The sequence below is a fragment of the Pseudoalteromonas rubra genome, assembly GCF_005886805.2.
Classification (GTDB): Bacteria; Pseudomonadota; Gammaproteobacteria; order Enterobacterales; family Alteromonadaceae; genus Pseudoalteromonas; species Pseudoalteromonas rubra_D.
Genome location: NZ_CP045429.1, coordinates 1668946 through 1899631 on the forward strand (window position 1 = coordinate 1668946; position 230686 = coordinate 1899631).

A 230686-nucleotide genomic window follows, 5' to 3' on the forward strand; every position below is an offset into this window, starting at 1 on the left:
TGGCTGGGAAGTCCACCTTAAAAATCATGCGCCAACCGAAGCGTTTGACAGTAGTTACCTGGACCAGGGCGATGACACTTCATCAACCAATGGTTACTTCCAAACGTCAACGGGTTTGCCCTGGGCACTTATCATCAACTCTCAGTGGGACCATCCAATGGAGCGTGTTGATATGTCACTTGCGTATCCTCAATTTGTGGAATTCGCCCAGTCAGCAGGCGCACAGAACGCAACCTGGTTTGAGAATCCAGTAGCCGACTATCAATACACCATCAGCAACGCAGCGCAAAACTAGGAGAGCATCATGAACAAATTAATCGTAACGCTAATGACACTTTTACTGACAGCATGTGGCGGCGGATCTGGTGGCTCTGAAGGCAGTAGCAATAGCCAGCCAGCCAGCAATACGGCCCAGGCCAGTGTAACGAATACAACGCAAACCCAATCGAGTAACCAGGTTCAGCAAGATAACGTGACTGAGCAGCAAGCGAGTAGCACCGAAGAGCAGGTATCTGAGGAGCAACCTGTAGACGAGGTACCAGTTGGGGAAGGGATGGAGGCTGTGGTCGTAGACGGCGGGTTTGATTTCCAGACCGATGTGCCGGTTACTGTTTCAGTTGCACCGGATGTGGTCAATGGTCGTGCCTACATCAATGTGTGTCAGCAAGATGCCGCGCTCACCAACGACGATACCTGTTTTTTGAGAGCGCCAGTTGATAGCAATGGACTAACGGTTCAGCTTGAACTGCCGCATTCGGAGCAAAAGTTAAAAGCTGAAATTTGGTATTACAGTACTGGCGTCGAGCCGCTTGTATACACCTGGGAGTTTGATGGCACTCAGCAACAGCAAGCGTGGACAATTAACTAGCCAGTATGCATGAGCAAGATTCGTGGTGACTCACGATAGTCCAACGTAAAGCATATCTCAGCAGTGAGGTATGCTTTTTTCTTTGTGTTAATCGTGCAGCTCATGATCTGATGTGGTTATGCTGAGGAGCCGCAATCTTATGGTGTTTCTGGCCTTCTGCTAAATGTACCTTAAGCGTATTATTTTCCTCTGCCATTCATTCTGGCCTGCTATGCTTGATAGGCTGGGTGTGGCTGTGCAGTCGCGTTGTGCGAGCTTTAATGCGGCGTCAGATCTGGATTAGGTTCACGATATGTGAAAGGCCAAGGTAAAGGAGAGGAAGATGTCATATGTAGATTGTTTTGTCGCAGCAGTACCGAATGACAATAAAGAAAAATACATTGCGCACGCAGAAGTATCCGCATTGGTGTTTAAAGAACATGGTGCGTTAGAAGTGGTAGAAAATTGGGGTGATGATGTGCCGCAAGGAGAAGTGACTTCTCTGCCTCTGGCGGTCAAAGCTCAGGACAATGAAACTGTGGTCTTTTCGTGGGTGGTGTGGCCGTCTAAAGAGGTGCGTGACACAGGCTGGGGTGCCATTATGGAAGACCCAAGAATGTCTGCGGAAAATAACCCTATGCCATTTGATGGCAAGCGCCTAATCTACGGTGGGTTTAATACGATACTTACCGCATAGTTGTCAGGCAAAAAGAGCATGCAAAGCACTTACACTGTGAAACCTCACCACTCACTAAGCTAACAGGCTGTTTCGCAGTGTAATCTTGAGTTTTGTGGTATCGTCTGAGCTTAATTTTGTGATTGGTTGCAGGGAAACATAAACGTATGAAAAATGAATATCATGGCTCGTGTTTATGCGGACAAGTTACCTTCTCCGTCTCCGGTTTCAGCACCAAAGTGGCTAATTGCCACTGCACTATGTGTCGTAAATTTCATGGTGCTGCTTTTGGCACTTTGGTGTCCGTGACTGATTTAAACTGGTTGTCGGGTAAAGAGTGCTTAAAAGAGTTCACAGCCCCCAATGGTACCACGCGTACATTTTGTCATACCTGTGGGTCCAGCCTCGGTTTTCGAAGTAAAGGAGTGTTACCAGAAGACATAGAAATCGCCATATCCACATTCGATACAGATATTCCAGTGAAAGTGGATGCGCAGATTTTTACCAGCAGCAAAGCAAATTGGTGTTCACTACAGGCTGATATTCCAACCTTTAAAAACGCCCGAACGTCATCCCGTATGTAAAACCGGCCATGTGATTTTAGCTGGCCGCATTCAGAAGCACTGATGTGGTCTCTTCAAAGTGAGCCAGTTTATCGACCTTCAGCCCGTTGCTGGTGAGATATAAATAATCGTTGAACAGGCGCACTAAACTCCAACATATAACGCGTTTTTGTAACTGTATTTGTTCTGCCGGACACTGAGTGTAGAGCGCAATTGCACGGGCTTGCAGGGCAGGATTAACGATGGGACCCTGGCCATGCCAGTTGATCAGGGCTAAGTCAAAAGCCGGGTCGCCGAAATGTGCACGCTCCCAGTCAATCGGAACAAGCTGCTGCCCGGGTGTCGCAATCAGGTTGCCGGGGTGGAAGTCGCCATGGTTGAGTGTAAAAGTGCTAAGCGAATTAAAGAGGCTCTGTCGGTCCTGCAAAATCGTGCTGAGCTTGCCATAGATATTCGTCATTTTGGCACGTTGAGAGGTACGGCTACGGAAATATCGCCAGATGACCCTAAGCTGGTTAACCGGGCTTAGAGTGAGGCCGGTGGGGTGACTTACCTTGCCATGGTGTGTTGCTGTGATCTGATGGATATCTTTGAGCATAAGGATTACCTGCTCAATATTGAGTTGTGCCCAGCTCGTTGTGGTTGTCCCTTCGATATAAGGGCGAAGCAGCATCTGGCTGGCGTTATCTGAGTGTATTAGCCTGGATGGCAGCGCGAAACGTGTGTTAGCGAGCAGCAAATAGGTGTTTGCTTCGGTGGCAAGTCCACTTTGATGTCGGCCAAGGGAGTGTTTACATACCCATTGGCTGCCGTCGGCGCAGATCAGCAAGGAATTGTCGTGGGTCAGGCCACCCTGGAGTGGCCTTTGACTTGTGATGCACTGTTTTAATGTGTCTGATGAGTCCAATTGCATAGTTGATGCGGACGATTAACGTGAATCCGGATGGGTCCACTGATAGGCTTGCATCGGTGGGTCCAGTTCGGTTTTGGCCAGTGCATTGGTAAAGTTGGAAATGAGTTTAGCGGCCAGGCCGGTTAGCACTTCCAGTGCTTGCTGTTTGCTGTATCCGGCACTCAAAAAGGCTGCCAGCGCGTCATCGCCAATATGCCCCTGTTTTGCCAGCAGCGCTTTTACAAAGTCCTGCAGTGCCTGAAGTTTACTGTCTGGCAGTGGGGTCCCTTCGCGCAGTGCGCTAATCAGATCGTCGGGCATGCCGGCAGATTTCATCATCCAGGTATGACCGGGAACACAATAGTGACAGTTATTTTCATAGTTGGCGGTCATAAACACCACCTGCTGTTCAACGGCCGACAAACTGGTGTCTTGCATAAAAGCGTTAAAGGTATCGTTATAAGCTTTGTAGGTCACGGCCGACTCTGCCAGCACTTTATGCAGGTTGGGCAGCATGCCAAAACTGGCCAGTGATTGCGCCATGAGGGGTTTAGAGTCTTGTGGTGCAGTGTCGGGCTCATAATAAGTAAACATGTGTGCTCCTGTTAAAAGGTGGTTAGTTATGCATACCGCGAATGGGGTAGTTGTTGTCTGGGTCCCGGATCCAGCCAAGACCATTTACCAAAGAAGTCAGATCCGGGCGAACAAAGGGGTTGTTAGAAATATCTGTCACCTGAATGTTTCCGGCTTCATTGACCACAAAGAGCCCAGGCTCGGCAAAGGGATGATCGGTTTCCTGAGCTGATCGGGGATCAGAAATAAACAAGCCCAGGGTTTTCATGTCCGCAAGGTGCAGACCATACCCCAGCGCAAACGATACGTTGAGCTGCTCGCTGTGGCTTTGCAGTTGTGCCAGGCTGTCTCCGGATACCGCAACTATGTCGACTTTGATATCAGCCAGCTGCTCCTTGAATTGTTCCAGTTTATTGAGGTAACGCGTGCATAACGGGCAGTGTCGACCCCGATAAATCAGTACCAGCTGCCACCTGCCAGCATTATTGGCCTGCGCCAGGTGACGCGTACGCCCATCGGCCAGATTAACCTGGATGTCCGGAAATGGGCTGCCGGGGTGCAGTTTTTGAGTGTACTGGTTAGTGTGGCTCATGGTGCGTCCTTAAAAGTAGGTGTTTAAATGGGTGTCGAGGCGCGCAAGGTCGCCCTCTATGTCTGCATTTTTCATCACATCGAAGCAGCTAAACGTAGGTATAGACTGCATAGCAAAGAACTTAAAGTTCATATGGGCCGGGAGCAGCAAGTCGTCCACGCTTTTACCCTCAAAAAACTCATTCACGTCATTAAACGACTCCTTTGGTGCATTAAAGGTGACGGAGAGCATGTAACGGGTGCCGCTAAGCGTTCCACCTCGTCCGTAATTGGCTTTAGGCTGGTCGGCTGAGCGTCCGTCGCCATTGCACAGCGCCCCCCCCATACCTGCGGTATACACCTCGTCCATATACTTTTTAAATGACCAGGGCAGACCCATCCAGTTAATTGGGGATTGCAGGATCACGACATCAGCCCAGCGGTGCAGATCTAGTTGGTGCTCAATGTCGAGTGGTTCAGCCATTGTTACCACTCGGGTTTCGTATCCCTTGGTAGTCAGGTGAGAGACCATACTATTAACCAGCGTGGCATTGAGTTTCCCTTCAGAAAAGGGGTAGTACTGATGTGCGTTAATGATCAGGGCTTTGTTCATGTTGATTCTCCGGTAGGCTTAATTGCTATCGTGGTTTATAATAGTAACCTGTGACCTTTATTCAATTAGTTTACTTTTGGTAACCACCCTGATTTTGGAGTCCTGACTGTGGAAAGTGTTGTTAAAACAGATAGTAAGGGAAGAAAAAAAGTTTTAAATGCGTGTCTGGAGCCTTGTGCCATCGAAAAAGGCATGCGTCTCATTGGTGGAAAATGGACGGGATCTATCATCTATCATCTTAAAGATGAGCCGGTGAGATTTAACGATCTGGCCAGAATGCTCGGTGGTGCCAGCAAAAAGATGATCGATCAGCGCCTCAAAGAGCTGGAATCCCAGGGCATGGTGCTACGTACGGTTGTTAATGAACGGCCAGTGGCAGTCACGTATGAGCTGACCGAGTTTGGCCGCTCAGCACTGCATATTCTGGAGCAACTGCGAGTCTGGTCCGAATCTCACCAACTCGACTAAGAGAAAAGCATGAACTGGCGATGAGCAAGTCATCAGGGAGTGCATAAAAAAGCGACATGCCCGGATCCAGATCAATTTTTGTTTATTCAATGTAAATAAATATAGCTTAATTGTTTATTCCGGGTTAATCTTCTCTCGTTCACAGGAAATGAGCTGAATGTGCCTGAAATAGGGCATAGACGAGCGAAAGGAACCGGGAAAACGGTTGTACACTTTTTAGTAGTTAACTTTTAATTATCATTTCAAGTTACCCTCAACGTCACTGGCTCTTACCTGTCCTGTATATCAAGCGTACATGCTGCGCTCGATGATGTATCACTACATGAGAGAGACAAGTTATGAAACCACTTAAGCGCACCCGAGACATTACGCCTCTGCCTTCGCGCAATTTTAAAATTACCGTCGATGATCAATCTGTTGAGGCCTGTGAAGGGGAAACCGTGTTGTCGGTTTTACTTGCCGCCAACTATGCCAAAGTGATGGAAAACGACCGCAATGTTGCATCAGGTGCCTACTGTGGCATGGGGGTATGCCATTGTTGCCAGGTTAAGATCAATGCCAAACACAAGCAACGCGCCTGCCAGACCTTAGTTAAGCCACACATGTCAGTTGAAACCCTGACCAACCGCTTCAAAGAAGAGGGGATCAAGCATGACTAGCCAGACGCACGACAAAGTGGTGATCGTCGGTGGCGGTCCTGCGGGGACTGCTGCGGCAGCTGAATTAGCATGTCATGGCTTAAAGTCAGTGATCATTGACGAAGCACCTAAGCTGGGTGGGGTGATATATCGCGGGCCGCTGCGCAAGACGGATTCATTGCCGCACCTGGATGACAACCTGAAGCGCGCCATGACGGCATTGCAAACCCGCTATCAGGCGCACCGAGAATCCATTGAAGTCAAAACGCAGACCCGGGTGCTTGGCCCGGAAGGCAGTAATCAACTTTTACTTAGTGATGACTCGGGATTGAGTCGTCAACCATATGGGCATCTGATCCTGGCAACCGGTTGTCACGAGCGCAGCGTTCCGTTTCCTGGCTGGCAGTTACCCGGCGTTATGTTATTGGGCGGTGTGCAGCTACAGCTTAAAAGTGGTCTGGTCAGACCGGGGCAGCGCATGGCCTTGGTGGGCACCGGGCCTTTATTACCTCTGGTCGCCTGCCAGTTGCATAAAGCCGGTGTTGATGTAGTTGGCGTGTATGAAGCCAGCCCATTTGCCAAGCTGGCAAAAGAGGCCGTTGCTTTGCTTAATAAGCCCAAGTTAACGCTGTCGGGCATGAGCATGATGAGTTACCTCAAAAAACACAAAATCCCGTTCAAATATGGTTGGGGAATTGTCAGTGCGCAGGGCGAGGAACAGCTTAGCAGTATTCATGTTGCGCCATACGATAGCCAGTGGCGACCTCAACGTGACCTGGCTGAGCAGGTGGCAGTCGATGCCATTGGGGTGGGGTACGGATTCGTGGCACGGACCCAGCTTGCTATGTTACTGGGCCTGGAACACACCTATAGTAAAGTCAGTGGTTATGTGCCTGCACTGGATGAGTGGCATCAAAGCCAGAATCACAGTGCTTTTGTAGTGGGCGACAGTAATGGCTTGCTGGGGGCTGATGCTGCCATTTGTGAAGGTCAATTGGCGGCATTACGTCTGGCCTGGCAGTGTGGAAAGATCACAGAATCTGAGCTGTTCTCACGGGCTACAAAAGTTAACAACAAGCTGGCGCGGATTAAAAAATTCCGTTTTGGCTTTGACCGGTTCTCGGATCGTCAACCCGGCTTATTGTCTCTGGCGCAGCCACAGACCGTGGTTTGCCGCTGTGAGCAAGTACGCAAAGAGCAGCTGGATGAGGCCATTGCGCAAGGCGTTAAAGACATCACGAGCCTGAAGATGCGAACCCGCATTGGTATGGGTGACTGCCAGGGGAAAACCTGTAGTTCCTACGCGCTGGACTACCTGCATCAGGCAGGTCTGACAGAGAATATTGGCGTGATCAAACCACGTTTTCCCCTTGATCCTATCCCCTTTACCTTAATGGAATGAACACAATGAAAAAATATGATGTTGTCATCGCTGGTGGCGGTGCAGTGGGTGCGGCGTGCGCATACTTTTTGAGTCGCGATACAGATTTAAAAATCGCATTAATTGATTTAAAAAAACCTGGCAATGCGTCGCGCGCGTCAGCCGGCGGGTTGTGGGCCATTGGTGAGTCGGTTGGTCTTGGATGCGGGGTTATTTTCTTTAAAACTCTTTCTAAATTGCACAGTGAGGCACAAGGTAAGGAAGTGCCGGTCATGCGTCCGCACCAGTTGCCGGATTGCTTTTTTGAGTTTGCTTTGACGTCTAACAACATGTATCCGGCATTGCATCAGGAGATGCTGGAGAAGCACGATGTTGATTTCAAATTTGAGCGCACTGGGCTGAAATTTATCATGTACAACGAAGAAGACAGGTTGTACGCCGAGCAGATCACTCAGGGGATCCCTCACCTGGCCGATCAGGTACGCTGGCTGGACGCCGAGCAACTCAAAAAAGAAGAGCCTTATGTGACCGACGATGCCATCGGTGCCATTGATTTTATTTGTGATCACCAGGTAAATCCGTATCGGCTGGTCGACGCTTATCTGGAAGGCGCACGTCAAAATGGGGTGTCTTTGTATCTGAATACTGAAGTCACCTCGGTGATCCGCAACGGCAATGTTGTGGAAGGGGTGAAAACGAGCGATGAAGTTTTTTTCTGCGATACCCTGATCAATGCCTCCGGTGCCTGGGCCAACGAGTTATATCAGCAAGCCACTGGTCGTACTATGCCGGTGTATCCGGTGAAAGGACAAATCGTGCTGTCGGAGCGCATGCCAAAGATCATGAACGGCTGTATCAGTACCAGTGACTGTTACATTGCACAAAAGGACAACGGCGAAATCCTGATCGGTTCATCGACAGAAGAAAAAGGCTTTGATACCACCAATAGCCTGGACAAAATTCAGGAGCTGTCGCAGGGGGCGATGAAGTGTTTGCCGATATTAAAAGAGTCGAGCATCAAGCGTTGCTGGGCTGGGTTACGTCCGGGGACACCGGATGAGTTGCCAATCCTTGGTCCGGTCGAAGGGGTAGAAGGTTACCTTAATGCTTGTGGCCATTTCCGTACCGGTATTCTGACATCGGCTATCACGGGTCAGCTGATGACTGAACTGATTATGGGTAAAACACCGTCATTGGATCTGACGCCGTTTAGTGTCGAGCGCTTTGAAGAGGCGGAGCAAAAGGCTGGTTAAAACCGATTAACAGGGAAGAGGAATTGGGTGCAAGGATGTACCTGAACTCACTCTATTTATTGCGATTTAATTAATAAAAATAAAAGTAATAATCAGTATAAAAACTTCATTGATTACACCTTAACACCTGGCTGCATTCGTGGTACAGTCCCCGCGCATAGTTGTTATAATATATCATAATGAAGGACTGATAATGAAACCCTTACACTCTGCGTGTCGTTTAAGTGTACTCTCTTTGTCTCTCGCTGCGGCGTTTTCCGTGTCTGCTGACAGTACTATTGAAAAAATTGAAGTAACCGGCGAGCGCCAGGCCTACCGTGGTGACTTTACACATTTGCAATCACCAGAATCTTTGTTCGAGTTCGACTCTGAATTAATTGAACAAGCCGGTGTGACAGGATTAACTCAGGTATTGGATATGTCGGCGTCGGTCAGTCGCCAAAATAGCCTGGGTGGCCTGTGGGATAGCTTTGCGATCCGCGGCTTCTTCGGTGATGAGAATGTGCCCAGTGGTTATCTGGTTAATGGATTTAATGCGGGCCGTGGATTCTCTGGCCCTCGTGATATTTCGGGTATTGAGCGGGTTGAAGTGCTTAAGGGTCCAAAAGCGGCCTTGTTTGGCCGTGGTGAGCCGGGTGGCTCAATTAACCTGGTAACCAAAAAGCCGACTTTCCAGTCTTCCAGCGAATTTGAACTGACAGCGGGCAGCCGCGCCCATCGCCGCCTGGAAGGTGACGTGAATGCGGTGTTGTCTGAGTCGGTCGCTGGTCGCTTTATTGGCTTCTATCAGGAAGAAGACAGCTTCCGTGACACCATAGAAACACAAAAGCATGGCGTGATGGCATCATTCGTGTTCGACCAAAGTGCCGACTCAACCTGGCATTATGACTTTGAGTATGCCGAGCAGGAAATCCCGTTTGACCGCGGTATCATCGCACCAAATGGCAACTTTGACTTTATGCCCATCGAGCGTTTCCTGGGCGAGCCGGGTGATGGCCCGACAACGACTATGGTACATGGCCATCAGCTTAACTGGTTGTACGACCTGAACAGTGACTGGCAGCTTAGCTCTGCACTGGCATATAGACAAACTGAGCTGGACAGTCTGTCAAGCGATGCTGATATTGCGCCGTCCAGACAAAAGCTTTACTTAGATTTTCAGACCCTGACGCGTCAGCACAGACAGCGCGCTTATGATACCGACCAATATGTGGCACGGTTTGAATTGGCAGGGGATGTCACGACAGGCTCAATCAAGCACCACATCATCGTAGGTGTTGACTATGACCGTTTTGAGTTTGACAGAGACTATCGGGTTGCCCGCGCACCAGCACTTAGCACCAACCCAACCGATGCACAGCTTTATGCCATCAATATTCATCAGCCAGTGTATGGTCAGCATACACCACCGACGCCGACCCCGGTGATTGTGCGCCAGCAAAACCAATGGGCAACCGGTTTTTATATCCAGGATCAGATAGCGCTGACGGACGCATTTCAGGTGCGTATTGGCGGTCGTTTTGACTGGCTGAAACAAACCACAGACGACAAGATCAGAATGCAGAGCGCAGATCAGTCTGAGCAACACTTTAGTCCGCAGCTGGGTCTGGTCTATCAGTTCAGTGATAACTGGTCACTGTACTCAACCTATGGCGAAGGTTACCGTCTGAACTTTGGTACTGACTACAAAGGGGATGGCTTCGATCCGAACCAGAGTGAGTCAATTGAGTTCGGCAGTAAGTGGTCTCTGCTCGACAATAACCTCGATATCACGCTGGCCTATTTTGACAGTGAGCAGACCAACATCATTGTTGCTGATATCAATAACCCAGGCTTTAGTGCTGCCATTGGTCAGGCTACAAGCGAGGGCATTGAGGTGGACGTGGTCGGTCAGTTACCGGCAGATGCGCAGATCCAGTTCTCATTTACTCACCTGGATGCACAGGTTGATAAAGATTCCATTGATACCGGCCTGGGTGTTGCCATTAAAAAAGGCGACGACCTGGTAAACATCCCTGAGAATGCAGCCAGCATTCAGCTGAGCCAGCAATATTCGGTATTTGGTAATGCTTTGTCAGCGGGTGTGGGGGCTCAGTATGTGGATGAGCGACTGGGCCAGCGTGGTACTGATTTCTACCTGCCTTCCTACGTTACTGTGAACCTGTTTGCAGAGTATGCAATCAACGATCGCTGGTCGGTAAAGGCGCAGGTACATAACGCCTTTGATCGCAAGCACTTCACCAACTCATATTCTCAGATGTGGGTGCAGCCGGGTGAGCCGCGTAAGGTACTAGTGTCGACCTCATATCAGTTCTAATTTTGCCCACAGACCTTTTGAGTCGTTTAATGTGTCCCGGTGCTCCCTGCCTGGGCACATTTTTTTTTTAGAATTCTGCTTTTTTAAAGCCTGAATAGAAAAAGCCCGGCACTGATTGCCGGGCTTTTTGATGCTAGGCCAACAGACGCCTGATTGGTCTCAGCAAGGAGCCAGACACCCCTTTAATATCTTCGAGCATCACATACATACAAGGCACCATAATCAGTGTTACCCCGGTTGCAAACAACACTGAAAAGCTCAATGATATGGCCGTTGGGATAACAAATTGCGCCTGCAGGCTCGACTCAAACATAATGGGTACCAGCCCCAAAAAGGTGGTCAGTGAGGTGAGCAAGATGGCCCGGAAGCGACTAATACCAGCGCGGATAACCGAAGTTTTGATATCCAGGCCTGCTGATCTGTGGCGGTTGATCACATCCGTCATGATCAGGGAGTCATTGATCACCACTCCAGCTGCCGCAACAATACCAAAGACTGACATCATGCTCAGGCTATAGCCAAGCAGATAATGTCCCCACAGTGCGCCGACCACGGAAAAGGGGATCACTGACATGACCAGGACAGGTTGCAGATAGTTTTGCAGCGGCAGTGCGAGCAAACAATAGACGACCAGTAACCCAACCAGACCAAAAACCAGTACCTGACTTTGTTCTTGTCGCTGTGCTTGCAGTGTGACGCCGGGCTGAGTAGTTAACCCTGGGTGGGCCTGAGTCAGTTCGCTCAGCAGCTGTGACTCTATGTGTTCGGTTACGTGGGCGATACTTGTGTATTGTTCGTCTACATTGGCACTGATGGTAGCGACCTGATAGCCCTGCTCACGACTGATGCTCGAAAAGCCGGGTACTTCAATGGTACGCGCCACATCGCCAAAGAACACCTGCTCGCCATTTGGCAAAGTGATCAGCGTGTGGTTGAGGGCACTCAATTGCTGACGGTCTGCCTGTGCACCTCGCACCTTGAAAACGACTTCCTGACCTTCACGCATGACGCGCTGCACTTCAAGCCCATAGAATCGCGCCCCCACTTGTCGGGTAACGTCTTTTGCGCTCAGGTTAAGCTGATACGCCAGTGGCTTAAGTTGGATCTGATACTCAGTCTGTGCACTATCAAGCGAGGAGTAGACGCTGTGAACACCGCTGATCCTATTCAGTTTGTCGATCATTGCCCGGCTGGCCTGATAAAGGGTTTCAGCATCGCTGGCAAACAGGCGGTACTCCAGATCCGTTTTCTCAGCAATGTCGATCACATCAGATTCTATGGTCAGCTTTTTTACACCAGGTATATCAGGTAACTGTTCCCGCCAACGTCTGGCCAGTTCAAAGGTATCAAACGGGCGCTCTGCTTCTGGCACCAGAGGAACGACTACTTCGGCCTCCGTCAGGTGATCGATGCGGGTATACATCACGTCCATCATAGGCTTACCGGTCTGGGTTCGGATATCTTGCTCAACACGATTAATCAGGGTTTCTATTTGCTCAACGGCGGCCAGGGTGTGTGCTTCAGACACACTGTGATCCATCTGAATATTAATTGACGGATAATCATGAGGTACTTTTGGAACGGGCGTAAAGCGCAATAAACCACTGATGATGAGACAAATTGCCAGAACCAGCAAACACATAAATCCAACGATGACCGCATAGCGATAGTGAATACAGTGCTTGAGTAACGGGGCATAATGGTTGTTCAGCAGTTGTTGAAGTTTGCTGTTAAAGCGATTGCGCCAGTGCTCAGCTGGCTTGGGCGGTAAACGCGTTGCAGCCAGGTGTGCAGGCAAGATGAGCTTAGATTCAATTAAGCTGAAAAACAGGCATAAAATACACACACCAGCGATGGCTATGAACTGTCCTGAGTTAGGACCGCTGCTGAACATAAAGGGCATAAAGACGGCGATGGTGGTCAGTACGCCGAAGGTGGCCGGCATAGCCACTTTTTGTGCTCCTCTTATCACCTGCTGTGGAGAGTGGCCATTTGACTCAACTTCCTCGCAGACGCTTTCGCCTATTACTATGGCGTCGTCCACAACAATACCCAGCACCATGATAAAAGCAAATAAGGACACCAGATTCATGGTGATCCCGAATAGCGGCATCAGCCAGAAAGCACCCAGCATGGAAACCGGCAGGCCCAGCATCACCCAGATAGCAAGTCGGGTACGCAAAAATACGGCGAGCACGATAAACACCAGAATGGCACCCTGAGCGAGGTTTTCCAGCATCATATTGAGGCGACCCTGCAAGTAGAAGGTCACATCAACAAACTCGTAGATGTTGATGTGCTCAGGCAGTGCCTGACTTTTGTAGTCAACATAGGCTTTAATCTGAGCAACGACATCGGTCAGTGACTGTTCTTTGGCCGCCAGAACCATGATGTACACTGCCTGTTCACCATTAAAGCGCCCGGCATCCAGGGTTTCACGGAATCCATCTTTGATGGTTGCGATATCGCGCAATTGTACAGTTTCACCTAAAGGGCCAGTGATAACGGGTGTGCTGGCCAGGGCTGAGCCCTGATAGCCTCGTTGTGCCAGTCTGAGGTAGATGTTACCGCGCGCGGTTTTTATTTCACCAGCTGACACATTATCGGCCTGTGTCTGAATTGCACGCACTACATCTGACAGGCTGAGATTGTATTCTCGTAATCGAAGTGGTGACAGCTCAATCGCGACTTCATAATCGGGAATGGCCGAGAGATCGACGTGTGCAATCCCCTCAAGTTGCAGTAACTCTTCTTTTAATTCATTTCCGAGCTTTCTCAGTTCGAGTGGGTTATCCGGACCGGATAACACAACGCTCAGCGCGCGCTGACGCTGTGCGCGCTCAACAATTTGCAGTGGCTCCATGGCGGGTGGAAAGGTGGCAATGGCATCCAGCTTCATTTTGATTTCATCAAGACGATGGGCTAGAACCTGATCGTGTTCCAGCTCTATTTCAACTCGCCCACGCGACGGCGTTGCCTGGCTGGTGAGGCGTTTAATGCCGACCTGAGGTTTGAGTGCCTGTTCAATCTTAAGCAGTATATTTTCTTCTACTTCTTTGACCGATGCGCCCAGCTCGGTGGCAGTGACAATAATTTTATTGTTGTCGGAGACAGGGAAGGTTTGTCTCTGGATCCCCTGATAGCTCAGCAAACCCATGCAAACGATAAACAGCATCAGCAGGTTCGCGGCGACCGGGTGATGAACAAAATAGCCGATCAGTTTACTTGGCTGGCTCATTGCTTGTCTCCTTTAACAGCCAGCTGGGTATGTGGGGCAGAGGCGCGCACTTGCATACCCGTTTGCGGATAATCAGGTAGTTGAGTGACCAGCTGATAATCTGAGTGGGGTGGTGCACTGATCAGCACACTGTTGTGCTCTCTGCGCAGCACGTTAGCGGAATATTTCAGTAGCTTTTGCTCCGGGCTTAGTAACCAGAGCGTGTCGTTTTTAACCCATTCCTGAGGTACTTTCAGGACGTTTTTGAGTGTGATACCGGCTATTTCAGCCTGTAAAAACTGCCCAAAGTGTACGGCAGACAAAGTGCTGTGCAGTGCATAGGGGTCGTCTATTCTGATCACATAGTAGGCCATTCGGGTGGTATCGCTGAGCAGGCCGGTATGGCGCGTGAGTGTGCCGGTGCGCTGGTTGTTTCCAGCTGCTATCCTGACATCTGCTGCTGGCAGGGGTGGCAAAAAAGGCTGGTCAAACTGAGCGACGGGCACATGCAGTTCACCATAACTTAGGTTGACCAGCTGGCCAAGTGGCTGACCTGCCTGAATAACCTGACCAAGGCCGGTATCGCGTTTTGCAACCAATGCATCGTAAGGGGCGTAGTAGTGAGTACGTGCCAGGTTCTTTTGGGCCTGTGCCAATTCTGCTTCCGCTGCTTTTAGGTGCGCCCGGGCGCTGGCAACCTGAGGTTTTCTGAGTGCAAGGTCGGTGACATGTGCAGTGGCAGCCCATTCTTTTTTTGCCACATCAGCCAATGCAATTTGCTCAGACAAACGAGCCTGCGCCAGTGCAAGCTCTGCCTGTTTATTGAGTAACTGAGTTTGATAATCAAATGGGTCAAGCCTGGCCAGCACGTCCCCTTTTTTTATAATCCCACCTTCAATGAATCCGGCGTTGAGCCAGGCAATTTTGCCCGGGAGTTCAAAGGCAATGTCTGTTTGCTCGGCTGGTTTTAAGACCCCTGACAAGTTTAACGTGGTTTGATGATCTGTGGGTATCAAGGCTGTACTCGATACTTTTGGCAGCACGGCTTGCTGAACCTGATCCTCTTTATGGGGTTTAGCGAGCGTAACTAAAGCAACACAGGCTGAACTGCCCATAAACAGGACCAGGAGCAGGGCAACAGAACGATGCTTAAGTAGATGATAAAAAGACTTATTTTTATTTGTGTCCATGGTAATTTCCCTGCTTGTCACTTAACTTTCGTCGTAAATTAATTGTTTCGTAATTTTATTAAGTGACTCACTTAACTAAAAATTGTTGAATAAAGTGGTTTACACATAAATAACCCATGAGTTATGTTATAACATAAAATCGGAACAGTACAGCAGTGACTTACTTATGACTATCGCGAATCACGTAGGGATCCACGCCTCGCAAATTGTGGACGTTTATGAACAAATTCATAGCATGGAAACGCTGACCATCAACGCCCAAACCATGGCCGTCTTTGATCGTTTTCTGGGTTTACTATCCAATGAACACGGCAGTGAGTTTGCTGAGCAGGTTCTGGCACAAGCCAAAATTAAGGCTATTAAACCTCAGATCCAGCACTTGTTTAGCCTGGCTTCCAGTATGTACGAGCGACACTGGGCGGAGCGCATTGTTAACAGCGATGCACCTGAGCAGGTACAGCGTGAGGAGTATCCGTACTTCAAGCACTATCAACGCGCCACGGGTCTGGAAATTAACGCCATTAATTCGCTGGCGGATGAGCCGGTAAAACGGGTCCTGATGGTGGGTTCCGGTGCATTACCACTGACTTCTATGGCTTTGTATAACGCAGGGTTACAGGTTGATAACCTTGATATTCAGCAGGATGATCTGTTGCTTGGTAAGCAAGTCTGCGGCGCGTTGTCGGCTGATAATCAGATGGACTTTATCCACAATGATATCTGTGAACAGGCAGATCTGGCCCAGTACGATGTGATCTGGCTCGCCGCCTTGGTCGGAGATGCGCAGCTCAAAGATAAAATTATTGCGCACTTATATGAGCAAATGCGCCCAGGGGCGCAACTGGTGGTCCGCACTGCTTTTAACCTGCGCACCTTGTTATATCCGAGTGTAGATGAGGCCGGGCTGGCACCATTTCAGCTGAAACTGAAGATCCAGACCTACGCCGATAACTTTCATTCTATTTTGATTGCACACAAACCGGTTTAGCTGATATGTCGATAGTTACCTCTTATCTGAGGCTCAGCGCGGAATACCGCTGGATGCTCATCGCAGCCTTTGTGTTTAATCTTGGTTTTTACATGCTTATCCCATTTTTAGCGGGTTACCTTAAACAAGACTTGCTGCTGAGCGCCACCCTGGTTGGACTGGTTTTGGGTGTGCGCTCTTTTTGCCAGCAAGGATTGTTTTTGGTTGGCGGTCTGCTGGCCGACTTGTTTGGGGTGAAGAAGCTGATAGTGATCGGGTGTTTACTTCGGGCACTTGGATTTTGCCTGTTTCTGTTCTCTCAGATCACAGAAGTGCTGTTCTTAGCGGCTTTTCTGACCGGGTTTGCTGGTGCCTTGTTTACGCCTGCTGCACAGTCTTATTTTTCTAAACAAACAGAGCTGAGTCGTGCGCAAATGTTTGCGCTGGTAGGCGTGGCCAGAAATGGCGGTGAGTTACTGGGTCCGGTGTGCGGCTTATTGCTTTTGAGTGTCAGCTTTGACGTGTTATGTGTGGTGTCGGCGTTACCTTTCGCGGTGTTTGCGTTACTGTTTACCGTGCTGTTGCCGGGTAAACAGGCTAAAACGAGCAATGCGTCGGTAAAGGAAACCTCAAAAGAAGGCGGCGTATCGGCCATGATTGCAGGTGTGCTGGGCAACCGCACATTCATCACTTTTTCGCTGATTATGTCGGGCTACTTTATGTTGATTAATCAGATCTCATTTGCTATCCCGTTACATATCGTCAATCAATCAGGTGCACCCGGAGATGTCGCCTGGGTACTGACCTTGTGTGCACTTATCTCTATTTGTTTTCAATTTCCGGTCACGCGTCTGTGCGAGCGTTTTCTGTCTCCTGATCAGTGGATCAGTATCGGCATAGCCCTGATGGGGCTGTCTTTCGCCACCTTGATCCCGACCTGGCCCTACCAGGGCGGTGTATTGTATTACCTGCCAATGAGCCTGCTTGCTGTCCTGTTTACGCTTGGCACTATGGTGAGCTTTCCTTTTATCATGAGCCAGATTTCGGTGCTGGCAAAGGATAAGTCGGTTGCCACACACTACGGATTTTTCTATTTGTTTGCCGGAGTCGGATTGATAGCAGGCAGCGCTGTGGTGGGAGTGGCATTCGATTATGCCAGCTTAAGTGATGATCTGGCCTGGTATTGCCTGGTCGTCATAGGCTTAGGGACTGCCATATGCAACACACTGTTTATGTCGACACGCGATGTCCATTCCCAAATTCAAACAACCAGCCCAACCACATCAAAGTAAGGATTAACCATGATTCAACTTACTCAAGCGCAGCAACGAGCCTATATGTCAGACTATCTCGAAAATGGCTGGCGTGAGGAGCGTATGTCGTTTAGTTCCGTCTCTTTAGAGCCCGGTTATATTGACGGTCGCATTAATGTTGAGCATTTTCAAATGCCCGGAGATGGCCGTTTTCATTTCAGTGCGCAAAGTGCCATGATCTGGATCTCTCAGCTTGGCATTATTTACGGCTGTTGGGACAACCAGCTGACCGAAAAAGTGGGGGAAGTCTACCTCAGAGATCTCGACATTAAATTCAAGCGCACTATCAATACAACCGAAGAGGTTCGCTTTGAAGGCTTCTTCCCTAAGCACTGTAAAAAGCGTTTGTCTGATAATCTCGTGTATTACAAGAATGGTCAGATCCACGTTGAAGGCGGCGCTTTTACTGGGACTGCGAGCTTTTTGGTACCAATAGGTTAATACCTCAGGGAAATAAAAACTGTTCCTATTTAGTTAATTGGTGTTATGTTATAACTAAACGTGACGTTGATTACGTCTTACCAAACCGCCCATGCTTAGTGTTCAGGTCTTTATCTAGACAACACGGCGTGCGCGGTTTTTATTGTATCAGGGAGTACTATTTGTGTTAGAAGCCATACAGTTAACCAAATCATTTGCAGATAAACAGGTGATCAGCGAACTGAGCTTTAAAGTCGAGCAGGGCGAGATAATGTGTCTGCTGGGTGCCAATGGCGCGGGGAAAAGCACCACGCTGAATATCTTTCTCAATTTTTTACAGCCTGACAGTGGTCAGGCATTGATCGATTCAGTGGATGTGCATCAGGGAGCCAGTTGTAAAGATAAGCTGGTGTACTTGCCTGAGCAGGTTAATTTGTATCAGGAATTCAATGCCATTGATAACCTGAAGTATCTGGCGAGCCTGTCGGGACTGTCCGTTAATGAGGCACAGATCCATGCGGCGCTCGATGAAACCGGGCTGGAACAAAATGCCCGTAAACAGTCGTTAAAAAACTACTCAAAAGGCATGCGGCAAAAGGTTGGTATCGCCTTTGCGATTATGCGCCAGGCCAAAGTGTTACTGCTGGACGAGCCGACATCCGGACTGGATCCCAGTGCGACGCTGGAATTTATCCGCATTATCGAGCGACTGGCAAAAAAGGGCGCTGCTATCTTGATGGTGACACACGATTTTTACTGCGCGCATACACTGGCCGACAAAATCGGCATTATGGATAAAGGCAAACTGCTGACCCTGCTGGATAACAACAAGTTGCCGCTGAGCAGCCTGGAAACCACCTATCACGAACTTATTTCAGGGAAAACGGCGATACGTGCAGCCAGCTAATGCTGCAACGTCGATGTTTAAACAGGAATTGTCTTATCTATGAATAATAAAATAATGCAGATCTGTCGCCATGAATTGGCCAGTAAACGCAAAAGTCCCAGCCTGTGGCTGCTCTTTTTGATGATCCAGTTATTACTGGCGATTGCCTTATTTACTGGCTGGCAGCAATACCAACACAGCGTGCATACCCAAACTAAAGCGCAGGAAATTGTCGAGCAACAATGGAATGCACAACCAGACAGGCACCCTCATCGGGTGGCGCATTTTGGTCACTTTGCGTTCCGTCCTCCCAGTGCGCTTAGCTTTTTTGATCTGGGTGTGAATGCCTGGGTGGGTGACAGTATCTTTTTGGAGGCGCATAAACAAAACAGCGCCAATTTTGCCAACGATCAGGATGGCGGCACCTTGTTACGGTTTTCCGAGCTCAGTAGTGCCAACATTTTGCTGATCATCTGGCCACTGCTGATTATTGCGCTGGGGTTTGCCAGCGTCAGTGGAGAGCAAAAAAGTGGCACGCTCAGACAGCTTATGTCTATGGGCGTGTCGTTTCGTGAGTTGATCACCGGTAAAAGCCTTAGCTACCTGTTTGTATCTGTGGTGTTTATCTTACCTGTGTTTGTTCTGGCTCTGGGCCTTGCCGCCGGTACCGGCGCTCAGTTTTCGGCAGAAGCACCACTCAGGCTGTTGCTGTTATTTGGGGCTTACCTGCTATATTGCCTGTTCTGGATCGCAGTAACCCTGTTGATTTCAAGCCTGGTGAAAGCCCCTAAGCAAGCGCTCATACTGCTGACGTCAATCTGGTTTATTCTGACCATATTGATGCCGCGTATGCTGGCGGAATTTGCCCATCATCAGTATCCACATCAAAAACGCAATGACTTTGATCTGGCCATTAAGCTGGACAACCGTAAAGTCGGAGACAGTCACAACCCGGACGACCCCTACTTCAGTAAATTCCGCGAAGAAACCCTGAAAAAGTATGGCGTATCTTCAGTCGAGGAGTTACCGGTTAACTACAAAGGGTTGGTGATGCAGGAAGGTGAAAAGCTCAATGCCGAGATTTACAAGAAGCATTATCAGCAGCAAGTCGCACAATTTGACGCGCAACGCCAGTTTGTCAGTCAGTTTTATTGGATCAATCCCTATTTGTTTGTGCGCGATTTTTCAATGGCATTGACCCGGACAGATACCCGACACTTTTTGGATTTTGAGCAGCAAGCTGAAGCGCACCGATACGCGCGTATTCAAAAATTAAATAAGTTACACACTCATGAGATCCATCATCACGATGACAGAGCACAGCGGGTTGATAAATCCTATTGGCAGGAGTTTGATGCGTTTCATTACACCTTGCCGAAGCTGAGCTGGTCATTGAGCGCGTTTTCTCTGGCCTGGGCTTTGCCGCTGCTGGCGGTTATTGCCCTGTTTATTTTCCTGAACTCAAACGGGATGCAGAGGAGGATCTATGCTGCTGTTTAAACTCGAATGCAAGCGTTTGTTTGCTGGCACCATTAACAAACTGGTTTTGGTGTTATTTATCATTTCGGGGGTGTTTGCCATCTACCAGGGAGCACTTGGTTATAAGTCGGTACGCATCGACCAGTATAAATCTATGGTGGTGTTTCAAAAAGAGCGGGAACATGTTAACAGCCGTGAAACGCTGCCCGCTGCGGGATCTTTGGCGTACTATGCCAGTGCCCCGACTGAGTGGAAGTTGAGCCCCTGGGCCGCTTTGTTTGTAGGCGAGACCCCGTCGTCTATGGTGGCCACGAAAATTCGCGCAACGGCATTGCAAAGCCAGATTTTCAATCGTGAGATTGTCAATCCGGCTCAGCAACGGGCAGGAGGCTTGGATCTGGGCTTTGTGCTGGTTTATTTTCTGCCTCTGGTGATAGGCATATTAACGGTGACTTTGATCTCAGACGAGCAACATGCGGGCCGCTGGCGATTGCTTAACGCGCTGCCTAACAGCGCATTTGGGCTACTTGCCAAGCAGATTGCGCTGCGCTTTATGGTTATCTGGTTGCTGGTGGTTACCTTGCTACTCAGCGCTGCACTGATATTGTCTTTGCCGTTTGATGGCTTGTTCTGGATAGTGCTGGGGGCGACCAGTTTGTATATGGTGTTCTGGTTTGCACTGGCAACTTTAATCATGAGTTTTGGTAAAAACAGTGTGGTGAATAGTCTGGCTTATCTGAGTAGCTGGGTGGTACTGGCGCTGCTGATCCCCGGGGCTGTGCACTTGTATTTGTCTGGTCAGTACCAAAGCGATGCGCCACTAGAGATCACACTGCAACAGCGCATGACACTCAACGATGGCTGGGACAAGGACAAGCAAGCCACGCTGGACGAATTTCTGACGCACGAAACACCGTGGCAGAATACCGCGCCTCTGGGCGAGGCATTCGACTGGAAATGGTATTATGCGCAGCAGCATATGAGCGATCTGGCGGTGCAGACTCTTGTTGAAGAGCATATCCAGAATAATCAGGCTCGCCAGGCCCGGTTGCAAACACTGAGTGTGTTGTCTCCGGCTTTGTTCTTTCAGCTTTCGCTGAATGAACTGGCCCATACCAGTAGCGGCTATCAGCTGAAGTACCGGCAACAGGTGGCTGACTACCACCGTGCCATGCGTCATTTTTTCTATGACTTTATGTTTTTTGATAAGCCAGTGACACGTCAAGATGTGGAAGATTTTCCACTGTTTAAAGCGCAGGCGATGGAAGCAGCCAGTGGCCTGTGGAAATTGCTGATCAGCGCATTATTCGTGCTGGCTATTTCTGCCTTGTCGATCGTCAGGATCCGACAGCTAAAACCGCTTTAACCCTCCTCAAATCATACGGGCGGTATTCGCCCGTATTTACTTTTAGCTAGCATGAATTATTTGTGAAAAAGGGTGTTGTCGAATTAGGTGACGCACAGTAGGATGACTGTTTCCAACATTTATCCAATTCGCTAAGGGACGTGCATGTTATCACTCAGATTATTTGAACCTTCAGATGAACAATATCTGGTTCGTTATTTAAACAACCCTGCTACGGTACGGTATCTTTCGCCTAAAGTGCCTTTTCCTTACACTGCGGCTGATGCACATTGGTGGATCAATACGGGGAGCAAAGAAGGGATAACGCGTGCCATTATTCTGGACGGTGTGTTGATCGGGTGTATCGGGGCGCGGCCAGGTACGTTCGAGTATTGCCGAAGTGCAGAAATCGGCTATTGGCTGGCTGAGGAATATTGGGGACAGGGCATTACAGGACAGGCACTTGATTTGTTGATCGCCGATGTTGAAGCCACGACAGAGATGGTCCGGCTGGAAGCGGTTGTTTTCGAACAAAATACTCGCTCAGCCCGGGTATTAGAAAAAGCGGGGTTTGAATTTGAAGGCGTGCGCCGCAAAGCAATTTATAAAGATGGCGAGCTGTTTGATGCGCGTTTGTTTGGCAAGGTATTTGAACTAAATTAGCAATCAGCTTACGTAAAAAGCGGAGTTTTCAGCCTGCGTTTTGTCTGTCACTTTGCTGAGCTGACCTAACTCACTTGAAGCGGTGTACTTCACAGAACTCAAATAAATAGTAGGATTATCGCTTCACTACGAGTCTCCCATCAAGGACGGACTACATGCCCGGCAGTCCGTCAGTACATCGCTTTTTTATTGCCCAAGGTTAAACTTGAAGGCTTTAGGGCTTAGCTGCTTTACCTTCGGAATAAAATAACGAATATCGTAAATGTCGTCGTAATGATGCCAGTGCAGGCCTTCATCATCTGTGTCGGAAGCATCGCTGTGCCAGGGCTCCAGAGGCTCACTCAGAAAGCTCACATGTAAATGGTTTTTGTGATTGGCTTTGATCTGGGTCACCCCTGTCAGATTATCAGCAAAGATGATTTGGGTTGCGCCAAGTTGCACCAGTGCATCAACCAGACTTTGTGTAGCCTGACGATCATACGCCGCATCACCAACGCTAATGGGGCCTGCTTGTGTGCCAATTGGGCGAATGTCGATAGTGCCGCCAAACTTATGAGTAAAGTGGGGAGGATTTATGCCGCCCCAGCGCATGGTCGCACCAGTAATGGTTAAGTAGTCTGGCATACCTGTGGGTTTACCCGGCTGGGCGTGCCAGGCGCGGCCGAGGCTTTGTAGTGCCGACAATAAATCCGGGTGCAAATGACGGCCGACTAACCCTGCGGTAGTGAGCCCCTGAGAGGGCGTGTCCGGGATGGCAACCAGCCCGGTTACTGCACATTTAACGGTTAGGGTGAGTTGCTGCGTGCCTGCCCGGGCAACAAACTGATCTGAGCCCGGTACGCTGTCGTTACCGCAACTGTGAAAATTGTTTATCGAGACGCTGATTTGTCCACGCGCATCTGTCATCGGGCTTGATATCTCAAACGGTGCTTTCAGACGAAACAGGCCCTGTTCAATGCGGGTAAGTACCTTAGTCCGCACGCTGCTGCTAAATCGCGCAGCCATGTCACTAGGTTCACGCCACTGTGGTGCAATCAGGGTAAGCGGTGCTGCGCTGATTTCGACTGGCTCGCCCACAATAGGCTGACCCTGAGCATTCGTTAATGTGAGCGTCCACAAGGCGGTATTGCCATTTTTAGGGAAGAGGGTAACCTCAGTGGCATTTTCAACCCAATTCTGGCCAAAGTAGCCTTTGCCGTCTGGCGTCATGATCAGGCCGTCGTAGTAAAACTGACTGGTAAGGGCTGGGGTGTTTAGTGTGTGTGCAAAAGTGGGGCTGCACAAACCCAGTGCTACGCTTAACAGCGCAATCCGTGCTTTCATGATGACTCTCCTTGAGTGACTCTCTCAAGGCTAGCAGCTCAGGTCTGTGTGACAAATTTATGAAGATGCATATTTTTCATGCATTGGAACTGCGGTGAGGAATTAGAAACGAAAAAAGCGAGCCTTAGCTCGCTTTTCTTGCAAAATGCGTAGTAATTAAAGAACTACGATTTTGTCAGCCTGAGGACCTTTTTGACCCTGAGACACTGTGAATTCTACGCTCTGGCCTTCAACCAAAGTTTTGAAGCCGTCGCCTTGGATAGCGCTGAAGTGAGCGAATACGTCAGGGCCATTTTCCTGAGAAATGAAACCAAAACCTTTAGACTCGTTGAACCACTTAACTGTACCAGTAACTGTGTTAGACATAGTATTAACCTGTAATATAAATAAAAATTAACCTTCGATAGGTGTGAATGCATCAAAAGTAGTGGTGAAACTTAAATACTGCAGGTTGCGTTACGAAGTGTAATACAACGAATTGTAGGATGTAAATATCGACTTTCTTTCTAGCGGCCTTAACTTTACAGAGACTAACCGGACCTGTCTAGTATTATTTGTACAAATTTTAAATTTATCGTTTGGTGTGCTGTGCACAAAGCTGCTTAAAGCACACCAGAAAACTCGCTGAACATCAGGTTGTTGATTATATTTCGTCAATGACCTGAAACGCACGATACTCATCAAAGGCAAATTGATCAGTCATACCACTGATGTAGTCAATGATTAATCGGACTCTAAGGTAAAACTCCTGTTCCTGAGGATCAGGGATAATGGCATTCATCGTGTCACTGTTGAGTGCGCTCCGGTAGGCCTGCTTGTGTTTCTCAGGTAACTTTTTGAACAGTCTGGCGGAGTATATCGGGATCCTGGAAACATAAGTCGTTGCCGGTATCTCGATGTTCATGAGTGTGGCAAATTGATTTTTACCCAGCTGCAGCAGTGGTTCATATACGCTCAGCAGCCCACTGATAACCCGATAGCCCTGTAATTCTCGCCCTTCGACCTCTGGGTGGGCAAAGGCCAGCTCTCTGGCGACCTCTTTAAAGGTTTTGATAAGCAGATGGCAGTCACTGCCATCTTCAATCAGGGCCTGATTAAACTGGCCACGCATCACGGCGTCAAAATTATCGACAAATTGCCTTGCGGCATGTTGTGGTAGTTTCTGGTTAACCTGAACCCGCAAGAAAACAAAGAACTGGCTATGGTTGCCCGCAATTTTTTCTGTTCTTTCTGTAGCTTTTTTAATGATGTCGGCCATCAATGTTTGCTCTGAAGCGGGCAAACTGGCACTGAGCGCCTGATAGGTGTCCTGCAGAGCGATTTTGAGTTGCTGGTAACTCAGGATGTTTTTTTCAACGGCATCTTCCAGATCGGCCATGCCATAAGAGATGTCGTCTGCGGCTTCCATGATGTACGAAAAAGGAGAGCGGCAACCCGGCGCAATATCCAGTGCACGTCTGAGTTTGCTAATGTATTCCTGCTCACTGAGGTAAAAGCCCACTTTCTTTTTAAGATAACTGAGTGTGTCACCCTCTTCCGGGGCGGCCTCAGTGCCGCAACGGGTGTATTTCATGATCCCTGAGGCCTGCGAATAGGTCAGGTTCAGGTTCAACAGTGTGTGCACCAGACGGATCCCCTGCGCGTTGCCCTCAAAGTGAGTCAGGTCTCTGAGTACGTCGGGGCTCATTGCCTTACCACTGAGCTTTTTGTAGATACCGGCAATATGCTGCCCCAGCCAGTCACTCAGCGCTGCCTCGCCAAAGTGCCCAAAGGGTGGGTTACCTATGTCATGCATTAGGCAGGCCATCTCGACAATGGACTCCAGCATACGTTCATACTCGCCGACACTGGTTTGCTCGTCAAGCTGTTCACAGATCAGCTGACAGATATAGCGCCCGGCCTGCTGTACTTCTAAAGAGTGCGTCAGTCTGGAGCGTACCGCTGCGTTTCGCTCTAGCGGAAAAACCTGGGTTTTTTGCTGTAACCGACGGATTGCAGCCGAGGTAATAATGCGATTTCGGTCACTTTCAAATTGTTTGCTTAGCTTGCTTGAAAACTCGAAGGGGCGATCCGCGCGGATCTTACAGTTGAAGGTCGTCACCATGTTTCCTTATGATTTAATTCATACCCTTATGTTGTCTGTTTTTTATCCACAAAGCAACACCTTAGAGTTTTATGCTAAGGGTTGCTTAAGCAAGTCTAGCAGGGCCTGCGGGACAAATTTACGGGATGTCGTAATGGCGTAAAAGTGCTCAAAAATGGGCAGCTGACTGTGATACTGCTCCAGCACACCCTGAGCAATTTCATCTTTAACTACTACAGGGGGCAATACTGCAAGCGCGCCACTGTCTCTGGCCAGCAGGCGCAGCATCGCCATATCATCTACTTCGGCCTGAATATCCGGTGTGTATTGATGAGTGGCGCATAAGGCATTGAAAGCGGAGCGGATCTCTGTGGTGGGCCCGGGCAGTACCCAGCGCACTTTGTCATACCCTTCTGGAAAGTCACTTTTAATGCCGGCACCTTTAGGGCCGACAATGGCAACCTGCTGGCGCGACACCAGTTGCGTATGCCAGCGGGTTTCATTCTGGCTGGCGAGACGGTTGGTCAGCACCAGATCCAGTTCATGGTTGCTTAATCCTTGTAGCAGGGTATCCATGTCGCGGGTGGTGAGGGTAAAGCTGATATGAGGGTCACAAAGCAAGGGGCTGATAAAGCTTTCAATGAAATTTCGCGACAGGGTGGTTTGCACGCCGATCGACAGATGTTGCCGTTCGGTGGCCACACCTTTAAGTAAAAAGGATTCGAGCTCTTCGCCTTTGTAAAAGATATCGTCAGCATAAACCAACACCTGCTTGCCGGCATCGGTCAGGATCAGCTTGCGTCCTTGTTTTTCAAATAATGAGACACCCATCGTATGTTCCAGTCGTTTGATCTGAATTGACAGGGCTGACTGCGAGATGTGCACATCCTGAGCGACCTGTGTCAGGCTACCAGCCTTCGCAACGCGCCAGAAATAATAGAGGTGGTGATAGTTAAGCCGGCTCATATTAATGTTATATAAAATATATAGTTTAGTTAGAATATATATATTTTTTATATCTTTCAACGTCTGACATACTGTGCCTGTTCTGAATGGAGTGGGATAATTATGTCAATATCGTTAATGATGATGCTCGCCATCACGCTCAGTTTTGCGCTCAGCGCCTGGTATTGCGGCCGTGCCAGTCGCATCAACAGGCGGTTTGTCAATGTATTGTCTGGTTGGTTACTGGTTTTATTGATCACGGCCGTCGCCGGGCAGGGCGTTGAGACCCTTTTTCTCTCTGAAAGTACGCTTACGCAGTGGATACATGTGACGTCGCTGGGCCTGATCATGTTTGCCCTGGTGGTGTTTATGGCCATTATTCTGATGCGCTTTTCTCTCAATTACATGGCCGGTGAGCCGCGCCTGGGCGTTTACTGGCGCTGGTTACTGGGCACGCTTGCGGCTGTCTCATTGGTGGTGATGAGTAATCATTTGCTCTTGCTGCTGCTGGGCTGGACTGTGATTAGTCTGGCGCTTCACCAGTTATTACTTTTCTATCCCGAGCGTCCCCGAGCTGCACTGGGGGCACATAAAAAGTTTATTCTGGCCCGCCTGGCTGAGCTGGCGTTGCTGATTGCCGTGCTGTGCTTGTACCAGGCGCACGGTACCTTTTTGCTGACCGAGATTCTGGCACATTATCAGGCTCCTAACCCTGACGTCAGTGTTTACACCCAGATTGCCGCAGTCATGCTGGTAATAGTCGCACTGATGAAATGTGCGCAGCTGCCGGTGCACGGCTGGCTAATGCAGGTGGTCGAAGCCCCTACGCCAGTCAGTGCTTTATTACATGCGGGTGTTATCAATCTGGGTGGTTTTTTAATGATAGTGTTTGCGCCTGTGGTGATGCAGGTTGCTGCCGCTCAGTGGTTGCTGTTACTGGCAGGCGGTCTGACAACGGTACTGGCGGCGCTGATCATGACAACCCGGGTAAGCGTTAAAGTGCGGCTTGCCTGGTCGACCAGTGCACAGATGGGTTTGATGCTGGTTGAGTGTGCACTGGGATTATATGAATTGGCATTGCTACATTTATTAGCGCATTCAGCATACAAAGCGCATGCTTTTCTTAATTCCGGGCACGCGGTTCGGGATAACCTGCAAGCACGTCTGGCGGTCCCTGTTACGCCGTCTCGGGCACGCTGGCTGGGTGCGGCATTGCTGAGTATGAGTCTGGTTGCCATGACGTATTGGTTCGTGGGGCAGGGCACAGCGCTGAGTATGTGGGTCTTGCTGGCAATGTCATTTACGCTGCTCCTGGCACAGCGCAGCAGTGCGCATCATAGCCTACCCTGGGCAGGTGTGCTGGCGTTCTGTGTCGTGTTGTTGACCAGCTATGCTGCTATGAAAACGCTGCTTGCTCATACTGTGTTTGCTGAAGTATCTCTGCATGAAACTCCTCTGAGTGCAGCCGATAGTGTGGTGATGATGTTGTTTGTCAGCTTGTTTGTATTGAACTGGTTATTGACCTACAAGACTGCGCACCCTGGGGTGCAGAGGCTATCAGTGGTGCTGTTTGCTGGTTTGTATCTGGATGAGTGGTGGACCCGTCTGACACTAAAAATCTGGCCCGTGAAGCTACCTGCCCCTGTTAAAGCGCAGCGTACGGCCAAGCGCCCGTATGGATTAATTCAGGAGTCTTAAGATGGCAAGAGATATTCGCACACTCACCCAACCACAACTTAGCGCGATTCAAACCGCTTGTCTGAAGCTTGCACCCAGCTGGCCGCTGGACCAGATGATAGCGGTCAGTCCATACTGGCCAATGCGTGATGAGCCAATTGAGCAGGTCAGTGCCCGGCTCAGTGCGCTGGCTGGCATTTCGATGTTGATGCCAGCCAGTGACTATCTGGATTGGTATCGCCGTGGCCTTATCACCGAGCAGGCCCTGCAAACGGCACTGGCGGAATCAGGGCTTGGGATCAGTCAGGGGGAGCTGGTTCAGGCACTCGAGCGGATACCGGAGCAGGTGCCATGGCAGCCGTTGTCGGGGTTGCTGGACGAGCACAGAGCGCGTCACAAAATGGCTTGGCGCGATGAGATAACACATCAGATCAGTCAGTTTTGTGCGGCGCATTTTCAGCAGGCTCAGCCCATGTTACACAGCAACGAAAAGCCTGATCTTTATGCCCACTGGCTGGCGGTGAGTCAGCGTGATAGGGGACTCAGCATTGTGCTGGATGAGCCCGACCTGCACCGCTATTTTGCGCAGTTACCGGATGACCCGCATGCTTTGATAGCGCAGGCATTAGACACCTTTGGTATACAAAATGAACAGGTTGAGTTATACGCACATGCGATGTTGCTGGATATCAGTGGGTGGGGAGCCTGGGTCGCCTACCTACGCTGGCAAGGTGAACTCAGCAATACGCCACAGGATCAGACGCTGGAGCTGCTGGCAATTCGGATGGCCTGGGAGCTGGTGTTGTGGCGTTATCAAGAATCACAGTTTCCTGGCTTCTTTGCAACTTTGACGCATGCATGGAAGCAATCGATGGCACGGTTGACGGATTTGCCTGTGCAACATCAAACACAACAAAAACCGCTGTGGATCTGGGCCAGAGCGGCTGAGCTGAGTTACCAGCAGCAGCTACACAGCATGTTGAGCCGCCCGGTAAATTTATCGGCACGTGCCATTCAGTGTCAGGTTGCATTTTGTATCGATGTGCGCTCCGAAGTTTATCGTCGGGCACTGGAAGGTCAAAGCGATGCCATACAGACTATGGGGTTTGCGGGCTTTTTTGGCTTACCCATTTCATACCAGCCACAACAGGCTGATGTAAGCCGCCCTCAGTGCCCAGGCTTGTTGATGCCCAGTCTGGTGGCCTCTCATGCGCAAACAGACAAGCATGGTGCCGCCTCGCTAAACGCCGGTGCTCGTTGGCAGGCATTTTCGAAGTCGGCCACGGCGTCATTTTCCATGGTGGAGTCGGCTGGGTGGATAGATACATTTAAATTGCTGAAAAAAGCGTTTTTTGCCTCTGAGCAAGTGCATCCAGTCGACAAGTTATCAAACAGTCAGAGCTGGTCGTTGACGCAAAATGGCGAGGAGTTAAGCGCACAGCAAAAGGCTGAACTGGCTGCTGGCGTATTGCATGCGATGGGGTTTGAGCAATTCGCTCCTACCGTACTACTGGTTGGCCATGGCAGCCACTCTACCAACAACTTACAGGAAGCCGGGCTTGGATGCGGCGCATGTGGTGGACAAAGTGGTGAAGTCAATGTCAAAGTGCTGGCTTGGTTACTGAATGATAAGGCGGTACGAGCTGCATTACCTGAACTTGGGGTTGAGATCCCTGAGCAAACCCGGTTTATTGCGGCACTGCATAATACCACTACAGACCACATTCGCTGTTACGGCGAAAAACCCGATGCTCAGATAGAATCCTGGCTGTCGAGCGCAACGGCTGTGGCACAAAAAGAGCGTGCGGCAAAGCTGGATACACAGCTGGCTGACTTTGATCGAGAAGCGCTGGATCAGGCTTTGATAGCCCGTAGCCTGGATTGGTCTCAGACTCGCCCGGAGTGGGGGCTGGCCAATAATGCTGCATTTGTTGTGGCACCTCGTGACTGGACCCGGGGAGTTGATCTGCAGGGGCGCAGCTTTTTACATGATTATCAATGGCAGCATGATACTGATTTTAAGGTGCTCGAAACTATCATGACCGCACCTATGCTGGTAACCCATTGGATCAACATGCAGTACAACGCCTCGACCACAGATAATCTGCATTTTGGTAGTGGCAATAAAGTGTTACATAACGCGGTCGGCGGCAATATTGGTGTTTTTGAGGGCAATGGCGGAGATCTCAGAACAGGCCTTGCGATGCAGTCGTTACATAACGGACATGACTGGATGCACCAGGTACAACGATTGTCCGTTTATCTGGCAGCACCTAAATCGGCAATTAAAGATATTGCATCTCGCCACGAAGTGGTTCAGCAGTTGATCGATAACGAATGGTTGTACGTATTTCAGTGGCAATCGTCGGGCGAGATAAGTCGTTTTTTCCAGCAGCGCTGGTGGCCTGTGTCTGCGCCCGCAGACAGACAAGGTGAAGAACAGAAAATAGTACAGTGTCTTTGACTTCTGGTGTGCATGATACCAGAACAAAGCTGTGGGGCACGAAGCGGCAACCTCCGGGTTGCCGCTTTTTTTATTGTCAATCGCCTTGGTATATTTGCCTGAGTCTGCCAGAGTTAAGAGTACCTGTGTTAATGTCAGCATGGGCAGAAGGAATGAATGCGAGTGGCATCAGCACATAATTTGGGAGTGAGCATGTCGGGAGATATCGTTAAAATTCAGGCCGGGCACTGGTTAGAAACACAGCGAAAACTCAAAGCACTTAGCGATAAAATGGCTGAACTGGAGCCTTTGGTACTTGAAGCGGTTGAGCTACTCAACTCCGATAATTGCAACCCTGATATTGAGGAACGCCGGGCACTGGCACAGCAATTAAAAGCCGTGTTATTTAAAGATATGCCTGCCGCTGAGAGGTGAGCTGCGAAAGAAGCGCGGCGATTACGCATCTTTTTAAGTTTGGATAAGGCTGACAGGGTTTCTCTGGTCAGCCATAAACCCGTCATTTATTGGTCTGTGCGGCGTCGGTTGCCTGATTAGGCTCAGGCCCGAAATACTGCCATTCTAATTCAAATTGCAGTGTTCCTCGTTCAATCGAAACATTTTGTCACTTCAACTATCATTTATTTAACAGAAGCATAGCCAAAAAATATCGTATTGTGTGTGCGGCTGAGGTGTGCCTATAAAAGGAATTTGCGATCTCCTCTATGAATGACGTCATTATGTCAGAATAAAAGGGATTTCAGGTGGGTATAGGTCACTATCGCAGTGTTCCCAACACGGGATTTTATTAATAATCTAAGGATAAGGTTTTAAAATGAACAAATTAATTAAAGCAGGACTTGTAGTTGCTTCGACATTCATTGGTGCTCAGGCGATGGCTGCCTCTATGGATTGCGAAATTGGTGAAGCGCAGTATAACCGTGAGTACGGCGGTTACACCTGTTATACGGTTGAGTTTGGTTCGCAAACTGCCAGCACAACCTATAAAATTGTATCGGACAAAGCAGTAAGTAATGTCGTTTGGGATGGCGCTGCTGCCAGCTGTGGTGTGTCTAGCAGCACATCATGTACGGTACAAACTTCTGCAAACACGGTACACGCAGCCACTGCTATTATCTTGTTCCAGGATGGTTCATGGGAAAAAGCATGGGCGACTAGCTTGTTTAATAATATCTAAACTGGCGCCGTATTGTATTTCAGGGCTGCACAGCCGGCCCTGTATTGAGTTTTTACATCACTTCCTTTCTCACAAGCCGCGTCACCTCTGCGTCCTTGCCCTAAATAAAAATCTTCTTGCGACAAGGTATTGCAGCGTGTGTAAACCCCTCTAAAATAATAAGCATAGAAGGAAATTGGTAGGTGCAATGAACTCATCGCAGTGGCTTATTATTTGTAGCATTTTGATATCGGCGTTGTCGTTCGGCAAACTTGCAGTAGCTGACGTATTGGATGTTTCCGTTGGCTGGACTAAACCCCCGTATGTGATTGAACAGGGTGATACTGGCTTCGAACTGGATATGGTAAAGGCCATTTTTGCCTTGCTGGGCCATGACCTGCGGTTTGTGTATGTTCCCTTTGGCCGTTCAGATTCACTGTTGAAAACATACAAAGTCGACGCGGCACTGACCATGAACCGGCGCATGGATCTGGCCGGCGCGGTATTATCTGAGCCTTATATCACCTACCACAATACTGCCATCAGTTTAAAAAGTCGGAAGTTAATAATACCCAGTATCAGCGCTCTAGAAAATTACGCTGTGATTGGCTTTCAGAATGCTTCTTTGGTACTGGGCATGGAGTATCGACTGGCGACTGCCAGCAGCCCTTTGTACATTGAGCTACCCGATCAGCAAAAACAGGTAGAATTGCTGTTGCAGGGGAAAGTAGATGTGGTGGTTATGGATATCAATATTTTTAATCATCTGAGTAAAGCCGTTGTCGGCCAGGATCAGATGCCCAATGTATCAGTGCACAATTTGTTCCCTGCATCGCCATACCGTATTGCCTTTCGGGACCCAGATCTTAAAGAGGCCTTTAATCTTAAAATGGTGCAGTTTAAACGTAGTGCTGCTTATCAAACGTTGTTGAACAAGTACGAATTTCTTCAGTGAACTCCAAACCCCCTGTCTCTGTGAACGCGGCTGTCTGATACAGCCACACTGGGTCTTATCTTGCGATTTCACCATTCAAGATGTCTCTTTTTGTCGTTAAAATGCATTAAGCGACGTGTCAGGGTGAGCTATGATGTGTGCCAAAGGAGTAAAGCATGACAAGAAAACAAGTATATTTTATCGCTGACGGATTTCAGGCACTGGATTTATTTGGGCCTTTAGATGCGTTTATGGAGACTAACTCCCATGTGTCTCATGCGTATGAATGTAAGCTATTGAGTTTAGGGGCTGGACCTGTAAAAACTGTTTATGGCCAGCAAGTTCAGGCGGATTATGGCCTCGGAGACGAGTTCGCTCTAGACGACCTGATCATATGTGGGGGCAATGGTATGCGCACGTTGTCGCTCAGTGCCAGGCAGGTTGAGAGACTGTCTGAACTGGCGGGCAGAGCTCAGCGCGTTTTCAGTATATGTACCGGCGCATTCGTGCTCGCCCGGCTTTTTCCACAAAAGGCCTTAACGTTAACTACCCACTGGCGACATTGTGATAGCCTGGCCCGGTTGCATGGCCACTGTACCATTTCACCCGATCCGCTCTACATACAGGACAAGCACATCTGGTCGTCAGCCGGTGTACTGTCTGGGGTTGATTTAGCACTTGCTATTGTCCGTGAGGATCACGGTAACAGTGTTGCTGCGCAAGTTGCCAAAGATCTGGTGGTTTATTTGCAGCGTTCTGGGAATCAGCGTCAGTATTCAGATGCCCTGGCATTGCAATCGGGTGACAGTTTAAAGCTCTCACCACTTATGGAATGGTTAAGTACGCAGCTCAACCAATCTGTTTCTGTTGCCAGGATGGCGGAGTATTGTCACCTCAGCGAGCGACAGCTTACCCGTTTGTTTAAACAGCACCTGAACTGTACACCGAGTCATTATTTTAAAGTGCTCAAGCTAAATCATGCCCGAGACCTTTTATCTGAGGAAAACATTAGTCTGCGCCATGTGGCCGGTAAGCTGGGGTTTAATAACTACGACAGTTTCAGGCGCGCGTTTATCAGACAGTTTGGGGTAACGCCGTCACACTATACTAAAGGAATTAATCGATGAGCCAGAGGGTGAAAGCGTTACTATTGGGCTGTTGTGCGATGCATGTTACAGCGGCGCCGCTTAATGAAGCAGAGCAACAAGCCTGGACCACAGACATTGATTTTTATGCAGAGCAGATGAAAGCCCGGCATATTCACCCATTTCATACGCTGACGGAAGAGGATTTCAAGCACAATATTGAAGCACTTAAAGTTGAACTGCCCAGACTGAGTGAAGCTCAGGTTGAAACCCGATTGATGGCAATCAGCCGGGCGATAGGAGACGGGCACAGCAACTATTTGATGATGTCGGGACCGCATCAACACTTTCCGTTTCGCTTTAAGTTTTTTGGCGATACTTTGAAAGTGGTAGATGCTACTGCGGAGCATCATGAGTTAATCGGTACACAGCTTCATTCAATTAATGGCTTGAGTGTGGCTGAGATGTTCACTCAACTTGCACCTGTGCTCCCAGGCGTGGACAACCAGTTTAGTGAGCACAATAGTTTTGAATACTATCTGTCTTTACATAAGTTGCTAGTGGGCCTTGGGATCGTTGAGCAGGGTAGACCGGCCTCATTTCACTTTATTGAGGGCAAGGGCGCAAAAACCTTACAGGTTTCTCCGGTCAGCATGCGAGAGTTCGGCAAGTTGAGCTCTGCCTACTCGCGTGTGGAACCTAAGTTAACCAAGCAAGATATCGGGATGCCCGGGATCACATTGAGCCTGTTAGAAAGTCAAAAAGCAGCCTATTTTGACTTTGCCTCTTATCCAGCGCCTGAGCAGGTAATGTCGCATTGTGATGCATTGCAAACAACACTTAGGTCGGCTGGCTCACGGTATCTGATCATCGACTTCAGGGGAAATAGCGGCGGGAACTTTTACTCGGGTTTGGCATTATCAGCTTGCTTACAGCCTTTGGATCAGATTGACTGGATGCAGGGTGTCTATGTGCTGACGGATGGTGCGACATTTTCTGCCGCAATGTCGAATACGGCCCAGTTCAGGCAAATTCTAAACGCCCAGGTTGTGGGGACCCCAACCGGAGGCGACCCAAATCATTTTGCGGAAAATAGCCAGTTTTTAATGCCTAACTCTGGTCGTCGATTCACTTTGTCTAAACGCTACTATCCGTTTATCGCAGAGCAAAGCGATGCTGTGTATCCCGATATTTATATTGAACCGAGCTGGGATGATTATCGGCACGGTAAGGATACGGTACTCACTGAGCTGCTGGTGCGATTGAATGGCATGCTGATTACGGGCAAAACCGTGCCAGCATTAGCTGAATAAAGCAAAGCTCTGTCGCGTACTTAGTTGCGACAGAGCACTTTTGCGCGACGAGCTACGTGGTTATGAGCAGATAAAGCGGCTATGGCATAAAGAAGTGGCACAGGCATAAAGCACAGTCGGACTCCAGGTGCCACCAGCAATGTGTGGTGTTTCTGCCTGTTGAATTTGCTTAGCGTTTGTTGAGAGGTGTTTAATTGATGTTTTTTTCAGCGTAAGTTTCATTGTTCATTCCTTTAGTTGTTACGTTCACCTGATTGAACGCGCACTTAATGTACAGCACAAGTAGTCTGGTTACATCTTTTTTCCATTAATTTTTAATTAACCTTTCTTTGCGTTTTTTCTCTAATGTTATGATTTAGAATGACATAAATAAATGTTTCAAAATTTAATTTGTTAAATTTATTTTTTATTTATGTGAAATTTTTTTGTGGGTGTCAGGTCTCTTTGTAAGAATTCAAAAGGAGATACAACATGACCACATTATGCAAACCTGCGACTTTTTACCCTGAACACCTTGTCAATGCAGATGACATCATGACAGTAATTGAGATTTGTCACCCGGACAGCCCATATAAGCAACGGGCTTTTGAAATGATCCAAAACACAGAGGTAAAGAATCGGCATCTGATTTTACCTCTGACGGAGATTGTGAAACTTCAGGATTTTGGCGCGCGGGCCACTCGCTATAAGGAGGCCGCCATTGAAATGGCTGAAACAGTAGCCGTTGAAGCGATGGAAAATGCGCTGGTGGCTCCTGAGGACATCGATATGGTGATCGCGACGTCCTGTACCGGCTTTATGATGCCTTCACTAACAGCGCATCTGATCAATCGGCTGGGGTTACGCAACGAAACTAAGCAAATCCCGGTTGCACAATTAGGGTGTGTGGCGGGCGCGTCGGCAATCGGGCGGGCATTTGAATATTGTCAGAGTCGTAAAGACAGCAATGTGTTGATCGTCTGCGTTGAGACATCCTCATTGTGCTTTCACAAAGAGGCCGATAGATTACAGGACTTTATCAGTGACGCTCTATTTGCTGATGGCGCAGCGGCGGTGGTAATGAGGGGCGACAGTCTGGTGTCCGGCCTTAAGCTTATTAACAACCAAAGTGTGACGATTAAAGACACCATTCCTTACATTGAATATGACATTACGCATCAGGGCTTTAAGTTTTCTCTGGATAAGGAAGTTATGCACTCTATTCCACATGTTGCGCCATATTTGCAATCGTTTTGCCAACGCAGTTTATCGCGTAATGCAAACCAGGTAGACAGCACGATTTTTCATACCGGTGGTAAGCGTATTTTGGATGAGCTAGTACGTTGTTTGTCGCTTGAGCCTGATATGGTAGCACGCTCACGTGATTGTCTGGCCGAAACGGGTAACACCTCCAGCGTAGCGGTCATTGATGTATTAAAACGTACCTTTGACTCTGCCAGGTGCGGTGATGCCAGTCTGCTTGCTGCGTTTGGCCCCGGTTTCACCTCAGAAATGAGCATTGGCGTATGGCATTGAAGTGCGGCTAGGAGTTAGCTTTAGACAACAGGAGCTGACTTGCAGCTGATCGAATATACTCCTCAGCGCGAGTCAAATCTTCCCATTCGTTGCTGGCTGATTGCTACGCCAGACTAAAATTTGACGCTGACCCTTGTTAGTTTGGGGATTTATAATCTCAGGCAAGACTGTGGCTTTATTGTATAATTTAGCAATTATCATTTAATGATCAGGGCCATGTACAAAAAAGCCTTTCTTGCGCTGAGCGTATTCTTTATTTCGGTGTTAATTGTGGCAACACTGGACACGTTTTGGTTTCACAGTGCCGCCACACAACGGCCAGCCGTGGTGTCGTCAGTAATACCCCCCGAGGCTCAGTTAAAGCAATTGCAATCTGCACACCCACTGCTCGATATTTATGAACTGGCTTCAGACTCCCCGCAAGCGGCGTTAGCACAACTGACGCACTGGCAACAAGGCGCGCGTGATTTGGCGCCCATTGAACAAGTGTATGTGTTGTGGATCCGCAGACGTGCAACCGGTGATGATCCCGAGCGGGCAAGACTAAACCAGCAACTGACAGATCTTGCGAGCCAACATCAGCTCAACTGGCTGGAAGCCTGGGTGGCTCATGCGCAGGCAAAAGCGGCCTTACGTATCGGTGATCTTGAAGCAGCGCGCTCTGCCATCTTAAAAGCAGTGGCGGTTGCACAGCAACACCAGATAGGGTTCCTTTTAAAGGAGGTTTATAATACCGCAGGTGTGGTGTTTAACTCGACCAATGAACTGGTTAAATCACAGCAGTACTTTCTAAAAGGGATTAAACAGATTGAAGCGTTACCTGAGCACCGACTGCGTGCGTTGTTGCACAACAACCTTGGTCTGCTGTACGTGCATCTGGAGCAGTGGGACAACGCGTTAAAATATCTGAGTCAGGCTGAAAAACTCTACAGCCAGTATGCCTATGCTACGTCAGAGTACATGTCGTTAATTTTATTTAACCAATCTTTTGCCCATAACCGTGCAGGTCAGGCCGTTCAGTCCAGAGAAAAATTCGAGCAGGCTCTCAGTTATCTGGATGAGGGGGTGAGTGATTTTTATCGCGTTGTCGCGCTTAAGAATGAGGCCAGACTACTTAATCTGGAAAAAGACTTGAGTGGTGCGACGCGAAAAGCCAGCCAGTGCGTTGATATGACCAGCGCTGAAAAATACCCAATGCAGCATGGGATCTGCTTACTAGAGCTGGGTTTTGCTTACTACGCAAATAGTGATTTAGAGGAAGCACACTTGGCGACGCGCTCTGCGATGGCGGCTTTTAGCAAGCTCAATCATGCACGCTGGCTGATAAAAAGTCGGTTTTTCCTGGCACAAGTGCTGGAGCGCCAGGGGGAGGCGCAAGCGGCACTATCGATACTTAAAGAAGCCCGGGCAGCAGAAAAAGCCATGATCATGAATGAATTGATTGCACTGGATACCGCGCTTGAGGTGCAACAAATTACTCAGGAGCGCGACTTGTTAAGTGCTCAAAGTCGCTTATCTAACCTTGAACTTTTGCTTGATAAACAGCGCTTCAGATTGCTGGTTTTATGGTTGATCCTTGCATTTACGGGGGCTGGGTGGCTGGCGCTGCGTGCCAGAGCAGTGAGCAAAGAAAATCGTCGCCTGTATGACCTCAGCTTTGTAGACCCGCTCACAAAAGCGTCCAATCGTCGTTTGTATCAGCAGGAAATGGCTAAGCCGGACAGATTGTGTACTGAGGTCCATTACCGACTGGTCGTGATTGACTTGGATCACTTTAAACAGATCAATGATACCTATGGTCATGACAAAGGAGACTGGGTTCTGAGCGAAGCGGCAGCCCGACTGCAAAAGTTCGTAGCCGATGATGAGCTATTTGTACGCTGGGGGGGAGAAGAATTCCTGATGGTAGTAAAAGAGCGTGATGCATTTCGGGCGTTCGTTCAAAACATGGTTGATGCACTGAGGGAAGTGCCTTTTGAACTGGGAGAAACAGCGCTGCGCGTAACCGCCTCTTTTGGTGTTAGCGATGCAATGAGCGTGCAACAGTTGGGGGCATCTGATGGGGCATTTAAATGCGCCGACCGCTGTTTGTATCAGGCTAAAAACAATGGCCGGGATCGAGTGGTTATGCCGGAAGAAGTGCTTTAGAGAGTTCAAAGTGTGATTGTTGTCAGAATATAAGCATATGAAGATTAGAGGGGGCTTGTGGTGTTGTTTCTAAAGAGATGCTCAAGGAGGCGATGTATGCGGCAGATGCTTTTGGATAGCAGCGAAGACAGTGGCCGGAGTGAACCGGCCAGCAATCCACTTGCTTTTACTTGTACAGTTCCAGCTCACCTAAACTGAGGTAGTTGCCCAGGTCATTGGAGACATCGAGACGATAGTATTGGTAATGTGCTTTTGACTCCAGACAGTACTCAGACATTGCCGGGAAGTCGGGCTTGTCGCCAGAGCCAATGGGTGCCCAGACTTGTTTGTCGTTACTGCCATACAGTTTCCAGCTGGTGGTCACCCAGGTCGTGGTGTGATTGTAGCCTTGTGCAAGAGCGATTTTAGACACCGCTTGTGCCTGAGGCAAAGTGACATAGATTGACTCTTGCTTCTCTTTAGAGAACCAGACGTGGTTATAGCTATAGACAACGACACCATCATTTAGGTGGTTAATGCTGCCATGACTGGTTGTTGCAACCTCAAAGCCACTGATATCGACTTTTTCGTCAGCCAGTTGGCAAGCTCGGTTAGGCACCGTGCCGTCACCTATGGTCAGCTCAAAATCACCGCTTTGCTCGTTTCCATCAACCCAATGCCCATACCAGCCATTAAAATCCAGAGACGGAGAACCGTAGTAAGTGGCTTTCACACCTGCCTGATTGATCACATCAAAGGTGATGTACTTGGTGCTATCGGCAGCATTTAGCTGAGGCAGGTTACCATGAACCTGGTTACCAGAGATAATACTGCCGTGGCTGTCCGTTGCAATGAAATGCGCGCCACGAAAGTCGGGTGTGAATGTGGTTAATTTATCCTGCGTTAGTATATTGTCTCTGACACTGTCCTGCTTCAGGACCAGTTCATCACTCTGCGCGACAGCAGAGCAGGCAACCAGCGCCAGTGTACTCAAACAAAATTGGGTATTGTTATTGGTTAACATATCTATTCCTTAAAATTATCCTTGTTTCCGATTTAGTATTCTACTGAATTAACTGTGAAAAGAGTATGTTTGAGGTACTTAAATACAGTGAAATGTGTGGCCGTCTCATGACGCTTTGATTAGGAAGTGTACACTGCGAGTCGCGCTCTCAGGTTTTGTGCATACATCGCACTCATATACATAAATAGGTACACTTTGGTACATCTTTTCCGAACCTGTACATTTATCATTGCGCTTTATAGGCATTACTAATTAGATGGAATAAGTATGAATTCGATATATGCCAGAGCGTGTTTACGCGTTTCACTGGTGTCGTTACTTGTTTTGAGTTCTCAATCAGGGCTCGCCGCACAAGAAACCATGCAAAGCGCGGACGATGAAGCGCTTGAAGGCGGGTATGTTAAGCTGGGGCTTGGCTACCGGGCCTCAACGCCAAACCGAGCGCGGGATCATCAAGGAAGTGGGGCTTCAGCATTTATCAATGCTCGTTATCAGTTAGCAAATGGTTTGTTTGCTGAGCTGACTAATTACAGAATGCTCAATGATGGCACGCGTGTTGGGTACAATTTTTATAATCCCGACGGCTGGAACTTTGATGTTATCACCCTCAAGGCGCATCAAAGCCTTGATTTCCCGGGCTGGCATAACAATAAGCCGACCGTACATTATCGTAAATCAACTCAAATGCTGGGCGTACGGGCCACAGGTTTTTTTAACAAAACCACAGTCCAGTTTAGCTGGGCACCATACTCGTTTAACCGGGAGTATGACGATGGCATGTTTGCCTCTTTGTGGGTTGATCAGTCGTTTCAGTATAAAAACTGGCAGATGTACGCCAATACGGGGTTAGTTTATCGCTCTGAGGAAATCATCAATTACTATTTTGGTGTGCCTGAGGAGATAGCGTCGTATATGTTTCCTGCCTATTCCACTTCCTCCGGAACAGAGGTTAGCGCAGAAGTTGGGGCGCTGTATCCTATCTCACAGCACTGGATGTTTGAAACCTATTTTAAATACAGCCATATGCCTCGCAGTATTAATAACAGTCCGTGGGTCGCTATGTTCAACAAAGCTGAAAATCGTGATGGCCATGTATCTGAGTTGGGGATTTTAGTGAGCTTTGTGTTCTGACCTGGTTGAAAGTATCTACTGTTATAGCGTTATGAAAAGAATTAAAAAGAACCGAGCAGGTTTGCTCATTATCCTGGGTTTTACATGTCAGGGGTTGTTATTGGGTGGCCATCTTCAGGCACAGCCTGACCCTGAGCTGAACAGAACCCGCCTGGAAATATCTCCGACTCAGTGTGTGTCGGTTACACAAGGAGATAAGTGTCATGTCGACGTAAAAGTGCAATGGCAGACACAAGCAGGAGGGACGTATTGTCTAAAATCCTCCCATTCTCCGGAGGCCTTAAAGTGTTGGACGGGAGCACAAAGTGGCTATATTGAACAAACTATCGTGACCACAAAGCCCGTTGTATTTACGCTTTACAAAGAAGATGGCGCGGAGCTTGCTAAACGTGAGCTCAAGCTGATGTGGGTATATAAGCGTTCGGGCCGTTCACCTGCGTCATGGCGGATGTTTTAATCCTGAGTTTGAACACAGCGTATCTTGGTACGTTTTGATACACATTGGTAGGCCTTGGTACACCTTTGCATGCTGACGTCTTTTAGGATGGTTTCACTTAAGCAAACCACCTAAAGGATATGCAATGCAATTTACAACAACGATAAAACACAGTGTGCTGATGGCGTCGATGTGTCTAGGTCTGGGCGCTTGTGGCGGGTCAGATAAGCATACACCGGCAAGTCAACCAGAGCCGGTAAAAAAAGCCGAAGTAGTGCAGCCTGAGAGCAACACCCTGGATTACCAGGCACTGATAGATCAGCTAGTGTCGGACGAAGTGCCAGGAATACTGTTGTATGTGAGGACCCCCGAGCATGAATTCACAGGAGCCGCGGGGATCGCTGACCTTGAGCAGCATTCCCCGATGGATGTTAACAGCAGCTTTCATATCGCCAGTTCTGGCAAAATTTTTACCGCGCTGCTGGCCTCTATGCTACATGAAGACGGTATGCTGGATCTGGACAACACACTTGATACCTGGTTGCCAGACACTTTGCTGGAGCAAATTCAATACAGCGACCAGATCACACTAAGGCAACTGCTTAATCACAGCAGTGGTATTTACAACTACTCAGATAAAAACACCTATGTAGAAGACAAACTCGCTAATCCGGCATTGCCTGTCACCAACGAAAGCCTGACACAGTATGCACTGAATAATCCCGGTTATTTTAAGCCCGGTGCCAGCGTTCACTATTCTAATACCAATTATACGCTTGCAGGCATGATACTGGATAAAGTGCTGGGATATCATAACGCCATTGAGATACGAAACCGCATTATCACGCCTTTATCACTGGATGCGACATTTGCCATCGGTTACGAACAAGACCAGGGTGAATTAACACCGGGCTATGATTATATCGACGGCGAATTCATGAATGTCGGCCCGCTGTTTAGCACGATCTGGTCAAATGCAACGCCGGTGGCCTCTTCGGTTGCGGATCTGGCATTATTCACCCGTAGTCTGTTTAAAAATTCAGACTTTGCGAGTGAGTCATTACAAGGGTTATTGCGCGGCAATGACAGCCTTGTTCGTGAAGATGACAACACCCAATACGCGCTGGGCATGATGAAACATACTTATTCTAATGCCATAGTATATGAACATAGCGGCGGCAATCATGGTTACTCCACTCAGAATGCCTATATTGAAAGCCACGATACCAGCATTGTCCTGTTTCTGAATTGTGGGTTTAGTAGTGAGGAATGCGTCAATGCAGAATATGGACTATTTGAGTTACTGCTTACGGAACTGACAAAAGCCCCGGCTGTTGAGTCGTAGATGAAGGAGGGGGGCTTTATGTACTGCCCCCCGTTTAACTGTTACGCCCAAATATTATTGGACTGATGGGAGGCGGACCAGGTCACATTACATCCGGCAAAATCTGACTTTTAAGCAATTGAAAGTCTGACAGGCGGCATAGTTTAAGGATGGTACTTTGCTTCTGTACTGAGTGTGCTGATATAGTGTGGCGGATTGATTTTTACTGGGGTAGCACATTGATTATAAGAAAAGAGATTGATTATTCGACATATTCACTTAGCGAGCTAGAGGAAGCCTGGCTCAGCGTAGATGATTACGCCTACCCCGAAAGAGCTATTGAGATTTACACGCGACTAAAAAGTATGGAAAAAGAAGAAGAGGGAGACGACGCTCAAAGCCCAAACGAATTTGTGAATCTACTATCTCGCTTTTTCCGGCCGCATACCTTCGTGGATACCACCTTCAGCGATGAACTGCTTGAACAGAGCAATGCCGAAATGAAAGAAATACGAGTGCAGGCTATGATTGAATCGCGCGGAAAAGTGGGTAGTTAAAAACGTGCTTGAGGATGGACAATCCCATAAAAAAAAGCCCCCGCAAATGCGGGGGCTTATTTATTGGTGGAGCTTACGGAAAATGAGTTAAACCAATTGTTCGATGAAATGGCGAGAATCGAAGACATTTTTCAGGACACTTCACTTGGTCATAAGAAGCGTAGATTTGAGCCTAAGACCAGCAGGTATAGGGTAGAAACATAGTTTTTGGTTTAGCTGTACTTGCTCAGATTAAGTACATTATAATTATATCTTTATCTTTTTATAATATATTGAATCTAAGTCTTCATTATTAATGACCAGGATTTCTTTTTCACTTTTTAATTTGTATGTTTTTTCTATTTCCTGATTTGGCCTTTTTATAAGTATGGAACAACTTGGTGCTGACGGTGAGGTTGTAATGTGCCACTTAGGAATTGCAGGATGGGAGGTGATATTTATCATTGAATGTGATGTTATTTTAAGGCCTGTTATATCTAATTCGTATACGTCGCTTTTAGCTATTGTGAGTCTGTTTTGTACTCCTGTAACTTTGCAGCTTGTTAAACATGAATTTGATATATAGCAAAGGTGTATTTCGCTTTTATTGAACATGTATTCACAATGAGTTAAACTACATGATGAAAAGTTAGTTGGTTTTTTTGGTAGTATTTTAGCACCTTCCAAATCACATTCTATGAATTCACCATTGGATATTTTTATTTCTTCTACTTCTAGTGTTATATTTGGTGCTGGCTTTATTTTGCATTTGTAATATATGTTGTTTTCATTTGTGAATCCCGCCTTTCGAAACTCAATGTTTGAATATAGGAAGTTTTTATTTTCTTGGCTTTCTGTGTATATTTCCCCTGAGATTGTTGTTTTTAAATCTGATTTTAAAATGAAGCTAAGTGTTTTTTTACTTACCTTTCTTTTTCTTTCTCTAGTTTTTAATTGTCCGCCTTTTAAACCTAATGAGAACAAAAACTCCCTTATAGTCAAGTGAGAGAACCTGAACTCACCATCGGAGTTTTTGTTGAGAAGGGAATTGCTACTAATATCTAGTTTAGAGATTCCTTTTATTATGTTTTCTCTATGTGAAACTAATAGCTCAATCGCACTAGGTGCGTGGACAAAGCTACCAATTTTTTCTATAGAAATTGTATTAGTATCGTTATCTGTCAGGTATTCAGCTATCCAAATACAAACTTGTAGTAAATCTTGTGCCGAAACTTCTATTTTCTTTTTTCTGAGCCTATTTACTTCACGGTTTAGCCATGTCTCTACAAGGCTCTGGTATATGTAGAACTCATTGTCACCATTTCTCACAGCTTGCATTACGTCTTCTATGTGTGCGAGTAAAAATGGCCTAAATTGTAAAGAGTCCATACACTTTGTGGCTGTGTTGGCTTCCTGCTCTTTTTTACAAGGAATTTTGTATATTCTCTTTTGAAAAAAGTTACCAAACCTTTTTCTCAGGTAACCCTTTACTTGATGTTCGTCAAACAGAGATAGGTAATGTAAAGGACATCTATATGAGGATATTCCTATTTGGCCTAGCAAACTGAACGCAGCTTCTTTTGATGGAGGAAAAAACTGCGTACGACAAGTAATAATAACCCGATAGAAATTACTGGTACTATCTAAGAGTTCTGTGATTCTTTTTTCTGCATTTTCTCCATTTGCGGTAGGGTCTTCGTCCAGTGAATCGAGAAGCAGTATTGTATTTGAAGGATCCTGAATCTTTCCTATATCTTCGAGGGAGCTTTTACCCAGTTTTAATAATTTACAATCCCACTTTTGAGGCATGAACGAAGTGAGGTGCATTAGCTTTATCATTAGTAGCAGTGATGTTTTTCCCATTCCTGCATCAGCTAGAATAAATAGTTGGTTACTTCCGTCTTTTGGCAGAAATCCACGATTGAAGAAGGTATTCATTGCTTCGAAGGTGTTTTCACGAACTACGCTAATTGCATTATCTTCGAGAGCATTGGCTGGGTTGATTTGCTGACATTTCGGCTCGACATAGAACTTAGCTAAGCGTCTTGGATCTTCAAAGGTATTGCTAAGTTCAATAAGCTCTTTTCCTCGGTCCTTCCTTATTTTTACGAATGCTTTGGATAGCACACCTGTCACTTTAGAAAGCTGTTTCGCGCTAACAAACTGTGTAATGGGATCCATGCTTTGTCCTTGCAACTCAAAGTTTGCATAGATATTAAACGCAACAGAGTAGCAAGGGCAACTTTGACCTTTGTAAAAGCTACTCAAATAGGCATGGTAAGCGCCACTCTATCTGTCACGACACCTCTTGTCGAATTAGATCTATTCATTGGCTGTAAAATTGCTTTATCTACCACCGAACGAGTCCGCAAACTGATGGTAAAAATAGTTTTGACTGTGACTAATACAGAGTATCTATTACTACAAACCTGCAAGGCGGTAAGAGAATTACTATGCACTGGTAAACAGGTGGTAATCGAGTTTAAAGAGTTCAAGGCAAAGCGGTCATTGGCACAAAACAGACTCTTATGGAAATGGAACCAGGAGATTGCCAATCACCTGCAAGAACGCTACGGGCAGGAAAATAGCGCTGAGGGTGTTCACGAGGTCCTAGTACGCAAGAGGTATGGTGTGAGGGTCATTCAGACAGATATTGAAGAACCCATATTAGTAAGAAAGCGCACTCGCAAATTATTAACTAAAGAGTTTACCGAGTACTTGAGTTGGCTTGAAATGTACTGTGCAGAGTATCTGAAATTAATACTAACTAGGCTTGAAGAATAGTATGTGATTGCTATGCATGGGGAGTCTAGATGTCGTTAGTGAGACAGAAATTAAGAGAAAGCAAAAAGGGTCAGGAGTGTCAGTTCAGACTGCCTGAGATTTGCAATTGGAACCCTGAAACAACAGTATTGGCCCATGTTGCAAAAGGTTCTGGCATGGGCCAAAAGAGCGATGATATTCATGCAACCTTCGCGTGTATCGCATGCCATGCGGAAATGGATAGAGTTACACGAATCTTGGAGAAAGATTTTGTAGATCAGTGCGCTTATGAAGGGATGGTTAGAACACAAACATACAGGCTGTCTCAAGATCTGATTAAGGTGGATTGATGACTGGTGGTGAGATCCTCAAAGCTGCGCGAAGTCTTCGTGGCATGACTCAGGACGAAGTCGTCGCTATGTACGGCGGTATAAGCAGAAATATATATCAACGGTGGGAAGGCGGGCGTACTGCGGCTCCATATGATGACGTTAAAGCAATCGTTGAACAGGTTTACAAATTAAACCTGGCTAACCTTCTGGCAATGGTGGAAAGCAATGGATAACTTAAAGAACCTTAGAAAAGAGCTACGCGCCTGGGGTCGTTATTGGGCATCAAAAGAAACCGTTGGCGGGTATGCGAGTAAGTCTAATGTTGAGCGTTTACGAGAGTGCTGCGAGCTTGGTGGTGTATTTAGCTCAGATGCTCATCTGTTCAGTCACGGTTCGCAGGGAATCAAAGTCCCCGAGCACATTGAAGATATGACTAAAAAGGTGAACCAGCTCAGTGATAACTATAGAAAAGTCATTACTGGCCGGTATGTGAAGGGTTTTGTTGGCAAGAGTTAAGAGTTTGGGCTGGTTTGCCAGAGATGAGAAGTGTTGAATTTTGGCTCTTGCGGGCTGAATCTTCTCTTATTTTGAAATAGGAAGTAGCCTACCTGCAGTTTCAATCATTTTTGGGTATTCGTGAATATCTATCAAGCCTAGATGATTACTTAAGTCATGCTTGTATGAATCTGATATTCTTTGGTTATCTCTGTGGGTTATATAGTGGCTACGGCCTTTGTTGGAGGCGCTTAGTATTTCCATGACTTCACCAAATGTATTTTGCTCAGGACCTCGACCATTCCAAGTGGGAATCATCATGTTGTCATTGTTGAGAGTTTCTTTTATTCGCTCCATTTTTGGAGAGGGGGACTCTGTGTGATAGTTAGCATTAAAATGACTTAAAAGCTCCCCATATTCATCTGGCTTGGTAATTTTTAGAAGGGCCAAAAACGCAAGAGGAACAAAAGTAAGTTCAGCAGCCCTGGTCCGATTTGCTAATGTTACAGACTCAATCAGCGAAAAGGCTTGCTCCATATCTCTCAAGCCGGCCCCTAGCCCTTTCGCTGTCTGAGCGAATAAATATGCTTTTGTTTTAACGGAGCCAATATCGTTTTCTTTTGGGTAAAGGGTTCTTGTGCCATTGACCGGTGTCTCTTCTTTGGTTAGTAGGTAGTACGCAAAGTCTGATAGATTTGGCTCGATAAAAGTATATGTTTGGGTAAAAAAGCGGCTCAAATACCTTTTCGCATTAAACCCACTGCCATAAACCGCCTTGATTGATTCGCTTAGCTGGTCTGAGGCGGTTGTAACAACAAAATAAACTCCCCTCGCTGAAAATAAGTGCTTGATTACTTCAAGTAGCTCTATTGCATATTGAGGTCTGCACCGGTCTAGCTCGTCAACAAATATAAATAAAGGTACATTTTCTGATTTGTTTTCTCTTGGCTTTTTTTCATTTTTTGGCTCTTGAATAGCCTTTTTTTGAGTATCAAAACTTGAACTAGCCTCTTTTGCTAAATTCTCAATATTTCTCACAAAGTCTTTAATGCAACTTTCTACTTTCTTTTGTTCTGCAATTAAATTTTGTGCAAGTTTGTTGGTTACCGACTCAGCTGTTTTTGACACTAGCTCACTATTACTTTTTTTATCATTCCCATCATTTTCTGCATTGGTTGTATTATGTGGGTTTTGCTTAGAATCTATCTCTTCATCTTGCTTTTCAGGGTCCTCATAAATGACCTCTGTTAGTTGGTCATAAGTCAAGCCAGTTAGCTTTTTCACAACAGAGGCGCAGGTAATCGCTCCAACATTATAAAGGGTATCACGCCACGAGCTTGATATTTCTCCGCCAGGCATTCTAATAAGATCACTTAGCTGACCTTCTACCGCGGCTATGAAACTAATTAACGGATTTTTAGAAAAGTCACTTTCCCAAGCATTTACATAGACCACTCTACATCGGCTCTCTGCTTCAAGTTGTTTCTTCCAATTAGTGAGGAAGTAAGTCTTCCCAAATCCCCATTCTGCATCAATATTCAATACAAATGAGTCCTTCTTGGTGGCGTAACGATTAATCAAAAAATCGGTTAAGAACTTAGCCTCATCTTTCCTGTTTAGTTTATCATCCTGCCAAGCAGCCATAATGAAATCCTTCTAGTTCTTATTTATTAGAATGGTAAGTTATCACCACTAATTATTGTGATCAATCAGGAAGGTTGAAGGCACTGTTTTGTCCATAATCTGAGGGTTTTTAGGCTTAGCTGGTAAGCAAGTGAGTGTAAACATCATATTTGCGCTAGAATGCACCATATTTGTGGTATCCATTCGGGCTAAATAAGGCACAATATATATAGGCTCGCGAGAGTCATATACAAAATCCTTCTAAAACTAACCCCACCATCGAGTGGGGTTTTTTATTGGTGATTTATGCAAGATATACGTTGTGCTTGCGGAAAACTACTGTGCCCTTTAGAGGGCAAAGTAGAGATCAAATGCCCCCGCTGTAAAGCAATAAACAACATAGAACGCCGAGAGCGTCACGATAAAAAGGTGACGCATGACAGAACTAACGCTAGTTAACGGCGACTGTGTAGAAGAAAGCAAAAACATTCCAGACAATTCGGTTGATCTGGTCCTAACAGATCCGCCTTACCTGATTGGTGCAAGCAGTATTGGTAAACCGTCAAAGGCCGGGTCGTGGGCCGACTGGATGAACGTAGCCCATTTTTTATAAGTCCTGGTTCGAACAAGCAAAGCGTGTGTTGAAGGATACTGGTTACCTGGTGTCATTCTGTAACTGGCGCTCTATGCCTGTGATAACCAAGGCACTTGCTGATTTAGGTCTATCCATTACCTCAGTACTGGTATGGGATAAGCAGTGTTTAGGCACTGGCCCTAAGAAGGCGTTGCGGCCACGTTACGAGCTAGTGGTATTCGTAGGCATGAAAGGTGCTGAGATACCCAACCGTTCGCTTTCTGACATATGGGAATGCAAGAAGGTGGCACCCCAGAACAGGGTGACTGGCCATCCAGCAGAGAATCCCGTCGAACTATTCCAAAAGCTGATATGTGAAACCACCCGAGAGGGTAGTCTCGTTGTTGATTTCTTTACAGGTAGCGGCGCCGCCGGTGTAGCTTGCCAAAACACAGGGCGTAACTTTATCGGCTACGAACTGGATCCGCATTGGTACGCAGAAGCGGCGAAACGGCTAAACACGTAAGAGCCAGTCAGTACAGTTAAAACCATTGGGTAGAGGGGACGTACGGATGCGGCCCGCATATCGTTATTAATATATACATATAGGTACATTTACGCCACCTGTATAAGGTTTTTGTCAGTTGATAAATTAAGATATGATAATTTTCATCAAAAGCAAAGGAGATGGGTGGGTTGTACTTTGAAAGCATTTTTTAATTTCATTTTAATGGTTGCGGTGGGCCTGGTAATTGCTTGGGGCACTAGGTTTTGGTTCAGTGATCGAGCGGATGTAGTTGTCGAGTCATCGTTACTTGTGGAGGTTGCATTTGCTGCGCCGGACGTGAAGGGGTATCAGCGTTCATATACTATTCGAAATGCAGGTGATGTTGCTGCTCAAAACATCATTGTAAAGCATGCTCCCCAAGTGAAGGAATACAAAATCACAAAAGCTTCAGACAATGACGAGGTTGCTGATAGTAACAGCGAAGGTGTTATAGACCTCAATTACAAGAACCTTAATCCTGGCTCAGCGTTTACTTTATTTGTTCTATATGAAGAGCCCACAGAAAATAGTTTGATAGTTAGTCATGCTGGTGGGGTGGTTCGTAGCAGTAGCGATTCTGAGAAGAAGCAGGATGGTTCTTTCTACTTTTTAATTATGATAGTTATAGGTTCTTTAACTTACTTGTTATTTTCATCAAGAATGTTTGCACTGTCTCGGCTCTATATTTATCCAAGCAAGGCCGATTTAAAGCGCAAAAGAAGATGGTATGTAACTGAAAAGGAGCATGAGGAAATAGTAAGTCAAAGTATTGCTGTGTTGCTTGTTCCTGAGTTTTCTTATAGCAAGAGTATAGAAGAATGGAGTTCTATGAAGTTCCTTTTGGATGATGAAATAAGTCAACTTGAACTGACGTCTGAGATGAAAGAGTACCTAGTCAAAGGCTTGAATGACATGTTTCTTGCCGAATCTGAGTATTACATTCCAAAAATGGATAGTTTGATGGAGGTTGAGCGGTTATTTCAAAAGACAAAGCCCGAGCTTATTACAGACACAACATGGAGCGAATTCAAAGAGAGCCTGGTTGAACAATTAGAGTCTTTGGCCAATAGTTGCCGCTATGAGTTTGGCCGCATCAATAGGGTTGACCTGATTGCGTCACTGAGTAAGGGTCACGTTGGCGGGATGGAGCGCGATCAGTTCGATCGTTATAAAAAGGAGCTGCAAAGCTCTCTTTTAAATACTTACATCTCTGAGATTGCTCGAACAGTTCAAATTGGAAACCCACGCTTGGATCTTAACAACCCTGAGGGGTTAGATCTTTTAAGCGAATATGACAAAGATAAACTTGCATCTCTATTATATGAAATGAATTTTACTCACTTGTTTTACTATCGGCATAGATTCTCTTATAGCGAGGAAGCTATTAGAGATAGGTTGTCTTCTAGGCCTCAGTGGGTAAATAAGGAGCACTGGGAGCGGGTTGAAGAAGTGGATAAAAGAGCGTTACGTTCATATGCTATTGAAAGGTTATTTGAGCGTTTTCAGGATGAGTGCTGGTCTCGACTCAACATATCAGTTAAAGGAACAGAAGCGGAGGCGCTTTTCGATTACCTTGTCGGGTTGCAAAATCTGAAGCTTGATCTAACTCAAAAGAAGCGGGATTTAGAGGTCAAGCAATTGGATATAGTCAACAGTGAAAAGTCTTGGGATAGCAAGGTTACAAGATTACAAAAACAATTAGACATATTGGATGACTTATTAACGGGGCGTCTGACGCTTGGTCGTTTGGAATACCCTGAAGCTATTTTCTCAGAAAAGAACTTGGAGAACCTTCGCAAGATAGAAGCTCTCCATCGGCAGCCGGAGGCTGTGTCAGAATAATTTGGAAATTTCCAACATCTTGAGAAGCCCGCATCACGCGGGTTTTTTTATGCCTAAACAAAGGTAACAACATGACAATGAACGCTATAGAGCAGATAAAAAAACATGAGTGCTTCAGAGATAAGCCTTATCTCTGCACGGAAGGCTGGTTAACTATTGGTTTTGGCCTGAATTTAGACGCCGGCATAACAGAGGAAGAAGCTGAGGTGATCTTGTTCATGAGAGTTGAAGGTATCCGTAAGCGCCTAGCTAACGCAATTCCTTGGTATGTAAATCTCAATGTAAACATGGCATATAACCTGGGTGTTACCGGACTAATGGGGTTTGCCAAAACACTAACGCATATTCGGACGGGCGACTACATAAAAGCATCAGAAGAAATGCTTGAGAGTCGGTGGGCTAAGCAAGTACCAAATAGAGTGCAAGAACTAGCAATTCAAATGCAGCAAGATGGGTTGTGATTGGGGTTATAAAGCAGCTTATACCCTTGAATTAAAGTTCCAATACATTGCGATCTGTTAGCATCATTTAAAAAGAAGCACGGAAACCGTCATTCCGGTTGCATCTTTTAGATGCGGTGACTCATTGAATAGGCTGGGAAGCATAGAAGAAAGGCTACTAATAAAACAAATCCCGCCAAGTGGCGGGTCATAAGTCTCTTGCGATGTTGACGGATCCAAGAGGTGACAGTAATTAATTAGGATAATTAATGCATGGGAAACGAAACAAAAACTAACGTAGATTTGACAGCCAAAGCAGAGGCTAAAGTGAATATATTACCTAGCAAAGATGGTTCAGATGTTTTCTTAAAACGAATAGGTTTCGGGATCGCGGCTTTGTGTTTACTGGGTGGGGTTGCAGGGGTAATCACTGCGGCATTTCCCAACGGAGTCTTTGGTTGATTAGGTAGGAGGCGTTCAGTGTTGGGACAATGGTACATGAAGAAGCCTAAAAAACTGGATGGAAACTGGACACTTTCCATCAGACACAAAAAAGCCAGTTAAAGATTATCTCTCTAACTGGCTGTTTTATAACACTTTAAAGTGGTGGAGCTGGGGGGATTTGAACCCCCGTCCAGAAAGCGTCGACCTTCGGTCCTACATGTTTAGTATCGTCTTTTGGTTAACCTTTAAGTCTCGGACGAACACGATAAGTAAAGGCGAGGCCGCTTAAATTTAGCCCTTCAACCCCGGCCAGGGTTTCCGTAGCGATCTTGTGTAGGGTGACACTCATAATCCAGATCCACAAGCATATCTTGGCAGAGTGCTAGCGGGCTATTATGCCGCTAGAGCGTAGTTATCGTCGTTTGCGATTACTTTAAATGCGGCTTTTTTACGAGGCCAACCGCCCCTCGACATGCACCTCAGGCTTCATGAATCCTGTCGAATCCTAATCAGCCCCTGAAATCTCTTTCAGTCAGTAATTGTGATTATACCCAATAAAATCCCTAAAGCTCAAGCGAAGTTTGCCGATAAGTACAGTGATAAGAACTACTTGGCGGTTTTATACTCAAGTCTCATTTACAATCGTTTATATTTTGTCTAGCTGAGCGGCTGGTCGGGCTTAACAATTAGGGAAGGTTATGCTCAAATAAGGCAAGGCAATGGTTGTTTTTATGTATCGTTGTTTAGTCTGATTGGCAGGCTTGTACTTGTTTTAGCTAAATTTGAAATTTGGCCGCATCTTAGATTATGGGAAATATAGCACTTTGGTTGTAATTTTTCCACGTGATTTTTGTTGTTTGTCAAAATTCGCTTGCATGATTGGGTACAAGTGTAAAATGATGGGACTAGATATCAATGCTATTAGAAGCGTGAGCGCTTTTTTGGCGGTGGTATCGCAGGCTGTTTTCTGTATAAGCTCTTCACAGATTGTCAGCATGGATGCAATACACAATAAGAGGTTACACAGCGGCCGAGCCCTATGTATAGACCTGGTAGTGCATAATAAATTTAATAACATCGTGCATATTTTTCGGGAAGTAAGTGATGTCTTTGTTTCATTTTGATGAGGAGTCAGGGTACGTTTCAATGAACGAACACCCTGCAAATACCGGATTTCCGGCCAGTTCCGCGCAGCTTGTTGAAGCGCTGGAAAGCTCTCCTTATGCCGACTTTGATATCATACATGCCAATATCGGGCAGTTGTTTTCGCCGTCGGATGACAGGGAGAAGGATTCTTTAATTGTTGCGCAGGCGGTTGATGCCGAGTTGTCTATTCGGGTTGACGAAAATAACATGATGGCTGAAGCACGCCTGACAACGGCACGCGGCGGTAAAATGGTCACCATGGATCAAGCCCGTGAAGCTCTTAAATCAGCAGGGGTTAAGCGTGGTATCAGTAAGCAGGCCTTGGACACCTTTTTAGGTCAGCAATTTGAGCAGTCTCCGGGCAGTGTTTACAGTGGTATCGTTGCCCATGGTCAACGCGCTAAAGATGGCACCGACGCCCGATTTGTCCGTTTGTGCATGACAGCGCAAGACAGAGTGCTGAGTCCGCAACAAAAAGATGGCGGCAAAGTTGATATGCGTGACCTGGGTGCCATCATTACGGTGAGTCCGGGCAGTCCTCTTATGAAGCGCATCCCGCCTACACCGGGTGAAGAGGGCTACTCTGTGTTTGGTGATGTGCTTGAGCCCAAGCCTGGCAAAGACTTTGCGCTGGAAGTACCCGAAGGTACTAAAATCTCGCCAGATGATCCTAATCTGCTTATTGCGGACGCCAAAGGTGTACCTGTTGCTATTCCGCGTGGGATCCGCGTTGACGATGTGTTGTGTTACGATCAGGTTGATGTCACCACAGGTCATATTGAATTTGACGGCAGTGTGATCGTCAGCGGTGATGTTAAAGATGGTATGAAAATCAAAGCGTCCGGAGATATTACCGTGATTGGGTTTGTTGAGTCTGCCCAACTTGAAAGCAATGGTGCTGTTACCGTGATGCTGGGTGTGATTGGTCGTAAGCGTGATGAAGGCGAAGATTTCAGTTGTTGTCTCAAGGCAAAGCGTACGGTTTCTATCGGTTATGCTCAATATTGTCATATAGAATCTGAACAGGATCTGCTGATTGAGCGCCAGGTTTTACATTGTGACCTCAGAGCCAAGCGAATGATCCGGGTAGGAAAAGGCGATACGCCGCGAGGTAAGTTGATCGGTGGCACAGTTTATGATGCTATGCGTATAGAAGCAGGCGAAGTAGGAGCTCCGTCGGGGACACGAACGCGGATTGCGCTGGCCCAGGACTGGCATATGCTAAAGCAAAAACAACAAGAATTTAAAGACCTCGAAAAACGCCTCACAGATAAAACCCTTGCCCTGAAACGTGCACAGATCAAAGCCCAAAAGGCGCCTGCCTCTAATAAACGCGATGCTTATCTCAGTAAGCTGGCTCAGAATGAACAACAGCTCAGTAAACATTACGCACGTAATCAAAGAAATATGAAGCTGGTACAGCAAAAGCTGGCGCGACTATTAAAGCTTAGCCGGATTAAGGTCAATGAATTGATGCATCCGGGAATAGAGTTGACCATTGCCAGAGACAGTAAATCGTTTTCACGGATCTATCCGCCTCACTCGGTCCTGCTGGACGAGGGTAAAATCACCCAGGAATTCGCCACTCAGTAACTGCGTCGCGATACCTCAATGTGCGGTATCGCGTATCCAAGAGTAGCGAGCTACTCTGACCCTTCGTCGCTCTCATCTTCAACGTCTGGCAGAGGCCAGCCGCCCAAAGCCTGCCATTTATTAACGATATGGCAGAATAGCTCAGCGGTGCGTTCGGTATCATACAGGGCTGAATGTGCCTGACTGTTGTCAAACTCAATCCCCGCAGTGCGACAGGCTTTAGCCAGTACGGTCTGACCCAGTGCCAGTCCGGCCAGTGAGGTGGTATCAAAGCTCACAAATGGGTGGAACGGGGTACGCTTGATTTTACAACGTTCAATGGCTGCGTTTAAAAAGCCATGGTCAAACGCCGCATTGTGCGCGACCACCACAGAGCGCTGGCATCCAGCGGCTTTTTGGGCTTTACGTACCGCTTTACAGATCTCTTTGATGGCTTCTTCCTCATCAACCGCGCCTCGGAGCGCACTGAAGGGATCAATGCCATTAAACTCAATCGCCGACTGCTCGATATTGGCACCTTCAAATGGCGCCACATGAAAGTGTACCGTGTGGTCTAGGCTGAGCAGGCCCTGTTCATCCATCTTGAGCATGCTGACAGCAATTTCCAGCAGTGCGTCGGTGTCTTTATTAAAGCCTGCGGTTTCTACGTCAATGACGACTGGAAAGAAGCCGCGGAAGCGCTTTGCGAATAGGGTTTGCTCTTGTTCTGCCATAATCTGCTTGGTTTACTAAATTGAGCGGCCTATTATACTGATCAGAGATAAAGATGCGAATTTAGTGGCGTGCTTCCTGCACACAGAGCAAGGTAGATGTGAAGAGATGCAGGCGTCAGAACTTTGCCGTCAAAATCCGCTTTTAAAGGCATGATTATTGCTTTAACTATCGGTGAGGCGTTACCTGATGATTACGATGGCCAATCAATCAGTTCGTCCAGTTCGATATTTTTGTTTAAAGCGGAGTAAGAGCGTGAAGTTTAAAGCGAACCTGATTATTGCTACCACACTGAGTATCCTGACACTTCAGGCGCACGGTGCAATGCGGCAATACTCTGCCACAGCAGACAGCTCCCAATGGTTTGTTGACAGGACAACGCGGTTGTCTTGTGCCTTGTCACATGAAGTCCCTTATTATGGTGAAGCGATATTCCTGGCTACGGCGAGTAAAAACAAAGATCTTACCTTTAATCTGGATATGGTGGTCAGGCCCGAGAGTTACGATTTTGCAGGTCTGGAGTCGGTGCCACCGGCGTGGCGAGCCGGAATGCCAGCCAGAGTCATGGGCCAGATGAAGCTGTTGAAGAAATTTGATGGGGAACTCACCAATGCCATTAGCTGGGAGATGCTGACTGAGTTAGAGAAGGGCTATTATCCTACTTTTTATTATCAGGACTGGCAAAACCAGCATGATCAGATCTCTGTAGCACTTTCGTCAGTGAACTTTAAAAATGCCTATTGGGAATTTTTGCAGTGTCGCGATAATTTGCTGCCCTACAGCTTTGAAGACATCGCATTTACGGTGATGAACTACAAGTTCAACAGCAGTGAGCTGACCAAGTCATCACGAAAACGTTTGGATATGATCGGAGAATATCTGAATAACGACCCGCAAATTGAATCCATTTACATTTCGGCGTACACGGATAGCTATGGTGGCCGCTCGGTTAATATGGCTATGTCGAAAAAACGGGCTGAGGCGATAAAAACTTACATGGCGTCAAAAGGCATACCCGAAGATAAAATTGTCACTGATGGATTTGGCGAAAAGCGTCACGTTGCACCAAACGACACGCCGATTGGTCGGGATAAAAACCGTCGGGTCATTATTCAGATCTCGAAACCGTAACAGCCAGGCGCGCTTTTCAGGCGCGCCGCTGCAAAGTGGCAGTTTCGGGTTAGATCTTATTCCTGATTAAGTCCCGGACCACAAAGCGGGCAGGGTGCAATGCCTGATTGATCCGCTCGCTAAACGGGCGGGGCTCGTCACACAGCGTCGCAACCAGGTGCTCTGTCACTAAAGGGGCGCTGCATAGTCCTCTGGCACCAAACCCGGTCACCACATGTAATCCCTCATGAGGCTCAGTTAACGGCTCAAAGTCATCGTGTTTGCCCCGGCGCAGGTTTGCAAACGCACTGCACAGGCTGTCAGGATCCGGCACCTGGCCTACCATCGGAAAGTGGTCGTTAAAACAGCAACGTACAGCTGCTTTTGCACCTGTGATTTCCCCAAGGCTTTGATCAAACTCAGTATCTGCATAAAAGCCCTGTAACTGAGCGCGGTTGGTCAGGTTATCCTGCTCGGTCACTTCTCGGCCTTTACTGTATTTTTCAAAGGTCGCACCCATGCAATGTTCACCCGCTATACTGGGCGTAAAGTACCCTTTATGGCATAACACGGTAGTGAGTTTGGAGGAGGCTTCCCCAGCCTGGATATGTGAAACCTGGCCGCGCACACCGTGCAGCCCTAAGTGCTGAGTTTGTGCGAACATATCACTGTGTTCACCACCACAGACGAAGACATCTGAAAACGGGCCTTGCCACTGCTTGTTGATTTGTAAATACCAGCCATCCTCACGCTTTTCTAGCGCGCTGACATCTGTATTAAAGTGTTGCTGGCTTTGACACTTGGACTGGGCTGCATTAAAAACTGCTGCTGTGAGCTGAGGTGGACTTACCCAGCCTGCCTGTTCAATAAAGAGTCCCTCGAACGGAGTATCAATATTAGCCAGCGCTTGCGCTTCTGCCACAGAGACCGGACGTATCAGAGATTTGGGAAATAAGTCACTGGCGGCGATTTTTTGATGCTGTGTGCGCTTACCATCCGTCACACTTTGCAAGAGTACGCCACACCAGTCGTGGTCATAGTCAAAACCCAATGCTTCAATGTGTTGATAAAAGCGGCGCGCGTATAAAAAGCTCAACCCATACAACTCGCTGGTGGTGCTGTACTGGGCTTGCAGGTTGGGGTACACGGCACCCTGACGATTATGCGATGCGCCGCTGGCCAGCGTATCATCTTTGCAGAATAAAGTTGTGTTGATATCACGTTTGGCAAGATGGTAGCTCAAACAGGCTGAGCTTATGCCGCCGCCTATGATAGCAACTTTGTGTAGTGTACGCGGTGAATGACGGTAATATTGTGGGTTAGTTGCTTGCGTGTTGGCTGCCTCAAACTGACCAATTACCATTTCCCGCTTACGACCGTAGCCTTTCACTTTTTGGCAGTTGAAGCCTGCCTGCTGTAAGCCTCTGCGGACAAAACCCGCTGCGGTGAAAGTGGCAAATGTGGCGTTGTCTCGGCTCAGAGCCGCCATGGCATCAAACAGGGATTGTTGCCACATGTCCGGGTTTTTACTCGGAGCAAAGCCGTCCAGGTACCAGGCATCAACCAGGCCCTGTGGCCCATAAGAAAGTTTCGGCAAGGAATCGTGCACATCGCCAAACCACAGATCCAGGATCACCTGCCCATCATCAAATTCAAGACGATGACAGCCTTCAACGGCATCTGGGTATTGGGCGCAGAGTTGTTCGGCTTGTTCTGACAGATCCGGCCATGCTTTTAAGGCTTGTCTTAAATCTTCAATCTTAATCGGGTATTTTTCGAATGAAATAAAATAAAGACGCTGAACGTTACGCTGTGTTTTTAGTCGTTGAAATTGAGCCCAGGTATTAAGAAAATTCAGGCCGGTGCCAAATCCGGTTTCTGCAACCACAAAGTGGCTGCGGTCATGGCTCAGTAAACGGGTATTGAGCTTATTTTGCGAATAAAAAACATAGTCGGACTCAGCCTGGCCATCATCATTTGAAAAGTAGACATCGTCAAAGCTGTCTGCGACTGGTGTTCCTGCGTCGTTAAAGTGTATCTGGGCGTTGCGTATCATAGTGTGTATAAAAGTTCGCTACTAAATTGGTGTCTATTTTACGGATTTTATTTGCGTTCGTCCGTTGCATTTTAACAAATATCAGTTCAGAGTACGTGTGTACGCTGGAAAGCTGACCACTTGGTGCCTGGTTTCAGCGTAGAATACGCGTAAATTTAAAAAGTCCTAAGGGAATTACCCATGAGAAGAGCCGTTATTACGGGTATCGGTGTAGTGTCAAGCATCGGTAACAACAAGCAAGAAGTACTAGAGTCTTTGAAAGCGGGTAAAAGTGGTATCGCTTTTAACCAAGAGTTCGCAGACGTAAATCTGCGCAGCCAGGTATCAGGCAAGCTGGATATTGACGTGAAGTCTCTGGTTGACCGTAAAGCACATCGCTTTATGGGCGACGCAGCTGCATTTTCTTATATTTCAATGGCACAGGCGATTGAAGATTCAGGTTTGGCACCTGAGCAAGTTTCACATGAGCGTACTGGTCTGATCGTTGGTTCAGGTGGTGGTTCATCTAAATATCAGGTTGAAGCCGCGGACATTCTGCGTGAGAAAGGCGTAAAGCGTGTAGGTCCTTACATGGTACCGCGCACGATGGCAAGTACAGCTTCAGCTTGTCTGGCAACACCTTTTAAAATCAAAGGTGTAAACTATTCAATTAGTTCTGCCTGTGCGACTTCCGCACATTGTATCGGCAACGCTGTTGAGCAGATCCAACTGGGCAAGCAGGACGTGATCTTTGCTGGTGGTGGTGAGGAGCTACACTGGACTCTGGCAATGGAATTCGACGCTATGGGTGCCTTGTCAACCAAGTACAATGAAGCGCCAGAAACGGCTTCTCGTACATATGATGCAAACCGTGATGGTTTCGTTATCTCTGGCGGTGGCGGTATTGTGGTCGTTGAAGAGCTTGAGCATGCACTGGCACGTGGCGCACACATCTATGCAGAGATTGTAGGATACGGTGCGACGTCTGATGGTTATGACATGGTTGCGCCGTCTGGTGAAGGTGCTGTGAGATGTATGAAGCAGGCGATGCAAGATCTCGACGGCCCAATCGATTACCTGAACACACATGGTACGTCTACACCAGTTGGTGATGTGAAAGAGCTGGGTGCTATTCAGGAATTATTTGGTGATAATTCCCCTGCGATTAGTGCAACTAAAGCAATGACAGGTCACGCATTGGGTGCTGCAGGCGTTCACGAAGCTATCTACTCATTGCTGATGCTGGAAAACAACTTCATCGCACCGTCTATCAACATTGACGAGCTGGATGAGCAGGCACAAGGTCTGGATATTGTCACTGAAATGCGTGAGCAAGAACTGAATACTGTGATGTCGAACAGTTTTGGTTTTGGTGGTACTAACGCGACCTTGGTTATGCAAAAGTATAAAGCTTAATGGCCTTTGCCATTGAGGAATAAAAAAACCGCCGAAAGGCGGTTTTTTTATGTGTCTTGATATTAGGCTTTATGTTTCATCAGGCGTTCTTTATCACGAGACCAGTCTCTGTCTTTGATGTCGGCTCGTTTATCATGCATTTTCTTACCTTTGGCAAGGTGGAACTCAAGTTTCACCCAGCACTTCTTCCAGTACATGGCAGTGGCGACTAATGAGAAGCCATCACGCTCGGTTGCACCGATCAGCCGGTCTATTTCGCGCTTTTTAAGTAGCAACTTACGGTAGCGCATTGGATCGCATATAACATGTGTGGATGCGCTATTAAGTGGTTGGATCTGACTGGCAAGCAGGTAGGCTTCGCCGTCTTTCAGGTGAATATAAGTATCTGTGATATTGACCTTGCCAGAGCGAATGCTTTTAACTTCCCACCCCTGAAGCTCAATACCCGCTTCGAACTTGTCGTGTAAAAAATACTCATGACGCGCCTTTTTATTTAGCGCTATGGTATTGCTATTTGATTTGTTTGGTTTTTTCTTTGCCATAATGGCTTAGTCTACCTTGTATATCGGCGCGGATCAAAAATTGTGGCTATTTTCGCGCAGTCGCCTGTCACAAACAAGATAAATCTTGAAAACCTTGGTAAAATCGCCTTGTTAGAGTTTGGAGAGCGTATGCCACAAGTAGAAAAAAGTGCGTTAGTGATGTACAGCACACAAGAGATGTTTAACTTGGTCAATGATGTTGACGCTTATCCCGCTTTTTTGCCGCATTGTTCCGGGGCGCGGGTGATAGATACTTCAGATCAGGGTATGACTGCAAGCCTTGAAATCTCTAAGGCTGGTTTGACAAAATGGTTTACGACTAAGAATCAGTACGAAGGTAACCGGGTTAGAATGCAGCTCGTTGATGGTCCGTTTAAATCATTGCACGGATATTGGGAGTTTGTCGAATTGGATGAGCAGGCGTGTAAAGTCTGTTTAAAGCTAGAGTTTGAATTTGCTAATAAGCTAGTTGAGCTGGCATTTGGCCGTATCTTTAATGAAGTGGCAAAGAACATGGTCTCTGCCTTTACACAGCGAGCCAAAATTGTATACGGAGTACGCTCATGATCCAGGTTGAAGTGGTATTTGCGTTGCCCGATAAGGCCACTACGCTCAGTGTCGACGTTGCAGAGGGAACCTCGGTGGAACAAGTGGTTTTACAAAGTGGTATTTTGGAACGATGCCCTGAAATTGACCCGACGAACCTGAGCCTGGGTGTGTGGAACAGAACGGTTAAGCTGAATCATGTGGTACGAGCTGGCGATCGGATTGAGGTATATCGCCCACTTATCGCCGATCCAAAAGAAGCGCGCCGTCGTCGGGCTGAAAAAGCCAAAGAAGAAGGGCGTGCCAATAAAATCACTGGTGGACGCCCATTATCTAATTAGCAGTTAAAGTTCAGGCCGCTGTGCTGACGCGCATGGCCTGATTGCGTTACTTGTCTTCGTCCTTAGGGCTATCTTGCTCGTAAGCCGCTTTCTCATCTGCTAAATCTTGTTTTAGCTTACGGATCTTCAACCCCAGCTCCTGACCTCGGTGTCTAGCGTAATAGGTACAGCCAATAAACATACAGGTGGCAAAAAAGAGCTCAAGTAAAATCAGCAGCATTTCCTGCGGAGACACCCAAAGTAGCGTCAGTCCATGTGTGAAGTAGATCAACACAATGAAGTTGGCCCAGGCATAGGTATACGGCTTATCCTGAATAATGCCTTTAAGTGGCAACAACAGGGGTAAAATATATACCGCAAACACGAAACCTGTGCTGTAGCCCTCACGGGGTGCCAACACAAATAACCATAAAGGCATAAGAATTAACAAGCCCACGTAGCCAATAAGGGCTGAGGCCTGAAAGCGTTTTGTGACGGTTTTTTTAGGGATCTGACTCATGATAATTTATTGCTAATGGTATACAGTCGCTTTGCAAGTGCACGGCAGATTTTTATCTCTGTATCGCTTAACTCACAGCTGTTGTCCATGCCTGCCACATGGGTTGCGCCATAAGGTGTACCACCACTGGTGGTAGAGAGTAGTTCAGGTACATCATAGGGTACACCCATCAGCAGCATACCGTGGTGTAACAGCGGCAAAGACAGATTAAGCAGGGTCGCTTCGTTGCCCCCATGCATACTGCTGGACGAGGAGAAAACACATGCCGGTTTGTCGATAAGCTGGCCTTTGAGCCAAATATCACTGGTCGTTTCCCAGAATGTTTTGGCTTGCGACGCCATCATGCCAAAGCGTGTGGGCGTGCCAAATGCGAGCGCATCGCAGTCAATGAGATCTTGCTTTGATACCACAATGTCATGGGCTTCTCTCGCAACAAAGGTACGAAGTCTGACTTGGGCGCCGTGAAACTCCAGTGTTTCTGCAATTTCATGTGCCATTGCTGCAACCGAGCCATGGCTTGAATGATATAAAACTAAGATCTCAGGCATAGGTTTACAGGATATCCAGTACTGATTCAGGTGGGCGGCCAATGGCGGCTTTATCACCTTTAACTACGATAGGTCTCTCGATGAGCTTTGGGTTTTCCAGCATTGCCTGACGCAAATGCGCTTCGTCGCTGTCTTTGCTCAGGTTCAGTTCTTTGTAGAGTGTTTCTTTGCTGCGCACCAGTTGGTGAGCAGAGGTAAAACCCAACTTTTGTAATAGTGCACTTAGCGTGTCCGAATCGATGGGGGTTTTCAGGTATTCGACGACGTCAGGCTGAATATCACGAGATTCCAGCAGAGCCAGCGTTTCGCGAGATTTTGAACAACGAGGGTTGTGATAAATCGTAACAGACATACAAGATCCTTTACGGTAATGGTACTTATCTAATTTGGCGCAAATTGTATCGTATCCTGTAAGCCCTGCCTATGTTTTTCCGGCTAAGTAGCGGCGTATACCCGGCGGCGCGGCAGGAAGTTTAGGAGGGTAGACAGATAGCCGCACCATGAACGCCCGAGCAAAACGACAGTGTTCATGGTACAGCAGGTAAATTAAAGCTTGGCGAGTTCTTTTTGCATATCACGATATTGCGTCAGTAGTGCTTTTAAGCGCAGGCGACGTATGGTTTCTTCCTTTTCCACGTGGTTGAGCGCTTTTTGAATTTCGTCCGCAGCGCGCATAAAGGCCCCGTAATGGCTGAGCAAACTGGCCTGACTTTCATGGTAGTCGGCTTTGGCATCCATCTTTTTGTAGGTGTCTGTGAGCAGTTGTCTTGCCAAAACATGATCTGGCTTTTCCAGCAAAAAGACCTTCAGTAGTTGCTCAGCCAGATCATATTGCTCACCTTTTATTGCTGCATTGGCATAGTTTAGCGTGATCACCTGGTTATTCGGTCTGAGTTGATGTTTTTCACCCAGTAACTTAGTGATCCCTGCGTAATCTTTCTTCGCCAGTAACAGATCGGTGTACACGTCCAGATAAAACAAGTTATTGGGGTCAGCACGCAGTAATTTGTCCATTACCGTTTGGGCTTTATCCAGTTTTTCCTGATCCAGGAAAGTAATAGCCAGGCCATATTCCAGGGCGCTTTTGTCCAGTTCTGATGAACGCTTCAGTGCCTGCTCAAAGTACGCCTGTGCTGATTCGCTATCGAGTTGGTATCTGGCAATAACCCGGCTCTTGGCCAACTGGAATTGAGGACTTCTGGGTACATAGCGTTGTTCGTATTGTTGAGCACGCAAACGGACGTCTGATACCCGAGAGTCAGGTAGTGGGTGAGACATTAAAAACACCGGTGCTTTATTTTTAAAACGCACCTGGGCTGCCAGTTTACTCAGGAACTCGCTGGATGCATGTGGATCGAACCCTGCGCTGTACAAGGTCTGCATACCGAAGCGGTCGGCTTCCTGTTCGGCTTTACGGCTGTGAGTAAGCTGACTCAGTGCTGATTGCGTTGAACTGGCCGACAGGATAGCCATGCCTGCATCCGGGGCGATTACAGTTGCCAGAATACCTGTGATCATACCCGCAATGGTCAGAGCACTATTGTCTTTGGCTTGCTGGATCCTGCGCGCCAAATGACGCTGGGTTACGTGGGCAATTTCGTGGCCCAGTACAGATGCAAACTGACTTTCGTTATCGGCCTGTGCCATCAAGCCCGTGTGTACGCCAACGTGACCGCCATAAAAGGCAAACGCGTTAATGTCTTTGTTATCAATCCAAAAGAAGGAAAAAGGAAAGCGTACATCGTTAGCATTGGCAACTAACTTATTGCCGAGTGTTGATAAATACTCATCGAGCACCGGATCCTGTACCAATTTAGATCCTGAGCGGATCTGCATCATCATAATTTCGCCGATGGCTTGTTCTTTGTCTATGGGCAACACTTGGACTGCGGATGTGCCCAAGTCGGGCAGTTTAAGTGTTGACTGAGCCTGGCCCGGGATTGACATACTCAAAGCCAGGGCACATAGAGATGCCTGAAACAGCTTTTTTAACTGCATTCTAGTCCTTATTCATTTCGTCACCCAGCATGATCTTGGCGATGTCTATTTCATCGCTACATGCACGGGCATCTTTTTCGCACAACATATAAAAATCTTTAATTGAGACCCCATCAACCTTGATAACGTTCAATTCTCTTTGCAGCATGTTTAATGTTTTATAGACCACTTTGTGTGCATGCAAAATCAGGGCTTTGTCTGCGGTGTCACCTCTGTCGAAATAAAATGCGATAAATTTATGGAGTTGGTTAAACCGCAGCAGTACTTTCATGGTATGCGGGTCCCAGACGTTAAACTCAAGATATTTATTGTCTTTCAGATAACGATCTACTTTAACGCCCTTGGCGATGGGGTAAGCCCATAACTCAAAACCACGATCAGTAAACACTTGATGAAGCGCTAAGGCCGGTGCCTTCTCGCAGTGGATGATACCGTTGCTGTCCTCATATCCGCCAAGCAGAGATAAATTCCAGTTGCGCTTGTCGAGCAGGCGCTTAACGGCGTGATCAAATCCATGTTGAAAAATACCTTCGCCTTCACTAACTGAAGAGGCGACAAGGTGATAAAATGGTGGCAACTCACCCCAGTTAATTTGTTTTTTAAACCAGTTTATTTCTTTTAAGGTTGGGTTGTCAGGCAAACGCGCCTTGTTGTTTACACCAGGCATGTGAAAATCCGAAAAATCACTATCTCTTTTATAAGGATAACGCATTGACCGGGTTCAGGCTATACGGTTTGCCCACAGAGTAAACCTGAGCCGTGTTCTGGTATAGGCTAAGAGTTGTAACAGGTTGAAAGTAGAATTAAATAAGGCTCAAAACAGCGTGATTGAATGTGATTTGCGACCGTTTCAGTGTCCACAGCTTTTTGTCCAGTTTAAGTGGCAGCTTAAACAAGCGAAAACCAAAACAAAAGCGGTGCGCTTTTTTTATACAAGAGAACAAGACTTGCGAGATGTAATGCGCTATTTAAACAATCAAGATATGGTATTTCAGCATAATCAACAGTCAGAACCATTTTTTATACAAGTGGAGTGTATAGATGATTGAACTCATTAAATCCTGGTATCGGGCCAAGTTCTCAGATCCCAACTCTGTGACCTTACTGCTGATGCTGCTGGCGATGGCTGCACTGTTATACTTTTTTGGGACATTCATTATTCCCGTATTAGTTGCCATAGTTATAGCCTATTTGCTGGATTGGCCCGTAACGCACCTGCAACGGGTGGTGCCCAGCCGGCAGATGGCTACTAATATCGTGATGCTGGTCTTTGTGAGTGTCATGCTGGCACTGATGTTTGGTATTTTGCCCGTGCTGTGGGCGCAAACCAGCAACTTGGTGCAAGAAGCCCCGACCATGATTGAAGAAGGCAAATATTATCTGCTTCATTTACCAGACAATTACCCGAATCTGATATCGACAGAGCAGGTTCAAAACCTGGTGGGAGCAGTGGAAACCAAGTTGTTTGATTTTGGCCAACAGGTGGTCTCTGCCTCTCTGACATCTATAAAAGATGTGGTCGCCTGGCTTATCTACTTAGTTCTGGTGCCTTTGTTAGTGTTTTTCATGTTGAAAGATAAAACCCAACTCACAGCGGGGTTGTTGCAGCTGGTGCCAAAAGAAAGACGCCTGATCAATCAGGTGTGGGAAGAAATGGACCATCAGATCATGAACTACATTCGGGGTAAAGTAATTGAAATTGTGATTGTCGGGTTATCCAGTTTTATTGCCTTCACGGTGTTGGATTTACGTTATGCCGCCTTACTTGGCACCTTGGTGGGCTTCTCGGTGTTGATCCCCTTCATTGGTGCTGCAGTGGTGACTTTGCCTGTGGCTGCCGTGGCGTTATTTCAGTTTGGTGTTGCGCCAGAGTTCTGGACGGTATTGGTGGTTTATGGCGTGATCCAGGCTTTGGATGGCAACGTGTTGGTGCCCTTGCTGTTTTCTGAAGCAGTAGACCTGAACCCGGTGTACATTATCGTCGCAGTCCTGTTTTTTGGCGGTTTGTGGGGGTTCTGGGGGGTCTTTTTTGCAATTCCGCTGGCCTCTTTAGTCAAAGCTTTGCTCAATGCCTGGTCAACACAGCAACAGGAATACCTCGCATCTGAGGCTAAATAATCTATAACAGGTGGCGTGCCTGCGTCACCTCGTTCTTTCATGTCTGCCCCAATGTTATCTTGTACCATTTTGGAATAACGATCTTCATTTATACAGCAAATGATTATTATGCTTGCTGTGCCTTTTGTGTAGAATGGAATAAGATATTCTATATTGTTATAAAGGAGCGCCGTGTGATCCAGTCTGAACAAGACCAATTAATCTACCTCGATGCCAATGCCACTACGCCGGTATTACCCGAGATTGCAAAAGTCGTGGTGCATACCATGCAAGTGTGTTTTGGTAACCCTTCGAGTGCGCACATTACGGGCGTGCAGGCCAAGCACTTGATGGAAGAGGCCCGGAATAAAGGTCGAGAGGTGATTGGGGCGACTAGTGGAGAGCTGCTTTTTACCTCGGGTGCAACAGAAGGGATCCAAACGGCCATCGTTTCAGCTCTGAGTGATTATGTTCAGCGTGCCGAAGAGGTTTACGAAAAACCAGTTCTTATGTACGGCGCAACGGAACATAAAGCGGTGCCGAATACCTTAAAGCACTGGAATCGATTACTGGGTCTGGATGCACAAATCCTGGAAATACCCGTAGACTCGAAAGGGATACTGGATCTGGACTTTATTGCAGAGCATGTTGAACAGGCAGTGATGGTCTGCACTATGGCAGCTAACAATGAAACAGGTATTAAGCAAGACTTACTCAGGCTTGAGCAAGTGATCCGTGAAGGCAATGCGAAAACGGCCTGGATGGTCGACTGTGTTCAGGCCTTGGGTAAGTTGCCGCTGCAATTGTCACAAACCACAATAGATTATGCGCCGTTTTCCGGCCACAAGCTTTATGCACCAAAAGGCATCGGCTTTTTGTATATTCGCAGTGGCAGTCCATACACGCCCTTTATTGCGGGCGGCGGTCAGGAATCGGGGATGCGTTCAGGCACGGAAAATATTCCAGGTATTGCCGCACTCAGTACGCTCTTCGATATGCTGCTGGATAAAGAAAACTCTCCTTTTAATCCGGTTGAACAGCTTGAAAAACACCGCAGCATGTTAGCTGAAGCCATTGAAACGACTTTTAAGCAGGTCACTTTTCATCATGATTTTGCGCTGTCTGTACCAACAACGCTTAACTTCTCGGTGGATCACCTGACTAATAAAGAAGTCATTGATCTGCTGGATGCTGCGGGGATCCGTGTCAGCGGAGGATCTGCCTGTAGTTCAGGCTCAAGTCGCAGCTTTGTACTTGATGCAATGAATGTCCCGGACTGGCAAAGTGAAAATGCCATTCGTCTGTCGTTTGGACCGGCCGATAGTGAAGCACAGATCCGCAAGGCATGTGAAGCATTGACAAGTCTTCAGCCGATCCTGGAAAACAACTGTTTGGTGGTGTCAGACAGCACGGCACCGGAGCAGGAAGCTTGCGCAGTTGGCTTAACTCAGCTACGTCATCAGGGAGCCTGCTGTTGGCTGTACGTGACGGCCGATAAACAGGCTATCATTGTGGACCCTGTACCTGAGCTAGTTCCTCGTTTACAACGCTTGCTGGATAAGCAGGGGCTGGGCTGCAGGGCACTATTGAAAACGCATCTGAGTGAACCGGCAAGCGATGCGGTGAATTTGTTATCTCATAACCTGATTGATAATAAAGTAGTCGATGACTTTGGCTGGCCTGTGGACGGCACACATGGTTTATTGCAAGAGTCGCTGATTCAACTGCCGGGCGCTGAGAAAGAGTCGGAAAATCGTTGTTATTTATTGATGCAGGGCGATGATGTGTCTGCCTGTTTTGCCGGAAAGCTGTTACTGCCCCAGGGGCTTGGTGATAGCCAGGGAGAGACAGCATGTGCAGCTTCTATGGCTGAAACGCTATTACGCCTCAATGAAATACTGGATGACAATAGTTTGATCTGTAGTGCACTGGACTATCAACAGTGCTTTGCAATTAACTGGCATGCACAAGTACAGGTTAGCCCGTTACTGGGTCGCCTGCTTAATGGTGCCTGTTCAACCGATGAGTTTATTGAGCAAAAAGCCAGTATGGACAGCGACTCTAGCACATTCAGAGAGCGATTCCTGGGAGCGTTGATGGACTCGGCTGTGCCCGCGGTGAAAGCGCTAAACAGATCTGCCGCAGAAGAGTGGTTGCAATGTCATGAGGGAATGATCATTGATTGCCGGGAACCGTATGAGTCCGATGTATCACGTCGGGGGATCACTGAGTTGTTTGGCAATCTGGCGGTTGGTCGGGTGCTGAATATTCCTCTAAGCAGAATGACGGATGTATTGCGTAATGGGGCACTCGACTCATCGCAGCATTATCTGTTGGTGTGTCGCACCGGCAATCGTTCGATGCAGGCTGGTAATACACTGGCAATGTTGGGGTTTGATCGGGTCGCGAACCTGGCAGGTGGATTGGCGTTAAATTAGCGCGCTGAAGCCCCGGTCATGCCGGGGCTAAGTGTTTATTGTGGCGCCGGACCTGTACTTTCCCGTACTACCATATTAGGCGTAAAAGTGGTGGTGATGTCTTTGTCCTGATTTCGACTGCCACGAGTTTTAGAGAAAAGTAGCCTTGCTGCATGTTCGGAAATCACATCATTAGCCTGATGTGCCGTGGTAAGCTTTGGCCAGGTCTGACGCGAGAACGGGGAGTCCTCGAACCCGGAGATAGAAAGTTGCGCCGGGATCTCAATGTTCATTAGGCGAGCTGCAAATAACGCACCAGCTGCCACCTCATCGTTACCGCCTAAGATTGCGGTGATCTTATTCGGATTACCATCTTCAAGTAGCGCTTTAGCACCCTTAACACCGGATTCGAATGAGTAAGTGCCCTTGTGTATGAAGTCTTCATTAAAGGCGATTTGATGATCTGCCAGCGCTTGCTTATAGCCTGCCAGGCGCTCTGTGGTTGATTTGTGTTCTTCATCACCGCAGACAAACGCAATGTGTTTGTGTCCGAGCGAAAGCAGGTGCTCTGTAATTTCATAAGCGGCTGCAAAATCGTCTACATAGATACAGTTTTTCGATTTTTCTTCTGCGTCTTCATTATGGCCCGACAAGAGTCGTACATAGCTGACCCCGAGCTCATCCAGCATATCAATAATGGGTTGTTGCTCAGATAGTGGGGGAGTCAGAACCAGGCCTGCAAGTCGAGAGCGTTTAATCATTGTTGCGATTTCAGCCTGCATATCTTTTTGCTGTGCATTGCAAGGGTGGATCACTAGCTCATAGCCTTCCTCTTTACAGCGCGAAAGTACCCCGTTTTGCATATCTATGATGTAGTAGGCGTTTGGGTTGTCATAAACCAATCCTATGGCAAACGATGACGTGCCTGCCAGGTTACGTGCGGCAGTATTGGGTTGATAATTGAGCTCTTTTACGGCTTGCATTACCTGATCATAGGTTTTTTTGCGTACCGATGGTTCCTTGTTAATCACGCGCGATACGGTTTTCATCGACACGCCTGCATGTTTTGCTACATCGTTGATGGTTACTTTCATCTTGTTTTTCTTCTGTGAGAGAAGGTGGTACTATATTGTGTACAAGTGCTTAACCATGCACTTTATAGCGCGATCATTGCGCATTCCTGATGACTAGCACTCAGGTTTTCACTCGGTATAGTCCGTGCCTTGATTTCATAAAATGATCATTTGTTGTTTCTAGTCTATCCAATTTGCTCTTAAATTAGCAGCAAAAATTCTACCAAATAAATTAATGATACCGGTGTCAAAAAGTCAAAATTGGGGTATTATGCGCAATGTAAAATTGAGAATTAGCTATTTGACAGCGTTGTCATTTTAACTTATGTTTAACGCAATACACCGTTTAACACTTGTGATAAATACAATTTTTATTGTTTTGAAAACGCATCGTCACTAGGGGAATTAATATGAGTTGCCGTACACAACTATCGAGTTGGCAGGCTTTAACAACAGCATCAGAACAACTGAAGACACAACATTTAAAATCTTTGTTTGAGCAAGATGCAACGAGATTTGACCTGTTTTCTCGTCAGATCCCGGGTTTGTTGTTTGACTTTTCTAAGCAACTCATCGACAAAGACACATTCGCACAGCTGATTAACCTCGCTGAACAATGTGATTTGGCTCAGTGGCGCGACAAGTTGTTTGCTGGTGAAAAAATCAATATCACCGAAGACCGAGCGGTGTTACATGTCGCTTTGCGTAACCGTGGTAATACACCGATTTATGTAGATGGCGAAAACGTCATGGACCAGGTTAATGCAGAGCTTGAAAAGCTTAAAGTATTCAGTCACAAAGTGCGCAGTGGCGACTGGCTGGGTTATACAGGCAAAGCAGTGAAAGATGTTGTCGCCATCGGCGTGGGGGGGTCTAACCTGGGCCCGCAGATGGTAACAGAAGCACTGAGCTCCTATGCAGACGACACCCTCAACGTACATTATGTTTCTAATGTTGATGGTGTTCAGCTTGCACATGTATTAGATAAGGTCTCTCCGGAAACCACCTTGTTTGTGATCTCATCGAAAACGTTTACCACCTCAGAGACCATGACAAACGCACGTTCGTCTGTCGCCTGGTTCCTCGAGTCTGCTCAAAACGAAGCCGAAATCGCTAAACACTTTGTTGCTGTAAGTACTAATCTTGAGAAAACGCGTGCTTTTGGTATCGCAGATGAAAATGTATTTACCATGTGGGACTGGGTAGGCGGACGCTTCTCTTTGTGGAGCGCAATTGGTTTACCTATTGCCCTATATTTGGGTTACGACAAGTTTGAAGCCATTTTAGAAGGCGCTTACGAAATTGATGAGCACTTTAAAAATGCTTCATTTGAGCAGAATATTCCATTAATCATGGCGCTGCTGAGCGTTTGGAATACCAGTTTCCTGGGTTATCAGTCGCAAGCCATTTTGCCTTATGACCAGGCACTTCATATGCTTCCTGCTTACTTGCAACAAGGTGAAATGGAAAGTAACGGTAAGCACGTTACCTTTGCAGGTCAAACAGTCCCTTACACCACTGTACCGCTTATCTGGGGCATGACAGGCATCAATGGTCAGCATGCATTTTATCAGTGCCTGCATCAAGGGAATGTCATTGTACCTGCCGATTTTATTGCGTCTGTTAAACCACAGCGCGATGTGGCCAAACATCACGACATTTTGTTGTCTAACTTTTTCGCCCAAACTGAAGCCCTGATGGCTGGGGTGAATGAGCAGCAGGTACGCAGCGATTTAGCTGCGAAAGGCAAATCAGAAGCAGAAATTGAACGTCTGTTGCCACATAAAATTCATGAAGGAAACAGGCCTACAACGTCAATGATTTTGGACGAAGTTGATGCCAAAGCGGTTGGTCGTCTCATTGCGCTGTATGAGCACAAAATATTCTGCCAGGGTATCATCCTTGAAGTTTGCTCATTTGATCAATGGGGTGTTGAGCTAGGCAAAGGGCTGGCAAGCGCCATTGAAGCAGAACTGACGCAGGATGATGTTGAACATCCACACGATAGCTCGACAGCCGGGTTAATCGCGTATTACAAACAAAACAGATAATTGCCGATGAGCAAATTGCTTGTCGGGTGCCCGGTTGCAACCTGGCACAGATGAAAAGAATACCTTTGAACGGGTAGCGCTGGAGTGCTTAGGGCCTGTATTTTTGTGAGAGGAATTACAGTGCCCCTAAGGCTCATTTTTTCAAATTTATTTGCCTTGTCATAACCTGTAAGTGGCAGGTGAGTAAACTGGCTTAACAGAGCCAACAAGCAGTGACGGAACAGACTCTTACTGGGGATGTATGGCGTAGTCGTCACGACGAAGTACATACATAAATCAGACGGGCTAGCCATCACCATCCCTTACCGCACTGCGGCACAACACCATGGTATCATTGTGTGGTGCAAACGAATTCAATTCCAGCAAGAAAGCAGAGTTTGCTAGTCTGAGCGCAGACTGGAAACAGTTTTAACTAACGAGCGTGTGATGCACTCAGCTGCGACGCGCCTAACCTTGTGAGACATAATTATGCTTAATCCTTTTGATATCGTAATTTTTGGTGGAGGCGGCGACTTAGCGTTACGAAAGTTACTACCTGCAATGTATCGTGCGTATCAAGAAGGTAATTTACCTGAAGGCTCACGCGTACTCCCTACCGTCCGGGCGCAAGAACAAAGAGAACAATACATCGCCACGGCAGAGCAAGCACTTAAATCGCACCTTAGCGAAGGTGAGTTTAACACAAAAGACTGGCAGGCCTTTGCCCAGTTCTTAGTGCCGGTGGTGGTGAATGTGACCGAGGCCGATGACAACTGGGACGTACTGAAAGACATTCTTGATGCTGATGGGGAAGAAAAATCACGCGTCTTTTATTTGTCTTTGCCGCCTGCGGTGTATGGGACCTGTTGTGAGTTATTGTCACAAAAGAACCTGATCACGGATAATTCTCGTGTGGTTGTTGAAAAACCGATTGGCTATTGCGGTAAATCGGCTGAGGAAATTAACGGGAAAATTGCGCAATTCTTCGAAGAAGATCAAATATTCCGTATTGACCACTATTTAGGTAAAGAAACTGTTCAGAATCTGATGGCACTGCGTTTTGCGAACGCCTTGTTTGAAAATCTGTGGGATGCGAAGTCAATCGACAATATCCAAATCAGTATCTCTGAGACGGTAGGCCTTGAAAGTCGTGCTGGCTTTTATGATAAGGCCGGTGCACTGCGTGATATGGTTCAGAACCACTTGTTGCAGCTGCTATGTCTGGTGGCGATGGAATCCCCGTCAAAACTTAATGCCAATAGCATTCGTGCCGAAAAGCTTAAAGTGCTTGAAGCCTTACGCCCCCTGGTTGGCGAGGATGTGGATGACAACGTCGTTCGTGGCCAGTATGTGCCAGGCGATCTGAACGGTAAACTGGTTCCAGGTTACCTGGAGGAGCTTGGTGAGGGGTCAAGTAAGACAGAAACGTTTGTGGCTATTAAAGCACATATCGATAACTGGCGCTGGGCTGGTGTGCCATTTTACCTGAGAACGGGTAAACGAATGAAAAAGCGCTGTGCTGAAATCGTGGTTGAATATAAGCCGGTTTCTCATAACGTGTACGATCCAAGCGTTGGGCCAATTCAGCCAAACCGCCTTGAGATCCGTTTACAACCAGAAGAAAGCATTCAGTTAACGCTGATGTCTAAACGCCTTGATAATCTGGAAATGCAGTTGCAGCCAGTGACATTGAACATTGAGTTGAGTCAACAGTACAGCAAAGGTTTCCACTCAGATGCATACAAGCGTCTGATGCTGGATGCCGCGGCGAATAACCCGGCATTGTTTATCCATCGTGATGAAGTAAGACAAGCGTGGAAGTGGATCGACCCGATTGTTGCACGCTGGCAGGAAAAAGGCACTCCTTCGCTTTACCGCGCGGGATCATGGGGTCCAGAGGCTGCCGATGAGCTGCTGGAAGAAAATAATCACGCCTGGTTTAACGTAGGAGAAAAAGCATAATGGCACAACTGACCGAAGCGTTTTTTGATAGCAAAGAAGCGATGACAGCAAAGCTGGCTGAGCTGTTGAGCAGTACCTTAAGTCAGGCGATTGAAGTGGATGGTCGTGCCTCTATGCTGGTATCTGGCGGCTCGTCACCCGCACCTGCCTACAAGCATCTGTCTAATTTATCTTTACCCTGGGAGAAAGTAACGGTCGCCATGGTTGATGAGCGTTGGGTTGACGCAGACCATGAAAAGTCCAATGAAGCTTTCATAAACTCAACACTGTTGCAAAACGAAGCGAGTAAAGCGGCATTTGTGACGATGAAGAATGCTGAGGCAACGGCCATTGCAGGTCAGGCGCAGTGTGAAGGCGCCTATGCTGAATTAAAAGCGCCATTCGATATCACCATTTTGGGTATGGGTCCCGACGGGCACACCGCCTCTTTGTTCCCACATGCAGAGGGGCTAGAGCAAGCATTGCAAACCTCAGAGTTGGTGTGTGCAATCAATGCTAAGCAAAGTGAAGTAACGGGTAGCATTACAGAGCGTATGAGCCTGACTTTGGCTGGCATTGCCAATACTAATCACGCGGTATTGTTGATCAGTGGGGATGCAAAGCGCGCTGTTTATGAAGAAGCTAAGCAGCCAGGCTCCGAGCTCGATATTCCGCTGCGCGCGGTGTTAAATCACCCAGACCTGAAGCTCAGCGTGTTTTGGTGCCCTTAATTGACGGTATCCAGTAACAGGTATTAAAAAAGCACGCCCTCGAGCGTAATGCCGATCAGTTAAGAATTAAATAGATCAGTTGACCGATCTTTTAAAGGCTTCAAAATCCAATATCATTTCTGATATTGGATTTTTTTATGTCTTTAGAACAAGCCTTTTGCAGTGCGTTTGAGCAACTGCCCGAAAGTGTTACCTTTGAAAAACTTAATCACTTTCTGGATGCCGAAATACTGGAGCAAGCCTTTCAACGCGCTGGCGTTGCAACTATCAGAAAACGCAGGCTTCCACTCGAGGCTGTGATGTGGACTGTGATTGGTATGAGCTTCTTTCGTCAACAGTCGGTTTGGGATTTAGCTTCCCACATGGAAATTGCTCTGCCTGGAGATAGCAAATTAATCGCCCCAAGCGCCCTTGTTCAGGGAAGGCGAAGACTCGGTAAAGACAGTGTCAAAAATGCCTTTGAAATGATGGCTGCGCATTATTATCAGCAAGCAAACTTTGAAACTTGGTGCGGGTTAAACCTCCTGGCCGTCGACGGTGTTACTTGGCGAGCTCAAGACACGCCTGAAAATCGTGAATGTTTTGGCTCCCCCAGCAATCAGCATGGCGAAACCGCTTTTCCACAAATTCGAATGGTGTGTCATATGGAGCTGACCAGCCATCAACTTATCAGCAGTGCTTTCAGCGGATATAAAACCAATGAAATGAAGCTGGCAGACAAATTAGTTGCCACCACGCCAGACCACAGCCTCACGATGTTCGATAAAGGGTTCTACTCATTAAACCTACTCCACCAATGGCAAACACATGGCACCGAGAGGCACTGGTTAATACCGGTGAAGAAAGGGCTTCAGTTTGAAGTGATTAAATCTAATGGTCGTTTAGATAAATTGGTGCGCTTAAAAACAACTCCACAATCTCATAAGCAATCGCCTGATTTACCTGCGTATGTAGAAGCCCGACTTGTGACGAAAAAAATTAAAAACAAGGAATATCAAATACTCACATCGATGATAGATGTGCAGAGGTTTCCTGGCGAAGAAATAGTTGAGCTTTACAGCCACCGCTGGGAAATAGAATTGGGTTATAGAGAAATCAAGCAGACACTTTTAAACAATGAATATACGCTAAGAAGCAAAAAATCAGATATGGTTGAGCAAGAGCTGTGGGGCTTACTCCTGGGGTACAACTTGCTGCGTCAGGTGATGACTCAAGCGGCATCTCGTAAAGGAATATGGGCCAACCAATTAAGCTTTAGTAATTGCGCCAACGCGATATTAAGTTACTTAGGGCGACTCCCCCTCGCCAGCCCGGGAAACATCCCAAAACACTATGAGATGTTAATACAAACATTGGGTCACTTTGAGCTGCCGACACGACGAGAAGATCGGGTCTATCCTCGAGCCATAAAACCAAAGCCAAGTAAGTACCCAGCTAGAAAAAACAATGCCAGTCAGCTTAACTGACTGGCATTAGCCCTCGAGCGTGCTTTTTTAATACCTGGATAATCCTTATCGACTAATACTGATTTCACTTAATACTTGCTCTATTTGAAGGAGCAAATATGACGCTAACGGCGTTAAATATTCTCATTTAGAACCTTATACCTCAGACATAGGCTCGCAAATTTTTTGCCTGGTTATCGATCCTATCTTCTCGCCTCAAAATAGAAGGCTTAATTAAGCAACTTGGTATAAATTATCTAAAACTGGTGTGCCAGTAGAGGTTATAGTGGATATGAAAAGAGAGGCGGTGTTGCCTCTCTGTAGTGAATTTGAGTTTGTCTTTTTATTACAGGGAATTGATGAACACCAGAGCGATGGCCAGCGGACAAACAAACTTGATATACCAGGGCCAAATGCGCCAGAACAGCGATGAAGCAACTTCTGGGTGGCCAGTCTGGATTTCCTTGAGTAGCTTCTGACGGTGCCAGATCCAGCCTACAAAGATGCAGCACAGCATGCCAAGCAAGGGTTGGCCAAACTGTGTGGTTAGCTGCACAACCAGACCAAACAGGGTCGAGAAGTTGAGAATAATCGTCACGCTCACTGTCGCGATAATTCCACCAATGATCCAGGTTGCCTGCGTTCTGGCCAGGGCGAATTTTTCAACCGCGTAGGACACCGGTGCTTCGAGCATTGAAATGGAGCTGGTTAGTGCAGCGATGCTCATCAGTGCAAAGAAGGCAAAACCGACGAAGACGCCAACGCCACCCATGCCTTCAAATAAGGCCGGCAAGACTTGGAAAACAAGCGTGTCTTCTGACAATAATTGCCCGGTTGATGAAAAGATCTCGACGCCCTGAGCCTGTGCCACATACATAGCAGGGATGATTAGCAGGCCAGCAACAAAGGCAATGAACACATCGATTAAGGTGACATATGCACCCAGTGATACGAGATTTTCTTGTTTGCTGATGTAAGAGCCATAAATGATCATCACACTGGTACCCAGCGACAAAGAGAAGAAAGCCTGGCCGAGCGCGCTTACTAGCAGTGCCGGATCCAGCAATGAGGAAAAGTCAGGGACCAGATAGGCTTTTAAGCCAGTTGTAGCACCATCCTGAGTCAGTACATAAGCAATTAATGAGAACAGAATGAGCAGCAACGCAGGCATAAGACGCTTGGACCACTTTTCTATGCCATTTTCGACGCCTTTACTGATGATTGAGATAGTCAGGGCGACAAAGGCAAGCGTAAAGCTGAGATCTCTCAGCAGAGATTGCTCTGAAAGCCACTGTGCTGCGCCTGTTGCACCGACCGTGCTGGCAACGGGCTCAAAGGTTGCACTTAACATCCAGCCTGCCACAATGGCGTAGAAACTTAAAATCAGCCCGGCACAAATGATGCCACCAAAACCAACGAAAAACGCAAACTTCTTTTGCATCGGGTTGTTACCGAGCTTTTGCAGTGAAGACACGGCATTGGCCTGACCATGGCGACCGATCACTAGCTCAGCCATCAGTGCGGGATAAGCCAGACAGAACGCCAGGATCAAATACATCAATACAAAAGCGGCACCACCATTACTGGCGGTTTGAGTGGGGAAACCCCAAATGTTCCCCAGGCCTACAGCAGATCCCGCTGCAGCCATAATGAATCCGAAGCGAGAGCTGAACTCTCCGCGCACACTGCTCATATTCTTATACTTCTCTTTTTTAAAGACGGCGGCAACAATCTACTGTAATTAAAAGGAAATAAAAAGGCCTAAATTGCTTTGATCTAACACAAGTTTTTGCTTAAATCCTGAGCGTAATCCGAAAAATCCAGTAGTGTATCCATCAGTGGTTAGTATCTAGCTGATTTATAGCACAAATCTAACGCTTGTCAGTCAGTCTTGACAGTATTTCTCGGGGCTTTACAGGAAAATGTTAGCGTGAATTTTGCGCCGCCGAGCAGGTCAGATCTGCTGACACTGGCTTGACCGTGGTGCCAGTCGACTACTTTTGCAACAATGGCCAGCCCCAGGCCGTAGCTTTTTCCTGCCCGGTTACGATGTCCCTGTTCCTGGAAAAAGGGGTCAAACACTTTGGCCCAGTTTTCTTCTTCGATGCCTGGGCCATCATCTTCGACGCGAATTTCAATTTGATGATCCAGTTGCTGAGCACTGACAATAATCTGTTTGTTGGCGAAATCGCAGGCATTGCTGAGTAAATTGGAGATGGCTCTGGCCAGCCAGTGAGGATCGGCAGCCAATTCCAGGTTTGCCGGGACCGATACGCTGGCATTGATTTGCTTCTTGGACAGTTTAGGTGCCATCTGTTCAACCACATGACTAATATAGGTGTCCAGTTGGGTGGGAGCAAACTTGAGGAGGTGTGACTTTTGTTCCAAGGTGGCAAAAGACAGATAACTGGCCAGCATATCTTCCATCTGATCAAGGTCTTTCTCCATCCGATGCATCAGGGCATGTACTTGCTCAATATCGTCTTCTTCAAAGGCGGCATCAAAACCGAACCGTAAACAGGCCACCGGGGTACGAATGTCGTGAGATAAGCTGGACGCCATCAACTTATTTTCGGCCAGTAGTTTTTCTATCTGGTTAGCCATGCGGTTAAAGGTCAGCTCCAGATCTTTGATATAGGTAAAATGATTCACCTCGATGCGAGCGCTTAAATCACCGCTGGCAAATTGTTTCGCTGCGCTGACCAGGACAGCAAGTCGCCTGGCTAGGGGCGCCAAAATTACCCACATGAAAGTGCAAATCCCGGCATAAAAGGCCAGGGTTAAGAACACATCAGAATCATATTGTTCGGGTGGTTTTTCGAGTCTCAGTTCAAGATAATCGGGTGCCAGTGAGGGGGCCGACTTGAGTAAATAGTAGCCAATGTCATCCTCCAGCAGCAAGCCTTCTGGCTGCATCATCTGATTTTTTAATTCGACTGGTAAAGCTAATGAATCTCCGGAGCTATAAGTGATGGGCAAGTCAAAATCTTTACTTACTTGTTCCATATAAGCCGTTCGTAGTGTCTCTGGTATGGAGGCGCTTTGATTGGTCACACCGTAAAGTAGTTTAGCCTGCCAGGCAAAGGCGTCTTCTGCAGGTTCAGCTTGCTGGCTCAGGGTATCAAGCAGCCAGCCCAGTACTACGATTGAGATTAGAGCGCTCGCTAATAAATACAGGTAGAGCTTTCTCATCCTTTACTCCAAAGATAAATCCCGTTACATAAGGTAGGCAAGGGAAAGGCTGGGGTCCGCGTAGTCAAAAGCGGACCTATAAATAGATTAAAGTCTGGCTTACCACGCTGAAGGTACCAGCAGATAGCCTTTCCCCCAGATTGTTTTAATTTTTTCAGGGTTTTGGGGGTCGTCACCAAACTTCTTACGCAGCGCAGAAATGAGTACGTCAACACTGCGGTCCAGACCATCGTATTCACGGCCTTTGGTGGCTTTGAACACCGCATCCCGGGACACCACTTCACCGGCGTTGCTGGCGAGGAAATGCAGCAATAGGTATTCAGCACTGGAGACATTCACTTCCTGGTCTGCGACGATGACCTTGCGTGCCTGAGTGTCTATGCGGAGATTACCGACATTGAGCATCACTGCGCTGCTATCTGTGCTGGCGTCATTGTCCTGGGCAACGCGCATGTTGGCTTTGATACGCGCGAGTAACGCTCTAGGCCGCACGGGTTTTATCACATAATCGCTGGCACCTACCTCCAGTCCAATCACTTCGTCCATTTCTTCATCTTTTGCTGTCAGCATGATGATGGGCTTGTTGTAAAACTGGCGCAATTCGCGACATACGCTGATACCATCCTGACCCGGTAACATGATGTCCAGTAAAACCAAATCCGGTTCGTGTTGTTTGACCATACTGACAACCTGATCGCCGCGATAACAACACTCAGTAGTGTAGCCTTGATTATTCAGGTAATCAGCAACCCACTGTGCGAGTGATTCGTCATCTTCAACCAACAAAATCGTGCCGTATTGCTCCATTTGACTTCTCCTTTATTGCGCTTGCCAGGATTCAGCTGGACAAAGCGTTATTTATTTTGTTTGAATTATGTTCTTGCCTGCAATTATAAGTATGAATCACGTAAAAAGTGTAATTAAGTGTGTGTTCTTGTGTGAGAACTCCAGTTAAAGCAATACATTAAGCTTTTCTATCAGACCTCGACTCAAATGATGCATCATGTCGCTGGTCAGTGCGCTCACTTCTGTTTGATTACATGCGCCAGCCGTTTTTACCAAAGGCGAAATCTGTGTTTCCACCTGATAGGGCGGGATGTCGACAGCCTGATTGTATCTGGCTCGGCGTGCTTCTTCTTGGTTTTGTTCAACAATGAAGGAGATCACCGCGTGTTCGTTTGCGACCTTTTCTGTTTCTGTGAAGGTATATTGTAGCGGAATGCCCTGATATCCAGCACTGTTAATCGATGATTTGGCAAACCAAATGACATCGGAGGATGACTTGTGCGTCAGCCGCATGCTTAAAGACGCAATGATATTACTACACTGCTTACTTGGGATCGTTTGGGCGAGTTGCGCAATGTAAGGGTGGGGATCTTCAGGTTTATTGAGTACATAAACCTTGTCCTTGCCAAATGATAGATCCATTTGCTGCACAACCAGGTGGTAGTCACTGCTTTTTTGTGCGACGACTGTCAAGCCTTTGTCTTTTAGTAGTTGGATAATCTGCTTACGCAATGTGTCTGTGACGCTTACTTTACTGGTATCTATGTAAACTGTATTACCACTCTTAACTGGGTGAGCGGGCAGTTGCACAGATTTGATCCGGGCAGATTCGAGTTCAGTGCTATATGACAGCTGGTAAACGGATTTAGTTAATAGCGGCTTTTTTGGCACATCCAGTTTGGGGGCCATTGGCGGTGTTGCAATACACCCTGTGAGTCCGGCCAAGGCAATAATTGAAAGCAAACAGCGCATGACTTATACCTCTAAACTTAGTTTTATACATCAGCACTTAGCTGCATTAAAACACGACAAATTATTTGGCACTATCCCTCGGTCTGCATTGAAGAATTTCTATGACCAACAAGGATTGTCCGCGTGAGCAGCGCCAAACTTCATGATATTATGTGCAGCGTGTTAATGAATCGGATCATTATGAAGTCACTGCATCATCTTATTATTATTGCTTTCGCACTGTCGACTTGGGTCGCTCAGGCTAACCCAGACAGCGAACAGCTGCGCTGGGAGCAATTTGTGAACGCATATTCTAAGCAACTCAAACAAAAACTAAAAGAAAAATCGATACCGGGTGCTGCTTTGAGTATTGTTCATCAGCAGCATGGTGATCATATCGTAGGCATAGGGCAAACCAAAGTTAAAAAAGGGCGCAACGTCACGGTCAATACGCGCTTTCGGTTAGCCTCGGTATCCAAGACCTTTGCCGGCTCCCTGACTGCCAAGTTGGCAGCTCAAGGGGTTCTTAATCTCGAAGATACCGTTGCGGAGCACCTGCCTATTTTCAGTGAGAGCGCTTACGGTAAGGCCAAGTTATATCACTTACTGAGTCACTCTAGCGGTCTGGTACCCAACGCCTATGACAACCTGATAGAGTCACGTATGACGTATGACAAAATTTATCCGCGCCTGGTTGATGTTAAGCATCTTTGTAGGCCGGGTATTTGTTATGGCTATCAGAATGTTATGTTTAGTTTGATCGGCAATGTGATTGCGCAAACGACGCAACTTAGCTACGAATCCTGGCTCGAGCACTTCTTTTTTGCTCCTTTGGGTATGAAAGATGCGGGCTTAGGTCATGCGCACATGACCAGAGATGATAATTTTGCGGCGCCTCATGTGCGAGGGACTAAACGTTGGCACACTGCCAGGCTGAAGCCACACTACTATAAAGTGGCGCCAGCAGCGGGTGTGAATGCCAGTGCCGCAGATATGGCACAATGGCTAAAGGCACAACTGGGCATATACCCGTCGGTCTTGTCGCTGGATGCGCTTACCATACAGTCACGCCCGTATACGCGCACAAAGCGCGAATTGCGCAGGCGTGTGTGGCGTAATTATGTTGAACAAGCACATTATGGCCTTGGCTGGCGTATTTATAGTTTTTCAGGTGAATTAATGTATTACCACAGTGGCTGGGTGCAAGGTTATAGAACGGATGTGGCAGTGTTACCAGAGTTGGGGATTGGTTTTAGTTTGCTGCTGAATGCAGAAAGTGGGGTCATCAATGGCCTGAGTACAGAATTCATTCGTCAGGCCATTGAATTTAGCAGAGCTGCCAGGGCACAAGCTGATGCTCAGGCAGCCAGCTAGATGCTACTGGCGAGGTAACTGGATTTTTTTATCTTCACTTTGGCGATACAAAACGACGATATGGCCGATTGTCTGAACCTTGTGGGCACCTGTTTCACGAATAATGGCTTCAAAGATAAGCTGTTTGGTTTCACGATCATTGGTCGGTACTTTGACCTTGATGAGTTCGTGGATGTCTAAACATTGCTCAATCTCTAACAGAACTCCTTCTGTCAGCCCGTTACCACCGAGCAAAACAACGGGTTTTAGGTCATGTGCTAACCCTTTTAGGTACTGCTTCTGTTTATTTGATAATGTCATATTGATACAATTTACTAATTAAGGCTTGAATTACCGCTATTCTAACGCCATCTAAAGAATATTACTAATGAGTTGCAGTTAATATGGCAAATAAAAAGCACTCAGCGAGCTCCAAACGCTGGTTAAAAGAACATGTTGAAGATCCTTATGTTCATGAGGCACAAAAGCGAGGCTATCGCTCACGTGCTGTGTTTAAGTTGGAAGAGATCCAACAAAAAGACAAATTGTTTAGACCAGGTATGCATGTTGTCGACCTGGGCGCAGCGCCAGGAAGCTGGTCTCAGTATTTGGCCGAACAGGTCGGTGAGAAGGGCGAAGTGATCGCATGTGATATTTTGCCAATGGACTCTCTGCCGGGTGTCGCCTTTTTGCAAGGTGACTTTCGCGAAGAAGCCGTACTCAATGCCTTAATGGAGCGAATTGGTGGCAAAAATATTGATGTGGTATGTTCGGATATGGCACCCAATATGAGTGGCAACAATGTGATAGATCAGGCTGGTAGCATGTACTTGGTCGAGTTGGCATTTGATATGTGCCATCAGGTTCTCAAACCGAATGGGGCGTTTGCCGTGAAGGTGTTTCAAGGCGAAGGCTTTGATCAGTTTGTGCAGGACGTGCGTAATGCCTTTAAAGTGGTTAAGATCCGCAAACCAAAAGCATCTCGTCCACGATCTCGTGAAGTATATATAGTGGCGACGGGCTACAAACTGTAGTACAGTTGAGACGCTTTTAAGACGAATTTGAATTATTTTAGATACAAGAGGTTAACCCCTTGAGCGATATGGCGAAGAATTTAATACTCTGGTTGGTGATAGCAGTCGTGCTAATGACCGTGTTTCAGAGCTTCAATGGTGGCGAACAAGCAGATCGCCAAACTAGTTACACTCAGTTTGTGAACGAAGTGCGTAGTGGTGTAGTCCGCGATGTTAACATCGACCGCACAGCTGGTACGATCACAGGGATCAAAAATAATGGTGAACGTTTTCAAACCATTATGCCGTTGTATGATGACGACCTGATCAATGACTTACTTAAAAACGACGTAAACGTTAAAGGGGTTGCGCCGGAAGAGCAGTCTTTCCTGGCTAATATCTTCATTTCCTGGTTCCCTATGCTGTTGTTAATTGGTGTGTGGATCTTCTTCATGCGTCAGATGCAAGGTGGTGGTGGTAAAGGCGCCATGTCATTTGGTAAGAGCAAAGCTCGCCTGATGGGGGAAGACCAGGTTAAAACTACATTTGCCGACGTTGCAGGGTGCGACGAAGCAAAAGAAGACGTGACCGAATTGGTCGACTTCTTGCGTGACCCGTCTAAATTCCAAAAGCTTGGCGGTAACATTCCTAAAGGTGTGTTGATGGTCGGTCCTCCTGGAACTGGTAAAACTTTGCTTGCCAAAGCGGTCGCTGGTGAGGCTAAAGTACCATTTTTTACCATTTCAGGTTCTGACTTCGTAGAAATGTTTGTTGGTGTTGGTGCGTCACGCGTACGAGACATGTTCGATCAGGCAAAGAAAGCTGCGCCGTGTATTATCTTTATCGATGAGATAGACGCCGTAGGCCGCAAACGTGGTGCTGGTATGGGTGGTGGTCACGATGAGCGTGAGCAAACTCTGAACCAGATGCTGGTTGAAATGGATGGTTTCGAAGGCAATGAAGGTATTATCGTTATTGCTGCGACGAACCGTCCCGATGTACTTGACCCGGCATTGCTGCGTCCTGGCCGTTTTGACCGTCAGGTTGTTGTAGGCTTGCCAGACGTACGTGGTCGTGAGCAAATCCTGAATGTACATATGCGCAAAGTGCCGCTTGATGAAAACGTTGAGGCATCGGTTATTGCCCGTGGTACACCTGGTTTCTCAGGTGCTGACCTGGCTAACCTGGTTAATGAAGCTGCACTATTTGCTGCCCGTGGTAACAAACGTAAAGTGAGCATGGCTGAATTTGACGCAGCCAAAGACAAGATCATGATGGGCGCAGAGCGTAAATCTATGGTGATGTCTGAGAAAGAAAAAGAAATGACAGCATACCACGAGGCAGGTCACGCGATTGTAGGTCGATTGGTGCCAGAGCATGATCCTGTCTACAAAGTGTCTATTATTCCGCGTGGTCGCGCATTGGGTGTAACTATGTATTTGCCTGAGCAAGACAGAGTTAGTCACTCAAAAGAGCATTTGGAGTCTATGCTATCCAGCCTGTATGGTGGTCGAATCGCAGAGGCCATTATATATGGAGATGACAAAGTAACGACGGGTGCCAGCAATGACATTGAGCGAGCCACTGATATTGCCCGTAAAATGGTTACGCAATGGGGTCTTAGTCCAAAGCTGGGTCCTCAGATGTACATGGAAGAGCAGGGCGAAATGTTTATGGGTGGCGGGTCGTCACGCATGGCTGGTGTGTCTGATGAGACTGCTAAGCTCATTGATGCTGAAATTAAGGACTTTGTAACCCGCAACTATGGCAGGGCGGAACAAATTCTGAAAGACAATATGGATATCCTTCATGCCATGAAGGATGCATTGATGAAGTATGAAACAATTGATGCAGGCCAGATTGACGACTTAATGGAAAGAAAAGAGGTGCGTCCTCCAAGAGACGCGCATGACCGTAAGCCAACCGATAATGGGAATACGGGTACTTCTGCTGGCACCGATACTGACGCTGAAAAGAGCGAAAGTGCGCCAGTATCGGGTTCTGAGCTTGATGACAAGTTATAATCTAAGTTAGAATTCAATAATTGATAAACCCCGGCATTAGCCGGGGTTTTTTTATATTTTAAGGATGACTTCTTTACCAATTCGTCTGGCTAACAGATTTTACTGGCTGAGACTTATCTTATCTCACGTTTAGCCAACGAATACTTAGAGCATAGGGAAAATGAAAGTCCGCCTAGATAATTATCAGGACTAGAACACTGTATATATGTATACAGATGGATGCTGTGAATTGGCATCTTCCAGGCCTCCTAAAGAGCCGAAATTCGACGAATTGGATTAAGTAAGCAGCCATTCATGTGGTGTCAGGTATGCTCTTCACAGCGAGCACTCACTATCTTAATGTGGCAGTTTTTTATAAAATATGCTTATATAAAAGCAATTCAACAGGCGTATTATGCTTAAGCTTAAACTTCCTCGTGGTCGTACACTTGACCTGTCTACACCCCAGATAATGGGAATTGTTAACGTAACTCCTGATTCCTTTTCAGATGGCGGCAAGTATTGTCAGTCTGACAGCGCTGTCAGTCATGGTTTGACCCTTCTTCAGCAAGGCGCAAGTGTGCTCGATATTGGGGGGGAGTCAACACGTCCTGGCGCACCTGATGTCGCATTGGAACAAGAGCTTGAGCGTGTTATCCCCGTGATTGAAGGAATACGGGCTCAGTCTGACTGTGTTATTTCAGTTGACACCAGTAAAGCTGAGGTTATGTCAGCTGCGATTGAAGCGGGTGCTGATATGATCAACGATGTGCGTGCGTTGCAGGAGCCTGGTGCACTTGACGTGGCTGCACATTACGATGATGTTGCAGTGTGCCTGATGCACATGCAGGGGCAACCCAGAACGATGCAGCTCAATCCCTGCTATGAGGACCTGTTTAGAGATATCAGCGCATTTTTCGAGTCACGTATGGCTTGCTGTGTTGAAGCAGGCATAGCACGTGAACGCCTCATTATTGATCCAGGGTTTGGCTTTGGAAAAACGCTGGAACATAACTTTTCACTGTTAGGACAATTATCTTACTTTGCTGAACTACAACGTCCTATTCTTGCCGGGTTATCCCGCAAATCTATGTTTGGCAAATTACTTAATCGGGATACAGATGAACGCTTGGCTGCGAGCCTTAGTGGAGCATTGTTATGTGCTCAACAGGGCGCGCAGATTATACGTGTTCATGATGTTAAAGAAACCAATGATGTGCTGCGGGTTTGGCGCGCAGCAACGCATGGAGTAAATGAATGACAACAAGAAAATATTTTGGTACCGATGGTGTGCGGGGTATGGTTGGAGAGTTTCCGATCACACCTGAATTTGCACTTAAATTAGGCTGGGCGGCAGGTAAAGTGCTGTCAAAGTCTGGCACCAAAAAAGTAATCATAGGCAAAGATACGCGCATTTCAGGCTATTTGCTGGAAACGTCTTTGGAAGCAGGGTTAATCGCTGCAGGGATTAATGTCGTGCTGCTTGGGCCAATGCCCACACCTGCCGTTGCTTACTTGACGCAAACATTTCGGGCCGAAGCGGGCATTGTGATCAGTGCGTCGCACAACCCATACCATGACAACGGGATAAAATTCTTCGGTGGTGATGGTAAGAAATTACCAGACCAGGTTGAGCTTGAAATTGAAGCTATGCTCGATGAGCCAATGACCTGTGTGGCTTCAGATAAGCTTGGTAAGGCACGACGTCTGGAAAACGCAGATGGTCGTTATATCGAATTCTGTAAAGGGCAATTCCCCAACGAACTATCACTCGAGGGGCTCAAAATCGTCTTGGATTGCGCAAACGGTGCGACTTACCACATTGCGCCGGCAGTTATGCGTGAATTAGGCGCGGAAGTGATCTGCACGGCTTGTGAGCCAAATGGAGTTAATATCAATGAAAAGTGCGGTGCAACGCACGTAGATGCTTTAAAACGCCATGTACTTGAGCATCAGGCCGATGTGGGGATCGCTTATGATGGCGATGGCGACCGCGTCATGATGGTAGATCATAACGGCCGTGTGTTTGATGGGGACGACATTGTATATATCATCGCTGCGCAAGCTCAGCGTAGTGGACACCTAAAAGGCGGTGTGGTTGGCACTGTGATGTCCAATATGGGGTTGGAAAATGCGCTGAAAGAGAGAGACATTCCGTTTGAACGCAGTAAGGTGGGCGACCGTTATGTGCTGAGTAAGCTTCAGGAGCATGGCTGGACGATTGGCGGTGAAAGCTCAGGTCACGTCTTGAATCTTGAGCTCATCCCAACAGGCGACGGTATTGTATCAAGCTTACAGGTACTGGCTGCAATGGTTGCTCAAAACCAGACGCTGAAAGATTTAGGCGCCGGATTTGTCAAATATCCGATGAAAATGATCAATGTGCGTTATGTCAAAGGTACAGATCCCGTATCAACGGATGTGGTTCAACAAGCCGTGAAAGAGGTTGAAGCCGAGTTGGGTGATAAAGGTCGGGTCTTGTTAAGAAAGTCAGGCACTGAGCCTGTTGTTCGCGTTATGGTTGAAGCTGAACAGGAAAAGCAAGTTATTGACTTTGCCACCAAAATTGCTCAAGTCGTTGAATCTGTGAGCAACTAAACCAAAATCCACAATTTTTTCTTGTAACTTAGGGTGAGTGACGTTAGTATCTCACCCGCTTTCTGATGCGGAGTAATACATGGGACAGAGAAAGCCAATCGTCGCAGGCAACTGGAAAATGAACGGCTCACTAGAGCTGATAAAAGAAATTGCAGCGGTGAGTGCGCAAGTCGCAGAGCAACAGTGTGAGGTATTAGTTTTTCCTCCTGCGGTGTTACTGTCTGAGGCAATATCAGCAGGTCTAAAATGTGGCACACAGACTGTGTCAGAATTTGATGCTGGTGCCTACACAGGTGAAATACAAGCTTCTTTAGTTAAAGCCCTTGGTGCAAATTACACCTTAGTTGGCCACTCTGAAAGACGTAGTATTTACGGCGAATCTAATGAAGATGTCGCAAACAAATTTGCTCAAGCGCAGCAAAATGGTTTGACACCTATTCTGTGTATTGGTGAAACCCAAGAACAAAGAACAGATGGCAAGACAGAAGAAGTTGTTAAACAACAGCTTGAATCTGTCATTGAAAAATTAGGCATAGCATCACTGGTAAATTCTGTGATAGCATACGAGCCTGTTTGGGCCATCGGTACTGGTTTAACAGCCACACCAGAGCAAGCTCAGGCAACGCACAAGTATATTCGCGATTTGTTACGTAGTTATGATGAACAGGTTGCAGATGCACTGCGCATATTATATGGCGGCAGTGTTAATGAAAGTAATAGTGAATTATTGTTCGCACAAGCAGATATTGACGGCGGCCTGATAGGCGGAGCGAGTCTCAAACCTGAAAGCTTTAGTGCTATCTGTGAAAGTGCAAAGGGATAAGTAAATGTACGAGATTCTTTTGGTTATTTATTTGGTGGTCTCGCTGGCTTTGATCGGCATGATCTTAATTCAGCAAGGCAAAGGCGCCGACATGGGGTCATCTTTCGGTGCTGGAGCTTCAGCAACCGTGTTTGGTTCATCAGGTGCTGGTAACTTTATGACCAAAACAACAACAGTTCTTGCGACGGTATTTTTTGTCCTGAGTATTGTTCTGGGTAGTCTGACTGCCAGCCAAATTAAACAGGCAGATCAGTGGGAAAACCTTGAAGCACCAGCTTCTACAGTAGTGCCTGCTAGTCAAGATGTACCAGCGTCAGAAGAGTCTCAAAACAACTCAGACGTCCCAAACTAAAAACTTCTTAGCGAACGTGGTGGAATTGGTAGACACGCCATCTTGAGGGGGTGGTGAGCATAGCTCGTGGGGGTTCAAGTCCCCCCGTTCGCACCAAGCTCAGAGCCAGCGATGCACTGGCTCTCTCATCAGATATGAGATAAGTCGTAACTAAGCGACAATGCATTACACCGAATTGCGAATGTGGTGGAATTGGTAGACACGCCATCTTGAGGGGGTGGTGAGCATAGCTCGTGGGGGTTCAAGTCCCCCCATTCGCACCAATCGGTTATCTAGACTCCTTCCTTACTTTCAAAAACGCCCGAATTTAAACTACTTAAGTGCGTTATTCCACTTACATAGGTTACAATAAAAGAAATTAGTTTGTGTTTCTTTTTATGCATTTTCCTGCTCATTTTATTTCCAAAGTTTTCCATGGCGTTAGATCAATCGACGTATGCCCACAAGGAATAAGGGTACTTAAGGCGGACGGTGAAAAGCTGATTACCTGGGCACAGCAACATCAGCCTCCTGCCATTTCGGTGGATTGGTTAGGCGCACGCCTACTGTGTCATGAGCAGGATCAGGTGCTGGCTATTCGGGTAAAACATCAACCCGACCCACACTTACAATCTCAGCTTGAAACCTTCTGGTTAAACACGCATAAAGCACGCCTGCTTTCGTCGGTTGCGGCTGTGGAGCGGCTACTGCAGCATCGATATTTGTCTGTACGTTATTGGGCTACAACTCGTTCTGTGATCACTGAGTTGGCAAAGTACTGGAGTGGCTGGCAAAGTCGGCCAGACATGGATGCGGTTCTGCGACAGGCACAATACACGGTAGCTGAGTTGCATTGCTGGCATGACGAAGACCTGGCTCAATTCAGAGAAGCCTTTATTCAGGCGCAGTTACGTCGTTATGAGGGCTTTTTCGATACGGTGTGTGAGCACCCCTTGACTCAGGCACAACGTCGGGCGTGTGTGGTACAGGATGAGCGTCAGCTATTACTTGCAGGGGCAGGAACCGGAAAAACCAGTGTCATGGTGGCCAAAGCAGCCTATCTGCTTCATTCGCAACAGGCTCAGATTGAGCAAATACTGATGCTCGCATACGGAAAGGAAGCGGCTGTTGAGATGCAGCAACGGCTGGCTCACAGTAAAGTGGCGGTGGAGTGCGCTACATTTCATAGCCTTGGATTGGAGATCATCGCTCAGGTCGAAGGTAATAAACCGACCTTGTCTGCGTTGTGTCAGAGTGACGCAGCCAGAGAGCAGTTTATTGCCGAAACGCTGGCATCTTTGTGTCAGGAGCCCCATTATCAGCGTGATTTACAGGCGTTGCTGAAAAGTCAGTTTTCAGCAACTGAAAACAGCCAAAAACTCGAACTGACCTCCCGAGCGGCAACGAAATTGATTCGGCAATTTTCGGAGGCGCTGAGCTTTTACAAGCAGGCCTTGTTTTTGGGCAAAACGCAGTCATTGAGTCATGAGTTTTCCCTCTGGACGAACTGCTTCCGGCCTGTTCTTACTGACTATCAGCTCTATTTGCAAAAAGAGCAATGTATTGACTTTGATGACATGATCACGCGTGCCATCGAATATGTGCGTAGTGGCAAGTTTCACAGTCCCTGGCATTACATTCTGGTTGATGAATTTCAGGATATTTCTCCGCTTCGGGCCGAGTTGCTCAAAGCGCTGCTGGTGCGCAACAGTAAGAGCGATTTGTTTGCCGTCGGGGACGACTGGCAGGCGATATATCGTTTTAGTGGTGGAGATATCTCTATGACGACCCACTTTTCGGAGCACTTTGGAGAGGCAACGATCCAACAGCTCGATATGACATTTCGTTATCCGCAACAGCTACTGGACATTGCCAGCGAATTTGTATGTCAAAACCCTGGTCAATTGATTAAACGGGTTAATTCGAGCCAAGTGGCCAGTTGCCCCGTGTTGATTACGTACCCGGAGGAGGAGGATGCGCTAAGCAAAGCAATCGATGGGTTTATGAGCCTGACGGCTGAGCCTTGCTCAGTCTTGTTACTGGCACGCAATCACAAATATTTGCCATCAGCAGAAGTGTTGGCCAAACTTGCTCAGCGATTTCCTCGCGCGCGTATTACCGCGCTGACTTTTCACGGCGCTAAGGGTAAAGAGGCTGATTTTAGCATTTTATTGGGTTTGCATAGCAACAGCGTGCCCGCCAGGCAGCAAAGTGCGGCGATCATAGAGGCGTTATTACCTGCGCGGGAGTCGTATCCAGATGCGGAGGAGCGGCGATTGTTCTATGTTGCGCTTACCCGTGCCCGTCGGCAAGTTTGTTTGTTGGTACCTGACGAACCCAGCCCGTTTATCGAGCAGACCCTGGCACTAGTGAACTGACCCTTTAACTGGTAATTCTTTTATCCTGACGACAAATAAATTTTGTTGTACTTTGGGGCCATAGCTTTTCATAATCCGCGCTTTGAATTTCAAGCGAGCACAGAGCACCCAATGCGTGGATGGATTATATACAAAGACTCGGCAAACCTTTTAAAGCCAGAAACATACGAAATTAAACGCCTACTGGAAGTTGCCCAGGAGGAGAACATAGATCTGCAGGTGTTTTCTCCTGATCAGTTTGACTTGCTGGTATCTCGTGAAGACGATCAAAGTGTTTTGATCGATGGCGAGCCGGTATCGCTGCCCGATTTTGTGTTACCTCGTATGGGAGCTGGAACAACGTATTTTGCACTGGCGATTATTCGTCACCTTGAGCGGCTCGGCGTGCATTGTTTTAACAGCTCAGAAGCAACTGAAACAGTAAAAGACAAATTGTTTGCACAGCAGATCCTGGCACAGCAAAATTTACCCACGCCAAAAACCATGCTGGTGAAGTTTCCGGTTAATATTGATCTGGTTGAAAAGCAAATTGGATTCCCGGTGGTGGTAAAAACGCTGTCCGGCTCACAGGGCAGTGGGGTCTTTTTGTCAAAAACGCGCAGTGAGTTTGACGACTTAATGCAGTTAATTGAAGCGACCAGCCCGAAAGCAAACATTATTCTGCAAAAGTTCATTAAGTCGAGTCACGGTAGGGATTTACGTGTATTGACGATTGGTGGGCGTGTGGTTGCTTGTATGGAGCGAAATTCAGGCGGCGCAAACTTCAAAGCGAATGTGAGTGCGGGCGCGAAAGGCCTGTCGCATCCAATCACCCCCGAGATAGAATGGCTAGCAACGCAAACGGCGAATATTCTTAATCTGGATATGGCGGGGATCGATCTGTTGTTTGATGAAGAACACTTTAAGATCTGCGAAGCGAATTCGAGTCCAGGTTTCGAAGGCTTAGAAGCTGCGGTTGATGTTGATGTGGCGCGGGAGATACTGCACTTTATCCGAATTCGTTTGGGGATATTCGACAAGAAAAAGCCAAAGGTCTCAGAAGCCAAAAAGCAGGTGGCTAAGCCACACCTTACCAGCGCTTAACTTGTCAGCACGGCTTAGAGCCCAAGTGAGATACCAGCAGCCATTGCTGGCTGGTATCATAGCTTATTGATTTCTTTAGCAACCTGATAGCCATCATCGGTGATGATCTGCTCAAGCGTTGCTACACGGGCTTTGAGTTGCTGAATTTCATCCTGCATTGCCTGTTTTTCGGCTTGACTCATTCCGTCGAGCTTTTTCATTTCGAGGCGCTTAGCAAAGATATCGCGGATAACGCCAAAACCCACTGCCACTAAGACAATTAAAAAAACCATAGTTGTGCCGGACATATCTGTGACTCCCTTTCTCACTTTGATAGTCCTAGGTTAGCAAATTATCGAACAGAGGTCTTGATTGGATCTGTTTCAAGATGTGATTTAGCCAGTGGGCGTAGCTTTGCCCACTGAGCAAATGATGGACGTTATTCGTAAGACAGTGGGTCACTGGCCTGATTTAATGTAAAGGCTTCCAGGCGCTCCTGACAGGCTCCACACTTACCACAGGCCTTCTCACGACCATTGTAGCAGGTCCAGGTTTTACTGTAGTCGAGCCCCATTTTCAGGCCGTCTGTGAGGATCTCAATCTTGCTGTTGTTCAGGTATGGGCAAACAATTTCAATTTCTTCATAATTTGCGATGCGGCAGACGTCGTCCATTTTTTTCACAAACTCAGGGCGACAGTCCGGATAGATTGCATGGTCGCCTGAATGGGCACCGTAAAAGACTTTACTGGCCTTGAGCGAAACGGCATAGCCAACCGCCAGAGACAGCAAGATCATGTTGCGGTTTGGCACCACAGTGCTTTTCATGCTTTCTTCTTCGTAATGGCCTTCAGGTACTTCAATGTCATCAGTTAGTGATGAACCACCGATCAGCTGATTGATAGCGGAAATGTCGACGATTTTATGAGCCACACCGAGTTCGTCGCAGGCTTGACGTGCAACTTCGAGCTCTTTTACATGACGCTGGCCATAATTAAAAGACAGTGCATAGACCTCATAGCCTGATTTAAGTGCCTTGTTCAGGACTGTATATGAATCCATGCCACCGGAATAAATAACAACGACTTTTTCGCTCATAGGTTTGCCTCGTTTGTGTGCTCGAATACTCACTGACATTGCTCGCGATTTTAATAGAGGTTTATGTCAGGGCGCGATATACTACACGGCCGCTGAAAAAATGACAATCCGACGGGTCAGATAATGCCTGTTTTTCAGCGTTATGGTTTTTGCCAGAGTAAAATGTAAACGTTATTAAGTCGTCATGTGTCCGGTTTGAATCCGGTATGTAAAGTGAGTTCGGAGCTGTTTTGTACAAGATAAATGAAGTGTTTGAAACCATCCAGGGTGAAGCCAGCCACACTGGTGTGCCTTCCATTTTTGTGCGCTTACAGGGATGCCCTGTAGGTTGCGCCTGGTGTGATACCAAGCAGACCTGGGAGGTTGACCCCGTTTATCTTGTAAGCTTGGATCAAACGGTAGAGAAAAAAGCGGATTCAGACTTTTGGGCCAATGCCACACCTGAGCAACTACTGGCTTTGTTTGAAGCGCGCGGCTATACCGCAAAACATGTAGTGATCACCGGGGGCGAGCCTTGTATGTATGATCTCAACCCGTTGTGCGACAAGCTTCATGCTAAGGGATATCAAACTCAGGTAGAAACCAGCGGTACTTTTGAAATTCTGGTGCCTGCGCAAACCTGGGTAACGGTATCTCCGAAAATCAATATGCGCGGCGGTTACAAAGTCCTGGCAAGTGCGATGCAAAGAGCGGATGAGATTAAACACCCGGTCGCAATGGAGAAGCACGTAGAAGAGCTCGAAGCCTTGTTCGAAGAGACCGGGGTTCAGCCTAAGCTGGTATACCTGCAACCTATCAGTCAAAAGGCGAAGGCGACTAAGCTGGCCATTGATACATGTAAACGGAAAAACTGGCGCTTGTCTGTGCAGGTCCATAAATATATTGGCATCAGTTAATCGGGGGTCGTGTTAGCCAGCGGTTTGACTTTTAACCAGATCTCCAGCGCAATCATACGTTTTGCAGGGTCTTTGTTATGGTCGTTATCAACTGGCTGGTCGTAATGCTCAATGAGCGGGGCATCGTCCGGCTCAAACCCGCTGTTCGGTAACCAGGCTGCGTAGAGGGCCAGCTGAAAAGGCAGCAGGTTACTCACTAAGTCATGGTAGCGAAAAACCGCATACTGACCCGCAGCTAACGCACTTAGTCTGAAAGGGCTTTTAACTTTGTCTTTTAATCCCGAGGGGATCACCAACGCACCGTCATATCTGGCTTTATCCAGCGGGGTAAAGAGGGGGTTGTCATGACCAAATCCGAACTTAGTAATGCTGTGTGAGTCAAGACCATGCACTTGGGCCCATTGATTTAGTTGCTCCCAGCATTGCCAGATCCCATCAAGGTGATAGCCTTGCGGTGCTCTGAGGGTGCATAAGTCCATTGCATCAATCTTCATGATCCGGCTGGCCGTGGGTGATATGTCAGGCTGCTTCGCAGACATCTTTTCGGCTTGCAGTCGCATCAGTAATTCAACGTTCATCTTTTGAACTTCAAGGCGCTCTGCCAGTTGCTTTTTCAGGCGCTCTGTTTTTCTAATGCTGATTGGTGTAATGCCATAGTGTTCTTTGAAAGAGCGCGTGAAGTTGGCGCTACTTGAATAGCCGCAGTCCAGTGCAATGTCAGTTACGCTTTTTTCGGGGTGAAAGAACAGTAAAGAAGCGGCGCGCTCCAGCCTTACCCGATTACTGTATTGGGTCAGGGATTCACCCATCAGGGCAGAAAAAATGCGTTGTAAATGGCACTTAGAAAAGTGGCTGAGTCGCGCGGCTTTTTCCAGACTAACAGGCTGATCCGGGTGGCTGTGAATATAAGCAACCACAGGTTTCAAGCGCTGATAATATAAGTCCCGATGCTTTTCCTGCCGGTCAGTTTTTTGCACTGATAATCTCCAGTTTGTTTGAGGTTGCTTGTTTGTAGTGAAACCAACACAGGCAACAGGTCGCCAGCGCGGTGATGATATCGGCGCTGACTATCGCGATAAAGATCCCGTTCAGGTCAAACCACAGTGGCAGTACAAAAAGCAACGGCGTAAACACAAATATGATCCTGAATGCACTATAAAAACTAGCTCGGCGAGGGTCGCCAATAGACTGATAAAAGCCGCTGGCAACCAACATCAAGGCGACAAGTGGCAGCCCCCACAGTGCGGAGTGTATCATTTCCTGACCCTGATATATCAGTAATGACTGGTTGGTAAACCAGGCCATGACATTTGAGGCAAACAAAGCAAGCTGGATTGTCACGAGTGTGGCATACAGCATCATTGAAAGGAGCGCGATTTCAATTGATTTACGCACCCGTTCTGCTTTTTGTGCTGCAAGGTTAAAGGCACATAAGGTTTGAAAGGTGACCAGCATGGCAACCATGGGCAGAGTAGCAAAGGTCAGCACCCGACTTAGCATACCATAAGTGATAACCCAGGTTTCTCCTGCGGTTTGCATGAGCTGAAGATTCATGATGGCCGTTTGCCAGCCCAGACAGAGGTGTGTGATCAACACAGGTGCCCCTGTCGACAAAATAGGGAGCCAGGCTTTATGATCAATTGCAAAATAAATGGGGGTAAACCTGCCGGGTCTCGATAGCAGGTATAAGGCCAATAGCAAGGCGGTAGCCTGTGATATCACTGTGGCCAAAGCCGCGCCGGTAACACCCCATTCAAATACTGCAATAAACACGTAATCCAGCACAATATTGAGTCCGGAAGCCGTTAACATGATCAGCATGAGCTTGTGCGGTTGTCCTTCAGCACGAAAAATATCTCCCAGTACAGGCAAAATTATCGCAACAAAACTACATAGCATAATGGGATAAAGATAAGCGAAAGCGTCGGCTTTGAATACCGGATCGACGCTGAGCCAGTTTAGTATCTCAAGTGGATAGAGCCAGCCTAATACCAGGAGGATTGCGCTGAGTAGCATTGCTATCTGCATGGTATGGCCAATTATCAATCCGGCTTTTGCTCGTTGTCTGGCGCCCAGCAGACGGGTAACCATAGTTGACATGCCGGCAGAGAGCATAGCAGCCAGCGCTGCAATCCCCATTTGAACAGGGAATACCATGGCAACTGCGCCCAACGCCTGCTCCCCCACAAAGTGGCTGATAAACAGACCATCTATCAGGTTGTACAGGCCGATAACCAGCATACCGATGCATATTGGAAAAAAGTGTTTCAAAAACAAGATGGCGACCGGCTCGGTCGCGAGGTGCTCTGAGTTACTGGAAGAGCGATTTGGATCAACAGACATCCACGATTACCTGACATTGATTTAATGTCTGGCTAGTCTATGTCGCTCATTCTATGAAAAATATTCAAATCTTGCGCAATTGAGTAAGCGAAGGCTTATCAGTTAATAACACTCTGAGCTGCCCATTTCGATGATGCGATCGGTCTCACCACTGTTTTTAAACAGATAAAGGCCTTTATTGAGGTCATTAAGGACGCCACGCCAGTTGGGCTTGGCTTTACTGAGTGCAAAATACAGATTGTTGTACCTCAAAGCTGGCTCCACATTTTCCAGCCCCCGCAATAAGGTGACCTTTTCAGATTTAGCCAAATCTGAATAACTTACGGTAAAGCGCAGCACTTTGGGATCGCCAATAATCAGGTCAACACGTTTGCCTATCAGCAGCTTAACCAGTTGTAGATCATCGACGGCTTCGACAATGATGAATTCATTGTTGTCCATCATGGCGTCAAACTCGGGAGTGTTCTGATAGCCCCGCACCACACCTATGGTAGCGCCTTTGAGTGCATTGAGGTTGCCCTCAAAGCTGTCTGACTCACCGCGACGTTTTAGCAGGGTAATTTCACCACCCGGGTATGCATTAGACAGTGCCAGTAATTCACGGCGTGTTTTGCCGGGGTAGTTATCAGAGGGGGAGGCATCTTCGATAAAGTACTCAGGAAAGAGAATGTCTGCACGGCCGGACTCAACGGCTTTGACAGCGCGGGCCCAGGGCAGGAATTCGACATAAACAGGGTAGTCCTGATCCGCCAGTAAGGAGATTGTAAATTGAAACACCCAACCTTTGTTGCACAACTGGTCGCCAATATAGGGAGGCCAGTCCAGTGTTACCAGATGCAATAGCGGCTTATCACCGCTTTTATTGTACAGGTACCCATTTTTATATTGCTCACCCTGAACCATCAGGTACTTGCCTTGTTTAAAGTAACCGACATTTAGGCTCGCAAAGGCAGTCACAGAGAGGCTGCACATTAACAGCAACAATAGCCGGGTGAGTATTTTCATAACCTATTTCCTGGTGCGCACAATTGAGATAAAAGCGTTTAAAAATAAAACGATGAGTTTGCTTTTAGGCTACATCGATTATCCATTAAGTCTAGACATTATCACGCTAAAAGGAAGGACAGAAGACAATAAGGCCAGCATTTAGCTGGCCTTATTATAGACAATTAGTCTAACGAGCGTGGTGTATTCAGATTACTGAACCAACTCCTGATCGGTGAACTCATCAGCAAATAATGGGCTCGACAAGTAACGCTCTGTTGCACTTGGTAGAATAACGACGATGTTCTTGTCTGCATTTTCAGGCTTCTCTGCAAGACGCTTAGCAGCAACCACCGCAGCACCAGAAGAAATACCGACTAAGATACCTTCGTCTTTCATTAGCTGATGTGCCATTGCAATCGCATCTTCGTTTGATACTTGCTCTGTGCCATCAAGCAGCTCAAGATCCAGGTTGCCAGGAATGAAACCAGCGCCGATACCCTGAATTTTGTGCGGACCAGGCTTCAACTCTTCACCAGCCAGAGCTTGAGAAATAACGGCTGAATCAACAGGCTCTACTGCAATTGACTTAACAGCCAGGCCTTTCTCTTTCTTCAGGTAACGAGTTACACCAGAAATTGTGCCGCCTGTGCCAACACCGGCTACGAAGTAATCGATTGCACCGTCCATCGCTTCAAAAATTTCAGGACCTGTGGTCTCTTCATGAATTTTCGGGTTAGCCGGGTTCTCGAACTGTTGTAGCAGTACGTACTTTTCAGGGTCGCCAGCCAGGATTTCATTGGCTTTCTCGATGGCGCCTTTCATACCTTTGGCACCTTCAGTTAGTACCAGGTTTGCACCTAGCGCTTTTAGTAGCTTACGGCGCTCAAGACTCATGGTATTTGGCATGGTCAGGGTAAGCTTATAACCACGGGATGCGGCAACGAAAGCCAATGCAATACCTGTGTTACCAGAAGTTGGCTCGATCAGCTCTTTGCCTTCGCTTAGCAAACCGGCTTTCTCGGCTTCCCAAATCATCGAGGCACCAATACGGCACTTTACGCTGAAGCTCGGGTTACGAGATTCAATTTTGGCAAAGACATTGCCACCTGTTACGCGGTTAAGTTTAACAATCGGGGTGTTGCCAATTGCCAGGCTGTTATCTGCAAAAACGTTCGACATAATTTTCCCTTCAATGAGCTAAGGATATTTAATACTAGTCACACTTTACTGGGGCTGGAGCAAAACAAAAGGAAAGAATGGCTATAAGATATATTAAAAAGGCTTATGCCCTGATGGAATAAAAAAATAAATATGTATAATAAAAGAGCAGTTAAGGCCCGCCCAGAGTTGATGTGTCTGATCAGGCCTCAGCGCGTCTGGATCACAGCAGCCAGGCGTAGCTAAACTTGGCAAAAAACGTCTTGTTGTCTTTGCTGATTTTACTCAAATCGTCATCCTGATATCCATTGTCTGAATAGCCGGCAAAAAACACGGTCTGTGGGTTCAGCTTATAAGCGTAAAGCAATTGGGTGCTCAGGCGTTTATAGTGACTGTCTACATCATCAATGTAGTTGGCCTGATTACGGCGAATATCCGTTTTAATGAAGGCCAGCCTCAGATAACTGTTAATGTTAAACTGATAAGTGAAGCGCACGTCGCTCAGGTTTGCTGTAAACACTTCCATACCTTCAGCGGTGAGCTTTTGATACGTATGACGAAGTCGGATCTCAAAGTGCTGACCAAGGTAGAAGTCCAGTAAAGGGCGTATGTAACGCTCATCCGCCATACGATTATTGGCTAAATCAACGCGGTTACCTCTGCGCAGGGTGAGTCCGCTGAAGACGCCGGGTGCGGGCTTACTCTCCAGGTAAATCCATTGCGTGTTTTCGGTAAATAAGTCCGTGTTGCCATCAATGGTCAGGCTGGTTTCGTCATGGCGTAATCCGGTACGCTTACGATGGTCGAAACCAAAATCAATGATACTTTGCAGTGGTCCGCTGATAGCGATATTGCTCTGGACTTCTTTTTCCAGTAACTCACCGTTTTCATTGTGGCTAATATCCCAGTCAGTATACCAGCGTGTGCGGTTCCACCAGGTGTTTTCATCACCATACCAACGGTATTCAAACCCGGTAATAAACTTATTGAAGTCGACTTGCGACAGGAATCCCATGTCGGCGCGTAGCGCAGCATCATAGTTGCGATAGCTGGCAAAGGCTTTCCAGTGCTTGCGGTTATGACGATAGTCCAGCATATAACCCAGGCCTTGATTATCATCTTTTAGCTGGGTGCGCAGTACGCTTTCGTCTATTTCACAGTCTTCCAGTGTTTCGTCATCACAAAGTTCTTTGACCATAGCCGGATCATAGTCTGTTTTTGACGTTAAGAGCTGTGCTTTGAACGTATCGTTCGCAGTGGGCTCGTATTTACCGTCCACACTGAACAGCTGATTCTTATAATCATTACTTTGCCGGGTTGTGGTTAGTGCGCCCACAGAGAGTGTCTCGTCGGCATCATAGCGGTAGCGCAGTGCGGCATTTTCACTTTTTTGTTCCAATGAAACGACGCTGGACCCCAGGTTCCCCGGCACCATGACATTGGTAAACTCATCGTTAGTGACAAAAGCGGCATAGGTGTGGCCTTGCTTGCTACCGGTTAGTTTGGCCCCATAATCCGGCGCGGCAATATTACGGGTGTGCAACAGATTAATATGTGAGGAAAAGTAGTCTGCATTGTCGAGGAAGAAGGCCCGTTTTTCCGGGAAGAACAAGCTAAAGCTGTTATTAACACTGAGCTGACCATTGTCGGCTTCTACCTGAGAAAAGTCCGGGTTGAGCGTCGCATTCAGTGTTGTGTCCGGGGTGATTGCCCATTTGACATCTAGCCCGGGTTCATAGTCGGTGTCGTTTTCCCAGTCCGGGATCGTGCTGCCATCAATGTCTCTGGTTTGCTGGCGGCTGACAACCATAGAGGGGATCACGGCAAGGTTGCTGCTTTGCTGCGCGCCAGAAAATCCGGTGTATGCCGGCATTTGGCAAACCCAGCATTGATTTTCATGGGCGATTTGCATACTGGAAATACGTAGCCTTTCGCTACGTGGGTAAAAGCGCAGGAACTCCATGGCCATGGTTTTCGTGTCCTGGCTGTTATCAAAATTGAGCACACGTAATGGGATCTCTACTTCAACCACATACCCAGACTCATTGATTTGCCCGGCAGAATCCCAAATACCATTCCAGGAATCATCCTCGCTGCCACTGAGTACATTTTCTATCGAATCTTGCTGTACACCCAGCGGATTAATGAAGAATTGATAAGCACTGCGACCTGTGTTGAAGGAGTCTATTTTTATGCCCACCAGATCGTCGTTCCAGTTGCGGTCCCTGTCACGGAAAAATGCTCTGATCTGACTGGGATCTGGGTCTTTGGCATCAAATGCCAGAAACAGTGACTGGCCATTTTCGAACACACGTACACTGGTTTGCACCGGGCTGGGTGTATTTTCGTACGGCCAGGTGACATTATTGATGGCAATCACTTTGGCTTGTTGCCAGATGCTCTCTTCTAGTTTCCCGTCGATGGTTACACTGGCGTTGATATGAGGAATAGCAGGCTCCGCTGCAAAGGCGGTGGCACTGAACCACAAAGAGGGAACAGCGAAGCACAGAGAACTTAAAACTTTATTTAACATTATTAGAGGGTTCGATAGCACAACTTTGATGGTGCATTAAATAACAGAGATACAGTGTGAACAATTGTTTATCGTTTAATAGCAAACTAGCGGGGTTAAGTGGTGTTTTATTTCTATTTTGTGAACAGTTAGTCAACTCGTATCGCACAACTATGTACCTGCATTGTCATTCCATGGTAAAAAGGCGCATCTGTTTTTTACTCAGGCGTGTTGTATGTCTCTTATTTTAAAACTTGTCGCTGGTATTTTCGCCGGTGTCCTGGCGGGCTTTTATCTGCCAATGCTGATGGTCGAACTGCTGTACACTGTAAAAGTGATTATTGGTCAGCTTATTTCCTTTACTATTCCGCTTATTATTTTGTTCTATATCGCGTCAGGTATTGCCGGCTTGCCTAAGGCATCAGGGCATTTACTTGGTAAAACAGTTGGCTTTGCCTACGGTTCTACTGTGATTGCAGGTACTTTGGCGGTGGTGCTGGTCAGTATGGTTGTGCCTTTGTTTGATGGCAGTGTGGCTTATCAGGCCACAGAAGCAACAGAAATTGAGAGCCTTATCAAGCTTGAAGTACCGCCTCTGATGGGCGTGATGACAGCACTGGCGACTGCTTTTGTGTTTGGTATTGGGATCAGTCAGCTTCATCTGACGCAATTAAAGCAAGTTGTGGATCAGGGGCGTGATGTCATTGATGCATTACTTGCTAAGGTCATTATTCCTGCCTTGCCATTTTATATCGCTGGTGTGTTTGCAGAGATGGCGGTTGCGGGCACGGTGGCTGATACCCTGAGTACATTTGGCGTGGTGTTGCTTGCTGCAGTGGCAATGCACTGGCTGTGGTTGGCATTTCTGTATATTACTTCAGGTGTGCTGCTAAAGCGTAACCCCGTTGAATTGATTAAAAATATGCTACCGGCTTATTTTACTGCAATCGGTACTATGTCCAGTGCAGCGACGATCCCGGTTTCCCTGCGAGCCAGCAAATCGAATAAAGTGAAAGAAGAGGTTGCTAACTTTACCGTACCTTTATGTGCAACTATCCACCTGTCTGGTTCTACAATTACCATCGTCACCTGTACTATGGCGGTGATGCTGCTGTCTCCGACGATGGCTTTGCCTTCGCTGGCTGAGATGCTGCCTTTCATCTTTATGCTGGGTATCGTCATGATTGCTGCACCGGGTGCGCCGGGTGGGGCGGTTATGTCTGCCCTGGGGTTACTCAGTACCATGCTGGGCTTCGATGAAAGCGCTGTTGCGCTGATGATCGCTTTGTATCTGGCACAGGACAGTTTCGGTACCGCTTGTAATGTAACGGGTGATGGTGTGATTGCTTTGTGGGTAGACCGTTTTTCGGAGCAGGATCTAAAATTGCACGGTAATTCTTAGTCTTACTATCATACTAAAGGCTGTTTTTACCTTAATTAGAAACTGGAATTGATTATGCTTTGCAATTTTCTGTGTTACTCTTGCAGAGCATAATCGCGTGCAGTCTGTGTGCAATAATGTGTGCATAATGCATTCATTATCAGACGATTATATAAATGACATTTGGCAGTTATTGCCATTACCAAGGCTAGTGTGAGGGTGACCCGTTGATTAACGTACTTTTAGTTGATGATCATGAACTTGTCAGAACCGGTATAAAGCGCATTCTGGATGACGTGCGCGGGTTTAAAGTGGTCGGAGAGGCTAAAACGGGTGAAGAGGCGGTCAGCTACTGTCGCCAAAGTGAACCTGATATCGTGCTAATGGATATGAATATGCCAGGTATTGGCGGTCTGGAAGCAACAAAGAAAATTTGCCGTTACTGCCCGGACGTGAAAGTGATTGTACTGACTGTGCATTGTGAAGATCCGTTTCCCAGCAAGGTCATGCAGATTGGTGCGCACGGTTATTTAACCAAAAGTGCAGGTCCGGATGAGATGATCAACGCGATCCGAGCTGTCAATGCGGGCCAGCGTTATATCGCCCCTGAGATTGCGCAGCAAATCGCGCTGGCGCAATTTAGTGGCAAGGTAGATGAAAACCCGTTTCAGTCTTTATCTGATCGCGAACTTCAAATCATGCTAATGATCACCAAAGGTGAAAAAGCGCAGGACATTGCGGACAGGCTTAACCTGAGCTCTAAAACGGTGAATAGCTATCGCTATCGTATGTTCGAGAAGCTGAACGTCAGTGGCGATGTTGAGCTAACACATCTGGCCATTCGCCATAAAATGATTGATATAGACAGCTCTCACTAAGTGAGTCAGTTGTTCTAAGTAAGAGACAAGTCTCAACCATGGCAGTGTTTGATAGTCAGGCGTTTCTCAGAACGCTGACCACGGAACCTGGTGTGTATCGTATGTATGACGAAGACCACCAGGTTATTTATGTCGGTAAAGCTAAAAACCTCAAAAAACGCGTCAGCAGCTACTTTCGCAGCAATATTCCAGATGCCAAGACCCGGGTCCTTGTGAGTAATATTCGTCATATCGAAGTGACCTTGACGAATACAGAGACCGAAGCATTATTGCTGGAAAATAACCTGATCAAAAAATACCAGCCCAGGTACAATATTCTCCTGCGCGATGACAAATCCTATCCATATATTTTACTGACCGATCATCGTCACCCTAGGCTTGCCTTTCATCGTGGCTCCAGAAAGAAAAAAGGCGAGTACTTTGGCCCTTTTCCCAGCAGTGCCGCAGTATCCGAAAGCTTACGTCTGATGCAGAAGATTTTTCCCGTCAGACAATGTGAAGATGCTTACTACCGGGCGCGCAGTCGTCCTTGTTTACAACATCAACTAAAGCGTTGTTCTGCGCCTTGCGTGGCAAAAGTCAGTGATGATGACTATGCTGAGCAGGTTGACATGGTGCGTCAGTTTCTTAGTGGTAAGTCACACCAGGTGATTGCTACTTTGGTCGGTAAAATGGAACAGGCGAGCACGGAACTCAACTTTGAATCGGCGGCTAAGTATCGGGATCAAATTGCATTGCTACGGCAAATGCAGGAGCAGCAATCTGTGGCCGGTAACTTTGCCGAAATGGATGTGATAGGCTTTGCCCAATTGAATGGCTTATGTGCGGTTCACATGCTGATGATCCGGGAACATAAAGTTTTGGGGTCCAAAACGTTTTTCCCTAAAATACCTAAAGACTCACGGCGTGAAGAAATTCTAACCAGTTTTGTCGGCCAATATTACGTTTCCACGGGCAGTCACGGCCGGATTGCTAAAGACATTGTATTGCCGTTTGAGATTGCTGAGTTGGACGATTTGACCGCAGCGCTCACCCAGGTTGCCGAGCGTAAAGTACAATTGCGGGTAAACGTACGAGCCGAGCGTGCACAATATCTGGAACTGGCCAATAAAAATGCCCTAAACAGCATTATGGTCAAGCAAAATGCGCAGGATTCTATCGACAAACGATATGCCAGATTAAAAGCCGCGCTTGGCCTGTCGGATATCAATCGTATGGAATGTTTTGATATCAGTCATACCATGGGTGAAAACACCGTGGCATCCTGTGTGGTATTTGACGGTCAGGGGCCTAATAATCGTGAATATCGTCGCTATAATGTGACCGGGATTACACCGGGAGATGACTATGCGGCCATGGCGTTTGCACTGAACAAGCGCTACGGTAAAGTAACCGATCCTGATAAAGTGCCTGATATCATTTTCATTGACGGTGGTAAAGGCCAGCTCTCTAGAGCAGAATCTTTCTTCGAATCCTGGACGCTGGATAAGTTGCCTATGTTGATTGGCGTAGCGAAGGGCACCAGTCGTAAGCCCGGTTTGGAAACCTTACTCATCGATGGCGGCCGCAAAACCATTAACCTGGACAGCGACTCACCAGCATTGCATCTGATCCAGCATATCCGCGATGAATCTCATCGTTTTGCTATTGCGGGACACAGAAGCAAGCGTCAGAAACAACGTACTCAATCGGTTCTGGAAGAAATAGAAGGCGTTGGCCTGAAGCGACGCCAGGCACTACTTAAATACCTTGGAGGAATGCAGGGCGTAAAAGCCGCCAATATACAACAACTAAAACAAGTGCCCGGGATCAGCCCTCAGCTGGCTGAAAAGATATTTAACCATTTGCATGACAAAGCTTAAGCGTTCATGCGAACATAGTAAAAAAGAGTCTCTCTTAGTAGTTATGTGGAACATTCCAAACACGCTCACAACATTTAGGTTGTTACTTATTCCTGTTTTTGCAGTGGTCTTTTACTTGCCTTATTCATGGGCTTTTTTTGCTGCCGCTTTTATCTTTTGGCTGGCATCAGTGACTGACATTCTCGATGGTTATCTGGCACGTAAGCTGGAGCAATCAACGCCATTTGGCGCTTTTCTGGATCCTGTGGCTGACAAAGTGATGGTCAGTGTGGCACTGGTCGTATTAGCAACGCATTATCAGAACATGTTTATGACGGTAGCCACCATTGTCATAATTAGTCGTGAAATTGTTATCTCTGCTTTGAGAGAATGGATGGCAGAGCAGGGCAAGCGAGGTCATGTGGCTGTATCTTCTTTAGGTAAGTTTAAAACGGCAGCACAAATGTTGGCCATTATTGGTCTGATCTGGCAGTTTGCTCCCTGGATGGTGACATTGAGTTATGCATTGTTAGCCATTGCAACTTTGCTAACTGTGGTGTCTATGGTGCAATATTTCTATGCTGCCCGTACGGAATTGATTAAATCTTAGTAAAGGTTGGCTGAATACAAAGCGTTTTAGATAAAAAATAAGCAAACGATTAAAAAGCTTCATTTTTTATGTTGACGCCTCCCGGAACTTCTGTAGAATGCGTCCGTGTTGAGAGGCAACAGCCTAACAAAAAGAGAAGTTCAAAACGCTTCAATTTACTGAAAGTATTGAACTTGTACGGAACGTTAGTATAACTCAGCTGGATTAAAGAATAGACGCAACCTTGCATCTTACCTATTCACTAAGTTAAAAAGCTTCTGGAGTGCGAGTATAGCTCAGCTGGTAGAGCGCAACCTTGCCAAGGTTGAGGTCACGAGTTCGAACCTCGTTACTCGCTCCAAATTCTCTTTTCTGACTTAGTCAGGTTAGTGTGGCGGAATGGCAGAGTGGCCATGCAGCGGATTGCAAATCCGTCTACCTCGGTTCGACTCCGGGTTCCGCCTCCATTTTCTCAACAAACTCCACATGCGAAAGCAGCCCGATGCCCGGGTGGTGGAATTGGTAGACACAAGGGATTTAAAATCCCTCGCTGGTAACAGCGTGCCGGTTCAAGTCCGGCCCCGGGCACCATTGTTTATAGCAAGTTAACTTAATTGTTAACCAGCTACTGGAAGGCGAGTATAACTCAGCTGGATGAATTAAAAGACGCAACCTTGTATCTTACATTTACCCACTAAGTTAAAAAGCATTATGGAACGCGAGTATAGCTCAGCTGGTAGAGCGCAACCTTGCCAAGGTTGAGGTCACGAGTTCGAACCTCGTTACTCGCTCCAATTTAAACAATGAATGCTCTAGCAAACCCGATGCCCGGGTGGTGGAATTGGTAGACACAAGGGATTTAAAATCCCTCGCTGGTAACAGCGTGCCGGTTCAAGTCCGGCCCCGGGCACCATTGTTACTCATAGCTTAATCGCTTGATATGACAGTAAGATTAAGTTAAAGTAGCGAAAATAAAATGTGTTTTTATTTTCTATAAAACACAATGTGGAACGCGAGTATAGCTCAGCTGGATGAATGAAAAGACGCAACCTTGTTTATTACATTTACCCACTAAGTTAAAAAGCAATATGGAACGCGAGTATAGCTCAGCTGGTAGAGCGCAACCTTGCCAAGGTTGAGGTCACGAGTTCGAACCTCGTTACTCGCTCCAATCTTTCTGATACACTAAGTATCAATACAATGCGGCGGAATGGCAGAGTGGCCATGCAGCGGATTGCAAATCCGTCTACCTCGGTTCGACTCCGGGTTCCGCCTCCATTCCCTTATCAAATCTTCTTAATTCATTATTTCCAATAACCAGACATAAATCACTGGCACATCATTTTTGTACTGAATTTTCAGGTCAATTAACTCACCGCTGACATGTTCGTTAATGGTAAACTCGCTGCTTTCGAGCAGGTAATGCCCTTTGTGTTGTGTTACTTCAACCTGTGTCTCTATCGTGATCCCTTTGTTTTTTGCAAGCTCGATCAACGCATCTTGAATGGCGAGCCTGATAGCTGTGCTGAGCAGGTTATCTGAGGTCATAGTGCCATCTTCACCAAAGGCCCCCAATACAAGCTTGCCCTGTTGCGTCATGTCGTTAATATCTGGCAGCACTGGCGCATTGAGTACAGCCTGGTCTACGGGCTTATACTGGCCTATCAGCGTTGAGCCATACTGACAGCTTTGATGTAAAGCCAGGTGTGTGGGCGTGCCACGGGCATCGACTTCACCGTTGCGATTGTAGTTCACCTCATGATGTACGTTACCTTCACGGCTGATAGCTCGTTGTTTTAAGTATTCTGTGGCATTGACCTGGGCCTGTGTCAGAAAACTCGCGACGGTCATTGCGTTACGCTCACTCATCTGGAGCTGCTCATGCGGCGATGCGGTATAGTAACTGACACCCAGGACCTGTCTGTGTGTATCATTGTCGCACAGCCAGGCAGGCTTACACTGGACAAAATCGCATTGGCGAACAGCACAGGTGGCACTGGTTTTCAACGGCTCAAAGCTGACGTAACTGTATTGTGTATCTTCGGTGTTAAAGGGCGTTGAGTAATAAACAGTGTGGCCTGAGGATAATATCTGAGTAGATTGATCATGTGTGACGTTTTGCATGTCACGGCGCTGTAATTTAATATTGTGATAGGTCGCGAGTTTCTTCAGTGCCCGGGTGCGGCTGGCCAGCTCCGAGCCATTAGGGATAGCACTAAATGGAGCTGCGGTGCCAACAAAGCCAAGTTGATTGGCTTGTTTTGGAGACTGAACCCAGCAAGGCAAGGTGCTTACTTTCGGAGCTTGAGGTATCTGAGAGCGCGTTTTACAGCCACTGAGTATCAGGGTGCCAAGCAGCAGGCTACAAAGCAGAGGTGAGTGAACAGTCATTCCTTGTCCTATTTCAGTTAGTGGGTGTTTTCCCCTAAAGGTAAATCGAATTCTACCATCAGGCCACCTTTTTCTCGGTTGCGCAACCTTAACTGACCCTGGTGGGCCGTGATGATGTCATGACACAGGCTTAAACCCAGCCCGGTTCCCTGTGCTTTGGTTGAGTAAAAAGGCTGCAGTGCCTGATGTAAATTACCTGGCAGGATCCCAGAGCCTCGATCCACAACGGCAAACCTCAGGCGGGTTTGGGATTGGACTACTCTCACGGAGATATCGGCCCTGTCACTCCCTGATTCATGGGCATTTTTGAGCAAATTCAGTAAAACCTGTTCAACTTGCGCAACATCGAAGTAGCCGGTGTCCGCAGGGACCGTTCCCAGCAAAGTAAAAGGGTACAGAGCCTGCAGACGTTCGAGTAGCGGTGCAATCGCATGAGCAGCGCAACTGGGCGCAGGCAAGCGCGCATATTCGGCATAACGCTGAATAAATTCGCTGAGATTATGAGCGCGTTGTGACACGGTATCCAGCATGTCTGGGAGCAGCTCAAGGTGCTTGTGCTGGTTTAACATGGTTTGTGCCGAGCTGGTCAGTGACTGGATCGGTGCCAGCGAGTTATTTAATTCATGGCTGATCAGACGAATGGCATTTTTCCATAGCATGATCTCTTCGCGGTTCTGTTCTGCAGAGACGTTTTTGCAAATGATCAGGCTATGTGGTTGGTAATTCAACGTGACAGGTTCCACTCCGAGATAATAGGTATGTTTTTGTTCTTGTTGCTCGAAACTCAGCATCCCTGTATATCCGCTATTGAGTGCCTGAGCTAGCGCTGCCGGTAAGGCATCGCACGCGACTTCCAGTGAGCTGCCTGTGAGCGCACCTGGTTGTTTGTGCAACAACTGCCGAGCAGCGGCATTGTGATAAACAATGTGATGCTGTTTATCAAGTAACAAGGTCGCCATAGGGGAGGCCTGCACTATGCTGTCCAGTACCAGTTCTTTTTGATTCAGCTTTTGTTTTTGCTGTTTGAGGTTTGTGGTGAGCTGGTTATATAAGTCAATCAGCCTGGCCAAATCAGGATCCGGAGTCGGTGAAATTCGCAGCGACAGATCACCATCCTTAATACTTTTTATTCCATCTTCCAGCGTGGCCAGTATGCGTTGACGACGTCTGGTATAGTGGCCCAGCAGCAAAAACAACATCATCAATGACACCAACAGGATCACTGAGCAGGCAAAGAACACCGGAACCTGATGGTGCAGCGCAATGGCCAGTGCAATCAGTGCACACGTAAGTACACAGCCACTGCTTAGCAATATTCTGCCTGAAAAAGACCAATGTGAGGACGTGCTCATCGCTTGATCCCGAACTTGTCCATACGGCGGTACATGGCCTGACGACTCAACCCCAGGCTTTTTGCTGCATGGGTGACGTTACCCTGGTGTTTGTCCAGCGCCTGGGTTATATCTTCGATGCTAAATTCGTGATTGACCATGGTTGAGGCCGAAGTGCTCAGGCCCAGATCTGCGGCTTCAATCTGTTTTCCACTGGCAAGCAGCTCTGCCCGACCTATGACATTTTGCAGCTCGCGAACGTTGCCCGGCCAGCTGTAGCGCTTGAGCAAACGCTGGGCGCCCTCACTGAGTACTTTATCTGCGGCCAAAAAGTGTTGGGCAAGTGGAATGATGTCGTCAGGGCGCTCTGCCAGTGGCGGTAAACGTAGTTCAATCATATTGAGCCGATAGTACAAATCTTGTCTGAATGTACCTCGTGCTATGGCCTCATTGAGGTTGGCATTGGTTGCGCTGATCACTCTGACTTTAACCCGCTGGGTTTTACTGCTGCCAACGGCTTCGAACTCGCCGGTTTGCAGCACCCTGAGCAGTTTTTGCTGGCCTGTCAGTGGCAAATTACCAATTTCATCAAGGAACAGAGTGCCCCCATCGGCGGCGGCAAACCGGCCTTCACGACTTTTAGTAGCTCCGGTATATGCGCCACTGACAACACCAAACAGCTCAGCTTCAATCAGTTCAGCAGGCAGTGCACCAGCATTGACGCGGATAAAGGGCTTGTCCCGGTAGGCACTGTTAGCAACCAGGAGTTCTGCAATTTTCTCTTTACCCGCACCGTTGGGACCTGTGATTAACACTTGCGCGTCGGAGTAGGCCACCTGTGTTGCCGTTTCAAGCAGTGACAGCATAGCCTGATCGGCAAAGATCAGACCGCTGAGATCGTAGTGTGCGCTCAGCTTATCTCGTTTGAGCTTGAACTGCTTGTTGCTGCGTGTTTGGGACTGTTGCAGCTGATACATCTCTAGCAGGTTATTGACCGAACTGAGCAATTTATCATCCTGCCAGGGTTTGGCGATATAATCTGCGGCACCGTGCTTAATTAACTCCACCGCCATTTCCAGCTGGGCCCAGGCGGTCAGCAGGATAATGGGCAGATCCGGGTTGAGTGTTCGGATCTGGTGGTACAGGGCCTTGCCCTCTTCGCCAGAGGTGGTGTCACTGGTAAAGTTCATATCCTGGATCACTAAGTCGTAATCCTGGGATTGCAGCATTGCCAGCCCTTGTTCAGGCGAACTGGCACCTTCGCAGTCGATGTCATTTATTAAAAAAAGAATCTTGAGCGCTTTTATGACATCTGTATTGTCATCAATGACGAGAATTTTATGTTGCATCGTGTTTTTATCGTTATTGTTGTAAATATGAAAGGGCTTTGCAGCCCTTATTTTAATTGGTTTTGGTAACCCTGGCAGGGGCTATATTAGCGGCTTTACGGACAGGAATATAGACCGCAGCGGCGCTGAGTAGCCAGACTGACAGCGCAACCAGCAGGGCGAGCCAGGGCTCAACCAGTCCTTGTGCGCGTAAATGGGTGACAAAATAATTGTTTAACCACATGGCCGCGAAACTACCCAATAGAATGCCTGCCAGTGCCAGCAGGGCGTTTTCCATCAGCAGCGCCTTGAGCACAGTATGCTGACTGGCACCCAGTGCACGCAGGATCCCAATGTCTTTTTTACGGATAGAGACCGAAAAGGAAACCAATCCAATAATACCAAATCCGGTCACAACAATGGCGATAACGCTGATCCCTATCATGATGAATGCAAAGGTACTGCGGCCATCCCATAAGCGCTTTTTCGCTCTGGCAGCAAACTCAACCCGCTCTACGATCCGTCCGTGTTGCAGATACAATTGATCTTCAACCTCTTGAAGAATGGCTTCGCTGGTGCCTTTTTTGACTCTGAGTAAGTAGTTTACATCTGTGCTGCCAAAGTGCGCCTGAGGCACTATGGTAGAGTGGTACCAGTGTTGTTCATAAACAGCACCTTCTCCTAGCATCTTATCGGCATACACTCCGACCACCTGGTAGGGGCGACGGGCTCGTTGTAAATAGACGGTCTGACCCAGCGCACTTTGCTCGCCAAACAGCGTTTTGGCCAGGGCTTCACTGATCAACACCACACTGGCATAACGATTTTGTGAAGCAGCGGCATAAACAAACTCATTAGGGTAGAAGTCGCGTCCTTGTGTGATGTTTAATCCCAGCGTGGCTACCCCTTGAGAGGTTACGTCAAATTGCGCGTTTTCAAAGCCTGCTTCATCTTCCTGGATGGTTTTATAAACCAGGTTGCTGCCCGCGACGGTGGCCAGTACCAGCTCATTGCTGGCATAGGTCACCTGAGTCACGTCAGGCAAGGCGCTGAGGTTAGTCAAATCCCGTTGGATCATGGCCGATTTATCCACCTGGTTGTCGAATACTTTGGTGTAAACGTTGAGTATCTCCACTTCGTCCAGGTGGGAGGGGATCAGCCAGTTTTTGAGCGTTCCGTAGCTGATAAAACTGGCATTGCCGACTATAGTCACCGCAATGGCAATTTGGATCAGGATCATCAAAGAGATATTGCGGTGCTTGAAGATGATTTTGATTATATGTTTCAAAGACATAGTTTTATCCTCTTAACTGTGCTGCGGGCGCGGTGCGGCTGGCTTTCACTATGGGGTAAAGCCCGGTGGTAAATATCGCCACAAAAATACCCACGGCAGCTTGCAGCGCAAAGGGGATGTCCATGCTGTACATACGGCGTACCTGCTCTGCGTCGGCCAGGTAATCGGCCTGATACAAGGCCAAATGGAACATCGCAATCAAGCCAAACTGTGCCAGCAACAACCCCAGTATAATGGCAGCACTGCTAAGCATACTGAGTTCCAGCAGTTGGATTTTAAGGATATAAAGTTTGTTTGCACCCAGCGCCCGGTACAGAGACACCAGTTTTGCCCGGCTTTGGTTTTTTGCCAGCAGAATCCCAATGGTGTTGATCAAGCAGATAGCAAAGAGCAGGTAGGCGAACTTAAGATAAATTTGCTCCCAGTACAGGTTGTCACTCATTCTGTCATTGAGGCTGGCCAGCTGCGTCAGGTAGTAGGGCTCGGCGTGGCTGAAGCGACCCAGCGAGGTCTGTTGCTGTGCATAATTGCGTGCCCATAAGGTCAGCTCTGCATGACTATTGTCGAGTTGCATGGGGTCCAGCATTGCCCAGCCATGCAGATACCCACATTCAGCGTTTTTGAGCCCCTGCGCATCTTCGCGACGATAACGTGTTCGTGCGGCTTCTTCCTTAGTTCGGCATGGCATATAGCCAGTGCGAGGCAGGTTATTAGCATGCGCGTACCCTAATGGTACAACTGCCATATCATTAGCCCGGCCTTGAAAACGCATGTTCTGAAAACGACGCAGATAAGCTGAAATGTCCATGACGCCAACCACTTCTAGCTGACGGTTGTTGATAACCACCTGTTTGCCAACCGAGTTTTCTCCACCGAATAATAAGTCATTGGCTTTTTTATCCAGTACGATCACAGCGTCATTCTGCATCTCCGCGCGCCACGGGGCACCATAAATAAATGGCACCTGGAGCAATTCAAAATAATTTGCATCAGCGGCAGAGGCCTCCGCGGTAACCGGTCTGACGCTTTTATCCGGCAGGTCAAGTACAAACGAAGTGGTGTAATTAAGTGACAAACGGATCATTGGGTTTGAATTAAAGGCCTCGGAAACGGCTTCTGCGTCCCGGTAGGTCAGCGGCGGCGAGCGAAACGCCGTACGTCGTTCAAACTCCGGGTCCATAAAGTTAAGGCTGACGTGATATATCCGCTCGGCTCTTTCGTCGATAGGGGAGTGTCCGCTGCGTGTCACTATGGTACCCATAGTTAACAGCAGGGTGATCCCGATAGCCAGATTGAGTACCATTAGCAAGGTCAGTTTGCGTTTTTGTTTCAGCCCGCGCCAGGCCAGTTGCATTAAATCCTTCATCGCAATCACCTAAGAGATCAGTTCGACCAGTTCATTCTTATTGATATCTCGCAGTTGACCGTCGAGAATTTGAATATTGCGATGTGCTCGCTGTGCCAGCTCATGATCATGGGTAACCATCAGCAAAGTGGTGCCCTGACGGTTTATCTCCTCCAATAGATCCATCACCTGTCTGGCCATCATAGTGTCCAGATTACCGGTTGGCTCATCGGCGAGTAAAAATCGTGGTTTACCCGCAAGCGCCCGGGCAATTGCAACCCGCTGCTGCTGACCACCACTGAGCTGGGCAGGAAAGTGGCTGGCACGACCGCCCAGGCCCACTAACTCCAGACTTTCCTCGATGCGTTGTTTGCGGGCTTTGGCTGACAGACCCCGGAAAATCAGGGGGACCTCGATGTTGTCATAGAGGTTGAGGTCGCCTATCAGGTTAAACCCCTGGAAAATAAAGCCAATTTTTTCATTGCGAAGCTGAGACAGCTGTTTATCGCCCAGGGTGCTGACGTCTTCTCCATCCAGTTCATAAGTTCCTTGCTCAAAGCTTTCGAGTAATCCGGTGATATTCAGAAAGGTGGTTTTACCTGAGCCTGAAGGGCCCGTAACGGCAATAAACTCACCTTCTTCAACGGTAAAGTTAACGTCTGACAGGGCGTGTGTTTCGACCAGCTCGGTACGGTAGATTTTACTGATATTTTTCATACGTAACATGGGATGTTCCTTTTATTATTATTCGCTGAGGATCACGTGCTGAGATTGCCCGAAAGCTGCCAGACTTGAGATGATGATTGTATCACCAGGTTGCAGCCCCTGGGTAATTTCCACTTCTCGGACACTTTTGACACCCAATGAAATTGGGGTTCTGAGCGCGGAGTTTTGTTCAATTTTGTAGGCAGTGCGGGATGCACCGGTTTCCACAAAGGCACCGCGTTCGACTTTTAATACGTTTTGCTTTTGGGCAATGATGATCTGTGCATTCACTCTTTGGTTCTGACGTAAATTGCCAGGTTGCTCGCTAAAGCGAATACGGCCGCGTACCTGACCTTGTTCAACTTCAGGAGAAATGGCAACTAGCGTTGCGCTGTATTGCTCGTTGTTGATTTGTACGTTAGCGTGCAGACCGATCCCCAGCTCATCCGCCAGGTTTTCCGGAATGTAGGCCTCAACTTCCAGCTCATTGAGGTTAACCAGCGACATTAATGGGGTATCGCGTTGCACATGTTGTTTTTGCTGTACATTCAGCGTGCCGACAATACCGGATAAAGGTGAATGCAGTGTCAGTGCCTCAACCTGACGACGCAGTTCTTCGGTGAGGTGACGCTGACGGGTCAAGTTCAGCTCACTACTTTTTAATTCAAAACTCAGGCGTTCCTGCGCCAGTTGCAGACTCGCGATGGCGTGACGCTCGTTAAGTTCAGCGCGCTTGAGGGCCACCTGGGTCTGTTCCAGTTCTTCCTTTGAGATGATTTGTTTTTCAATACTGGTGCGGGCACGGGCCATTTCACTTTGCGCGGCTTCCAGCTCGACTTTGGCCAGTTCCATTTGCTGGGTGTTGTCCAGCTGCTGTTGTTTTATTGCTATTTTCTGGCGACTTACGTCCATCTCCAGACGTGCCAGTGTCGCTTCTTCCTGAAGGAGTTGGTTACGAAGCTCCGGGCTGTCAATGGTTAGCAGGGCCTGACCTGCTTCAATCTCGTCGCCTGCTTTGACAAACAAAGTGACTGTTCCGGCTGCAATGGCATACAGGGAGGGGCTGTCTGCGGCCATAGTACGGCCTTCAACACGCAGGTCCTGAACCATGTCGCCTCTTACAACGGTAGCGGTACGCAGTGTTTGTAAGGACACCACCTGGTCGGCGCTGAGTAGCTGATCAAAACTGCTGTATGAAGCAGTGGCGGCACTGATGAGTCCGACTGCGGCGGTTGCACCTATCCACCAGCGCGGTAATCTGCGCGTTTGTGGGATTGCTTTATCTTGTTGTTTGGTATCTCGGATCATGCCTGGTACGGCTCCTTGTTTACTCGATTACAAGTACTTATTACAAAATTGGTGCCAAAACTTAACCTATTGAAATTATGGGTTTATTTGTTTTTTGTGTTGCGCGCCGTAACAGCAACGGACGGACAGCGGACAGTACGCGGACAGTGGCTGAGTGTCCGGACAGTATGCCACTCACAGGGGTGCTGGTATCTCAGAATGCACTGGCTTTGCCGATTCGATCCTGTACCATGAAGATTATACTAAGTTGCTGTTAAGTAAGTGGTAATGGAGGTGCGATGATCCGGTTAGATGAGATAACGTTCAGACGTCGAGATGGCGCTGGATATCGGAATGTGCTGGACGGCCTGAGCTGGTCGGTATCGGGGGCTGAGCAGGTTGCGCTCACTGGCGACAGTGGCTCTGGCAAAACGACCTTGCTCAACATACTGGCCGGGTTGCTTAGCCCAGACTCCGGCACAGTACATATAAATGAGCAGGCAATACATACCTATAATGCCAAGCAGCTGGCTTTGTATCGTCGTACGATTGGCATGATCTTTCAGCATTACCAGTTACTTAGTCCGCTTAATGTGGCGGATAACATGGCTTTTCAGGCACGCCTCAACGGCCGCGCCATAAGTCACAAAGAAATTACCATAATGGCAGAGCGCCTGGGGCTGGGTGACAAGCTCGATGTTTATCCTGCGCAGTTAAGCGGGGGCGAGCAACAGCGTGTCGGGATTGCCCGAGCCTTGCTTAATCGGCCCAGCGTACTGCTTGCTGATGAGCCTACGGGGAATCTGGACAGCATGCGCAGTCAGGAAGTACTGGAACTGTTGATGACCTTATGTCAGGAGCAAAGGGTAAATTTGATCATGGTTACCCACAGCCGTGCCCTGGCTGCACAGTTGCCCCGTCAGGTGGCGTTACGCGATGGGCGTTTACATGAGTGAACTGAGACTCATCCTGCTGACTTATGCCCAGTATTATCGGCGCCATAGAGGGCTGCTGGTGTTGTTTTTGATCGGTCTGAGTCTGGGCAGCGCCTTGCTCAGTGCTACACTGGGTTTAAACCAGGAAGCCTCAAAGCGCTATCAAACCAGTACGGCGTTATTAGCGCAGCCAGTAAGTCACTTTATTCGTCCGCCATTGGGAAAAACAGGTTTACCTTTTTCACTCTGGCAACGGCTTTCAGCGGCTGGGTTTGAGCAGGCTCACCCTGTACTGGAGGGGCGCCTCAGAAGTGACGACGACAAGCTGGTCGCCATCCGGGGTATCAACTTATTGCAATGGCAAACGGCTGGTGCTGCAAAGCCGGTATCAGGCGACGCTGCTCAACCTCACAGCGACTCCCCCTTGTTCGACACATTGTTTATGTCACCTGAACTGACGACCAGATTGCAACTTGGAAAGCCTGTATTGCGTTTTGAGGGAGACAGCTATCCGGTCAGCCCATTGGAGGGCACTGGTCACTATGCACTGATGGATATCAGTCTGGCAGACCGATTATTGAAGGCGCAGGGGCAGATCAGCTATTTTGAAGTGACGGGTCTGAATGCGCTTCAGCGACAGCAGCTGGTGGACATGCTTGGCAGTGCCGCACGACTGGAGTCTGCTGAGGCACAAACTTTCGACGCCCTGTCAGGGGCCTTTTTCTTTAACCTACAGGCTCTGGCCTTACTGGGCTATGTGGTGGGCGCATTTTTAAGCCTCAATGCCATCAAACTTGCCTATCAAAGCCGTTTGTCCTTGCAGCAGCAAATGGCCACGCTAGGGTGCCGACAGAGCCAGTTACTTAAGGCGCTGTGTCTGGAAGTTGCGATATTGAGTGTGCTGGCAGCGACATTGGGTAATCTGCTTGGGGTGCTGATGGCCAATGCCATGATGGGTGACATCAGCACGGTATTGAGCAGTTTTTATCAGCTGGATCGGGCTCTGACAGTGCGCTTTGATGCTGTGCTCGTGCTTATCGGCAGTGTGCTGAACTTAATGATACTGGCTGGCTTTGTGGTGTTGCAAACGCGTCTCGCGCAGCAATTGGCGAAGTGGCTGACCCTGGCGCTACTATCTCTGGCCTGTGTCGGAGGGGGGTTATTATTGCACCTGGCACAGACCAAGTGGCAAGCTTTGTTACTGTGTGTTTGTGTGTTGCTGGTGTTTTTTGCGTTGACACCGCCACTGGTGCGTCTGGTGTTTCGGGTGCACTGGCCAACCCGGGCTCCGTTGCTCGGCTGGCTGAGGGCCGATAGTCTGACGCAATTGCCAGCGCTGCTGAGTTCGGTGTTAGCCATTTTGATGGCAATGGGCGCAGCGATTGGCATGCAGGTGATGGTGGGGAGTTTCAGCAGTGCATTGGATACCCACTTACAAACCCGCCTGAATGCCGATCTATATGTCAGACCGGATAATCCGACTACACAGATGCGTCAGGCTTTGGCAGATATGCAAGCAGTTAAGCAGGTGGGGATTTACTGGTCGGCACAAAGTGAGGTCAAGGTGACCAATGAGACGGTGCCTGTGACACTGATGAGCTTTGGTGAAGACTTTCGTTATCATCAGCATCTGACTTTGCTGAACAAACAGCCTCTGGAGGCTGTTCACCTTAACCTGAGCAATGATAGCATCCCTTGTCTTGTCAACGAGCCGGGTATGCGCCGCTATGGCCTAGTCGTTGGCAGTCAGCTTGAAGTGCAGCAGGGACCGCACTCTTTTCATTGTCAGATCACCGGTGTATTTTATGATTACGGCGAGCCCGGCATGAGCCTGGTAGTCAGTAATTCAGTCATTGCACAGCAGGCATTTTTGTATGAAGCGGTCGGTTTTATGTTAACGCTTCACGAGGGAGTTGACTCAGAGCAACTGGCTGATGTCATTAGCCAGCGTTGGTCACTGACCGGACACCAGTTGATCCACAATCAAGTGTTTAAGCGTTTTGCAAAGCAATTATTTAGTCAAACTTTTCTGGTAACCCATGCACTGAATCTCTGCATTATGTTGATTGCGTTATTTGGCGTTTGGGTGAGCTTTTTAACGCTTGGACGACAGCAGTTGCAGCCGATGGCCGTATTACAAACGTTAGGGGTGACTCAGGGCCAATTATTGGTGCTGAAACTCTCTCAGGCCGGACTTATTCTCGGTCTGACCTTGTTACTGGCGGTGCCGCTGGGGATCTTGTTGGGCTGGGTATTATTAGCCTATGTGATGCCCATCGCTTTTGGCTGGAGCATGGCAATGGTACTTAGCTGGAGCGATATTTGGGGGTTCTGCGCTGTGGTGCTGTTGTTGGCTTTGGTGGTCAGTGCGATCCCTTTATTAACACTGATCAGGCGCAATGTGGCCGATAATGTCGCACAGTTATAAGGAGCCCACTATGCATTGCATCAAATTACATTGGCTTTTATTCCTGCTGATGGTAACGGGGTGTCAGCCTGCTGCGCCTGAAACAGACAATAACAATGCGGCGATGGCGGTGCTCGGTCAGACGCTGGGTACACCCGTGGATGCCGCTCAGACACTGACGTTTCCGCGCGACCACGGTGCCCATCCAGAACAAGGAGTGGAGTGGTGGTATGTTACTGGCAACTTGACGGCACAAGACGGCGTTCAGTTTGGGGTGCAATGGACGTTGTTTCGGATCCGCGATCCGGGGTTTTCGGCCTTTCAGTCTTCTCCCTGGTGGGATGGACAGCTTTACTTTGCCCATTTTGCTATACAAAACGGTCAGACACATCATGCGTTTGAGCGCTATGGCAGAGCCGGGCAGGTTGACGTACAGGCCAGTCCTTTTATCGCCCGTTTGGGTGATTGGCAGCTGGCCAGTCAAGAGGCGTCGTTTTTACCTTTACGATTGCAAAGTAAGGAGGCCGATTTTGGCCTGGATATTAAGCTGGCAAGCAGCCCACTGGTCTTGCATGGCAAGCAGGGGTACAGTCAGAAAACTCAGCAAGGTCATGCTTCCTTTTACTACAGTTATCCCTTTTTACAAGTGACAGGCACGCTGACCTATGCAGGCAGATCACATGAAGTCTCTGGCCGGGCCTGGTTAGACAGGGAATGGTCATCAGGTCTGATTGATAGTCAGCACGGTGGCTGGGATTGGTTCAGTTTACAAGGCGAGAACCCCGGGCAAGGTGCTTTGATGGCATTTTGTACTCGAGATGCAACACAAGCCTATGCCTATTGCAGTGCCTCAGAGATATCTCCATCTGGCAAGGTTACGGCCTACCCGCACGAGCAGGTCAGTTTAACAGTACTTAACAGGGCGCAAACTCGCAATGTAACGCATCCGATAAGCTGGCAGTTGCAGGTACCAGGCAAAGAAGCCGTGGTCATTGATGTATTGCAGCGCGATTCTTTTAATCGCCTGAGTGTACCTTACTGGGAGGGGCGGATACGCAGCCGCGGTGGATTTGTTGCAACGGGTTATGGTGAATTGTTTGGCTATTGAACAATACGTCCTCGCCTTGGCCTGGGCGCATAAAAGTTGAGTAGGTGGTCAATCTTGTGCTCAGGGCTGTGATGATAAAGAGATACAGGTTCAGTATTTCATTCACACAGCCCTTGCCGCGCCAGTGCATCTAATCAGTAATTAATTATGTGGCCTGGCGGGGTCAGAGGTTATTCCCGGTCGTACAGGGGCAGGGCAACACCTGAGACGTCAGGAAATTCTAGCACCGCGATAGGGGTAAAGTCGCTTTCCGCGAGGAAAAACGTTGTAAGACTGGCACGGGAGTGGATGGTAAACTCTCCCACAAATGGCATCATCCAGCCACTGTCGCTCGATAATACGCCGCTTAATTGAGGCACTTTGCCAAAATCAGGTAGCAGATAGTCTGGGAGTACGTTGTCGCCGACAGAATGTAGTGGCAGGTTGACCCCGATCTGGCGCGTGTAGGAGACATCCAGCATAGCTTTTCCGGTATATTGGTTTGCCAGAGTCAATGTATGTTGGTGTGGCGTGATATCTATCGACACATCCGCTGCCTGCTTGGGGTAACCCCAGATTTCGCGACCTGCTTTGATTGCAATGGGGTTGTCCAGCATCAGGTGCTGGTTGTAAAGGGCATAGTTATGTGGTTTTCCGGCCGCTTGTTGCTCTGCGTTTGCTGCTGCCAATGCAGCCAGCACTTTACCGGTGAAATCCAGCTGTGCACTGGCAAGGGTCATATCTCCCGGACAGGGCAAAACCGGGTCTGCGCTGCCACGGCGTTTAACATAAAAGCTTGATATCGTCTCGTTATACGCACCGGCAGGGCTGCTGGTAATTTTTTGTGTATACAGTGCACCTATGCCTTTTGAGGCTGCTCCTTCACAATGCAGGCGGACAGGTTCCCATTGCCAGTTCCACAAAAAGAACTGTGCAACATTAGCATCTATTAAGCCAACGACGGCACTGGTGGCTTCACCCTTAACATGAAAAGGCATGCTAACAGCGGTGCCATCAGACAGATAAGTGGTGCTGGTTACCGGATAGGTTTCGCTAAGATCAGTGGCATAGCCGGTATTGCTCAATACCAGCATGGCGCTGAGCAGGAGGGGTTTTATATTCATATTTGGTCCTTTTTTAGCTAGGGTTTTCCTTGCATGGAAACTGCTGATGCGCATTGCTTTAATTGTTAGGGCGCAAAAGCGGGACTAGGCTAACATGCTTTGGTGAAAAGTAAATGGAAGAGGTGAGTTAAAGGAGAGCACTGTACAAAATGTATAAGAGTGTAAACCAACTATTCTTTCTTTATTTGCAATATTGTACACTGCGCGACCATTTACATGGACAGGCCGAGCAGAGCCATTTGTTGTGTCACTATATAGTGTAATCCGGCTCGCTCCTGAGTCGATAAAAAGTAGGTATTTATGATCCCTTTTGTGGTGTTGATCACCGTGTTGGTGTGTTTTGTCGGCTATGGCCTTTGGCCGCTAGCCACTTCTGTATTGGGGTACCTGATATCTGAGCAGGCGTCGGAAGCCATGATCCTGATGCTGTTCTGGCTAACTATGGTTTTTATCCAGTTTGTGGCGATGTGGCATATAGCAAAGAAAAAGCCCAGCGGACGTAAGTTCTTTTTTTATACCGTATGGATTTGTGTCTTTGTGCAGGGGGCCGACTTGCTGCTTGCAGCCGAGGAAGAGGTACCCCTGTGGGCGTTGGCGGATTTGTTTATCTATCCCGCGTTAGCGATGTGGGTGTTGTACGCCAGTGACGCAAAACAGTATTTTGAACAGTAAAACCTAATACACAGAGTAATAGTATGAGTAAATGTGGTAAATGTGGTAAATGTGACAGTGATATTTCTTTTATGTCGGTATTGAATACCCCGAATCCATTCAAGTTAAAATGCGGTAGCTGCAAAGCACCGATTGCACTGAGTCTGGTGAGTGCGGGACTTGTTGCGGGTATCTTGATGGCAGTGATCAGTGCCATTTTGTGGTACTTTTACGGGTCAGAAGGTTACTGGGTCAAGGTGGTGTTACCGACTGTCCTGGTTGCAGAAGGCCTTTACTTTGCGGCCATACGTTTAGGGTTGGTGAAAGTCAAACCAGAACAATCAGAGTAAACAACGGGAGCCAGTGGCTCCCGTTTTATTTCGACCTTAGCTCAATTCAATCTTATAAGTCGGAACAGCATGAAGATGTTTGCTCAGGCGTCCGAGTATCAGCCACCAGGCAAACAAGGCCGCCAGCATCAGGACTATCCATATCATTGCCGACGCTCCAGCCGTACCAAGTTGTCCGATTTGATAAACCAGTGTCGCCAGTATGTAGGCAATTGAGGTTGTCCAGCCGATGACGACCCACATCCACACACTGCCCGATTCACGCTTAATGGCCCCCAATACCGCCACGCACGGGGTATACAGTAAGATAAGTACCAGATAGGCAAATGCACCGAGCTGGCCATTGAATTGAGCAGCCATGGCACTGAGCAACTTGTTCCCTGCGTCGCCGCCTTCTTCAACGGCACTCAGGCCCAGCGGATCGCCGAGGTTATTGAGTAAATCAACGGAATTATCCCACAAGGTCATGACCGCTTCACTTGTAGCATCTTTGAGAGACCACTCACCGGTTTGTTCCTGTGCGCCCACATACAAGGCATCCATTGTGCCCACAATGGCCTCTTTGGCGAACAGGCCCGTGACTATCCCAACCGTTGCTGGCCAGTTATCTTCTGCGATACCCAGCGGTGCGAACACAGGTGTTACAACCTGCGCGGCTTTAGACAGTAAAGATGCCTCGCTGTTTTCATGCCCAAAGCTGCCATCTGTGCCGATGGAATTGATCATGCTCAGCAGAGTAACCACAAACACGATGGTTTTCCCGGCACGGGTGATAAAGCTACGTAAACGCTGCCAGGTGGTCATAACCAGGTTACGCCAGACGGGCAGATGATAGGCTGGCATTTCAACAAAAGAGGGGACTTTTTCTTGTTTAAACACGCGTTTTCTGAACAGGTAACCGGTACCCACAGCCACTAAAATGCCAAACACATACAAGGCAAATACGATGTTGGCACCGTTCACCGGGAAAAAGGCCGCAGCAAATAAGGCGTACACGGTTAGTCGTGCGCCACAGGACATAAAGGGCGCCATGATCACTGTGAGCAGGCGATCCGACTCCCGGCTCATGGTGCGGGCACTCATGACCGCTGGGACGTTACAGCCGAAACCTACAATCAGAGGGACAAATGCGTTGCCGGGCAATCCGATGGAAGACATCAGACGGTCGATCACAAAGGCGGCACGTGATAGATAACCACTGTCTTCAAGGATCGACAAACAAAAATACAAGACAGCGATAACAGGAATAAAGGTCGCAACCAGCTGTAAGCCTGCCCCAAAGCCGTCCCCTAACAGGACGCCCAACCATTGGGGGGCACCGAGATTGGCCAGTAGCAGCTTAGTCCCGTCAATAAAAATAGCGCCGACCAGAATGTCAAAGAAATCAATAAAGACGGCCCCGAAGTTGACCGCTACCGTAAACATCAGGTACATCATAAACAGGAAAATCGGCACCCCGAGCCAGCGGTTCAGCACCAGTTTATCAAGCGAGGTGGTGAAGTCAGAGCGTGTTTTCGACATGATACTGACTCCATTGCTGAGCGTTTTGACGTTCTGAAAGCGCTTAACGGTGTCTTCATTGCTGAGATCAGGCCCCGGAGTTGGTCGATTGCTCTTTTGCGGGGGCTTGCCTTTGCAGTGCTCACTCAATGCATCTGTCAGTTGAGCGAGCCCCTGACCAGTCGAGCCGACCATGGCGATGACAGGTACACCAAGACGCTGTGCTAACAGGCCCAGATCCAGCTCCTTGCCTTGCTGGTGTGCCACATCGGTCATGTTGGCAACCACGATAAGAGGGGTACCTGTTTCCTGCATTTGTGTCGTCAGAACCAGGTTGCGTTCGAGGTTAGCACAGTCGATCACGTTGATGATCAGGTCGGCATCCGGAGCGCGAATATAGTCAATGGCAATTTGTTCATCCTGACCCGGTTCAATTTGGGCCATGCTGTACAGGCCCGGTAAATCAATTAACTCAACTTGCTGACCTGGTAAACTTAGCTCGCCACTTTTGCGCTCTACAGTGACGCCGGGCCAGTTGCCGACTTTTTGTCTGGCACCCGTAAGGCGGTTAAATAGTGTGGTTTTACCACAGTTGGGGTTGCCAACGAGGGCGATTCTCACGTTATCTTACTCCTTGAAATTAGCGGCTTAGCTGGATAAAACGCGCATCAGTTTTACGGATACTGATATAGGTATTGCCAACCTGAGTCTGAATGGGACAGCCCAGCGGCGCGACATTTAAGACCGTGATCACTTCTCCGGGGATCAGGCCCAGTGCCATTATGCGGCTGATCAGGGCTGCATCAGGGTGAACAATGCCTGCAATAATCGCTGTATCGTTTGGTTGTAAATCTGCAAGTGTCATAGAGGGTAATGCAAACCTAGATAGGAATTATTTATTATTAGGCTGGCATGGTACCGCAACTTAAATGTCATAAACAAGCGAGTGCGGCAAAAGACATGCGTTATTTATTAGATTGATAAATCTATATATTTTATATGGTTACGTGTATTAAGTGAATGTCACCAGAGTGTTGAAGGGCACTTCATACTCTTTGCACATTGTTTGCCATCTGTTTGCACATTGTCTCGCTAGGCTGATGATCACAGGCCTAACAGCAATGGAGAGAGACAATGGGATCAACGAGCACAATAAAACAACCCGGCGCACTGAATATACTGACCGTGATTATCACTGCCACGCTGCTTGGTGCATGCGGCTCAGGAGGTTCAGAGACGACTACGGGCACCAGTCAGAATACTCAATCAACCGCGGTCGATGAGACAAACTCCAGTCAGTCAAATACGGATGCTGATACGGCTTCGGATAATTCGGACTCAGATACGGACAACGCCGACGGTGACACGGACTCGACGGCAGGTGACGGTGACACAGCGCCTGATCCTGGGGATGAGGATAAGGGGGATTCGGATACAGAGCCTGACGATGATGAGGGCGGCAGTGAGGAAACACCGGATAGCCCGGACCAAAACGACACGCTGGCTGGCTGGATCCTTAACTCAGATGGTGCTACTGCCGCCATTATGCTGGATGAAGCTGGTCAGCTTGCTCAGGTCAATGTACAGGCGGTGAGTGCGCTGGAGCAATCCGGGCAACAGTATACGGTGGTGACGGCATCGGGCATGCCGGATTATCAGGTGGTGGTCGATGAGGAAATGCTGTCGAGCTTATCCTCCCGGCCCAGAGCTGCATCAGATTTTGCCACAGGTTCGCCACAAGTCGCGATTGGTGATGTGGTCGAGTTCGGCCAGGATATTGGCTACAACAGCAACAGCAGCTGTGCACTGGATGCCGGGCAGGGTTACTGGCCGCCCGGACCGGTCTGTCCTGAAGTGATGGATAGAACCGGCACGTTTCCCAATCAGCCTACACAGAATACAGACACCTGTGAAACGGGGTTAGGGACAGTCGGCTTCTGGGTCAATGGGACCTCAGTATATAACTGGGGTGATGGCCAGAGTTACAACAACGAAAGGATATGGCAAACGCTGGCACCGGTTGCTGAACAATATGACGTGGATGTGTGTGGCGGTCACGCTGCACAAGGCGATTATCACCACCATTATTATTCCTCTTGTCTGGCTAAGATGGTTGGTGATACAGGAACCGGGCACTCACCTGTTTATGGATATGCTGCAGATGGTTACGCCATATATGGTCCCTGGGAGTCACAAGGGGAGTTGGCTATCAGTAGTTGGGAAGTCCGCGATTATCGCGCCAGTGCGCCGACCGGGTGTAGCGATGGTGCACGAAGCTGTGTGCTGAATGACCAATATGATGTCAGTCAGGGAACACGCAATGTTTCCAGTGGGCCAGGCTTTGACACTGTGGTACGCACCTTATCACGAAATGAGCTGGTTGCCGAAAATGGCTACTTCAAAGAAGACTTTTACTGGAACAGCACACTGACTGAACAGGGCGGCAATTATCTTGATCAGTACAATGGTCATTATGATGAGCATCGGGGTTATCACTATCATGTGACTGCCCGGGATGATAACGGCAAGCTCATTCCTACATTTCCATACACCATAGGTGACAGGTTTGCTGGTGAATTACAAAGTAACGGACTGACCAGTTGTGGTGGCATAAGGCCTGGTGGTTCGGGTCGTGAATAGGAGTAACATAATGAAAATAATAGCGATATTAATTGCTGCGAACATGTTTTTCATCACTATGACGGCCCAGGCTGACAAAGCCATTCACCAGCACAAAAGCCTGGAGATCAAGCAACAAAGCCTGTTGCCTCGGGTTGCACTGACCCTGGTACGGGATGAAACCGACGGTCTCAACCTGACAATTGACATTGCCAACTATGTGCTGAATTCGCCCGCCGTTGTCGAGAGTGCACAACAGCGCCTGATAGGTCATGCCCATTTGTTCATTAATGGTGAGAAAAAAATGCGTGTTTATGGCCAATATGTGCATCTGCCTGCCAGCTGGTTTAAGGCTGGTGTCAACCAGATTGCGGTATCGTTAAACAGCCATCAACATGAGAACTGGACCTGGAAAGGTAATACCGTGATGGGGTCGGTGTTTGTCGACCTGGCTGAGCCTCAACTGGTATTGCATCAGTTTTCTTCTCAGCCGTTGCTTAGTCACCATCACCATTGATACCGGACGCTGGCCACATTATTGTGGCCAGCGTTTAAAAGGTTTCTTTGAGTAAGTTAAGCATGTCCTCAACCGACAGCTTGTTGGCCTGTTCGTTGCCAGCCAGTAATTGGTCAGCCAAATCTCGCTTATGTTGGTGTAGTGCGACGATTTTTTCTTCTATGGTGTTCTTGGCAATCAGTCGATAAATGGTCACCGGGCGCTGCTGGCCCATTCGGTGGGCTCTATCTGATGCCTGTGCTTCAACTGCCGGGTTCCACCACGGATCCATATGGATCACATAGTCTGCTGCGGTGAGGTTCAAACCTGAACCACCGGCTTTGAGACTGATCAGAAACACTTCGCCATTGCCATGCTGAAAGGCGTTAACACGTTCCTGACGTTGTGCAGCAGGGGTACTGCCATCCAGGTACTGATATGGCACGTTACTTTGCTCAAGGAGATTTTTAATAATCTGTAAGTGGCCCACAAATTGGCTGAAGATCAGTGCTTTATGATTGTTTTGCCGTAATTCATTCAGTAGCTCACTGAGTGCTTCGAGCTTGCTGCTTGGCAATGTGCTTTCAGCCATGACCAATTGCGGGTGGCAGCAGGCCTGACGTAACTTGGTGAGCTCCGCCAGCATTCTGATGCGTTGCTCTGCCGCTGAACTGGTACTGGAAGATTCCATGATTTGGTCAATGGCATGCTGTCGCAGTGCTTCATAAAAAGTCATCTCGTCCTCACTGAGCGAAACGGTGAGGTTGATTTCCGTTTTCTCTGGCAGTTCGGTGAGAACCTGGCTTTTCAGGCGACGCAGAATAAAGGGTTTCACCAGTTGTTTGAGGCTTTGACGTGCTTTATGAGCCGCCAGCTTGTCTTGCTCAGCATTTTCCATCGGCTGAGCAAAGCGGGCATTAAAGCGTTTCAGGTTGCCTAGTAAACCCGGGTTGACGAAACGGAACAGCGACCACAATTCGGTCAGATTGTTTTCTATTGGTGTGCCCGTGGTGATCATTTTAAACTCGCCTTTAAGTGCACAGGCGGCCACGGTGCGCTTAGCCAGCGGGTTTTTAAGCGCTTGCGCTTCATCGGCGATAATGGTGTGCCAGTGTTTTGTTTTTAGCAGCTCAGCCTGGCGTTGCAGCAGGCCATAACTGATCACCACACAATCAAACGGGCCAGCCTGAGTTAATAGCTGTTCGCGCTCTTGCGCACTGCTGTGATCGCTGAATAAGGTCATGGTTAATGCCGGTGCAAATTTGCTCGCTTCCTGCTGCCAGTTAAAGCACACAGAGGTCGGTGCGATGATAAGCGTAGGCCCTTCACTGGCACGTGCTAAGATCACAGCCAGCGCCTGTAGAGTTTTTCCCAGCCCCATGTCATCAGCCAGGCAAGCGCCGCCGCCCCAGTGGGCTAGTCGCATTGCCCAGTCAAACCCCGCGAGCTGATAATCGCGTAATTGCGCCTGTAAGGTCGCCGGCACAGTGAGTGTTAGCGCATTAGCCTGGTACATTTTTTTGCTTTGCTCTTCCCAGGCAGGCAAGGTTTTCATACGCATGCCCGTTGTTGCTTCTGCGACCTGACCACTGGCAAGCGGATGAAACTGGCCCTGATCGGTTACCGTATCAAGCTGGGCGAGTTGATTACGTAAGTCTTGTGACAGTGCCAGAATTTGTTCACCGTCGAGGCTGACAAAGCGGCCATGGCTGGTGGCCATCAGGCTCAGCAACTTTTTCAATTCTACAACTTGTGTATCATCGACCTGAAGTTCACCCGTGACGTCAAACCACTGATTTTGCTTGCTCATCGCCAGAGCCAGATGTTGGGACTCAAGGGGTTTGCTGAGACGGAATTTCTTCCCACGTGGCCAGCGCAGCCTTAAGGTGAAGCCCGGTATATCGGATGCAACACACCTTTCAATTTGCTCAAGCGCCTCAAGCGCCATTTCCAGGTCGTCTAGTTGCAAACGGTTATCAGACATCGCCAGAAATGCCGGACAGTGTTCATCCAGTAACTCCAGCAAGCGCTGTTCTTGTGCTAGATCACGTTGAGTGGCCACCCGCTGATGCTCAATTTCTGTCGTCAGATTGGGGCTGCCAATGCCCGGGTGCAACATGGGGCCCTTATCGCCAAAGGGCATACTCACACAGTGAAACTCAAGGCCACTCTGATAGGGAGTGATGTTGATGACCAGTTCATTATCAGGTTTGACTGTGGTCAACCCGGTTTCAAGGCCGTCCAGGTCGGACTGTATATTCAGCAGTGGCGCGATGGCAGTAATACTCTCAAGCAGTTTGGGCTTGGCGGCTTTGGGCACGATAAGACCACTTTCCCCAATGATCTCTACAACCTGCAAATGCTGACGCGTGAACAGGGTAAACCCATAGCAATAGTCCTGAAGCGGGAAAAAGGCGTACTCACTCTGCCCTGCACGCTCTTCGAGTTGCAAGCGGTAGTCTATGCCTTGTGGCAGGTTGGGTATCGACATCATTAGCTCATCGCCGTTGTCACGGATCTGAAGTTCGGCCGGATATTCTGTCAGTTCTATTTCGCGACTGAAATCATCGCCCAGGTAGAGGTTATGAGCACCAGATGCGGCACTTAGAGCGTTTGCTCCTTCCAGTTCAAAGGTGCGTCCACCATAATAGCCGTGGTTTTCATACACCCGAATAGCAGCAATAATTTCTTTATCTTTATCGTTTAGGTAATCAAAGTTCTCACGCTCATCGACCAAACGCTTCAGGGCCACATTGCGACCTTTACTCCAACCTTGCTTACCCAGTTTTTGTTCTCTGGGCTTGAGTGTGAGTTCAAACCGAGATTGCTCAAGTTGCCAGACAAGCCGGTGGGTTTGCGACGATTTATCTGCATTGGATGGTGGCGTGGATGCCAGGCTTTGCAGTTTTTCCAGTGCCAGCTCCCAGTCACTTTTTTGTTCTACCAGTTTGGCAAAGTTAACCACCAGGCGCTGTGGCAGTGGTGGCACAGGGGCTTGATGGAGCACCAGCAGATCGGCACCCATACAGGCAAACAAAGGTTGCTGTATTGCACTGAAGGTATTGCAGGCCTCACTAAGACGAGTTAATTGTTGGGCCTGTAACTGGCCCCCGGTCCAGTGCGTAGCCAGAGCAGTCAGTATTTGCAGCAGTGCATAGTCGTAGGGCTTCGCTTTACCAAATGCTTCATACTCTTGATATTGATTAACGAATGTCTGGCCACCACTGAGGCACTCTGCAAGATATTCAAGCAGGCTCAAAAGGACATAATTTAACCCTGGCGCTTTCTTGTCAGCGGACTCTGCCTGCACCAGCTGGCGCACCGATTTAAACAGCTGAGGCTGTCCCTGACTGGCCTGCACCAGCGTCGCCAGTTTATGAAACAAGCCGGGCAGACCACCCAGATATTGCAGCTTACGCCGGGCAAGTTTGTTTTTAGCGACAATTGCTTGTTCAAATAATGCATAAGCGCTTTGGTGTTCGCCAGAGCACATTGCAACCATGGCACGTAACTGAAGCGCATAGCAGCTGCTATCATTGCTCAGTACGGCGACACTTTGATCCAGTTGCGCCCGATAAAGATATTGTTCGGCTAGTAAACAATGCAGCGTTTGGTTATTCGGCTGACGTTCGCAGAGCTGTTTAATAAGCTGAAATGCGGCAAAATTGTTCTGACAGTCACTTTTTAAACTGTGGATTAACGTCGAGCATGCCTGATACAGCAAATGCGGTGGCAGTTCAGCCAGATGATCAACGTCTGCCGGAAAGAATAGGGTATTGACCAGCACCTGGTTGGTGTGGTGGTCAAGGTGTTGCGGATTTTTATGAAATGACAGCAAAGCGATGGCTTTATCGTATTGGCCCAGGATAAGCAAATCGCGGATAAAGCGTTGTTCATCCGAGAAATCGCGCTCCCACTCATATAAATTGACCACAGGCACGACTTGTTCGGCGCAATTAAGTGTGCTGATAAAACGATCCTGACGAAGCGCATTGTGGCACAGTGAAATCTCAATTAGCGGCTGAACCCTGAGGCCTTTTTGGTTACTGATTAATAGCCCGGCTTCGACCAGTGCGGTTCTCTGTTCGGGCACCATACCCTGACTGAGCGCGGGAATGCCGTGGATCTGGGCTTCAACCAGCAATTTCAGTAAGCGTTTTAATCTACTTATCGCAACCGGCTTGCCGATTAGTGCCAGTACTTCCAGCATGATCTGTTGTTCAGCGGGCAGCTGTGCGTAGCGTGTCAGGAGTTCGGTGATGTGTGTCTGGCTGAAAGGCGTAAAGTGCATGCTGATAGACCGCTTCGGGCCTTGCTCCGCGAGTTATTATTGATTGCGGAGCAAAGTAGCAGAAGCGCGGTGTGTGCTCAAGTCAAACTATTCTATTGGCAGGGTGTAATACAGCTGTGAGCTGGTATTGTCCGGCTCAGACGGGCAGCGCACAAAGCCAGCTTTTTTCAGTACTTTGATAGAAGCCGGGTTGTCTGCTGCAACGCCCGCATTGAGTGTTACACTGGGCTGAACTGTGCGCAGATGCGCGACTAAGCCCTGCAGCAGCTCACTGGCATAGCCTTGTCCCCAGTGTGCTTCGCCTATTAGGTAGCCAAGTTGAACCGTATTTTCGGCTGCATACAGCATAACCAGGCCCAGAATGTGTGTCTGTTTGTCCTGCACCAGTAGCAGCTCACAGCGTGTTAGTTTGTCCGATATCCAGTCGGTTAGTTGGTCAGCAGTGTGCGGACACTGCTGCCAGTCATCGGGCAAAAAATGCAGTGTGCCTGGTGTCAGCAAATCGAGTAGCTGTTGTACGTGTGCAGTGCTGAGAGCCGGTGTTGCAGGCATTATTTCTAATCTTGCCGTACTGAACTTATGCATTGTCATGGGTGTGTTCCTGTGATGATTTTGCCTGTGTTTCAGACAAGCCAGTTTTAAATGCCATGGTTAATTCGTGACCCTTGATGGCCGGTAATGCAAGCGCCTTTAGTGCCAGGCTGCCAACCATGATCAACAGGGCGGTAGCCAGGGCATCGAGACTCATGCTGAGCACTGTGCCAATTGCACCGAATGTGGCTGTCAGAGACGACAGTTCAGGTAAAGTATAGATACCCGTAAGCTGTTGCAGTAGCAGGGCTATCCAGAACCCAAAACAGTATGGGCAGCGCCATGCCGTGTATAAATAGACAAGGGGGGCCGGTAAACGTGCCACTAAAGTGTTAAACCAGGTGCCCCAGTCGGGTAATTTTTCCCATAATAGTACGTGGATCGATAACCCCATTAAAACGAGTGAAAAAGTCATAGGTCTCTCCTGTAAATCGGTGTATTGTTTTGTTGATGTCTATTATTCTCAATAAAGCCGTGCTGCGTTATTGTCTGTTTTTTGAATTAATCGGCTTATTTTAAGATTGTGGGTGAAGTAAAATGACCAATCATGTTGCCGCCTGTGGCCAGATGAAAGTAGCGACACTGGAACAGGAGCCTCACGGCACGCACAGCGAAAGTGTGTTGAGCTTTATTCGTTCAGGCTCGCTAGATATGTTACACGGAGAGACGTTTACAGCCACACAGGGCATGTTTGTGTTGGTACCCGGCGGCATGCCTCATACCTTGTTGTCCGGGTCTGACTTGCATGTGCACTGGATGAGTTTTTGCCCGGATTGTCTTGGGCTCACACCCGAATCCAGCTTGTTGCAACCCTTTCAGCAGGTACGTTTAGGTGCGTTACCCGCATTGGCGCTATCTGGGGAGCGCGTCGATTTTGTGCAGACTTTGTATCAGGAGTTTGAAGCCGCATTGCAGCATGCTTTGCCGCTCGACGTGATGAAGAGTTTTGTTTTCTTGCTGTTGCATGAGGTGTCACTGGCACAACAGCCGGTGAGCTGGCGCGCAGGTATGCACCCTAAAGTTGTCGCGGCACTTTCCTACATTGAGAGTCAGGGCTTAAAGCCGGTTTCTTTGCAGGATGTGGCGAGTGCGGTATTTGTTAGTGCCCCTTATCTGGCGACTTTGTTTAAACGCGAAACTGGCTACTCCGTAGGGCAGTGGCTCACCAAAAAACGCCTGGGTGAGGCCTGTAATCGTTTGCTGCATACACGTACACCGATTGCAGCGTTAGTTGAAGAACTGGGTTGGTCAGATACAACGCATTTTATCCGTCAGTTTAAAGCGGCTTATGGCGTCACGCCTGCGCTGTGGCGCAGACAGCACAGTCAGGCGGCAGAAAGTCGTTAATAATCTGTGCTACCTGAGTCGATAAATTCAGGGATGCTTGGCGCGTTAAATCACTGATCTGAAGTCCCTAATCCCTTTCTCAGGTTAAAGGGACATGGTAAGTTAGTCGTATAATGTTAACGGGTATTTATTTGCGTGCCTGCTATAATTGCAATCAAGACCGAAAAAAACCGGTCTATGTCGAGCCGAAGAATCACTGTAATAGGTAATATACTTTGTTTAAGGAAATTGAAGACCTGAGCGAGAGTCTGGTGCTGATTGTTGAAGACTCCATGCTTACACAAAAAGTCATCTCTTGCTTTTTAGAGGGGATTTGTTCGGTCCATATGGTGACATCCGGAGAAAAAGCCATCGAGTTTTGCCGTGCAACCCCACCGGATCTGATCTTGATGGATTGGGTACTGGAGGGGATGTCTGGGGTGGAGGCTTGTAAACAGTTGCAGGAAATGGAAGGTCTGTCTGATATCCCTATCATTTTTGTGACCTCCAACATCAGCGAGCAACAGCAGGATTTGTGCTGGGATGCGGGCGCGGTTGACTTTATTCCTAAACCTATCGTGGCAAAGACCCTGATGAACAGGGTTAAAACTCACCTCAAATACAAACAGCAAGCGGATACGCTCAAGCGCTACTCATACTACGACGGGCTGACAAAAGTGTTCAATCGGCGCTTTTTTGATATGGAAGGAGCGCGTCAGTTTAAGCAGAGTATTCGCCAGCAACATACCTGCTCTGTGGTGATGCTGGATATCGATCACTTCAAGAAGTTTAATGACCGTTATGGTCATCTTAATGGGGATGATGCTCTTAAAGCTGTTGCCAGTGCCATAGATGGCCAGATACGCAGACCTATGGATGGGGTATATCGCTATGGTGGCGAGGAATTTGCAATTTTATTGCCAGACACAGAGCCTGATGGGGCGAAGCAGCTGGCTAACCAGTTTGTTGATGCAGTAAAAGCATTGGCCATTGTGCATGAAGACTCGGAATTTGGCGTGGTTACCATCAGTGCGGGTGTTGCAAGCAATGATGGCGGTGAGCATTACCAGGATTTGGCTCAGCTAATTGCGGCGGCAGATGAAGCCTTATACAACGCAAAGCATCAGGGTCGTAATCAAGCGTGTGTGGCAGAAAAAAAGGGCGCTTAGGCTAATGCCAGTCAGTTAAGCTGACTGGCATTGTTTTTTCTAGCTGGGTACTTACTTGGCTTTGGTTTTATGGCTCGAGGATAGACCCGATCTTCTCGTCGTGTCGGCAGCTCAAAGTGACCCAATGTTTGTATTAACATCTCATAGTGTTTTGGGATGTTTCCCGGGCTGGCGAGGGGGAGTCGCCCTAAGTAACTTAATATCGCGTTGGCGCAATTACTAAAGCTTAATTGGTTGGCCCATATTCCTTTACGAGATGCCGCTTGAGTCATCACCTGACGCAGCAAGTTGTACCCCAGGAGTAAGCCCCACAGCTCTTGCTCAACCATATCTGATTTTTTGCTTCTTAGCGTATATTCATTGTTTAAAAGTGTCTGCTTGATTTCTCTATAACCCAATTCTATTTCCCAGCGGTGGCTGTAAAGCTCAACTATTTCTTCGCCAGGAAACCTCTGCACATCTATCATCGATGTGAGTATTTGATATTCCTTGTTTTTAATTTTTTTCGTCACAAGTCGGGCTTCTACATACGCAGGTAAATCAGGCGATTGCTTATGAGATTGTGGAGTTGTTTTTAAGCGCACCAATTTATCTAAACGACCATTAGATTTAATCACTTCAAACTGAAGCCCTTTCTTCACCGGTATTAACCAGTGCCTCTCGGTGCCATGTGTTTGCCATTGGTGGAGTAGGTTTAATGAGTAGAACCCTTTATCGAACATCGTGAGGCTGTGGTCTGGCGTGGTGGCAACTAATTTGTCTGCCAGCTTCATTTCATTGGTTTTATATCCGCTGAAAGCACTGCTGATAAGTTGATGGCTGGTCAGCTCCATATGACACACCATTCGAATTTGTGGAAAAGCGGTTTCGCCATGCTGATTGCTGGGGGAGCCAAAACATTCACGATTTTCAGGCGTGTCTTGAGCTCGCCAAGTAACACCGTCGACGGCCAGGAGGTTTAACCCGCACCAAGTTTCAAAGTTTGCTTGCTGATAATAATGCGCAGCCATCATTTCAAAGGCATTTTTGACACTGTCTTTACCGAGTCTTCGCCTTCCCTGAACAAGGGCGCTTGGGGCGATTAATTTGCTATCTCCAGGCAGAGCAATTTCCATGTGGGAAGCTAAATCCCAAACCGACTGTTGACGAAAGAAGCTCATACCAATCACAGTCCACATCACAGCCTCGAGTGGAAGCCTGCGTTTTCTGATAGTTGCAACGCCAGCGCGTTGAAAGGCTTGCTCCAGTATTTCGGCATCCAGAAAGTGATTAAGTTTTTCAAAGGTAACACTTTCGGGCAGTTGCTCAAACGCACTGCAAAAGGCTTGTTCTAAAGACATAAAAAAATCCAATATCAGAAATGATATTGGATTTTGAAGCCTTTAAAAGATCGGTCAACTGATCTATTTAATTCTTAACTGATCGGCATTAGCGCTTAGGCCCTTTTTAATCATTCCACCCGTAGGTTGCTTAACCTGCCATGTTATATAGCAATGCCGAGACGGCTAAAATACCAACCAGCAGAATAAAGTAGGTGCCAACATGATGGCGGTACTTTTGTAGTGCCGGTACTTTGAAAATGGCGATGGTTGGCATGATAAACAGGATCATGGCAATGATCGGTCCAGAAATGGCACCCATCATATCCAGAATACTCGGGTTCATCACAGCACACACCCAGATTGCGATAAACATCAGGCCCACACCCAGTTTATCAATCAAGCCTGCCGACAGAGATGACTGCTTGCTGAGCAGACCATTGAAGCTCTCGCGTGCGCCCAGAAAGTGCCCAAGGAAAGAAGATGTAATGGCAATGAAGGCGACCAGCGGACCCAGCATGGCAATAAATGGATTGTCGTACACATTAGCAAGGTAAGACAGTACAGAAACGTTGGCCTCTTTGGCTTCGAGCATTTGCTCCGGGCTGAGAGACAGCACACATGAAAATACAAATAACAGCACAAAAACGATCAGCATTAGCGAGGTATTGCGCAAAATTGCCTCAGCTTTATGTGTCGCACGGTCAGCATAATGGCGGCGTTGAGCATTGGCAAAGCTGGAGATAGCGGCAGCGTGGCTAAATGAAAAGACAATAATTGGCACGGATAGCCACAGTGTCTCACTCAGACCTGCCATATCCGGCGTTGCCACAACTGGTGCTTGCCAGTGTGGGATTAAATATAGTGACAGCATCAGCAAGATCCCAACTAGCGGGTAAACCAGCAGCGCGAACGCACGCAGTAGTAACTTTTCTCCACCCATCATAATTGCAATCATGCCTGCAACCAGCAGCCCGGAAAGGAGTACCCGAGGTGGGGCGGTCATGTCTAACTGGTTAACCATGAAGCTGTCCAAGGTATTGGTGAGGCCTACACCATAAATCAACAGAATAGGGAAGATCGAAAAGAAGTACAGTAAGGAAATTAAGCGGCCTGCGGTGGCACCAAAATGCTCTTCAACGACATCGGTAAAGTCACTGTCACTGTGTTTAGAGGACAACACAAAACGTGCCAGCCCTCGATGAGCCAGGTAGGTCATTGGAAAGGCCAATACAGCCATAATCACCAGAGGCCAGAACCCGCCAATACCGATATTGATAGGCAGAAACAAAATACCGGCGCCCACAGCGGTACCAAACAGGCTAAGCACCCAATTGGTATCGTGTTGTGTCCAGCGTCCCCGACTGCTTTGGGTAGTCTCTGTGGCAAAAGCCTCTGTAGAGAGCCCTTCAGGGGTATTACTCATACTTGTTGTCCTATGATTAGAATTATATGCGCGCGGATAATATAAAAAATGTGGCACATATGCATGCTTTCGTCGGTAATCAATGTAAAAGTGGATGAATATTCGACAGCGTTGGGTGTATTTTAATCATTTAACCAAGTGGATTGTAGAAATCTCATTGTGACGTTTGACTTTGTGACTTTAAAAGGTACGATTGAGCTCAGAAAATAAGCTAGTATCATATCAAAGAACATAGTATTTTAGTCTCTATATCATGCCCGGTCTTCGTAAATTGACATGCGTCGTGTCGTGAAGCTGACAGGGTAAGCAAGGTAATATCACGTTATGGAAATAATTAATCTTGACCCGCATCACCCGGAAGTGTCGCAGTTACTGAGAGACATCGATGAGTTGATGAATACACTCTACCCACCGAGCAGTAATCAGCTGATCCCGGCGGATGAGCTGGCTGCGTCTGACGTCTATTTTGTTGGTGCCCGCACTCAATCTGTGTTGATGGGGTGTGGTGCCCTGGTGCCAAAAACGGATGAGGCAGACAGCCTGACACCTTACGCCGAGCTAAAGCGGGTTTATGTACAACCACCGTATAGGGGCCTGGGTGTGTCGAGACACATTATGCAAACTTTAATTGATCATGCACGTCAGGTTGGCTTCAGTGTATTACGGCTGGAAACAGGGATCCGGCAAACTGAAGCAATTGGGTTGTATACGTCTTTGGGGTTTGTGCAGCGAGAAGCATTTGGCAACTACGAACCCGACCCTTTGAGTGTCTATATGGAATTGGCGCTGTCATAAAGAGGTCATATCTTTGCGGGCGATACTTGGCATTTTTGTTATAATCCCGCTACCTAATTTTTGAGTTATACAAAAAACATGTCCTTTGAATCTCTTGCCTTAGCACCTGCCCTGTTAGAAGGGTTACAGGTGCTTGACTTTACTGAGCCAACAGCTATTCAAGCGCAAAGCATTCCCGAGATCCTGGCAGGTCACGATTTGCTGGCGTGTGCGCAGACAGGTACCGGTAAAACAGCCGCATTTATGCTTCCTATCATGACTCAGTTACTCAGCAAGCCGGGCTCAGGTGCTCGTGCCCTGATCCTGGCGCCGACCCGAGAATTGGCTCAGCAAGTAGCGCAGCACGCGAATGCCTATGCCGCTCATTGTGAGCTGAAAACAGTGTGTTTGCATGGTGGAGCAAATATTGGACCTCAGGAAAAAGCACTTCGTGAAGGAGCAGACATAGTGGTCGCCACGCCAGGCCGTTTGCTCGATCATTTAATCAAAGGCACATTGAATTTGTCAGCGGTAGAATACTTAGTGTTCGATGAAGCCGACCGTATGCTGGATATGGGCTTTATGGGCGAAATACGTCGGATTATGCGCAAAATGCCATCTGATCGGCAAACCTTGTTATTTTCTGCTACCGTAGATGAAGCGGTCTTTAATCAGGTAAAAGACTGGTTGAAAGAGCCAAAACGGATTGGCATTGAAGCACAGAATCAGGCTGCCGCAAAGGTTGAGCAGCTCTTTTATGCCGTGGATGAAGAGCGCAAACGGGAGCTGATCGCTCACCTGATCGGCAAACAAAACTGGCATCAGGTGTTGATTTTCACCCGCACAAAGAAACAAGCTGATGACTATGCCAAGGAGCTCAATAAAGACGGTCTTAAAACTGCGGCTATTCATGGTGACAAATCTCAGGGGGCACGAAACAAGGCACTGGCGCAATTTAAGGACGGTGAAATTCGTGTCTTAGTTGCTACTGATGTCGCGGCACGTGGTATTGATATTCAACAATTGAATTATGTGATTAACGCTGAGTTGCCTTATGTCGCGGAAGATTATGTGCACCGTATTGGCCGTACAGGCCGGGCAGGTGAAGCCGGGACTGCTATTTCGTTGGTGAGTATTGATGAGCAATGGTTACTGGAAGAGATTGAAGTCTTGTTGGATGAACGCCTCACCCCGCAATGGTTGAGTGGCTATGAGCCAGATCTGACCCGCGAGCCTAAAAATGATCGTCAAAATTCGGCCAAATCTCGTCGTCAGCGTGATAAAAAGCGCGTGCTGGGCCAGCGTTCTAAGCGCAGGCGCTAACGCGTACAGTAACGCATAACATCATTTTGAAGAGGTTAAGTCATGACGCAAGCACTGTGGCATATTTATCAGGGCAGTATTGACGATATGCTGGTGGTTGAGCAGCAGATCCCGGAGTTCTCAAACCCTAAAACCCGTGAGCAAATCCTTCAGAGGCTGGCGGGGCGCACTAACCTGGCGTTGATAGTAAGCTGCAATGGTCAGCCAGTTGCTTACAAACTTGGGTTTGAGCAGGCACCAAAGCAGTTTTATAGTTGGCTGGGTGCCGTAATACCAAAGTATCGTGGACAAGGGATGGCACGGGCATTGCTGCTTGAACAAGAGCGCTGGTGCCGCGAGCAAGGTATCAGTCACATTGAAGTGAAGACTATGAACCGCTTTAAAACCATGATGCAGATGCTCGTCAGTCATGATTATCATATTGCGGAACTGACACAGCCAGCAGCGTCGTCGCAGACCTTATTGGATATGCAGATCCGATTTCGCAAGGCGCTTTAACGTAAACGTGTTAACGTGAACGTGCGTCAAAGTACTGATTGACGCCCAGGGCTAAAAAGATAATCGCGCTGCCAAGCCCTAGGCTGACTAAATCGGCGGTGCGATTCCAGATCAGGATATTCACCAGGATCCCGGCAGGGATCAGCACATTGTTCATGACTGCCAGTGCTCCTACTGAAACCAGAGTGACGCCTTTATTCCATATAAAATAACCAAGGGCAGAGGCAATGAGGCCTAAATAAATTAAGATCCCCCATTGTAGCTGCGTCGAAGGGAGTCGGTTCAAATCACCAAAAAGAGCAAAACTTAACGAGGACACGGCCAGTGCGCCGATAAAGAAAAAGCCAAAGCACTGATGGTGGACTAAGGCATGCTGCTCAGCCAGTCGTTTATATAAAACCTGCCCCAGAGCAAAACACAGATTGGCACCCTGAACTACCATAAAGCCAAGCCAGAAGTCCGGATTCGGTGTTGTCAGACGAATGACGACAGCGCCCAGTGTTGCGATTAATGCGACCAGTAAATAGCGCGCATTAAAGCGCTTTGCGAACAGGTCATTAAGCAAAGTGATGTATACCGGTGTCATCACGGTAAACAGCAGGACTTCCGGTACAGTTAAAAACACAAAGGCATGGTAATAGAAACCATACATAGCACCTATCTGTATTGCACCTATTGTCATTAATCTGAACATCACGGGGCGGGCTGTTTGCTGCCAGCGAATGAATGGCAAGAAAACCAGGGTTGCCAGCATAATACGACTCAGGGCGGCGAACCAAAGGTCAACCGAGCCGGCGAGGTAAACGCCTATCAGGCTGAATGAAAATGCCCATAAGAGGGTGACAAAAATCAGATGATGCATATCAGGTCAGTTAAAATGGTGTGCAAGTATAGTCGCGATGATACCTCAGAGTGGCTTGATTTAACTAACAAAATAACAGCAGTATTGAAGACTCAGGCATTGCCATTTGCCGAACTTTGCTAAGCGGATGAGCAAACATAAACGAGGAAAAAATATCCATCGAAAATACCGAATAAAAAGCGCGTTATAATATGATTTTATTTTATAGCGACCGAGTTACAATGACTTTGTTTTCACATTTATCCCTTCATGATTACCCATGATGTGTGTTAAGGCCGCTTTATGCGGCCTTTTTTTTGTCTGAATTTTCTGCTGTACTTGACCCAGAGCATGAGATTTTGTTGCGGGTCGTCTTTTCTCTTCACTGCCTTTTTCAGCAGGGCAATATAACTCCATAAAAAACAACATGGGCATCGATGACAAAGACATTGCCAGTAAGGCCACTATATTAAGGAGTAAGCATATAGGAATGAGGAAAGTAACTCATCGAAAATACCGAGCTAAAGAAACGTTTTAATATGATTTTATTTTATAACGGCCGAGTTACAATGATCTTGTTTTCACATTTATCCCTTCATGATTACCCATGATGTGTGTTAAGGCCGCTTTAATGCGGCCTTTTTTTTGCCTGCGTTTTCTGTTCAGCTGCGCCTAACCTGCCTACCCTTAAGATGATGTTTTTCTGCGGGCAGTGATTTAACCGCCTGCTTCTAACTGTAAAAGGAAAAAGGTATGCGTACAATTCCCTTGCTGATGTCGGTTGTTTTGTCTGTGTTACTGAGCGCTTGTGCGTCTATGGGGCCGGGTGATGCTGTCCAAAAGCGTTCCGAAATCCAGAAGATGAAACGAGATACTTTAACCAAGCTCTATAGTAAAAAGCCGGATGTTCGCGCCCAACTAAGCAATGCGTCCGGATATGCGGTGTTTTCCAATGCGAATCTGAATATTATTTTTGTTGCCGCAGGCACTGGCTATGGTGTCGTAGAAAATAACACCACTGGCCAGTCAACTTACATGAATATGGCCGAAGGTGGTGTCGGACTGGGTCTGGGTGCAAAGGATTATCGTATTGTGATGGTGTTTCATACTCAGGCAGCGATGAAACAATTTGTGGAGTCCGGCTGGACATTTGGCGGAAATGCCGATGCTGCTGCAAGGGCAGCTGATAAAGGGGCCTCTATTGAAGGCGAAGTCTACTATGGGGATGTAACAGTGTATACATTTACCGAAAGTGGCCTGGCATTGCAGGCGACAGTCAAAGGAACGAAATTCTGGCAAGACAAGGAATTAAACTAATTCCATTTGCCCCTGGCAACGACACTTAGCCGGCCTGTTGGGCCGGCTGAAAAATCTACTTACCATTTGTCACATTTTTGTGCCTGTTTTAATCCACTCCCTTCACGTTACACTCCCGATAAATGACAGCCAAAGGATGCGTTATGATTTTAGTGATTGGAGCAAGCGGGGCGACGGGCAGGCTGGTTGTTGAGCAGTTGATGTTGGCACAGGTGCAAGTCAGAGTCCTTGTCCGGCAAAGTAGTGCACAACTGGAAACGCTCAAAGCTAACCCGCAACTGGATGTCAGGGTAGGCAATATTGCCGAGTTGAGCACCCGGGAACTCGAAGCGTTAGTGGCGGACGTGAAAACGGTTATTTGTTGTCTGGGACATCGGGCAACGTTTCAGGGTATTTATGGTCATCCCCGCCGCCTGGTACGTGATGCAGTGCAAAGTGTGTGTCAGGCAATTGCAAACAAAGATGGCGGGAGCCCTGCTAAGTTTATCTTAATGAACAGTACTGGGTGCACCTGCGAGTCTTTGCATGAGCGGCCACCTCTGGCACATCGTGCCGTGGTAGCGTTATTACGTTTATGTCTGCCACCTCATCCTGATAATGAGGCTGCGGCGAAGCTCTTACGTGCCAGCTCCCCCGCAAAGGAGGGGGTTGAGTGGGTCGTGGTTAGGCCAGATTCGTTGACAAATGATGCTCAGGTCACAGCTTATGACGTTCATCCATCTCCAATACGTGACGCCATTTTTGATGCGGGAAAAACAAGCCGGATCAATGTCGCTCATTTTATGTGTCAGTTAGCGCTTGATCCGGCACTGTGGCAGCAATGGCAGGGCTGCTCTCCTGTACTGTATAATCAGGACCAGGGTTAATACTCAACCGTGGTTTTGTAGTCATACCTGAAGCCGATAGAAATGGAGTCGAAGTCATCGCCATTGACGAACGACTTGTTAAGGTACTCAAGGTGAATTCTGAGTACTTTAATAGGGCTCCACTCTAATGTCAGGTTGTAGCCATCAAAGCCGCCTGCGGCCGGATCTGAATCCAGGTATCCGTCATCAAAATCAAAGTAGCCTGCTTTCAGTTTGTAGGCTTTGGCCAGTTGGTAAGCAAAGGATAAATCGAAGGTGTGCCCACTGCGGTCAGCACCTGCAGCATCTCTGTTGTAATCTTTATCCTGATAAGCGACGGCGGCATAGAAGCGAGGTGTAAATTGATAGGCCAGCGAGGTTGCCCAGAGGCTGTTATCGCCAAGCTGGACATCATCGGCATAAACGTCGTTTTGCTGGTAGGTGACAGCAGCATGCAAATCGTTAGCATCATAACTCAAACCAACATTGACCAAATCATCTGAGTTACTACCCGACTCGCCATTAAACTGTGCAACTGCAACAAAAGTAAAAGGCCCAGGTGTAAGCCGGTAACTGATCAGATTGTCGACGAAGAAGAGGCTCTCAGGGTCATATGCAAACGGGCTGTTGGCATGATTAAAGATATCAACATACTCGGCAATAAAAAGATATTGTGCCGGCCGTTGCTTACCTATGCCAAAGCGGCCGACAGGTGTGTTCAGTGCGGTGTAGGCCCGCCGGGAGCGACCAAAGTTGCCTTCGTTAGCAACGTCAATACTCCACTCTCCATGCAGCTCTGCGCTCCAGTCTTTGTCAAATTCGTGGGTAACCTTGAGCCCGGCATGGGACAGGGCGTCACGCACGTCCCAATTATCCTTACCATTGGTCTCCAGGCGACCGTATGTGGGGCGCATGGTCGCATATACGTCCAGTTTGCGCTTTTCTTCAGTCGGCGCAGGTTTAGCTGAATTGGCAGAAGAAGCGGCTTTTGCATCTGCAGCAGCTGCTGTGTTAGTTGTGGGTTTAGCGTTTTGTGTTGTTTGAGCGGCGGTTGGGTTTTGCCTTTCAAAGCGGGCCTTGAGTGCTTTGAGCTGAGCTTCGAGCGCTTCGATATCAGCCATAGTGACGGCGCGTTCGGTGTTAGCTTGAGCACAGGTGAGCGGCACACAAAGTGCAATCAGGATGGCTTTAGCCACAGAAGAGATCGCGTTATTCATAGCAAATTACCAAATTTGTTGCGTTAGTTGCGATAACTGGAATTATAGACAACACTTTGGCAAAGGGTGATTTTATTTGGCCTAAATAATATGAAGATTCGCAGCAAGTTCTCTTTGGCATCGGCGTTACTCATCTTTATGATCATTTTGGTGATCAGTACGACAACCTATTGGCTGGTCAATGCCTCTATGAAAAAGAAAACCACTGCATATGTCAGTGATTCCGCACAATTGCTGGCACTGGGTATTGATAATTGGTTGGCAGAAAAAGCCGCTTTAATTCGATTACTGCGCAGTCAGATTGAGGCTGACTTTAGCCCCGAGCAGTTTCAAAAGGGGCTCGAATCACCTTATTTTAAAGACGCCTTTTTATTGTCATTTGGTACCTTGAGCACAGAGAGAATATTGCGTTCGAACAATCCCAACAGGCAAAACCCGCCAGATGTGGATTTTAGGGAACGAGGCTGGTATCGCTTGGCCAGAGACAAAGGTAAAACGGTGTTTACCAGCCCTTATACCGACGCAGCAACCGGTGAATTGTTGCTCTCTGTGGTTGCGCCTATTAATTCAGGCGGGCAATTTCGCGGCGCGATTGGGGGCGATCTTAGCTTAGATACCATAGCCAAAAGTGTGAATGCGGTGAACTTTGATGGCACGGGCTATGCGTTTTTAGTCGACAGTAAAGGGATTATTGTCTCTCACCAAAACGCCAAACTGAATGGCAAACCGCTCAGTAGTTTGTCGCCACAATTGAATAAATCAGCTGAAAAGACGCTATTAGAAGTGACGGTTAAAGGGGAAGCCAAGCTGCTCTATTTTTACCCGTTATCGCAGCAGTATGGGACTGATTGGTATTTGGCCGTGTTGTTGGATGAAGCTCTGGTTTTCAGTGATTTAAGAGAGCTTTCAATGAGTACATTGATGTTGGCAGTGGTGGCCATATTGCTCGGAGCCTTTTTGAGTCGGGCTTTGGCAATTCAGTTATTGAGACCGCTGAAAGATCTCAATGATGCAATCACCAATATTGCGTCGGGGAGTGGTGATCTTACTCAGCGAGTGCGAATAAAGCATGAAGATGAATGCGGCAAGGTCGCGCAGGAATTCAATCAATTTCTGGGGTCATTACATAGCCTGGTGACAGATGTGAAGCAACGTGCTGATCTGGTGGTGGCCAGTTGTGACGAAGCGAGTACGCTGGCGAATCAGTCTAGCAGTCAGCTCAATGAACAGGTACAACTGATTGAAGGGCTGGCAACGGCGATGCATGAGATGAGCACGACTTCCAGTGAGATTGCTGGTAGTGCCCAAAATGCCGCGACATCGATCACCTCCGTCAATGAAAGGGCGGCAGAAGGGCAACAGGTATTTCAGAAAACCCGTGGTGAGATCAGCGCACTGGCCGATGAAATAAATATCTCACACGAGATGAGTACACAGCTGGCGGAATACAGTCAGAGTATTGAAAATATTTTATCTGTTATAAACGGGATTGCCGAGCAAACCAATCTCTTGGCGCTGAATGCCGCCATTGAAGCAGCCCGGGCTGGTGAGCAGGGCCGGGGTTTTGCAGTGGTTGCCGATGAAGTTCGTTCTTTGGCAACCAAAACGCAAGAATCGACCACTGAAATCAAATCAATGATTGAACAGATCCAGGCATCGTCTATTCAGGTCCAAAGTGCGATGGGCAGCAGTCGTGATAAAACGTTGCTGTGTGTCGAGCAGACTGAGCAGGCTACAGGCATGTTGAATGAGATTTCAGAAGCGGTGAAAGACATCATGGACCGCAACATCCAGATCGCAACAGCGATTGAAGAGCAAAGCGTGGTGATTGAGGAAATCAATAAAAATACCTCAAATATCAATGATATTAGTGTCGAAGTGGGGAGCTTTGCCGTTCGCCAGTTTGAGTCAAGTAAAGTGCTGACGCAACATGCCCATGAACAAGAAGGGTTATTATCGAAATTCACGCTTTAGCTACGCTTCGGCAAGTTGTACACTTGCCGCATAGCAAACCGAATTAATGAGCCAGTTTTGGACAATAAGAAAAATATATGGGTGGACGCAGATGCGTGTCCTGTGGTGATCCGTGAAATCTTGTTTCGTGCCGCAGTCAGAACCCAGATCCCAGTGACATTCGTCGCCAATCAATATATTAAAACGCCGCCTTCTCCTCATATCCATAAGCTACAGGTGAGTAGTGGCTTTGATGTGGCTGACAATGAGATTGTGCGCCGTATGTGTGCCGGCGATCTGGTGATCACCAGTGACATACCATTGGCAGCCGAAGCCATTGAAAAAGGCGGGTTAGCACTGAGCACGCGTGGAGAAGAGTTCACAAGAGAAAACATTCGATCACGGCTTAATATTCGCGATTTTATGGATACCATGCGCAGTAGTGGCATGGTCAGTGGGGGTCCTCCGCCATTAGGACAAGCTGAAAAACAACAGTTCGCCAACAGTTTAGACCGCTGGCTACAGCAAAATAAAGGCTAACCTCAGGCGCCGCGCTATGGTGCCTCTCTTTGTTTAAAAGTGACATCTCTCTGGATTATAAATAAGCGGATACTCAGCAGCCTTGATTACGCGTTGAAAATACCCTCGGTTAAAAGCCGCTAAGTAACCGGCATTTGATATCGTATTGCGAAAGCCTGTGGGAATATGCAGACGACAGTAACGCTGAATTGGAGAAAACATGATAAGAATAATGACACAAAACGACTTTCAACATTTCTGGCCAACTTTTAAAGAAGTCATTGAGCAACAAGAGACTTATGCATTTGACCCGGATATGTCACAACAGCAAGCTTATGCGCTGTGGTGTCAAAAAGTAGACATTGCGTATGTCATGGTCGAAGGGTATGAGATCCTGGGAAGTTATTACCTTAAGGCCAATGCCATGGGCCCCAGCAACCATATTTGCAATTGTGGCTATATGGTTGCCCCTCAGGCAAGGGGTAAAGGCATTGCTCGTACATTGTGTGAACACTCTCAAAGTGAAGCAATTAAGCTGGGATATCGTGCGATGCAGTTTAATTCGGTGGTCGCCAGTAATCAGGTGGCGGTACAGTTATGGCAAAGGTTGGGGTATCAGATTATTGGCACGATTCCAAAGGCTTACCGTCATCCCAGTTTGGGTTTTGTTGACAGTCATATTATGTATAAATGGCTTCAGTAACATTAATAATGTTATTTCATATCAATATGATAGGGTGATTTGAGGCATTGACATCTAAGCCTTGCCAGCATATATTGCTGGCAACTTTATCGACAGTCAGAGGGTAAGTTGCGCTTACTACAGGGTCTGCTCACATTAATAATGGTATTACTGATTGGTTTACAATCGGTGACTGCTGTGATTGATCCCGGCAACTTTCATCAGCCCACCAAGGCACATTTGCAAACCAATCATGTCCATGATGAGTCATACCCGGCCTCACAAAGTGTGATCTTTGACGAGCAGGGTCATGTGATTTCTGACTGTCATCATTGTGGCCATTGCAGCGGTAGCCATACAATCTGGATGTCAGTTCGCTTGTCTCCGATTTCTGGATTGATGAAACCCGACATCCCTTTTTCATCTGCCGATACTCAGGTTCGCCGGCGTATCGAATCTCAGTTTAAACCTCCCATCGCTTAACTCTGTTTCCTCCGAAATTTTTTAGTTTTTGTTATTTTTCCGTTTGACGGATCGCTTCAATGTGCCTGTTTTTATGTCATTCAGGACAATGCGATTGGTCATGTCGATTTTTGCCTGAAACAGACAGGCAGTGGAGTGTGATACGTCACGCGCCACAAATGAAGAGGTTTACACCATCATGAACAAGCGTATTTTAAGTTACGCAGCGGGGCTTTTACTGATATCGCTGAAAGCCAGCGCCATCTCAAGCACAGAACCAGGTCATAATCATGATTCTGATGTTTCTTTCCAGACAGAATTACCCCATCAGCAAAGTCAGCAAAGCGTGTTGCTCAGTCAAGCCCAGCAGTCACAGATCAACCTCAAGCTGATGACACTTCAGGCTCAATATGCGCAAACACCGGTTTATGCGCCGGGCGAGCTTAAAGCAAACCGTTATACCAGTTATATGGTGACGCCGCGGGTTGATTCTGTGGTAGAGCGTCGTCATGCGAGTTTAGGTCAGGTTGTCAGACCCGGGGATAAATTGGTCACATTATTTAGCCAGGATATGGCCCAGGCGCAGGCGGACTATATGATCGCAGCCAGTGAATGGAAGCGAGTTGAACGATTGAGCGATGCGAGCTTGAGCGAAAACCAGAAGCTGGTAGCCAGAGCAAAATATAAAGCGGCGCTGGGTACGTTATTGGCGATGGGTATGAGCCACTCTGCCGTTAACCGCTTAGAAGCGGGACAAACTCAGTCTCTGGGCACTTACACTCTGTCTGCCCAACGTGAAGGGATTGTGCTGGAGGACGGCTTTGTACAAGGACAGCGCTTTGGTTCAGGTGAAGCCATTATGAAACTCGGTGACGAATCGACATTGTGGGTTGAAGTCAGATTAGCCGCAACGCAGCAGCGTTTGATTAATACCGATACACCCGTTGAGATTGAGCACAATCAGCGCAGATACCCGGCAAAGGTGATCCAGCAGGGGCATACATTGGACCCATTAACGCGCACGCGGGTGGTTCGGCTTGAGGTTGATAATCGGGACGATACATTACATGCCGGTATGTTTGTCAGTGCGTACTTTTTGTTTTCGACGGCTCAGCCCGTTTTTGCCGTACCTGAATTAGCGCTGGTGCGCGATGTGGATGGCGGGTGGCAAGTGTTTGTGGAACATGATCAGGGTGAGTACGTTGCCACGCCTGTAAAACGGGTTGCACCGACAAAAGACGGGGTGATTATTGAGCCCATGCCGCTACTGGAGGGGGCAAAGGCGATTCGTTCTGGCACCAAAGTGGTGGCTCAGGGGGCGTTCTTTATTGCGTCTGAAATGGCAAAAAGTGGCTTTGATCCACATAACCACTGAGGGCGAACAGGATGTTAGAGAAAATCATAAAAGGTGCAATCGCGCACCGTGTTGTGGTGCTGTTTGCAACACTGCTAGTCTTGATCGCGGCAATTTGGCAAGTACCGCGTTTGAATCTTGACGCTTTTCCGGACGTGACCAACATCCAGGTGACAGTGAATACTGAAGCCCCCGGACTCGCGGCACAAGAAGTCGAGCAGCTCATCACGTATCCCATTGAGGCACTTATGTACGCGCTGCCGGATGTTGAGCAAGTGCGTTCTATCTCCAAAACCGGGTTGTCCGGGGTGACAGTAGTCTTTAAAGAAGGGACTGATGTCTATTTTGCAAGACAATTGGTATTTGAACGCCTACAAACAGCCCGCTCTCTGATCCCGGATTCAGTGGGGATGCCGGATATGGGTCCGAATACCTCTGGGCTGGGACAAGTCTATCAATATTTGCTGGTGGCTGATCCCGATTCGGGAGTGGATGAAATGACGCTGCGCAGTATCAACGACTGGCTGGTCAAACTCCTGTTGATGCCGATAGAGGGGGTGACTGAAGTGCTGTCATTTGGCGGCCAGGTTAAACAATATCAGGTGGACTTGGACCCCACGCGTTTGTTGGCATACAAATTAACCCAGTCGCAGGTACAGCGTGCCTTATCGGACAATAACCGTAATGCAGGCGGCTGGTATCTTGACCGTGCTCAGGAGCAGCTCGTGATCCGAGGTGTGGGCTGGTTTAGCAGTGGGGCACCGGGCTTGGAGCAAATTCGTCAGGTACCCATTAAAACAATTGATGGCACCGTAGTGAGAGTGGCTGACGTCGCTCAGGTCAAACTTGGCGGCGAGATACGTCAGGGGGCGGTCACTCTGACCTTGCGAGATGCTTCTGGGCAGGCAACCTCTCGGGGAGAGGTTGTCAGTGGTATTGTACTAAAACGGATGGGTGCAAACACGAAAGCGACGATCGACGGGATAAAAAGCAAAGTGGCGCAGATCAATCGGGCGTTGCCACCGGGGGTCGAATTTGTGCCTATTTATGATCAGAGTATGCTGATTGATAAGGCCATCACCACGGTGGCAGAAGCCTTGCTGCTAGCGTTTGTATTTATTGCTGTGGTGCTCTTACTGTTCCTGCTCAACCTGAGGGCCGCTTTACTTGTGATACTCTCTGTGCCCGTTGCCATTATTCTGGCTTTGGGTCTGATGTCTTTGATGGGGATGCCTGCAAATCTAATGTCTCTGGGCGGGCTGGCCGTGGCCATTGGTATGTTGGTCGATGGCTCAGTGGTGATGGTTGAGCGGATCTTACAACAACAGGCAGCCCGGGGGGCTTCGAACACCAGCAATGAATCATTTTCTGAACTGGTTCGTCTGGCTGCGAAAGATGTCGCACGACCTATCTTTTTTGCATCTGCCATTATCTTATTGGTTTTTTTGCCGCTGTTTTCTTTTGAAGGGGTCGAGGCCAAATTGTTCACGCCAATGGCCAGCAGTATTATGCTGGCTGTGGTTTGTGCGGTTGTGATTGCGTTGTTGGTAATACCAGCTTTGGCTTGTTATCTGTTGAATAGTCATAAGCCATTACAGCGTCACGCTGTTTTAGAAAAAGCAGAAGGAATTTACCGGCAATCTTTGGAACTCGCGCTGCGAAACAGGAACACGTTACTAGTGGGTGTTTCGGCTCTATTTGCAATGGCTATGTATACATTGACGCAAATTGGCAGTGAATTTGTCCCTGAACTTGAAGAAGGGACGCTCAACTTGCGCGTCACACTGGCACCGTCTGCCAGTCTTGAAACCAGTTTATCCATTGCTCCTAAGCTGGAAGAAACAATACTGGGCTTTGAGGAAGTGACTTATGCACTGAGCCGCATAGGCCGGCCTGAGGTTGGCGGTGATCCTGAACCGGTGAATAACATTGAGATCTATATCGGGCTCCGGCCGGTTGAACAGTGGAAAAATGCCCGCACTCGGGTCGAATTACAAGCTAAGATTGCGTCGGCCTTATCTGTCTACCCCGGCTTATTACTGAATTTCTCTCAGCCGATAGCAACTCGGGTGGACGAATTGTTGTCAGGCGTTAAAGCCCAGCTGGCAATTAAATTACTGGGACCTGAGTTGCCGGTACTGATGCAAAAGGGGGAAGAGCTTGAACGTCTGGTCAAAGCCTTACCCGGTACCACGGATGTCGCATTAGAGCAGCAAAGTGGTGAGGCTCAGTTGGTGATAACGCCTAACCGGGACGCATTATCCCGCGTCGGGCTATCTGTAAACGATGTCATGGACCTTGTCAGTGGAGGACTAGGAGGTAATGTAGCCGGGCAAATAGTCCAGGGTAACGAAAGATACGATATCTACGTCAGGCTGGAGGAGTCGTTCAGACGCGATCCGGTGGCAATCGAGGCGTTAATGCTCATGTCTCCAAGCGGCGCCTGGGTCAGCTTAAATGAGGTGGCTAAGGTTGAATTTGCTTCTGGTCCGGTACAGATCCGTCGTGATGATGTACAGCGTCGGATCGTTGTGCAGGCCAATGTATCTGGCAGAGACATGGGCAGCGTAGTGGCCGATATAAAAGCCAAAATTGACAGCACACTGTCGCTACCACCCGGTTATAGCATTGAATTTGGTGGGCAGTTTGAAAGTCAGCAACGTGCACAACAGCGATTGGCGATTGTGATTCCTGGTTCACTGATGCTGATGGCGGTCTTGCTGGTGCTGACCTTTAGATCGGTTTCTCAGGCGGTGCTAGTTCTGAGCTGTATTCCTTTGGGTGTTATCGGTGGCGTCTTTTCGCTCTATCTGTCCGGACAGTATCTATCTGTGCCAGCTTCGGTCGGCTTTATCACCTTGTTTGGTGTTGCTGTACTGAACGCTGTGGTATTGGTAGAGAGCATTAATCAGCGGATTGCTGCGGGAGTGGAGATAACCAAGGCAATTAAAGAAGGAGCGACTTCACGGTTGCGTCCGGTATTAATGACTGCGCTTACCTCCGCATTAGGTCTGATCCCGATCCTTTTGTCGACTGGTGTAGGATCTGAGATCCAAAAGCCGCTGGCCAGTGTTGTGATAGGTGGGTTATTTACCTCAACCTTGCTTACTTTGTTTGTGTTGCCCATTCTATTTGAGCGATTCTGTGCACGACGTCTCGCAAAGCGTTGGATTTAGGAAAAAATCAGGAAAGCCGGGCTGTGACCCGGCTTTTGCACATTACCCAGATTTAGCCGTTTTTTTATTGAGCAGGTAAACTGCGCACAGTGCACAGGCACCACCGACAGCCACGCCCAAACTCAGTCGCTCTGCGAAGTACCAGGCTGAAAGCCCCATGGCCGTCACCGGGACCACAAAGACAAAAGAGCTGGAACGATTGGGGCCCAGTTTTTGGGTTGCCAGAAAGAACACACTGGTGGCAATACTGACCACGAAAATCGATAAAAAGAGTAAATGATGCCAATAATATGCTGGGTATTGTGCTGCATCGATAAATGGATCATGTCGGTAGGCAAATAAATAGCTTAGTAAAGAGGCCCAGACATACATTAGAGTACTAAAAGTAATGAAATCTGCGTAACGAGTACCGCGTTGACTGATTAAAGTAAGAAACGCCCAGGTGAGTGATGCGAGTATAAAGTAGGCGTTGCCTGAAGCCAGTATCTGATCCAGATTGAAATGCCACACTTCTATCATTAATAGCCCGCCACCCAAGCCCATTGCGAGTCCCACTCCCTGGAGCCTGTTGATCGCTTGACCCAATAAAACGGCACTTAGAATAAAGGTAAATACAGGATTAGAAGTGGTGACCAGCATCCCGCCTTTACCGGGCAGGCCATCCGCCAGGCCCATAAAAAACAACTGATTATAAGCTGCGAGTAAAATGCCTGCGGGTAATGACCAGAACAGAGCACGTGCATTGTAGTTCAGACTGAGCAGCTTAAATTTATGAAGTATCCACATGATTGGTAGCATGCTGATAGCCGCAAGGAACAGTCGATAGAATACGGTAACCTGGGCTGGGGCTATGTCAGCGATGATTTTTCCTGAGATCCAACTCATTCCCCAAAAAAGCATGGCTGATACGAGTGCCAGGACGATTGGCGTATCATTGGGCTGATCATTGCAAGTTGTCGTCGACATGGTGATCCTTCGATTAAAGTCAGTATGGCAGGAGACGATAGCGTAACAAATTTAATCAAGGGTCAGTAAATGAATTATGAACATTCCCCTATATTTCTGAACTGCAAGGTTTTATTTATGCACTTTAGAGATTCAGAAAACCTTAAGTTGAGCATTCAACCTGAAGAGATAGGATTTGCGATACGGTCGTTATATCGAACCGCAGCAATATTATTATTGAAAGGAGCCAAGTATGGTGTCGTTTATCCGGTTGATTTTAATCTGGTATGTTTTATTGCCAGCACACAGCTATGCAAATTTGAATTTGGATCGGCATGCAATAGAGCAAGTAGCCAAAAGTTATTTGATTGCGCAAATCGAAGTGAGGCCAAAATTGATGGCACAAATAGCCGATGATGAGTTGGTAAAAAGAACATACTGGCGGGGCAAAACGGATGGGGAATTTGTCATGTCCATGGGCAAAGCTGGGTTGGTTAAGCTTGCAGCAGAATATAACGTGTCAGGTGACCGTTTCGCAAAGCGGCCAAAGATGGAAGTGAACGTGCTGGATCTTGATGAACGAATAGCGTCAGTAAAGCTGACCACAGATGAATGGGTTGATTATATGCATTTATATAAAAATGCATCGGGGGAATGGCAGATCCTGAATGTACTGTGGCAGTTCCATCAAGTTGCAAGGCACCGTAGTGGTGGGTAACGTGCAAGAAGTCAAACTGTAATGGCCCGTAATTGCTTTTATCTGACAGAAATCTATAGTTTGCACATAGATTATTCAGTCAGGGAATGCCGCCGTGATTACCAATGTTGCAGTTACATACGAAAACAAAACATCAAAGCCAATTTTTGCCTTTTTATGTCAAAAAGGAGAGATCAAAGCGCTCACTCTAACGCAGATCTTTCCTGGCTCTACCTACAAGTTGTCTGTCGAATTTGACGATCTAAATGATCTGGAAGTTGGCTTCGGTGACTCTTGGTCTAACCCTAAACTGGTCATGCCATTGACCGCTGTTACCGGGTGCAGTGAATTTCAGGTTTGCCTCGATGACAATAATATGATGGAAATTGAGCAATCGGGTGTTTCAGTAAAAAAGCACAAGCGCTACTTTTATGATGCGGTTTGCGTATAACTTTAAACAGAGAGTTTGTTTTGTCGTTATGGATCACTTTTTAGTGTAATTCCGTCGGCGTTTCTCTGGGGATTAATCGCTTTACAGATTCAACCGGGTTAATAAAGGGGATTATTAATACAGGAGTTTGCTTATTTTGATTCTAATCTGTATTAATTTTAACCGGGTTGGTTTTATTTTGTTCGGTTGGGTGCTTTTTTTCACTTTTCCTCAAAAAAAGGGTTGTGCTGGGTTTCGTTTTCCCTATAATGCGCATCCACCGACACGGGGCACAACGCTGAAAAGCAACGAGCCAACGAGTTGGGAGTCAGATAAAACTGGGTTGTTTTGAAATGTAAATCAAACACAGCAATTTTATTGACATAAAATGGGAAGTGATTAGAATGCACAACCCTCAGCGCTAACAGCGCGGCGACATTAAGTCGCACCGTTCTTTAAAAATATGAAGCAATCATCTGTGTGGGCACTCGTACAGATTGAGTTCTAACAGCGAAATTCAGTTTACTGAATGACGCACAAAAATTTAGAGTCTCAACTGAACTGAGTGACCAACGGAATAAACATAGTTTATTCAGCACAGTCAATTCGATATCTCATCTTTTATAGGTGGGAAATCAAAATCAGAATTCATTGAGCATGAATCTTCGGATTCAAAAAACTTTTAATTGAAGAGTTTGATCATGGCTCAGATTGAACGCTGGCGGCAGGCCTAACACATGCAAGTCGAGCGGTAACATTTCTAGCTTGCTAGAAGATGACGAGCGGCGGACGGGTGAGTAATGCTTGGGAACATGCCTTGAGGTGGGGGACAACCATTGGAAACGATGGCTAATACCGCATAATGTCTACGGACCAAAGGGGGCTTCGGCTCTCGCCTTTAGATTGGCCCAAGTGGGATTAGCTAGTTGGTGAGGTAACGGCTCACCAAGGCGACGATCCCTAGCTGGTTTGAGAGGATGATCAGCCACACTGGAACTGAGACACGGTCCAGACTCCTACGGGAGGCAGCAGTGGGGAATATTGCACAATGGGCGCAAGCCTGATGCAGCCATGCCGCGTGTGTGAAGAAGGCCTTCGGGTTGTAAAGCACTTTCAGTCAGGAGGAAAGGTTAGTAGTTAATACCTGCTAGCTGTGACGTTACTGACAGAAGAAGCACCGGCTAACTCCGTGCCAGCAGCCGCGGTAATACGGAGGGTGCGAGCGTTAATCGGAATTACTGGGCGTAAAGCGTACGCAGGCGGTTTGTTAAGCGAGATGTGAAAGCCCCGGGCTTAACCTGGGAACTGCATTTCGAACTGGCAAACTAGAGTGTGATAGAGGGTGGTAGAATTTCAGGTGTAGCGGTGAAATGCGTAGAGATCTGAAGGAATACCGATGGCGAAGGCAGCCACCTGGGTCAACACTGACGCTCATGTACGAAAGCGTGGGGAGCAAACAGGATTAGATACCCTGGTAGTCCACGCCGTAAACGATGTCTACTAGGAGCTGGGGTCTTCGGACAACTTTTCCAAAGCTAACGCATTAAGTAGACCGCCTGGGGAGTACGGCCGCAAGGTTAAAACTCAAATGAATTGACGGGGGCCCGCACAAGCGGTGGAGCATGTGGTTTAATTCGATGCAACGCGAAGAACCTTACCTACACTTGACATACAGAGAACTTACCAGAGATGGTTTGGTGCCTTCGGGAACTCTGATACAGGTGCTGCATGGCTGTCGTCAGCTCGTGTTGTGAGATGTTGGGTTAAGTCCCGCAACGAGCGCAACCCTTATCCTTAGTTGCCAGCGATTCGGTCGGGAACTCTAAGGAGACTGCCGGTGATAAACCGGAGGAAGGTGGGGACGACGTCAAGTCATCATGGCCCTTACGTGTAGGGCTACACACGTGCTACAATGGCATATACAGAGTGCTGCGAACTAGCGATAGTAAGCGAATCACTTAAAGTATGTCGTAGTCCGGATTGGAGTCTGCAACTCGACTCCATGAAGTCGGAATCGCTAGTAATCGCGGATCAGAATGCCGCGGTGAATACGTTCCCGGGCCTTGTACACACCGCCCGTCACACCATGGGAGTGGGTTGCTCCAGAAGTGGATAGCTTAACCTTCGGGAGGGCGTTCACCACGGAGTGATTCATGACTGGGGTGAAGTCGTAACAAGGTAGCCCTAGGGGAACCTGGGGCTGGATCACCTCCTTATCGACTTAGAACTAATTTGTTCGAAGTGTCCACACAGATGATTGTTGATTAGAATTAGAGAACACAAACATTGTTTGGGTCTGTAGCTCAGCTGGTTAGAGCGCACGCCTGATAAGCGTGAGGTCGGTAGTTCAAGTCTACTCAGACCCACCACTTCTTCCCGATGCTGCGTTATTAAGCTCGTCGTTTAGAAAACACTAAACGTCCTCACTTAATGCCTGGCCTCGAAAAGAAGCTCGGTTCAAAGCAATGTTATTCCTAGTAATGTGGGGCTATAGCTCAGCTGGGAGAGCGCCTGCCTTGCACGCAGGAGGTCAGCAGTTCGATCCTGCTTAGCTCCACCACTTTACTACTCCTTCTCATAGATAAGCACTCTTAAGACAGTTACTTAAAATAAGAAACTGAGAGTTTTTAACTCTGAGAAGCAATTCTCTTGCTCTTTAAAAATTTGGAAAGCTGATATTAAATTCTCGGAATGACAATGAAAATTGTTGTTCTATAGAGTTTTCGAAAGAAAAATGCCGATTAATCATTTAGTGATTAATTAGCGTCTACTTTAGTATTACTTAACTTCTGGCGAAGTTAAAATCAGTCTTTGAATATACAGCCTGTGCTGAGATATGCACGGCAGGTTCAAAGTTATTTATTCTGAGGCTAAGCCGCCGAAGATATTGTCGCCGGGAGCATAGCTCGTCTATGTGACCAAGCAATATCTGATGGCAATAACGCATCAGGATAAAGAACGACGAAACTGTTTTGGGTTGTATGGTTAAGTGACTAAGCGTACACGGTGGATGCCTTGGCAGTTGGAGGCGATGAAGGACGTACTAACTTGCGATAAGCCTAGTTGAGCCAGTAAGAGGCACTTGAGACTAGGATTTCCGAATGGGGAAACCCGGCCCTTTGGGTCATCATGCAGTGAATACATAGCTGTATGAAGCGAACGCGGAGAACTGAAACATCTAAGTACCCGTAGGAAAAGAAATCAACCGAGATTCCGAAAGTAGCGGCGAGCGAAATCGGATTAGCCCTTAAGCTTTAATGTAGTTAGTGGAACATTCTGGAAAGTATGACGATACAGGGTGACAGTCCCGTACACGACAACTTATTTAAAGTGAAATCGAGTAGGTCGGAGCACGTGAAACTTTGACTGAATATGGGGGGACCATCCTCCAAGGCTAAATACTCCCAACTGACCGATAGTGAACCAGTACCGTGAGGGAAAGGCGAAAAGAACCCCTGTGAGGGGAGTGAAATAGAACCTGAAACCGTGTACGTACAAGCAGTAGGAGCCCATCACTAAGTTACTTTGGTGAACTCCTAAGTAAGCACAATGTTTGAATTAGCGTTAACGTCGACCTAACTTGTTAGCCGACGGTCAACCGCCAAAATCAAGCAGAGGTAGCTTAGTGATGGGTGACTGCGTACCTTTTGTATAATGGGTCAGCGACTTATATTCTGTAGCAAGGTTAACCATTTAGGGGAGCCGTAGCGAAAGCGAGTCTTAACTGGGCGCTTAAGTTGCAGGGTATAGACCCGAAACCCGGTGATCTAGCCATGGGCAGGTTGAAGGTCAGGTAACACTGACTGGAGGACCGAACCCACTAACGTTGAAAAGTTAGGGGATGACCTGTGGCTAGGAGTGAAAGGCTAATCAAACCGGGAGATAGCTGGTTCTCCCCGAAATCTATTTAGGTAGAGCCTCGGACGAATACTTACGGGGGTAGAGCACTGTTAAGGCTAGGGGGTCATCCCGACTTACCAACCCTTTGCAAACTCCGAATACCGTAAAGTACTATCCGGGAGACACACGGTGGGTGCTAACGTCCATCGTGGAGAGGGAAACAACCCAGACCGTCAGCTAAGGTCCCAAAGTGTATGTTAAGTGGGAAACGATGTGGGAAGGCTAAAACAGCTAGGAGGTTGGCTTAGAAGCAGCCATCCTTTAAAGAAAGCGTAATAGCTCACTAGTCGAGTCGGCCTGCGCGGAAGATGTAACGGGGCTAAACATACCACCGAAGCTACGGCTGCGAACTTAGTTCGCGGGGTAGGGGAGCGTTCTGTAAGCGGCTGAAGGTGAACTGTAAGGTTTGCTGGACGTATCAGAAGTGCGAATGCTGACATGAGTAACGATAATGCGGGTGAAAAACCCGCACGCCGGAAGACCAAGGGTTCCTATCCCATGTTAATCAGGGTAGGGTGAGTCGACCCCTAAGGCGAGGCTGAAGAGCGTAGTCGATGGGAAACGGGTTAATATTCCCGTACTTGGTATAAATGCGATGGGGGGACGGAGCAGGCTAGGCAAGCATGGCGTTGGTTGTCCATGTGAAAGGCTGTAGGCTGGTGACTTAGGAAAATCCGGGTCGCTAAGGCTGAGAGTCGAGACGAGCCACTACGGTGGTGAAGTTGTTGATGCCCTACTTCCAGGAAAAGCCTCTAAGCTTCAGTTTATATCGAATCGTACCCTAAACCGACACAGGTGGTCAGGTAGAGAATACTAAGGCGCTTGAGAGAACTCGGGTGAAGGAACTAGGCAAAATTGTACCGTAACTTCGGGAGAAGGTACGCTCTTACTTGTGAAGACTTCGCGTCGTAAGCAGGCGAGAGCCGCAGTGACCAGGTGGCTGGGACTGTTTATTAAAAACACAGCACTGTGCAAAATCGTAAGATGACGTATACGGTGTGACACCTGCCCGGTGCCGGAAGGTTAATTGATGGGGTTAGCTTAGGCGAAGCTCTTGATCGAAGCCCCGGTAAACGGCGGCCGTAACTATAACGGTCCTAAGGTAGCGAAATTCCTTGTCGGGTAAGTTCCGACCTGCACGAATGGTGTAACCATGGCCACGCTGTCTCCACCCGAGACTCAGTGAAATTGAAATCGCAGTGAAGATGCTGTGTACCCGCGGCTAGACGGAAAGACCCCGTGAACCTTTACTACAGCTTGGCACTGAACATTGACCCTACATGTGTAGGATAGGTGGGAGGCTTTGAAGCGCAGTCGCTAGATTGCGTGGAGCCGTCCTTGAAATACCACCCTTGTAGTGTTGATGTTCTAACTTAGGCCCCTAATCGGGGTTGAGGACAGTGCCTGGTGGGTAGTTTGACTGGGGCGGTCTCCTCCCAAAGAGTAACGGAGGAGCACGAAGGTTGGCTAAGTACGGTCGGACATCGTACGGTTAGTGTAATGGTAGAAGCCAGCTTAACTGCGAGACAGACACGTCGAGCAGGTACGAAAGTAGGTCATAGTGATCCGGTGGTTCTGAATGGAAGGGCCATCGCTCAACGGATAAAAGGTACTCCGGGGATAACAGGCTGATACCGCCCAAGAGTTCATATCGACGGCGGTGTTTGGCACCTCGATGTCGGCTCATCACATCCTGGGGCTGAAGTCGGTCCCAAGGGTATGGCTGTTCGCCATTTAAAGTGGTACGCGAGCTGGGTTTAGAACGTCGTGAGACAGTTCGGTCCCTATCTGCCGTGGGCGTTTGAGAATTGAGAGGGGCTGCTCCTAGTACGAGAGGACCGGAGTGGACGAACCGCTGGTGTTCGGGTTGTCATGCCAATGGCATTGCCCGGTAGCTACGTTCGGAATCGATAACCGCTGAAAGCATCTAAGCGGGAAGCGAGCCTCGAGATGAGTTCTCACTTTGACTTTAAGTCAACTGAAGGGCCGTTGAAGACTACAACGTTGATAGGCGAGATGTGGAAGTGGTGTGAGCCATTGAGCTAACTCGTACTAATTACCCGTGAGGCTTAACCATACAACGCCAAAGTGGTTTTGTTTGTTAGAAGTTAAGAAATAAAGTAGACGATAAGAATTTAATACGCTTTTCCAGATTTTACAGAATTTGCTTGGTAACCATAGCATTTTGGAACCACCTGACCCCATGCCGAACTCAGTAGTGAAACGAAATAGCGCCGATGATAGTGTGGGGTTTCCCATGTGAAAGTAGGACATTGCCAAGCTCCAAATTAGAGGTCGACGAAAGACATTCATCCATGAATATCATCGACATTCGTACCTCCTTGTACATCAAAGCCCGATTCGAAAGAGTCGGGCTTTTTTGCGTCTGGAGTAGTTTAAAGAAGCTGTAGATAGAATAGCATCGCCTATTCACCCATGAAGCGGGTTGGATATAGTAAAGCTCGTACTGAACAACCTTTGGGGACACTTCCATGTGGGTCCTTGCGCTCACTTCCTCGAACTGCGAAGCGTTGCTTCGGTTTCTCGTCACCCTGACAATCATATCGAGGTTCATCATGCTAGAAAGCGTGTGCTCACTGGAAGGTGCAATGGACAAAGTATTCACCCTGATGCATTTTTTGTTTTAGTCCGCCAGTGAGTTGCTGTGCAACTAACTCTGGGCTACCAGCAACCGAGTGGAGCGTACAGTCACGTGATTTCAAATAGCTTGGCATGTGGCTACTGTCTATATCCCACACGATTGGCTCTCCCAGCTTTTCCAAATGGTGATACAGTAATTTAGGTATCGTGTTTTTAGGGCTCTCCTGGGGTTCCAGGGTGGAAAAAATAAATTGAGTGTCCTTGCCAGATAATATTCGGATCGAATCAAAAAGTAGATTGACGTCCTGTTCGCTTAAATACATTAAAACCCCCTCGCAGATAAACAGCGTTAAGCGTTCTCGGCTAAATGCGCTAAATTCAGCGAGTGCGGTATTTAACTTTTGTTGAGCAAAATCCACAGCTAAAAAATGGATATTCTGGCTCTGAGCAATTCCCTTTTTAAATGCTTTGACCTTGAGAGCTTGAGTGGAAGGGTGATCAATTTCAATAAAGTTAACTTCAGGGTAGGCTTTCTGAAGACGCCAACATAGCGAGTCAAACCCTGCGCCTAACACCACAACTTGAGTGACGCCATTTGAGATAGCATTCAGCGTTAGTTGCTCAATATGCCGCTTGCGCAGAACATAGTGCAGAGAAATACCCGGTAGCAACAGGCGCTCCTTTAATTTTGACAGTTTGCAAAACCACCAACTATCGAGTTGTTTGAGTCTGTGGCGGCCATGCTGACTGCCTTGCAGTATCTGGCGTGATACGGAAATCACGTTCTCGTCGACTAAGTTTCCGTGTGGAGAGTTTTTAGCGGCAAATAAAAGGCCCTGAGCGACGGTAAAAGCGGTAGAGCTGGCTTCATTGTCTTTCATTATCTGGCCTCACTATAAAAAACAATGCTGTTTTCTGTTAAGCCGATACAGCCTGCCTGAGCCTGGCGTTCCAAAAATGCCTGGCTTTCATCACGCTTAATCCCCGAGATGACGGAAAACGCATGCCCACCCATTCTGACAACACGTTGATGCGGCTTTCGCAGCATAGGTTGTGCGGTTTTTGCCAGTTGCTCCAGAAAAAACGCTAATCTTTCTTCGTGCGAGGCATGTGCATAAATGAGCGCTCTGCGGCCGACATCTCGAAGTTTTTGCTCCATCACTTGGAGAACCACTTTCATATAGCTCTGATCTTGATTAACCTGGTGCCAGAAGTCTTGTTTCTTTAGTACCAACAGATCTGTGTTTACGATGGCTGTAGCGTTGACTGTGCGTGCCTGTTCATCGAACAAACACGATTCACCAAATAGCTCTCCGGCCGTTAAGGTGGCAAGGTCAAAGCTCTGTTGTTCGGTTGTTGTATCCATAGCGATGCTGATGGCGCCACTGCTAATAAGGTAAGCTTCATTCGCATTTTCATCAGCAGCATTAAAAATAGGTGTGCCAGCGCTGACCAGTAAGTACTCATAGCACTGTGAGAATAATTCCGTTAGTTTTGAGTGTGTTCTTGCACCACCAAATGCCCATTGGGTGATCTGTTCCATGGTGCAGTGCATAGGCACCATAGAAACCGAAATATGCTCATGACGAATTTGCGCCCCCAGGGCTTTCAGGCCCATGCGTTTGTAAAGTGCCAGCGTTTCTATATTCGCCGTCGTGATTATATCTGTGACGCCTTTTACTTCGCCGATATCACAGCTCAGCTTGAACAGAGCTCGAAATAAATCGCGACGATTTCTCCATCTGGCATCAATCGCAAACATACCAGAATTAGCCAGTAAGGGGTGGGGTAAGCCTTGTGACTGAGCTTGTTCAATCAGTTGCATCCGGTATTGGTTAAAGTCGTACATTTGATCTGCTGGCAGCCGCAGCGCGCCATCGATAACCACACGTATTGTGCCAACCGGTATCTCACCATCATAGGCGATAATATTATAACTATCAGGCATACCATCAAACATATCCATGATGATTTGTTGTGGATTTGCCTGCATGTAGGCGTATTCCTCCACGTAGACCCGATACCTGAGCTGGTATACATGATTAAGCTCAACCGGTGTAGTAGCGACTTTGACTTTGATAGACATCGAACGAGACTTTATATTATTTATTGCAAAACCGTATTGTAACCTTTATTTATTAAAATTATAAAACGATTAATGAAATAGTCGTGGGAAGGTGAAAGTTTAGTGACCTGATCGCAATGACTGCCGGGTATATTACTCTTGTAGACACAGTTGCGAAGTATGCGTTTTAATTGCGCACTTTCGAAGTCAGCAAGACCTGATAAATTGGAGTTGAAAATTTTGCTAAAGGATTTGGTTGAAAAGTGAGGGTTATAATGTTTATTGGAAGCAATGGGTCATTCCCCCAACAAAGCAAGTTAGCAAAGGTATTCTGAATTAACCACATTGCTTTGATATACTAAATTGTCATCTAATATTTAATCGGTTTCTTGAGCTGACATTGCGAGTTCTTCCCGGCTCCGGTGGCCGGGAAGATGGTATTACTGACTATTTGGTTTTGGGTACCACTTTAAAGATCCCGCTGCCATCTATACCCAGGTAGAGATCACCGTTCGGATGCGTGGCGATACTACGAACGCGTCCGGCACCTTCGAAGAGTTTACTGTGACCAACCACCTTATTGCCATCGAGCTCAACTAATACCAGGTGAGCAAACTTCATTGCACCCACAACCAGGTGACCTTGCCAGTGAGGGTATTTATCACTGGTAATGAACTCCATTCCCGAGGGGGCGATTGAAGGTACCCAAACCCAGTCGGGTTGCTGCATACCGGTGCGAGAGGTCTCATCGGTGATCTTGGTACCATTATAGTTGATCCCATAGGTGATGACGGGCCAACCGTAATTGCGTCCTGGCTTGATAATGTTTATTTCATCACCGCCGCGGGGACCATGTTCATGTGTCCAAATCTCGCCGGTTTCAGGGTGCATAGCCATGCCCTGTGGGTTTCTGTGGCCAAATGAGTAAACACTTTTCCGTGCATCTTTTTGTTTTGCAAATGGGTTTGATTCCGGGATGGTGCCATCAGCATTAATCCGGTGTATTTTGCCTGCATCATGATCCAAACGTTGGGGATGCACGTCCCGGTTACCCCGGTCGCCGATTGAGAAATACAGGTAGCCGTCTTTATCGAATTCAATACGAGAACCAAAATGGAACGCACGTTCGGTATTTGGGTAGCCATCAAATATTAATTGCTTGTCGACCAGTTTCATGTCTTTCAGTCGGGCACGCATGATAGAAGTGTTACTGCCTTTTTCTTTGCCTTCAAAGCCCGAATAAGAAAAGTAGATCCAGCCATTTTTATCGTAGTTTGGATCGATCTCGATATCCAGCAGGCCGCCCTGACGCTCAGCATGTACCTCAGGGACGCCTTCAATGGGCTTGTCGATTAGTTTTCCTTCTTTGATCAGGCGGAGCTGACCTGATCTGTCGGTAACCAGCAGTTCTTTGTCATTCAGCCAGGCCATCCCCCAGGGGATCTGAATGCCTCTGGCTACTAGCTCCAGCTGATAGTTGTCCGCGCTCTTTGCCAGCTCAATGGTTTGCGGCTCCACAGCCTGAACGCTTTGAGCAGAGATAAATAATAAGCTTAACGCAATCTTGTTTAGTGTTTTCTTCATGCTTGTTCAACTTAAGTCCACAGAAAGATACTCACAGATTAGCGTGTTTTGGTAAAAAATGTCGGCAGGTGCGGTAAGTGACAGGTGTCCGTTTGAGCTAGGAGTATGGGGAAATTTTGCTCACTTAAATCAATTAAGTAGAAATGTTCGCCAGAGCTGTCCATGGCCCCACCATTCCTAACTTTTCTTTAACTTTACCTGTAAAAGTTAGAGTTTGTACTTATTTAACTTTATGATTATTATGTTTATTTGTTTTTCCTCTGTGTCTTTGTTTGCGTTTGTATAAAAACAGCCTGACTGCATTTTCACTACAACTTTTACAAACGGAAACGCGAATTCCGAAGTCTTTAACATGCCTTACATTCTTACGAATTTCTTTAATTTGAACGTGTCAGCGTTGTCATATAGGCTTGCGCGAATTTTTTAGATTTCCCCCTGGAATGTGTATCTATGTCATTTAGTCGTCGACATACTGCTTTGCTTTCGAGCGCCTTACTGATTGGCTCTTCACCTGTTTTCGCCAACACCACTGAACTGGATAGACTCAAACATGAGCTGACTCACCTGGAACAAAAATTGGCTCAGCTTGAGGCACAATCTGACAGTGCCATTACACGCACAGAAGCACCTGAAAAAGGTGTCCAGGTCGGCGGAGCAATTCGTTTTAACTATGGTATGAATTCTTATGATCAGGACAGTGAACGCCGTGGCGGTGACATAGATTTTGATTTGGTTCGTATTAATTTATCCGGAGAAGTCGCAGAAGTTGGGATTAATGCTGAGGTGCGTTTTCATGACTATATGCGCGTCGTTAAGTTCGCTTACCTGGACTATGACATCACGCCACAGTGGCAGGCTCAGTTGGGCTTAGCGCCGGTCCCGTTTGGCAATACACCGGTTGCGTCACACAGCTATTTTATGACGCCAAATTACTTTGTGGGTCTGGAAGAGGACTATGACTTAGGTCTGGTGTTTAAGCGCGCTATGCAGGACAACTGGCAGCTTGATCTGGCGTTTTTCAAGAATGATGACCATGGGGGGATTGACGGGTCGGCAGAAGATCGTCAAGACCGTTATTCAATAGATCTCGTTGGCCTGCGCGGAGCGGGTGAAGGGGTCTATGATGCGCCCGGTCAAAAACTGGCTGAGTACAATACACTGGTAGGTCGCTATGCATATCAGTTTGAGCATGCGCTTGGGCAAACCCAGGTTGGCGTGTCTGCGCTGCATGGTGGTCTGGATAATGGTATTTCCCGTGCTGGCGACTATCAGGCCTGGGCAGTGCATGCGTCCAATCGGTATGAGCAATGGTATTTCCACATTCAACATACTGAATATGATTATCAGGTTGATGAGTCAACGCAAATGGTTGTGGCGGCAAATGCCATGTATGACACCATAGCGGCAAAAGCTTCCTCAACCACTTTGGGCTTGTCTTACGATTTGTCGGTGGCATTGGGGCCCATCACAGATCTGACTCTGTATAATGATTTTGGTTTGATGCACGATAAGTCCGATGGCAGTGCTAACACCTGGATGAATATTACCGGCGTGTCCGTCGCTGCAGGTCCTATTTTTGCCTATATCGATTTGGTGCACGCTCAAAATCAGCCTTTTGTTGGTGGCACGCTTGTGGGCGACAGTGACGACTTTGAGCGCCGTTTTAACGTCAACCTGGGCTATTATTTTTAATCCGGACACCATGAAACCTCTGAGCATTTTGCTCAGAGGTTTGGCCGGGTAGGCTGCATTAAAGCTTGCAGTGATCCTGCGAGCAAAGTAGTTTTGAACATTCCTGCGAGCAGTTCACCAGCGACGTAACCACACATAATACGCCTGCAGAAATAGACGCAGCTTGCTGACCGCCAGCAACCTGAGGTGTGGCGTTTTTTGCCAATCCAGCGTGCTTGTCTGATAAACGTTTTAATTGGGTCTTTTTAACCTTTAATTTCATAATTATTCCTTGTTGATATGGGTATTTCATAGTCGTGGGCAGCGTCTTTTTGTGGGTTGATTGTATGCGCCGCCCACAGTATTTAAGCGCATTGAATTTAATTGGTCAAATGTTTTTACTAAATAAAAATTTATGTAATAAATACAGATGTATAATGTTTTTTGAGTCTGTATTTTGGGTAGGGTTTGGTCTGTTTTTAAAGTGATTGTGAAGAAGGTTTCCCATGTGTTTAATTGCTCAAAGGCGAAAGACGTGGATCTGTGGTCAGTAGAGTGATGCCTGTTGCGTGAAATAGGTTGGATTATCATGGCGCCGCATTTTGCACGGCGCCTGAAGTTAACTAGTTATCTAACCCAAACGGATCATCAATAGACAGCGCTGGTTGGGTAAACCACTTTGGCCCGTTTGATGTCATATAGAAATGATCCTCCAGTCGGATGCCAAACTCACCCGGTAGGACCAGCATGGGTTCATTAGAAAAGCACATACCGGCTGCCAGTGGCTGCGGATTGTCTTTTACCAGGTAAGGCCACTCATGAATATCCAGTCCAATCCCGTGTCCGGTGCGGTGTGGGCAGCCAGGTAGTTGATAATCTGGCCCCAGTCCTTGTTCGGCCAGATAGCTGCGGGCTGCAAAATCGACATCGCCACACGGTGTACCAATTTGCGCAGCCTCGAATGCGGCGAGCTGGGCATTTTTTTCGTGTTGCCACATGGTGCGTTGATGCGCTGTTGGCTCACCGAATACATAGGTTCGGGTAATATCACTCAGATAACCATGTAGCTTACAACCGGTATCTATCAAAACGACATCACCTTGTTTCAGTGTTTGTGGATCTTTCACACCGTGAGGGAAGGAGGTGGCTGTGCCAAACAGCACAATACAAAAATAGTTGCCTGTGGCGCCTACTTTACGGTGCGCTTCGTCAATGAAGGCTTCTACTTCTGTTGTGGTGATCCCTTCGTGAAGTATGGAGGCTGCCGCTTTGTGCACAGCCAGTGTCATGTCCATGGCCCGCTGGATCAGGGCAAGTTCACTAGCAGATTTATGCATACGACAATGTGCTGTGACACATTTGGCATTGATCAGATTAAGTGCAGGCCCAGCCTGGCGTATACCATCGGCAATAAAAAAGGCCGCGCTTTCATCAATACCAAGTGTGGCATCAGGTGCTACATTGAGGTCGTTCAGCACCTTGACGAGCAAACTGTAAGGCGACTGTTCTTCCTGCCAGGTATGCATGGGACCTTCAATGATCTGATAGTCTTTGATTGAGCCAACTTCGAAAAAGGGCACAATGAACTGGACGTCGCCTTGCGCCGGTAAAACTGCCCCGACCATACGCTCGCTTGGGTACCACTGCAAGCCAGTAAAGTACTTCAGGTTAGTACCCGCATTAAGATAGATTGCGGCAATCTTATGCTCGCGCATGTAGGCTTGCGCTGTTGAAATACGTTGCTGGTATTCTTCTGGTTCAATTGCAGCTACGTCCCGGGTCATATCTGTCAGTGCAGCCAGTGCCGCTTCACGATTTTGGTAACCTATGCCTTTCATAGTGATTCCTGTTTGTTATTCGTTATTGAAAACGCGCAATACTGTACGGGCCAATATCCAGCGTTGTGGGTTGGTTTGCAATGCATTGTGCGATGAGCTCACTGGTGATTGCGGCCTGAGTAAGACCCAGGTGCTGGTGTCCCAGTGCAAAATAGATGTTTGGATGATCCGGCGCCTGTCCTATAACAGGTAAGGAATCAGGGAGTGAAGGTCTGGGACCCATCCAATGTTCGCCTTGCTCTAAAGTGTCGCAGCCTTCAAGCAAAGCCCGGGCATGTGTCAGTAACATATCCGCGCGCTCATAGTTGGGTTGGGTGTCCAGCCCGGCAAACTCCACCGTGCCTGCGAGGCGCAGACCTCCTTGCATGGGTGTCATAATAAATTGTCTGTCCGCCGAGGCAACCGGGCGGCTGAGATTGCTGGTGACGGGTAGCATATTGTGATAGCCCCGCTCTGCTTCGATAGGAAGCTTGTAGCCCAACTGTGCACACAGTGTTTTACTCCATGCCCCGGTTGCCACTACAAGCCGTTCAAAGGTATGGCAGCCATGTGATTGCGTGGTTACTTTTATCTTTGCAAGCTGAGCCTGTTTTGTATCCGTATTAAGCGTCGCTATCTTTTCAACTTTGGCTTTAACAAAGGTGCCACCAAGCGCGGTAAACTGTTGGAACAGGGCCTGGCTCAGCTGGTAAGGGTCCGGTGTGTGGCCAACTTGAGTAAAATAGAGTGCGTACTGAATACGCTGATCCAGGCCGGGTTCAAGGGCAAAAAGTTGTGTGCGATCCAAAAGCTCAACGGCAACGCCTTGTTGTTGGTATTTCTTCTGTAAAGCGCGGATCTGCTCAATCTTATCATGTTCAAAGGTCAGCAAGCTGCCACGCATGCTGATGTTGTTTTCGAAATCCTCTTGCAAGAGTTGCTTAAATGCGGGCAGGGCGGCTTCGTTCAGAGCGCGCAGTGCCCGAGTATGGCGTTTAAACCGGCTCGGTAACATATTGAGGCAAAAGCGGCTAAACCAGGGAAATGCTTTAATCAGGTATTTATGATCTATTCGTAACGGACTGAGCCTATCCAGCAGCATCATGGGTAAGCGGGGCAGCAGGGCTTTGTCTGCCAGCGGAAATACTTGCTCTGTTGCGAAATGGCCGGCGTTACCTCGCGAACACTGCTCGCCAATACCTGCCGGGTCGTAAAGCGTGACGCTGTGTCCCTGACGGGCCAGTTGTAAGGCGTTACACAGGCCAACGACTCCGGCTCCCACAACTGCAATTTGAAGTGAATGTGTCATTTTTATTCTCGTTTGTCAGATTGCATTTTACCTACCAGATGCCCCCGCGAAGCATATAAAAAAATTAACCCTATAAATTTCATTGGTTTACTAATTTTATTGCCCCGATTTTTGACATTCTGATCATTTTCTTAAATTTGGATATTGATTATTGTATACAATATACCTATGATGGCAAGCACAAACTAAGTAGAGGACTTATCATGAAAGTAGATTGGCAGGGTGTTTATCCCGCAGTAACGACCCAGTTTAATGACGACGAAAGCATTAACTTTGAAACCACCAAAACCATGATCAACACCCTGATTGAAGAGGGTGTGCATGGCATCATCGTGCTGGGGACAGTCGGTGAAAACTGTTCACTACGTGCTGAAGAAAAGCGTGAAGTATTGCGTGCAGCAAAAGAAGTGGTTGGCGGGCGAGTCCCTGTGATTTCTGGTGTGGCCGAAACCACAACCGCACTGGCCGTTGAGTTTGTGCGTGATGCAGAGGAAATCGGGGTCGATGGTTATATGGTGCTGCCTGGTATGGTCTACCGTTCGACAGAGCGTGAGGCTATTCATCACTATCAGCAGGTAGCTCGCAACACAAACCTGCCTGTCATGATTTATAACAACCCGGTGACCTATGGCGTGGATGTATCTATCGAAGGCATGAAAGTGCTGGCAGAGGAAGCCAACATTGTTTCAGTGAAAGAAGCGACTGAAGACACGCGCCGGATCAGTGAATTATTTTCTGCCTTTGGTGACCGTTACGTGGTGTTCGGTGGTGTGGATGACATTGCGCTTGAAAGCTTGATGCTGGGTGCGACAGGCTGGATCTCAGGTCTGACAAATGTATTCCCGCGTGAATCTGTCGCGATTTATAAGCTGGCCCAGCAAGGTCGTTACAAAGAAGCCCGAGAGCTGTGGCGCTGGTTCTTGCCTTTGTTGCGCCTGGATACGATCCCGACTCTGGTACAGTGCATCAAGTATGCAGAACAGTTGGCTGGTCGCGGCAGCGAAGTAACACGTTCACCGCGTTTGCCACTGACAGAGGAAGAGAAAACTTATGTGCGCCGTTTGTACGATGAAGCGCTCACAAACCGGATTGATTTAAGCAAGTTTAATCTGGATTAAGCCTATGAATAAGGGAACATTCTTCTGCATTGACGGGCACACCTGTGGCAACCCGGTACGACTGGTAACCAGTGGACATCCGCAGCTTGAGGGCGCGACTATGAGCGACAAGCGTCAGCACTTTCTGGCTGAGTTTGACTGGGTGCGCCGTGCGCTGATGTTTGAGCCGCGTGGTCACGACATGATGTCCGGGTCATTCCTGTATCCACCTACCACTGAAGATGGTGATGTGGCTATTTTGTTCATTGAAACATCTGGCTGTCTACCCATGTGTGGTCACGGCACCATAGGCACAGTGACCTTTGCGCTACAACAAGGCCTGGTGACACCAAAAGAGCCGGGGCGGCTGCGGCTCGATACGCCTGCGGGTCGCGTGGATGCTTATTATTCAATGCGCGATGGCCGGGTGGAATGGGTCAAGCTATTTAATGTTCCCGCATTTCTGGCACATCGGAATGAGGTGATCTCAGTCCCCGGTATTGGGGAGTTGCAGGTCGATATTGCCTATGGGGGAAACTTTTACATTATTGTTGAGCCTCAGAGGAATTTTAAAGGCACACATGCTACGAGCGCAGCTGAGTTATTGGCAATGAGTCCTAAAGTACGTGATGCCGTCAATGCACAGCTTGCTTGCGTACACCCTTTAGACCCGACTGTATGTGGCGCGTCTCACGTACTTTGGACCGGCGACCCCAAACAGGCCGACTCCAGCGCCGCCAATGCGGTGTTCTATGGTGACAAAGCAATAGACCGCTCACCCTGTGGAACGGGTACCAGCGCACGGATGGCGCAGTTGTTTGCGAAAGGCGCATTGCAAAGTGGCGAGGATTTTGTCCATGAAAGCTACATCGGCAGCCAATTTATTGGCCGGATTGAAGGCACGACAGAAATAGCTGGTCACAGTGCCATATTACCCAGCATACAGGGTTGGGCCCGTATAACAGGCCATAACTGTATCACTGTAGATGACGACGACCCGTACGCGTTTGGGTTTCAGGTGCTTTAACAAAGTGAGGCAGTCAACTTGCCTCATCATCTTATTTGTCTTAAGGAGACAGCCATGACTTTGACAGGACAGAGTTTTATTGCCGGGCAATGGCGCGGTAACGCAGACAATGGGCAATTTTTTGCGTTTTGCCCGCAAACCAATGAGAGACATCATCAGCCCTTTTTCAATGCAGAGGCCGACGACCTGGATGCCGGTATTTTGGCCGCGCAACGTGCTTTTAAGACTTACCGACGTGTGCCTTATTCGCAGCGTGCGGCTTTTTTGCGCAAAATTGGAGAAGAAATCCTGGCGCTGGGTGATGGCCTGATCGAAACCACCATGCTGGAAACCGGACTGCCAAGAGCGCGTCTTGAAGGTGAGCGAATGCGCACGGTAAATCAGTTGAATGCTTTCGCAGCTGCACTGGAAGCAGATCTTGCGCCATTGGCACTGACACGTCAGGATGCTCCTGATCCGGATCGTGCGCCTTTGCCTAAGCCTGCAACCGAACTACGTTACTTGCCCGTTGGTGTGGTGGCTGTATTTGGCGCATCTAATTTCCCTTATGCTTTTTCTACCTTAGGGGGGGACACCGCAGCAGCGCTGGCTTCAGGCTGCCCTGTTATTGTGAAAAGCCACACTGCACATCCAGGTACCAGTGAGTTGATGACTGGGGCTATCGAACAGGCGATCCGTCACTGCCAAATGCCTGATGGAGTGTTTTCGATGATCCAGGGCACGGATTATGCCTTATCTCACCAGCTGGTGGGTGCAGCAGATGTGAAAGCAGTGGGTTTCACGGGGTCTTTGAATGTAGCGAAAGCGCTGCTGGACACCATTCATCAGCGCGAAGAAGTGATCCCGTTATACGGTGAACTGGGCAGTGTAAACCCGCAGGTGATCCTGCCTGACTATGCACAGGAGCAGGGGAGTGAGCTTGCAAAATCTCTGGTGCAGTCGCTGTTGATGGGTAATGGCCAGTTTTGTACCAGCCCGGGTTTATGGCTGATACCACAAGGGCAGGTTGAGTTTGAATCCGTCGCGATGAACGCAATCCAGGCTGCACCATCAGATACTTTGCTGACGCCCCGTATTCTGGACAGCTTCAACAAAGTCATGGTTGAGCTGAAACACAATGCCCATGTTGATTTACTGGCAAGTGGTGAGCAGAGCCAGACGTTCCATGCCAACGCGCATTTATTTGCTTGTGAGGCAGAGGATTTCATTCACGATGCCAGTTTGCATGAAGAAGTTTTTGGCCCTAGTGCCCTGATTGTGCGCTACCGTGATGAAGCGCAATTACTGCGTGTGGTGGAACAGTTAGAAGGTCAGCTGACAGCCAGTGTGCACGCTACCAAAGCGGAAATGGCGGTTCAGGAAACACTACTGGATGAGTTGAGCTACAAAGTGGGCCGCCTCATCTTCGGCCAGATGCCAACCGGTGTGGAAGTGTGTTGTTCGATGAATCATGGCGGACCTTACCCATCGTCGACAGATGTGCGCTCGACGTCGGTCGGGACACAGGCCATGACGCGATTCTTACGCCCGTTATGTGTACAGAGTTAGGCAACCTCAGAAGATAGAACTTCTGTAACCCCGTGGAGTGCGGTTGCACAGGCTTGTTCCTTAGCCTGTGTAACCGCCTATTTGATCATGATATGATTTCATAGACTGTGAACCTTCTCTCTCACAGCGTGCAATTTATGGCAATGCACGTATAATGTATCCCAATGATAATAATTAACTAACCCTATGGCGATTGTACATAAAACTCGAACCCAACTGGTTGCGGAAGCGATCCGAGAAAAAATTCTGTGTGGCGAAATAAAAGCCGGTGAACCTCTGCGTCAGGCTGCGCTGGCCGATGAATTGAACGTTAGCCGTATCCCGGTCAGAGAGGCGTTATTGCAGCTCGAAGCCGAAGGCTTGGTGAATTTTGAGGCTCACAAAGGGGCCACAGTCACCCGGTTGAGTGCCGAACAGATTGATGAGATCTTTGATTTACGCGCCATACTGGAAGCAGAGCTACTGAGCCATTCGATTGATAATCTGACCAAACGCGACTTACTGGAAGCTGAAGCCATTTTGGCCGATCTCGAAGACGCGACCGATGCGGGTGATACCCAGCTGGCAACCGGTAAACTGAACGCCGAATTCCACAGTAAGTTGTATAGTCGTGCTGAGCGCCCTCAGACCCGAGAACTGGTCGACGTTTACAGTAAAAACTCAGAGCGTTACGTTCGTATGCATATATTGCTTGCCGGTGGCCTGAAAACGGCACCAGAAGAGCACCGCACTTTACTTAAGCTGTGTCACGAGAAAGACAAAGCCGGTGCCTGCGAATTTCTCAAAAAGCACATTATAGGCGCAAAAGACGACATTAAAGCCTTGCTCCTGCGCCTTGAGCAGGAAGCACAATAAGCCTCAACATATTAATGCGTTATAACTAACGCGTTATTTCGCTGTGCACACCGGACGCGTCTTTTTCCTCCGGCGCGCAGCGTTTGTTGCCAGTCTCATGGCGGGCTTTCAGTCAGCCTGGCCTCTAGTACTTGTTTTGGCAATGCCAGGCCATTTATGACAATACACCATGCTGACGCAAATACTGCTGTGCGGCATCGGTGTGTGGCGCAAAGCGTTTCCAGCGCCCGATAGCGCGGCGGTTAAGCGGTTCACGCACCTGTACTTTACTCGCTGTTGATACAGGCGCATCGTTAAGATGAAAGTGCATACAGCTGTCCTGCCAGGGCAAATCACAATAATCCAGTAGTTTAGCGATTTCCTGCTCAGGATTATCAACCAGGGATTCGTACTGCATCATATAAAACTGCTCACCATGAAGCTGCTTCCAGTGCTGCATCAGATCATAAAATCGGCTGTAGAAGCGTGCTGTATCCATCAGATCTAATGAATACGCGTAATACGGGTTGTTGATAGTAAACAACTGGCGGAAGTTACCAATGCAGGTATCCATCGGGTCACGCATCAGACAGATGATTTTGGCATTGGGTAACGCCCGGCGGATCAGATCAACATAGAAAAAGTTAAATGGCAGCTTATCGACAAAGTGTGCATGGCTGCCGGTAACCACCCGGGTTGCATTCAGATAGGTCAGTCCGAGTTGGTGTGGGTCGCGCTGATAAGCTTGCTCGAGTGTGAGTGGATCGAGTACGGTCTGGCTGGTGGTCTGAGCCAGGCGTTTTACGCTGATCCCAAAATCCTGTAGTTCCCCGGCCGACATCACATCGCTGTGACTGGATAAGATCCTCTCTACCAGGGTGGTGCCAGAGCGCGGCATCCCGAGTACAAAAATGGGCTCGCGGCTGCTGTGGCCAGCCTTTGGATCGACTGTACTGGCGCTACTGAGCGCCTGAATGCGCTCGAACAAGGCATCGTTACTTGGATGACCAAAGGGGCGTGCACTGTGTAAGGCCGCTTTACCCTGTTTGAGTGCATGGTACGCTGAATCAAACTCACCCAGATCCTGATATTCTTTTGCCAAAGCATGGCCAAGATGGAGCTGAGATTCGGGTGTGTTTGCCCGCTCAAAGGCGCTTTGTAAGCGGGTCAGGTGGTTGTGCTCTGCGCTGGCTTTTTTCAGATCAGACAAAGCAAAGTGTGCTCTGTGATGATCTTTATCTAATGCCAGCGCTTGTTCAAAGGCTTGCTCAGCGTCATCAAATAAGCCGACAAACTTCGCACTAACCCCAAAGTTATAATAATACTGCGCGTTGCTCTGAGTGAGCTTGAGTGCCTGGCGGAAAAATGCCAAGGCGTCCTCGTGCAGGCCAACGTGGCTCAGTGCCACCCCAAAAGTGTCCGCATCAAGTGCTCGAGTCAACGCAGCGGGACTTGTCTGCTCTGCGGTTTGCCTGGCCAGTGTTAGCTCACCCTGCAAGGCATAACACTTAGTCAGCTGAGCTCGGTATTCATCACTGCTATGCAGTTCCAGCGCCTTTTCGAGCAATTTGATTGCTTTTTTTAACTGCCCAACCTGAAGGTTGATCACACCGAGCAGAAAATAGCCGTCGGCATAGTCTGGTGATGCATTGAGCAGTTTGACCAGGTATTGATGGGCGGTTTCGAGCTGGCCCTGATTGAGTGCGCTAATGGCGCTTCTGTGTAATTGCTGGATAGACGTCATTGTGGGTTGTCACTTGTTATATAAAGGCCCATCACAATGGATGGGCCTCAGCGGGAGAGTTCAATTTACTAAAGTTCGAACTGATAGTCGAACTTAATGCCGACTGTCAGTGGTTTGTTCAGGTAGTGGCCATAGTTACGCTGGATCTCAGCGCCGTTGGCGGTCGTAATATCCCGCACATCGCGACGCACTGAGGTAAAGGCGTATTTGTTGAACAGGTTGTTGACGTACAAAGTGGCTGACCACATATCGCCGGTCAGTTTGGCAGACAAGTTGCTGATCCCATAACCTGAGAGGGTTTCACCACTGTCACGCAGACCCACTTTGGAAATGATATCGCTCTGTGCCGTCAGGCCATAGTTGATATCCAGGGTTTTATCGCCCAGCACTTCAGTTTCGTAATTTATACCCAATGAGAACTGATGTTCCGGAGAGCCGGGCAGTCTGTCCCCATCTTGACCGCCATCGGTGCCATCGGCATTAAATAAGTAAGGTGCATCCGAGGTTAACTCTGCCTTAGTGTAGGCATAGGTTGCATACGTGCTGATAGAGTCACTGAGGATAGCACGTGTGGAGATCTCAACCCCTTTGGCGTTGGCTGTTCCGGCATTAGAGGTATACGGAAGCTGGCCAACCACAGTGGCACCGGCAATTTGTGCATCATCCCAGTCAACATTGAAAATGGCCGCGTTGAAATGCAGGCGGTTCTTTAACCAGGTGCTCTTCAGACCCAATTCATAGTTGGTGGTGGTGTCCGCGGTGTACAGCATTTCGTCGGGCATACCACAACCGATCTGTTTGTCAGGCAGGGGATCCGGACACGGCGCCAGACCGTTGGAACCACCAATACGGAAACCTTCACTGGCCGTGATGTACGCCATGACTGAGTCTGTAAACTGGTAATTGGCGTTGAACTTAAACAGGTTTCCATCGTCTTCAGCATTGTTTTGCTTAAAGTCCAGAGTTATGTCGCTTGGACCTGCGCCGCTGTATAGCGTATTGGCCAGCGGGAAGTCAACGGCGGACTCTGCCTTCACTTCATACTCATAAAATCGTGCACCCAGGGTAATGGTTAGCTTGTCATTGACCTGATAACCCACTTCCCCGAACAGGGCCTGCTCTGTGATTTCACTGCGGTCGACCGAGAAATACTCGAGGTTGTCCGGGCGGGTTTGCTCGCCACCAAAATTAGCTACGGCAAACTCCCCAAAGCCTGGGGTGAACTCTTTACTGCTGGCATCACTTTCGAATTTGTTGTAGAAGCCACCCACAATCCAGTTCCAGGCTGAGTCGCCCTGCGACACCAGCCGGATCTCCTGCGTGAAGGTGTCTTCTTCTTCCTCTTCGCGGGTAAACGCCGAGAAGGACGGGAATTCTTCATAGCCATAATCGAGGCGGATCAGCAGATCGGTCTGGTCGCGCTGACCATCGGCTTCAAAGCTGGACCAGCCCGATGCAGAAACCAGTTCTGCAAATCCCAGATCGGCTTTTAATTCCAGGCTCAGCAGATCATCTTCTTTGTCTCTGGGCTCTTCATAGCGATAGGCCGATTCATATTTGCCGATGCGATCATTGAGTCCGTTTGCCGGGTTGAGTGCCTGATAATGTACTATCGAGCGGCCCTCACTTTCTTGTTTCTGGTAAAAATAGTTCAGCGTGCCATCGAACCAGTCATTTGGCTTCCAGCGCACAGAAATGCGGCCAGTGGTGGTGGTTTCGCCATTGGCATCGGCTACGCGTTTGAGGTTGTTATCAACGTCACTTTGACTGCTCCAGTTGGGATCTGCCAAAGAAGCCCCGCCTTCGCGGACCACATAGTTGTAATCAATAAATCCGGGATCTTCATACTGGTTCAGGCTGGCACGCAGCGCCAGTTCATCTTCGATGATGGGGGTGTTGAAAATAAAGCCACCTTCACCTCCAACTGAATCACTCTCTGAGTTTTGAAATAAGTCGCCATACAGTTGCACTGTGGTGATGTCCAACTCTGGCGCTTTAAGCATATAGCGAATAGCGCCGCCTAGGGTACCCGCGCCGTATAAGGTACCTTGTGGGCCGATTAATACCTCTACGCGTTCTACGTCAGTCAGGCGCATATCCAGCGAAACGGGGATCTCATTCACATAGGTTGCAACGGTCCCGCCATCCTGATCCGGGCCTGATGAGTTGGTGTTAAGGCCGCGAACGATGATCGGTGAGCCAGAGCGACCACCCTGATCGGTCACAGTCAGACCTGGCACCCAACGTGCCACATCGGCGAGTTCACCAATGTTTTGATCTTTCATTATATCCGCATCGAGTGCGGTGATGTTTAAAGGGGCCTCCTGAACTGAGCCACTACGGCGTGTAGCTGTGATCTGGATAACTTCCAGAGACTTCTCTTCGGCACCTGCTTCATCGGCCTGTGCTGTTGCACTGAGCATAATTGAGCCTGGCAAAGCCGTAGCGATGGCCAGAGATATGAGTTTTGGTTTTAGCATTATTTTACATCCCGGATGTGTTCTGGTTGTTGTTTTTATGCAAACTAAGAAAGCATAAAGTGAATCTCGTAACAAGATTATCAAAAAAGGTACGAAGATAATTATTTATTATATTTGCAAAAATATTCACTATCAATGGGTTTTTAGTCAGAATTGTGCATGAAATTGCAGTAAAAAAATTTTTTGCGTTATTCTGGTTTCTTTGGGTTTTTTAGTTGGTTTTCGGGGTTTGGTATGCACCATTTTGAATTGAATATGCATTTTTAGTTATTGTGTGAATCACCTTGTTGCCTTGGAAAGGTGAAAGTTTATGCGTTAAATAGCCGGGGTTAACCAATTCTAGAGGTGCTGAACTGTCGGTTATGCTGCTGTTTTTCGGACTGATGGCGAATTTTGTTTGGATTGTGCGAAGTGAATAAGTATGCGGTGCTGTCAGAGGAAGACTGCTTGGGGTTTATTTGTACAGTGAATAGGCGTGCAGAATTGTTCATTCCATGGCGGTTTTTTTCAGTTGAAGGCCGTGTGCCTTATTTGAGACACACGGTTCCGCTTAATTGCGGTTTTTGAGTGAGGGCTGATTACTGTTTGATATCGACCGCGTAAAGTTTGCAGTAGTGTGTGCCCGGAGACCCATTCCATTTACTGGCACTGTCATCCAGCCCGACGATGCTGACGACTTTTTCGCTATGAAATATAGACGAATTTTGTGCGTCGAATTTGTCTGTCTATGCCTTATGGGATGCTGATTCTGGTGGGTATAGAAGTGCGTACAGGGTGAATCTGGCCCTTCTCGCTTTATGAATATTGCAGTCAACACTTTGCCGGCACCATATTAAGCGGCATACTGAATATGGATGTTTCTACTTGTGAGCCCACTATGCGACTCTTATCTTTGTGTTTTTTCAGTGCCTGTTCTTTTGCATCTTATAGTGCCGAGCTGTATCCCGACGCACCAGCGGCGGCCAGCGATTATGCTTTTTTGATTGGTCACTGGCAGTGCCAGTATGAGCAGCTGGACCTGCAAGGGAAAGTGCAATTCTCATCCCCGTGTCGATGGCAAGCCCAGTACGCCTTTGACAATAAAATGGTGGTCGACGATTTCAGCCTGCTGGATGCACAGGGTAATGTAACCTACGCCGGCAGAACACTCAGATCTTATTCATTGCAAGACAAGCGCTGGCATCAGGTATTTCTGCCCGTACAAATGAACGCGACCCTCAACCCGTTTACCGCACACCGGGATAAAGACGGCGTGCACCTCAAAGTTGAACAGCGCCTGCCAGGCGGCGAGCTACAACCCGCACGTTTTCGCTTTAGCCAGATCAGCGACAAGGGCTTTGTCTGGGAAAGCAGCAAGCAACTTGACGGCAGCGACAACTGGTATGTTGATATGCGGATCAGGGCTACGCGGGATGGGGGGTGAGTAGAATTGATGTTGGAAAGTTCGGGCGTGTGGAGGAATTGCGATTTTCATTAGTACTGGTTAGTCTGAGTTGATAGTTAGTATTCGAACTTGGAGCAACAGGGGGGAGGAATGGCATTTAGACCAGACAACGGATCGCCACAGGAAAAGAAGAAGCTGGGCAATGGTGTAGACTCCTTGCACCATACAACTAAACGAATGTTGAACTTCGAAAAGAAGGTTTTTCATGATTTGGAGTCGTTCGAACGCACCCTTGACGCAGCTATCAGTAGTGAAGGAACTGATCAGGGGAATCAAAAGAGCTATGCCTTTGAAGCATATAAGAAGTTGTATGAGCATCACCAAAAATTATCTGATGAAGAGACATTGATCACTCGAATGGAAAGAAATGCACAAATCAGAAATGTGCTCTTTCGGAGTTTAACGACATTAGCGATTGGCTTTTCTATCATGCTTGTTTATTTTGTCGCGCACAAATTAGAAATACCGATGCCCTTACTAAGGATTGGGGTCAGTTAATAAGCTCATTAGTTGGCCAGAGTGTGCCCCGTTTCGCTCATTCCCATTATTCCAATATTCCATTAGTTGCCAAAGGTGGGAACATTGCTTTTGCTCAGAGATTGACTAATCTATATTGCATACTTTGCTATATGGTTTATGCAACGATAGATGATAAGGCAGATTTTTACAGATGGTCATATTCGTCTACTGCTTACGTGCGCGTGTGCAGGCAAGTTCAAAATTAAAGATCAGTATCTAATTACGCAGCTTGCGTATGTTCCGCTGTCACTAATTGAGCATAACCAGTTAAAAGTACACCAGCTTATTGATGTTCATGGTCACGCCTATAAGAAGTGGCTGTTACCAGGCGCTTATAGTCGAAACGGTAAAGACAGAGAAATAGAAGTACCAGAGGTATTTTGTCAGTCACTTGAGCGCTACTTGAATTGGTACGTTGAGCAGGAGTTGCCGAAAGAGTTCCGGCACAATCTAAATACATATCTGGGGTTAAGTGAGTATGCCCCGGTGTTGTTAAATGATCGGCTGTATGGATATTCAATGAGCGAACGAGTGGTAAAAGCTGGAGTGAATAAGCAGCCTACAAACTTAAGGGCCAAGGTTAATAAACTACTCTCAAACGCCGGACTTGATTGGGCAACGGCAAAAACGTTTGAAGACTCCCTAATTATTCACCTAGCAAAAAATGTCGATCATGGTGTTGTGGCAGATCTGTTTGGCTTTAGCTCAAGGCAGGTTGTGACTGACAAATATAATGGGAACTTACTACAGCTATCAGATGCATTAAACGGCGTTTATGCACGTATACAGACAACTGGCATTAAAATTTAGGCTTTGCCGTGTTTCTTCAGTGGGGCTGATTGGTGAAATGGTTATTGTGAAAAGCATAGCTGTGAGCTGGTAGGTGTTGATGGCGTTTACTACATTTTCAAGAGCAGAATCTGAATAGGAATATCGTAGCAATGAAAAAGAAAAAATTAAGCTTACGCAAATTAAAGGAGTGGGCGACATCGGCAATAGTAGGAACTGTTATTTCCTTATCTTGCGTTAGCAAGACAAATGAGCATTTTGAGTATTCCTTTAGCTCGCCAACTGCGCTAATTAAGTCAATTCAGAGTGATCGTGGAGATATATTCAAAAGCGGCAAATATACCCTTACTCTTAGTGAAGAAATGATTGAGCAGCCTGATGAAGATTTCTCAGTAACTTCTTATGCATATGCGTTAAGTGTAACTGTAGATAAAGAGTTTCGAGATGGAGTTTATACAATAGGTGCTCATGAAAAGCTGATGGAGGGCATTTCTGAATTTGAGTTTGTTATACAAAAGCCAGTTTATGAGGGTATTACAAGCCTATGGGTTGAGTTGCCAGAATCAAAGGAGGATTTGTCTAATCTTGCTCATATACTTAATGATTTTTCGACACATTATGCTTTTCCAGATGGAACTGGTCGTTTAAGCGAGTTTAATCTTCGTCGAGGAAAAGGTCTATCTAATATAAATCAGTATAATAGTATTTTAAGATAAGTTTGAATAAGAGTTGAAAGTTAAAAACGTTATACTGAATGGGTTGATGGGTAAAAAGGATAACTATGTCTCAGAGGTTTTGCATTTTTTGTGGGCAAAGTGGGTTGACTAAAGAGCACTTTTGGCCAAGTTGGCTTGGAAAGCAGGTTGGCAAAAATGAAGCAGCTAAATATATTGAGGGGGCTGTTCAGGCAACTCCGAAATTGGATGACGCTGAAGAGAGTATTAACACTCGCTCTGGAGACGTATCGACTAAGAAATTTAGGGTTGTATGCGCCACCTGCAATAATGGTTGGATGAGTGCTCTGGAAGAAAAGGTTAAACCTATTCTCCAAAATGCCTGCACTCCTTGTGATATGAAGTTGGATAAGCTACAACTCCAACAGTTTTCCAAATGGATCACCATGAAAACCATGCTTGCTGAGTACACAAAACTTGGTACCAACTCAATTCCTAAAGAAGACTTGCAAAGATTCTTCGAGAAGCAAACTATTCCTGAGTATTTTAAGATTTATGTAGCGAAGCATGATACGAGTAAGATGTTTGCATACTCTCGTACGTCGGTGCGACTTGGTACGGTTGCAAAGGCGACATCACACATGGGAAAAACAGAGAACAATACCCAGTCAACTTCATTTTTACTAGGCCAACTGTTCATATATGTATTTTCTTGTACTGAGCCGAACGTGAATATCTTGGGGAATTTTAAGTTAAACCGTTTGAAACGAATTAAACAAGCACACAGTAATCAACTGTGTTTCAAATCGCTCAATAGGCTAGATCAACAATCAGTCCAAAATGTGGTTTATGCATTAGAAGATTTTCTTAATTCGTCAAGCATATTATCAATGCAAAGCAGGTGATAGCTTGGTCATTAGAGATATTGGATTAGAGGTTACCGGAAGGAACCGCAGACAAGATACTATCTAAGGAACAGCATGTTAGTAACAGAGTACACATCACAAAACTATCGCTTGAAGACTTGCACCGAGTCAGATCACTCTAAAATTGAAAGGATCAGCCCACGTCAGTATATTGGATATCTGCAGATGCATGCAAATGATGGCAGGCTTGAAATATGCGACCTCTGGATACATGAGGAACCTGAGAATTTTAGGGGAAAAGGGTTTGGCTCAATTTTGATTAACCATGCGTTCGAGTACGCGTCAGAAAGGGACATTGACTTTGTATTTGGGCATACCGCTTTTGAAGACCACAGAGTGCATCGTTTCTATCAAGCATGTGGGTTCGAGATATTTTTAGACGACAAGCATGGCACCGCTTGGTTCATTCGCTCGCTTAAAGGTGAATTAACTGGTGAACCTGACATAGAACAACTTGCTGCGATTAGCGGATTGAAGCAAGATATTAGTGCATTAGACTAAATGGAATTTAAAATCATGAAATTTGAAATTGTAGAAGTTGAATATTGTGACAGCCATGATCATAACTGGCTAATAGATACACCAAGCGGCCAGACTGTGATGCTTTCTTTCAACGTTCATAGGGCTTTTTTCATTACACAAGGCGACTCGCACATAGAGATCCCCCAGGAGTGGTTTAGAATCGAAGGCTCATGTGATGAGGTTGAAATCAGCCAAGGGGCTCAAGCGTACAGGGGGATCGGTCGCGCTTATATTACATCAAGTATTCCAGGCCTTGACGCTTCTTTTGTGGCAATAGGTATAAAACCAGAAGAGTACTATGCCTTAATGGAGTTTGAAGAGCTGAAGCCGTTTTTTAACCACAGCCCATTAGAAGCGTAATTGTTGGAACACAGCTGCATGGAAAGAGTGACAAAGCACTTCAAAAGACGCATCGATAAACAGACGCTGCTTGATTTATTGTTTATTGCTTATGAGCAGGGCATAGCAGCAAATAAAATAGCTGACGCAACGGAAAGTGAGTTTAACATCCCTTACTCTGAAGAGCTGTTTTCGATAGTGCTTGACGCATTGGGTGTACCCGATGGGGAGGAGCACCGCGCAGGATTAGAGGAGCTTTTCTACAATACTTGGCTATTGGACGATGAATATGAAACAGTAGAATCATTTTACGATGAGTTGATCTTTTGTATTGAAGAATTTTTTGATGTCGACAATGATCTGAAACAATCAAACTGAAGCAGGAAACAAGGAGGAAAAAGTGTGTGGACAGTTGTAAAAATATCCAGAGAATTACAGTTTTATAATTTCCAAACAGGGGAGTTTCAAGACGTTGGTCACATTCGTTACGCTAGGGCTGAGGAGCTTAACAGCAGGAATGGCGTTCAGATCGATCAGTCAGGTATCGCTGACATAATACTAGACCATGATAAGTGCGTTTCTGAGTTGATTGCAGCAAGAATCCCTTTGTTCCCCAAAAAAGTGATGCCAGAAAGGCGGCAACTTCCATTAACTTAACTGGATTTAAATATTTAAAGTTTGATCCGACTACAATTGAACTAGAGAAGGAGGTGAAATGAAACTGTCTGAATTGATAAAACACCTGCAAGCGATAGAAAAATCTGTACCCTTTGATTCGGAGGTAGTGACGGGTGATGATTGGAAGCCAAGTCAGGTGGCTGAAGTCTATCATGAGCCTCCTCACACCTTTATTCAGTTTAGAGAGATGGACGAGGAATTGGACGAATAATCAACAATGGAATCGAACTTCGAATCACATGTAAAGCAAATACCTGATTGTCTGGAGACACTTCTTTTCGACAGTCGCTTTACAAGGGCAAGATGAAGCAAAACCCCGGATTACTCATTGGTACCCTCTGCCACTTGGTGATAAAATTTAGCTCACAGGCAATGTGGTCACGGCTTATCTAAACTGTGACCAACACTGAGACTAGAAAGTAAGAAAGAGAATGTCTCAGGTTGATATATTTGATATTTAAAGGCTTTTTATTCTATGTGTGAACTTTTGGGCATGTCTGCCAATGTACCCACGGATATTTGTTTTAGTTTTTCCGGGTTGCTGGAGCGTGGAGGGAATACCGGGCCGCATAAAGATGGCTGGGGGATCACTTTTTATGAGGGTAAAGGGTGTCGGACGTTTAAGGACCCAGAGCCAAGCTGTCAGTCGGAAATTGCCAAATTGGTGAAAGCCTATCCGATTAAAAGTGTGTCGGTGATCAGCCACATTCGCCAGGGCAACCGGGGCAGAACGTGTCTTGAGAATACTCACCCTTTTACCCGTGAGCTGTGGGGCAGGGAGATCACTTATGCACACAATGGTCAGCTGTCTAACTATAAAGATCTGACCACTGAGTTTTATAAGCCAGTGGGAAATACCGACAGTGAACTGGCATTTTGTTGGATTTTGGACAAGATCCGTGAAAAATATCCGAAAAGGCCCAAAAACATGGCCTCTGTGTTTCGTTATGCGGCTAAGCTGGCAAAAACCCTGATGGACAAAGGAGTGTTTAACATGCTGCTGACCGACGGGGTGTTTGTGTTGGCGTATTGCTCTAATAATCTGCACTGGATCACACGTCGCGCGCCGTTTGGTAAAGCGACGTTAATCGATGCGGATATGGTGGTGGACTTTCAAAAAGAAACGACCCCGGATGACGTGGTGACTGTGATTGCAACCCGGCCGCTGACGAATGATGAGCAGTGGAACAAGATGGAACCCGGCGAGTCTGTGCTGTTTAAGCTGGGTGAGAAAATCTAGCGCTCATCCCGAAAAGCCAGTTCACGAAATGAATGACATAAAAAAGCCCTGATGATCAGGGCTTTTTTATTTTATACTGCTGGGATATTACTCAGCCGATTTTTCTGCATCAAAGCTCTTTAGCTGGATCATAAACTGCTCCACGCCATCTTTGCCTTTAAACATTTGCACCACAGAGTAGTGGTATGCCGGTGCCAGCCAGGCCATTGCCTGACGCTTATCGTTGTCGTACAGGCGTTTCACTTTAATGGTTTCGACATTGCCAATGGGCAGGGTGATGGCTTCGGTGCCAACCACTTCAAAGTCATAGCTACGCACATTGCCTTTTTTATCGACAATGGGGTAACTCATTTTGGTTTTACCGGCTTTGACATCGTTGCGCAGGGCTATCTGATAAGACAGAACATCATGACGCTGCTCGTTCCAGTCGGCATTGATGGGGTATTTCTCATTGTCTTTAAACAGCTGTTTGTTGTCTCTGTCAAAGCGGATTTTGTAGCTTTTGTCTGGCCCGGTGCCTTCGCGCTTGAGTGTGTAAAGCAAAGGTTTGGGGTGCTTATCATGGTAAGTGAACAGTGAGTTTTCTGTACGTTCGTCGGAGAAAATCATCCATTCGATGTTACTTTCGTAATTCAGGGAGTAAGTGTCGTTTGAGACTTTTGACAGCTCTCTGATGGCGTTGCCGTGCACTGAGCCTTTACGCAGTACATCATACTCTGCGCGGTAGGGAACCAAATCACTGGCCAATAAGGAAGAAGAGAAAACAGCGCTTAAACCAAATAGTAAAGCGCTGTATTTTTTATTCTTCTGGGTAGGTTGCGCCTTGAGCTGGAAGGGGTTGATTGTCAAAAACGGCATAGTCTGCTTCCATCGTTAGTCTGTGTTCGCTGAACCACTTGACCACCAAAGGATAGATTATATGTTCTTGTTCATGAACCCGCTGTGACAGCGTGTGCGCAGTATCGTCAGCCAGGATTGGCACCTTGGCTTGTACGATGACCGGTCCACCATCTAGTTCTTCTGTCACAAAGTGAACACTGGCGCCATGAAACGTTTCTTTTGCATCAATCGCTCTTTGGTGGGTATTCAGCCCTTGATACTTAGGCAACAAGGAAGGATGAATGTTCAACATTTTTCCTTTAAATTTTTGCACTAAGTCAGCAGTTAGAATACGCATAAATCCAGCTAATACAACTAAATCTGGATTATAAGAGTCAATTAATTGTGCTAAACGTTGGTCATAGGCTTCACGGCTGTCAAAGTCTTTATGACTTAATACTTGCGTGTCAATGTCCGCTTGCTGGGCGCGTTGCAGCCCGTAAGCATTTGCTTTATTACTGATGACGGCACAGATCTCGCCATTGATTTCGTTGCGCTGACAACTGTCCATAATGGCTTGTAAATTAGAACCACTACCTGAGATCAGCACAACAATTCGAATTGGAGATCGTTCGGGTGCCATTACTCGGCACCGCCCAGGATTTCAACTTGTTCTTCACCTGCGTTTGCAGCTTGAATTTCACCAATGTGCCAGGCGTTTTCGCCCTGTGCTTTCAGGATTTCCAAGCTTTGTGCAAGTTTATCAGCAGGAACAACCAGGATCATGCCCACACCACAGTTGAACGTACGGTACATTTCATGGGTGCTGATGTTGCCGTTTTCCTGTAACCAGTTAAATACAGCAGGCCATTCCCAGCTGTCGCCTTTTACAACGGCTTTTGCTGACTCAGGTAATACACGCGGGATGTTTTCCCAGAAACCACCACCTGTGATGTGAGACAGTGCATGCACATCGACTTCTTTAAGCAGTTCCAAAATAGGCTTAACGTAAATACGGGTTGGTTCGAGCAGATGCTCTGCCAGAGGCTTACCTGCAAACTCTTCGCTGGTATCTGCACCAGAAACTTCCAGTACTTTACGGATCAGCGAGTAGCCGTTTGAGTGTGGGCCGCTTGAAGCCAGTGCGATCAGCTGATCACCTTCGGCGACTTTGGTGCCGTCAATGATTTTAGACTTTTCAACCACACCAGTACAGAAACCAGCCATGTCGTAGTCTTCGCCTTCGTACATGCCAGGCATTTCGGCAGTTTCACCACCGATCAGGGCACAGCCAGCTTGCTCACAACCAGTGCCAATACCTGTCACTACGTCAGCAGCAGTATCAACATCCAGTTTACCAGTTGCGTAATAGTCAAGGAAAAATAGGGGTTCAGCACCTTGAACTATTAAGTCGTTTACACACATGGCAACCAGGTCGATACCTACGGTATCATGTTTTTTCAAATCGATGGCCAGACGCAGCTTAGTGCCTACGCCATCTGTGCCAGCAACTAAGACAGGCTCTTTATATCCGGTTGGTAGTTCGCATAATGCGCCAAAGCCGCCAATACCGCCCATCACTTCAGGGCGACGCGTTTTTTTAACTACCCCTTTAATGCGCTCAACCAATGCATTGCCCGCATCGATATCAACGCCTGCGTCTTTATAGCTCAGAGACTGTTTTTGTTCGCTCACAGGTTTTCCTCAAAAATAACATAATGGATTTGCTTAGAAACGCGCGTATTTTACATCAAATGCACGAGTGCGGCTAGTCGATTTGGTTCCCATACACGCAGATATCGCGTGTCAGAAGTGGCTACAAATGCATCGTCGGCGCTTGGCTGTACCTGTTATCAATCGCGCAGGGTGGGGGATTCTTCACTATACTCTTTACATTTTAGTCTGTGTGAATGTGATCTATGTGGAAAGCCTGAGCTTAAGTTTCATCTTAGTTGGGTTCTTGCTGCTGGTGGTGGCACTGCTGCCGGCACTACAGATCTGCCAGATCACTCAAAATCGCGGCTGGCGCGTTTTGCTGGCATTGATCTTTTTCTTTGTATGCGGATACCTGGCCTTTGCTTATCATGTGTATCGCACCGCCGATGCTTCCCCCATGGTGCTTGGTCTGTCAGTGATCCTGATACTGGGCGCGGTATTTGTGATTGTGGTTGTACAGTTAAGCCGCTCCAGTTTGTTGCTGTTGCAGGAGATTGCACAAAGCGAGCGTCACCTTGCCCGGCATGATTCTTTAACTGAACTGGAGAACCGCCAGCAGTGCACTAAATTTGTGGAGCAATGCATACAGCAAGGCAAAGCGTTTAGCGTCTTACTCCTGGACATTAATAACTTCAAGCAGGTAAATGATGCGTTGGGCCATTTCTTTGGTGACAAGCTGCTGGTTGCCTTTGCTGGCAAATTGCGTTCACTAGCCAAACAGGGCAGCAAAGTCTATCGAATGGGAGGCGATGAATTCGTTATTGTGACGGATGCGGCAAGCGAAACTAAGTTGTTTTCACTCAACAATGGCCTGTTGAAGGCCTTTAATGATGGTCTGGTGATCGATGAGGTTCACGTGGATGTTTTCTATAGCGCGGGTGCGCGTATCTTTGATGCCGAAGAAAAGTCCTCTGTCACAGAGCTGATGAAGCATGCAGATATTGCCATGTATGCGGCCAAAAACAGCCGACAAAGTCTTGTGATATTTGATCAGGCGCTGCACGACGGCGTGTCAGCAGAGTTCGAACTGTTTAATGCCTTAAAAGTGGCTTTAAGCGAGAAAAAACTCAAGGTGTTTTATCAGCCACTGGTGTGTGGGCACAATAACGAAGTGCATGGGCTGGAAGCCCTATTGCGCTGGACTGACGGGCCGGGCTCATACATTAGCCCGCTGCGGTTTATCCCCATTGCTGAGAAAAACAATTACATCAAGCAGATCACCAGTTTTGTCATTGAACAGGTATTTAAAGATCTGGATAACTTTTTGACCATAGAGCCGGGAGTCACGATACACATAAATCTGTCTTGCCAGGACTTTCATGGCCGTTACCTCATCAATCAACTGGTTGAGCTGCAATCTAAATATCAAATCCAGCCGAGTTGTATTGTGTTCGAATTAACAGAGAGTATGGTGATGGTTGATGTTGAGCAGGCCAGGTATATGATAGGCGTGTTGATTGATATGGGGTTTGCGGTGAGCATAGATGATTTTGGCACCGGGTTTTCATCCTTTTCAATGCTCAGAGAGCTGCCTATTTCCCAGATCAAAATTGACCGCTCATTTGTGAGTAGTTGCCTGGACAGTGACAAAGATCAGGCCATAGTCGAAACAACCATTTACCTTGCGAATCGCCTGGGATGTTCGGTGGTTGCTGAAGGGGTGGAGGACAGTAAAACCGCAGCCTATCTCAACAGTAAAGGATGTCACTACTTACAAGGCTACTATATAAGTGAAGCTCTGGAGAAAAATAGCGCAAAACAGTGGTTACATTCTCATCGTATGGTGAAAAAAGTACTTAAGCGGTAACCTTCCCAGTAACTCTTTAATCGCAAAGTTTAATAGGGTCCGCAGAGGTATGCTGACTGGCTACTGAATCCGATATATTTTCATACATTTTCTCACACATTCAGACGCGTTTTAGCGTTACATTATTAATCTCGCACCATCCGACCCCCATAGCTCTGGCGGGGCTGGACCAGGACGTCATTTTTTCAAGTATCGAGGAACGAACGTGAACAAATTAATTGCTGGACTTTTTCTGTTGCTGTTTTCATCACTGACTCTGGCATCAAAACCACCGTTAGAGTTAATCCATGAAGTAGGTGACTCACTATTTTCTGACATTAAAGCTGTTAATCAGGATGGCAATGCCAGCCCTTTGGAAATGCGCCAGATCGTTAAGGCACATCTGATGTCACACATTGATATTCGCTTTGTGTCATACAAGTTATTGGGTAAGCATATAAAAGGGTTAACCAAACCGCAGGCGCTGGCGTTTATTGCTGCTGTTGAGCATTATCTTGAAGTGAGCTACGCCAGTGCACTGATGCAATATAAAGGACAGCAAGTGACGTTCGAAGCCCTGCCCACTGACAGCAAAAGTAAATATGCTACGGTCAAAGCTGTGGTGAGACAGCCTTCAGGTCCGGACATCGACATCCACTTTAAATTTCGCAAAAGTAGCAAAGGTGAGTGGCGCGTATACGATCTGGTCGCAGAGGGGATCTCCCTGTTAAGTGCTAAGCAAAAAGAAATTTCTGTACGGATCTCTGAGGTGGGGTTAGCGCAGGTAACGGCGGAGCTTAATGCTAAAAGCTAATCAAAGTGGCCCGTATAGGCCACTTTGTTAAGATACAGATTAAAAGTTTCTCGGGGAGAGGAATTCTCCATTACTGATTTCTTCCCAGGTTTTTGTAGCCAGCGTATCCAGTGCACCTAAGTCTTTACCACTGGCAGAAAGTTTATGTTCCACAGGCAGAATATCAATATTCTCAAAGCCAGATAGCTGCGCCACCCGGGCAAATGTATAAGCATGCTTATATTTTTGTTGTTTGTAAAAAATACTGACCAGACTCGCGAATACTTCCGGGTCTGGGGTTTCGCCCGCTTTATTCAGTTCCAATACACGATATAAAATGTCTATGGTCTTGTCGTCATCAATCTTGGCATAGAAGGTTGCCAAAAAGAGTTGTATCTCCCGATCACTTTTTACATGTTCCTGATCCTGCATATTAAGTAGCTTGTTTAATGCCATGCGGTTGTTGCGTCGGGACCAGTGATAGTAAAGTAAGCCCGGATGTTCAGTATTAATCGTGTCCTGATAGATGCGCGTCATTTCTTTCAGGCTGGTGAGATGGCCTTCAACCCGTGATGTGGTTTTTTCTTTTAGTTTGATGTGTTCAATTTGTGCGGCGAGCGAAACACACTCATTATACTGTTCAAAATCTTTTAGCAGCGTGTATTTATTCTCGTCAGTTGGCGCTTTGTATTCGCGGTAACGTGAGAATATGACTGATGCACGCTCTTCTTTGCAATGACTGTCTTTATTGAGGTCTTCGCAAAACCCCGGTGTATCCGAGCAAATTTTACTCAGCGTTATCGTGTCATCGCAGCCACTGAGCAGTGCTGTTGTGATACACAGGCTTGATATTAGCCACCACCTCATTGTTATCCGTACTCCAAGTCTTTGTTGTTGCTTGCGTATAGTACCAATTTCGACAATTCTGGACACCCTTTATTTAGGTCAAGTGTAGCAAGGGATCACGCGCCTGGCAGATTAGCGCAGAATTTCTTGTGTTGTGTGGGTTCTGAACCTGAAAATCTGCGTTGAGATTAACTGTGCAGTTAATTTTACAGCAACAATTGTCAGTAAATGGTGGAGAATCCGAGCCAATTAAATTAAAATGTCGCTGCCTTGGGGCCTGTTGACTCTCAAATTATGCAATACATCAGGCTCGGTTAGGCTATCCGTTCAAAAATTGTTTATTAGGCAGAAAAAATGACCTTATCTCACGAGCAAGAATATCAAAACAGCTGGCAAGAACGTCAAGACTACGCAGAAAGCATGCAACCGATCATCGGTCGTTTGTATCGTAATCTGGGTGTAGAAATTGCGGTTTATGGCCGTCCTCTTGTTAACACCAGCACTATCGATGTTATTAAAGCCCATAAAACAGTCGCGCGTTTTGAAGAAACTAAACTGCGTCTGCGCGAGAGCTTCCCATTCTTAGAAGCAATCAGCAAGATGGAACTGGCTCCAGGCCGTGTTGACTTAGGTAAACTAGCCTATGCATATATTTACAAGAACGCAGGCGAAGGTCGCTCAATTGAGGAATACCTCAATGCTGAGCTGTCTGCACTGCTAAATACAGGCAACCGTCCGGCCCCTCGCGACGTGGTACTGTATGGTTTTGGTCGTATTGGTCGTCTACTTGCTCGTCTATTGATTGAGCGCGGTGGCTCTCACGCTGATCTGCGTTTACGTGCAATTGTTGTGCGTGGTGGTCGCGATGGCGATCTTGAGAAGCGTGCAAGCTTGTTACGTCGTGATTCAATTCATGGTCCTTTCAACGGTTCAATTACTGTTGATCACGAAAAAGGCGCTATCAAAGCAAACGGTAACTACATTCAGATCATCTATGCTAACTCTCCGGAAGAAGTAGATTACACACAGTACGGCATTGAGAACGCACTAGTTGTAGATAACACGGGCGTGTGGAAAGACGAAGATGGTTTAGGTAAACACCTACAATCTAAAGGTGCGTCTAAAGTACTTCTTACTGCCCCTGCGAAAGGCGACATCAAGAACGTTGTATACGGCGTTAACAATGCTGACATTCTGTCTGAAGACAAAATTGTTTCTGCAGCAAGCTGTACAACAAACGCCATTACACCAGTATTGAAAGCGTTGAATGACAAGTTCGGTATTAAGAACGGTCACGTTGAAACGGTTCACTCTTACACCAATGACCAGAACCTGATCGACAACTACCACAAAGCTGAGCGTCGTGGTCGCAGTGCTGCACTGAACATGGTTATTACGTCTACTGGTGCTGCAAAAGCAGTTGCAAAAGCATTGCCAGAGCTGGCAGGTAAATTAACGGGCAACGCAATCCGTGTTCCTACGCCAAACGTTTCTATGGCTATTTTGAACCTGAACCTGAAAGCAGAAACGACCGCAGAAGAGCTAAACGAGTTCCTGCGTGACACATCTTTGCATTCAGAATTACGTGATCAAATTGATTACACAGCGTCAACTGAAATTGTATCAACTGACCTGGTTGGTAGCCGCTACGCTGGTGTGGTTGATTCACAAGCTACCATCGTTGACGGTGATCGTGTGGTACTTTACGTATGGTACGATAACGAGTTTGGCTACAGCTGTCAGGTTGTACGTGTAATGCGTGACATGGCTGAGGTAGAATTCCCAAGCCTGCCGCGTTAATTCTCGGTTTGTCTAAAAAAGCCAGCGATTGCTGGCTTTTTTTGTTTTTGTCTCGCACCAGGTGTGTTAGGCTTGCAGCTGATTTATTGCTACAAATCACTAACAAAAATCATCAAGGTTAAAACAAAGTTCCTTGACTATGTACTGCGCTGTTAAGTGCTCTGTACATAACACCTGGCGCAATGAGATGGTTTTTTTATTTAGGGTATATGATGAAGATCACCAGTAATTTTGACAGCGGAAATATCAAAGTGATTTCTGCTGAGGCTCCACTCGACATTCAGCTGGAAATTAACCACGACAACGAATCTGAATTCTTTCAATGGTTCCACTTTCGTCTCGAATCAACACCATTTGTAGAACACAAACTTCATATTAATAATCTGCAAAATTCAGCCTACCCAGAAGGGTGGGATGATTATCAGGCTGTTGCTTCCTATGACCGACAAACCTGGTTCCGGGTGCCGAGTACTTATCAGGATGGCCAGCTGGTTATCGACTTTGAACCTGAATGTCATCACACTTATTTTGCTTACTTTGCGCCGTATAGCTACGAGCGTCATTTGGATCTGGTTTACTGGGCCCAAAGTCATGATGCGTGCCGGGTTGAAACTCTAGGTGAAACACTAGACGGTCGTGACATCAGTTTATTGTGCATCGGTGAGCCGGGTGATGAAAAGAAAAAAATCTGGATCACAGCACGTCAGCACCCAGGCGAAACCATGGCTGAGTGGTTTGTAGAGGGTCTGTTACACAAACTACTGGATGATGAAGATCCGCATGCAGCAGCGCTGTTATCAAAAGCGGTGTTTTATATCGTGCCAAATATGAACCCGGATGGCAGTGTGCGTGGCCATTTGCGTACTAATGCGAAAGGCGTGAACCTGAACCGTGAATGGCAAACGCCATCACTTGAAAACTCGCCTGAAGTGTACCATGTCCTGAATAAGATGCATGAAACGGGGCTGGATTTGTACCTTGATATCCATGGTGATGAAGCGCTGCCATACAACTTCGTTGCAGGTAGTGAAGGGATCCCAAGTTATGATGCTCGTCTTGAGTCGTTGGAAGAGCAGTTTAAGCAAGCCTTATTAACTATCACTCCTGAGTTTCAGGATGAGTTTGGCTACCCTAAAGATGAGCCAGGTCAGGCTAATCTGACGGTGGCTTCTTGTGCGGTAGGTGAAGCCTTTAAAGCGCTTGCATACACCATTGAGATGCCATTTAAGGACAATGCTAATTTACCTGATCCGCATTATGGCTGGTCTGATCGCCGTTCATATCAGTTTGGTCAGGATACCTTAGCCGCCATCGTAAACGTGGTGGATAATCTGAGATAAACATCATCGCAGGCAACCTCATTGGTTGCCTGTCGCATATAATAACAACGAGAAAGAGGAAGAGTCGTGGACGCGTTAGGAAGTTTTCTGGATAGTCTGGATGCCTTGTTGGGGGGCTCCTGGTGGTTCCCTTATGTATTACTTGGGGTGGGTTTATTTTTTACACTGTACTTAAAATTCCCACAGATCCGTTATTTCAAGCATGCGTGCAAAATTGTGACGGGTAAATACGACAAGAAAGGACAGGAGGGGGACACCACGCATTTCCAGGCGTTGTCCACGGCCCTGTCAGGCACGGTAGGTACCGGTAATATCGGTGGTGTTGCACTGGCCATTTCAATTGGTGGTCCGGCAGCTTTATTCTGGATGTGGATGACCGCATTTTTCGGTATGACGACTAAGTTCGTTGAGGTAACCTTATCTCACAAATACCGTACTAAAGCAGAAGATGGCACTATGGCTGGTGGTCCCATGTACTATATGGATCGTCGCCTGAATATGAAGTGGCTTGCTGTATTGTTTGCCATTGCGACGGTTATCAGCTCGTTCGGTACGGGCAGTTTGCCGCAGATCAATAACATCGCGCAGGGTATGGAGGCAACCTTTAACATCCAGCCTATGGTTACCGGTGCGGTACTGTCTATCCTACTTGCCCTGGTTATCCTGGGTGGTATTAAGCGTATTGCTGCGATTACCTCTCGGGTTGTGCCTTTAATGGCTGCTGTATACATTATCGGTGCACTGGCGGTTATTCTTTATAACGCTGAAAACATCATCCCCTCTTTTTCTGCCGTGTTTGTTAATGCATTTAGTGGTTCGGCTGCGGTTGGTGGCTTCCTGGGTGCGTCTTTTGCCTATGCCTTTAACCGGGGTGTAAACCGTGGCTTATTCTCTAACGAAGCTGGTCAGGGGTCGGCACCGATTGCGCACGCCTCAGCCAAAGCTGATGAGCCAGTATCAGAGGGCATGGTGTCTATTTTGGAGCCTTTCATCGATACCATAGTGATCTGTACGCTGACAGGCTTGGTGATTTTGTCATCCGGTGTATGGACAGAAAAATTCGAGACCACTTTTGAGCGTTCGTCAATGACGATAGTTCAGGGCAACTATGTTGAATCAAACGACAGCGACCGGGAAGAGTTGTACAAATACCTCAATGGTATTGATGGTCACAGCGTTGAGGCCTACAACGGAAATATCCGAGTAGTCGAAGGGGTTGCTGTGAATAAAGACTTCACGGTGATCCATTCGCGCTCGATCGGTGAAGACATTCGTTTTGGCATCACCGATAAGCATCGTTACACAGGTACGGTTGAAGTCAACAAAGGCATGCTAGTTGATACCAGTATCAGTATTAAAGGTAAGTCTTTGGTGCACTCTGCTGAGCTTACAACGAAAGCGTTCACCCGTGGCTTCTTTGGTGATAGCGGTCAGTATATTGTTTCAATCGGTCTGTTGTTGTTTGCGTTTTCCACAGCGATCGCCTGGTCATACTATGGTGACCGAGCTATGACTTATCTGCTGGGCTCTCGTTCTGTTATGCCGTATAGGGTGTTCTATGTCGCGGGCTTTTTCTGGGCATCATTTGCTGATACTACATTGATCTGGAAGCTCGCAGCAGTTGGGATAGTAGTAATGACACTACCAAACTTGTTCGGGATTATGCTACTTCGTAAAGAAATGAAAGAGTCTATTGACGAGTACTGGGATAAGTTCGATAAAGAGCAACGTAGCTCGGAAGGAAATGTTGAGGTACAAAAAGACAATTCTATGCATTTCCAAAAAGACAAACCTGAATAAACCAAGTAGAATAGGGCGCCACATGGCGCCTTATTTTTTGGTCTTACTCTTTTAGAAGCAGTCATACCTTTTTGCGCTTATTTGTTGCTTGATATGCCAGCAGGCCTTTTGTTCAATCAAGATGACACTAAGCACACTGGGTTCAGCACTCTAAAGGTGACCGGCGTGTAAATGCTAGTTTTTCGTTAGGAGTCACTCGAGTATGGCGATTGCCCAATGCCCCAGTTGTAACAAGCCCATTTCTTCTATGCACAAAACCTGCCCACACTGTGATTTTGATCTTGCGAATATGGATGAAGAGTCTTTGCACAGAGAAACAGTTCGCAGGCGAATTAAGAAACAGCAGACCATCATGAATTATTCATTTCTGGCACTGATTTTGTTTCTGGGTGGGTTTTTATACTTATATTGGCAGCAGCCGGTAGAAGGGACATTAGAAATGCTGGCGGCCAAGAGCGCAATTGGCGTAGGCTTGGTTTGGTATTTGGTTAATCGGGTGATTTTAGTCGTACTGAAAAAGAAAAAGTGAACATGAATATAGACAGTTTAGTTAAAAATATTACTCCGGAACTTTATGAGCGATTGCAGTATGGCGCCGCGACTGGACGCTGGCCGGATGGCACACCACTGAGTGACGCACAAAAAGAACAAACCGTTCAGTTGGTCATGTTATATCAGGCAAAAGTCGCGAACAGCACTGAGCAGTTCACCATCAACAAAGAAGGTGAAATGGTGCAAAAGTCAAAACGTGAGTTACAACAAGAATTTAAAGCAGAAAATGAAATAGCCAGGTTTAGTGAAAATGATCTTTAAAAACCTTTTTACCCCTAAATGGAAGCACCCGAAAACACAGGTGCGATTAGCCGCAATCGATAAACTGGACATGAGCAAAGACGCTGAGGTGTTACAGACCTTGGCACTTGAAGATGACTCAAGTCAGATCAGAAAAAAAGTGCTGGATAAAATCAATGATTTGAGTCTTTGGTGGAAGGTGTATAAGCAAGACCAGGAGTTGAAAGAACTGGCCGAGCAGCATATCTCTCAGGCAGTTTTATCCGGTTCACAGTCGCTGAGCAAGGCAATTCGTGATGAGTACATCGATCGTTACGCACCGGCAAAAACGCTGGAAAAGGTGGCTTTTAGTGATATTGCGAACGAGCAAAAAGCCAAGTTATTAAAGCGTCTTGCCAATGCCAAGCTGATTGAAAAGGCATTTAAAGAAGGCAACGAGGCACTCCAGAGCCTGTTATTGCCTTTGATCGCTCAGTATCAGCTAGAAAAAACCGTGCTAAAAGCCGCTAAGGGTGAGGCTCTTACTGCGCTTGAGCAGACCCTGGAACAACAGCGACTGAGCCAGGTTATGCCAGAGCAGGTCGCTCAGGAAGCAAAACTGGTCTTGGCCAAGCTCAACGCATTGCGTGACAAACAGGACTACCAGGTGGTTGCTAATCAGTCTGATGTACTACTTGCGCAATGGCAGGCACTGGAAGTGCAGTGGCTAAGTGAAGAAGCCCAGCAGGTCAATCAGGAAAAATTCACCACTATCTCGGAAAAACTGGGTAAGCACCGTGACGCATTAAAGTTGGCGTTTGATCAAGCGCAGCAACAAGCTGAACAGGCTGCCAATAAAGCTAAAGCGATCGGTGAATTTGAGTCCGATTACCTGGCACTGGAGCAAGCTCTGTCAAGCGCCGTTGATGCCTTGAACTTGTCTGCTCAAGAAGCTTTAAAAGCACAGTTATCGCAGCTTCAGAGCCGCTTAGAGGCCTCTCCTTATCAAGCTGATGCTCCGCTTCAGAGTCTACTTGGAAAGTTACGTGCATGTGCCAGACAACTTGAGAGTTTGCCTGAACTTGTCAGTGCGAAAGCGCAATTCGATGATGCGCTGAAAGCGCTGGCCGAGATAGCTCCGAGTGAAGCGCTTGAGCAGTTGGATGCCACTATGGCGCAGCAAAAACAAGCCTACCAGCATGCTCAGACTCAGTTACGCCAGTTGCCGGGGGAGTTGAAAAAACAAGCTTCAGAGCAGCTTAAAGCTGTCAGTGGCCAATTTAATCAGAGCATGAAACCTCTGGTTGATGGGCAGGAAAAGCATCTTAAGGAAGCGCGCAAGAAGGCAAGAGACGTACAGCGACTGTTGGATCAGGGTCGTTTTAATGTCGCGTTCGGCGTATTTAATGGTTTCATTGAGAGCTATGACTTGCTGAGCGAAGGATATAAACAGCAACTGGCCAAACAGCATACGACTTTGAGTGAAGCGCTCGAAGAGCTTAAGGACTGGCAAAAATATGCGTCTCAGCCGAAGCGCGCTGAGTTGCTGCAACAGTTGGATGACATGCTCACAGAGCAAGAGATTGACCCTAAATCTCGTGCAGCGCAGGTAAAGTTATTACGCGTACGCTGGAATGAGCTGGGACGTGTAGAAAGCGATCAAGAAAAAGCGCAGGCTGCTCAGTTTGATGAGAAAATTGAGCTGCTATTTGCCCCGTGTCGTGCTTATTTTGCAGAGCAAGATGCACAGCGCAAAAAAGTCATCGAGCAGCGTGAGGCGCTGGTTGGTCAAATGACAGAGCTGATGAAGCAGGCGCAAACAGCAGAGCCTGATTGGCGCCAGGTTGAAAGCGCGTTTAACCGTATCAACAAGCAATGGCGTGGTGCAGGCAGCTTAGATGCAGCGACTTATCAGGCACTTAATACGCGTTATCGTCAAGCCTATACTCAGGTCAATGAGCTGTTAAAATCTCGCCACCAGGCCAATGCTCAGCTGAAGCAACAACTGGTGACAGAAGCACAGGCTCAACTTGAGTTGGAAGATGTCATGCAAGCTTGTGACACCTTGAAAAGCTTGCAAAAGCGCTGGCAGGAAATTGGCTTTGCTGGCACCAAGCAGGAACACACATTGTGGCAGGAGTTCAGAAAACACAATGATGCCGTGTTTGATAAACGTCAGGCGCAGCAAAATGCTGAGCGTGAACAAGCTCAGGCACAAGAAGCGCAGCAGCGTCAGTTATTGAGTGAGTTAGACAGTCAAATGATCGATGCTAAGACGCAGTCAGAGCTGCTGAGTGTAAAAGAAGCCATCATTGCAACAGACGTGCTTGGTCCACTGAGAAAAACCAAACAGCAGCTTCTGGAGCAGGTAGAAGCCAAATTAAATGAACTTTTCTCAGCTCAGAGTCGTGAAAAGTTCAATGAACTGGTAGAAGCTGTGCGTGCGGGTGAGAGACCATCGGATAACTGGTTAAGGGGCAATGACTCAGGGCTGTCTGCTGAGCAGTTGTTGCTGCGCCTTGAAATCATGACCAATAATGAGTCCCCGGACTCTTGTGCAAAGGCACGAATGACAGAGCAGGTTGCTTTGTTAGAAGCCAAGCTACAAGGTGGTGCTCAGTCGCTTGAGTATTATCTGACTTGTTACCTGTCACAGGTAGTCAGTGACAATGAGCAGGTTGAGCAGGCGCGCTTAATTAAGGTGTTAACCGCGTAATTGAACAGATAAAAAAAAGCGCCGCTAGGCTAATGCCGATCAGTTAAGAATTAAATAGATCAGTTGACCGATCTTTTAAAGGCTTCAAAATCCAATATCATTTCTGATATTGGATTTTTTTATGTCTTTAGAACAAGCCTTTTGCAGTGCGTTTGAGCAACTGCCCGAAAGTGTTACCTTTGAAAAGCTTAATCACTTTCTGGATGCAGAAATACTGGAGCAAGCCTTTCAACGCGCTGGCGTTGCAACTATCAGAAAACGCAGACTTCCACTTGAGGCTGTGATGTGGACTGTGATTGGTATGAGCTTCTTTCGCCAACAGTCAGTTTGGGATTTAGCTTCCCACATGGAAATTGCTCTGCCTGGAGATAACAAATTAATCGCCCCAAGCGCACTTGTTCAGGGGAGGCGAAGACTCGGTAAAGACAGTGTCAAAAATGCCTTTGAAATGATGGCTGCGCACTATTATCAGCAAGCAAACTTTGAAACTTGGTGCGGGTTAAACCTTCTGGCCGTCGACGGTGTTACTTGGCGAGCTCAAGACACGCCTGAAAATCGTGAACGTTTTGGTTCCCCCAGCAATCAGCATGGTGAAACCGCTTTTCCCCAAATTCGGATGGTGTGTCATATGGAGCTGACCAGCCATCAACTTATCAGCAGTGCGTTCAGCGGATATAAAACCAATGAAATGAAGCTGGCAGACAAATTAGTTGGCACCACGCCAGACCACAGCCTCACGATGTTCGATAAAGGGTTCTACTCACTAAACCTACTCCACCAATGGCAAACACATGGCACGCAGAGGCACTGGTTAATACCGGTTAAGAAAGGGCTTCAGTTTGAAGTGATTAAATCTAATGGTCGCTTAGACAAGTTGGTGCGCTTGAAAACAACTCCACAATCTCATAAGCAATCACCTGATTTACCTGCTTATGTAGAAGCTCGGCTAGTGACGAAGAAAATTAAAAACAAAGAATATCAAATACTCACATCGATGATAGATGCACAGAGGTTTCCTGGAGAAGAAATAGTTGAGCTTTACAGCCACCGCTGGGAAATAGAATTGGGTTATAGAGAAATCAAGCAGACACTTTTAAACAATGAATATACGCTAAGAAGCAAAAAATCAGATATGGTTGAGCAAGAGCTGTGGGGCTTACTCCTGGGGTACAACTTGCTGCGTCAGGTGATGACTCAAGCGGCATCTCGTAAAGGAATATGGGCCAACCAATTAAGCTTTAGTAATTGCGCCAACGCGATATTAAGTTACTTAGGGCGACTCCCCCTCGCCAGCCCGGGAAACATCCCAAAACACTATGAGATGTTAATACAAACATTGGGTCACTTTGAGCTGCCGACACGACGAGAAGATCGGGTCTATCCTCGAGCCATAAAACCAAAGCCAAGTAAGTACCCAGCTAGAAAAAACAATGCCAGTCAGCTTAACTGATCGGCATTAGCCGCTAGGCGCTTTTTTTATTTCTGAACCACACCAACATCAGTGAAACAATTGCTGAAGCGCTTCATCCAAGTTGGGGTAGCGAAAACGGTAATTTGCTTTAAGTGCCCGGCGGGGTAGTACGCGCTGTCCGTATATTAGTAACTCAGACATTTCACCAAACAGTGCCTTGAGCACGAATTCTGGCATAGTAAACATGGCTGGACGTCTTAAAGTGATGGCCAGGCGTTCGGCAAACTCTTTGTTAGATACCGGGGCTGGCGCAGTTGCATTAAACACTCCGGATAGATCCTGATGTTTAATCAAAAATAAAATGAGCTGCACTATATCGTCAATATGGATCCAGGACATCATTTGTTCACCGCTGGCCATGGGTCCACCCATACCAAACCTAAAGGCAGGCAGCATTTTCTTCAGCGCACCGCCGTGCCTAGATAGCACCACTCCGGTTCTGATTATACAAACGCGGGTGGCTTCATTGTGGGCTGAGTTAGCCTTTGCTTCCCAGTCTTTGCACAATTGATGACTAAACTCCGGATAGGGGTCGTCGAAGTCTTCGCCCACCTTAACCGTTGCCGGCTGTCTGCCGTAGTAGCCAATGGCACTGCCTGAAATAAAGGTATGCGGTGGCGTGTCGCAATTGCGGATCCGCGCGCTGAGCGCTTCGGTAAGCAAAATGCGGCTGTCCATGATCCGGGCTTTTTGTTGCTCAGTCCAACGTTTGTCAGCAATGGGTTCACCTGCCAGGTTGATAACCACATCCAGTTCATTGAAGTTGACCAAGTCTAGATCGTCAACGAGTTCAATTTTGCTGTCCAGCAAGCGCCGGGCTTTGGCAATATTGCGTGTCAATGCAATGATTTTATGTTTATTGAATAGAAACTTGCACAACTCTGACCCGATAAGCCCGGTGGCACCTGTAATTAATACCTTCATGTATAGTCCATTTTAATATTTTAGTGTTTATACTCAGCGTATTGCATTGTCGATCAATTTGTTAGTTCTTCGTGCTTTGATGCAAATTTCCGTTACAATGAAGTCGCCGGGCAATAATTAAATTAATGCGCTTATGGCAGCGACCCGGTGCCATCCCCCCGCTTTTATAATGGGGTTTTGCAAAGTTAATGTAAGGAAAAGTCGTGTCTTCATTGTCTGGGATCACTAAAAGCTTAGTCGTTATTGCGTCATTGTTCATTGTTTTAGCCGGAATAAAACTGGCTAACGACATCGTTGTCCCTTTTGTTTTAGCAGCTTTTATCGCCATTATATGTAATCCACTTCTGAAGTTTTTTGCCAATTATCGTATTCCTAAAGGGCTGGCAATTGTCTTGATCATCATGATGGTCATGCTGATGGGTATGAGCCTGACAGGCTTGGTCGGCCAATCGTTAAATGACTTTTCGAGTCAATTACCGCAATACAGGGAAGCGTTGCGAAGCAAGTTTATCTGGTTTGTTGATATGGCGGCCCAATATAATATCTTAATTGATAAACAACAGCTTATTGCGTTGTTTGACCCTGGTAAGATGATTGATGTGGCGACCAATATGCTGGCGGGGTTTGGCGGCGTGATGGCCAACATCTTTCTGATCCTGCTGACCGTGGTATTTATGCTTTTTGAAGCGCCCATGATCAGCACCAAGGTGCACCTTGCACTAGATGACCCGGATATGAAAATGAAGCAGATTGATCGCTTTTTGGACTCGATAAACAGCTATCTGGCTATTAAGACCTTGGTGTCATTGGCAACGGGGGTTCTTGCAGCGGTTTTTCTTTGGGTGCTGGATGTTGATTACTTTGTGCTCTGGGGTGTGTTTGCCTTTCTATTGAATTATATTCCCAATATAGGCTCAATTATTGCGGCGGTCCCTCCGGTGTTATTGGCGCTGGTGACACACAGCCCTATGGTCAGCGCGATTGTGGCAGCAGGGTATATCAGTATTAATACCATTATGGGAAATATTGTCGAGCCGCGCTTTATGGGCCGAGGACTTGGCCTGAGTACTTTGGTGGTGTTTTTGTCTTTAATCTTCTGGGGCTGGTTGTTGGGTACTGTGGGTATGCTGCTATCAGTGCCTTTAACTATGGTAGTTAAAATAGCCCTTGAAAACAGTGAAGATGGGCGTTGGCTTGCAACAATGCTAGGCGGTGAAGAGCAGCAAAATGCCAGATAATAATCGTTATCTGGCATTCAGAAGCAGGCCTACTGGATCATAAAGTCGGCCTGCAGCTCCTGTGTGTGTTGCTTGATAAACTCTATTTTACAGCGTTTGTATATCTTGGCTGCCATGGTAGCGTTAGGCATTTGCTTTAAGTAGCGCCAGCGACAGGCGTCCTCCATGTATCTTTCCTGATTGATAAAGCTGCGCTGGATAATGGGCAGTAGTTGAGAGTTGCCGGTTTCTTTTTGCAGGTTTTCAGTGTCCATCACCAATTTAGTTACCCAGGTTTTTCTTTCACGTTCCAGCAACTCAATATTTCCATCCAGGCACATCAGGTAGCGCTTGGCTTTTTCAGGATGATCCGAATTGAGGTGCTCACATTGCTGTAAAGTCAGCCTGGCTGCTTGTGCAGACACGCTAAGCGTTAACAATGATAAGAAACACAGTGTTTTATTGGTTCTGTTCATAACTAAATTCTATTGTAAACTGGGCACCGCCCAGCTGGCTGTAATCTATGTCTATGCTTCCGTGATAGGAAGAGACGAGGTCGGATACAATGGCCATGCCAACACCGTGGCCATTTTCATAGGTATCCAGGCGCGTCCCACGTTGCAACAGGGTGCTTCTGTTCTGTTCAGGGATGCCTGGGCCATCGTCACTGATGATAAAACGCACGCCTTTGCTTTGATTATACTTCACGTTGATATCAACCTGCGACTGGCAGGCTTTACATGCATTGTCGATCAAATTACCTAAAATTTCCATCAGATCGGTTTTATCACCCAAAAATGCGGCCTCTTCTGGACACGCAGAACTAAACTTGATCTGCTTATCATGATAGACCTTGTTCATGGCATTGAGGATAGCACTGACCACAGGTTGCACCTGAGTTTGTTTTTTCCAGGTGTCCGATGCGCCCGATGCGGCACGTTTCAGCTGATGTTCAATCATGGCATTAATGCGATCAAGCTGCTCCTGAGCGTCGGCGTTTTCTGCCAGCGGACTTGATTTTAGTACCGCCAGAGGGGTTTTGAGTGCGTGAGCAAGGTCGCTCAGTGAAGCTCGGTAGCGTTCTTTCTGCCTTCTTTGCGAGTCCAGCAGTAAATTCAGGTCGGCTTTGATGGTATTGAGTTCAACAGGGTAGAGCCCACTAATTTTATCAATTTCGCCTGCCTCGACTGCTTTTATTTCTTTATCCAGCCTTTGCAGGGGCCTTGCACTCCAGATAAATCCCAGCGCCATGAGCGCCGCTATCATAATGCCCATTACCAACATCCAGTTGACCAGGGTATTACGAAACTGGGCCATTTGCGCAACCAGGGCAGAGTTTTTCTTCAGTAATATAAATTTGGCCTGTTGTGAGTGACTGGCATTGCCCAGAATGACCGTCATACTGAGTTGCCAGTAGAGCTCCTGATTGTACTCAACCCGCTCGAATTCCGCCGCGCCGGCTTTACTTTGTGAAATGTCCGGTGTAACGGTTAGATTCATAGCCGACTCAGAGTGCCAAACCAGCGTATTCTGTTGATAAATAAGTGCATAGGTATCTGAATTAAGTCGATTTAATTCAGGTGCTAAAATGCTGTTGGGCATCTCCATGGTCACGAAATCAACCTCAGATATAAGCGAGTAGAGATGGGCTTCCAGGGTTTTTTCTGTGGCGTCGACTAGGGTGGCGTAATAGGCACGGCCGATTGAGAAAAACAGTGCAGGCAGTGCAACGATAAGAACAAAGACAAGGATAAATCCTTGCCTTATTTTAAGAGAAATTTGAGCGCGATTTACCACTGGTTTTTAAACCTATAGCCTCGGCCTCTGAGTGTTTCAACGGGGTTAAGCGTACCGTCTGGATCTAGTTTTTTTCTCAGTCTGAGTACAAACACTTCGATTACATTTGAATCAAGATCAAAATCCTGGTCGTAAATATGTTCGGTCAACTCGGATTTTGAAATCACCTTGAGTGGATTGACCATCAGGTATTCCAGTACTTTGTATTCATACGCAGTGAGTGTGAGCTCTCTGTCTTCTACCCATACTTGCTGAGAACGCGTATGTATTTTTACCGGACCAATGCAGATCTCCGGGTTTGCTTGTCCGGCACTCCTTCGGATCAGGGCATTACAGCGGGCAATCAGCTCTTCTGTATGGAAGGGTTTGGTCAGATAGTCATCGGCACCGGCATCCAGCCCCTCGACTTTTTCCTGCCAGCGATCACGTGCAGTGAGGATCAAAATAGGTAACTTGATGCCTTTGGCGCGTGCCTGGCGAATGAGTTCTATACCATCCAGTTTAGGTAAGCCAAGGTCGACAACTGCTAAATCCAATGGATACTCAGTTAAGTGAAAAAGACCATTTTCTCCATCGTGACACAAGTCAACACTGTACTTCTCTTTTTCCAGCGCTGTACGCAGGTTTTCTGCCAGTTGTATATCATCTTCTATTACAAGAATTCGCATTGTTTAGTCCTTCTTCACTTCGCCCGTCACCTGGTGAACCTTTAAATCTATGATCCGGCCGTCATCGAGCAAAATTCTCACTACGTAATAGTCTCCTCGCTTGGAGATCTTGAGCGTTTTACCTGAGTACTGGTCGGTTGCAAGTTTAACAGCTTGCTTTTTGCTTATCGTATCTTGCTTTTGAGAAGCTTCAGTAGGCTGGGCACCCAGCAAACAGAACACTAATATGATCGCAAGACATCTTGGCAACTGCATTTAAAAGCTCCACGGTTAGGGTTGCTTAACATCTTGTCGCACAGGCTATTGGAAAACGACTTAACCCATGCTGAACTTGTTAAGGCAGCACTTTCTTGTATGGCTTGACGACACTGTTGGCATAAACACCCGCTGCGATATAGGGGTCTTCTGCAGCCCATGCTTCGGCCTGCGCCAGGGAATCGAATTCTGCGATAACTAACGAACCAGAAAACCCAGCTTCGCCTGGATCTGGGCTGTCGATGGCGGGCAGAGGGCCGGCGGCGAACAAGCGCTGTTGCTGATCAAGCTCATTCAGTCTGGCCAGGTGTGCTGGGCGTGCTGCTAAGCGCTTCTGCAAAGAGTTTTCAACATCAGTTGAGTAGATCATGTAAAGCATAGGATGTAAAAATTATTGTGTTATTTGCGCCTATCATAGACTGAACTGACCCCGTGTGTAAATGCCGGAACCACTGACGAATGAAGACAAATCAAGGTGTCATGTATGTGTAACATGTTATGAGTGCGTTGTGTAAGCGTGCGAAGGTGTGAGGTTTACGTCAATGCGCACCGGATTAGACGTTTATACTTGAAATTCCGTGCTGATGGCTGGTAGAGTCCTTCGACTATTCTTATAAAATAATAATAAGGTTGTTCTTGTGAGCGCAAATCGTGAGCACTTTAGCTCGCGGCTTGGTTTTATCCTTGCCGCAGCGGGTTCCGCAGTCGGGATTGGTAACCTGGTTGGGTTTCCCGTGTCTGCAACAAAAAATGGGGGCGGTGCGTTTCTGCTTACTTATGCCCTGTTTGTTATCTTTATTTGTCTGCCGGTGATGATGGCAGAAATGGCGATGGGGCGTAAGGCGCAAAAAGACCCTTATGGTTCCTACAAGTCTCTGACGCAAGGAGATAAAAAATGGTCCCTTGCGGGGGCGATCGCCGTATTAACGCCGTTTATGATAGCCGTGTTTTATATGGTGATTACTGTATGGATCTTTGGTTATCTGGTGCAAACTGTACTTGGGAACCTGGATATGCTGGCAAATCCGGGTCACTTTGATGCCTTTGTAAACGAATACACTATGTTTATCTACATGGTATTTGTTGGCCTGTTCGTTAACCTTATTCTGGTAGGCGGTGTGAAAGAGGGCATTGAAAAAGCCGCTAAGTTTATGATGCCTGCGCTTTTTGTGTTATTACTTGGCCTGGTGGTCTATGTATTGACGCTGGATAACGCCATGGCTGGTGTGCGTTATTATCTGGTACCAGATTTCTCTAAAATGAATGCCAGCGTGCTTAACGGCGCCTTATCGCAATCGTTTTTCTCCCTGTCTCTGGGAATGGGTATCCTGATCACTTATGCCTCTTACATCTCAAAGAAAGATGACATTGTTGGCAGTTCTAAAATGGTGGCAATTACAGACTCTTTGGTCGCATTCATCGCAGGTCTGATGGTGCTGCCCGCTATTTTCAGCTTCAACCCGGATACCGATCCTGCCAAGCTAAGTGATTCGTCAGTGTCTATGATTTTTGTCTATCTGCCAAAGCTGTTGCTGGCATTGCAATCTGACATTGGCTACTTCGGCGCTTCTGCGGTTGCTGCGTTGTTCTTCCTGCTGGTCTTTTTTGCTGCGATTACCTCACTGGTGTCAATCATCGAAGTACCAACTGCTGCGTTAATGGAAGAGAAGAACATTAGCCGTAAAAAAGCGCTGGGCCTGCTGGCATTGACAACGGGCGGATTGACGGTGCTGTGTACCATGTCTTTTGGTATGGTTGGTTGGCTGACCGATTTTGTTAACTATGGCGGTGCCAGTCAGAGCATGTTTGCGCTGATCTCGGATGTATTCTACGAAACCATTCTGCCTTTTAACGGCTTACTGGTTTGTTTGTTTGTGATGTACCGCTGGAAAAAGCATAACTTGTCAGAAGAGCTGGCACAGGGGTCACCAAACTATAAAGGCAGCCTGATGGAAAAGTACGTGAACTTCTCGTTATCTACCTTTATCCCAGTGATCCTGACGGTTATCTTCGTTAATACAGTAACGACGAAGTTCTTTGCATTTAGTTTATTTGGCTTCTAGCCGTACTTAGAATGCCACAGGGGCACCTCAGGTATGTGGTGCCCCTTTACTAAAACGTTACGCCTGAATCCAGGTACTGACCCAGCCCCAGGGTAAAGACCCACAACCCCCAAAGACTATGTTCGAGTACACAGACGACCAAAGAGCGACTATGTGCGTAGGTATAGGCAAATAACAACCCGCCGGCAAAGGAAAGAGCGATTGCCACCCAATTGTCATACACACAATGGGCCAGCGCGAATACAGCAGCACTCAGCACAACCCTGATTGTCTTCCTCGGTAAAATTCGTTTGTAGCGATGAAAAAAGTAGCTGCGGAACACCAGCTCTTGTGGTAACACCGATAATATTGGATAGGCTATCAGCAGGATCAACCAGTCATTGGTGGAGTTGAGTGGCATATCAAACCAGCTTTCCTGATTCACCAGGCCATAAAACATGGCAGAAAACAGGGCACCGATAAAGAAGGTTGAAAACAGCCGCCGCTTTACTGTGGAAAAGGTGCCCAGACTGGTCAGGCGAAATCGTTTGAAATGTGGGTCAGTGAGTAACAAATATGTACACACAGCTGTGAGTATAATCAGTGCCGGAAATAACCAATTGGCGAGTTGATGGCGAAATGCATAGGCAATAACAGGTAGCAGGAAAAACACCAGGAATAGTTCGCACCAGCGATATTGGTTTGCGTTCAATGTGGCCTCTGGTATGTCTGTCAGCGTTAGCCTAACTATAGTCAAGGCATTTCAACTCGGGTATGGCAGGACAAGGAAAACTTTGTCTATACCAATTTGCTTAATGTCGCGTTCCATTTTGAGGCAAGCAAATATTGTTGATAACCAGCTAAGAATTTTCAACGTTACAGTTTTAAATGAAAATTTTAACGCTGCTTGCATAATAATTGTGCCTTCAAATTGAGCAGATATGAAGTGGACTTGGTATTTATCCACTCAGGATTGACTTTTAAGACAGAACTCCTTAGCCTGCCGGGCTTTGTTGTATAAAGACGGATGCATGATGAATAAAAGTGAACTGGTTACAGCCATGGCGGCGCATAGTGAATTGACCAAGAAAGACACACAGGCTGCACTGGGTAGTCTTATAAAACTTATCACCAAACGTCTCTCTGAAGGGGATCAGGTCCAGCTTAATGGTATGGGCACCTTTACGTTAAGCTATCATCCGGCCAAGCCGGGTAGAAACCCCAGAACAGGGGAAGAAATCATGATTGAAGGGCAAAATAAAGTACTGTTTAAGCCAGCCAAAGCCCTCAAGGATGCTCTGGCTGACAAATAGCTCTGATGTTAGCGCGCGGTAGCGGCTTTCATGCTACGTACAAAAGCGCTCAGGGCCTGATACATCGCAGGCTTGTCATCCAGGTGCTGCTCAATAATTTTGACCACAGCAGAACCTGAGATGGCCCCAGCGGCACCTGAATCCAGCGCGGCTTTGACTTGCTCAGGCGTTGAGATACCGAAGCCCAGTAGTGCAGGGGCTGCATGGTACTCGGTGAGCTTAGTGATGATCTCGTCAGTTGGCATTTGCACTTGGCTTTCTGTACCGGTTACACCAGCGCGCGAGAGCAAATAAGTATAGCCTCTGCCGTAACTTGCACATTCGCGTAAGGTATCATCACTGGCATTAGGCGTTGCGATGAAAATTGGCTCAATGCCTGCCTCTACCGCTGCTCTGCGGAACATTTTTGATTCGTGCAGCGGCACATCTGCTACCAATACCGAATCGACGCCCGCGGCTTTGGCCTGTTGATAAAATGCATCAAGACCACGTGCGAAAATCAGGTTTGAATACAGTAGCAGCCCAATTGGGATATGAGGATATTGCTCACGCACCGCACGGATCACGTCAAAGCAATCTTCTGTGTCTATGTGCTGTTCTAGTGCACGAATATTTGCAGCCTGGATAACCGGACCGTCCGCGATTGGATCGGAAAACGGGATACCCAGCTCCAGTGCATCCGCACCGCCTTCAATCAGGCTTTTGATGATTGCCAGGCTGGTTTCTTTGTCCGGGTCGCCAATGGTCACGAACGGGACAAAAGCACCTTGTTGCTTGTCGTTTAGCTGCTGGAACATCTCATTGTAACGGCTCATAGTTCACCTCGCGCTTCTAATACCTGGTGGACATGGGCTAAGTCTTTGTCACCACGACCACTTAAATTGATCACTATCACTGTGTCTTGTTCTTGTGCTTCAGCATATTTCAATGCGTAGGCTAACGCATGACTCGATTCCAGCGCTGGAATAATCCCTTCATGTTTTGCTAATGACTGGAAAGCTGCCAGCGCTTCGTCATCGGTTACAGCGACATACTGAGCCCGACCGGTCTCGTGCAGGTAGGCGTGTTGCGGTCCAACCGCTGGGTAATCCAGACCAGCAGAGACCGAGTATGACTCTTCAATCTGGCCGTCCTGGTTTTGCATGATATAAGTATAAGCACCATGTAAAATGCCTTTAGTCCCCTTACACAATGCTGCGCCATGTTCTTCGGTGTCCAGACCTTTACCAGCTGGCTCCACACCAATCAGTTTGACGTCTTTTTCGTCAATAAAGTCTGCAAACATCCCAATTGCATTGGAACCACCACCCACACAGGCCATGACCACATCCGGCAGTTTTCCTTCAGCTTCCAGTACCTGTTGTTTTGCTTCTTCACCGATCATTTTCTGGAACTCACGTACCAGGGTCGGGAAAGGGTGAGGGCCCGCTGCGGTACCAAGCAGGTAGTGGGCGGTTTTGTAATTGGCTGACCAGTCGCGCATAGCCTCATTTACGGCGTCTTTAAGTGTGCCTGAGCCTGCTGTAACCGGGATAACTTCTGCACCCATCAGGCGCATACGGAACACATTCGGTTGTTGACGTTCAACGTCTTTGGCACCCATGTAAACGCGGCATTTAAGGCCCAGCAAGGCACAGGCCAGTGCTGTTGCAACACCATGTTGCCCGGCGCCGGTCTCTGCGATGACTTCTGATTTACCCATACGTTTAGTGAGCAGTGCCTGACCAAGTACCTGGTTGGTTTTGTGTGCGCCACCGTGGAGCAGATCTTCTCGTTTCAGATACAGCTTCACCTTTGGGTTTTTAACCAGGTTTCTGGTAAGCGTGAGTGGCGTCGGACGCCCTGCAAACTCATTGAGTAATTGATAAAATTCCTGCTGGAATGCCGGGTCTTGCTGTGCTTTGTTAAATTCCTGCTCAAGCTGCTTAAGCGCAGGAACTAGTAATTCAGGGACAAACATGCCACCAAAATCACCGTAATATCCTGTATTCATTTTTTCCACCTCAGTATTTACGAATTGTGTTAAAAGCTGTATTGAGTTTGTCGGCACACTTTTTACCTGGGCTGATCTCGACGCCAGAGTTCAGGTCGAATCCTGCTGCGCCCAGGTATGAGGCCTGTGTCAGGTTGTCAGCGCTCAGTCCACCTGCCAGCATAAAGCTGCCCGGAGTCTGGCTAAGCAACTGCCAGTCAAATGCTTGTCCTGTTCCACCGAGCTGACCTTTGACCTTAGTGTCGTATAAATGTTTGTCGACGCCCTGTAATGGCTCAGGCAGATGATCACTGATCCCCTGAGCTTTCCAGATCTGGCAGTTAACGGGTAATTGTTTGCGCAGCTCATCGATGTAATCTTGCGTTTCATTGCCATGCAATTGCACAGCGCTGAGCTTGAGGATACGGACGTTTTCAACCACTTGTGTAAGCGGTGCATCGACAAATACGCCCACATAGTTGAGCGGTGCGCTGTCTACGACGGCTTTTGCACAGTCAATGTCGACATAACGGGGTGATTTGGGGTAAAAAATCAATCCTCCGTATACCGCACCAGCCTCATAAGCGGCAATGGCGTCCTGGCTGCGGGTTAAGCCACAGACCTTGTTTTCTCCCAGAATCAATTTGCGACAAGCGGTCTCCAGGTCTTGTTCAGCCATCAAAGAGCTGCCGACCAGGAAGCCATTGCAAATGGGGGCAAGGCGTTTAACGTCTGCATGGGTATAGATACCGGACTCAGAGATCACGGTTTTATCGTCCGGGATTAATTTGCGTAACCGCTCGCTGGTCGCCAGATCTGTACTTAAATCCCTGAGATTGCGGTTATTGATACCTATGAGTCTGGCGTCTAACGCGAGTGCGCGATGGACTTCTTCTTCATTGCTGACTTCAGTCAGCACTGCCATGTTCAGGCTGTGCGCAAGTTCAGCCAGAGCTTTGTAACGCGCATCATCGAGTACTGATAGCATTAACAAAATGGCATCGCCACCACTTAAACGGGCCAGATACACTTGGTATTCATCGATAAAAAAGTCTTTACAGATGAGGGGTTGCGAGACCTGAGTTCTGACATAACTAAGATACTCAAAATTACCCTGAAAATACTTTTCGTCAGTGAGCACACTGATGCAGCTAGCGTAACGACCATAAACCGCAGTAATTTCATCCAGGTTGAAGTGTTGACGGATCAGACCTTTCGACGGCGAGGCTTTTTTACACTCCAGAATAAACTGAGTACCCGGGCGGCTCAGCGCCGCGTAAAAGTCCCGATCACTAGGTGTAATTTGATCAATAAAACTCTCCAGCGGGCGGTCTTGTTTTCTCTGAGCGACTTCGACTTCTTTGTCAGCAACAATTTTTTCTAACACATTAGCCATTGCTCACCTCCACTATTTCAGCAAGTTTTTGCGCGCAGCGTCCGGACGCCAGTATTTCTGAAACCTGAGCACTGGCTGATTTAAGATCTGTTGCTTTGTCTGTCATGACCAGCAGCGCGGCGACATTGGCGATGATGGCAGCGTTATGTGCTTCTTTGCCTTTGCCATCAAGAATGTCCCGGGTTGCCTGGGCATTAAATTCCGGAGTGTCGCCAAAAATGGCTTCGAGCGGGTAGCGTTGCAGCCCAAAATCTTCAGGCGTAAGTGTGTAGTCTGTCAAAACGCCCTGATTGAGCTCGGTTACCTGAGTTTCGCCATGCAGTGCAATTTCATCGCAACCTGAGCCATGAACGACCATGGCGCGCTGAGTACCGAGTTTTTGCAAAGTCTCAGCCATGGGGCGACAAAGTTTAGGGTCATAAACGCCAAGTAATTGCACCTGAGGCCTCGCTGGATTCGCAAGTGGGCCAAGGATATTGAACAAGGTGCGGGTTTTGAGTTTAGTGCGCACTGGCATCGCATGTTTGACACCAGCATGATAGTGCGGCGCAAACAAAAAGGTGAAGTTAGTTTGCTGCAAACAGCGTGCACCCAGGAGCGGGTCCATATCCAGGTTTATGCCGAGTGTTTTTAACAGATCAGCAGAGCCGGATTTACTGGATACGCTGCGGTTGCCATGTTTCACCATAGGGATGCCACAAGCGGCCGCAACGATTGCTGCTGTAGTACTGACATTGATGGTGTTGGTACCATCACCTCCAGTGCCGCAACTGTCTGCGCATAGCAGGCCATGGGTGTCAAATGCGGTGGCGTGATCGCGCATCGCTTTTGCGGCTCCGGCGATTTCTTCGGCGGTTTCCCCTTTAATTTTCAGGGCAACCAGAGCTGCGGTTAGCTGTACTTCATCCAACTGGCCTTGCATGACTGCGCTGAACAGATCTGTAGCCGCGGCGAAGTCCAGTGATTTCTGTTCAAGTAATAAATTTAAACTGTCCATGTCTACTCCTCAGATGTGAGATAGGCGATGCTTTGCTGTAATAGCTGAGCGCCGCATGGGGTTAAAATTGATTCCGGGTGAAACTGATACCCGATCACCTTATCGTCCGGGTGGTAAATCGCCATTGGGATTTCTTCATAGTTAGCAATGATTTCCAGGCATTCAGGTACCTGAGTTGCCATAAGAGAATGATAGCGAGCCACAGGAAATGACTTACCCAGTCCGTCAAAAACGGGGTGAGGTTTGACGCTAATATGGGATGATTTACCGTGCACCGTCTCACCGGCATGGCCTATGGTGCCACCATAACTTTGTGTTAGCGCCTGTTGACCAAGGCAGATCCCCAGCATGGGGTAGTGACCTTTGCACAATTCAATTAATTCAAGTAAACACCCTGCGTCTTTAGGCGCACCTGGGCCCGGTGATAAAACCAGAATCACAGGATCGGTTTCTTGCTGCATCTTGGCAAAAATGGTGCTGGCATCGAGGTGATTACGATATACCACGAGCTCAGCTCCAAGTAGTGACAGCTCATCGACCAGGTTGTAGGAAAAGGAGTCAAAGTTATCGAGAAAATATATTTTGGGGATCATGCCGGTGCTCCTGAATAAGTCGATTGAATGGCTTTGATGACAGCACTGGCTTTCGCCCTGGTCTCATCGGCCTCGGCTTGTGGGTCGGAGTCATAAACAACGCCTGCACCGGCCTGAACCAGTGCCTGGCCATTTTTGACAAAAGCAGAGCGGATCACGATACAGGAGTCCATTGCGCCATCCCCGGTCAGATAGCCTACAGCACCGCCGTAACTGCCACGGCGTTGTTGTTCTGTATGCCTGACCAGCTCTGCCGCTTTGACTTTAGGTGCACCGACCAAGGTGCCCATATTCATACTGGCCTGATAGGCATGCAGGGCATCCAGGTCTGGTTTAAGCTGACCTACGACACGAGAAACTAAGTGCATGACCTGAGAGTATCTGTCTACTTTAAGTAGCTCTTTGGCGTGGCGGGTACCAGGTACGCTGATCCGGGCTACATCGTTGCGCGCCAGATCAACTAACATCAGGTGCTCTGCACGCTCTTTTTGATCGTCTCGAAGTTCAAGCTCGATGCGGCTGTCGAGATCCGGGTTAATACTGCCATCGGCAAACTTGCCTCGAGGTCGGGTGCCTGCAATCGGATACACTTCGACCTGATTACTCTGCTCACAATATTTCAATGCCGATTCAGGAGAGGCACCAAATAAAACAAACTCCTCATCGCGCATGTAGAACATGTAAGGGCTTGGGTTTTGTTGTTTAAGTGCTTTATAGGCCGAGAGTGGATCGCCACAAGGTAAGGAGAAAGTGCGAGAGGGCACAACCTGAAAGATGTCGCCATCCACGATGTGCTGTTTCAGTTTTACTACCTGCTCTATATATGCTTCGTCACTGATATCAACACTGACCTCACAGCTACCTGCAAGCGGGCTTGGCGAGAATGACTCCAAAGCATCACACTGATGATTGAGAACTTCAAGCTGGCGGCCTACTTCAAAACAGTTCGCATGAACATCGGGACCGTTGAATACATTACCTATCAACTCAGTCGTTTGAGCCTGATGATCTATGATCAGCAAGGTCTCGGCCAGGTAGAACACGTAGTCCGGACAGCTGTTTGCACCATCCGGCACGTCAGGGAGTTGCTCAAAATTAGCAACCATATCGTACGCAAATACGCCACCCAGAAACAGCGAGAATGGTGTGTCTGAGTTACACTTGATGCGGTTGATACAGGTTCTGAGCGCGCTGAACGCGTTATCGGCCTTCAGCTTGGCATACTCATCGAGATCGGCCGATGTGTCCTGATAAGTAATGGTCAGCACTGAGTTGTCGAGCGTTACGTCACAGTTTTCGACTTCCTGCGCCAGATAGGGCAGAAGCTGCTCGCCGTTGTTGGACATCGCCCGGACTATTACATTTTTGCCCGTACATTCAAAGCGCAGTGCTGTATCAACCAAGATAATGCTCTTTACATTGTCTTTGGAGTCTATTTCTGCAGATTCCAGCAACAATGAGTTGGGCTTATCCAGCGCCGCGAACAGAGACAAGGGGCTGGCGATGTATTCTCGCCGTAACCGAATACTGGTTACTTCCCCGGGCTGTGTCGTTATATGACTAAAAATCACACCTCATTCCTCGTAATTTTCATAAATTAATCTAAAAAAAACCCCCGAAAGCGATTTGCTTGCGGGGGTCTGTGTATTAGGTACAAAGATGCCGTCCCGCTAATTCAGGCACCACCACCAAGATTCTACTAGTAAAATAGTTGTTATATTATTGATCACTATACAATATCTTTGAGAAAATTAAGTTACAAAAAAACCCGCGTGTTTAGCGCGGGTTTCGAAAATCTTGCATGCACAACGACTCACCCGCTAATTACGAGTGCCACCACCAAATGTTGAAAGTTGTTTGTGTTTTCATTTGTTAAGTCGTCGTTATGTAAATTTAGTGACCACAGTAAACCGCACTATGGGACAAAGTGTCAAGGTCAAATTGGAAAAAATGCGGCCAGTTCCCAAAAATGGTTATTTTGGCCTAGCTGCTTGCTGCATTATCACTGTTTAGTGCGTCAGATAACCGCCCTTAGAAGTAAACAACATGGTATACTAAAATCCGCATTTTTTAGAAGGTTATGAGAGTTTGATAAAATACGACTTACACAGTCACAGTACTTTTTCGGATGGTCGTTTGGCGGTCGGTGCCTTGCTTGAACGAGCAACCGAAAGAGGTGTGGACGTACTTGCCATTACAGATCACGACACCACCGCAGGTCTTGCTCCTGCAAGGGCGTATATCGCTGATCAACAGTTGCCTTTGTCGCTCATCTCCGGGGTTGAGATTTCAACCAAGTGGGAGAGCTTTGAAATACACATTGTGGGTCTGAATATAGATGAATCGAACAATGCATTGAGCACCTTGCTTGCCAGTCAACAGCAGAAACGTCGTGAACGCGCTAAAGAGATTGGTGCACGACTGGCCAAGCGAGGTTATGAAGGTATCTATGAGCAGGCGCAAACCCTGGCTGAGAACGCTGAAATTACCCGTGCTCACTTTGCCAAAGCACTGGTAGACAGAGGGGTCGCTAAAAATATTCAGGGTGTGTTTAAAAAGTTTTTGGGGCGCAACAAAATCGGGTATGTGCCCAGCAGCTGGTGCAGTATGAGTGAGGCGATAGATGCCATCCATCAGGCTGGTGGCGTGAGCGTATTGGCGCATCCGGGTCGTTATCAGATGTCTAATAAGTGGCTCAGAAAGCTACTGAGCGAATATAGTGCTGCGGGCGGCAAGGCAATGGAGGTCGCACAGCCACAACAGGCACCATCGGAGCGACAGTTTCTGGGGCAGTTGAGTCGTGAGTTTGACTTACTGGCTAGCCAGGGATCTGACTTTCATTATCCAACGAACTGGTTGGATCTTGGAAAAAATCTATACTTACCAAAAGATTGCCAAGGTGTTTGGCAATTCTGGGGCGCGACAGAGGAGTGACAGCGTGAGCCAATTTTTCCATATCCATCCTGATAATCCACAAGGTCGTCTGATCCGTCAGGCCGTTGACATCATTCAGCAAGGTGGCGTAATCGTATATCCAACCGATTCTGGATACGCCATTGGCTGTAGTCTGGGTAATAAACAGGCGAAAGAGCGAATTGAGCGTATTCGCGGTATTGAGAAGCATCATAACTTTACGCTGATGTGCCGGGATTTATCTGAGCTTTCGACTTATGCGCGTGTCGACAATCAAATGTTTCGGATGATCAAAAACAATACGCCGGGCCCTTATACATTTATTCTTAAGGGAACTAAAGAGGTCCCAAGGCGGTTGCTTAATGAGAAGAAAAAAACCATCGGGATCCGGGTGACAGAACATCCGATCACGGCAGCTTTACTCACGGAATTAGGTGAGCCCTTGATGTCTTGTTCGTTAATTCTGCCGGATGAGCAATTTACCGAATCGGACCCGGACGACATTCGCCTGCGTCTGGAAAAGCACGTTGACCTGATCATTCACGGTGGGTACCTGGTAGAGCAGGCGACGACTGTGATTGATATGTCCGACGATGAAGTGGTGATCCTGCGTCGTGGTTGCGGCGATACAACCCAGTTCGAATAATCATGCCTGATCAGAGTGCCCAGCAAAAGCTGCCACTGGCATTTTTACATGGTGAAGCGGTATTGGAAAAGCCGGAGGATCTGTACATTCCTCCGGATGCACTGGAAGTCATACTGGAGACTTTTGAGGGGCCGCTCGATCTGTTGCTGTATCTCATTAAACGCCACAAGCTGGACATCCTTGAGTTACCGATACTGAGTATTACGCAGCAATACGTGCAGTACGTGGAGATGATGCAGGATATGCAGCTGGAGCTGGCCGGTGAATACCTGGTTATGGCGGCCTTACTGGCACAAATTAAATCGCGTTTATTGTTACCGGTTCACGAAGAGCTGGAAGATGAGGAAGATCCGCGTGCAGAATTGGTCAGACGGCTTCAGGAGTATGAGCAATTTAAAAAAGCGGCTGAGAATTTGGACCAGATCCCCCGCGTAGATCGGGAAATTTTTGTTGCCCGCGCGCTGATGGAAGAATCAGAAGAACCACAAACCCGATTACCCGACATTGAGATGGCCGAGCTGCTTCTGGCCCTGAGTGATGTGATGGCACGGGCAAAAACCTTTGAACATCATCAGATCAGTGCTGAAGTGTTGTCTACTCGTGAGCGCATGGCCGCAATTCTTCAGTTTTTATCTGAACATACCGAGCCGGTTGAGTTTACACGCTTGTTTACTTTGTCGGAGGGGCGCAGTGGTGTGGTGGTCACGTTTATTGCCATGCTTGAGTTATTGAAAGAGCAATTGATTAACTGTGTGCAGGTAACTCCCGCAGGTACGCCTGCCAGTGCAATTTATTTGTCATTAAAGCTACACGAGTGACGTGGGCTCTGTCATAATACGTCGCTTTAGACTAGCCTTATCCTACTTGCATGAAACGTCGTATCAGTGATGAACAATTGGTTGAACTGGTTGAAGCAGCCATTTTCGTTGCCGATAAGCCTTTGTCTCGCAAACAATTGAAAGAAACCGTTTTGCAGGATATTCATGTATCTGATGTCCGCCTCAGGCAGGCGCTGGATACCTTGAGCGAGCATTATCAAACCCGCGGTGTCAAACTGGTTGAAGTCGGAACGGGCTACCGTTTTCAGGCCTGTGCCAGCTTAAGTCCCTGGCTCAGTAATCTGTGGCAGGAAAAAGCGCCAAAGTATTCTCGTGCAACACTCGAAACATTGGCACTTATCGCTTATCGACAACCCATAACCCGGGGTGAGATTGAGCAGGTGCGGGGCGTGACGGTCAGCTCTAACATCATTAAAAGCTTGTTAGAGCGACAATGGATAAAGATAGTGGGCTATAAAGAAGTGCCGGGTAAACCCGCACTGTATGCAACAACGAAACAATTTTTAGACTACTTTTCGCTTAATGGGTTGGATATGCTCCCTGAGCTGCCTTCCCAACAGGGTGAAAAGCTAGATCAGATGTTAGATGATCCTTCTGTGAGAGAACCATCAGAATGAGTGAGAAGTTACAAAAAGTTTTAGCACGCGCTGGCGTTGGCTCGCGTCGTGAAATGGAAAAGTACATCGAAAGCAACCGTGTTAGTGTTGATGGCAAGGTGGCTAGACTGGGTGATCGTGTTGAGGAAAATGCGGTTATCCGGGTCGATGGGCATATCGTAAAAGTAGAGCAGCAGGATGATCGGATCTGCCGTGTCTTGATGTACCATAAGCCAGAAGGCGAGCTGTGTACGCGTAAAGACCCTGAAGGGCGTCGCACTGTGTTTGACCGTCTGCCGCGTATTGAAGGCGATCGCTGGATTGCTATCGGCCGATTGGATGTTAATACATCAGGTTTGTTATTGTTCACCAATGATGGTGAACTGGCCAATCGTTTGATGCATCCAAAATATGAAGTAGAACGAGAGTATTCGGTACGAGTATTTGGTGATGTGACTAATGAGCACCTGCGTAACCTGAAAAAAGGCGTAGAGCTGGAAGATGGCCCTGCGAAATTCCTGAAGCTGGCACCACGTGGTGGTGAAGGCCTGAACAAGTGGTTTAATGTTACTCTGACTGAAGGTCGTAATCGTGAAGTGCGTCGTTTATGGCAGTCCCAGGAGCTTGAAGTCTCGCGCCTTATTCGTATTCGCTACGGTAAGTTAGAGTTGGGTAAACGTCTGCCTCAGGGGGGCTGGGAAGAACTCAAGCTGGAAGATGTGAATTACCTTCGCAAATCTGTTGGCATGCGCCCTGAAACGCAAACTAAGCTGTCGGTGATGCCTGAAAAGCGTAAAGACAAGCGTGCTAAGATAAACCGTATTCGCAAGGCGGTAAGCAAGCATAATCAGCGTCTCAAGCAGAGCAAACGTCGTTAATAGACATAAAAAAAGCCGCGAAAGCGGCTTTTTTTATGTCTTTATTTTACCTGTGCGTCCAGCGACTGACCATTTACCTCGGCCGAATCATCAGACATCAGATAAAGATAAGTTGGCATCAAATCTTCTGGTGTTTTTAATTTATCTTTATCTTCTCCCGGATAGGCTGTGGCGCGCATGCCTGTGCGAGTAGCCCCTGGGTTGATACAGTTAATACGAATGTTCGTTTTGCCAACTTCAGCGGCCCAGGTTTGCATCATTCCTTCGGTAGCGAACTTAGAAATGGCATAGGCCCCCCAAAATTCTCGGCCCTGACGACCAACTCCGGATGAAGTGAAGATAATTGATGCACTGGGGGCTTTGCGCATGACAGGGAATAGGTATTTGGTGATCATAGCCTGCGCAGTGACATTTACTTTCATGATGTTTTCGAATGTAGAAACACAAAAGTGCTCTAGCGGACCCAATGCACCTAATATAGAGGCGTTGTTCAGTAGTCCGTCAAGCTTGCCAAATTGTTGTTCGATAGTGGCGGCAAGATCTCGATAGTGCTGTTTTGTGGCACCCTTTAGGTCTAAAGGTACTATTGCAGGTTTTGGATATCCTGCGGCGACGATTTCGTCATAAACACATTCCAGCTTGCTGGTGGTTTTACCCAGCAAAATAACGGTCGCGCCATGTTTGGCATAGGTCAGCGCAGCAACCCGGCCAATGCCATCGCCTGCACCAGTGACCAAAATCACTTTGTTTTCTAAAGCATTCTCAGCTGCTTGATAAGTATGCATTTTGAACCTCTGAGCTAAATTTTCAGCATATTTTACCACATACCACAGCCAAGTTATCGAATTTATTGTAAATATGGCTGGCGAAACGCTACACTTTGCGTTAACTTAAACTGGTCTAATGTCTTATTAAAAGCAGATTTACCTTTAAGTACCTTTTTGCAAAGGTTTTAACTAAATATTCTCTGATTGGTCAATTTACCAGCTAAATTAAGCAGTTAAGTTGAATTCAGGGCTAAGAATAATAATAAGATTATGTCGGAGCCAAATAAATGAAAAAAATGCTACTCTCACTCGCGGTTTCTGCAGCCTTAGCTGGTTGTGGTGGCGGTGAAACCCTTGAAGATGTAAAACAAGAAAGCACAGCTGTAACACCGAGCGCCTCGATTAAATTCGACCCTGCCAATGGGGTGATTTCGGTGCCTAATGATCTGCTGTTTAACGGCACGAAAGATGGCACGCTGAATATTCCAGGTGAACTGAACGATGACGGCTCTGCTAAAATCCAGCGTGCAAATTATGCCGACCCTTCACTGGCGTTGGGCGCACTAGATGGTTGGTCAACGCAAATGCCATTTGCGATTGATTTAACAGTGCCAGCTGGTGTTGAAATTGATGCGGCGAGTGTCGCAACGCCCGGTGCTGTGAGAATTTTTGAAGTGGTCATGGGCGCCAGCCTGACTGATCAGGACTGTGCAACTGTACCTGCCGGGATTGCCTGTAAAGGGGTCGCTGAGCTGACCTTTGGCCCAACTGGTGATTTTATTGCTCAGCTAGGTGCAGACGGGAAAAGCATTAATGTTATTCCTGTGAAGCCGCTAAAATCGGCGACGACTTACATCACAGTATTGACAACGAGCCTGAAAGACAGCTCGGGCAGTGTTACGCCTTCTTCTTCTTACACATTGCTTAAGCAGGAAGCGCCTTTGGTAACACCTGCACAAAAGAGCTTGCAAGCGGTTGTACGCAGCTATGAGAGTGCGGTGACATCTCTGGGTACTGTGACCAGCGAAGAAATCATTTATTCTGCTGCAATGACAACCCACTCGACTTTTGAAGTCATGGGGGCCGTGAAACAGTTATTGGCTGGGTCATTGACTACCGAGCAGCGACCCGTTTTGAGTGTTGGTCAACAACCCGTTGATGGCCTGACCGTTGCTGATGTGCTGGGTGAGCGTTTACCTGAGCAAATTCGTCCTCTGTATCGTTCAGTGAGATACTTACAAGGTAATATTGTACTGCCACGTTACCTGGGTGAGCCGCAAACGAAAGACGACGCAGCGCTGGCAGATACCTACTGGCAGGCACAGTGTGATAACGCCGCAGCGGTTGCCGGCTATATTCAGGCAACGGGTGGCACACCTGAGCTCAAAGAAGGTAACGATACGCTTTGTAATGTGTTATCTGAAGGTCGTTTGAGAGACTTAGGGCTGGATCAGCACAAGTTTGTCAGCAAATATAACCCAATTCCAAAAGCGCTGGGCGCGAATAACATCCCGGTCCAAATCACGATGCCTGCGGACGAAACAAATCGCCCAGAAACCGGCTGGCCGGTTATTATCATGCAACATGGTATCACCAGTAAGAAAGAAGACATGCTGGGTCTGACGCTGGCATTGACTCAGGCTGGGTTTGCAACGGTTGCAATTGACCACCCATTGCATGGTGACCGTGGTATTGATGTAGATGGCGATGGTGAGGTTGATTTCAACGCGTCAACGAAGAGTGTACTTCACTATATGAACCTGCAATCACTGCTGGTTGCACGTGATAACCTGCGTCAATCAACAGCCGATCTGCTGGGTCTGCGTCTGGGTCTGAATTTCATCAATCAGGCGACGGCGGTTCCTTTGCTGTTCAATACACAGGATGTGAGCTTTATCGGCCACTCTTTGGGATCGGTTGTTGGGCCTAGCTTCATCGCGTTGGCTAATACACCGCTGGATGAGCAGGTTGATGCCTTGTTTAGCGTGAAAGCGGGCGCATTATCAAGCGGTGGTTCGGGCATTGCAAACTTCCTGGTAGAGTCAGCTTCTTTCGGCCCGGTGGTGAAAAGCGCGGTCTTGTCCGCGGCAACAGACTTAGCTGTATCAAAACAGTTTAATGCTTACCTGGGAGAAGGTGCCATCTCAGATTGCGGCCAGTTTGCGACTGATGCCGGTGCGTTTGCAAACTGTGCATATTCCACCTTTACTGCGCAGCTAGAGGCGAACGGTGATACCGTTTCACTGGGCGCAATTGATGCAACCGTCACCCAATTCGCTTATGCAGCACAAAGTGTGCTGGGTAGCGCTGACCCGCTTAACTATGCTGGCGCGGTAAACGCGCTGGGTACACCTATTTATATGGGTGTTGTTGTGGGTGGTGAGAATGGCAATAAAGAAGATCAGGTTATCCCTCCTTCAACGCAAAGCAATCCGTTGTCTGGCAGCTTACCAATGGCCGCTGTAATGGGGCTGACGCCTGTGAGCGAAACGCAAACGTCAACCGACGGCACAGCAGGTAGCTATGTGGTGCGCTTTAGCCAGGGACATCACAGCTCACTGTTGACCACCAGCTTTGATGAGCAATCAGGTGGCACAGCAGAAGGTCATGCTGCAGCGACCATGGAAATCCAGCAGCAACTGGCGACTTTCCTGGCTTCCAAGGGCCTGATGTTACCAATTACGAATGATGCTGTTATTGCAAAATAATCGTATTTGAGAGATTATGAAAAAGCCGCTGTTTTAGCGGCTTTTTTTTACTTAAATTTCAGGAGTAGAAAGTTGGTATTTTTATATGAATACGGATTATTTTTGGCTAAAGCGGTGACGCTGGTCGCTGCGTTAGGTGCAATTATTGCGATGATAGTTGCGGCAAGCCATAAGCCGAGTTCTCAGTCCGGTGAAATCGAGCTGACCGATCTGTCCAAACGACTGGACGAGGCTAAAGAGCAGTTTCTGACACAAACCCTGGATAAGAAAGCGCTGAAGTCCCATCTCAAGCAACAGAAAAAGACGCAATCAGAACAGTCTACTGAGACAAAAAAGCGGGTCTTTGTGATTGAGTTTTGTGGCAGTATGGATGCTCATGAGGTTGAAAACCTCAGAGAGGAAGTGACGGCTATTCTGACCATTGCAGAGGCAAAGCAGGATCAGGTCGTGGTTAACCTGGAGAGCGGGGGAGGGGTTGTACATGGTTATGGGCTGGCAGCCTCACAACTACAACGTATCAAAGATGCGGGCCTGCCACTGACGGTTTGCGTGGATAAAATTGCAGCCAGTGGTGGTTATATGATGGCCTGTGTGGCAGATAAAATCATTGCTGCGCCGTTTGCGATTGTTGGCTCAATTGGCGTCATTGCTCAGATGCCTAACTTTAATAAGCTGCTAAAAAAGAACGACATTGACTATGAGCAAATTACAGCGGGTGAGTTCAAACGCACGTTGACCCTGTTTGGTGAGAATACAGATAAAGGGCGCGAAAAGTTTCGTGAAGAAGTAGAGCATACCCATGGTTTATTCAAGCGTTTTGTCAGCGATAACAGACCGAATATGGATATTGATAAAGTGGCGACAGGAGAGCACTGGCTGGCCACACATGCACATGAGTTTTCCCTGGTAGACGAAATCCGCACCAGTGACGATCTGTTGCTAGACTTAAATCAAGCCTATCAGCTTTATCAGGTAAGGTTTAAACTGAAAAAATCGCTGGCTGAGAAACTGGGCGTTGGTGTTAGTCTTAGCCTTGAAAAAGGCGCGATGCGTTTATTCTCTAAATGGCAAAAATCGAGTTATTAAGCACTTAGGGCAGTGTGGTTTGCACATTGCCTACTTATTTTCGCCTGATTTTTCAGGCCTGAATATATAATGTTGCAACGTGGTTATGCCTGGCGCTAGAGCGTGCCACTGCTCAGCTCTTATATTCAGTTCGACATAACCCGCTGTCACTATGTTATTAAATTGGTGTGTACTCAGATGATTTACCAGTATCGTTAAGGCAGGATTGTGGCCAATTATTGTCACATCATTGCACTCGTCTGGCAGCAGGCGCAGGCAGTCCATTAAGTCGACGGCATTAAAGGTATAGAGTGCTTGTATATCCTCAATAGCCTGAGTTACCTGACATTGAGCATGCAAGATATGCGCAGTATCCCGTGCCCGGCGAGCTGGGCTGGTAAATATATGCGTATCGGGCAGCAAACCTAATCGTTTTGCCAGCGCCTGAGTTCGTCGCACGCCTTTGGGTTTGAGCGGCCGGTCAAAGTCGTGCAGCATAGGATCCTGCCAACTGGATTTGGCGTGTCGGATCAGCCTGAGTGTTCTATTCATACACAACTCAACCAAAATTTCATGTTGTTAGTGTAGACTAAGTTGTTGTGAACAGCTCATTTTCCAGGGTATTGCCATTAATTAGCTGCTTATAAGTCCACCCCTGGTGATGGCAGAGCTCCAGTAATGCGATATCCAACGCCTTATGGCAGGTATCATACTCGATAACAAACTCATCGGGCTGAGACTGTCTGACGTGCTTAACCCCGTCAAGCTGTGCTATTTGATCTCTCATCTGATCCGTTAACCGTTGCAGTTGTAAGGTCAAAAAGGCGGTGCCTGAATTGTTTTGGGTATATCTTTGGTGACTGGTTAGTTTGCCTTGTTCAAGGTACAGCACAGTGTCACATAAGCGCTCCAGCTCACTCAGATCATGTGAGCTGAGCATAAAGGTGATGTCTTTACTTAGACTTGCAATCAATGAACGGATGGCTTTTGCATTGATGGGATCCAATCCTGCCGTAGCTTCATCCAGCAGGACGATTTTGGGTTGTCCAATCAAAGCTTGTGCAATGCAGATCCGCTTTCTCATACCATGCGACAGCTCAGAGGCCTTGGCATTGAGCTGGTTACCGAGGTCAACTAGCTCCAAAACACGTGCCGTTTCCTGCGTTGCGTCACGGTGGCTTAATCCCTGTAACTGGCCATAAAAGGTCAGTTGTTTGCCAACCGAAAAGCGAGGATCCAGCTGCGCATCTTGCGGCAAGGCACTGAGCACACCAAACAGGGCGTTGTTGCCTGGTGTATGTCCAAGTACTTTGACGCTGCCTGCGTCAGCTTGTAAGAAGCCACACAAGATACTGAATAGCGTTGTTTTTCCTGCTCCATTAGGGCCTACCAGTGCAACCGTATGACCGTGACCTAACGTAAAGCTGACCTTATCCAGTGCGCACTTGTTGGCAAATCGCTTGGTGACTTCATTGACTTCAATGACGAATGACGTTGAGGTACTCATAGATCTTTCCTTTTCATTAGCCAAAAAGCAGCACTCAGCAATACCGCAGTTTGTAGCAGGGGAAGTGCAATGGCGTGTAAACCGATACCGTGCCAGGGAGCAATGTCACTGATATGCACACCGGGTAGCAAATAATACAGCCAGTGAACCGGTTCGAACAAAGAGGTTAGGTAACCAATCAGCATATTCCCGACAGTGAAGAGCAAGCTGGCATAAATGATACTCAGCCTGGCCGAGCTTGCGAGCAGATTAAGTAAACTCATCAGTGCGATGAAGGGAAGTGTTGTTAATACGAGTAACATGATAATGGAGGTGACTTTGCCGAGGCCGACCATGGCCAATGTGGTGTCCCGGGTTAGCATGAGTATCCAGGCTGCAAGAGCTGAGGCCGTGATCAGGGTTAGTAAAATGAGGGCCTGGCCTGCAAATCGACCAAGCAGGATCTCTCCTCGGCTGGCACGTAATGTCAGGAATCTGAGCGTGCCCCGTTTAGCGTCCTCAACAGTCTGATCGGCACTGACAAACAAGGTAAAGACTGGAAAGCTAAACAAGGCAATGATCCAGTAGACCGACAGTTCAGCCTCCGGCCAGCGTGCTAATGAATAAAGTCCCACTGAACCGGCTATTTGTACAGCGATATCTGAGAACTCTGCGCTGTTGAGTACTGAAACGGCATGATAAATGGGGTAGCGTAAGATCATCAGCCACACCATAGTAAAGGCGGCCAGTGCCAGCCAGCCGCGTTTGGTCGCAAACAAGCGGGTCAGTTCAAACTGACTCAATAAAATGATTCTTTTTAGTGGCATAGTGCACTCCTTTTGCGGATACCTTAACGCAAAAGCAAATAGATGGGAAAGGTGAGAATTGTTTCAGAGTGTGGCGAACAAAAAAAGGAGTCCGAAGACTAATGCCAGTCAGTTAAGCTGACTGGCATTGTTTTTTCTAGCTGGGTACTTACTTGGCTTTGGTTTTATGGCTCGAGGATAGACCCGATCTTCTCGTCGTGTCGGCAGCTCAAAGTGACCCAATGTTTGTATTAACATCTCATAGTGTTTTGGGATGTTTCCCGGGCTGGCGAGGGGGAGTCGCCCTAAGTAACTTAATATCGCGTTGGCGCAATTACTAAAGCTTAATTGGTTGGCCCATATTCCTTTACGAGATGCCGCTTGAGTCATCACCTGACGCAGCAAGTTGTACCCCAGGAGTAAGCCCCACAGCTCTTGCTCAACCATATCTGATTTTTTGCTTCTTAGCGTATATTCATTGTTTAAAAGTGTCTGCTTGATTTCTCTATAACCCAATTCTATTTCCCAGCGGTGGCTGTAAAGCTCAACTATTTCTTCGCCAGGAAACCTCTGCACATCTATCATCGATGTGAGTATTTGATATTCCTTGTTTTTAATTTTTTTCGTCACAAGTCGGGCTTCTACATACGCAGGTAAATCAGGCGATTGCTTATGAGATTGTGGAGTTGTTTTTAAGCGCACCAATTTATCTAAACGACCATTAGATTTAATCACTTCAAACTGAAGCCCTTTCTTCACCGGTATTAACCAGTGCCTCTCGGTGCCATGTGTTTGCCATTGGTGGAGTAGGTTTAATGAGTAGAACCCTTTATCGAACATCGTGAGGCTGTGGTCTGGCGTGGTGGCAACTAATTTGTCTGCCAGCTTCATTTCATTGGTTTTATATCCGCTGAAAGCACTGCTGATAAGTTGATGGCTGGTCAGCTCCATATGACACACCATTCGAATTTGTGGAAAAGCGGTTTCGCCATGCTGATTGCTGGGGGAGCCAAAACATTCACGATTTTCAGGCGTGTCTTGAGCTCGCCAAGTAACACCGTCGACGGCCAGGAGGTTTAACCCGCACCAAGTTTCAAAGTTTGCTTGCTGATAATAATGCGCAGCCATCATTTCAAAGGCATTTTTGACACTGTCTTTACCGAGTCTTCGCCTTCCCTGAACAAGGGCGCTTGGGGCGATTAATTTGCTATCTCCAGGCAGAGCAATTTCCATGTGGGAAGCTAAATCCCAAACCGACTGTTGGCGAAAGAAGCTCATACCAATCACAGTCCACATCACAGCCTCGAGTGGAAGCCTGCGTTTTCTGATAGTTGCAACGCCAGCGCGTTGAAAGGCTTGCTCCAGTATTTCGGCATCCAGAAAGTGATTAAGTTTTTCAAAGGTAACACTTTCGGGCAGTTGCTCAAACGCACTGCAAAAGGCTTGTTCTAAAGACATAAAAAAATCCAATATCAGAAATGATATTGGATTTTGAAGCCTTTAAAAGATCGGTCAACTGATCTATTTAATTCTTAACTGATCGGCATTAGTCCGAAGACTCCTTTTTTTACATGGAGAGGGTTACCAACCGCATTGGCGGTTTTTATTTTGCTCGTCCAGATAGGTCTGCAGTGGTGCAAAGTAGTCCAGAATAGCTGTTGCGTCCATTTGTTGGCTGCCAGTGACGCTTTCCAGTGCTTCTTGCCATGGGCGGCTGCTGCCCATTTCAAGCATGGCATTTAAGCGCTCACCAGCTTCCTTCGAGTTGTAGACAGAGCAGCGGTGAATGGCTTCTTTACTACCGGCAATCTCACACAAAGCTTTGTGGAATTCAAACTGAAGGATATGCGCCAGGAAGTAACGCGTGTAAGGTACATTGCCCGGTACGTGGTATTTTGCACCTGGATCAAAATCGTTTTCGCTGCGAGTGATCGGCGCTTTAAGACCTTGATACTTTTCACGCAGGTCCCACCAAGCTTGGTTGTATTCTTGCGGGCTGATTTCTCCGGAGTAGACTTTCCAGCGCCATTGGTCAACCAACAGGCCAAATGGAATGAAGGCTATTTTATCCAGCGCCATTTTCATCAGCAGACCAATGTCTTTTGATTCATCAGGTACTTGCTCTAACAAACCGATTTCTTTTAGATAGCCTGGCGTTACTGACAGGGCGATCGTGTCACCGATAGCTTCATGGAAACCATCGTTGGCACTTTCCTGATAATACAACGGCAGTGTGTTGTAAGCTCGTTGATAGAAGTTGTGGCCTAACTCGTGGTGAATAACAGAGAATTCTTCGCCAGTGCGTTGGATACACATCTTAATACGCAGATCGTCTTTGTTATCCAAGTTCCAGGCTGATGCATGGCATTGTACGTCACGATCCTGTGGTTTGGTGAATAACGAACGAGTCCAGAAAGTCTCTGGCAGTGGTTCAAAGCCCATTGAAGTAAAGAACTTCTCTGCACCTTTCACCATTTTGATTTCATCGTAGTTATGCTGCTCAAGCAGTTCAGTGACGTTATAACCCGGATCGGCATTTTCTGGTGCTACCAGGTCATAGATGTTGCCCCATTGCTGAGCCCACATGTTACCTAGCAGGTGCGCTGGGATTGGCTGATCTTGTGGAACTTTATCTTCACCATATTTCTCGCCTAGCTTGGCACGGACATGACAATGCAAAGAGTCATAAAGCGGTTTTACTTGACCCCAGATGCGATCAAGCTCTTTGGCGAAGTCATCAGCCGGCATATCGTATTTGCTGCGCCACATTGCGCCTGTGTCACGATATCCGAGCTCCTGAGCACCTTCATTTGCTAAAGAGACCAAATCTTTATACAAAGGACGCATCTGAGGAGAAACCTGGCGCCAGCCTTGCCATACGTCTAACAATTCATCGTAGTTTCGGCTATTGGCCATTTTGGATGTCATTTCACCCAAACTCATGCAGTTGCCGTTTTTACAGTATTTTCCTTTGCCGTACATACCGTCCAGCTCAGCCGATAGCTTAGCTAATTCAGCCGTTTTTGCTGCGTCTTTTGGTGCTGGCAATGTCAGGTTAAGCTTCAGTTTGTCGAGTTTACGGCGATTGTCGTAGCTCAGTTCAAGCTCATCAAACTTGGCTGCTTCGTTGGCTAATGCGACCAGTTTTTCTGTGTACTCCTGGCTTACGTCAGCGGCCAATGATGCCGTGTCTTCCGTTATGAAATTGGCATAGATCCAGGCTGAACGTGCACTGCGGTAGCTCAGGTCCTGTAGCTCTTGTTCTGCTTTGGTTAAAAATGCTTCTGCATCTTTTTCGGTCAAGGTTGACGTGCTTGTTGAGTTACATCCACTCAGAGAGAGTGCC

The 230686-nt window shown here is 47.6% G+C and carries 205 protein-coding genes, 11 tRNA genes, 3 rRNA genes and 1 other RNA gene (2 of these 220 running past the window's edge); 135 read left to right on the top strand and 85 right to left on the bottom strand.

Annotated features, from left to right (window positions below; genetic code table 11):
- The 4 genes from CWC22_RS07115 to CWC22_RS07130 all read left to right on the top strand — a co-directional run.
- Nucleotides 1-295, top strand: partial view of an LruC domain-containing protein gene (locus CWC22_RS07115; RefSeq protein WP_138539008.1) — the end only. It extends 1772 nt beyond the left edge of the window; the window shows 295 of its 2067 coding nt (coding positions 1773-2067); its start codon lies off the left edge, out of view; it ends in the stop codon at nucleotides 293-295.
- A 9-nt stretch (nucleotides 296-304) separates the two neighbouring features.
- On the top strand, nucleotides 305-868 hold the full coding sequence (locus CWC22_RS07120) for a hypothetical protein (RefSeq protein WP_138539009.1): 564 nt from the start codon (nucleotides 305-307) through the stop codon (nucleotides 866-868).
- 322 nt (nucleotides 869-1190) lie between these two features.
- Nucleotides 1191-1544: a DUF1428 domain-containing protein gene (locus CWC22_RS07125; protein ID WP_138539010.1), complete on the top strand. Its 354-nt coding sequence runs from the start codon at nucleotides 1191-1193 to the stop codon at nucleotides 1542-1544.
- Between the two features lie 146 nt (nucleotides 1545-1690).
- Entirely contained in the window at nucleotides 1691-2107 is a 417-nt protein-coding gene (locus CWC22_RS07130) for a GFA family protein (protein WP_171045111.1), read from the top strand.
- 16 nt (nucleotides 2108-2123) lie between these two features.
- Here CWC22_RS07130 and CWC22_RS07135 read toward each other — a convergent pair whose 3' ends face one another.
- From CWC22_RS07135 to CWC22_RS07150, 4 genes are read right to left on the bottom strand one after another with little or no spacing between them, the layout of a single operon-like run.
- Entirely contained in the window at nucleotides 2124-2999 is an 876-nt protein-coding gene (locus tag CWC22_RS07135; RefSeq protein WP_138539011.1) for a phosphotransferase family protein, read from the bottom strand.
- 15 nt (nucleotides 3000-3014) lie between these two features.
- Nucleotides 3015-3572 (bottom strand): carboxymuconolactone decarboxylase family protein, encoded by a 558-nt coding sequence (locus CWC22_RS07140; protein ID WP_138539012.1) that lies wholly within the window; start codon nucleotides 3570-3572, stop codon nucleotides 3015-3017.
- A 22-nt stretch (nucleotides 3573-3594) separates the two neighbouring features.
- Complete coding sequence (locus tag CWC22_RS07145; protein WP_138539013.1) at nucleotides 3595-4143, bottom strand: redoxin domain-containing protein; 549 nt, start codon at nucleotides 4141-4143, stop codon at nucleotides 3595-3597.
- A gap of 9 nt (nucleotides 4144-4152) precedes the next feature.
- Nucleotides 4153-4734 carry an NAD(P)H-dependent oxidoreductase gene (locus CWC22_RS07150; protein WP_138539014.1) on the bottom strand — a complete coding sequence of 194 codons (582 nt, stop codon included), beginning with the start codon at nucleotides 4732-4734 and terminating at the stop codon, nucleotides 4153-4155.
- A 108-nt stretch (nucleotides 4735-4842) separates the two neighbouring features.
- On the opposite strand from CWC22_RS07150, the gene CWC22_RS07155 reads away from it, so the two are divergent.
- The 5 genes from CWC22_RS07155 (at nucleotide 4843) to CWC22_RS07175 (ending at nucleotide 10791) form a co-directional block, all read left to right on the top strand.
- Nucleotides 4843-5202 (top strand): winged helix-turn-helix transcriptional regulator, encoded by a 360-nt coding sequence (locus CWC22_RS07155; RefSeq protein ID WP_010385819.1) that lies wholly within the window; start codon nucleotides 4843-4845, stop codon nucleotides 5200-5202.
- Between the two features lie 338 nt (nucleotides 5203-5540).
- A complete protein-coding gene (locus CWC22_RS07160) occupies nucleotides 5541-5861 on the top strand; it encodes a 2Fe-2S iron-sulfur cluster-binding protein (RefSeq protein ID WP_010385820.1) in 321 nt (106 codons plus the stop codon).
- A complete protein-coding gene (locus tag CWC22_RS07165) occupies nucleotides 5854-7242 on the top strand; it encodes an NAD(P)/FAD-dependent oxidoreductase (protein WP_138539015.1) in 1389 nt (462 codons plus the stop codon). The genes CWC22_RS07160 and CWC22_RS07165 overlap by 8 nt, the downstream gene beginning before the upstream one ends.
- 5 nt (nucleotides 7243-7247) lie before the next feature.
- On the top strand, nucleotides 7248-8474 hold the full coding sequence (locus CWC22_RS07170) for an NAD(P)/FAD-dependent oxidoreductase (RefSeq protein ID WP_138539016.1): 1227 nt from the start codon (nucleotides 7248-7250) through the stop codon (nucleotides 8472-8474).
- Nucleotides 8475-8667: 193 nt separating this feature from the next.
- Nucleotides 8668-10791, top strand: a complete 2124-nt coding sequence (locus CWC22_RS07175) for a TonB-dependent siderophore receptor (protein ID WP_138539017.1) — start codon at nucleotides 8668-8670, stop codon at nucleotides 10789-10791.
- A gap of 133 nt (nucleotides 10792-10924) precedes the next feature.
- On the opposite strand, the gene CWC22_RS07180 is transcribed toward CWC22_RS07175, so the two are convergent.
- Nucleotides 10925-14029, bottom strand: a complete 3105-nt coding sequence (locus CWC22_RS07180; RefSeq protein WP_138539018.1) for an efflux RND transporter permease subunit — start codon at nucleotides 14027-14029, stop codon at nucleotides 10925-10927.
- Nucleotides 14026-15198 (bottom strand): efflux RND transporter periplasmic adaptor subunit, encoded by a 1173-nt coding sequence (locus tag CWC22_RS07185; RefSeq protein ID WP_138539019.1) that lies wholly within the window; start codon nucleotides 15196-15198, stop codon nucleotides 14026-14028. Before CWC22_RS07185 ends, CWC22_RS07180 begins: the two co-directional genes overlap by 4 nt.
- A 166-nt stretch (nucleotides 15199-15364) precedes the next feature.
- Here CWC22_RS07185 and CWC22_RS07190 point away from each other — a divergent pair, with 166 nt between their 5' ends.
- From CWC22_RS07190 to CWC22_RS07220, 7 genes are all read left to right on the top strand, one after another.
- Nucleotides 15365-16186: a nicotianamine synthase family protein gene (locus CWC22_RS07190; RefSeq protein WP_138539020.1), complete on the top strand. Its 822-nt coding sequence runs from the start codon at nucleotides 15365-15367 to the stop codon at nucleotides 16184-16186.
- Between the two features lie 5 nt (nucleotides 16187-16191).
- On the top strand, nucleotides 16192-17457 hold the full coding sequence (locus tag CWC22_RS07195; RefSeq protein WP_230090630.1) for an MFS transporter: 1266 nt from the start codon (nucleotides 16192-16194) through the stop codon (nucleotides 17455-17457).
- A 9-nt stretch (nucleotides 17458-17466) separates the two neighbouring features.
- Complete coding sequence (locus tag CWC22_RS07200) at nucleotides 17467-17919, top strand: hypothetical protein (RefSeq protein ID WP_010385831.1); 453 nt, start codon at nucleotides 17467-17469, stop codon at nucleotides 17917-17919.
- A 163-nt stretch (nucleotides 17920-18082) separates the two neighbouring features.
- Nucleotides 18083-18805 carry an ABC transporter ATP-binding protein gene (locus tag CWC22_RS07205; RefSeq protein ID WP_138539021.1) on the top strand — a complete coding sequence of 241 codons (723 nt, stop codon included), beginning with the start codon at nucleotides 18083-18085 and terminating at the stop codon, nucleotides 18803-18805.
- 39 nt (nucleotides 18806-18844) lie between these two features.
- Nucleotides 18845-20284: an ABC transporter permease gene (locus tag CWC22_RS07210; protein WP_138539022.1), complete on the top strand. Its 1440-nt coding sequence runs from the start codon at nucleotides 18845-18847 to the stop codon at nucleotides 20282-20284.
- A complete protein-coding gene (locus CWC22_RS07215; protein WP_138539023.1) occupies nucleotides 20271-21629 on the top strand; it encodes a DUF3526 domain-containing protein in 1359 nt (452 codons plus the stop codon). Before CWC22_RS07210 ends, CWC22_RS07215 begins: the two co-directional genes overlap by 14 nt.
- 144 nt (nucleotides 21630-21773) lie before the next feature.
- Nucleotides 21774-22271: a GNAT family N-acetyltransferase gene (locus CWC22_RS07220; RefSeq protein WP_125563380.1), complete on the top strand. Its 498-nt coding sequence runs from the start codon at nucleotides 21774-21776 to the stop codon at nucleotides 22269-22271.
- Between the two features lie 186 nt (nucleotides 22272-22457).
- Here CWC22_RS07220 and CWC22_RS07225 read toward each other — a convergent pair whose 3' ends face one another.
- The 4 genes from CWC22_RS07225 to CWC22_RS07240 form a co-directional block, all read right to left on the bottom strand.
- Nucleotides 22458-23594: a hypothetical protein gene (locus tag CWC22_RS07225; RefSeq protein WP_138539024.1), complete on the bottom strand. Its 1137-nt coding sequence runs from the start codon at nucleotides 23592-23594 to the stop codon at nucleotides 22458-22460.
- Nucleotides 23595-23750: 156 nt separating this feature from the next.
- A complete protein-coding gene (locus CWC22_RS07230; protein WP_010385841.1) occupies nucleotides 23751-23960 on the bottom strand; it encodes a cold-shock protein in 210 nt (69 codons plus the stop codon).
- Between the two features lie 277 nt (nucleotides 23961-24237).
- Nucleotides 24238-25698, bottom strand: coding sequence for a dGTPase (dgt, locus tag CWC22_RS07235; protein WP_125563376.1), 1461 nt, complete (start codon nucleotides 25696-25698; stop codon nucleotides 24238-24240).
- 69 nt (nucleotides 25699-25767) lie between these two features.
- Nucleotides 25768-26643 (bottom strand): LysR family transcriptional regulator, encoded by an 876-nt coding sequence (locus CWC22_RS07240; RefSeq protein ID WP_138539025.1) that lies wholly within the window; start codon nucleotides 26641-26643, stop codon nucleotides 25768-25770.
- Nucleotides 26644-26745: 102 nt separating this feature from the next.
- On the opposite strand from CWC22_RS07240, the gene CWC22_RS07245 reads away from it, so the two are divergent.
- The 7 genes from CWC22_RS07245 to CWC22_RS07275 all read left to right on the top strand — a co-directional run bounded on the left by CWC22_RS07245 (nucleotide 26746) and on the right by CWC22_RS07275 (nucleotide 35248).
- Complete coding sequence (locus tag CWC22_RS07245) at nucleotides 26746-28320, top strand: NADH-quinone oxidoreductase subunit L (RefSeq protein WP_138539026.1); 1575 nt, start codon at nucleotides 26746-26748, stop codon at nucleotides 28318-28320.
- Nucleotide 28321: 1 nt separating this feature from the next.
- Nucleotides 28322-30763 (top strand): YbcC family protein, encoded by a 2442-nt coding sequence (locus tag CWC22_RS07250; protein WP_138539027.1) that lies wholly within the window; start codon nucleotides 28322-28324, stop codon nucleotides 30761-30763.
- Between the two features lie 162 nt (nucleotides 30764-30925).
- Nucleotides 30926-31177, top strand: a complete 252-nt coding sequence (locus CWC22_RS07255; RefSeq protein WP_138539028.1) for a hypothetical protein — start codon at nucleotides 30926-30928, stop codon at nucleotides 31175-31177.
- A 397-nt stretch (nucleotides 31178-31574) separates the two neighbouring features.
- Entirely contained in the window at nucleotides 31575-31937 is a 363-nt protein-coding gene (locus CWC22_RS07260) for a hypothetical protein (protein ID WP_125563366.1), read from the top strand.
- A 187-nt stretch (nucleotides 31938-32124) separates the two neighbouring features.
- Nucleotides 32125-32871, top strand: coding sequence for a substrate-binding periplasmic protein (locus CWC22_RS07265; RefSeq protein WP_138539029.1), 747 nt, complete (start codon nucleotides 32125-32127; stop codon nucleotides 32869-32871).
- A gap of 155 nt (nucleotides 32872-33026) precedes the next feature.
- A complete protein-coding gene (locus CWC22_RS07270; RefSeq protein ID WP_138539030.1) occupies nucleotides 33027-33977 on the top strand; it encodes a GlxA family transcriptional regulator in 951 nt (316 codons plus the stop codon).
- Nucleotides 33974-35248 carry a S41 family peptidase gene (locus tag CWC22_RS07275; protein ID WP_138539031.1) on the top strand — a complete coding sequence of 425 codons (1275 nt, stop codon included), beginning with the start codon at nucleotides 33974-33976 and terminating at the stop codon, nucleotides 35246-35248. Before CWC22_RS07270 ends, CWC22_RS07275 begins: the two co-directional genes overlap by 4 nt.
- A gap of 60 nt (nucleotides 35249-35308) precedes the next feature.
- Here CWC22_RS07275 and CWC22_RS07280 read toward each other — a convergent pair whose 3' ends face one another.
- A complete protein-coding gene (locus tag CWC22_RS07280; RefSeq protein WP_171045113.1) occupies nucleotides 35309-35470 on the bottom strand; it encodes a hypothetical protein in 162 nt (53 codons plus the stop codon).
- A gap of 249 nt (nucleotides 35471-35719) precedes the next feature.
- Between CWC22_RS07280 and CWC22_RS07285 the strand changes: the two genes are divergently transcribed.
- Complete coding sequence (locus tag CWC22_RS07285) at nucleotides 35720-36763, top strand: type III polyketide synthase (protein ID WP_125563358.1); 1044 nt, start codon at nucleotides 35720-35722, stop codon at nucleotides 36761-36763.
- 216 nt (nucleotides 36764-36979) lie between these two features.
- Entirely contained in the window at nucleotides 36980-38911 is a 1932-nt protein-coding gene (locus CWC22_RS07290; protein WP_138539032.1) for a tetratricopeptide repeat-containing diguanylate cyclase, read from the top strand.
- A gap of 166 nt (nucleotides 38912-39077) precedes the next feature.
- Here the strand turns inward: CWC22_RS07290 and CWC22_RS07295 are convergent, their stop codons facing one another.
- Complete coding sequence (locus tag CWC22_RS07295) at nucleotides 39078-39914, bottom strand: hypothetical protein (protein ID WP_138539033.1); 837 nt, start codon at nucleotides 39912-39914, stop codon at nucleotides 39078-39080.
- Nucleotides 39915-40181: 267 nt separating this feature from the next.
- Between CWC22_RS07295 and CWC22_RS07300 the strand changes: the two genes are divergently transcribed.
- From CWC22_RS07300 to CWC22_RS07315, 4 genes are all read left to right on the top strand, one after another.
- On the top strand, nucleotides 40182-41045 hold the full coding sequence (locus CWC22_RS07300; protein ID WP_138539034.1) for a MipA/OmpV family protein: 864 nt from the start codon (nucleotides 40182-40184) through the stop codon (nucleotides 41043-41045).
- Nucleotides 41046-41076: 31 nt separating this feature from the next.
- Nucleotides 41077-41502 carry a DUF3019 domain-containing protein gene (locus tag CWC22_RS07305; protein ID WP_138539035.1) on the top strand — a complete coding sequence of 142 codons (426 nt, stop codon included), beginning with the start codon at nucleotides 41077-41079 and terminating at the stop codon, nucleotides 41500-41502.
- 124 nt (nucleotides 41503-41626) lie between these two features.
- A complete protein-coding gene (locus CWC22_RS07310; RefSeq protein ID WP_138539036.1) occupies nucleotides 41627-42826 on the top strand; it encodes a serine hydrolase domain-containing protein in 1200 nt (399 codons plus the stop codon).
- A gap of 218 nt (nucleotides 42827-43044) precedes the next feature.
- Nucleotides 43045-43362 (top strand): hypothetical protein, encoded by a 318-nt coding sequence (locus CWC22_RS07315; protein ID WP_138539037.1) that lies wholly within the window; start codon nucleotides 43045-43047, stop codon nucleotides 43360-43362.
- Between the two features lie 246 nt (nucleotides 43363-43608).
- On the opposite strand, the gene CWC22_RS07320 is transcribed toward CWC22_RS07315, so the two are convergent.
- Nucleotides 43609-45522: an NACHT domain-containing protein gene (locus CWC22_RS07320; RefSeq protein ID WP_138539038.1), complete on the bottom strand. Its 1914-nt coding sequence runs from the start codon at nucleotides 45520-45522 to the stop codon at nucleotides 43609-43611.
- Between the two features lie 3 nt (nucleotides 45523-45525).
- Here CWC22_RS07320 and CWC22_RS07325 point away from each other — a divergent pair, with 3 nt between their 5' ends.
- The 4 genes from CWC22_RS07325 to CWC22_RS07340 are packed head-to-tail and all read left to right on the top strand — an operon-like array spanning nucleotide 45526 to nucleotide 46952.
- On the top strand, nucleotides 45526-46125 hold the full coding sequence (locus CWC22_RS07325) for a recombination protein NinB (RefSeq protein WP_138539039.1): 600 nt from the start codon (nucleotides 45526-45528) through the stop codon (nucleotides 46123-46125).
- A gap of 29 nt (nucleotides 46126-46154) precedes the next feature.
- A complete protein-coding gene (locus tag CWC22_RS07330) occupies nucleotides 46155-46454 on the top strand; it encodes a nuclease domain-containing protein (RefSeq protein WP_138539040.1) in 300 nt (99 codons plus the stop codon).
- The gene (locus CWC22_RS07335; protein WP_138539041.1) at nucleotides 46454-46669 is read left to right on the top strand and encodes a helix-turn-helix domain-containing protein; all 216 of its coding nucleotides are present in this window, start codon (nucleotides 46454-46456) and stop codon (nucleotides 46667-46669) included. The genes CWC22_RS07330 and CWC22_RS07335 overlap by 1 nt, the downstream gene beginning before the upstream one ends.
- A complete protein-coding gene (locus CWC22_RS07340; protein ID WP_138539042.1) occupies nucleotides 46662-46952 on the top strand; it encodes a hypothetical protein in 291 nt (96 codons plus the stop codon). The genes CWC22_RS07335 and CWC22_RS07340 overlap by 8 nt, the downstream gene beginning before the upstream one ends.
- Nucleotides 46953-47018: 66 nt before the next feature.
- Here CWC22_RS07340 and CWC22_RS07345 read toward each other — a convergent pair whose 3' ends face one another.
- Entirely contained in the window at nucleotides 47019-48575 is a 1557-nt protein-coding gene (locus tag CWC22_RS07345; protein WP_138539043.1) for a KAP family P-loop NTPase fold protein, read from the bottom strand.
- Between the two features lie 415 nt (nucleotides 48576-48990).
- Between CWC22_RS07345 and CWC22_RS07350 the strand changes: the two genes are divergently transcribed.
- The 5 genes from CWC22_RS07350 to CWC22_RS07370 all read left to right on the top strand — a co-directional run bounded on the left by CWC22_RS07350 (nucleotide 48991) and on the right by CWC22_RS07370 (nucleotide 52419).
- Entirely contained in the window at nucleotides 48991-49167 is a 177-nt protein-coding gene (locus CWC22_RS07350) for a site-specific DNA-methyltransferase (protein ID WP_138539045.1), read from the top strand.
- A 25-nt stretch (nucleotides 49168-49192) separates the two neighbouring features.
- Complete coding sequence (locus CWC22_RS07355; protein ID WP_138539046.1) at nucleotides 49193-49654, top strand: DNA-methyltransferase; 462 nt, start codon at nucleotides 49193-49195, stop codon at nucleotides 49652-49654.
- A gap of 177 nt (nucleotides 49655-49831) precedes the next feature.
- Nucleotides 49832-51517 (top strand): hypothetical protein, encoded by a 1686-nt coding sequence (locus CWC22_RS07360; RefSeq protein ID WP_138539047.1) that lies wholly within the window; start codon nucleotides 49832-49834, stop codon nucleotides 51515-51517.
- Between the two features lie 71 nt (nucleotides 51518-51588).
- Nucleotides 51589-51978, top strand: coding sequence for a glycoside hydrolase family protein (locus tag CWC22_RS07365; protein ID WP_138539048.1), 390 nt, complete (start codon nucleotides 51589-51591; stop codon nucleotides 51976-51978).
- Nucleotides 51979-52230: 252 nt separating this feature from the next.
- Nucleotides 52231-52419 (top strand): hypothetical protein, encoded by a 189-nt coding sequence (locus CWC22_RS07370; RefSeq protein WP_138539049.1) that lies wholly within the window; start codon nucleotides 52231-52233, stop codon nucleotides 52417-52419.
- Between the two features lie 142 nt (nucleotides 52420-52561).
- Here CWC22_RS07370 and ssrA read toward each other — a convergent pair.
- Nucleotides 52562-52918, bottom strand: a transfer-messenger RNA (tmRNA) gene (ssrA, locus tag CWC22_RS07375).
- Between the two features lie 587 nt (nucleotides 52919-53505).
- Between ssrA and CWC22_RS07380 the strand changes: the two genes are divergently transcribed.
- Nucleotides 53506-55140: a DUF342 domain-containing protein gene (locus CWC22_RS07380; RefSeq protein WP_138539050.1), complete on the top strand. Its 1635-nt coding sequence runs from the start codon at nucleotides 53506-53508 to the stop codon at nucleotides 55138-55140.
- A 50-nt stretch (nucleotides 55141-55190) separates the two neighbouring features.
- On the opposite strand, the gene rnt is transcribed toward CWC22_RS07380, so the two are convergent.
- Nucleotides 55191-55853, bottom strand: coding sequence for a ribonuclease T (gene rnt, locus CWC22_RS07385; RefSeq protein WP_138539051.1), 663 nt, complete (start codon nucleotides 55851-55853; stop codon nucleotides 55191-55193).
- A gap of 253 nt (nucleotides 55854-56106) precedes the next feature.
- Here rnt and CWC22_RS07390 point away from each other — a divergent pair, with 253 nt between their 5' ends.
- On the top strand, nucleotides 56107-56982 hold the full coding sequence (locus tag CWC22_RS07390) for a flagellar protein MotY (protein ID WP_125563340.1): 876 nt from the start codon (nucleotides 56107-56109) through the stop codon (nucleotides 56980-56982).
- A gap of 49 nt (nucleotides 56983-57031) precedes the next feature.
- Here the strand turns inward: CWC22_RS07390 and mnmC are convergent, their stop codons facing one another.
- Complete coding sequence (gene mnmC / locus CWC22_RS07395) at nucleotides 57032-59017, bottom strand: bifunctional tRNA (5-methylaminomethyl-2-thiouridine)(34)-methyltransferase MnmD/FAD-dependent 5-carboxymethylaminomethyl-2-thiouridine(34) oxidoreductase MnmC (RefSeq protein ID WP_138539052.1); 1986 nt, start codon at nucleotides 59015-59017, stop codon at nucleotides 57032-57034.
- 180 nt (nucleotides 59018-59197) lie between these two features.
- On the opposite strand from mnmC, the gene fabB reads away from it, so the two are divergent.
- Nucleotides 59198-60412 (top strand): beta-ketoacyl-ACP synthase I, encoded by a 1215-nt coding sequence (gene fabB / locus CWC22_RS07400; RefSeq protein ID WP_125563336.1) that lies wholly within the window; start codon nucleotides 59198-59200, stop codon nucleotides 60410-60412.
- Nucleotides 60413-60474: 62 nt separating this feature from the next.
- Here fabB and smpB read toward each other — a convergent pair whose 3' ends face one another.
- Nucleotides 60475-60954 carry an SsrA-binding protein SmpB gene (gene smpB, locus CWC22_RS07405; RefSeq protein ID WP_010385884.1) on the bottom strand — a complete coding sequence of 160 codons (480 nt, stop codon included), beginning with the start codon at nucleotides 60952-60954 and terminating at the stop codon, nucleotides 60475-60477.
- A gap of 129 nt (nucleotides 60955-61083) precedes the next feature.
- Here smpB and CWC22_RS07410 point away from each other — a divergent pair, with 129 nt between their 5' ends.
- Both CWC22_RS07410 and CWC22_RS07415 read left to right on the top strand, forming a co-directional pair.
- Nucleotides 61084-61521 carry an SRPBCC family protein gene (locus tag CWC22_RS07410; RefSeq protein ID WP_125563334.1) on the top strand — a complete coding sequence of 146 codons (438 nt, stop codon included), beginning with the start codon at nucleotides 61084-61086 and terminating at the stop codon, nucleotides 61519-61521.
- Nucleotides 61518-61841 (top strand): RnfH family protein, encoded by a 324-nt coding sequence (locus CWC22_RS07415; protein ID WP_010385887.1) that lies wholly within the window; start codon nucleotides 61518-61520, stop codon nucleotides 61839-61841. Before CWC22_RS07410 ends, CWC22_RS07415 begins: the two co-directional genes overlap by 4 nt.
- 46 nt (nucleotides 61842-61887) lie before the next feature.
- Here CWC22_RS07415 and CWC22_RS07420 read toward each other — a convergent pair whose 3' ends face one another.
- The 5 genes from CWC22_RS07420 to CWC22_RS07440 all read right to left on the bottom strand — a co-directional run bounded on the left by CWC22_RS07420 (nucleotide 61888) and on the right by CWC22_RS07440 (nucleotide 65553).
- Nucleotides 61888-62340: a DUF2069 domain-containing protein gene (locus tag CWC22_RS07420; protein ID WP_125563332.1), complete on the bottom strand. Its 453-nt coding sequence runs from the start codon at nucleotides 62338-62340 to the stop codon at nucleotides 61888-61890.
- A complete protein-coding gene (gene wrbA, locus CWC22_RS07425; RefSeq protein ID WP_125563330.1) occupies nucleotides 62337-62888 on the bottom strand; it encodes an NAD(P)H:quinone oxidoreductase in 552 nt (183 codons plus the stop codon). The genes CWC22_RS07420 and wrbA overlap by 4 nt, the downstream gene beginning before the upstream one ends.
- A gap of 4 nt (nucleotides 62889-62892) precedes the next feature.
- On the bottom strand, nucleotides 62893-63240 hold the full coding sequence (arsC, locus tag CWC22_RS07430) for an arsenate reductase (glutaredoxin) (RefSeq protein WP_125563328.1): 348 nt from the start codon (nucleotides 63238-63240) through the stop codon (nucleotides 62893-62895).
- A gap of 194 nt (nucleotides 63241-63434) precedes the next feature.
- Nucleotides 63435-64886 carry a M48 family metalloprotease gene (locus tag CWC22_RS07435; protein ID WP_125563326.1) on the bottom strand — a complete coding sequence of 484 codons (1452 nt, stop codon included), beginning with the start codon at nucleotides 64884-64886 and terminating at the stop codon, nucleotides 63435-63437.
- Between the two features lies 1 nt (nucleotide 64887).
- Complete coding sequence (locus CWC22_RS07440) at nucleotides 64888-65553, bottom strand: hypothetical protein (RefSeq protein WP_125563324.1); 666 nt, start codon at nucleotides 65551-65553, stop codon at nucleotides 64888-64890.
- Between the two features lie 124 nt (nucleotides 65554-65677).
- Here CWC22_RS07440 and CWC22_RS07445 point away from each other — a divergent pair, with 124 nt between their 5' ends.
- The 3 genes from CWC22_RS07445 (at nucleotide 65678) to CWC22_RS07455 (ending at nucleotide 69421) form a co-directional block, all read left to right on the top strand.
- Nucleotides 65678-65935, top strand: a complete 258-nt coding sequence (locus CWC22_RS07445) for a hypothetical protein (protein ID WP_138539053.1) — start codon at nucleotides 65678-65680, stop codon at nucleotides 65933-65935.
- Entirely contained in the window at nucleotides 65928-67004 is a 1077-nt protein-coding gene (locus CWC22_RS07450; protein ID WP_125563320.1) for an AI-2E family transporter, read from the top strand. The genes CWC22_RS07445 and CWC22_RS07450 overlap by 8 nt, the downstream gene beginning before the upstream one ends.
- A 173-nt stretch (nucleotides 67005-67177) precedes the next feature.
- Complete coding sequence (locus CWC22_RS07455; protein WP_125563318.1) at nucleotides 67178-69421, top strand: aminotransferase class V-fold PLP-dependent enzyme; 2244 nt, start codon at nucleotides 67178-67180, stop codon at nucleotides 69419-69421.
- A gap of 35 nt (nucleotides 69422-69456) precedes the next feature.
- On the opposite strand, the gene CWC22_RS07460 is transcribed toward CWC22_RS07455, so the two are convergent.
- The gene (locus CWC22_RS07460) at nucleotides 69457-70494 is read right to left on the bottom strand and encodes a LacI family DNA-binding transcriptional regulator (RefSeq protein WP_125563316.1); all 1038 of its coding nucleotides are present in this window, start codon (nucleotides 70492-70494) and stop codon (nucleotides 69457-69459) included.
- Between the two features lie 389 nt (nucleotides 70495-70883).
- Between CWC22_RS07460 and pgi the strand changes: the two genes are divergently transcribed.
- The 4 genes from pgi to CWC22_RS07480 all read left to right on the top strand — a co-directional run bounded on the left by pgi (nucleotide 70884) and on the right by CWC22_RS07480 (nucleotide 76641).
- Entirely contained in the window at nucleotides 70884-72524 is a 1641-nt protein-coding gene (gene pgi / locus CWC22_RS07465) for a glucose-6-phosphate isomerase (RefSeq protein ID WP_125563314.1), read from the top strand.
- A gap of 468 nt (nucleotides 72525-72992) precedes the next feature.
- A complete protein-coding gene (gene zwf, locus CWC22_RS07470; RefSeq protein ID WP_125563312.1) occupies nucleotides 72993-74465 on the top strand; it encodes a glucose-6-phosphate dehydrogenase in 1473 nt (490 codons plus the stop codon).
- The gene (pgl, locus tag CWC22_RS07475) at nucleotides 74465-75175 is read left to right on the top strand and encodes a 6-phosphogluconolactonase (protein WP_138539054.1); all 711 of its coding nucleotides are present in this window, start codon (nucleotides 74465-74467) and stop codon (nucleotides 75173-75175) included. The genes zwf and pgl overlap by 1 nt, the downstream gene beginning before the upstream one ends.
- A 137-nt stretch (nucleotides 75176-75312) precedes the next feature.
- Complete coding sequence (locus tag CWC22_RS07480) at nucleotides 75313-76641, top strand: IS4 family transposase (RefSeq protein ID WP_195879835.1); 1329 nt, start codon at nucleotides 75313-75315, stop codon at nucleotides 76639-76641.
- A gap of 325 nt (nucleotides 76642-76966) precedes the next feature.
- Here CWC22_RS07480 and CWC22_RS07485 read toward each other — a convergent pair whose 3' ends face one another.
- From CWC22_RS07485 to CWC22_RS07500, 4 genes are all read right to left on the bottom strand, one after another.
- On the bottom strand, nucleotides 76967-78313 hold the full coding sequence (locus CWC22_RS07485; RefSeq protein WP_125563308.1) for a sodium-dependent transporter: 1347 nt from the start codon (nucleotides 78311-78313) through the stop codon (nucleotides 76967-76969).
- A gap of 188 nt (nucleotides 78314-78501) precedes the next feature.
- Nucleotides 78502-79812, bottom strand: a complete 1311-nt coding sequence (locus tag CWC22_RS07490) for a sensor histidine kinase (RefSeq protein ID WP_125563306.1) — start codon at nucleotides 79810-79812, stop codon at nucleotides 78502-78504.
- 99 nt (nucleotides 79813-79911) lie between these two features.
- Nucleotides 79912-80619 (bottom strand): response regulator transcription factor, encoded by a 708-nt coding sequence (locus CWC22_RS07495; protein ID WP_138537855.1) that lies wholly within the window; start codon nucleotides 80617-80619, stop codon nucleotides 79912-79914.
- Between the two features lie 144 nt (nucleotides 80620-80763).
- Entirely contained in the window at nucleotides 80764-81570 is an 807-nt protein-coding gene (locus tag CWC22_RS07500; protein ID WP_138537856.1) for a hypothetical protein, read from the bottom strand.
- A gap of 180 nt (nucleotides 81571-81750) precedes the next feature.
- Here CWC22_RS07500 and CWC22_RS07505 point away from each other — a divergent pair, with 180 nt between their 5' ends.
- Entirely contained in the window at nucleotides 81751-82923 is a 1173-nt protein-coding gene (locus CWC22_RS07505; RefSeq protein WP_230090650.1) for a serine hydrolase domain-containing protein, read from the top strand.
- A gap of 3 nt (nucleotides 82924-82926) precedes the next feature.
- Here CWC22_RS07505 and yhbY read toward each other — a convergent pair whose 3' ends face one another.
- Nucleotides 82927-83223 (bottom strand): ribosome assembly RNA-binding protein YhbY, encoded by a 297-nt coding sequence (yhbY, locus tag CWC22_RS07510; protein ID WP_010385908.1) that lies wholly within the window; start codon nucleotides 83221-83223, stop codon nucleotides 82927-82929.
- Nucleotides 83224-83306: 83 nt separating this feature from the next.
- Here yhbY and rlmE point away from each other — a divergent pair, with 83 nt between their 5' ends.
- From rlmE to CWC22_RS07560, 10 genes are all read left to right on the top strand, one after another.
- On the top strand, nucleotides 83307-83936 hold the full coding sequence (gene rlmE / locus CWC22_RS07515; RefSeq protein ID WP_010385909.1) for a 23S rRNA (uridine(2552)-2'-O)-methyltransferase RlmE: 630 nt from the start codon (nucleotides 83307-83309) through the stop codon (nucleotides 83934-83936).
- Between the two features lie 68 nt (nucleotides 83937-84004).
- Complete coding sequence (gene ftsH / locus CWC22_RS07520; protein WP_125563298.1) at nucleotides 84005-85939, top strand: ATP-dependent zinc metalloprotease FtsH; 1935 nt, start codon at nucleotides 84005-84007, stop codon at nucleotides 85937-85939.
- 394 nt (nucleotides 85940-86333) lie between these two features.
- Entirely contained in the window at nucleotides 86334-87179 is an 846-nt protein-coding gene (folP, locus tag CWC22_RS07525; RefSeq protein WP_138537858.1) for a dihydropteroate synthase, read from the top strand.
- Entirely contained in the window at nucleotides 87176-88516 is a 1341-nt protein-coding gene (gene glmM, locus CWC22_RS07530; RefSeq protein WP_125563294.1) for a phosphoglucosamine mutase, read from the top strand. The genes folP and glmM overlap by 4 nt, the downstream gene beginning before the upstream one ends.
- A 79-nt stretch (nucleotides 88517-88595) precedes the next feature.
- A complete protein-coding gene (gene tpiA / locus CWC22_RS07535; protein ID WP_138537859.1) occupies nucleotides 88596-89339 on the top strand; it encodes a triose-phosphate isomerase in 744 nt (247 codons plus the stop codon).
- 4 nt (nucleotides 89340-89343) lie between these two features.
- On the top strand, nucleotides 89344-89691 hold the full coding sequence (secG, locus tag CWC22_RS07540; protein ID WP_125563290.1) for a preprotein translocase subunit SecG: 348 nt from the start codon (nucleotides 89344-89346) through the stop codon (nucleotides 89689-89691).
- A 10-nt stretch (nucleotides 89692-89701) separates the two neighbouring features.
- Nucleotides 89702-89787 (top strand) — tRNA-Leu (locus CWC22_RS07545).
- A gap of 81 nt (nucleotides 89788-89868) precedes the next feature.
- Nucleotides 89869-89954 (top strand) — tRNA-Leu (locus tag CWC22_RS07550).
- A 102-nt stretch (nucleotides 89955-90056) separates the two neighbouring features.
- On the top strand, nucleotides 90057-92048 hold the full coding sequence (locus CWC22_RS07555; protein WP_138537860.1) for a UvrD-helicase domain-containing protein: 1992 nt from the start codon (nucleotides 90057-90059) through the stop codon (nucleotides 92046-92048).
- Between the two features lie 111 nt (nucleotides 92049-92159).
- Entirely contained in the window at nucleotides 92160-93131 is a 972-nt protein-coding gene (locus tag CWC22_RS07560) for an ATP-grasp domain-containing protein (protein WP_138537861.1), read from the top strand.
- A 56-nt stretch (nucleotides 93132-93187) separates the two neighbouring features.
- On the opposite strand, the gene CWC22_RS07565 is transcribed toward CWC22_RS07560, so the two are convergent.
- On the bottom strand, nucleotides 93188-93418 hold the full coding sequence (locus tag CWC22_RS07565; protein ID WP_125563283.1) for a hypothetical protein: 231 nt from the start codon (nucleotides 93416-93418) through the stop codon (nucleotides 93188-93190).
- Between the two features lie 131 nt (nucleotides 93419-93549).
- Nucleotides 93550-94206 (bottom strand): 7-cyano-7-deazaguanine synthase QueC, encoded by a 657-nt coding sequence (queC, locus tag CWC22_RS07570; protein WP_125563281.1) that lies wholly within the window; start codon nucleotides 94204-94206, stop codon nucleotides 93550-93552.
- Nucleotides 94207-94436: 230 nt separating this feature from the next.
- Here queC and queE point away from each other — a divergent pair, with 230 nt between their 5' ends.
- The gene (gene queE, locus CWC22_RS07575) at nucleotides 94437-95102 is read left to right on the top strand and encodes a 7-carboxy-7-deazaguanine synthase QueE (RefSeq protein ID WP_138537862.1); all 666 of its coding nucleotides are present in this window, start codon (nucleotides 94437-94439) and stop codon (nucleotides 95100-95102) included.
- Here the strand turns inward: queE and CWC22_RS07580 are convergent.
- The 5 genes from CWC22_RS07580 to CWC22_RS07600 form a co-directional block, all read right to left on the bottom strand.
- Entirely contained in the window at nucleotides 95099-96079 is a 981-nt protein-coding gene (locus tag CWC22_RS07580) for an AraC family transcriptional regulator (RefSeq protein ID WP_138537863.1), read from the bottom strand. The two genes, queE and CWC22_RS07580, sit on opposite strands and share 4 nt — an antisense overlap.
- On the bottom strand, nucleotides 96066-97445 hold the full coding sequence (locus CWC22_RS07585) for an MATE family efflux transporter (protein ID WP_138537864.1): 1380 nt from the start codon (nucleotides 97443-97445) through the stop codon (nucleotides 96066-96068). The genes CWC22_RS07580 and CWC22_RS07585 overlap by 14 nt, the downstream gene beginning before the upstream one ends.
- A gap of 102 nt (nucleotides 97446-97547) precedes the next feature.
- Nucleotides 97548-98450: a substrate-binding periplasmic protein gene (locus CWC22_RS07590; protein WP_230090631.1), complete on the bottom strand. Its 903-nt coding sequence runs from the start codon at nucleotides 98448-98450 to the stop codon at nucleotides 97548-97550.
- A gap of 192 nt (nucleotides 98451-98642) precedes the next feature.
- Nucleotides 98643-99611, bottom strand: a complete 969-nt coding sequence (gene cysK, locus CWC22_RS07595; RefSeq protein WP_125563273.1) for a cysteine synthase A — start codon at nucleotides 99609-99611, stop codon at nucleotides 98643-98645.
- 202 nt (nucleotides 99612-99813) lie between these two features.
- Nucleotides 99814-102123, bottom strand: a complete 2310-nt coding sequence (locus CWC22_RS07600) for a carbohydrate binding family 9 domain-containing protein (protein WP_138537865.1) — start codon at nucleotides 102121-102123, stop codon at nucleotides 99814-99816.
- Nucleotides 102124-102337: 214 nt separating this feature from the next.
- Between CWC22_RS07600 and CWC22_RS07605 the strand changes: the two genes are divergently transcribed.
- The 11 genes from CWC22_RS07605 to CWC22_RS07655 all read left to right on the top strand — a co-directional run bounded on the left by CWC22_RS07605 (nucleotide 102338) and on the right by CWC22_RS07655 (nucleotide 108069).
- Entirely contained in the window at nucleotides 102338-103504 is a 1167-nt protein-coding gene (locus tag CWC22_RS07605) for a dicarboxylate/amino acid:cation symporter (protein ID WP_138537866.1), read from the top strand.
- A gap of 206 nt (nucleotides 103505-103710) precedes the next feature.
- Nucleotides 103711-104361 (top strand): UvrY/SirA/GacA family response regulator transcription factor, encoded by a 651-nt coding sequence (gene uvrY / locus CWC22_RS07610; protein ID WP_010385932.1) that lies wholly within the window; start codon nucleotides 103711-103713, stop codon nucleotides 104359-104361.
- Between the two features lie 38 nt (nucleotides 104362-104399).
- Complete coding sequence (uvrC, locus tag CWC22_RS07615) at nucleotides 104400-106223, top strand: excinuclease ABC subunit UvrC (protein WP_138537867.1); 1824 nt, start codon at nucleotides 104400-104402, stop codon at nucleotides 106221-106223.
- 43 nt (nucleotides 106224-106266) lie between these two features.
- Nucleotides 106267-106812: a CDP-diacylglycerol--glycerol-3-phosphate 3-phosphatidyltransferase gene (pgsA, locus tag CWC22_RS07620; protein ID WP_058795033.1), complete on the top strand. Its 546-nt coding sequence runs from the start codon at nucleotides 106267-106269 to the stop codon at nucleotides 106810-106812.
- A gap of 264 nt (nucleotides 106813-107076) precedes the next feature.
- Nucleotides 107077-107152: transfer RNA gene (locus tag CWC22_RS07625), tRNA-Gly, on the top strand.
- Nucleotides 107153-107184: 32 nt separating this feature from the next.
- Nucleotides 107185-107258: transfer RNA gene (locus tag CWC22_RS07630), tRNA-Cys, on the top strand.
- 37 nt (nucleotides 107259-107295) lie between these two features.
- Nucleotides 107296-107382, top strand: a tRNA-Leu gene (locus CWC22_RS07635).
- Nucleotides 107383-107509: 127 nt separating this feature from the next.
- Nucleotides 107510-107585: transfer RNA gene (locus CWC22_RS07640), tRNA-Gly, on the top strand.
- A gap of 32 nt (nucleotides 107586-107617) precedes the next feature.
- Nucleotides 107618-107704: transfer RNA gene (locus CWC22_RS07645), tRNA-Leu, on the top strand.
- A 182-nt stretch (nucleotides 107705-107886) separates the two neighbouring features.
- A tRNA-Gly gene (locus tag CWC22_RS07650) sits at nucleotides 107887-107962 on the top strand.
- A gap of 33 nt (nucleotides 107963-107995) precedes the next feature.
- Nucleotides 107996-108069: transfer RNA gene (locus tag CWC22_RS07655), tRNA-Cys, on the top strand.
- Nucleotides 108070-108087: 18 nt separating this feature from the next.
- On the opposite strand, the gene CWC22_RS07660 is transcribed toward CWC22_RS07655, so the two are convergent.
- The 7 genes from CWC22_RS07660 to CWC22_RS07690 are packed head-to-tail and all read right to left on the bottom strand — an operon-like array spanning nucleotide 108088 to nucleotide 116493.
- Nucleotides 108088-109182, bottom strand: a complete 1095-nt coding sequence (locus tag CWC22_RS07660) for a hypothetical protein (RefSeq protein ID WP_138537868.1) — start codon at nucleotides 109180-109182, stop codon at nucleotides 108088-108090.
- A 17-nt stretch (nucleotides 109183-109199) separates the two neighbouring features.
- The gene (locus CWC22_RS07665) at nucleotides 109200-110534 is read right to left on the bottom strand and encodes a sensor histidine kinase (RefSeq protein ID WP_138537869.1); all 1335 of its coding nucleotides are present in this window, start codon (nucleotides 110532-110534) and stop codon (nucleotides 109200-109202) included.
- Entirely contained in the window at nucleotides 110531-111862 is a 1332-nt protein-coding gene (locus tag CWC22_RS07670) for a sigma-54-dependent transcriptional regulator (RefSeq protein ID WP_138537870.1), read from the bottom strand. The genes CWC22_RS07665 and CWC22_RS07670 overlap by 4 nt, the downstream gene beginning before the upstream one ends.
- 52 nt (nucleotides 111863-111914) lie before the next feature.
- The gene (locus CWC22_RS07675; protein ID WP_138537871.1) at nucleotides 111915-113135 is read right to left on the bottom strand and encodes an ABC transporter permease; all 1221 of its coding nucleotides are present in this window, start codon (nucleotides 113133-113135) and stop codon (nucleotides 111915-111917) included.
- Nucleotides 113136-113139: 4 nt separating this feature from the next.
- Nucleotides 113140-114501 carry an ABC transporter permease gene (locus CWC22_RS07680; protein WP_138537872.1) on the bottom strand — a complete coding sequence of 454 codons (1362 nt, stop codon included), beginning with the start codon at nucleotides 114499-114501 and terminating at the stop codon, nucleotides 113140-113142.
- A 9-nt stretch (nucleotides 114502-114510) separates the two neighbouring features.
- The gene (locus CWC22_RS07685; RefSeq protein ID WP_010385947.1) at nucleotides 114511-115206 is read right to left on the bottom strand and encodes an ABC transporter ATP-binding protein; all 696 of its coding nucleotides are present in this window, start codon (nucleotides 115204-115206) and stop codon (nucleotides 114511-114513) included.
- Nucleotides 115207-115224: 18 nt separating this feature from the next.
- On the bottom strand, nucleotides 115225-116493 hold the full coding sequence (locus CWC22_RS07690) for an efflux RND transporter periplasmic adaptor subunit (protein WP_125563251.1): 1269 nt from the start codon (nucleotides 116491-116493) through the stop codon (nucleotides 115225-115227).
- A 278-nt stretch (nucleotides 116494-116771) separates the two neighbouring features.
- Here CWC22_RS07690 and CWC22_RS07695 point away from each other — a divergent pair, with 278 nt between their 5' ends.
- The 3 genes from CWC22_RS07695 to CWC22_RS07705 are packed head-to-tail and all read left to right on the top strand — an operon-like array spanning nucleotide 116772 to nucleotide 120922.
- Nucleotides 116772-117428 carry an ABC transporter ATP-binding protein gene (locus tag CWC22_RS07695; RefSeq protein ID WP_138537873.1) on the top strand — a complete coding sequence of 219 codons (657 nt, stop codon included), beginning with the start codon at nucleotides 116772-116774 and terminating at the stop codon, nucleotides 117426-117428.
- On the top strand, nucleotides 117421-119835 hold the full coding sequence (locus CWC22_RS07700) for an ABC transporter permease (protein ID WP_138537874.1): 2415 nt from the start codon (nucleotides 117421-117423) through the stop codon (nucleotides 119833-119835). The genes CWC22_RS07695 and CWC22_RS07700 overlap by 8 nt, the downstream gene beginning before the upstream one ends.
- A 10-nt stretch (nucleotides 119836-119845) precedes the next feature.
- Entirely contained in the window at nucleotides 119846-120922 is a 1077-nt protein-coding gene (locus CWC22_RS07705) for a lipocalin-like domain-containing protein (protein WP_138537875.1), read from the top strand.
- Between the two features lie 170 nt (nucleotides 120923-121092).
- Here the strand turns inward: CWC22_RS07705 and CWC22_RS07710 are convergent, their stop codons facing one another.
- The gene (locus tag CWC22_RS07710) at nucleotides 121093-122025 is read right to left on the bottom strand and encodes an acetoacetate decarboxylase family protein (protein ID WP_138537876.1); all 933 of its coding nucleotides are present in this window, start codon (nucleotides 122023-122025) and stop codon (nucleotides 121093-121095) included.
- 300 nt (nucleotides 122026-122325) lie between these two features.
- On the opposite strand from CWC22_RS07710, the gene CWC22_RS07715 reads away from it, so the two are divergent.
- Both CWC22_RS07715 and CWC22_RS07720 read left to right on the top strand, forming a co-directional pair.
- Nucleotides 122326-122697 carry a hypothetical protein gene (locus CWC22_RS07715; protein ID WP_125563240.1) on the top strand — a complete coding sequence of 124 codons (372 nt, stop codon included), beginning with the start codon at nucleotides 122326-122328 and terminating at the stop codon, nucleotides 122695-122697.
- 23 nt (nucleotides 122698-122720) lie between these two features.
- On the top strand, nucleotides 122721-123026 hold the full coding sequence (locus CWC22_RS07720; protein ID WP_138537877.1) for a hypothetical protein: 306 nt from the start codon (nucleotides 122721-122723) through the stop codon (nucleotides 123024-123026).
- 36 nt (nucleotides 123027-123062) lie between these two features.
- Here CWC22_RS07720 and feoB read toward each other — a convergent pair whose 3' ends face one another.
- Both feoB and CWC22_RS07730 read right to left on the bottom strand, forming a co-directional pair.
- Complete coding sequence (feoB, locus tag CWC22_RS07725; protein ID WP_138537878.1) at nucleotides 123063-125147, bottom strand: ferrous iron transport protein B; 2085 nt, start codon at nucleotides 125145-125147, stop codon at nucleotides 123063-123065.
- A 19-nt stretch (nucleotides 125148-125166) separates the two neighbouring features.
- On the bottom strand, nucleotides 125167-125391 hold the full coding sequence (locus CWC22_RS07730; RefSeq protein WP_125563233.1) for a FeoA family protein: 225 nt from the start codon (nucleotides 125389-125391) through the stop codon (nucleotides 125167-125169).
- Between the two features lie 269 nt (nucleotides 125392-125660).
- Here CWC22_RS07730 and CWC22_RS07735 point away from each other — a divergent pair, with 269 nt between their 5' ends.
- Entirely contained in the window at nucleotides 125661-127166 is a 1506-nt protein-coding gene (locus tag CWC22_RS07735) for a YHYH protein (RefSeq protein WP_138537879.1), read from the top strand.
- A gap of 10 nt (nucleotides 127167-127176) precedes the next feature.
- The gene (locus CWC22_RS07740) at nucleotides 127177-127662 is read left to right on the top strand and encodes a hypothetical protein (protein ID WP_138537880.1); all 486 of its coding nucleotides are present in this window, start codon (nucleotides 127177-127179) and stop codon (nucleotides 127660-127662) included.
- A gap of 34 nt (nucleotides 127663-127696) precedes the next feature.
- On the opposite strand, the gene CWC22_RS07745 is transcribed toward CWC22_RS07740, so the two are convergent.
- From CWC22_RS07745 to CWC22_RS07755, 3 genes are all read right to left on the bottom strand, one after another.
- The gene (locus CWC22_RS07745) at nucleotides 127697-131932 is read right to left on the bottom strand and encodes a DEAD/DEAH box helicase (protein ID WP_138537881.1); all 4236 of its coding nucleotides are present in this window, start codon (nucleotides 131930-131932) and stop codon (nucleotides 127697-127699) included.
- 87 nt (nucleotides 131933-132019) lie between these two features.
- Entirely contained in the window at nucleotides 132020-132523 is a 504-nt protein-coding gene (locus CWC22_RS07750) for a GNAT family N-acetyltransferase (protein WP_138537882.1), read from the bottom strand.
- On the bottom strand, nucleotides 132510-132938 hold the full coding sequence (locus CWC22_RS07755; RefSeq protein WP_138537883.1) for a hypothetical protein: 429 nt from the start codon (nucleotides 132936-132938) through the stop codon (nucleotides 132510-132512). The genes CWC22_RS07750 and CWC22_RS07755 overlap by 14 nt, the downstream gene beginning before the upstream one ends.
- A 122-nt stretch (nucleotides 132939-133060) precedes the next feature.
- Between CWC22_RS07755 and CWC22_RS07760 the strand changes: the two genes are divergently transcribed.
- Nucleotides 133061-133870 carry a helix-turn-helix domain-containing protein gene (locus tag CWC22_RS07760; protein ID WP_138537884.1) on the top strand — a complete coding sequence of 270 codons (810 nt, stop codon included), beginning with the start codon at nucleotides 133061-133063 and terminating at the stop codon, nucleotides 133868-133870.
- Nucleotides 133871-134085: 215 nt separating this feature from the next.
- Nucleotides 134086-135018 carry a diguanylate cyclase gene (locus CWC22_RS07765; protein WP_125563219.1) on the top strand — a complete coding sequence of 311 codons (933 nt, stop codon included), beginning with the start codon at nucleotides 134086-134088 and terminating at the stop codon, nucleotides 135016-135018.
- A gap of 11 nt (nucleotides 135019-135029) precedes the next feature.
- On the opposite strand, the gene CWC22_RS07770 is transcribed toward CWC22_RS07765, so the two are convergent.
- Complete coding sequence (locus CWC22_RS07770) at nucleotides 135030-136358, bottom strand: IS4 family transposase (protein ID WP_195879835.1); 1329 nt, start codon at nucleotides 136356-136358, stop codon at nucleotides 135030-135032.
- Nucleotides 136359-136488: 130 nt separating this feature from the next.
- Nucleotides 136489-137763, bottom strand: coding sequence for an aromatic amino acid transport family protein (locus CWC22_RS07775; RefSeq protein ID WP_138537493.1), 1275 nt, complete (start codon nucleotides 137761-137763; stop codon nucleotides 136489-136491).
- 324 nt (nucleotides 137764-138087) lie between these two features.
- Between CWC22_RS07775 and CWC22_RS07780 the strand changes: the two genes are divergently transcribed.
- The 3 genes from CWC22_RS07780 to CWC22_RS07790 all read left to right on the top strand — a co-directional run bounded on the left by CWC22_RS07780 (nucleotide 138088) and on the right by CWC22_RS07790 (nucleotide 140358).
- Nucleotides 138088-138558 (top strand): GNAT family N-acetyltransferase, encoded by a 471-nt coding sequence (locus tag CWC22_RS07780; protein ID WP_138537491.1) that lies wholly within the window; start codon nucleotides 138088-138090, stop codon nucleotides 138556-138558.
- 78 nt (nucleotides 138559-138636) lie between these two features.
- Nucleotides 138637-139860, top strand: coding sequence for a DEAD/DEAH box helicase (locus CWC22_RS07785; protein WP_138537489.1), 1224 nt, complete (start codon nucleotides 138637-138639; stop codon nucleotides 139858-139860).
- A 42-nt stretch (nucleotides 139861-139902) separates the two neighbouring features.
- The gene (locus tag CWC22_RS07790) at nucleotides 139903-140358 is read left to right on the top strand and encodes a GNAT family N-acetyltransferase (protein WP_138537487.1); all 456 of its coding nucleotides are present in this window, start codon (nucleotides 139903-139905) and stop codon (nucleotides 140356-140358) included.
- 10 nt (nucleotides 140359-140368) lie between these two features.
- On the opposite strand, the gene CWC22_RS07795 is transcribed toward CWC22_RS07790, so the two are convergent.
- Nucleotides 140369-141220 (bottom strand): DMT family transporter, encoded by an 852-nt coding sequence (locus tag CWC22_RS07795; protein ID WP_138537485.1) that lies wholly within the window; start codon nucleotides 141218-141220, stop codon nucleotides 140369-140371.
- A gap of 732 nt (nucleotides 141221-141952) precedes the next feature.
- On the opposite strand from CWC22_RS07795, the gene CWC22_RS07800 reads away from it, so the two are divergent.
- Together CWC22_RS07800 and CWC22_RS07805 are read left to right on the top strand one after the other, a co-directional pair.
- A complete protein-coding gene (locus CWC22_RS07800; protein ID WP_138537483.1) occupies nucleotides 141953-142516 on the top strand; it encodes a YSC84-related protein in 564 nt (187 codons plus the stop codon).
- Nucleotides 142517-142659: 143 nt separating this feature from the next.
- A complete protein-coding gene (locus CWC22_RS07805) occupies nucleotides 142660-143382 on the top strand; it encodes an NAD(P)-binding oxidoreductase (RefSeq protein ID WP_171045024.1) in 723 nt (240 codons plus the stop codon).
- Here the strand turns inward: CWC22_RS07805 and CWC22_RS07810 are convergent.
- Nucleotides 143379-144578 carry a porin gene (locus CWC22_RS07810; RefSeq protein WP_138537479.1) on the bottom strand — a complete coding sequence of 400 codons (1200 nt, stop codon included), beginning with the start codon at nucleotides 144576-144578 and terminating at the stop codon, nucleotides 143379-143381. The two genes, CWC22_RS07805 and CWC22_RS07810, sit on opposite strands and share 4 nt — an antisense overlap.
- Nucleotides 144579-144668: 90 nt before the next feature.
- Here CWC22_RS07810 and CWC22_RS07815 point away from each other — a divergent pair, with 90 nt between their 5' ends.
- The 6 genes from CWC22_RS07815 to CWC22_RS07840 all read left to right on the top strand — a co-directional run bounded on the left by CWC22_RS07815 (nucleotide 144669) and on the right by CWC22_RS07840 (nucleotide 152724).
- Nucleotides 144669-146552, top strand: a complete 1884-nt coding sequence (locus CWC22_RS07815; RefSeq protein ID WP_010385991.1) for a methyl-accepting chemotaxis protein — start codon at nucleotides 144669-144671, stop codon at nucleotides 146550-146552.
- Between the two features lie 57 nt (nucleotides 146553-146609).
- On the top strand, nucleotides 146610-147071 hold the full coding sequence (locus CWC22_RS07820) for a YaiI/YqxD family protein (protein ID WP_228553093.1): 462 nt from the start codon (nucleotides 146610-146612) through the stop codon (nucleotides 147069-147071).
- A 199-nt stretch (nucleotides 147072-147270) separates the two neighbouring features.
- Nucleotides 147271-147753 carry a GNAT family N-acetyltransferase gene (locus tag CWC22_RS07825; RefSeq protein WP_138537477.1) on the top strand — a complete coding sequence of 161 codons (483 nt, stop codon included), beginning with the start codon at nucleotides 147271-147273 and terminating at the stop codon, nucleotides 147751-147753.
- A gap of 108 nt (nucleotides 147754-147861) precedes the next feature.
- Nucleotides 147862-148215, top strand: coding sequence for a hypothetical protein (locus tag CWC22_RS07830; protein ID WP_125563199.1), 354 nt, complete (start codon nucleotides 147862-147864; stop codon nucleotides 148213-148215).
- Between the two features lie 178 nt (nucleotides 148216-148393).
- Nucleotides 148394-149569, top strand: a complete 1176-nt coding sequence (locus CWC22_RS07835; protein ID WP_138537475.1) for an efflux RND transporter periplasmic adaptor subunit — start codon at nucleotides 148394-148396, stop codon at nucleotides 149567-149569.
- A gap of 11 nt (nucleotides 149570-149580) precedes the next feature.
- On the top strand, nucleotides 149581-152724 hold the full coding sequence (locus CWC22_RS07840) for an efflux RND transporter permease subunit (RefSeq protein ID WP_138537473.1): 3144 nt from the start codon (nucleotides 149581-149583) through the stop codon (nucleotides 152722-152724).
- A gap of 42 nt (nucleotides 152725-152766) precedes the next feature.
- Here CWC22_RS07840 and CWC22_RS07845 read toward each other — a convergent pair whose 3' ends face one another.
- Nucleotides 152767-153690, bottom strand: coding sequence for a DMT family transporter (locus CWC22_RS07845; RefSeq protein ID WP_138537471.1), 924 nt, complete (start codon nucleotides 153688-153690; stop codon nucleotides 152767-152769).
- A gap of 232 nt (nucleotides 153691-153922) precedes the next feature.
- Here CWC22_RS07845 and CWC22_RS07850 point away from each other — a divergent pair, with 232 nt between their 5' ends.
- The 7 genes from CWC22_RS07850 (at nucleotide 153923) to rrf (ending at nucleotide 160978) form a co-directional block, all read left to right on the top strand.
- Nucleotides 153923-154387 carry a nuclear transport factor 2 family protein gene (locus CWC22_RS07850; RefSeq protein ID WP_138537469.1) on the top strand — a complete coding sequence of 155 codons (465 nt, stop codon included), beginning with the start codon at nucleotides 153923-153925 and terminating at the stop codon, nucleotides 154385-154387.
- Nucleotides 154388-154481: 94 nt separating this feature from the next.
- Nucleotides 154482-154817: a hypothetical protein gene (locus tag CWC22_RS07855; RefSeq protein WP_138537467.1), complete on the top strand. Its 336-nt coding sequence runs from the start codon at nucleotides 154482-154484 to the stop codon at nucleotides 154815-154817.
- A 662-nt stretch (nucleotides 154818-155479) separates the two neighbouring features.
- Nucleotides 155480-157012 (top strand): 16S ribosomal RNA (locus CWC22_RS07860).
- A 76-nt stretch (nucleotides 157013-157088) separates the two neighbouring features.
- A tRNA-Ile gene (locus CWC22_RS07865) sits at nucleotides 157089-157165 on the top strand.
- 115 nt (nucleotides 157166-157280) lie between these two features.
- A tRNA-Ala gene (locus tag CWC22_RS07870) sits at nucleotides 157281-157356 on the top strand.
- A gap of 423 nt (nucleotides 157357-157779) precedes the next feature.
- Nucleotides 157780-160773 (top strand): 23S ribosomal RNA (locus tag CWC22_RS07875).
- A 90-nt stretch (nucleotides 160774-160863) separates the two neighbouring features.
- Nucleotides 160864-160978: ribosomal RNA gene (gene rrf, locus CWC22_RS07880) — 5S ribosomal RNA — on the top strand.
- The 16S, 23S and 5S rRNA genes sit together here with 2 tRNA genes alongside, the layout of an rRNA operon.
- 312 nt (nucleotides 160979-161290) lie before the next feature.
- On the opposite strand, the gene CWC22_RS07885 is transcribed toward rrf, so the two are convergent.
- From CWC22_RS07885 to CWC22_RS07895, 3 genes are all read right to left on the bottom strand, one after another.
- Nucleotides 161291-162178 carry a class I SAM-dependent methyltransferase gene (locus CWC22_RS07885; protein ID WP_138538771.1) on the bottom strand — a complete coding sequence of 296 codons (888 nt, stop codon included), beginning with the start codon at nucleotides 162176-162178 and terminating at the stop codon, nucleotides 161291-161293.
- Nucleotides 162178-163383, bottom strand: coding sequence for an N-acyl amino acid synthase FeeM domain-containing protein (locus CWC22_RS07890; RefSeq protein WP_138538772.1), 1206 nt, complete (start codon nucleotides 163381-163383; stop codon nucleotides 162178-162180). The genes CWC22_RS07885 and CWC22_RS07890 overlap by 1 nt, the downstream gene beginning before the upstream one ends.
- 426 nt (nucleotides 163384-163809) lie before the next feature.
- A complete protein-coding gene (locus tag CWC22_RS07895) occupies nucleotides 163810-164946 on the bottom strand; it encodes a PQQ-dependent sugar dehydrogenase (protein ID WP_138538773.1) in 1137 nt (378 codons plus the stop codon).
- Between the two features lie 450 nt (nucleotides 164947-165396).
- Between CWC22_RS07895 and CWC22_RS07900 the strand changes: the two genes are divergently transcribed.
- The gene (locus CWC22_RS07900) at nucleotides 165397-166638 is read left to right on the top strand and encodes a carbohydrate porin (protein ID WP_138538774.1); all 1242 of its coding nucleotides are present in this window, start codon (nucleotides 165397-165399) and stop codon (nucleotides 166636-166638) included.
- 58 nt (nucleotides 166639-166696) lie between these two features.
- Here CWC22_RS07900 and CWC22_RS07905 read toward each other — a convergent pair whose 3' ends face one another.
- The 3 genes from CWC22_RS07905 to CWC22_RS07915 all read right to left on the bottom strand — a co-directional run bounded on the left by CWC22_RS07905 (nucleotide 166697) and on the right by CWC22_RS07915 (nucleotide 169743).
- Nucleotides 166697-166900 carry a hypothetical protein gene (locus CWC22_RS07905; protein WP_125561554.1) on the bottom strand — a complete coding sequence of 68 codons (204 nt, stop codon included), beginning with the start codon at nucleotides 166898-166900 and terminating at the stop codon, nucleotides 166697-166699.
- 340 nt (nucleotides 166901-167240) lie between these two features.
- Nucleotides 167241-168455, bottom strand: coding sequence for a M24 family metallopeptidase (locus CWC22_RS07910; RefSeq protein WP_138538775.1), 1215 nt, complete (start codon nucleotides 168453-168455; stop codon nucleotides 167241-167243).
- A 22-nt stretch (nucleotides 168456-168477) separates the two neighbouring features.
- A complete protein-coding gene (locus CWC22_RS07915; protein ID WP_138538776.1) occupies nucleotides 168478-169743 on the bottom strand; it encodes an NAD(P)/FAD-dependent oxidoreductase in 1266 nt (421 codons plus the stop codon).
- A 203-nt stretch (nucleotides 169744-169946) separates the two neighbouring features.
- Here CWC22_RS07915 and CWC22_RS07920 point away from each other — a divergent pair, with 203 nt between their 5' ends.
- The 4 genes from CWC22_RS07920 to CWC22_RS07935 all read left to right on the top strand — a co-directional run bounded on the left by CWC22_RS07920 (nucleotide 169947) and on the right by CWC22_RS07935 (nucleotide 174270).
- Nucleotides 169947-170861 (top strand): dihydrodipicolinate synthase family protein, encoded by a 915-nt coding sequence (locus CWC22_RS07920; RefSeq protein ID WP_138538777.1) that lies wholly within the window; start codon nucleotides 169947-169949, stop codon nucleotides 170859-170861.
- Nucleotides 170862-170865: 4 nt separating this feature from the next.
- Complete coding sequence (locus tag CWC22_RS07925) at nucleotides 170866-171867, top strand: 4-hydroxyproline epimerase (RefSeq protein ID WP_125561545.1); 1002 nt, start codon at nucleotides 170866-170868, stop codon at nucleotides 171865-171867.
- Nucleotides 171868-171921: 54 nt separating this feature from the next.
- Nucleotides 171922-173415 (top strand): aldehyde dehydrogenase (NADP(+)), encoded by a 1494-nt coding sequence (locus tag CWC22_RS07930; protein WP_138538778.1) that lies wholly within the window; start codon nucleotides 171922-171924, stop codon nucleotides 173413-173415.
- A gap of 186 nt (nucleotides 173416-173601) precedes the next feature.
- On the top strand, nucleotides 173602-174270 hold the full coding sequence (locus CWC22_RS07935; protein ID WP_049864999.1) for a GntR family transcriptional regulator: 669 nt from the start codon (nucleotides 173602-173604) through the stop codon (nucleotides 174268-174270).
- Nucleotides 174271-174424: 154 nt separating this feature from the next.
- Here CWC22_RS07935 and CWC22_RS07940 read toward each other — a convergent pair whose 3' ends face one another.
- Both CWC22_RS07940 and CWC22_RS07945 read right to left on the bottom strand, forming a co-directional pair.
- On the bottom strand, nucleotides 174425-175993 hold the full coding sequence (locus CWC22_RS07940) for a tetratricopeptide repeat-containing sulfotransferase family protein (RefSeq protein WP_138538779.1): 1569 nt from the start codon (nucleotides 175991-175993) through the stop codon (nucleotides 174425-174427).
- Nucleotides 175994-176061: 68 nt separating this feature from the next.
- Nucleotides 176062-178473 (bottom strand): TonB-dependent receptor, encoded by a 2412-nt coding sequence (locus CWC22_RS07945; protein WP_138538780.1) that lies wholly within the window; start codon nucleotides 178471-178473, stop codon nucleotides 176062-176064.
- 877 nt (nucleotides 178474-179350) lie between these two features.
- Between CWC22_RS07945 and CWC22_RS07950 the strand changes: the two genes are divergently transcribed.
- The 11 genes from CWC22_RS07950 (at nucleotide 179351) to CWC22_RS08005 (ending at nucleotide 185604) form a co-directional block, all read left to right on the top strand.
- A complete protein-coding gene (locus CWC22_RS07950; protein ID WP_138538781.1) occupies nucleotides 179351-179896 on the top strand; it encodes a hypothetical protein in 546 nt (181 codons plus the stop codon).
- A 111-nt stretch (nucleotides 179897-180007) separates the two neighbouring features.
- Nucleotides 180008-180415: a hypothetical protein gene (locus CWC22_RS07955; protein WP_138538782.1), complete on the top strand. Its 408-nt coding sequence runs from the start codon at nucleotides 180008-180010 to the stop codon at nucleotides 180413-180415.
- A 150-nt stretch (nucleotides 180416-180565) separates the two neighbouring features.
- Complete coding sequence (locus tag CWC22_RS24420) at nucleotides 180566-181246, top strand: hypothetical protein (protein ID WP_230090632.1); 681 nt, start codon at nucleotides 180566-180568, stop codon at nucleotides 181244-181246.
- A gap of 131 nt (nucleotides 181247-181377) precedes the next feature.
- Nucleotides 181378-181941 carry a hypothetical protein gene (locus CWC22_RS07970; RefSeq protein WP_138538784.1) on the top strand — a complete coding sequence of 188 codons (564 nt, stop codon included), beginning with the start codon at nucleotides 181378-181380 and terminating at the stop codon, nucleotides 181939-181941.
- Nucleotides 181942-182006: 65 nt separating this feature from the next.
- The gene (locus tag CWC22_RS07975) at nucleotides 182007-182804 is read left to right on the top strand and encodes a hypothetical protein (RefSeq protein WP_138538785.1); all 798 of its coding nucleotides are present in this window, start codon (nucleotides 182007-182009) and stop codon (nucleotides 182802-182804) included.
- Between the two features lie 75 nt (nucleotides 182805-182879).
- Nucleotides 182880-183326 carry a GNAT family N-acetyltransferase gene (locus tag CWC22_RS07980; protein ID WP_138538786.1) on the top strand — a complete coding sequence of 149 codons (447 nt, stop codon included), beginning with the start codon at nucleotides 182880-182882 and terminating at the stop codon, nucleotides 183324-183326.
- 15 nt (nucleotides 183327-183341) lie between these two features.
- Nucleotides 183342-183707 carry a hypothetical protein gene (locus CWC22_RS07985; protein WP_138538787.1) on the top strand — a complete coding sequence of 122 codons (366 nt, stop codon included), beginning with the start codon at nucleotides 183342-183344 and terminating at the stop codon, nucleotides 183705-183707.
- A gap of 18 nt (nucleotides 183708-183725) precedes the next feature.
- Nucleotides 183726-184064 carry a hypothetical protein gene (locus CWC22_RS07990; protein WP_138538788.1) on the top strand — a complete coding sequence of 113 codons (339 nt, stop codon included), beginning with the start codon at nucleotides 183726-183728 and terminating at the stop codon, nucleotides 184062-184064.
- A gap of 24 nt (nucleotides 184065-184088) precedes the next feature.
- Nucleotides 184089-184343, top strand: coding sequence for a hypothetical protein (locus tag CWC22_RS07995; protein ID WP_138538789.1), 255 nt, complete (start codon nucleotides 184089-184091; stop codon nucleotides 184341-184343).
- Between the two features lie 58 nt (nucleotides 184344-184401).
- Entirely contained in the window at nucleotides 184402-184575 is a 174-nt protein-coding gene (locus tag CWC22_RS08000; RefSeq protein ID WP_171045092.1) for a hypothetical protein, read from the top strand.
- A 264-nt stretch (nucleotides 184576-184839) separates the two neighbouring features.
- A complete protein-coding gene (locus CWC22_RS08005) occupies nucleotides 184840-185604 on the top strand; it encodes a class II glutamine amidotransferase (protein ID WP_010385515.1) in 765 nt (254 codons plus the stop codon).
- Between the two features lie 87 nt (nucleotides 185605-185691).
- On the opposite strand, the gene CWC22_RS08010 is transcribed toward CWC22_RS08005, so the two are convergent.
- From CWC22_RS08010 to purM, 3 genes are read right to left on the bottom strand one after another with little or no spacing between them, the layout of a single operon-like run.
- Nucleotides 185692-186453, bottom strand: a complete 762-nt coding sequence (locus CWC22_RS08010; RefSeq protein ID WP_138538795.1) for a DUF3108 domain-containing protein — start codon at nucleotides 186451-186453, stop codon at nucleotides 185692-185694.
- The gene (gene purN / locus CWC22_RS08015; RefSeq protein WP_138538790.1) at nucleotides 186404-187066 is read right to left on the bottom strand and encodes a phosphoribosylglycinamide formyltransferase; all 663 of its coding nucleotides are present in this window, start codon (nucleotides 187064-187066) and stop codon (nucleotides 186404-186406) included. Before purN ends, CWC22_RS08010 begins: the two co-directional genes overlap by 50 nt.
- Entirely contained in the window at nucleotides 187066-188118 is a 1053-nt protein-coding gene (purM, locus tag CWC22_RS08020) for a phosphoribosylformylglycinamidine cyclo-ligase (RefSeq protein ID WP_010385511.1), read from the bottom strand. Before purM ends, purN begins: the two co-directional genes overlap by 1 nt.
- A 127-nt stretch (nucleotides 188119-188245) precedes the next feature.
- Between purM and CWC22_RS08025 the strand changes: the two genes are divergently transcribed.
- Entirely contained in the window at nucleotides 188246-189946 is a 1701-nt protein-coding gene (locus tag CWC22_RS08025; protein ID WP_230090633.1) for a putative bifunctional diguanylate cyclase/phosphodiesterase, read from the top strand.
- A 205-nt stretch (nucleotides 189947-190151) separates the two neighbouring features.
- Nucleotides 190152-190739 carry an MlaC/ttg2D family ABC transporter substrate-binding protein gene (locus CWC22_RS08030; protein WP_138538791.1) on the top strand — a complete coding sequence of 196 codons (588 nt, stop codon included), beginning with the start codon at nucleotides 190152-190154 and terminating at the stop codon, nucleotides 190737-190739.
- Nucleotides 190740-190778: 39 nt separating this feature from the next.
- Here CWC22_RS08030 and CWC22_RS08035 read toward each other — a convergent pair whose 3' ends face one another.
- A complete protein-coding gene (locus tag CWC22_RS08035; RefSeq protein WP_138538792.1) occupies nucleotides 190779-191585 on the bottom strand; it encodes a DUF2989 domain-containing protein in 807 nt (268 codons plus the stop codon).
- Nucleotides 191586-191918: 333 nt separating this feature from the next.
- Between CWC22_RS08035 and CWC22_RS08040 the strand changes: the two genes are divergently transcribed.
- The 7 genes from CWC22_RS08040 to CWC22_RS08070 all read left to right on the top strand — a co-directional run bounded on the left by CWC22_RS08040 (nucleotide 191919) and on the right by CWC22_RS08070 (nucleotide 201441).
- Nucleotides 191919-193364, top strand: coding sequence for a glyceraldehyde-3-phosphate dehydrogenase (locus tag CWC22_RS08040; RefSeq protein ID WP_125561511.1), 1446 nt, complete (start codon nucleotides 191919-191921; stop codon nucleotides 193362-193364).
- Nucleotides 193365-193576: 212 nt separating this feature from the next.
- Nucleotides 193577-194704: a M14 family metallopeptidase gene (locus tag CWC22_RS08045; RefSeq protein WP_138538793.1), complete on the top strand. Its 1128-nt coding sequence runs from the start codon at nucleotides 193577-193579 to the stop codon at nucleotides 194702-194704.
- A 66-nt stretch (nucleotides 194705-194770) separates the two neighbouring features.
- Entirely contained in the window at nucleotides 194771-196504 is a 1734-nt protein-coding gene (locus tag CWC22_RS08050) for an alanine/glycine:cation symporter family protein (protein WP_125561507.1), read from the top strand.
- Nucleotides 196505-196706: 202 nt separating this feature from the next.
- Nucleotides 196707-197033, top strand: a complete 327-nt coding sequence (locus CWC22_RS08055) for a hypothetical protein (RefSeq protein WP_125561505.1) — start codon at nucleotides 196707-196709, stop codon at nucleotides 197031-197033.
- 2 nt (nucleotides 197034-197035) lie between these two features.
- The gene (locus CWC22_RS08060) at nucleotides 197036-197317 is read left to right on the top strand and encodes a YeaC family protein (protein ID WP_125561503.1); all 282 of its coding nucleotides are present in this window, start codon (nucleotides 197036-197038) and stop codon (nucleotides 197315-197317) included.
- Entirely contained in the window at nucleotides 197307-199991 is a 2685-nt protein-coding gene (locus tag CWC22_RS08065; protein WP_138538794.1) for a DUF349 domain-containing protein, read from the top strand. Before CWC22_RS08060 ends, CWC22_RS08065 begins: the two co-directional genes overlap by 11 nt.
- 121 nt (nucleotides 199992-200112) lie before the next feature.
- The gene (locus CWC22_RS08070; RefSeq protein WP_195879859.1) at nucleotides 200113-201441 is read left to right on the top strand and encodes an IS4 family transposase; all 1329 of its coding nucleotides are present in this window, start codon (nucleotides 200113-200115) and stop codon (nucleotides 201439-201441) included.
- 48 nt (nucleotides 201442-201489) lie between these two features.
- On the opposite strand, the gene CWC22_RS08075 is transcribed toward CWC22_RS08070, so the two are convergent.
- Entirely contained in the window at nucleotides 201490-202386 is an 897-nt protein-coding gene (locus tag CWC22_RS08075; protein WP_138539711.1) for a TIGR01777 family oxidoreductase, read from the bottom strand.
- 203 nt (nucleotides 202387-202589) lie between these two features.
- Here CWC22_RS08075 and CWC22_RS08080 point away from each other — a divergent pair, with 203 nt between their 5' ends.
- On the top strand, nucleotides 202590-203624 hold the full coding sequence (locus tag CWC22_RS08080; RefSeq protein ID WP_010385498.1) for an AI-2E family transporter: 1035 nt from the start codon (nucleotides 202590-202592) through the stop codon (nucleotides 203622-203624).
- 29 nt (nucleotides 203625-203653) lie between these two features.
- Here CWC22_RS08080 and CWC22_RS08085 read toward each other — a convergent pair whose 3' ends face one another.
- The 5 genes from CWC22_RS08085 to CWC22_RS08105 form a co-directional block, all read right to left on the bottom strand.
- Nucleotides 203654-204079: a hypothetical protein gene (locus CWC22_RS08085; RefSeq protein ID WP_125561496.1), complete on the bottom strand. Its 426-nt coding sequence runs from the start codon at nucleotides 204077-204079 to the stop codon at nucleotides 203654-203656.
- Nucleotides 204063-205400 carry an ATP-binding protein gene (locus CWC22_RS08090; RefSeq protein ID WP_125561494.1) on the bottom strand — a complete coding sequence of 446 codons (1338 nt, stop codon included), beginning with the start codon at nucleotides 205398-205400 and terminating at the stop codon, nucleotides 204063-204065. The genes CWC22_RS08085 and CWC22_RS08090 overlap by 17 nt, the downstream gene beginning before the upstream one ends.
- A complete protein-coding gene (locus tag CWC22_RS08095) occupies nucleotides 205394-206068 on the bottom strand; it encodes a response regulator transcription factor (protein WP_125561491.1) in 675 nt (224 codons plus the stop codon). Before CWC22_RS08095 ends, CWC22_RS08090 begins: the two co-directional genes overlap by 7 nt.
- A gap of 3 nt (nucleotides 206069-206071) precedes the next feature.
- On the bottom strand, nucleotides 206072-206323 hold the full coding sequence (locus CWC22_RS08100) for a PepSY domain-containing protein (protein ID WP_138539710.1): 252 nt from the start codon (nucleotides 206321-206323) through the stop codon (nucleotides 206072-206074).
- Between the two features lie 79 nt (nucleotides 206324-206402).
- Nucleotides 206403-206702 (bottom strand): YciI family protein, encoded by a 300-nt coding sequence (locus CWC22_RS08105; RefSeq protein WP_125561487.1) that lies wholly within the window; start codon nucleotides 206700-206702, stop codon nucleotides 206403-206405.
- A 259-nt stretch (nucleotides 206703-206961) separates the two neighbouring features.
- Here CWC22_RS08105 and CWC22_RS08110 point away from each other — a divergent pair, with 259 nt between their 5' ends.
- Nucleotides 206962-208386: a sodium-dependent transporter gene (locus CWC22_RS08110; RefSeq protein ID WP_049862992.1), complete on the top strand. Its 1425-nt coding sequence runs from the start codon at nucleotides 206962-206964 to the stop codon at nucleotides 208384-208386.
- 49 nt (nucleotides 208387-208435) lie between these two features.
- Here CWC22_RS08110 and CWC22_RS08115 read toward each other — a convergent pair whose 3' ends face one another.
- Nucleotides 208436-209077: a CPBP family intramembrane glutamic endopeptidase gene (locus CWC22_RS08115; RefSeq protein ID WP_138539712.1), complete on the bottom strand. Its 642-nt coding sequence runs from the start codon at nucleotides 209075-209077 to the stop codon at nucleotides 208436-208438.
- A 322-nt stretch (nucleotides 209078-209399) separates the two neighbouring features.
- Here CWC22_RS08115 and CWC22_RS08120 point away from each other — a divergent pair, with 322 nt between their 5' ends.
- On the top strand, nucleotides 209400-209678 hold the full coding sequence (locus CWC22_RS08120) for an HU family DNA-binding protein (RefSeq protein ID WP_049862994.1): 279 nt from the start codon (nucleotides 209400-209402) through the stop codon (nucleotides 209676-209678).
- Nucleotides 209679-209686: 8 nt separating this feature from the next.
- Here CWC22_RS08120 and trpA read toward each other — a convergent pair whose 3' ends face one another.
- Genes trpA through CWC22_RS08150 form a run of 6 tightly spaced genes read right to left on the bottom strand, consistent with a single transcriptional unit; the run spans nucleotide 209687 to nucleotide 216207 of the window.
- Complete coding sequence (trpA, locus tag CWC22_RS08125) at nucleotides 209687-210493, bottom strand: tryptophan synthase subunit alpha (protein ID WP_125561485.1); 807 nt, start codon at nucleotides 210491-210493, stop codon at nucleotides 209687-209689.
- On the bottom strand, nucleotides 210490-211671 hold the full coding sequence (trpB, locus tag CWC22_RS08130) for a tryptophan synthase subunit beta (protein ID WP_010385487.1): 1182 nt from the start codon (nucleotides 211669-211671) through the stop codon (nucleotides 210490-210492). Before trpB ends, trpA begins: the two co-directional genes overlap by 4 nt.
- Before the next feature lie 10 nt (nucleotides 211672-211681).
- Nucleotides 211682-213046, bottom strand: a complete 1365-nt coding sequence (trpCF, locus tag CWC22_RS08135; protein ID WP_138539709.1) for a bifunctional indole-3-glycerol-phosphate synthase TrpC/phosphoribosylanthranilate isomerase TrpF — start codon at nucleotides 213044-213046, stop codon at nucleotides 211682-211684.
- Complete coding sequence (gene trpD / locus CWC22_RS08140) at nucleotides 213039-214043, bottom strand: anthranilate phosphoribosyltransferase (protein ID WP_138539708.1); 1005 nt, start codon at nucleotides 214041-214043, stop codon at nucleotides 213039-213041. Before trpD ends, trpCF begins: the two co-directional genes overlap by 8 nt.
- A 2-nt stretch (nucleotides 214044-214045) precedes the next feature.
- Nucleotides 214046-214636, bottom strand: a complete 591-nt coding sequence (locus CWC22_RS08145; RefSeq protein ID WP_049862997.1) for an aminodeoxychorismate/anthranilate synthase component II — start codon at nucleotides 214634-214636, stop codon at nucleotides 214046-214048.
- Complete coding sequence (locus CWC22_RS08150) at nucleotides 214633-216207, bottom strand: anthranilate synthase component 1 (RefSeq protein ID WP_125561479.1); 1575 nt, start codon at nucleotides 216205-216207, stop codon at nucleotides 214633-214635. Before CWC22_RS08150 ends, CWC22_RS08145 begins: the two co-directional genes overlap by 4 nt.
- Nucleotides 216208-216724: 517 nt before the next feature.
- Here CWC22_RS08150 and rnm point away from each other — a divergent pair.
- From rnm to rluB, 5 genes are read left to right on the top strand one after another with little or no spacing between them, the layout of a single operon-like run.
- The gene (gene rnm / locus CWC22_RS08155) at nucleotides 216725-217570 is read left to right on the top strand and encodes an RNase RNM (protein ID WP_138539707.1); all 846 of its coding nucleotides are present in this window, start codon (nucleotides 216725-216727) and stop codon (nucleotides 217568-217570) included.
- Between the two features lie 4 nt (nucleotides 217571-217574).
- Nucleotides 217575-218195, top strand: a complete 621-nt coding sequence (locus CWC22_RS08160; protein WP_010385480.1) for an L-threonylcarbamoyladenylate synthase — start codon at nucleotides 217575-217577, stop codon at nucleotides 218193-218195.
- Nucleotides 218196-218197: 2 nt separating this feature from the next.
- Entirely contained in the window at nucleotides 218198-219013 is an 816-nt protein-coding gene (locus CWC22_RS08165; protein ID WP_125561474.1) for a segregation and condensation protein A, read from the top strand.
- Nucleotides 219014-219063: 50 nt separating this feature from the next.
- On the top strand, nucleotides 219064-219651 hold the full coding sequence (gene scpB / locus CWC22_RS08170; RefSeq protein ID WP_010385478.1) for an SMC-Scp complex subunit ScpB: 588 nt from the start codon (nucleotides 219064-219066) through the stop codon (nucleotides 219649-219651).
- Complete coding sequence (rluB, locus tag CWC22_RS08175; protein WP_010385476.1) at nucleotides 219648-220508, top strand: 23S rRNA pseudouridine(2605) synthase RluB; 861 nt, start codon at nucleotides 219648-219650, stop codon at nucleotides 220506-220508. The genes scpB and rluB overlap by 4 nt, the downstream gene beginning before the upstream one ends.
- A gap of 41 nt (nucleotides 220509-220549) precedes the next feature.
- Here the strand turns inward: rluB and CWC22_RS08180 are convergent, their stop codons facing one another.
- Nucleotides 220550-221293: a YciK family oxidoreductase gene (locus tag CWC22_RS08180; protein ID WP_125561472.1), complete on the bottom strand. Its 744-nt coding sequence runs from the start codon at nucleotides 221291-221293 to the stop codon at nucleotides 220550-220552.
- Nucleotides 221294-221562: 269 nt separating this feature from the next.
- On the opposite strand from CWC22_RS08180, the gene CWC22_RS08185 reads away from it, so the two are divergent.
- Entirely contained in the window at nucleotides 221563-223983 is a 2421-nt protein-coding gene (locus CWC22_RS08185; protein WP_138539706.1) for a VolA/Pla-1 family phospholipase, read from the top strand.
- 72 nt (nucleotides 223984-224055) lie between these two features.
- A complete protein-coding gene (gene sohB, locus CWC22_RS08190) occupies nucleotides 224056-225069 on the top strand; it encodes a protease SohB (protein ID WP_138539705.1) in 1014 nt (337 codons plus the stop codon).
- 30 nt (nucleotides 225070-225099) lie between these two features.
- Here sohB and CWC22_RS08195 read toward each other — a convergent pair whose 3' ends face one another.
- The 5 genes from CWC22_RS08195 to CWC22_RS08215 all read right to left on the bottom strand — a co-directional run.
- Nucleotides 225100-225600 (bottom strand): SixA phosphatase family protein, encoded by a 501-nt coding sequence (locus CWC22_RS08195; RefSeq protein ID WP_138539704.1) that lies wholly within the window; start codon nucleotides 225598-225600, stop codon nucleotides 225100-225102.
- 37 nt (nucleotides 225601-225637) lie between these two features.
- A complete protein-coding gene (locus CWC22_RS08200) occupies nucleotides 225638-226555 on the bottom strand; it encodes an ABC transporter ATP-binding protein (RefSeq protein WP_138539703.1) in 918 nt (305 codons plus the stop codon).
- Nucleotides 226552-227361, bottom strand: coding sequence for an ABC transporter permease subunit (locus CWC22_RS08205; RefSeq protein ID WP_125561467.1), 810 nt, complete (start codon nucleotides 227359-227361; stop codon nucleotides 226552-226554). The genes CWC22_RS08200 and CWC22_RS08205 overlap by 4 nt, the downstream gene beginning before the upstream one ends.
- A 108-nt stretch (nucleotides 227362-227469) precedes the next feature.
- Nucleotides 227470-228798: an IS4 family transposase gene (locus tag CWC22_RS08210; protein WP_195879835.1), complete on the bottom strand. Its 1329-nt coding sequence runs from the start codon at nucleotides 228796-228798 to the stop codon at nucleotides 227470-227472.
- 123 nt (nucleotides 228799-228921) lie between these two features.
- Nucleotides 228922-230686, bottom strand: the 3' portion of a protein-coding gene (locus tag CWC22_RS08215) for a M2 family metallopeptidase (protein ID WP_138538861.1). 47 nt of this gene lie beyond the right edge of the window; the window shows 1765 of its 1812 coding nt (coding positions 48-1812); its start codon lies off the right edge, out of view; its stop codon occupies nucleotides 228922-228924.

Coding starts and splice junctions, on each gene's coding strand:
- CWC22_RS07440 (WP_125563324.1), bottom strand. CDS start 65,553: ATGCCTGGTGTAAACAACAAGGCGCGTTTGCCTGACAACCCAACCTTA.
- CWC22_RS07260 (WP_125563366.1), top strand. CDS start 31,575: ATGAACAAATTAATTAAAGCAGGACTTGTAGTTGCTTCGACATTCATT.
- CWC22_RS07320 (WP_138539038.1), bottom strand. CDS start 45,522: ATGGATCCCATTACACAGTTTGTTAGCGCGAAACAGCTTTCTAAAGTG.
- CWC22_RS07345 (WP_138539043.1), bottom strand. CDS start 48,575: ATGGCTGCTTGGCAGGATGATAAACTAAACAGGAAAGATGAGGCTAAG.
- CWC22_RS07150 (WP_138539014.1), bottom strand. CDS start 4,734: ATGAACAAAGCCCTGATCATTAACGCACATCAGTACTACCCCTTTTCT.
- CWC22_RS08105 (WP_125561487.1), bottom strand. CDS start 206,702: ATGCTTTACATGATCTACTCAACTGATGTTGAAAACTCTTTGCAGAAG.
- CWC22_RS07740 (WP_138537880.1), top strand. CDS start 127,177: ATGAAAATAATAGCGATATTAATTGCTGCGAACATGTTTTTCATCACT.
- CWC22_RS07145 (WP_138539013.1), bottom strand. CDS start 4,143: ATGAGCCACACTAACCAGTACACTCAAAAACTGCACCCCGGCAGCCCA.
- CWC22_RS07940 (WP_138538779.1), bottom strand. CDS start 175,993: ATGACGTCTATCCAGCAATTACACAGAAGCGCCATTAGCGCACTCAAT.
- CWC22_RS07660 (WP_138537868.1), bottom strand. CDS start 109,182: ATGACTGTTCACTCACCTCTGCTTTGTAGCCTGCTGCTTGGCACCCTG.
- CWC22_RS07675 (WP_138537871.1), bottom strand. CDS start 113,135: ATGTCTTTGAAACATATAATCAAAATCATCTTCAAGCACCGCAATATC.
- CWC22_RS07330 (WP_138539040.1), top strand. CDS start 46,155: ATGTCGTTAGTGAGACAGAAATTAAGAGAAAGCAAAAAGGGTCAGGAG.
- CWC22_RS07125 (WP_138539010.1), top strand. CDS start 1,191: ATGTCATATGTAGATTGTTTTGTCGCAGCAGTACCGAATGACAATAAA.
- pgsA (WP_058795033.1), top strand. CDS start 106,267: ATGTGGAACATTCCAAACACGCTCACAACATTTAGGTTGTTACTTATT.
- pgi (WP_125563314.1), top strand. CDS start 70,884: ATGAGTTGCCGTACACAACTATCGAGTTGGCAGGCTTTAACAACAGCA.
- CWC22_RS08075 (WP_138539711.1), bottom strand. CDS start 202,386: ATGAAGGTATTAATTACAGGTGCCACCGGGCTTATCGGGTCAGAGTTG.
- CWC22_RS07665 (WP_138537869.1), bottom strand. CDS start 110,534: ATGAGCACGTCCTCACATTGGTCTTTTTCAGGCAGAATATTGCTAAGC.
- scpB (WP_010385478.1), top strand. CDS start 219,064: ATGAAACGTCGTATCAGTGATGAACAATTGGTTGAACTGGTTGAAGCA.
- CWC22_RS08185 (WP_138539706.1), top strand. CDS start 221,563: ATGAAAAAAATGCTACTCTCACTCGCGGTTTCTGCAGCCTTAGCTGGT.
- CWC22_RS07790 (WP_138537487.1), top strand. CDS start 139,903: ATGACGCAAGCACTGTGGCATATTTATCAGGGCAGTATTGACGATATG.
- CWC22_RS07170 (WP_138539016.1), top strand. CDS start 7,248: ATGAAAAAATATGATGTTGTCATCGCTGGTGGCGGTGCAGTGGGTGCG.
- CWC22_RS07825 (WP_138537477.1), top strand. CDS start 147,271: ATGATAAGAATAATGACACAAAACGACTTTCAACATTTCTGGCCAACT.
- CWC22_RS07930 (WP_138538778.1), top strand. CDS start 171,922: ATGACTTTGACAGGACAGAGTTTTATTGCCGGGCAATGGCGCGGTAAC.
- CWC22_RS07890 (WP_138538772.1), bottom strand. CDS start 163,383: ATGTCTATCAAAGTCAAAGTCGCTACTACACCGGTTGAGCTTAATCAT.
- CWC22_RS07720 (WP_138537877.1), top strand. CDS start 122,721: ATGAGTAAATGTGGTAAATGTGGTAAATGTGACAGTGATATTTCTTTT.
- CWC22_RS08195 (WP_138539704.1), bottom strand. CDS start 225,600: ATGAATAGAACACTCAGGCTGATCCGACACGCCAAATCCAGTTGGCAG.
- CWC22_RS07340 (WP_138539042.1), top strand. CDS start 46,662: ATGGATAACTTAAAGAACCTTAGAAAAGAGCTACGCGCCTGGGGTCGT.
- CWC22_RS07240 (WP_138539025.1), bottom strand. CDS start 26,643: ATGAGCCGGCTTAACTATCACCACCTCTATTATTTCTGGCGCGTTGCG.
- CWC22_RS07770 (WP_195879835.1), bottom strand. CDS start 136,358: ATGTCTTTAGAACAAGCCTTTTGCAGTGCGTTTGAGCAACTGCCCGAA.
- CWC22_RS07370 (WP_138539049.1), top strand. CDS start 52,231: ATGGGAAACGAAACAAAAACTAACGTAGATTTGACAGCCAAAGCAGAG.
- CWC22_RS07460 (WP_125563316.1), bottom strand. CDS start 70,494: ATGAAAGTAACCATCAACGATGTAGCAAAACATGCAGGCGTGTCGATG.
- CWC22_RS07160 (WP_010385820.1), top strand. CDS start 5,541: ATGAAACCACTTAAGCGCACCCGAGACATTACGCCTCTGCCTTCGCGC.
- CWC22_RS07700 (WP_138537874.1), top strand. CDS start 117,421: ATGAGTGAACTGAGACTCATCCTGCTGACTTATGCCCAGTATTATCGG.
- CWC22_RS08045 (WP_138538793.1), top strand. CDS start 193,577: ATGAAGATCACCAGTAATTTTGACAGCGGAAATATCAAAGTGATTTCT.
- CWC22_RS08005 (WP_010385515.1), top strand. CDS start 184,840: ATGTGTGAACTTTTGGGCATGTCTGCCAATGTACCCACGGATATTTGT.
- CWC22_RS07590 (WP_230090631.1), bottom strand. CDS start 98,450: ATGAAAATACTCACCCGGCTATTGTTGCTGTTAATGTGCAGCCTCTCT.
- CWC22_RS07135 (WP_138539011.1), bottom strand. CDS start 2,999: ATGCAATTGGACTCATCAGACACATTAAAACAGTGCATCACAAGTCAA.
- CWC22_RS07185 (WP_138539019.1), bottom strand. CDS start 15,198: ATGGACACAAATAAAAATAAGTCTTTTTATCATCTACTTAAGCATCGT.
- CWC22_RS07780 (WP_138537491.1), top strand. CDS start 138,088: ATGGAAATAATTAATCTTGACCCGCATCACCCGGAAGTGTCGCAGTTA.
- CWC22_RS07835 (WP_138537475.1), top strand. CDS start 148,394: ATGAACAAGCGTATTTTAAGTTACGCAGCGGGGCTTTTACTGATATCG.
- CWC22_RS07285 (WP_125563358.1), top strand. CDS start 35,720: ATGACCACATTATGCAAACCTGCGACTTTTTACCCTGAACACCTTGTC.
- CWC22_RS07130 (WP_171045111.1), top strand. CDS start 1,691: ATGAAAAATGAATATCATGGCTCGTGTTTATGCGGACAAGTTACCTTC.
- CWC22_RS07265 (WP_138539029.1), top strand. CDS start 32,125: ATGAACTCATCGCAGTGGCTTATTATTTGTAGCATTTTGATATCGGCG.
- CWC22_RS07840 (WP_138537473.1), top strand. CDS start 149,581: ATGTTAGAGAAAATCATAAAAGGTGCAATCGCGCACCGTGTTGTGGTG.
- CWC22_RS08095 (WP_125561491.1), bottom strand. CDS start 206,068: ATGCGAATTCTTGTAATAGAAGATGATATACAACTGGCAGAAAACCTG.
- CWC22_RS07715 (WP_125563240.1), top strand. CDS start 122,326: ATGATCCCTTTTGTGGTGTTGATCACCGTGTTGGTGTGTTTTGTCGGC.
- folP (WP_138537858.1), top strand. CDS start 86,334: ATGCTTAAGCTTAAACTTCCTCGTGGTCGTACACTTGACCTGTCTACA.
- CWC22_RS08055 (WP_125561505.1), top strand. CDS start 196,707: ATGGCGATTGCCCAATGCCCCAGTTGTAACAAGCCCATTTCTTCTATG.
- CWC22_RS07800 (WP_138537483.1), top strand. CDS start 141,953: ATGCGTACAATTCCCTTGCTGATGTCGGTTGTTTTGTCTGTGTTACTG.
- CWC22_RS08120 (WP_049862994.1), top strand. CDS start 209,400: ATGAATAAAAGTGAACTGGTTACAGCCATGGCGGCGCATAGTGAATTG.
- CWC22_RS07245 (WP_138539026.1), top strand. CDS start 26,746: ATGTCAATATCGTTAATGATGATGCTCGCCATCACGCTCAGTTTTGCG.
- CWC22_RS07970 (WP_138538784.1), top strand. CDS start 181,378: ATGAAAAAGAAAAAATTAAGCTTACGCAAATTAAAGGAGTGGGCGACA.
- CWC22_RS08210 (WP_195879835.1), bottom strand. CDS start 228,798: ATGTCTTTAGAACAAGCCTTTTGCAGTGCGTTTGAGCAACTGCCCGAA.
- CWC22_RS07220 (WP_125563380.1), top strand. CDS start 21,774: ATGTTATCACTCAGATTATTTGAACCTTCAGATGAACAATATCTGGTT.
- CWC22_RS07730 (WP_125563233.1), bottom strand. CDS start 125,391: ATGACACTTGCAGATTTACAACCAAACGATACAGCGATTATTGCAGGC.
- CWC22_RS07415 (WP_010385887.1), top strand. CDS start 61,518: ATGATCCAGGTTGAAGTGGTATTTGCGTTGCCCGATAAGGCCACTACG.
- CWC22_RS07230 (WP_010385841.1), bottom strand. CDS start 23,960: ATGTCTAACACAGTTACTGGTACAGTTAAGTGGTTCAACGAGTCTAAA.
- trpD (WP_138539708.1), bottom strand. CDS start 214,043: ATGGACAGTTTAAATTTATTACTTGAACAGAAATCACTGGACTTCGCC.
- CWC22_RS24420 (WP_230090632.1), top strand. CDS start 180,566: ATGATAAGGCAGATTTTTACAGATGGTCATATTCGTCTACTGCTTACG.
- CWC22_RS07490 (WP_125563306.1), bottom strand. CDS start 79,812: ATGAGAAAGCTCTACCTGTATTTATTAGCGAGCGCTCTAATCTCAATC.
- CWC22_RS07815 (WP_010385991.1), top strand. CDS start 144,669: ATGAAGATTCGCAGCAAGTTCTCTTTGGCATCGGCGTTACTCATCTTT.
- ftsH (WP_125563298.1), top strand. CDS start 84,005: ATGGCGAAGAATTTAATACTCTGGTTGGTGATAGCAGTCGTGCTAATG.
- CWC22_RS07775 (WP_138537493.1), bottom strand. CDS start 137,763: ATGAGTAATACCCCTGAAGGGCTCTCTACAGAGGCTTTTGCCACAGAG.
- CWC22_RS07795 (WP_138537485.1), bottom strand. CDS start 141,220: ATGCATCATCTGATTTTTGTCACCCTCTTATGGGCATTTTCATTCAGC.
- CWC22_RS08145 (WP_049862997.1), bottom strand. CDS start 214,636: ATGATCCCCAAAATATATTTTCTCGATAACTTTGACTCCTTTTCCTAC.
- CWC22_RS08165 (WP_125561474.1), top strand. CDS start 218,198: ATGCCTGATCAGAGTGCCCAGCAAAAGCTGCCACTGGCATTTTTACAT.
- cysK (WP_125563273.1), bottom strand. CDS start 99,611: ATGTCGAACGTTTTTGCAGATAACAGCCTGGCAATTGGCAACACCCCG.
- CWC22_RS07485 (WP_125563308.1), bottom strand. CDS start 78,313: ATGAGCAGTGTGCGCGGAGAGTTCAGCTCTCGCTTCGGATTCATTATG.
- CWC22_RS07210 (WP_138539022.1), top strand. CDS start 18,845: ATGAATAATAAAATAATGCAGATCTGTCGCCATGAATTGGCCAGTAAA.
- CWC22_RS08200 (WP_138539703.1), bottom strand. CDS start 226,555: ATGAGTACCTCAACGTCATTCGTCATTGAAGTCAATGAAGTCACCAAG.
- CWC22_RS07690 (WP_125563251.1), bottom strand. CDS start 116,493: ATGATCCGAGATACCAAACAACAAGATAAAGCAATCCCACAAACGCGC.
- CWC22_RS08065 (WP_138538794.1), top strand. CDS start 197,307: ATGATCTTTAAAAACCTTTTTACCCCTAAATGGAAGCACCCGAAAACA.
- CWC22_RS07140 (WP_138539012.1), bottom strand. CDS start 3,572: ATGTTTACTTATTATGAGCCCGACACTGCACCACAAGACTCTAAACCC.
- smpB (WP_010385884.1), bottom strand. CDS start 60,954: ATGGCAAAGAAAAAACCAAACAAATCAAATAGCAATACCATAGCGCTA.
- CWC22_RS07215 (WP_138539023.1), top strand. CDS start 20,271: ATGCTGCTGTTTAAACTCGAATGCAAGCGTTTGTTTGCTGGCACCATT.
- CWC22_RS07915 (WP_138538776.1), bottom strand. CDS start 169,743: ATGACACATTCACTTCAAATTGCAGTTGTGGGAGCCGGAGTCGTTGGC.
- CWC22_RS07745 (WP_138537881.1), bottom strand. CDS start 131,932: ATGCACTTTACGCCTTTCAGCCAGACACACATCACCGAACTCCTGACA.
- CWC22_RS07180 (WP_138539018.1), bottom strand. CDS start 14,029: ATGAGCCAGCCAAGTAAACTGATCGGCTATTTTGTTCATCACCCGGTC.
- tpiA (WP_138537859.1), top strand. CDS start 88,596: ATGGGACAGAGAAAGCCAATCGTCGCAGGCAACTGGAAAATGAACGGC.
- CWC22_RS07950 (WP_138538781.1), top strand. CDS start 179,351: ATGCGACTCTTATCTTTGTGTTTTTTCAGTGCCTGTTCTTTTGCATCT.
- CWC22_RS07605 (WP_138537866.1), top strand. CDS start 102,338: ATGTCTCTTATTTTAAAACTTGTCGCTGGTATTTTCGCCGGTGTCCTG.
- CWC22_RS07250 (WP_138539027.1), top strand. CDS start 28,322: ATGGCAAGAGATATTCGCACACTCACCCAACCACAACTTAGCGCGATT.
- CWC22_RS07280 (WP_171045113.1), bottom strand. CDS start 35,470: ATGAAACTTACGCTGAAAAAAACATCAATTAAACACCTCTCAACAAAC.
- CWC22_RS07310 (WP_138539036.1), top strand. CDS start 41,627: ATGCAATTTACAACAACGATAAAACACAGTGTGCTGATGGCGTCGATG.
- CWC22_RS08035 (WP_138538792.1), bottom strand. CDS start 191,585: ATGAGGTGGTGGCTAATATCAAGCCTGTGTATCACAACAGCACTGCTC.
- CWC22_RS07480 (WP_195879835.1), top strand. CDS start 75,313: ATGTCTTTAGAACAAGCCTTTTGCAGTGCGTTTGAGCAACTGCCCGAA.
- CWC22_RS07300 (WP_138539034.1), top strand. CDS start 40,182: ATGAATTCGATATATGCCAGAGCGTGTTTACGCGTTTCACTGGTGTCG.
- CWC22_RS07705 (WP_138537875.1), top strand. CDS start 119,846: ATGCATTGCATCAAATTACATTGGCTTTTATTCCTGCTGATGGTAACG.
- CWC22_RS07685 (WP_010385947.1), bottom strand. CDS start 115,206: ATGTTACGTATGAAAAATATCAGTAAAATCTACCGTACCGAGCTGGTC.
- CWC22_RS07600 (WP_138537865.1), bottom strand. CDS start 102,123: ATGTTAAATAAAGTTTTAAGTTCTCTGTGCTTCGCTGTTCCCTCTTTG.
- CWC22_RS08000 (WP_171045092.1), top strand. CDS start 184,402: ATGAAACTGTCTGAATTGATAAAACACCTGCAAGCGATAGAAAAATCT.
- CWC22_RS07450 (WP_125563320.1), top strand. CDS start 65,928: ATGATTGAACTCATTAAATCCTGGTATCGGGCCAAGTTCTCAGATCCC.
- CWC22_RS07695 (WP_138537873.1), top strand. CDS start 116,772: ATGATCCGGTTAGATGAGATAACGTTCAGACGTCGAGATGGCGCTGGA.
- CWC22_RS07750 (WP_138537882.1), bottom strand. CDS start 132,523: ATGACAATGCATAAGTTCAGTACGGCAAGATTAGAAATAATGCCTGCA.
- queC (WP_125563281.1), bottom strand. CDS start 94,206: ATGAGCGAAAAAGTCGTTGTTATTTATTCCGGTGGCATGGATTCATAT.
- CWC22_RS07925 (WP_125561545.1), top strand. CDS start 170,866: ATGAATAAGGGAACATTCTTCTGCATTGACGGGCACACCTGTGGCAAC.
- mnmC (WP_138539052.1), bottom strand. CDS start 59,017: ATGATACGCAACGCCCAGATACACTTTAACGACGCAGGAACACCAGTC.
- CWC22_RS07885 (WP_138538771.1), bottom strand. CDS start 162,178: ATGAAAGACAATGAAGCCAGCTCTACCGCTTTTACCGTCGCTCAGGGC.
- CWC22_RS07505 (WP_230090650.1), top strand. CDS start 81,751: ATGAAGTCACTGCATCATCTTATTATTATTGCTTTCGCACTGTCGACT.
- CWC22_RS08085 (WP_125561496.1), bottom strand. CDS start 204,079: ATGAACAGAACCAATAAAACACTGTGTTTCTTATCATTGTTAACGCTT.
- CWC22_RS07585 (WP_138537864.1), bottom strand. CDS start 97,445: ATGTCTGTTGATCCAAATCGCTCTTCCAGTAACTCAGAGCACCTCGCG.
- CWC22_RS07335 (WP_138539041.1), top strand. CDS start 46,454: ATGACTGGTGGTGAGATCCTCAAAGCTGCGCGAAGTCTTCGTGGCATG.
- pgl (WP_138539054.1), top strand. CDS start 74,465: ATGGCACAACTGACCGAAGCGTTTTTTGATAGCAAAGAAGCGATGACA.
- CWC22_RS07195 (WP_230090630.1), top strand. CDS start 16,192: ATGTCGATAGTTACCTCTTATCTGAGGCTCAGCGCGGAATACCGCTGG.
- CWC22_RS07410 (WP_125563334.1), top strand. CDS start 61,084: ATGCCACAAGTAGAAAAAAGTGCGTTAGTGATGTACAGCACACAAGAG.
- zwf (WP_125563312.1), top strand. CDS start 72,993: ATGCTTAATCCTTTTGATATCGTAATTTTTGGTGGAGGCGGCGACTTA.
- CWC22_RS07500 (WP_138537856.1), bottom strand. CDS start 81,570: ATGCGCTGTTTGCTTTCAATTATTGCCTTGGCCGGACTCACAGGGTGT.
- CWC22_RS07895 (WP_138538773.1), bottom strand. CDS start 164,946: ATGAAGAAAACACTAAACAAGATTGCGTTAAGCTTATTATTTATCTCT.
- CWC22_RS08025 (WP_230090633.1), top strand. CDS start 188,246: ATGCATCGTCGGCGCTTGGCTGTACCTGTTATCAATCGCGCAGGGTGG.
- CWC22_RS08060 (WP_125561503.1), top strand. CDS start 197,036: ATGAATATAGACAGTTTAGTTAAAAATATTACTCCGGAACTTTATGAG.
- CWC22_RS07735 (WP_138537879.1), top strand. CDS start 125,661: ATGGGATCAACGAGCACAATAAAACAACCCGGCGCACTGAATATACTG.
- CWC22_RS07985 (WP_138538787.1), top strand. CDS start 183,342: ATGAAATTTGAAATTGTAGAAGTTGAATATTGTGACAGCCATGATCAT.
- CWC22_RS07955 (WP_138538782.1), top strand. CDS start 180,008: ATGGCATTTAGACCAGACAACGGATCGCCACAGGAAAAGAAGAAGCTG.
- CWC22_RS07295 (WP_138539033.1), bottom strand. CDS start 39,914: ATGTTAACCAATAACAATACCCAATTTTGTTTGAGTACACTGGCGCTG.
- CWC22_RS07975 (WP_138538785.1), top strand. CDS start 182,007: ATGTCTCAGAGGTTTTGCATTTTTTGTGGGCAAAGTGGGTTGACTAAA.
- glmM (WP_125563294.1), top strand. CDS start 87,176: ATGACAACAAGAAAATATTTTGGTACCGATGGTGTGCGGGGTATGGTT.
- CWC22_RS07805 (WP_171045024.1), top strand. CDS start 142,660: ATGATTTTAGTGATTGGAGCAAGCGGGGCGACGGGCAGGCTGGTTGTT.
- CWC22_RS07990 (WP_138538788.1), top strand. CDS start 183,726: ATGGAAAGAGTGACAAAGCACTTCAAAAGACGCATCGATAAACAGACG.
- CWC22_RS07680 (WP_138537872.1), bottom strand. CDS start 114,501: ATGAAGGATTTAATGCAACTGGCCTGGCGCGGGCTGAAACAAAAACGC.
- CWC22_RS07900 (WP_138538774.1), top strand. CDS start 165,397: ATGTCATTTAGTCGTCGACATACTGCTTTGCTTTCGAGCGCCTTACTG.
- uvrC (WP_138537867.1), top strand. CDS start 104,400: ATGGCAGTGTTTGATAGTCAGGCGTTTCTCAGAACGCTGACCACGGAA.
- trpA (WP_125561485.1), bottom strand. CDS start 210,493: ATGAGCCGTTACAATGAGATGTTCCAGCAGCTAAACGACAAGCAACAA.
- CWC22_RS07560 (WP_138537861.1), top strand. CDS start 92,160: ATGCGTGGATGGATTATATACAAAGACTCGGCAAACCTTTTAAAGCCA.
- rnt (WP_138539051.1), bottom strand. CDS start 55,853: ATGGCAGAACAAGAGCAAACCCTATTCGCAAAGCGCTTCCGCGGCTTC.
- CWC22_RS08205 (WP_125561467.1), bottom strand. CDS start 227,361: ATGCCACTAAAAAGAATCATTTTATTGAGTCAGTTTGAACTGACCCGC.
- CWC22_RS07200 (WP_010385831.1), top strand. CDS start 17,467: ATGATTCAACTTACTCAAGCGCAGCAACGAGCCTATATGTCAGACTAT.
- CWC22_RS07760 (WP_138537884.1), top strand. CDS start 133,061: ATGACCAATCATGTTGCCGCCTGTGGCCAGATGAAAGTAGCGACACTG.
- secG (WP_125563290.1), top strand. CDS start 89,344: ATGTACGAGATTCTTTTGGTTATTTATTTGGTGGTCTCGCTGGCTTTG.
- CWC22_RS07495 (WP_138537855.1), bottom strand. CDS start 80,619: ATGGAGCAATACGGCACGATTTTGTTGGTTGAAGATGACGAATCACTC.
- CWC22_RS07420 (WP_125563332.1), bottom strand. CDS start 62,340: ATGAGTCAGATCCCTAAAAAAACCGTCACAAAACGCTTTCAGGCCTCA.
- CWC22_RS07910 (WP_138538775.1), bottom strand. CDS start 168,455: ATGAAAGGCATAGGTTACCAAAATCGTGAAGCGGCACTGGCTGCACTG.
- wrbA (WP_125563330.1), bottom strand. CDS start 62,888: ATGCCTGAGATCTTAGTTTTATATCATTCAAGCCATGGCTCGGTTGCA.
- CWC22_RS07920 (WP_138538777.1), top strand. CDS start 169,947: ATGAAAGTAGATTGGCAGGGTGTTTATCCCGCAGTAACGACCCAGTTT.
- CWC22_RS07380 (WP_138539050.1), top strand. CDS start 53,506: ATGTCTTTGTTTCATTTTGATGAGGAGTCAGGGTACGTTTCAATGAAC.
- rluB (WP_010385476.1), top strand. CDS start 219,648: ATGAGTGAGAAGTTACAAAAAGTTTTAGCACGCGCTGGCGTTGGCTCG.
- CWC22_RS07165 (WP_138539015.1), top strand. CDS start 5,854: ATGACTAGCCAGACGCACGACAAAGTGGTGATCGTCGGTGGCGGTCCT.
- CWC22_RS07190 (WP_138539020.1), top strand. CDS start 15,365: ATGACTATCGCGAATCACGTAGGGATCCACGCCTCGCAAATTGTGGAC.
- dgt (WP_125563376.1), bottom strand. CDS start 25,698: ATGGTGACGACCTTCAACTGTAAGATCCGCGCGGATCGCCCCTTCGAG.
- CWC22_RS07270 (WP_138539030.1), top strand. CDS start 33,027: ATGACAAGAAAACAAGTATATTTTATCGCTGACGGATTTCAGGCACTG.
- CWC22_RS07305 (WP_138539035.1), top strand. CDS start 41,077: ATGAAAAGAATTAAAAAGAACCGAGCAGGTTTGCTCATTATCCTGGGT.
- CWC22_RS07845 (WP_138537471.1), bottom strand. CDS start 153,690: ATGTCGACGACAACTTGCAATGATCAGCCCAATGATACGCCAATCGTC.
- CWC22_RS08180 (WP_125561472.1), bottom strand. CDS start 221,293: ATGCATACTTATCAAGCAGCTGAGAATGCTTTAGAAAACAAAGTGATT.
- CWC22_RS07225 (WP_138539024.1), bottom strand. CDS start 23,594: ATGAAAGCACGGATTGCGCTGTTAAGCGTAGCACTGGGTTTGTGCAGC.
- CWC22_RS07905 (WP_125561554.1), bottom strand. CDS start 166,900: ATGAAATTAAAGGTTAAAAAGACCCAATTAAAACGTTTATCAGACAAG.
- CWC22_RS07755 (WP_138537883.1), bottom strand. CDS start 132,938: ATGACTTTTTCACTCGTTTTAATGGGGTTATCGATCCACGTACTATTA.
- CWC22_RS07365 (WP_138539048.1), top strand. CDS start 51,589: ATGACAATGAACGCTATAGAGCAGATAAAAAAACATGAGTGCTTCAGA.
- CWC22_RS07945 (WP_138538780.1), bottom strand. CDS start 178,473: ATGCTAAAACCAAAACTCATATCTCTGGCCATCGCTACGGCTTTGCCA.
- CWC22_RS07785 (WP_138537489.1), top strand. CDS start 138,637: ATGTCCTTTGAATCTCTTGCCTTAGCACCTGCCCTGTTAGAAGGGTTA.
- trpB (WP_010385487.1), bottom strand. CDS start 211,671: ATGAATACAGGATATTACGGTGATTTTGGTGGCATGTTTGTCCCTGAA.
- CWC22_RS08100 (WP_138539710.1), bottom strand. CDS start 206,323: ATGCAGTTGCCAAGATGTCTTGCGATCATATTAGTGTTCTGTTTGCTG.
- CWC22_RS07175 (WP_138539017.1), top strand. CDS start 8,668: ATGAAACCCTTACACTCTGCGTGTCGTTTAAGTGTACTCTCTTTGTCT.
- CWC22_RS07850 (WP_138537469.1), top strand. CDS start 153,923: ATGGTGTCGTTTATCCGGTTGATTTTAATCTGGTATGTTTTATTGCCA.
- CWC22_RS07935 (WP_049864999.1), top strand. CDS start 173,602: ATGGCGATTGTACATAAAACTCGAACCCAACTGGTTGCGGAAGCGATC.
- CWC22_RS07670 (WP_138537870.1), bottom strand. CDS start 111,862: ATGCAACATAAAATTCTCGTCATTGATGACAATACAGATGTCATAAAA.
- CWC22_RS07980 (WP_138538786.1), top strand. CDS start 182,880: ATGTTAGTAACAGAGTACACATCACAAAACTATCGCTTGAAGACTTGC.
- CWC22_RS07275 (WP_138539031.1), top strand. CDS start 33,974: ATGAGCCAGAGGGTGAAAGCGTTACTATTGGGCTGTTGTGCGATGCAT.
- arsC (WP_125563328.1), bottom strand. CDS start 63,240: ATGTCTGTTACGATTTATCACAACCCTCGTTGTTCAAAATCTCGCGAA.
- purN (WP_138538790.1), bottom strand. CDS start 187,066: ATGGCACCCGAACGATCTCCAATTCGAATTGTTGTGCTGATCTCAGGT.
- CWC22_RS07565 (WP_125563283.1), bottom strand. CDS start 93,418: ATGTCCGGCACAACTATGGTTTTTTTAATTGTCTTAGTGGCAGTGGGT.
- CWC22_RS08070 (WP_195879859.1), top strand. CDS start 200,113: ATGTCTTTAGAACAAGCCTTTTGCAGTGCGTTTGAGCAACTGCCCGAA.
- rlmE (WP_010385909.1), top strand. CDS start 83,307: ATGGCAAATAAAAAGCACTCAGCGAGCTCCAAACGCTGGTTAAAAGAA.
- yhbY (WP_010385908.1), bottom strand. CDS start 83,223: ATGACATTATCAAATAAACAGAAGCAGTACCTAAAAGGGTTAGCACAT.
- CWC22_RS07120 (WP_138539009.1), top strand. CDS start 305: ATGAACAAATTAATCGTAACGCTAATGACACTTTTACTGACAGCATGT.
- trpCF (WP_138539709.1), bottom strand. CDS start 213,046: ATGGCTAATGTGTTAGAAAAAATTGTTGCTGACAAAGAAGTCGAAGTC.
- CWC22_RS07810 (WP_138537479.1), bottom strand. CDS start 144,578: ATGAATAACGCGATCTCTTCTGTGGCTAAAGCCATCCTGATTGCACTT.
- CWC22_RS07435 (WP_125563326.1), bottom strand. CDS start 64,886: ATGCAGTTAAAAAAGCTGTTTCAGGCATCTCTATGTGCCCTGGCTTTG.
- fabB (WP_125563336.1), top strand. CDS start 59,198: ATGAGAAGAGCCGTTATTACGGGTATCGGTGTAGTGTCAAGCATCGGT.
- CWC22_RS07290 (WP_138539032.1), top strand. CDS start 36,980: ATGTACAAAAAAGCCTTTCTTGCGCTGAGCGTATTCTTTATTTCGGTG.
- CWC22_RS07710 (WP_138537876.1), bottom strand. CDS start 122,025: ATGAATATAAAACCCCTCCTGCTCAGCGCCATGCTGGTATTGAGCAAT.
- CWC22_RS07350 (WP_138539045.1), top strand. CDS start 48,991: ATGACAGAACTAACGCTAGTTAACGGCGACTGTGTAGAAGAAAGCAAA.
- CWC22_RS08040 (WP_125561511.1), top strand. CDS start 191,919: ATGACCTTATCTCACGAGCAAGAATATCAAAACAGCTGGCAAGAACGT.